This window comes from Curtobacterium sp. VKM Ac-2884 (genome assembly GCF_015350945.1).
Classification (GTDB): Bacteria; Actinomycetota; Actinomycetes; order Actinomycetales; family Microbacteriaceae; genus Curtobacterium.
This window is the reverse complement of record NZ_JADKSA010000002.1, coordinates 1-226,350: the sequence shown is the minus strand read 5'-3', so window position 1 is coordinate 226,350 and position 226,350 is coordinate 1. Positions and strand designations below refer to the sequence as shown.

Sequence of the window (226,350 nt, the reverse complement as noted above, 5' to 3'; positions counted from 1 at the left end):
CGAGCACGGCACCACGATCACCTTCTGGCCGAACGCCGAGATCTTCGAGACCGTCGTCTTCGACTACGAGACCCTGCGCACCCGGTTCCAGCAGATGGCCTTCCTCAACAAGGGCCTGCGGATCAACCTGCGCGACGAGCGCACCCCGGAAGAAGGGGAAGAGGCGCGGAACGACTCCTTCATGTACGAGCGTGGTCTCGCCGACTACGTCGAGTACATCAACGCGCAGAAGAAGGCGGACCTCGTCCACCCGGACGTCATCGGCTTCGAGTCCGAGGACACCGAGCGCAAGATCGCGCTCGAGGTCGCGATGCAGTGGAACACCTCGTACCAGGAGAGCGTCCACACCTTCGCGAACACGATCAACACGCACGAGGGCGGCACCCACGAAGAGGGCTTCCGCGCGGCCCTGACGTACCTGGTGAACAAGTACGCGCGCGAGACGAAGATCATCAAGGAGAAGGACGACAACCTGACGGGTGACGACATCCGTGAAGGGCTGACGGCCGTCATCTCCGTGAAGCTCGGCGAACCGCAGTTCGAGGGCCAGACGAAGACGAAGCTCGGCAACACCGAGGCGAAGGGCTTCGTGCAGCGTGTCGTCGGCGCCGAGCTCACGCACTGGTTCGAGAGCAACCCGACCCAGGCCCGTGACGTCGTCCGCAAGGCGATCCAGGCGTCGCAGGCACGGCTCGCGGCCCGCAAGGCCCGCGAGACCACGCGTCGCAAGGGGCTGCTCGAGTCGGGTGGCATGCCCGGCAAGCTGAAGGACTGCCAGTCGAAGGACCCGACCCTGTCGGAGATCTTCATGGTCGAGGGCGACTCCGCCGGCGGTTCCGCCGTGCAGGGCCGCAACCCGATGACCCAGGCGATCCTGCCCCTGCGCGGCAAGATCCTGAACGTCGAGAAGGCGCGGCTCGACCGCGCGCTCGCCAACCAGGAGATCCAGTCGATGATCACGGCGTTCGGCGCCGGCATCGGTGAGGACTTCGACCCGGACAAGGCCCGGTACCACAAGATCGTGCTGATGGCCGACGCCGACGTCGACGGCCAGCACATCACCACGCTGCTGCTGACCCTGCTGTTCCGCTACATGCGGCCGCTCATCGAGCGCGGCTACGTGTACCTCGCGCAGCCGCCGCTGTACCGCCTGAAGTGGTCGAACGCCGCACACGAGTACGTGTTCAGCGACCGGGAGCGCGACGCCCTGATGCAGTCGGGCATCGCCGCCGGCAAGCGGATCCCGAAGGACAACGGCATCCAGCGCTACAAGGGCCTCGGCGAGATGGACTACAAGGAGCTCTGGGACACCACGATGAACCCGGACACCCGCACGCTCCTGCAGGTCACGCTCGAGGACGCCGCCGCGGTGGACAGCACCTTCTCGACGCTGATGGGTGAAGACGTCGACGCACGTCGCCAGTTCATCCAGCAGAACGCCAAGGACGTCCGCTTCTTGGACATCTGAACAGTCTCGACCCTGGCCTGGAGGCGCGGTGCCAGCCGCGCGCTCTGGTCCGGACCACCTGTGGTCGCGTCCACCGCGACGAACGTCACCACGGCCTCCCGGCCGTCAGAAAGGTAACGCAAGCCAATGGCTGACGACAACGAGAACGCCCCCGACGAGCAGCCCGAGATCGTCCACGGCGACAGCGGGGACATCGTCGTCTCCGGTGACCGCATCTCGCAGGTCGACCTGCAGCTCGAGATGCAGCGTTCCTACCTCGACTATGCGATGTCGGTCATCGTCGGCCGTGCGCTGCCCGAGGTCCGCGACGGCCTGAAGCCGGTGCACCGCCGCGTGATCTACGCGATGTTCGACGGCGGCTACCGTCCGGACCGCGCGTTCTCGAAGTGCTCCCGCGTCGTCGGTGACGTCATGGGGCAGTTCCACCCGCACGGTGACTCGGCGATCTACGACGCGCTGGTCCGTCTGGTGCAGCCGTGGTCGCTGCGCTACCCGCTCGCACTCGGCCAGGGCAACTTCGGCTCGCCGGGCAACGACGGCGCAGCAGCCCCGCGGTACACCGAGACCAAGATGGCGCCGCTCGCCATGGAGATGGTCCGGGACATCGACGAGGACACCGTCGACTTCCAGGACAACTACGACGGTCGGACCCAGGAGCCGGCGATCCTGCCGGCACGGTTCCCGAACCTGCTCGTCAACGGCTCGGTCGGCATCGCGGTCGGCATGGCGACGAACATCCCGCCGCACAACCTGCGCGAGGTGGCCGAGGGCGCGAAGTGGGCGCTCGACAACCCCGAGGCGACGCGCGAAGAGCTCCTCGCCGCGCTCATGCAGCGCATCAAGGGGCCCGACTTCCCGACCGGTGCGCAGATCCTCGGCACCAAGGGCATCCAGGACGCCTACCTCACCGGTCGTGGTTCGATCACGATGCGCGCCGTCGTCAACGTCGAGGAGATCCAGGGTCGCACCTGCCTCGTCGTCACCGAGCTGCCGTACCAGGTCAACCCGGACAACCTCGCGATCAAGATCGCCGACCTGGTCAAGGACGGCAAGCTGGCCGGCGTCGCGGACATCCGCGACGAGACCTCTGGTCGCACCGGCCAGCGCCTCGTGATCGTGCTCAAGCGCGACGCCGTCGCCAAGGTCGTGCTGAACAACCTGTACAAGCACACGCAGCTGCAGGAGAACTTCGGCGCGAACATGCTCGCGATCGTCGACGGTGTGCCCCGCACCCTGCCGCTCGACGGGTTCATCTCGGCGTGGGTCGCGCACCAGGTCGACGTCATCGTCCGCCGCACCCAGTTCCGCCTGCGCGAGGCCGAGAAGCGCGCGCACATCCTGCGCGGCTACCTCGCAGCGCTCGACGCCCTCGACGAGGTCATCGCGCTCATCCGTCGTTCGCCCGACGTCGAAGAGGCCCGCTCCGGCCTGATGGACCTGCTGTCCGTCGACGAGATCCAGGCGCGCGCGATCCTCGAGCTCCAGCTCCGTCGACTGGCCGCGCTCGAGCGCCAGAAGATCCACGACGAGGCCGAAGAGCTCGAGCGCAAGATCGCCGACTTCCAGGACATCCTGGCGTCGGAGACCCGGCAGCGCACGATCATCCGCGACGAGCTCGAGGAGATCGTCGACCGCTTCGGCGACGACCGTCGCACCGAGATCATGCTCGGCTACGACGGCGACATGTCGATGGAAGACCTCATCCCCGAAGAGGAGATGGTCGTCACCATCACCCGCGGCGGGTACGTCAAGCGCACGCGCAGCGACCAGTACCGCTCGCAGCACCGTGGTGGCCGTGGTGTCCGTGGTGCCCAGCTCCGCGCGGACGACATCGTCGAACACTTCTTCGTCACGACGACGCACCACTGGCTGCTGTTCCTCACCGACCAGGGCCGGGTCTACCGCGCCAAGGCGTACGAGCTGCAGGAAGCCGGCCGCGACGCCAAGGGCCAGCACGTGGCGAACCTGCTCGCGATGCAGCCGGACGAGCAGATCCAGCAGGTGCTCGACATCCGTGACTACGAGGTCGCGCAGTACCTCGTCCTCGCGACCGAGCACGGGCTGGTGAAGAAGACCGCGCTCACCGAGTACGACACCAACCGCACCGGTGGCATCATCGCGATCAACCTGCGCGACGGCGACAAGCTCCGGCAGGCGCTGCTCGTCGACGAGCACGACGACCTGCTGCTCGTCTCCCGACAGGGCATGTCACTCCGGTTCACCGCGACGAACGACACCCTGCGGCCGATGGGTCGGTCGACCTCCGGTGTGAAGGGCATGTCCTTCCGCGACGGCGACTCGCTCCTGGCCGCGCGCGTGGTGGCGGACGACGGCTTCGTCTGGGTGATGACCGAGGGCGGGTACGCCAAGCGCACCGCCGTCGACCAGTACCGCATCCAGGGACGCGGTGGTCTCGGCATCAAGGTGGCGAAGTTGGCGACCGACCGAGGTGACCTTGTGGGTGCTCTCATCGTCGGTGAGGACGACGAAGTGCTCGTCGTGCTGCAATCGGGCAAGGTGGTAAGGTCTGCCGTGGCCGAGGTCCCTGCCAAGGGTCGCGACACCATGGGTGTCGTCTTCGCCAGGTTCGCGGCGAACGACAAGATCATCGCAGTGGCCCAGAACACCGAGCGGAACCTGGTCGACCAGGACGACGCCGAGATCGAGCCAGCGGGCCCGGTGGAGACGGTCAGCCCTTCCGAAGCGGCACCGGACTCCACTGATCCCATCGACACCGAGCCCGTCGCGGACGAGGCCGGAGAGGACCAGTCAAGCAATGAGTAGTGTCGCCGAGAAGCTCCAGAAGAAGGCGAAGCGACCCGTCGGCACCCGCCAAGTGCGGCTGCGGCTGGTCTACGTCGACTTCTGGTCGATGGTGAAGCTCAGCTTCCTCATCGCCCTGGCCGGCAGCATCGTGATCGTGGTCGCCACGGCGCTGGTGTGGGTCATCCTCAACCAGACGGGCGTGTTCACGCAGGTGGACGCCTTGTTGAAGGACGTCACCGGTCAGAACAGTTACTCGATCATGGACCAGTTCTCACTGGGTCAGGTGCTCGGGTTCTCCATCGTCGTGGGCATCCTCAACGTGGTCGTCGGCACCGTGCTCGGCGCCATCGTGAGCGTCCTCTACAACCTCAGTGTTCGCATCACCGGCGGCTTGCTCGTCGGCTTCACGAACAACTGACACACCCGGGCCGGGTGAGCCGATCGCTCGATTTCGTTCTGCGAGATCCGTGGGGTAGGCTTTCATCCGGTCTGAGGGGCTATAGCTCAGGCGGTTAGAGCGCTTCGCTGATAACGAAGAGGTCCAAGGTTCAAGTCCTTGTAGCCCCACCAGTTCTTCGGAACACACGACAATTCCATCCCGCCGCCGATCACCTCGGTGGCACCCGGGGCCTTAGCTCAGTTGGTAGAGCGCCTGCTTTGCAAGCAGGATGTCGGGAGTTCGATTCTCCCAGGCTCCACTCCACTCCGGGATGACCCTGCTGCGGTCGTTCCTCTCTCCGCCGGGTCGTTCCGCCGTGCTGGCCTCGTGCCTTCGGCACTGGCCGCTCCGCGATGGCCGCCTCGGCGAGACGTCGAGCGTTCGTCGTCGTCGTGCATGCTCGGGGTCGGGCGGGTGCCGGTGCGCCGAGGTCTCGCGCCGCCGAGGTTCCGAGATCTCGGCATCTCGGGCGCTCCAGGGGCCGTCCGCGGAACCTCGGCGGGTGGCGTGCGGCACGTCGTGGAACCTCGGCGTCGGCCGACGGGCGCGGCCGCGCAGTACCGGACACGGGAACACCGAGCCTCGTCGCAGCGCTGCACCCGGGAACGACGAAGGGCCCCGGCGGAGTGCCGGGGCCCTTCGTACGAACCGTGGAGGTCAGGCGGCAGGCTTCTCCGCCGTGTCAGCGTCGTCGGCAACCCACAGGTCGTCGTCGGCGCGGAGCGTCTGGTACGCGGCGTACGCAGCACCAGCAACGGCGACGACGCCGACGATGATGAGTGCGACACCACCGAAGCCGATGCCCTTCTTCTGCTGCGACGGCACGTACTTCGCAGCAGCCTTCTTGGCCTTCTTGCCCTTCTTCTGGGCGTTCTTCACGATCTTCTTGACCCGGGGGTCCTTCGCGAGGTCGGTGACGCTCAGCACGGAGCCGGCGGTCGACACCAGCCCGGGGATGACCTCGGACTGGAACTTGTGCGAAGCGCTGTGTGCTGCGGACGTCGCAGCGTGCACCCCCGTTGCGACCGCGGGACGGATCCCGTTGTCGATCGCGTTCTGCACACGGGGGGCGATGTCCTTGCGGGCTGCGTCGGCTGCGTTCGACCGGGCTTCCGCCAGGATCGCGTTCGCGTGCTCGAGGACCTTGCGCTGCTCTCCGAGGAGCGAGGCGGTCTGGCCCTTGAGCTTCTTGATCTGCTTCCGACGCTTGCGCGGGATCTCGATCGTCGTCATCTGGTACCTCCATCGGATCGGCGTGACACCCATCCTGCCACCAGAGTCCCTGACAGGTCACGGAGCCTCACCTGTGGGTACGGTCCGTACGCAGCCGCTACATGCGAGAATCGGAACATGTCTCTGCACACCGCTGTCGCAACGATCCACACCAACAAGGGCGACATCCGCGTCAACCTGTTCGGCAACCACGCACCGAAGACCGTCAAGAACTTCGTCGACCTCGCCACGGGCAAGCAGGAGTGGACCCACCCGGGTACGGGCAAGGTCTCCACCGACAAGCTCTACGACGGCGTCGTCTTCCACCGCATCATCAAGGACTTCATGATCCAGGGCGGTGACCCGCTCGGCCAGGGCATCGGTGGCCCGGGCTACCGCTTCGACGACGAGATCTCCCCCGAGCTCACGTTCCAGAACCCCTACATCTTCGCCATGGCCAACGCCGGCATCCAGGGTGGCCGTGGCACCAACGGGTCGCAGTTCTTCATCACCACGGTGGCGACGCCGTGGCTGCAGGGCAAGCACACCATCTTCGGTGAGGTCGCCGACGACGAGTCGCGTGCCGTGGTCGACGCCATCGAGGGTGTCCCCACCGACGGCCGTGACAAGCCCGTCGAGGACGTGGTCATCCAGAGCATCGACGTCGAAGGCGTCTGATCCTCACGTGACCGACCAGGCGTACAACCCGAACAACACCTGCTACCGGCATCCGGACCGGCAGAGCTTCGTCCTCTGCCAGCGCTGCGGGCGGACGATCTGCCCGGAGTGCCAGACGCCGGCGGCAGTCGGGGTGCACTGCCCGGAGTGCGTGCGTGAGCAGCGCGCACAGTTCGCAGCGAACCGTCGCGCGTCCGGAGCCCCCAGTGGGCTGACGGTCGCGCGACGGCGCTTCGCGATGCTCGACCAGAAGGCGACGGTCGTCATCGTGGCGATCACGGTCGCCATCTGGCTGCTGGACCAGGTCAGTGGGGGCTTCTTCACCAGCCTGCTCGCCTACAACTCGCTGCTGCTGCCCACGCAGCCGTGGCGGGTCGTGACCGTGCTCTTCGTCCACTCGGGCATCCTCCACATCCTGTTCAACATGTGGGCGCTGTGGATCTTCGGCCGGATGCTCGAGAACATGCTCGGTGCGTGGCGGTTCGTGGCGCTGTACTTCATCACCGGGATCTTCGGTTCGATGCTCGTCACGTTCCTCGCCCCCGGCACCTGGGTGGTCGGGGCGTCCGGCGCGATCTTCGGTCTCTTCGCGGCGTTCTTCGTCCTGCAGCGGAGCCTCGGTCAGAACGCCGTCCAGCTCCTGGTGATCATGGGCCTCAACCTGGTCGTCGGCTTCCTCCCGGGGACGAACATCTCGTGGCAGGCGCACGTCGGTGGGATCATCGGCGGTTTCCTTGTGGGCTTCGTGTTCGCCAAGACCCGGAACATCCGGCAGCGGCCGCTGCAGATCGGCCTGCTCGTCGCCTCCGCGGTGGTGGGCATCGTCCTCACGGCAGTCGGGTACGCCGTCACCATCGGCTGACCCGAGCCGGACACACGTCCACCGAACGCCCCGTCGCTTCCGCGGCGGGGCGTTCGTCGTTCCACCGTCACCTCGGGGCGCGAATCGGGCCCGACAAGTCCTCGTCCACAAGGCACCTGCGGAGTTATCCACAGGTGTGGAGAAACCGGTGAGTTACACGCGTGTGATTATCCCCATTGTGGACTCAGCTGTGGATAACTCCGGGGTCCGGGTGTGGATGACGATGTGGAGAGTGTGGAGAAGTGTGGAGAACCGCCGGGATCCTCGATGATCTGGGTACCAGCGGCCGAAAGCCCTGTGGAGAACGACAACGCCCGCCGCACCAACTGGTGCGACGGGCGTCAGAGTGTCTCGAGGCTGTGGATCAGCGCCAGCGGGTGGTCATGAGGAAGCCGATGAACATGATGCCGAAGCCGACGAGGATGTTCCACGAGCCGAGGCTCGGCACCGGCAGGGTCGCGTTCGAGATGTAGAAGACGATCACCCAGACGAGGCCGATGATCATGAAGCCGAACATGACCGGCTTGAACCACACCGGGTTCGGGGCGTCCCCCGCGGTGTCGACCGAGTCGGCTCGGGTCCTCCGGGCGGGCTTGGTGCGGTCCTTGTCACTGGCCATGGCCGGTATCCTACCGTGACCACGTGTGTGGATCGGCCCGCAGACCGCTGCACACATCCCCCACGAGTACGGTGAACCGCCATGACCAGGATCCTCGTCGTCGACAACTACGACAGCTTCGTCTACACGCTGAACGGGTACGTCCAGCAGCTCGGGGCCGAGACGGATGTGGTGCGCAACGACGCCTTCCCCGAGTCGGAGATCGCAGACCGCATCGCCGACTACGACGGTGTGCTGCTGTCACCCGGCCCGGGGACCCCGGCCGACGCCGGCGTCTCGATCCCCACGGTGCACGCGGCGATCGCGTCCGGCACGCCGCTGCTCGGGGTCTGCCTCGGCCACCAGGCCATCGCAGAAGCCCTCGGGGCCACGGTCACGCACGCCGACGAGCTCATGCACGGGAAGACCTCGCAGGTCGACCACGACGACAGCACGCTCTTCGCCGGAGTCCCGCACCCCTTCACGGCGACGCGGTACCACTCCCTCGCGATCGTCGACGGCACGGTCCCCGACGAACTGACCGTGACGGCCCGGACCGGCGGCGGCGTCATCATGGGCGTCCAGCACCGCGACCACCCGCTCTACGGCGTACAGTTCCACCCCGAGTCGGTCCTGACCGAGGGCGGCTACCGCATGGTCGGCAACTGGCTCGAGACCACCGGCCTGTCCGGTGCCGCCGAGCGCGCCGACGGGCTCGGCCCGCTCATCGCGACCCACCGCGCCTGACGCGCCAGGAGGGCGCGCTCGACGGCGTCGTGCGTCGACGCGCCTGGAGCAGTGGACGCGACGACCCGACGGGCGCACGGACGCGTGGCGGGGAGGCGCCGGGCCTCCTGGCCGTCAGCGTGCCGACGGGAGGCCCGTCACCGGTCCGTCACGCTGCGCGCGTACGCGTACGGTCGGGTCGACGGCCCCGATGGCGTCGTCCCTGATCGGTTGGTCAGCGTCCGTCGCCGTTGTCGCCGCCGTTGTCCCCGTTGTCGCCGTTGTCGCCCTTGTCGTTCCCGTCGTCGGACGGGGCCTTGGTCGGCTGGCTCGACGCGGCGCAGTAGGTCAGGGTGACCGCGCTTCCCTGGGCGACGTCGCCCTGGGGGGTGTCCTGCTGCGTGACGAGGCCACCCGTGCACGAGTACGACGGTGACGGTGTCACGGTCAGGCCGAGCTGCTCGAGCGACGCCTTGGCATCGGCGAACTGCTGGTTCGTGACGTTCGGCAGCTGCACCTTGCCGTTGGAGACCGTCAGGTTGATCACGATGCCCTTGGTGTGGAGCGAACCGGACTCGGGGTCGGAACTCATCACGGTGCCCTCTGGCAGGTCGGACGAGTAGTCGGAACTGATCGCGCCGACGCGGAAGCCGGCGTCTTCCAGCGTCTGCTGTGCAGCTGCCTGGGACTGCCCGTTCAACTCGGGGACCGGGAGCCGCTGGGGGCCGAGCGAGACGACCACGTCGACGTTGGACTTCCGCCCCACGTTGATCCCGGAGCCCGGGTCGGTGCGGATGACCATGCCCTTGTCGACGTCGTCGGAGTTCTCCTCGACCTTGACCGGTGTGAGGTCCTTCTTCTCGAGGGCGCTGACCGCGGCACTGTAGGTCGACCCGGTCACGTTCGGCACGCTCACGGACGACGAGACCGGCGGCTTTCCCGGCTGCAGGTTGGCGACGAAGAACACGACGCCGACGATGACCGCCACCGTCAGCAGGATGCCGACCCAGATCCACGCCACCGGTGGACGGTTCTGGGTGCGTTGCGGGCGGTGCTCGGCAGTGTCGTCGTCGAGCTCGCGGAAGGCCGCGGCCGGGTTCGAGGTGGTGCGCGGGTCGACCCCGAACAGCACCGTCGACGCGTCGTTCGCCGCGTTCTGCTGGATCTTCTTGGTGGACGCCGGAACCCGACCCGAAGCGGCCTGCTGCAGGTCCGAGCGGAACTCGGCGGCGTTCTGGAACCGGCGCGTGCGGTCCTTGACCAGGGCGTGCAGGGTCACGGCGTCGAGTGCCGGAGAGACCTCGGGCGTGATCGAGGACGGAGCGACGGGCTGTTCGCTGACGTGCTGGTAGGCCACTGCCACCGGGGTGTCGCCGAGGAAGGGCGCACGGCCGGTGAGGAGCTCGAACAGCACGACACCGGTGGAGTAGATGTCCGTGCGGGCGTCGACGGTCTCGCCGCGGGCCTGCTCCGGCGAGAAGTAGGACGCGGTGCCGAGGATCGACGTGGTCTGCGCGACAGTGGCCGAGGTGTCGGTGATGGCTCGGGCGATGCCGAAGTCCATGACCTTGACCTGGCCGTTGTGCGTGACCATGACGTTGGCGGGCTTGATGTCGCGGTGCACGACGCCGGCGCGGTGGGAGTACTCGAGCGCAGTCAGGATGCCCTCGGTGATGCGGACGGCCTCGGCCGGAGCGACGGCGCCCTCGGCGATGATGTCGGAGAGCGGACGGCCCTCGACGTACTCCATCACGATGAAGGGGACCTGCACCTCCGCGCCCGAGGTCTCGGTCACGGTCTCTTCACCGGCGTCGTACACCCGGACGACCGTCGGGTGGGCCATGCGTGCAGCTGCCTGGGCTTCCTGCCGGAACCGGGTGCGGAACGCCGGGTCGTTGGCCAGGCTCGGCTTCAGGAGCTTCACCGCGACCTTGCGACCGAGACGGGTGTCGTTGCCGAGGTGCACGGTTGCCATGCCGCCTCGGCCGATGACATCACCGATCTCGTAACGGTTGGCGAGGAGGGTGATCCCCGCGGTCACACCTTCTGGCACGTACTCCTCCGTCTGTCCGTCCGGGCTAGTGTACGGCAGCACCACCTGGTGAGACGCTGGCCGGCGAGGGGTCGACCGAACCGTTACCGAACGGTGTCGACAGTCCCCGTCCGGGGGTCGTTCAGTTGCCGTCCATCGGGGTCTCGGTGGGGTTGGTCCCGTCGGTGGGGTCCGTGGTGTCGCCCGGATCCGTCTCGTCCGCCGTCCAGGTCGCCGTCGCAGCGTCCGAGCCGGGCGACTTCGGCAGGGTGTTGCCGTTGGAGCCGCACGTGACCGAGTACACGAAGGTGACGGGGGTGTCCACGGCGTCTGCCTGGATGGTCACCGCCGTCGACGAGATCGTGCCCGAGGTCGCACCGGACGCGTCCTTGCCGTTCTTCGCGACCCAGGTGTACGTCGAGACCGTGTACCCGACGGGGCACTCGGACGCCTGCCAACTGAACAGGACCGAGCCGTCGGACGACACGGTGCCGGCCTTCGCTGCGGCGGGCTTCGCCACGGACGGCGGCGTCGTGTACTGCCGGATGGTCACCAGCGAGCCCTGCAGGACGCTGCCCGTCGGCGTGATCGACTGCACCGTGTTGGCCTGGTCGGCGTTCGGCGCGGCGTCGCCGTCCTCGACCGCCGTCTGGAAGCCGAGGCTCTGGAGCTGGGACTCGGCTTCGGCGGTGGACATGCCGACGTATTCGTCGTTGCTCAGCGTGACGCGGGTCTCGGTGGGCGAGGGCGTCGGAGTCGGGGTCGGCGTCTGCGAGGGGCGCGGGCTCTTCGAGACGGACCTGGACGGCGACGGACTCGGATCGGCGGAACCGTTCAGCGCGAACGCGCCGATGACGGCGGCGATCGCGAGCACCACGACGACACCCACGACCCACCAGATCCAGGCGCGCTTCTTCTTCGGCTCCTCGGCCTCGTCGTTCGACGGGGACACCGGTGCGCCGGGTCCGCCGGCGCCCGCGGCTGCCGCGCCCGACTGGGTGCCGAGCAGTGCCGTGGCGGCGTCGTTGCCCTGACCCTGCGGCGGGTTGAACGCGACGGTGCCACCCTGCGCGATGGCGGGGACGGCGACGGTGGCCGCTGCGACGTCACCACGACGGAGCGCCTGTGCGGCGCGCGCGAGGTTGGCGGCGGTGGCGGGACGATCGGCGGGCTTCTTCGCGATGCACGAGATCACGAGGGCAGCGACGGGCTCGGGGATGTCCCCGGGCAACGCCGGCGGCTGCTCGTTGATGTGCGCCATAGCGATCGCGACCTGCGACTCACCCGTGAAGGGACGACGACCCGCGAGGGCCTCGTACGCGACGATGCCGAGCGAGTAGATGTCGGTCGACGGCGACGCCGGGTGCCCGCTCGCCTGCTCGGGCGAGAGGTACTGCACGGTGCCCATGACCTGGCCGGTCGCGGTGAGCGGGACCTGGTCGGCGATGCGCGCGATGCCGAAGTCGGTGATCTTGACCCGGCCGTCCGGCGTGATGAGCAGGTTGCCGGGCTTGATGTCGCGGTGCACCAGACCGACCGCGTGTGCGGCCTGCAGGGCGTTCGCGGTCTGCGCGACGATGTCCAGGACCTTGTCGACGGGCAGCGTGTGCTCGCGCTCGATCATGGTCGACAGCGCTTCGCCGGGGACGAGCTCCATCACGAGGTAGGCGCTGCCGTCCTCTTCGCCGTAGTCGAAGACGTTGGCGATGCCCTCGTGGTTGACGAGCGCAGCGTGGCGGGCCTCGGCGCGGAAGCGCTCGAGGAACCCGGGGTCGCCGAGGTACTCGTCCTTGAGGATCTTGAGTGCGACGGTTCGGCCGATGACGAGGTCGGTGGCCTGCCACACCTCTCCCATGCCGCCGATGGCGACCCGGGACGAGAGCTGGTACCGCCCACCGAAGGTGAGTCCGCTGGTGGGTCTCATTTGTTCAGCACCGCCTCCATGACTTTCTTCGCGACCGGGGCCGCGACTGTGTTGCCGACTCCCGACTGACCGAGCCCGCCGCCGTCTCCGACGACGACCGCCACGGCGACCTCCGGGTCCTTCGCGGGCGCGAACCCGGTGAACCAGAGCGTGTAGGGATCGCCTGTTCCGCCCTCGGCCGTGCCCGTCTTCCCTGCGACGTCGACACCGTCGATCTTGGCATTCGTTCCGGTCCCGGCGTTCACGACGCTCTGCATGGCCTCGGTGAGGTCAGCGGACTCGGAGGACGACAGCGGATCACTGTACTGCCTCGGGGAGAAGGACTCGACCGTCTTCAGGTCGCTCGTGGTGATCGAGTCGACGAGCGAGGGCTGCATGACCTTGCCGCCGTTCGCGATGCCGGCCGACACCATGGCCATCTGCAGCGGGGACACCCGGACGCTCGCCTGGCCGAAGGCGCTGAGCATGAGCTGCGCGGTGGAGTCGACCTCGGGGTACTGGCTGGCGGTCGCGGACATCGGGACCTCGATGGCGTCACCGAAGCCGTACTTGTCGGCCATGCTCTTGATCGCGTCGTACCCGAGCTTCTGTCCGAGCTCGGCGAACGGGATGTTGCACGAGTACTGGATGGCCGTGCGGAGCTTGACCTTGTCGCCGCCGCCGCACGTGCCGCCCTCGGCGTTGTTGATGTACGAGCTCGTGCCGGGGAGCTGCAGGCGCGACGGGTTCGGGAACGTCGAGTCGAGGTTGTACTTGCCGCCCTCGAGCGCCGCTGATGCCACGACGAGCTTGAAGACGGATCCGGGCGTGTACAGGTCGCCGCCGATCGCGCGGTTCTGCAGGGGGGACGACGACGCGCCGAGCAGGGCGTCGTACTGCTCCTTGACCTTCGCGGTGTCGTGCGAGGTGAGGGTGTTCGGGTCGTAGCTCGGCTTCGAGACCATCGCGAGGATCTTGCCGGTCTTCGGCTGGATGGCGACGACGGCACCGCTGTTCGTGCCGAGGGCTTCGTACGCAGCCTGCTGCACGGCGGGGTCGATCGTCAGGTTGACGTTGTCGCCTTGGACGTCCTGACCGGTGAGGATCGAGTTGAGGTTCTGGAAGAACGAGGCGTCCGAGTTGCCGGACAGCACGGTGTTCTCCGCGCTCTCGATGCCGGTGTTGCCCTGGCCGATGGTGAAGTACCCGGTGACCGCCGAGTACAGCTCACCGTTCGTGTACTTGCGCTGGTACTCGTACTGGTCGTCCACGGGGGTCGACTCGGCGATCGGGCTGCCGCCGACGAGGATCGCACCGCGCTTGGTCGAGTAACTGTCCAAGATGGTGCGCGAGTTGCGGGAATCGGCGCGGAGGGAGTCCGCCGAGAAGAACTGGATGGACGTCGTCGACACGAAGAGTGCGACGAACATGAGCACGATGACGGTCGAGACACCGCGGAGCTGTCGGTTCATCGACGACGCTCCTTCCTGGTCGCGCGCGCGGACCGCCCGCTCGCGGCGGGGATCGCGCCCTGCTGGACGCGTTGTTCGGCTGGGATGGCATCGGTGAGTCGCAGCAGCATCGCGGCGATGATCCAGTTGGCGATGAGCGAGGAACCACCCGCGGCCATGAACGGTGTGGTCAGGCCGGTCACCGGGATCACGCGGGTGATGCCACCGACGACGACGAACACCTGCAGGGCGATCACGAAGCCGAAGCCGACGCCGAGCAGCTTGCCGAAGTCGTCCTGTGCCATGAAGCCGACACGGATGCCGCGCGAGGCCAGCACGATGAAGAGCGCCAGGATCGCGAAGACGCCGATCAGGCCGAGCTCTTCACCGAGCGAGGCGATGATGTAGTCCGCGTTGGCGACCGGTGTGATGTACGGGCGCCCCTGGCCGAGGCCGGTGCCGGTGATGCCGCCGTTCGCGAAGCCGAAGAGCCCCTGCACGAGCTGGTAGCTCGCCTGGGTGTCGCGGCTGAAGACCTCTTGGTTGAACGGGTCGAGCCACTGCTCGAACCGGCCGTGCACGTACTCGAGGGCGCTCTGCGCGACGAGGGCGCCGCCGACGAACAGTGCGAGGCCGATGACGACCCAGCTGATGCGCGCGGTCGCGACGTAGATCATCACGAGGAACAGGCCGAAGTACAGCAGCGCCGTGCCGAGGTCGCGCTGGAAGACGAGGACCGCCATCGCGGCGCCCCACATCACCAGGATCGGGCCGAGGTCACGGGCGCGCGGGAACGTCATGCCGAGGAACTTCTTGCCGACGATCGACAGCGAGTCGCGGGCGGTCACCAGGTAGCCGGCGAAGAACAGGGCCATGGTGATCTTCGCGAGCTCACCGGGCTGGAACGAGAACGGCCCGATCTTGATCCAGACGCGTGCGCCACCGATGTTCTGGCCGATGCCGGGCAGGATCGGCAGCAGCAGCAGCGCGATCGTCAGGAACATGAAGATGTAGCGGTACCGCTGCAGGAACCGGTGGTTCCGCACCAGCAGCAGCGTGATGATCGCCAGGACCATCGCGAGCATCGTCCAGACGATCTGCTTCACACCGATGGCGTCCCAGCCGGTCAGGCCGTTGTGGACGTCGATGCGGTAGATCTCCGCGATGCCGATGCCGTTCAGCACGAGTGCGATCGGCAGGACGAACGGGTCGGCGTTCTTCGCGACGACCCGCAGCACGACGTGCATCACGAGCCCGAGCCCGAGGATGCCCGCGCCGACCCACAGCACCGAGGTGTCGAACAGCCGCCCCTTGGTGCCGAGCTGCACGAGGACCATCGCGCCGGCGCAGATGCCGCAGGCGATGACGAGCAGCACGAGCTCGAGGTTCCGAGCACGTGCGGGTTCACGGAGCTTGATCGTGATCGCCTGCGTGAACGACTGGGCGGTGGCGTTGCTCATCGCGAGCCCCGGGTCGGGGTCGGCGTGGGCGTCGACGACCGGGTCGGCGACGGCGAGGGTGATGAGGTGGATCCGCCGTCACCGCCGGTACCGGCTTGGTCCTGCCCGGTCTCGGCGGCCTTGCGCAGTCGGTCGACGATGTCGCGCGCGTCACCGAGCGACTGCGCGTTGATCGTCGAGCGGACGTTCTCGCGGGTGTAGTCCGGCAGCATCGACACCGTGATGTCGGTGTCCTCGTAGACGTCCGACAGCGCCAGTGGTCCGATTGACTGCTGCACGCCCTTGTAGATGGCGACCGTGCCGCGGTCGGTGCCGACGTAGTAGTGGTCCTGGGTGATCCGCCAGCCGAGGAAGACGGCCCCCACCAGGGCGGCGACGGCCACCACGAGCGCGACCGTCCACGAGACCCGACGTCGGATGCGGCGTCGGCGGTCCTCGGCGATGAGTTCGGCGAAGAACTGGTCGGACTCGGGCTCGAAGTGCGAGTCTTCCGGAGCCGTGGTGACCTTGAGCGGGTGCAGCAGGATCGTGGGGAGGCGGATCGGCTTGCGACCGGTCGACGCCTCGAAGGTCAGGGGAGCGGCCGCGGACCCGACGGTGGTGGCCGCGTCGTCGTCGTCGTCGACCTCGTCCGCGGTGACGTCCATGACGACGACGGTGACGTTGTCGGGGGCGCCGTGGTCGAGGGTCTCCTTGACCAGGCGCTGCGTGACCTGGTTGGCGTCCATGTTCGACGCCAGCGCGTGCCGGATGCGCTCTTCGGCCAGGTACGACGACAGGCCGTCGGAGCACAGCAGCCAGCGGTCGCCCGGCTGGATGTCCATGATCGCGGTGTCGACCTCGGGTGCCGCATCGACGTCGCCGAGCACCCGCATGAGCACCGAGCGACGGGGGTGGACCGCGGCTTCTTCCGGGGTGATCCGGCCGCTGTCGACCAGGCGCTGCACGAAGGTGTGGTCCGACGTGATCTGCTGCAGTTCACCGTCGCGGTGGCGGTAGATGCGCGAGTCACCGATGTGCGCGATCGCGATCTGTTCGCCGACCCGGATCATCGCGGACACCGTGGTGCCCATGCCGGTCAGTTCCTGGTGCTCGAAGACCGTCTCGGTGATGAGCTGGTTCGCCGCGATCAGTGCCGACTGCAGCGCGAACTCGGCGTCGTGCGCGGAGGGGAACTCGCGGTCCACCTCCCTGATGCGCCGGATCGCGATCGCCGAGGCGACATCGCCGCCGGCGTGCCCACCCATGCCGTCCGCGACCGCGAACAGGTGCGCCCCGGCGTAGCCGGAGTCCTGGTTGTTCGCGCGGATGCGGCCCACGTGGGACACAGCGGCGCTCAACGTGCGAGCGGTCATGCCGGGTTACCGCCGCAGCTCGAACGTCGTCGTCCCGATCGTGATCGGCGTGCGCTCCGCGACGATCAGGGGAGCGCTCACCTTCTGACCGTTGACGAAGGTGCCGTTCGTGGACTCGAGGTCGGTGAGGAGCCAGCCGTCGGCGCGCAGGTCGAGCCGGGCGTGGTTGGTCGAGGTGTAGTCGTCGCGGATCACGACGTTGGACTCGCTGGAGCGACCGATCGTGATCGGTCCGCCGCCGAGCGGCATCTCCATGCCCTCACGCGCGCCCTCGGTGATCACGAGGCGGGTCGCGGCTGGCGATGCGGACTGCGTCGCCTGGGTCGGTTGCCCGATCAGGTCGGTGAACGCGCCACCCGAGGACGCTGCCGGCGCCGCCGCTGCGGGGATCGTCGGGGTCGTCGGTCCGGAGGGAGCCGACTTGGAATCCGTGGGGATCGTGCGCACGCGCTGGCCGAAGAGATCACTGCGCAGGGCGAAGACGATCACGAAGACGAACAGCCAGAGCACCGCGAGGAACGCGAAGCGCAGGACGAGCAGGGTCAGGCCTGTGGTCATCGAGCACCTCCGTCGTTCTCCGGGATCACCCGGAACACCATACGGGTACGACCGATCTCGATGGTGGAGTCCGGCTCCACGATCGCCTGTTGGAAGTGCTGTCCGTTCAGCTTCGAGCCGTTCGTCGAGCCCAGATCCGTGGCCTGGGCGTGCTTGCCGTCCCACAGGACCTCGACGTGCTTCCGGCTCGTCCCGGTGTCCGCGATGGTGATGTCGGCGTCGCTGCCACGGCCGATCACCGTGCGTCCGCGCTGCAGGCGGTGGCGCTGCGAGCCGATGTCGAGCACGGCGATCCAGGCGACGTCGCGCTGCACCGTGGTGGAGTCGATCTGCAGGATGCCCGTCGACAACGTGCCGTCCTGCTGCAGCCGGATGGTGACCGGTCCGGAGAACGAGTAGTTCTGCGCGACGGCGTGCTGGTGGGCCATCTGCGTGAGTTCGTCGATGAGCGGACGACCGACGTCGTTCATGCGCGTGAAGTCCGGCGGCGCGAGGCGCACGGTGAACTCGTTCGGCACCAGGATGCGCTCTCGCGACACCACGGCGGCCTTCGTGTCGAGCTCGCGGCGCAGGGCGCTGGAGATCTCGACCGGCTGCACACCGGAGCGGAAGGTCTTCGCGAACGCGCCGTTCACGGCGCGCTCCAGCCCTCGCTCGAAGTTGTCCAGCAGGCCCATGTGTCTCCAGAGTCGTCGGTCGTCAACCACTGCATGGTAGTGGTTGGCGCAGGGGGCAGTCTGTGCGTGGTAGTGTTTTGGGGCTGGCGCGAGTGGCGGAATTGGTAGACGCGCACGGTTCAGGTCCGTGTGCTGGAAACGGCGTGGGGGTTCAAGTCCCCCCTCGCGCACCAGGCGAAACAGCGAAAGGCCCCGGAGGAATCCGGGGCCTTTCGTGTTTCTTCCGGGGCGTCCCGGAGCGGCCATCGCCGGATGGCGGGTCAGGTCCGATCGGCGTCCGTCGCGTGGTCGGGATCCGGCCAGGAGGCGCGGCTCGACCCCGACACGCCGGGTCCGGAGAACCCGTGGTCGGTTCTTCCCGCATCGCTCCGGGTCCACCCGCGCCGCTAGCGTGACCAGGTGACCGATGATCGTGCAGCAGTCCCTCGTCCCGGTGTCGACGTCCCCGATGCCCGTGGGCGGACCGGACTCGACGCCGTCGGTCGTGACCTCGACCGCAACCCCGACGTCGTCGTGCGGGACGTCGAGGTCGTGTCGGACGGCTGGCACGTGCTCCGTCGCACCACGCTCGACGTCCGGCGCCGGGACGGCCGGTGGGACCGGCAGCAGCGCGAGACCTACGACCGGGGGAACGGCGCCACGGTGCTGCCGTACGACGCCGAGCGTGGCACCGTCCTGCTCACCCGGCAGTTCCGGTGGCCGGCCTACGTGAACGGGCACCCGGACGGGATGCTCATCGAGGCTGCGGCGGGGCTGCTCGACGAGGACGACCCCGAGACCGCCGTCCGCCGCGAGGCCGCCGAGGAGCTCGGGATCCGGCTGGGCGACCTGGTGCGCGTGGGCGACGTCTTCATGAGCCCCGGCTCGGTCACCGAGCGTGTCCACTTCTACGTCGGTGCCTACACGCCGGCGGACCGGGTCGAGGCGGGCGGCGGGGTCGAGGACGAGGGCGAGGACATCGAGGTGCTCGAGCTGGCACTCGACGAGGCGCTCGCGATGGTCGAGGACGGCCGGATCGCCGACGGCAAGACGATCATGCTGCTGCAGTGGGTGGCACTGCGGTCGGTGGCACTGCGGCGGGTGTCACCCCGACAGGGCTGAGCCGTCCAGGCCCACCGCTCGGGCGATCGTCGTGCGGACCAGGCCCTCGCGGGTCGGGCGGTCGAGGTAGTCGACCAGGGCGTACCCGTTGGTGGCGTCGACGAGCGCGAAGAGCAGGCGTCCCACACCGTCCGGGTCGTCGGTCCGCAGCACGCCCGTGCGCACTCCGTCGACGACGACCGTGGTCGCGAGGAGCTGCCAGTCGTCCATGACGTCCCGTGCAGCGGTCGCCAGTGCCGCGTTCGTGCGGCCGATGCTCCACGCGTCGGCCCACAGGGTGGCGACGTCGTCGCGCGCGGGATCGGCGATGCAGCCGAGCAGGGTGCGGAGGCCCGAGACGGGGTCGGGAGCAGCGGCGACGATCGCGCGGACCTCGGCGACCTCGGCTGCCGCGACGGTGCGGAACGTCTCGCCGACCAGGTCCTCCATGCTCGGGCGGTAGTGGGCGACGAGCGAGGGTGCGACCCCGATCACGGCGGCGACCCCGCGGAGCGTCACCGCCGCGAGGCCCTCGGCGCGCGCCAGGTCGACGGCAGCCGCAGCGATCTGGGATCCGCGTTCGGCCGGGCTCAGGCGCCGGCGGGCCGGTGTCGTCGGCATCGTCCCACCGTATCCGCGCGTCACGCGCCCTCGACGACGAAGGCCGCCCACAGGTCGGCACGGGTCGCGAAGACGGCGAGGTCGCGGTCGAGGAGCCGGCCGGCGTGCTCGACCCGGGAGCGTGCCGTGTGGCGGTGGATGCCGAGCACCTGGGCGGCGCGGTCGTACTCGCAGTTCTGCTCGAGCCAGGCACGGACGGTGCGGGTGAGCTCGGTGCCCGCCGACCGGTCGTGTTCGAGCAGGGGAGCGAGGAACGCGCGTGCGACGGCTCCGGCGTCGACGTCCACGTGGGCCAGGTGTGCGAGGACGCCTTCCCGGGCGAGGTCGCCGAACTCGGTGGTGCCCGGTCGTCCTTCGCGCCGACGGTCCAGGGCCTGCACGGCCTCGGTGCGAGCGCGTCCGAACGATCGGTAGGCGGCACCGTCCGACAGGCCGGCCCGCAGGTCGAAGCGCCCGACCAGTTCCTCGACGATCGCGGTGTCGTCGGCGCTCACGCACAGGAAGAGGGCGTCGTCGACGGCGAAGAAGAGCTGTCCGGGCCGGTCCTGCACCCACAGTTCGAGCAGGTCGACGACGGTGTCGAGGTCGTGGTCGTCGACGTCGAGGGCCGCGATCCGGACGGGTTCGGCGGGCAGGGGACCCCACACCTCGCGCGAGGTCGACTGGACCACCTCCGGATCGCCGACCGAGAGCATGGTGAGCAGGCCGGTGCGCAGGAGCCCGCGTGCCCGGGCCAGCTCACGGTTCTGCTGCAGCGCGAGTCCGGCGAGGGCGATGACGGACGTCACCACCTCGCGTCCGGCGCGGTCGAGTGCTCCTCCGTTGGCGATCGCGAGCACGCCGCTCAGGTGGCCACCGCTGCCGAGGGTCTGCAGCGTGAACCCGGTGTGGTGCTCGGTCGTCACCGGCAGGCTCGCCCGCTGTCCCGCACGCAACAGGCGCAGCGCCTCGGTCCGGAGCAGCTCGAGGTCCTGCGCGGGCACGCCGTCCGCCGGGTGCCCGCGGTCCAGGCGCCCCGACACGTCGAAGAGCCCGACCCAGCCGTCGAGCTGCCCGGAGAGCTCGGCGATCGTGGCCCCGAGCCCGTCCGGGCGCATCGCTGCGAGCGAGATCGCCCGCTGTGCGGCGAGGGCCCAGGCGTTCCGGGCGTTCGCGTCGCGGGCGACCGCTTCGGCGTTCGCCTGCGCGACCGCGATGAACGAGGTCTCGTAGGGCACCTCGAACAACGGGAGCCCGTGCTGCGAACAGGCGGCGACGAGGGCGTCCGGGGTGCCCGCGCGGACGACCTCGGTGCCGAACCCGAGTGCGACGACGCCCCGCTCGACGAGTCGGCGGACGTAGGGGCCGGCGACGTCCTCCGGGACCTCGGCCTCGGCGCCGAACTGGGTGCCCGTGGTCAGCAGTCCCTGCCCGTCGGCCAGGAACGGCGTCGGGTCCTCGAGGTCGGAGCTGTGCAGCCACGACAGCGGGGCGTCGAGGGCGCCCGTGTCCGCGTCGGTCAGCGGTCGGAGGCGGAGGTCGGCACGGTGCAACAGGGAACGCAGCGTCGCGGGCATGGGAGCACCCTATCCACCGGGGCGATCCGACCGGTGCTCGATGTACACGGTGGACAGCCACCGGGGTCGCCGCAGGCTCCTACCATCGCCGCATGTCCTCCACCGCAGCACCCTCGATCAGTGCGCCCACCGGCGGCCCCTCGCTGCCCCAGGAACGACGGCTCGTCACGGCCGTCCCCGGCCCCCGGTCACGCGAGCTCATGGCGCGGAAGGCCGGAGCCGTCGCTGCCGGGGTCGGGGTCGCCGTGCCGATCGCCGTCGTCGCGGCCGGTGGCGGGGTCGTCGTGGACGCGGACGACAACTCGTTCGTCGACATGGGGTCCGGGATCGCCGTGACCAGCGTCGGCAACGCGCACCCCGCCGTCGTCGCCGCGGTCACCGAGCAGGTCGCTGCCTTCACCCACACGTGCTTCACGATCGCCGCCTACGACGGGTACGTCGCGGTCGCCGAGGCACTCAACCGGCTGACCCCCGGTGACCACGAGAAGCGCACGGCGCTGTTCAACTCCGGCGCCGAGGCCGTCGAGAACGCCGTGAAGATCGCGCGCAAGCACACCGGTCGGCAGGCCGTCGTGGTGTTCGACCACGCGTACCACGGCCGCACGAACCTCACGATGGCGCTCACCGCGAAGAACCAGCCCTACAAGGACGGCTTCGGCCCGTTCGCGCCCGAGGTCTACCGGATGCCGATGTCCTACCCGTTCCACGACGGCCTCTCCGGGCCCGAGGCGGCGAAGCGCGCGATCAGCCAGATCGAGAAGCAGGTCGGCGCGGCGAACACCGCTGCGCTGCTCATCGAACCGATCCAGGGGGAGGGCGGCTTCGTCGTCCCCGCGCCCGGGTTCCTCGCCGCCCTGTCCGAGTGGACCACGGCGAACGGCGTCGTGCTCATCGCCGACGAGGTGCAGACCGGCTTCGCGCGCACCGGGTCGATGTTCGCGAGCGAGCACGAGGGGATCGTGCCGGACGTCGTCACGACCGCGAAGGGCATGGCCGGCGGTCTGCCCCTGTCCGCCGTGACCGGGCGCGCCGAGATCATGGACTCCGCGCACGTCGGCGGGCTCGGCGGCACCTACGGCGGCAACCCGATCGCCTGCGCCGCCGCCCTCGCCGCGATCGACGCGTTCGAGCACGACGGGCTGATCGACCGAGCCCGCGAGATCGGTGAGGTGCTGCTCGGACGACTCCGTGCCGCGCAGACGACCGACCCGCGGATCGGTGACGTCCGCGGACGCGGCGCGATGGTCGCGATGGAACTCGTGGACCCCGCGACCGGCGAACCGGACGCAGCACTGACCGGGAAGGTGGTGCGGTCGGCGTTCGAGCACGGCGTCATCGCGCTGACCGCCGGCACGTACGGCAACGTCGTCCGGTTCCTGCCCCCACTGTCGATCGACGACGCCCTGCTCAACGAGGGACTCGACGTCGTCCTGGAAGGACTCGCAACAGCATGACCACCGGCACCACCACCGCCCCTGCGGCCGACCGCACCGACGCCGAACGCGAGCTGCTCGCCCGCGTCCCCACGGGCCTCCTGGTCGACGGCACCTGGCAGTCGTCGGCCGACGGCCGGACCTTCGCCGTCGTCGACCCCGCCACCGGCGAGACGCTGCTCGACATCGCAGACGCAACCCCCGAAGACGGTGTCCGCGCCCTCGACGCCGCGGAAGCCGCCAAGACGGGCTGGGCGAGCACACCGCCGCGGCACCGCGCCGAGCTGCTCCGCCGCGCGTTCGACCTGCTGCAGGAACGACGCGAGGAGTTCGCGCTGCTCATGACGCTCGAGATGGGCAAGCCGCTCGCCGAGGCCCGCGGCGAGGTCGCGTACGGCGGGGAGTTCCTGCGCTGGTTCTCGGAGGAAGCGGTCCGGATCGGCGGCTCGTACGGCACCAACCCGGAGGGCACCGGCCGTGCCACCGTCTCCCACAAGCCCGTCGGCCCTGCGTTCCTCATCACACCGTGGAACTTCCCGCTGGCGATGGCGACCCGGAAGATCGCACCGGCGCTCGCCGCCGGGTGCACGGTCGTCGTGAAGCCGGCCGAACTGACGCCGCTCACGACCCTGCTGTTCGTCGACCTGCTGCGCGAGGTCGGTCTGCCCGCCGGGGTGGTCAACGTGGTCCCGACCACACGGGCCGCCGACGTCTCCGGGCCGGTGATCGCCGACCCCCGGCTCCGGAAGCTGTCCTTCACGGGCTCGACGCCGGTCGGACGCACGCTGCTCGCCCAGGCGGCGCAGAACGTGCTCCGCACCAGCATGGAGCTCGGCGGCAACGCCCCGTTCCTGGTGTTCGCCGACGCCGACCTCGACCTGGCCGTGGAGGGCGCGCTCGCCGCCAAGTTCCGGAACACCGGGCAGGCGTGCACCGCCGCGAACCGGTTCCTGGTGCACGAGGACGTCGTCGACGAGTTCACGCGCCGGGTCACCGCACGCGTCGAGGCCATGCGGGTCGGACGCGGCACGGAGGACGGCGTCGCCATCGGACCCCTCATCGACGACCGCGCCGTCGACAAGGCGCACCGCCTGGTCACCGATGCGCTCGACCGCGGCGCCACGCTCCGCACCGGCGGACACCCGGTCGACGGCCCCGGCACCTTCTACGCGCCCACGGTCCTGACCGACGTGCAGCCCGGCAGCGACCTGCTGCGCGACGAGATCTTCGGGCCGGTGCTGGCGATCCGGACCTTCCGGACCGAGGACGAGGCCGTGGCCGCCGCCAACGACACCGAGTACGGTCTGGTCGGCTACGCGTTCACCGAGGACCCCGCCCGCGGGCAGCGTCTGACGGAGCGGCTCGAGACCGGCATGCTCGGACTCAACACCGGGGTCGTCTCGAACGCGTCGGCCCCGTTCGGCGGGGTGAAGCAGTCCGGCCTCGGCCGCGAGGGCGGCGGCGAGGGCATCGCCGAGTACCTCGAGACCATGTACACGCTGACCCCGGACCCGTTCCGGAGCACCACCACCGAAGGAGCAGCACGATGATCGAGAGCGACGTCGTCGTCATCGGAGCCGGTGTCACCGGCCTGACCGCCGCGAACCGCCTGCGCGCCGCGGGACTGACCGTCACGGTTCTCGAGGCGCGCGACCGCGTGGGCGGCCGCACCTGGACGAACGACATCGACGGCGTCACGCTCGAGATCGGTGGCCAGTGGGTCTCGCCCGACCAGACCGCGCTGCTCGAGACCCTCGACGAACTCGGGCTCGACACGTACGACCGGTACCGCGAGGGCTCCAGCGTCTACGTCGACGCCGAGGGCACCCGCACCGAGTACACCGGCGACATCTTCCCGCTGCCCGAGGCGACGGCGAACGAGATCGAGCGACTCGTGACGCTCGTCGACGAGTACGTCGCAGCGGTCGACCCCGCGCGTCCGTGGGAGTCCCCGCACGCGGCGGCACTCGACGAGGTCTCCTTCCGCGCCTGGCTCCACACGCTGAGCGACGACCGCGTCGCCACCGACAACGTCGAACTGTTCATCGCGGGCGCCATGCTCACGAAGCCGGCACACGCGTTCTCGGCACTGCAGGCCCTGCTGATGGCCGCCTCTGCCGGGAGCTTCACGAACCTGGTCGACGCCGACTTCATCCTGGACAAGCGCGTCGTCGGCGGCATGCAGCAGGTGTCGGAACGACTCGCGGAGCGCCTCGGTGACGCCGTGCACCTGAACGCGCCGGTGCGCACCCTGCGCTGGACCGACGACGGGGTCGTCGCGTTCGCCGACGGCGGCCTCGAGGTCCACGCCCGGCAGGCGCTCGTCGCCGTGCCGCCGCCCCTGTACTCACGGATCTCGTACGAGCCGCCGCTGCCCCGTCGCCAGCACCAGCTGCACCAGCACCTGTCGATGGGCTTCGTCATCAAGGTGCACGCCGTCTACGACCGGCCGTTCTGGCGCGGCGCCGGGCTCTCGGGCACCGCGTTCAGCCCCTACGAGGTCGTGCACGAGGCGTACGACAACACCGAGCACGGCTCCGAGCAGGGCACGTTGGTCGGGTTCGTCTCCGACCAGCACGCCGACGACCTGTTCACGCTGTCGGCGGAGGAACGGAAGGCCCGGGTGCTCGGTTCGCTCGCCCACTACTACGGCGACGAGGCCCTGCGCCCGGTCGTCTACTACGAGAGCGACTGGGGCACCGAGGAGTGGACCCGCGGCGCCTACGCGGCGAGCTTCGACCTCGGCGGGCTCGTCCGCTACGGCGCCGACCAGCGTGCAGCCGTCGGTCCGATCCGGTTCGCGTCGAGCGACCTGGCCGGGCAGGGGTACCAGCACGTCGACGGTGCGGTGCGGATCGGGCGCGAGGTCGCCGACGAGATCCTGGCCGTCACCCCGGTCACCGTCGGCTCCGGCGCTGCCGCCTCGTCCGTCTGAACGGGTGCAGCGCCGACCGCGCGTAGCGTCCGGGCCATGAGCGACACGACGGCGAACGGATCCAGCGACCCCAGCGAGGCCGAAGCGCAGTACACCGAGGACCTGCCCGACGGGTCGCCCTCGGGCGACGCGACGAAGGACCCGGAGCAGGACAGCGACACGGACTCCGGCGGCGAGCCCGCCGACCCGCAGCAGTAGCGGCGACCGACGAGCGGACGGGAGGCACGGTGCCAGCTGGCACCGTGCCTCCCGTCCGTCGTGGAGCCGGGTCAAGAGCGTCCGTCAGCCGATGCGGATCAGCTTCTTGTTGACGAACTCGTCGGCCCCCAGGGGGCCGAGCTCGCGGCCGAAGCCGCTCGCCTTGACGCCGCCGAACGGCAGTTCGGGGCTGTCCGCGCCGACGATGTTGACGTAGACCATGCCGGCCTCGAGCCGGTCCGCGACGCGGAGCGCCTGGTCGGCGTCGGTCGTGAACAGGTACGAGCCGAGGCCGTACGGGGTGTCGTTGGCGAGTGCGACGGCGGCGTCCTCGTCGGCGACCCGGTACACGGCGGCGACGGGGCCGAAGAACTCCTCGCGGTACGCGTCGTTGTCCGGCGTGACGTCGGTCAGGATCGTCGGCACGAAGGCGTGGCCCCGGCGGTCGCCGCCCGTGACGACCGTCGCACCCTGCGCGACGGCGGACGCGAGCTGCTCCTGCAGCCGGTCCGCGGCGGTCGGGGACGACAGCGGCCCGAGCTCGGCGCCGGGCACGGACGGGTCGGTCGGCGAGACCGCCGACATGGCCGTCGTGAACTTCGCCAGGAAGTCGTCGTACAGGTCGTCCACCACCAGGAAGCGCTTCGGGGCGTTGCAGACCTGCCCGTTGCCCTCGAGGCGGGTGGTGACGGCCGACTCGACGACGGAGTCGAGGTCGTCGGTGGACAGCACGATGAAGGGGTCCGACCCACCGAGCTCGAGCACGACCTTCGTGAGGTTCCGGCCGGCGATCTCGGCAACGGCGGCACCGGCGCGGGCGGACCCGGTCAGCGAGACCCCCTGCACGCGTGGGTCGGCGATGACGTCGGCGGCCTGGTCGTTCGTCGCGAAGACGTTCGTGTACGCGCCCTCGGGGAACCCGGCGTCGTGGAAGATCCGCTCGATCGCCAGGGCCGACTCGGGGCACTGCGGGGCGTGCTTGAGCAGGACCGTGTTGCCGATGAGCAGGTTCGGACCGGCGAACCGGGCGATCTGGTAGGCGGGGAAGTTCCACGGCATGATGCCGAGCAGCACGCCGATCGATGACTTCCGGATGAAGGCGCTGCCCTCGGAGCCGTCGGCCAGGGTGATCGGCTGGTCGGCGAGGAACTCCTCGGCGTGGTCCGCGTAGTAGTCGTAGATGTCGGCGCAGAAGTCCACCTCACCCTCGGCCTGGTCGATCGGCTTCGCCATCTCGCGCACGATCGTGGCGGCGAGGTCGGCGTGACGCTCCCGGTACAGGTCCGCGACGCGGTGGAGCAGGGCCGCGCGGTCGGCGACGCTGCTGGTGCGCTCGCGGTGGGCGCGGTCCGCGACAGCGATCGCCGCCCGGAGCTCGTCGTCGGTGATGGTCGGGAACGTCTCGAGGGTCGTGCCCGTGGTGGGGTCGGTGACGGCGTACATGGCGTCCTCTCGTGGTGGGTCAGGCCTGGTCGGTCAGCTGCTTGTTCACGCCGGTGACCGGCTGGTTCTCGTCGAAGCTCTTCGGCAGCACCCGGAAGCCCTTCGTGATGACGAGCAGGTAGGCGAAGCCGATCGCGGCCCACACTCCTCCTGCGATCAGTGCGTCGGCGTGGAGCTGCGACCAGAGCACGCCCGTCAGGACCATCGCGAGGCCGGGCAGGACGATGTACTTCCACCGGTCACCCGCGGTGTGGCGGCGGCCCTGCCGGACGGCGAAGTGCACGATGACGCTCGCGTTGACGAAGGTGAAGGCGACGAGCGCGCCGAAGTTGATGTACGACGAGATGGTGTCGAGCGAGAAGCTCATCGCGAGCAGCGTGACCGCCCCGACGAAGACGACGTTGAACACCGGGGTGTGCGTGCGCGGGTTGACGTAGCCGAACACCCGCTTCGGCAGGACGTTGTTCCGACCCATCACCATGAGCATGCGGGCGACGCTCGCGTGCGAGGCGAGCCCCGACGCCAACGCGGCGACGAAGCCGGCCGACACCAGGACCGCCTGGAACACCGGGCCACCGACGAGCAGGCCGATCTGGGGGAGCGGGTCGTCGGTGAACTCGCCGAACGGGGTGTTCGTCGGGAACCGCAGCTGGGCGAAGTACGCGGACACCAGGAAGATCGCGCCGCCGAGCAGCACCGTCAACATGATCGCCTTCGGCATGATCCGGATCGACTTCGCCTCTTCCGTGTACATCGTCACGGCGTCGAAGCCGATGAACGAGAAGCAGACCACCGTCGCACCGGTGAGCAGGGCGGACATCGTCACACCGTCGTGCACGAACGGCTCGGTGCTCGCGATCGTGCCGGCGCCGGCACCGTGGACGAGTTCGATGACGGTGAAGACCACGAACGCGATCATCGCCAGGATCGCGCCGATGAGCAGCACCATGTTGAGGTTCGACGTGCCGCGCATCGACAGGCAGATCACCGTCGTCACGAACACCGTGTAGATGACGACCGTCACCCACGACGGCAGCGCCGGGAACACCTGCTCCAGGTAGAGCCGGATGATCAGGGCGTTCACCATGGGCAGCAACAGGTAGTCGAGCAGGGACGCCCAACCGACCATGAACCCGAGGTTCGGGTGCATCGACTCCCGCACGTACGTGTAGGCCGAGCCGGCCGCCGGGTAGACCCGGACCATCTTCCCGTAGCTGATCGCCGTCAGGGCCATGATGACCAGCGCGATCAGGTACGCGCTCGGCACGGCGCCGTCCGTCTGCCCGGAGACGATGCCGAAGGTGTCGAACACCACCGTCGGGGTCATGTAGCCGAGGCCCAGGCCGACGATCGCCCAGAGTCCGAGGCTCCGCTTCAGGGAACCGCCGCGCGCAGGCGTTGCCGGTGCTGTCGGTGCGGGGACCGCGGTCGGTGATGCCATGTGCGTTGACTTCCCTGCTGGGTCGGGGGTGGGCAGCGCCGGAGCTGGGCTGGGCAGCGTCGCCCGGACTGGTTCGGAGCAACATACCGATGTGCGAGTGCTCGGTGGACCGGCCGCGGTGTACAGACGTCGGGCAGTCGCTGTACACCGCGGCGATGGATCAGACCGCCGGCTGTTGCTGCGTGATGCAGTGCAGGCCGCCGCCGCGCGCGAAGACCGGACGAGCGTCGATCGAACGCACCTGACGACCCGGGTACACGTCGGCGAGGATGCCGCGGGCGCGGTCGTCGGCGACGGCGTCACCGAACGCGCAGGCGATCACGGCGCCGTTCAGCACAACGTGGTTGACGTAGTTCCAGTCGACCGGGCCGTCGTCGTCGGTCAGGGTCGACGGGGCCGGCAGTTCGACGATGGTCGCGTCCGTGGCCTGCTCGAGCGCCCGACGGATCTGCGGCATCACCAGGTGGTCCGGGTGGCCGGCGTCGGGCTGCGCGTGCAGCAGGACGGTGCGGGACGTCGTGGTGGCGCTGGTGTCACTGGTGGCGCTGGTGTCACTGGTGGCGCTGGTGTCACTGGTGTCACTCGACGCGCCCGCGAACGTCGCGACCATGTCGACGTGGCCCCGGGTCCCGAACCCGTCGTAGTCACGGGTCAGGCCGCGGGGCAGCCAGACCACGTCCGTCGCGCCGATCGTCCGGGCAAGCTCGAGTTCGACGCGCTCGCGGTCGGCGTACGGGTTCCGTCGCGGATCGAGCTGCACGGTCTCCGTCACCAGGACCGTGCCCGTGCCGTCGACGTGGATCGCGCCGCCCTCGTTCACGAGCAGCGACGGGATCCGCCGTGCACCGGCGGCGGCCGCGACCATGGCGGCGACCTCGGCGTCGCGGGTCCACGTCGACCAGGAGTTCGCGCCCCAGCCGTTGAAGACCCAGTCCACGGCGCCGAGGTCGCCAGTCACGTCGTCGACGACGAACGTCGGCCCGATGTCGCGCATCCAGAAGTCGTCCAGAGGCGCCTCGAGCACCTCGACCGCGGTCGACAGCAGGCGACGGGCGTCGGCTCGCGCGACGGGGTCAACGACGATCGTGACGGGCTGGTGCTCGCTGATCGTGTTGGCGGTGGTCGCCCACGTCCGTCGCCCCGCCTCGGCGCTCGCCGCGTCGTCACCGAGCGTCAGGCCGGGGCGCGGGAACGCCATCCAGGTGCGTTCCTGCGGAGCCGTCTCGGGAGGCATCACCCACGTCATGCGCGCACCTCCGGTCCGGCGTCGGTCGCCGCCACCCCGATGGCCGCGTCGATCGCGTCGCGTGCGCCGTACGCGTGGCGGTCCTCGTCGACCGGGGCGACGAGCCCCGCGTAGAGGTCCGGGCGACGGGTCACGTAGAAGGGGAACAGTCGGAGCCACTCCGTCCGGGCCTCGAGGTCGAGGTCCGCCACGAGCACCGCGTCGGCGTCACGCGGTGCCTCGGCGAGGACGCGGCCGAACGGGTCCGAGATGAACGACGACCCGTAGAACGTGATGTCGCCCTCGTCGCCCCAGCGGTTCGGGACGACCATGAACTGGCCGGCGGTGATGCCGTTCGCGACGATGACCTGCCGCCAGATCGGGGCGGTGTCGAAGTCCGGGAAGGTCGGTTCGGAGCCGATCGCCGTCGGGTAGACCAGGACCTCGGACCCGGCGAGGCCGTAGGACCGGGCCACCTCGGGGAACCACTCGTCCCAGCAGGTCGGTAACCCGAGGCGTGCGCCGAGTCCCGCCGGCTCGTACACCGGGAAGGCGTCGTCGTCCGTCCCTGCGCGGAAGTACGTGTCCTCGTGGTAGCCGGCGCTGATCGGGATGTGGGTCTTGCGGGTCCGGCCGACCAGGGTGCCGTCGGGGGCGACGAGGACGGCGGTGTTGTAGCCGCGGGGGTCGTCGGGCTGGTCGTCGTCGGCAGGTCGCTCGTACAGCGACGCGTGCACGAAGACCCCGTGCTCGATCGCCTGTGCGCGGGCGAAGGTGACCGTCGGGCCGTCCTCGAGTGACTCGGCGAGGTCCTTCGGGACACCACTGGCCGGGGTGTCGCCGGGGTAGCGGCGCAGGGTGAGCTCGGGCAGGAACACCGCCGCGGCGCCGTTGGCCGCGGCGGTGGCGATGCCGTCGGCGAGTTGTGCGCGGTGGGCAGCGGGGTCCGCGAGCCAACGCACCTGCACGAGGGCGACGCGGGTCGAGCGGCGGGGGGTGCCGGTGTCCTGGTGCAGTGGAGACGGGTGCAGGGGAGCGATGAGGACGTCCATCCCGCCATTGTTGATCGCATGGTCAATGAGTGCAAGGTCCGCTTTCACCAATCCCGCCGCGGGTCGTCCTTGATCAGCTGCCGGAGCGAGCTCCGTGCCGCTGCAAGCGCCGGGAAGCTGGGATCGAGTTTGGCGAGCAGCGAGAGCATGCCGTTGAAGCGATGTCCGACATCGACCCGGAGGAGGTTGTCGTGGTGCGCGACGCGGTTTCTCAGCCGACGCAGCATCTCGAGTTGGCTGCCGATTCGTTCCCGGCTGGCGTCGTCGGCGTCCGCCCCGGGGAAGGCTGCGCTGATCGCGGACCGCCAGAGTCGTTGCTGGCGTACTGGTGACTCCGATCGGGAGACCGGGCGGACCAGCTTGACCCACGATCCGAACATCAGTTGCGCCACGACGTCGTCGTGGCTGGGCGGCGTACCGCATCTCGGGTGGCTCGATGGTCGTTCCGCCATCTCCTGGGCGGCTCGGTTGCGAGCGTCCACGAGCTGCCGCCGGAGCAGCGAGTACAGAGGGTCGACAGTGACGCCGGCCGAGGACCACTCCGGAATGCCTCCACTCTTGACGCTCCAGGCGGACAGCTCGATGTCGATCGCGTTCCGCACAGCTATCTCGACGAAGGTGATCTGTCCGTGGAGTGCGCCGGCCAGGTGCGCGGCCCACAGGTACAGATCGACGGCACGGCACCGGTCACCGTCCGCGGCGTCGAGGTAGGTCGCGAGCCGCGCGGGGCTGACGAGACGTTCGAGGGTGTCCGGTTGACTGAGCTGCGCTGAGGTCATAGCGTTGTGTTCACGAGCGTCAGGCTTGGACTGACGTGCTTACCTCGAAAACCCCCCGCTCAGCGGGGGGTTTTCTGTTCGTCCGGTGGCGGACCCGGGGCTCGTCATCAGCATGCATCTCGCAACGCTAGGAGTCCGGCGGCGTTGTGGGAATCCACCTTGCGATGGCGATGATCGTTCACGAGTTGGGTGGGGTGATGAGCGAACCCATCGTCACGCCGCTCGGCTTCTCGCACGTGCGCCTCACGGTCACCGACATCCGCCGCAGCAAGGCCTTCTACGAGCAGCTGTTCGGCATGCCGCCCGGCAGCGACTTCAGCGACCAGATCGACGACCCGACGATCCACGACGACCCGTGGCGGACCTACGGCGGGTGCTCGTTCACCTTCGGCGGGCAGACGCTCGGCCTGCGACCGGTCGCCCCAGCCAAGGACCGGTTCGATCCCGACCGAGTCGGCCTCGACCACGTGTCGTTCCGCGTCGGGTCCGTCGACGACCTGCACGCCGCCGTCGAGCGACTGGACGCCGCCGGCATCGAACACGGCGACGTCACCGACCTGCCGCCGTTCGGCCTGGTGATCCTGTCCGTGCAGGACCCCGACGACGTCAACCTGGAGTTCGCGGCACCGCGGCCCTGAGCACGGTGCGCCGGTGTCCGCTTGCCGCGTCCGTCACCCGGACCTCCAGGTGGCACTGGGGCGCGGAGCGTTGCCTGATCGCGTCAGATCTCAGGAGGAGACAGCATGAGCAAGACCTGGTTCATCACCGGAGCGTCGAAGGGCTTCGGCCGCGAGTGGGCGGAAGCCGCGCTCGAACGTGGAGACTCCGTCGCCGGCACGGCCCGCAACACCGACGACGTGCAGGCACTCGTCGACCAGTACCCGGACACGTTCCTCGGACTGCAGCTCGACGTGACCGACCGTGCCGCGGACTTCGCGGCCGTGCAGCGTGCGGCGGAGCGCTTCGGCTCACTCGACGTCGTCGTGAACAACGCCGGCTACGGCCACTTCGGCATGGTCGAGGAACTCACCGAGGACGAGGTCCGCGCCCAGCTCGAGACGAACCTGTTCGGTGCGCTCTGGGTGACCCAGGCCGCGCTGCCGATCATGCGCGAGCAGGGCTCCGGGCACGTCATCCAGGTGTCGAGCATCGGCGGGATCAGCGCGTTCCCGACGGTCGGCGCCTACCACGCATCGAAGTGGGCGCTCGAGGGGCTGTCGCAGTCCCTGTCGCAGGAGGTCGCCGGCTTCGGCATCCACGTGACGCTCATCGAGCCGGGCGGCTTCTCGACCGACTGGTCCGGGCCGTCGTCGAAGAAGAGCGACCAGATCGCCGCGTACGCCGACGTCCGCGAAGCCGCGTCGAAGCGCCCGTCGGCCGCCGACCCCGGCAAGCCCGAGGCGACCCGCTCGGCGATCCTGAAGGTCGTCGACGCCGAGCAGCCGCCCCTGCGCGTCTTCTTCGGCAAGGCGCCGCTCGGCATCGCCGAGCAGGACTACGAGTCCCGCCTGGCGACCTGGCGCGAGTGGCAGCCGGTGTCGGAGGAGGCACACGGCTCTTGACGGCCCGGCGGTCAGCGCCGCGTGCTCGTCGCGCCGATCACGGACAGCAGCCGGAGCCGCTCCGCGCTCTCGCTGCCGGGCTCCGCGGTGTGGACCAGCAGCGTCTGGGAACTCTCGGGGTCGTTCAGCACCTGACACTGCAGCGTGAGCAGGCCGACCTCCGGGTGGCGGTACCGCTTCACGTCACGGGGTCGCACGCCGACCTCGTGACGTGCCCAGACGTCGCGGAACTCCGCACTCGTCCCGAGCAGGTGGTCGGCCAGGCGCGCTGCTCGGGAACCGGGGCCTCGGCGTGCGAGGACGCCCCGGAGCCCCGAGGCGTACATCCGGGACAGGAACGCGTGGTCCTCGACCGGGTGCACGTCGCGGGACCCGGGGTCGGCGAACCACCGGTAGCCGATGCTCCGGTCGTCGCCTCGGCGGCCGCGCGCGTCACCGGTCAGCTCGACGGCGAGCGGCGTCTGTTGCAGTGTCTCGCCCAGCTCGGTGACGATCTCGGCGGGGCTGTCGGCGAGCCGGTCGAAGATGCGCATCATCCCCGGGCTGACGTGGTCCCCTCCGGAGGCGGCCGCTGGTGGCTCGTGTCCGGCGAGGCGGAAGAGGTGGTCGCGCTCCGCGATCGTGAGCCGCAGTCCCTGCGCGATGGACGCGAGCATCTGGTCGGACGGCTGCGGGCCGCGCTCTCGCTCCAACCGCGCGTAGTAGTCGACGGACATGTTGCTCAGCAGGGCCGCTTCCTCGCGGCGCAGTCCGGTCGTGCGGCGCCGTTGCCCGCGCGCGAGGCCGACGTCCTCGGGCTGGAGTGCAGCGCGACGCCCGCGGAGGAAGTCCGCCAGGGATGCTCGGTCGATCACGGCCCCATCTTCTCCCGGACACGACGGCGTATCCACGGATCATCAGGCCGTGGTTGCGGAGGCGGAGGGCGGGGACGATCGTCGTGAGCGTCGTCCCCGGCGTCCACGACGAAAGAGGCGAACCATGGCACGGACCGAGCAGCTGCCCCTCCCGGACCTCACGGGTCGGAGGGTCCTGGTGACCGGCGCGAGCGACGGCATCGGGCTGGAGATCGCCGCCCGGTTCGCCGGAGCCGGAGCCGAGGTCGTCATGCCCGTGCGGAACCGCGGCAAGGGGGCGACGGCGGCGGCCCGGATCAGCGAGCGGCACCCGGCGGCGTCGGTCGTGCTCGAGGACCTCGACCTGTCCTCGCTCACCTCGATCGGGGCGCTCGGTGACCGGTTGCGGGCCGACGGAACGCCGATCGACGTGTTCGTGGGGAACGCCGGCGTGATGACCCCGCCGGAACGCGGGACCACGGAGGACGGCTTCGAGCTGCAGTTCGGCACGAACCACCTCGGCCACGTGGCGCTCGTCGGCGGAGTGCTGCCCCTGCTCCGAGCAGCGAGCGGCCGGGTCGTGATGCAGACGAGCGTGGCGGCGCGGCGTGCGTCGATCCGTTGGGACGACCTGCAGTCCGAGCGGGACTACGACGGCATGCGGGCGTACGCGCAGTCGAAGCTCGCGTGCGCCCTCTTCGCCCTCGAACTCGGTCGGAGGAGCCGCTCCAGAGGGTGGGGTGTCACGAGTGCGGTCAGTCACCCGGGCGTCGCCCCGACGAGCCTGCTCGCCGCCCGCCCGGAGATCGGCCGCGGCGGCGACACCCCGCAGGTCCGGGTGATCCGGTGGCTGTCGGCGCGCGGGCTCCTCGTGGGGACGCCGGCCACGGCAGCGGGGCCGGCGTTGCTCGCTGCGACGGCTCCGGACCTCGACGGCGGGTTCGCCGGGCCGACCGGCATCGGACAGCTCGGGGGCACGGCCGGACGTCGGGCACCGTGGGCTCCGATGCTCCGGACGGAGGACGCAGCACGGCTCTGGGACGCGTCCGAGGCGCTGGTCAGCTGATGATGTTGACCGCGCGCGAGATGACCAGGGCCAGCAGGATGAACCCGCCGAGTGCCTGGTAGGCCATGATCATCTTCGCGCGCACGGTCATCGGCATGGTGTCGGTCGGGCTGAACGCCACCATGTTCGTCATCGCGACGTAGAGGTAGTCGAGGTAGACCGGACGCCACGCGGCGGTCTTCGGGTCGGTCTCCTGGGGGAACTGGAAGTCGGCCTCGTCACTCGTCCACAGCTCGGGACGACGACGAGCCACCGGCCCGCCCCGGTCGAGCTCCCAGTACACGAGCCCGAACGCGATGATCGTGCTCACCCACACCTGCAGGGCGGTGAGCAGCACGGCACCGCCGTCCGCGTGGCCACCGAGGAGCAGCTCGATCGTCCGGACCACGGTCAGCTGGTTCGCGACGGTGAGCAGGATCGCCAACGAGAAGGACACCCACCGCGACCAGGTCGTCTCGCGGGTCAGCCGTCGCGGGTTGAAGACAACGAGCGGGATCAGCAGCAGGACGCCGAGCACCGGGACCACCCACGACGGGAAGAACAGCACCTCGCTCGGCAGGAACAGGCTGAGCCCGAGGTTCACCAGGACGGCGATCGCCACCGGCGCGCGGTGCTCGTGGCGGGGGCGGGTCCTGGTCGGGGTCACGGTGTGAGTGTCGCGCACCGGCTGCGCGCGGAGGTGACCCGCGGCGGCGCGTCGGTCCGTCGTGTCCACCGCTCGACGGACACCGGGTCGCCCCGGAGGTGCACGACGGCGCACCGAGCGGCGGACGACACCGGATCGCCACCGGTCGAGGCTGGAGCCATGACCGAACGCATCCACCGCCCCGTCCGTCTCGTGGCCGCCGCCGTGCTCGCCGGGGGCCTGGCCCTCACCGCGACCGGCTGCTCCTTCATCCAGCAGCAGACGGGCGACGCCTGGGCGGTCACGTACCAGGTGCAGGTCGACGGGCCGGCCGGGTCGGAACTGTCCGACGTCCGCGTCGAGGGTGCCGAGCAGCGCGGCGACGCCCCCGAGGTGCACCGGCTCGGCACGCAGGAGACGGGCACCCAGAAGACGGGCACGCAGGAGACGGGCACCTGGGAGCACGAGTCGATCGTCCTCGCCGAGCAACGTGCCTCGGTCCGGGCGACCCCGGCGCGGGGTGCGACGGCGACGTGCCGGATCCTGCTCGACGGCAAGCGCGAGATCGCCACGGAGACCGCGGCCGCGGGGCAACCCGTGACGTGCTCGGTCGACACCCCGGCGTTCGACTGAGCGGATCAGCCGCCGACGGGCGTCGCGAGCACGAGCGGGTCGACCTCGGAGCCGAGCAACCGCCCGGCCGCCCGCAGTCCGGACAGCAGCGCGCCGTGCACGGTCGCCGGGTCGTCGCCCCACGTGGCCTCGCCAGCGAGTTGCACCCGGCCGGACGGCGCTCCGAGCAGGTCGTGGTCGTCCGGTGACGCCCCGACGTGCAGGTACGAGTAGGAGCCGCGTGCGAACGGGTCGTCGGCCCACCGGGTGATCCGGAACGCCTCGGGTTCGGGGACCGACGGGCCGAACATCCGCCGCAGGCCGCCGATGCCCTCTTCCACGATCATGGCGTCCGGCAGGGTCTCGAGGCGCCGGGCCCCGGTCCCGCCGACCAGTGCGGCCAGTACCGGCGCTCCGGTCACACGGGACATGTCGTACCAGGAGTGCCAGTCGACGCCGGCCGACCCCTGCTGGCGGACCACCCACGAATCACCCCAGAACCGCTCCGGGAACCGCAGGAACACCTTGTCGTAGACCCCCATCCCGAGCCGGCCCATCGCACCGGTGACCGCCTCGGCGAGCGGTGGGTCGAACGTCACGTCGCCGGCCTGCAGCACCCCGAGCGGCACGGTCACGACGACGTCGTCCGCCGTGACCGACGAACCGTCGGCGAGTCCGACCACGACACCCGTCGCGGACTGCGTCACCGACCGCACGACCGCGGACAGCCGGACGTCGAGCCCCTCGGCCAGGGCGGCGGCGTACTGGGCGTAGCCGCGCGGGAACACCACCTCGTCGCCGGGGACGTGTTCCTCTTCGAGGCCGCGGGCGTCGAGGACCGTCACGGGTGCGCCGCAGAGGTCCTCGGAGCGGTGGGCCATGTACTCGCGGACCCGCGCGGCCCGGTCGCCCTGCCACTGCAGGGACCGCAGCACCGTGTCGACGGCGGCCGCGTACGTCGAGGGCGGTGGAGCGTGTGCGACGACGGTGTCCAGGGCGGCGTCGACGGTGTGCAGGTCCGCGACGAACGCCGACGCCTCCGCAGCGGACAGCGGTGCGCCGGAGGGGCCGTGCCACGCGATCGGCCGGCCGTCGAACTGGAAGCTCCCGACGGTGAACTCCACGGTCTCGATGCCGAAGCGGGGAGCCAGGGCCCAGAGCGGGTTGCCGTCGACACCGTGGATCCACGAGGCGCCGAGGTCCACGGGCACGCCGAGCGCGGTGTCGGTCCAGGTTCGGCCGCCGATCCGGTCGCGGGCCTCGAGCACGACGACCCGCTGGCCGTCGAGGGCGAGCGCCCGGGCAGCGGCGAGCCCGGCGACCCCGGCCCCCACCACGACGACGTCGGCATCGAGTGCAACCATCAGTGGCCTCCGGTCAACGGTGCCATCAGCCGCGCCGCCAGGCTCGGCCGCCCGGTCAGGGCTTCTTCGCGGTCGGCCAGGTCGGTCGCCACGAGCCCGGCGTTCGCCCCGAGGAACCGGAGTGGCTCGGGCTCCCAGTCGGGTGAGCGGTGGTTCACCCACGGCAGCGCGGTGAGCGGCGACGCGACCCCGCGCACGAGGTCGGCGAGCGTCCGCCCGGCCAGGTTCGTCGTGGAGAGTCCGTCACCGACGTAGCCGCCGGCGGTGCCGACGTGCCCGTCCCAGGTGACGGACGCGCACCAGTCGCGCGGCACGCCGAGCGGGCCGCCCCACGTGTGGGTGATCGGGGCGTCGGCGACGGCTGGGAACAACTCCACCAGGGACCGCCGCAGGTGCTCGAACACGCGCGGTACCCGGTCGTAGCCGGGGGTGATCGCGGACCCCCAGTGGTAGCGGGCTCCGCGTCCGCCGAACGCCAGTCGGTCGTCCGCCGTGCGCTGTCCGTACACGAGCAGGTGCCGGTAGTCGGAGAACGTCTGCCCGTGCTCCAGGCCGATGCGGTCCCACACCGCCGCGGGCAGCGGCGCTGTGGCGATCATGAGCGAGTAGAGCGGCAGGATCCGCCGTTTCGTCTGTTCGAGCTGTGCGCCGTACCCCTCGACCGCGATGACGACCGCGCCGGCCGTGACGGTCCCACGCGACGTGACCACACGCCCGTGGTCCCACGACGAGGCGGGCGTGTGCTCCGCGATCCGGACGCCCCGGGCCTCCAAGGCGGCCGCCAGGCCACGCACCAGTGCTGCGGGCTGCACCCGCGCACAGTCCGGGGTCCACGCGACCCCCGCCGATCCGGCGGCGTCGCCGGGCCGGGCCGGGCGCCACGACATGGCGTCGCCCCACTCGGCCGACGAGGCGACCTCGTCGTGCGCCGCGCGTTCCTGCACGGCGGACCGTGCGTAGAGGACGGTGCCGCCCTTCACGTAGTCGCAGTCGACCCCGGCTTCGGCCGCTGCGCGGCCGACCTCGTCGACGGTGTCGCGCATCGCTGCGCGCAGTGCGAGGGCGGCGTCGCGGCCGTGCTCGCGCGCGACGGACTCGGCGGATCGCGGGAACAGCGCCGAGCACCAGCCCCCGTTGCGACCGGAGGCGCCGAACCCGGCGATCTCGCGTTCCAGGACGACGATCTGGAGGCCCGGGTCGGCCTGGTGCAGGTACCAGGCGGTCCAGAGACCCGTCAGTCCACCGCCGACGATCGCGACGTCCGCGGTCGTGTCGCCGTCGAGCGGCGGCCGGGGCGCCAGGTCGTCGCGTCCGGTGGACGCGAGCTGGTCGAGCCAGAACGAGACGCCCCGGTAGCCGCTCACGATCAGATCTTCGACGAGGCCTCGGACAGGACGCTCCGCAGGATCGACGTGATCTCGCGGAACTCCGGCTGCCCGATGGTCAACGGCGGGGCGAGCTGCACGACCGGGTCGCCACGGTCGTCGGCCCGGCAGTACAGGCCGGCGTCGAACAGCGCCTTCGACAGGAACCCGCGCAGCAGCCGCTCGGACTCGTCGTCGTCGAAGGTCGTCTTGGTGGCCTTGTCCTTGACGAGCTCGATGCCGTAGAAGTAGCCGTCACCGCGGACGTCACCGACGATCGGCAGGTCCTTCAGGGTGTCGAGCTCGGCCTTGAACAGCGGGGCGTTCTGCCGCACGTTCGCGAGCAGGCCCTCTTCCTCGAAGATGTCGAGGTTCTCCATCGCGACGGCGGCCGACACCGGGTGCCCGCCGAACGTGTACCCGTGGTAGAAGGTCGTGTCGCCCTTGGAGAACGGCTCGAAGAGCTTGTCGCTGATGATGGTCGCGCCGATGGGGGAGTAGCCCGAGGTCATCGCCTTCGCGCACGTGATCATGTCCGGCACGAAGTCGTAGGTGTCGCAGGCGAACATGGTGCCGATCCGGCCGAAGGCGCAGATCACCTCGTCCGAGACGAGCAGGACGTCGTACTCGTCACAGATCTCGCGCACCCGCTGGAAGTACCCGGGCGGCGGGGTGAAGCAGCCGCCGGAGTTCTGCACCGGTTCGAGGAACACCGCCGCGACGGTGTCGGGGCCCTCGAACTCGATCATCTCGCGGATGCGCTCGGCCGCCCAGAAGCCGAACTGCTCCTCGGTGCCGCCCGGGAAGCCCATCTCCTCGGCGCGGTAGTAGTTCGTGTTCGGCACCCGGAAGCCACCGGGCGTCAGGGGCTCGAACATCTGCTTCATCGCCGGGATGCCGGTGATCGCCAGGGCACCCTGCGGGGTGCCGTGGTAGGCGACCGCGCGCGAGATGACCTTGTGCTTCATGGGCTTGCCCTGGAGCTTCCAGTAGTACTTCGCGAGCTTGAAGGCGGTCTCCACCGCTTCGCCGCCGCCCGTCGAGTAGAAGACCTTGTTGAGATCACCGGGGGCGTGCTCGGCCAGGCGGTCGGCGAGCTCGATGGCCGCCGGGTGCGCGTAGGACCAGATCGGGAAGAAGCTCAGCGTCTCCGCCTGCTTCGCGGCCATCTCGGCCAGGCGCTTCCGACCGTGGCCGGCGGCGACGACGAACAGGCCGGAGAGCCCGTCGATGTAGCCCTTGCCGTGGCTGTCGTAGACGTGGTGGCCCTCGCCGCGCACCATGATCGGCACGTCGGCACCGGCTTGGTTCGCACCGTGCCGGGCGAAGTGCATCCACAGGTGGTCCCGGGACTTCCGCTGCAGGTCGGCGTCGTCGACCGGGGCGAACGGGTCGTAGGAGTGGAGCCGCGTGGGCTGTCCGGTCGTCTGGTCTGAGATGGTCATCGCGTTCCCCAGTCGTAGAGCTGTTTGCGGAGTTGCAGGTAGACGAAGGTCTCGGTGCCGGCGACGCCCGGGATGGCCCGGATCGTGCCGTTGAGCAGTTCGATCAGGTCGTCGTCGTCCTCGCAGACGACCTCGACCATCAGGTCGAAGCTGCCGGCGGTCATGACGAGGTAGTCGACCGCCGGCAGCTGTTCGAGGGCATCGGCGACTGTTCGGGTGTCGCCGCTGACCCGGATGCCGATCATCGCCTGCCGGTGGAAGCCGAGCTGCATCGGGTCGGTGACCGCGACGATCTGCATGACGCCGGTCTCGGTGAGCTTCTGGACGCGCTGCCGGACCGCCGCCTCACTGAGACCGACGGCCTTGCCGATCTCGCCGTACGGACGGCGGCCGTCCGCTTGGAGTTGTTCGATGATCCGCTTCGAGGTGTCGTCGATCGGTCCCGGACGTCGTGGTGCTGCCGCCATGCCGGACAGCATGGCAGCGAGGCTCGGAGCGCGCAAGGGATTCCGTTGTGAACACCGTGTTTCGCGACGATTTCCGTTGTTACGGTTCTCCACAACCTCCGAATCCGTCTTCCGCGCCGCCGGAATCCGTGTCAGGATCACCGCCATGCTGGACACGACGGAAACGGTGACCACGACGCACGAGGTGCGCAACTTCGTCGGTGGGTCGTTCGTCGAGTCGGGCGCGGGCACCCGGTTCGACCTGGTCGACCCCACCACCGAGCAGGTCTACGGCACGTCCCCCGTGTCCACGGCTGCCGACGTCGACGCGGCCTTCACCAGCGCGAGCACCGCCTTCGCGACCTGGCGCCGCACGACCCCCGGCGAACGGCAGCTCGCGCTGTTCCGGATCGCGGACGCCATGGAGCAGCGGGCATCGGAGTTCGCCGACCTCGAGTCCCTCGACACCGGCAAGCCCCGGGCCACCCTGGTCGAGGACGAGATCCTGCTGTCCGTCGACCAGATCCGCTTCTTCGCCGGAGCCGCCCGCAACCTCGAGGGCCGCAGCGCCGGCGAGTACATGGCCGACCACACCTCGTTCGTCCGGCGCGAGCCCATGGGCGTCGTTGCCCAGGTCACCCCGTGGAACTACCCGCTCAACATGGCGGTGTGGAAGTTCGCCCCGGCGCTCGCCGCGGGGAACACCACCGTGCTCAAGCCGAGCGACACCACCCCGCTCTCCACCCTGCTGCTCGCCGAGGTCGCCGCCGAGTTCCTGCCGCCCGGCGTGCTCAACGTCGTCGTCGGCGACCGCACCACCGGCGCCGCGATGATCGACCACCCCACCCCGCAGCTCGTGTCCATCACCGGGTCGGTCCGCGCCGGCATGGAGGTCGCCCGCGCCGCCGCCGGCGACCTGAAGCGCACCCACCTCGAGCTCGGCGGCAAGGCCCCGGTGATCGTGTTCGACGACGCCGACATCCCGTCCGCCGTCGCCGGCATCGTCGCCGCGGGGTTCTTCAACGCCGGGCAGGACTGCACCGCCGCCACCCGGGTGCTCGTGCAGGACGGCGTCCACGACGAGTTCGTGGCGGCGCTCGCCGCCTCGGCACGTGCGACCGCGACCACCGGCGCCGACACGACCACCCCGTACTTCGGCCCGGTGAACAACGCGAACCAGCTCGCCCAGGTCCGGTCCTTCGTCGACACCCTGCCCGACCACGCCACGATCGAGCTCGGCGGCGGGCGGCAGGGCGACGTCGGCTACTTCCACCAGGCCACGATCGTGTCCGGCCTGCGCCAGACCGACCGCATCGTGCAGCAAGAGGTCTTCGGCCCCGTGCAGACCGTGCAGCGCTTCACGACCGAGGACGAAGCACTGCGCGCCGCGAACGACGTCGAGTACGGGCTCGCGAGCTCGGTGTGGACGACCGACCACTCACGGGCGATGCGCTTCGCCCGTGACCTGGACTTCGGGTGCGTGTGGATCAACACCCACATCCCGATCGTCGCCGAGATGCCGCACGGCGGCTTCAAGCACTCCGGCTACGGCAAGGACCTGTCCCAGTACGGGTTCGACGACTACACCCGCATCAAGCACGTCATGTCCTACATCGGCTGACCCCGATCCTTCCGAAGCAGCAGGAGGCACCATGGCAATGACCGGCACGTTCGCCGAATCCGGAGCCGATCTCCGGCTCGAGCAGATCACCAAGTCGTTCCCCGGGCACACCGCGGTCGACGCGCTGGACCTGACGGTGCCGGCCGGCTTGTTCTTCGCCCTGCTCGGCCCCTCCGGCTGCGGCAAGACCACGACATTGCGGCTCGTCGCCGGGCTCGAGGAGCCCACGAGCGGCACCATCACGATCGGCGGCGAGGACGTCACCGACACGAAGCCCTACCAGCGGCCCGTCAACACGGTGTTCCAGAACTACGCGCTGTTCCCGCACATGAGCGTGCTCGACAACGTCGCGTTCGGCCTGAAGCGGCGACGGATCCCGGACCCGATGACGAAGGCGCGCGAGGCCCTGCACCTGGTCGAGCTCGACGCCTCGGCCGACAAGCGCCCCGCCTCCCTGTCCGGCGGCATGCAGCAACGCGTCGCCCTGGCCCGCGCGATCGTCAACCGGCCGGCCCTGCTCCTGCTCGACGAGCCGCTCGGCGCGCTGGACCTGAAGCTCCGCCACCAGATGCAGCTCGAACTCAAGACGATCCAGGCCGAGGTCGGGCTCACCTTCCTGCACGTCACGCACGACCAGGAAGAAGCGATGACGATGGCCGACACGGTCGCCGTCATGAACGGCGGCCGGATCGAGCAGATGGGCAGCCCCCAGGACCTGTACGAACTGCCCCGGACCGCGTTCGTCGCGAACTTCCTCGGTCAGTCGAACCTGCTCGAGGGCGAGGTCCGCGGCACCGACGGCCCGCTGCTCGTGGTCGCGACCCTGGCGGGCACCATCGCCGTCCCGGCCGACCGCGCCGTCCGGACCTCGGGCAGCGTCGTCGTGGGCGTCCGTCCCGAGAAGCTCAAGATCCGCACCTCGGAACCCACCCCCGAAGCCGGCCGCAACATCCTCGGCCCCGGCCGCGTGGTCGACGTCTCGTTCTCCGGGGTCAGCACCCAGTACCTGGTGGACGTCCCCGGTGCCGGCCGCGTCTCGGTCTTCGCGCAGAACTCGAAGGGCGGACCGCGGATCGCCACCGGCACCGAGGTCTGGCTCACGTGGGGCGTCGACCACGGTTTCGGCCTGGAGGCGCACCCCGCGTCCGACCAGGCCGTCACCACCCACGCCGCCACGGGCCTCCAGTCCGCACCCGCCACGGCAGGATCGTTCGCGTGACCGGCGGGGGACCCGGCCCGGACCTGCTGCGCGGACTGACGTCCGCGCGCGTCAGCCGACGCGGCCTGCTCGCCGGCGGAGGAGCCGCCGCGCTCGCGGCGCTGCTCACGGGCTGCAGCATCAAGGGCTCAGCCGCCTCCGGCGCCGAGAACGCCGTCGACTGGACCGCGTTCTGGAAGGACGCGAAGGCGACCAAGACCCTGAACTTCGCGAACTGGCCGCTCTACATCGACTCCGACCACGGCAAGTCCGAGTCGCTCGCGCTGTTCCAGAAGGCCACCGGCATCAGCGTCGACTACCAGGCGGTGATCCAGGACAACGCGACGTTCTACGCGACCGTCTCGCCGATCCTGCGGGCGCAGGGTGCCACCGGCTACGACCTGGTCGTGATGACCAACGGGTTCGAACTGACGCAGATGATCAAGAACGGCTTCGTGTGCGAGCTCGACCACTCGCGGCTGCCGAACTTCGCGGCGAACGCGGGAGACTCGGTGAAGGACCCGACGTACGACCCCGGCAACAAGCACTCCGTCGTCTGGCAGACCGGGTTCACCGGGATCGCCTACAACCCGAAGTACATCGACCGCGAGATCACGTCGTTCCAGGACCTGCTCGACCCAGCGTTCGCGGGCCGCGTCGGGCTGATGAGCGACAACACCGAGCTCGGTTCCCTCGGACTGCTCGCGAACGGCATCGCCCCGGAGACGTCGACCCCGGCGGACTGGCGGAAAGCGCAGGCCTGGTTGCGAAAACTGCGCCCGAGCGTGACCGGCTTCTACGACCAGAGCTACATCAACAAGCTCGAGAACGGCGACACCTGGATCACCCAGGCCTGGTCCGGCGACGTGTTCCAGGCGCAGCAGTCCGGGTTCGAGGACCTGAAGTTCGTCACGCCGGAGGAGGGCCAGATGATGTGGCACGACAACCTCATGATCCCCCGGCAGGCGGCGAACCCGGTGGCCGCCCTCGAGTGGATGGACTTCTACTACACGCCGAAGATCGCGGGCATCGTCGAGGACTGGGTGAACTACGTCTGCCCGGTCCCCAGCGCCGAGGCCTACGTCCGTGACGAGCTCGACGACGCGACGGTGGCGGACAGCCCGCTGGTGTTCCCGGACTCCGACGTGCTCGACCGGTCGCACGAGTTCCGGGTGTTCGAGAACTACGACGAGTACTCGGAGTGGAACGGCATCTTCAACGCGGTGGTGCAGTCGTGACCGCCGTCGGGGTCGCCGGGCCCGGAGCCGCACCGACACCGGGCGCCGGTCCGGCACCGGTCCGTCGGGGGCGCCGTCGCAGCACGCCCTTCCTGCTCGCGTTGGTCGGGACCGCCTACCTCTGCGTGTTCTTCGTCATCCCGCTCGTTTCCGGGCTCATCGTCTCGCTCATGTCGGGCAACCCGGACGACGGGTACACCTTCACGTGGAACTGGGGGATCTACGGCTCCCTGTTCATCGACCCGCAGGTGCCCTACCTGACGTTCCTGCTCCGGTCCCTCTGGTACGGCGCCGCAGCAACGGTCGTGACCATCATCGTCGGGTACCCGGTGGCGTACTTCATCGCCTTCCGGGTGTCCCCGCGGTGGAAGAACCCGCTGCTCATGCTCGTGTTCGTGAGCTTCCTGGTGTCGTTCATCATCCGCACCGACATGTGGGCGTTCGTGCTCGCGTCGCAGGGTCCGGTCGTCACCTTCCTGCAAGCGATCGGCCTGGCCGGCAAGGACTTCCACATCCTCGGCACCGGCGGCGCGGTGATCTTCGGCGACGCCTACAACGACCTGGCGTTCATGGTGCTGCCGATCTACGCCGCGCTCGAACGCATCGACCCACGACTCGGCGAGGCCGCCAACGACCTGTACGCCGGCAAGTTCCGGGCCTTCTGGCACACGACGCTGCCGCTGTCCCGCTCGGGCATCTTCGCCGGCGTCCTGCTCGTGTTCATCGACAGCGTCGGCGACCCGGTGAACTCGGCGCTGCTCGGCGGCACGAACACCTACACGATCGGCCAGGCGATCCAGGACGCCTACTCCGGCAACCAGCAGTACAACGTCGCCGCGGCACTGTCGACCGTGCTCATGGTCGTGCTCGGCATCATCCTGTTCATCTACGCCCGCGTCTCCGGCACCGACGACCTCGAGGACCTCGTATGACCGCCGTCGCACCGTCTCGTCCGTCCACCGTGACCACCTCGTCGCCCGTCGTCCACCGCCACGGCGTGAACCGCCGCGGGCCGTGGCTCGCGATCGTCTACTGGGTCACCATCGCGATCACGCTCGTGCCGATCGTCTACATGATCGTGTACTCGTTCAACGACGCCCCGACGAACCGGCTGTCGTTCGCGTGGAACGGCTTCACGACGTACTGGTACGCGAACCTGGTCAACGTGTCCGGGCTCGGAGCCGCGTTCGTCACCTCGGTCGTCGTCGCGTTCCTGGCCGCGATCATCTCGGTCGCGATCGGGCTGCCGCTGGCCCTGGCGCTCGAGCGGTACCGGTTCCCCGGCCGCGGTGCCGTGAACGCCGTGGTGTTCGCGGACATCGCGGCGCCCTCGATCGTGGTCGGCTCGGCGTCGCTGTCGTTCTTCCTGTCGGTGGGGCTCGGCACCGGGTTCCTGACCGTGCTCATCACCCACGTGGCGTTCGACGTCGCGTACGTCGTGGTGGTGCTCCGCGCCCGGATCTCCGGCACGTCGCGCGTGCTCGAAGAGGCCGCGAGCGACCTCGGGGCGACGCCGTTCCAGGCCTTCCGGCTCGTGACCCTGCCGTTGCTCGCGCCGGGCATGCTCGCGGCCGGGCTGCTGGCGCTCGCGATGTCGATCGACGACTACGTCATCACCTCGTTCGTCGCCGGGCCCGCGGTCACGTTCCCCCTGTTCGTCTACGGTGCCGCGAAGGCCGGGATGCCACCGCAGGTGCTGTGCTTCGGGACGCTCGTGTTCGCGGTGGGGTTGCTCGTGGCGCTGCTGAACGGTGCGCTCAACCGGCGGCTGGCGCGGACGCGGGGGTAGGCGCCGGCACGCACGGTGCGGGTTGCGCGGGCTGGTGCGGGGTTGGCGCGGGACGCACGGTGCGCCTTGCGCGGGCTGGTGCGAGGTTGACCGCATGGTGCGTGCTTGTAGCGGCGCACGGTGCGTGGAACCTCGCACGGGGTGAAGAGGTGCGCACGGTGCGGACGGGAGGCGCGTGGCGGGCTGGCGCCGTGCCTCCCGTCCGCCTGTGCAGGGCGTCCACCGCACGGTGCGGGTTGCGCGGGCTGGTGCGAGGTTGGCCGCTTGGTGCGTGCTTGTAGCGGCGCACGGTGCGTGGAACCTCGCACGGGGTGAAGAGGTGCGCACGGTGCGCCACCTCGCACGGGATGACGGTCGTGGCGGTGGAGTTGCTCAGGCCGCCGTGTCGACGAGCTGCGGTCCCAGTGCCCGACGCTGCGCCTGCAGCACCGGTGCGACGGTCGCGAGCACCATGACGATGAGTCCGATCGCCACCACGAACGGCAGTGGGCGGAGCGGGTCCGTCCAACTGGTCAACGCTGCGGGGACGGTCGCGAACGCGAACGGGACGGCGATGATCGCGGCTGTCACGACGACGGCCACGGCCTCGAGGACTGCGGCGATCAAGGCCGTCCAGAAGGTGCCTCCCGCTGCGACGAGCAGGGCGACGTCGCGTCGGCGGCCCATGGTCGTCATCACGACGGTTGCGGCTCCCGTGAACAGGACGATCAGGACCGGAGTGCCGAAGATCGCGAGGCCGCCGAGGTAGTACGCCGGCGAGTCCCAGACGCCGGCGAGTCCGGTGAGCGCGGCGAGCATCATCGCGACGGACAGGAGCGCGATCGCCGAGTGGCTCCGGCTGACGTGGTGGACCAGTGATTCGCGGGCGAGGAACCACGTCACAGGTGACTGCGGGAGCACAGCGGTCCAAGCGGTCACGAGCGAACGGCACAACCACGGCCCGACGGCGACCACGAACCCCATGGCAGGCACCAGGAAGAGCATCGTGATGCCGGTCGAGCCGAGCAGGGTGATCGTGTACATCGCGACGGTGACGGCACCGAGCGCCCAAGCGGTGATCTTCCGGGCGAGTCCGGCGCCGGTCGGCTCGACCTCGGGCTCACGGACCGCGAACAGCGCCGGGGTGGCCGATGCGGCCCGTGCCGCCCCGATCGCACTGAGCAACACCACGACCTCGAAGGCCAGGAAGGCGACGAGTCCCTCGACGCCGCCGAGACGTGCGTCGAGGGCAGGTGAGCCGGTGGCACGGAGCGGAGCAGACAGGAAGGCCATCAGGGCGCCGAGGGTGAACGGCATCAACGCGAGTGCGGTGCCGAAGGCCACGAGGGAGATCGCGGCCATCTGTGCCAGCACCACCCGTCGGATCAGCCCCGGACCGAGACCGCCGAACTGCCAGAGCGCGTGGTTCCGACGCTGGATCCGGATCGAGAAGCTCACGAGCACGTTGAGCGCACCGACGACGACGATCACGTTCGTTCCGCCGAAGACGAGTGCGTGGTTCCGGAGACCGGCGGCGTCGACGGGGTCGGTGACTCCTGCGGCGGTCGAGACGTCCCCGGCGCAGACGAGCGCGACGACGGCGGCGAGGACCATGATGACGAACGTCGAGGTCCACAGCCGCCAGGCCCGGAGGACCTCGGCGAGGACGAGTCGCGCGATCACCGGGACACCGCCGCGAGGACGTCGGTCACCGACGGATCGATGAGCTCACGATGCAGCCGACCGTCGCGCAGGACGAGCACTCGGTCGCCGCGCGCCGCGGCTTCGAGGTCGTGGGTGACCATCACCACGGAGCGTTGCCCGACGGCCGCCGCTCGCAGGAGTTCGAGCACACGGGCACCGGACTCGGTGTCGAGGGCGCCGGTCGGTTCGTCGGCGAACACCACATCAGGTGCCGTGACGATGGTGCGGGCGATCGCGACGCGCTGTTGCTGTCCACCGGAGAGCTGTCCGGGACGGTGCCGGGCGACCGCCGTCAGTCCCACCGCGTCGAGGGCGTTCCGGACCGTGGCTCGGTCGACGGATCCGGTCGACAGCCGGAGGGGCAGCGCCACGTTCTCGAACGCCGTCAGCGCCGGGATGAGGTTGTACGACTGGAACACGAACCCGAGGTGCTCCCGGCGGAACGCTGCGAGGGCGTCACCGCCGAGGGTTGCGAGGTCGATGCCGTCGATGCGGACGGTGCCGGACGTCGGTGCGTCCAGACCGGACAGGCACTGCAACAGCGTCGACTTGCCCGAGCCGCTCGGCCCGACGATGGTGACGAGTTCGCCGCGGCCGATGGTCAGGCTGACGTCGTCGAGGACGGTCGTCGACTGGCGTCCGGCACCGGTGAAGCTCCGCGACAACGAGGTGGTCTCGACAAGAGAAGTCATCCATACAACATACTACATATGTTACGAGCATGCGTCGGGCGGTGTGCCGCGGCGCGCGCCACAGCCGCCGCGCGTAGGTTCCAGCCATGAGTGCAGAGCTGACGCTCGGCGCCGAGGAAGAGCTGCACCTCATCGACCTCGAGTCCGGCCGACTTTCCGCGAAGGCCCCGCGCCTTCTGCCCAAGCTGCCCGCCGACCGCTTCGGCGCGGAACTGCAGCGCACGACCATCGAGACGAACACCCCCGTGGTGCGCACCCTCGACGACCTGCGGCGGGTGATCGTCGACCTGCGCCGAGAGCTCAGCGCCGCGATCGCACCGGCCGGGGTGACCATCGCGTCGGTGGGCACCGCGCCGCGGTCCGAGTACGCCGACTTCGAACTGACCAGCGGCGGACGCTACGGCCGGATGCAGGAGCAGTACCGGATGCTCGTCGACGAGCAGCTCATCTGCGGCCTGCAGGTGCACGTCGGGGTGAGCGACCGCGACCTGGCGGTGCAGATCGCCCAGCGGGTCGCGCCGGTGCTGCCGGTGCTGCTGGCCCTCAGCGCGTCGAGTCCGTTCTGGAACGGGCAGGACACCGGCTACTCGTCGTTCCGCAGCATCATCTGGCAGCGGTGGCCGTCGGCCGGCAGCTTCGGACGGGTGTCGAACGCGGCCGAGTACGACAAGGTGCTCGACGACCTGATCGCCTCGGGGGTGATCGCCGACAAGAAGATGGCGTACTTCGACGTGCGGCCGTCCTCGCACGCTCCGACACTCGAACTCCGGGTCTGCGACGCCACCCCGATCGTCGACGACGCGGTGCTCATCGCCGGCCTGTTCCGGGCCGCGGTGCGGAAGGCCGAGATCGCCGTCGAGTCCGGCGCCGAGTGGCACCCCCGCAGCGAACCCCTGCACCGTGCAGCGATGTGGCAGGCGGCGCGCACGGGGCTGAGCGGCGAACTGCTCGGCCTCGGGCAGCACCCGGACCGCCTGCCCGCCGAGGTCGCCGTCCGGCAACTGGTGTCCCGCCTGCGTCCGGAACTCGAGGAGCTCGGCGACTGGGGCACCGTCACGGACCTGCTCGAGGACACCCTGGCCCGCGGCAACTCCACCGATCGACAGCGCACCGCGTACGCCGAGCGCGGGGAGCTCGACGACGTCGTCGCCCTGGTGGTCGAGGACACCGCCGGCACCCCGTCCGGCCGCGACGAGGACCCGGCGGTCGCGGTCCCCGGCTACCGCGTGCGCGCCGGTGACGAAGCGGTGGGACCCGGTTCTCGCCCCCGTCCGGCGTTCCGCGACCTGGCGACGTACTTCACCGCCTGGGACGCCGACACCACGAACGAGCACTGCGCCGCGCGCGACGCCTGGACCCGCGAGCACGAGGTCGGCTTCGTCGTGGACGGCGGCGTGCAGGCGTTCGGGTGCGACCTGGTGCCGCGGACGATCAGCGCGTACGAGTGGTCGCAGCTGGAGCGCGGCCTCGGGCAGCGCGCACGGGCGATCGAACTGTTCCTGCGCGACGTGTACGGCGAGCGGCGGATCGTGGCCGACGGGGTCATGGACGAGCACCAGTTCGTCGGGGCGAACGGCTGGGACCCCGACGCCTCGCGCCTGCCCGGTCACGCGGTGCGGGCACCCGTGCTCGGCTTCGACCTGGTGCGGAACGAGTTCGGCGGCTGGCGGGTGCTCGAGGACAACGTGCGCTCGCCCTCCGGGGTGGCGTACGGCATCGCCCTCCGCGAGCTCATGGACGCCGTCGTGCCCGACGCGCCCCGTCCGGCGCTGTTGCGCGACCCGCACGGCGTGACCGACCGCCTGCGCGAGACCCTGCGCACCAACGCGACCGCGGTGACCGGCAGCCCGGACCCGGTGCTCGCACTCGTCAGCGACGGCCCCGCCGCCGGCGCGTGGTTCGAGCACCGCAGGCTGGCCGACGGAGCGGGGCTGCGCCTCCTGGCCGGGTCCGACCTGGACGTCCGTGACGGACGCGTGGTCGACGCGACGACCGGCGACGTGCTCGACGGGCTGTACCTGCGGATCGACCGCGACGTGCGGGCCCTGACCGCGGACCACGCGCCGGAGCTGGGCGCCCGCGTCCTCGACGTCGCCGAGGCCGGACACGTCCACCTGTCGAACGCTCCGGGCAACGCCCTGGTCGACGACAAGGCGATGTACGTCAACGTGCCGGATCTGATCTGGTACTACCTGGACGAGAAGCCGCTGCTCGAGTCGGTGCCGACGTACCGCACGAGCATCGAGGGCGAACGTCTGTCGGTCCTCGACCGGGTCGGCGAACTCGTGACGAAGCCGGTCGACGGCGAAGGCGGACGCGGGGTCCTGATCGGGCCGAGCGCGAGCGCTCCCGAGGTCGCCGAGCGACGGCGTGAGATCGCCGCGGATCCTGCTGGTTGGGTCGGGCAGGAAGTCGTGCAGCTGTCGTCGCACCCGACCATCGGACCGGCGGGCCTCGACCCCCGGCACGTCGACCTGCGCGCGTTCGTCTACCTGACCGGGACCGGAGCGGACGACGCGCACCTCGCCGACGTCGCGCTGACCCGGGTCGCGCCCGAGGGCAGCATGGTCGTGAACTCGTCGCGCGGCGGCGGGGCCAAGGACACGTGGATCGTGGGATCCGCCGCGACGGCGGCGGCCGAGGGAGAGCGCTGATGTGTGGACTCGCGGGCGAGATCCGGTTCGACGGGATGGCACCGGACGTCGGAGCGGTGGCACGGATGACCGGGTGCATGGTGCACCGCGGCCCCGACGGTGACGGGCTGTGGGCACGGGGGCCGGTCGCGCTCGGGCACCGACGGCTGTCGATCGTCGACCTGTCCACCGCCGGTGCGCAGCCGATGGTGCTGCCCCGGGCCGGACTGACCATCGCCTACAACGGCATGGTCTACAACTACGAGCAGCTCCGCGACGAGCTGCGCGGCAAGGGGCACGAGTTCTTCTCGACGTCGGACACCGAGGTCATCGCCGTCGCCTACGCCGAGTGGGGCACGGCCTTCGTCGAGCACCTGATCGGCATGTTCGCCATCGCGATCTGGGAGCACGCCAGCGGTCGACTCGTGCTCGCGCGGGACCGGCTCGGCATCAAGCCGTTGTACGTCGCGGAGGTCCGCGGTGGGCTGCGGTTCGCGAGCTCCCTGCCCGCGATCCTGGCGGGGGACGGCGGAACGGGCAGCTCCGGCAGCGGCATCGACACGTCCATCGACCCCGTCGCCTTCGCCTCGTACATGAGCTTCCACTCGATCGTGCCGGCACCCCGCACGATCCTGTCCGGCGTCGGCAAGCTCCCGCCCGCCACGGTCCGGGTGATCGAGCGCGACGGCACATCCCGCGACACCGTCTACTGGGAGCCGCGGTTCGAACGCGATCCGGGCAAGGCCGACTGGACCGATCGCGACTGGGAGCAGGCGTTCATCGGGTCGCTCCGCACCGCGGTCGAGCGCCGCATGGTGGCCGACGTCCCCGTGGGCGTGCTGCTGTCCGGCGGCATCGACTCGTCCCTGGTCGTCGGACTGCTCGCCGAGGCCGGGCAGCAGGACCTCGCCACGTTCAGCATCGGCTTCGAGGCCGCGGGCGGTGAATCCGGCGACGAGTTCGAGTACTCGGACCAGGTCGCGAAGCACTTCGGCACCGACCACCACCGCATCCACATCCCCTCGACGCGCCTGCTCGACGGCATCGACGGTGCCGTCGCCGCCATGAGCGAGCCGATGGTCAGCCACGACTGCGTCGCGTTCTACCTGCTGTCGCAGGAGGTCTCGCAGCACGTCAAGGTCGTGCAGTCCGGCCAGGGTGCCGACGAGGTGCTCGCCGGCTACGACTGGTACCCGCCGCTCGCCGACGTCCCCCGCGACCAGGCGGCCGAGGCCTACCGCTCCGTGTTCATGGACCGCCGCTGGCCGGCGTTGCAGGGGCTGCTCGGGGAACGCTGGAGGAGCGACGACGACACCCCGTCGGCGTTCGTGGACGCCACGTTCGCGGTTCCGGGCGCGGAGACGAGCGTCGACGCTGCGCTCCGCAGCGACACGATGACGATGCTCGTCGACGACCCCGTGAAGCGGGTCGACAACATGACGATGGCGTGGGGCCTCGAGGCGCGCGTGCCGTTCCTGGACCACGAGTTCGTCGAGCTGGCCGGCGCGATCCCGCCCGCGCTCAAGCTGTCGGACGGCGGCAAGGGCGTCATGAAGCGAGCGTCGCGCGGCATCGTCCCCGACAGCGTCATCGACCGCAGCAAGGGGTCGTTCCCGGTACCCGCGATCCGGCAGCTCGAGGGCCCGTACCTGGAGCGGGTGCGCGCGGCACTGCACGCGCCGGAGGCGCGGGAACGCGGTCTGTTCGACCCGGGTACGGTCGAGCGGATGCTCCAGGACCCGAACAGCACGCGGACCGAGATCGGCGCGAACGCGCTCTGGCAGCTCGGCCTGATCGAGATGTGGCTGCAGCAGCAGGGGGTGCGGTGAACGTGGGTTCCCTCCGGACTGGAGGCGCGGCGAGCGTCGCGTCGTCGGCCGACGTCCGTCCCTCGGTCACGACCAGGGCTGCGGCCGACCTGGGTGAGCGGCTCGCCGCCGCCTGGGGGTCGTGGGGCCCCACCATGACCCGGAACGCCCGGCGCGTGGCGTTCGTGAGCGACCGGCACGGCACCCCCGAGGTGTTCGTGCAGGACGTCGTCGTCGACGGCGAACTGCCCGAACCGGTCCGGATCGCGCTGTCCGACGACCCCGTGATCCGGGTGTCGTGGTCGTCCGACGGGGAGTGGCTCGCCGTGGCGATCGCGACCGACGGCGGCGTGAAGCAGCAGGTCTGGGTGGTCAGGCCGGACGGCACCGACGCCGCGCAGATCGCCGGTTCGCGGTACCAGCACGCCGAACTCGGCCCGTGGAGCCGCAGCGGGCACCGGGTCGTCATCACGCTGCCCTCGACCGAAGCCGACCAGCCGGCCCGCTCGTACCTGGTCGACCCGGTGTCCGGCGACCGCGACGACCTGGCCGTCGGCGAACTCATCCACATCCTCGACCTGTCGGTGGAGGAACGGCTCGTCGTGCTCAGCGACGGGCAGCGTGGGCAGGAGTTCGTCGTCGTGGTCGACCGGCTGACCGACGAGAGCCACGCCCTGTTCGCCGACGACCCCGACGGGTCCGCTGACATCGCGTTCCTGCGGCCCTCGCCAGCGAGCGAGACCAGCCCGCTCGTCGCCTACGTCGCCACCGAGGCCGGACTGCCCCGCCGCGGACTCGTCGCGCAGCCGGTCGGACCACACGGCTGGCGTGGTACACCCCGGCGGATCATCGAACGAGACGACGCCGAACTCGAGTACCTCGACGCCGACGACGCCGGCCGCACGCTGCTGCTCGTCTGGAACGTCGACGGGCGCAGCGAACTCGACCTCATCAACACCCACGACGCCTCGCGCACCCCGGTGCCGGACCTGCCCGGGTACGTCGTCACCGACCCGGTGCTGAGCCGCGACGGCCGGAGCGTCCTGCTCGCCGTCGAGGGCCCCACGCGACCGCGGGAACTCTGGCGGCTCGACACGAACGCGCTCACCTGGAGCCGGGTCACCGACGTGCCCACGCTGCCGGACGTGCCGCTGGTCGAGCCGACGCTCGAGCGGTTCGCCGCCCGTGACGGACTGGAGCTGACCGGCTGGCTGTACCGGGCAGTGGAGCCGGCCGTGTCGGTGGCGGATGCCGATGACGGGACGCGGGACGTTCCTCCCGGCCCGCGCGCAGCGCTCGTCCACCTGCACGGCGGACCGGAGTCGCAGGAGCGACCCACGTTCTCGCCGCAGCACCAGGCGCTCGCCGCAGCGGGCGTGACCGTCCTCGCCCCGAACATCCGCGGATCGTCCGGGTACGGCCACGAGTTCGTGCACGCCGACGACCTGGCACTGCGGTGGAACGCGCTCGCCGACGTCGTGGACTGCGCACGGTTCCTGGTGTCGAACGGGTACGCCGACCGCTCCCGGGTGGCCGTCGAGGGCCGCTCCTACGGCGGGTACGCGACCCTCGCGTCGTTGGCGTTCACGCCCGACGTGTTCGCGGCAGGTGTCGCCGTGTGCGGGATGAGCGACTTCGCGACGTTCTACCGGGACACCGAACCGTGGATCGCCTCGGCTGCCGCGACGAAGTACGGACACCCCGTCGACGACGAAGCGCTGCTCGCGGCCCTGTCGCCGATGCGGGCGATCGACGACGTCACGGCGCCGTTGCTCGTCGTGCACGGCGAGCTCGACACGAACGTCCCCATCGGCGAGGCGCACCAGGTGGTCGCGGCGCTGCGGGAGCGGTCGCACGACGTCGACTACCTGGAGCTCGCAGGCGAGGGGCACGAGTACCGACGGGCGTCGTCGCGGGCGCTGCTGGTGCGGCGGATGGTGGAGTTCGTGGCGTCGCGCTTGGCGTGAGCGCTGGTCGCGGGTTGCGCGCCGGGGTTCTCGCTGGTGCGAGGTTCCACGCCTGGTGCGAGGTTGTTTCCTCGCACCAGGTGAACAACCTCGCACCGCGCCGTCACGGGGTGCAACGATGCGGTGGCGGCGCTCGCCGCGGGCGGAGAATGGTGGGATGACGACGACTGCGCCGACCTCGACCGCGCTGCCCCGACCGGGAGAGGTCCTCGTGGCCTCGGCAGCGGAGGTCGAGCAGGTCGTCCAACGCGCCACGAACAACTACGCCTCCGGGGTCGTCGCGGACACCGCCGGGTGGGCGGACGGCGACCGTCGGCGGATCGAGGACCTCGGGTTCCGTGGTGGTGATGCTCGCGGCGAAGCGCTCCGGACCCTCGACCTGACGATCGCCGACGACGGCACCCCGACGCGCATGCTCGACGCACCCGCGATGGCCGCGCTGAACAGCCACCACGCACGGTTCGCCGAGCGCCGAGGCGAGGTCGTGCGGTACCAGACCGACGTGTCGGTGTGGACGGGCGTCCCCGCGCAGCCCACGCCGCAGGACTGGGAGGACGTCCGGGCGCTGCTCGGATCGGGTGGGATGCTCGGCGTCGGTGCCGCTGCTGTCCTGCCGTCGGGGTGGGAGCTGGTGGAGGGCGCCGGCGGCGTGCAGCTCACCGGTGAGGCCATCGAGGGGGTCCCCGACGATGAGGCCGTCGTGCTGACGCCCGACGATGTGCCGGAGATGACCGCCCTGGTGGAGCGGACGAAGCCGGGGCCGTTCCTGCCGCGCACCATCGAGCTCGGCACGTACCTGGGCATCCGGCGCGACGGGCGACTCGTCGCGATGGCGGGGGAGCGGTTGCACCCGCCGGGGTGGACCGAGATCAGCGCCGTGTGCACCGATGCGGAGTACCGAGGCCAGGGGTTCGGGCGGCGGCTGGTGCTCGCCGTCGCGCACGGGATCCGGGAGCGGGGCGAGACCCCGCTCATGCACGCGGCTGCCGGGAACACCGGGGCGATCGGGCTGTACCAGCACCTCGGGTTCCGGTTGCGGGATCGCGGGGCGCCGCGGTTCGTGCGCGTTCCGTGAGCTGCGTTCGGGCCTGACCGTCAGAAGGCGGCGAGGGCACGCCGCAGCATGTCGTGGCCCTGGGCCTCGAAGCCCTCGTCGCCGACGGTGTAGGCCCAGGTCGCGGTGCCCACTGCTTCGCGGAGTTGCAGCCAGCGCCAGGCGTCCGGCTCGCGCGGATCGTCGCCGTAGCCGTCGAAGAACGCCGCTTCGAGGGTCGGATCGAGCTGCCAATGGAGCACCGCGAGGCGGGTGAGGTCGAACGATGCCGGGCGCCAGCCGAAGCGGCCGAAGTCGATGACGCGGAGCCTGCGGGCGCGGATGCGGCCGTTGTTGCCGTCGTTGTCGTTGTCGACGATCCAGTTGCGCGGGTGGAAGTCGCCGTGGGTCGGGGCCAGGGGTTCGTCCGGGTGGTCGGTGGGGAGCATCTCGAGCGCCGTGCGGGTCCGGGCGACGACGTCGGACGGGATCCGGTGCGGAGCATCGAGCGCGCGGAGGGCCTTCGCCTGCTCGTGCAGCAGGAACGTCGGGTCGTGCCGGGTGCCGTGGTCGTGCAGCCGCCGGAGGAGAGCGCCTGCTTGTCGGTGGACATCGGGGGCGTGCTCGTCCGCGGTGCCGAGCGCGAGGTGACCGGGGACACGTTCGAGGACCAGAACTCGGTGCTGTTCGTCCGCGGCGACCAGGGCGCCGGTGTCCCCGGCAGCGCGCAGGGCGTCGGTCACGGTCCGGTGTGCCTCGAGTTCCCGGGGGAAGTGGGTGTTGTCCTGGCCGGACGCCTTCACGGTGTAGCTGTCGTCGCCGTCGACGACGTGCAGGACCCTCGTGTCGAGCAGACCCCACGAGTCGTCCCCCACGAAGACCGCGTCGGGGAGCGTCCGGAGCACGAACGCGATCTGGTGGTCGTCGAGTCCGGTGTCGCCCCACTGCATGGCGGCACGCTACCCGGTCCGCTCTGCGCACCGCGGCCGTTCTGGGGGCTTGTCGACTCTTCCGCTCCCTCGGACACTGATGCAGCCGTCCGCCACCGGGGTGCGGGTGCGGCGTGATCAAGGAGGCGCTGTGCGCACGTCGTCGAAGGCCGCAGCCGCGTTCGCGCTCGGGCTCGCCCTGACGGCGGTCGTCGCCGCACCGGGAATCGCGGGAGCGCCAAGCTGCCGAGGGGACAGCATCTCGGTCCACGATCTCGCCTCTGGGTGCCGCGTCGACTCCGGTGTGGTCGCGCTCGAGGACGGCCGGACCTTCGCGGTACCCGCAGCCGGCTTCACGCTCACCGCTGCCCCGGTCGCCGAAGGGGACACCGACCCCGGTGACGTGGTGATCGCGAACCGAGGTGCCGCGGGCATCGCGGTGCAGGTCGACGAGGTGTGGGCCGGATCACCCACCGCCGTCCGGCAGGAACACGCAGCCCAGCAGCGCCGAACGCTCGGAGCGACGATCCGTGGCACCGTCTCGCACAGCGTCGCCACGACGTCCGCGAGCTGCGGGAGCAAGGCGTACGTGCTGACCGGCGCGCACTGGGAGTCCACGGTCCGGTGGCGGTACAACCCGACCGGGGCCAGAGTGTCGAACGTCGCAGCGATCCAGCGCGGTGCCGAGGCCTGGACCGGCACGATCACGGCGTGCGGTGAGACGGTCCAGTCGACGGCGGCGCAGGAGTACCTCGGCACCGCGACGCAGCAGGCTGCGGTCACCGCCGATGGTGGCTGCGGGACCTCGAACCGGACGAGCGTCGTCGGGTGGGGCAAGCTGCCGTCGAAGACCCTGGCGCTGACGTGCATCTGGTCCTTCACGGGCGGGGTCGCCTTCGAGACCGACCAGCGGTACTCGACGAGCCACCGCTGGGCATCGACCAGCACGTGCTCGGACAACCGGTTCGACCTGCGTGGCATCGCGACGCACGAGTGGGGGCACTCGTACGGGCTCGGGCACACGGCGCAGAAGTCGGCGCTCGTGATGAAGCCGTCGTCCACGGGGTGCGACACGGCGCAGCGGACGCTCGGGCTCGGCGATGCGCGGGGGATCGCCGCGCTGTACTGAGCGGACGCAACGGCGTCGGGATTCGTGGATTCTCTAGGATCGACCCATGTCGACGACCATGCCCGGCTTCGGGACCGAACGCATCGCGCAGCGCGGCCTGCGTGACCGCGTCTACGACCGGGTGCTCGAGGTCCTGATGGGCCACGACGTCGAACCCGGCATGCGGCTGTCGATCGACGGGCTCGCCCGAACCCTCGGCGTATCCCCGACGCCGGTGCGCGAAGCCCTCGTGCAGCTCGAACGCACCGGCCTCGTCACCCGAGAGGCGAACAAGGGCTACCGGGTCTCTCCACCCCTGGCCGGCGACCAACTCGAGGCACTGTTCGACGCCCGGCTCATCGTGGAGAGCGGCGCCGTCGAGCTCGCCGCCCGCGGGGACGTCGACGCCCTGCGGGAGCGGCTCGGCACGGCGCTCGACGAGCAGGCTGCGGTGGCCGACGAGGTCGCGGCGGTCGGTGCGGCTGAGGCGTCGGAGGAACTCATGGCCCGCTTCTTCCGCAGCGACTGGCAGTTCCACCAGCTGATCTTCGACGCGACGCGGAACCCGTTCCTCGAGGAGATGTCCGAGATCATCACGACGCGGGTGCACCGGATGCGGCAGATCGTCGAGGGTGGCGGGGACGACACCGACCGCGCCGTGCACGAGCACCGAGCGGTCGTCGATGCCCTCGCGGTCGGGCCGACCGAAGCAGTGGCGGCGATGCGGCACCACATCGACGCCGTCCGGCTCCGGTCGCGCGCGGACGCTTCGCACACGAGCTGATCCCACAGGGGTTGCGCTCTGTCGAGGTGCGAGTATCTTTCCTATAGGAAAGAGGTTCACCGCCGAACCCCGACATGCGAAGGAGCATTCCGTGAGCACACCGCAGGACTGGGTCGACCAGGATTGGGACCCCACCACCTGGACGTCGGACACCTGGCCGATCGCCGCCTGTCTGCACGGCTTCGCCCAGGTCACACGCGACGGCGCCGCGTTCCACGATGCCCCGGCCGAGGTCTGGGACGACGTGTTCGCCCAGATCGCAGCCGCCGGGTTCTCGCTCGCCGAACTCGCCGACAGCCACATTCGCCCCGCGGACCTCGAGCGCTCCCGTCGCGACGAGCTGTTCGCCGTCGCGAAGGCGCACGGCATCGGGATCCCGTCCGTGCACCTGCAGCGCAAGAGCGTCATCCAGCCCGGGCACGAGGAGGACAACCTCGCCTACGCCCACCGCACCATCGACGCGGCGGCCGAGTGGGGCATGCAGGTGTTCTCGACGGGGCTGCACCAGCCGTTCACCGAGGCCCAGAAACGCGCGCTGTGGTTCTGGACCGCGCAGGGCCCGAAGGACCCGGAGGACCCCGAGGTCTGGAACGCGGCGGTCAAGCGCCTGCGGGAGCTTGGTGAGCACGCTGCCTCTGTTGGACTGCCGATGGCGCTCGAACTGTACGAGGACACCTACCTCGGCACCGCCGACAGCGCCGTGCGCCTGGTCGAGGACATCGGGCTCGACAACGTCGGCCTGAACGCGGACGTCGCGAACCTCATCCGCCTGCACCGGCCGATCGAGGACTGGCGGGAGCTCTTCGCGAAGACCATGCCGCACACGAACTACCTGCACGTGAAGAACTACACGCGTGACGAGGCCGGCGACGGCAGCTGGGCGACGAGCGCGCCGAGCACCATGGAGACGGGCCTCATCAACTACCGCCAGGTCCTGCGCGACGCCGTCGCCGACGGGTTCCGCGGGATCGTCATGACCGAGCAGTACGGCGGGGACAGCCTCGGCGTCTGCGCCACGAACCAGCAGTACATCCGATCCGTCCTCGCGACGACGAAGCTCGACGCGACGGCGACCCCGACTGCAGCAACCAGCACCGAAGGAGCAACCCGATGAGCACCCTCGACATCGCCGTCGTCGGATCCGGCTACATGGGCGGCGGGATCGCCCAGGTCCTCGCCCTCGCCGGCCACACCGTCCGGATCGCCGACGTCTCGGCCGAGATCGCCGCGTCCAACCGCGCCCGGCTCATCGCAGAGACCGAGCAGTTCGTCGCGGACGGCCTGTTCCCCGCGGACGCCGTGGCACGCGTCGACGCCCACCTCACCGCCGCCGCCTCCATCGAGGAAGCGGTCGCGGAGGCCGACTTCATCGAGGAGGCCGTCCCCGAGAAGATCGAGATCAAGCACGCGACCCTCCGCCGCATCAGCGAAGCCGCCCGGCCCGACGCGATCATCGGCTCGAACACCTCGACGATCCTGATCGAGTCGCTGGCCGAGGCGGTCGTCGGCCCGGAGCGGTTCCTCGGCGTGCACTTCTCGAACCCGGCGCCGTTCATCCCCGGCGTCGAGCTCATCCCGCACCCGACGACGAACGAGCACGCGATCGCGGTCGGCGAGACCGTCGTCGCCGCGACCGGCAAGCAGTCCGCACGGGTGAAGGACTCGACCGGGTTCGTGCTGAACCGCCTGCAGTACGCGCTGTTCGAGGAAGCCACGAAGATCGCCGACGAGGGCATCGCCACCCCCGACGACATCGACACCATCGTGCGGACCACGTTCGGGTTCCGCCTGCCGTTCTTCGGCCCGTTCGCGATCGCCGACATGGCCGGCCTCGACGTCTACGCGTTCTGCTTCGAGTCGCTGCAGACCCGCTGGCCCGAACGCTTCGCCACCCCGCCGTCGCTGCAGCAGCACGTCGACGCGGGCGAGCTCGGCACGAAGTCCGGCGCCGGGTACCTCGAGGTGCCGGCAGACCGCACGCCGGAGCTCGTCGCCTACCGCAACAAGGCCTACGTCGCGATGCAGAAGCTGCTCGACGACCTCGGCCCGGCCCCGATCCACTGAGGGGGACGAGCATGAACACGAACACGAACACGCAGAACCAGGACCACACCGTCGTCCTCACCGGAGCGGCCTCGCCTCGGGGCATCGGCCGGGCGACCGCACACCACCTCGCCGCGGCGGGCTGGGACGTCGGGATCATCGACCTCGACCAGACCGCCAGCGAACAGGTCGCCACCGAGATCCGCGAGCAGCACGGAGTCCGTGCGGTCGGCGTCGGCGCGAACGTCGCCGACGAGACCGCGGTCCGGGCGGCGTTCGACACGATCGAGGCCGAACTCGACCCCGTCGTCGCCCTCGTCAACCTGGCCGGCGTCTCGTCCGCGCACGCCTACCTCGACCTGCCCGAGGGGGAGTGGCACCGCGTGCTGTCGATCAACCTCGACGGCGTGCACTTCGCCAGCCTGCGGGCAGCGGAGTCGATGGTGCAGCACGGCTACGGCCGCATCGTGAACCTCTCGTCGGTCTCCGCCCAGCGCGGTGGCGGCACCTTCAGCAAGACCCCGTACACGGTGGCGAAGGCCGGCGTGATCGGCCTGACCCGTGGCCTGGCCCGCGAGCTCGGCCCGCGCGGCGTCACCGTCAACGCGATCGCCCCCGGCCCGATCGACACCGACATCATGGGCGGCACCCTGACCGAGGAGCGCAAGACCGAGATGGCAGCGGACGGCGTGCTGCCGCGCATCGGCACACCGCGGGACATCGCCGCGGCCATCGCGTACCTGATCAGCGAGGACGCCGGGTTCGTCACCGGCCAGACGCTGAACGTCGACGGCGGCCTGTACATGCACTAGAGCCGACCGGCCACGGATCGCGCGCCGTCCGCGCGACGCGATCCGTGCCTCCCGTCCGACCGGCCGGCCGACCGTCGGACGCCCCGAAACCGCACCGTGCTCGCAAAGGAGCGAACCCGTGTCACTTCCCCCTGCCCCCGCGCTCGGGTCGACGAACGACCCCGGCCTCAAGTCCGCCATCGGCAAGGCGACGAAGCACCTCATGCCGATGCTCGTCATCCTGTACTTCGTCGCGTTCCTCGACCGCACCAACGTCGGGTTCGCCGAAGAGGCCCTGAGCGTCGACCGCGGCATCTCCGACGCGGCCTTCGCGCTCGGCGCCGGCATCTTCTTCATCGGCTACGCGATCTTCGAGATCCCGTCGAACCTGCTGCTCAAGCGCTTCGGTGCCCGGTTCTGGCTCGCCCGCATCGCGGTCACGTGGGGCATCGTCGCCGCGCTGTTCGCCTTCACGACGAACGACACGATGTTCATCGTCCTGCGCTTCATCCTCGGTGTGACCGAGGCGGGGCTGTTCCCGGGCGTGATCATGTACCTGTCGGAGTGGTTCCCGAACAAGGTGCGCGTGCGGATGTTCGCGATCTTCTACCTGGCGCAGCCGTTCTCGCAGATGATCGGCGCCCCGTTGTCCGGCGGACTGCTGAGCTTCGGCGACCAGGCGACCCCGTTCCACGGCTGGCAGGTCATGTTCTTCGGTGAGGGGATCCTCGCGGTGCTCGCCGGCATCGCGGCCCTGGTGTTCCTGACGAACAGTCCGCAGCAGGCGAAGTGGCTCGAGCCGGGCGAGAAGCAGTCGCTCACGGCGGCGATGGCGCGCGAGGACACCGCCCGCAGCGCGGACGGTCCGACCGGCATCTGGAAGGCCATGGCGAGCGGCCGGGTCTGGTACTTCACGATCATCTACTTCTGCCTGCAGGTCGCCGTGTACGGCACGACGTTCTACCTGCCGCAGCAGGTCTCCTCGCTGCTCGGGCAGGACGTCGGGTGGCAGGTCGGCCTGGTGACCGCGATCCCGTGGCTCGTCGGACTCGTCGCCTGCTACCTGGTCGGCTCGAAGGCGGACTCGGTCGGTCGCCGCCGTCGCTGGGGCACCATGTTCTACATCACGACCGGGCTGTCGATCCTCGGCTCGGCGTGGGCCGGTGCGAACGGGCAACCGATCCTGGGCATCGTCTTCATCACGCTGGCGGTCGCGAGCTTCCTGGCCGTCGGCCCGATCACGTGGGCGTACCCGACGGCGTTCCTCACCGGGGCAGCCGCCGCGGCGGGCATCGGCCTGATCAACTCGCTCGGCAACCTCGGCGGGTTCGTCGCCCCGATCATGCGCACGGCGATCAACGAGGTGGTGCCGACCGACAGCGGTGCGTTCGGGATCGTCTCGCTCGGGGTCCTGGCGTTCGTCGCGGCCGTGATGATCTTCTGCACGAAGTTCTTCCGGGGGTCGAAGGCGGATGATCTCCTCGACACCTCGCATGTCCGCACCACGACGTCGAAGGAGACGAACGCGTGACCAGACTGTTCAACGACCCGGCGGACTTCGCCGACGAGGCGACCGACGGCTTCGTCGCCGCGAACGGACGATGGGTGCGGAAGGTGCACGGCGGCGTCGCCCGCGCCACCACCAGCCCCGACGGCACGGTCGCCGTGGTGATCGGTGGCGGCTCCGGCCACTACCCGGCGTTCGGTGGCCTCGTCGGGCCGGGCCTGGCAGCCGGTGCCGCGATGGGCAACCTGTTCGCCAGTCCCAGCGCCCAGCAGGTGGCCGGGGTCGCACGGGCCGCCGAGCACGGCGGCGGCGTGCTGCTGAGCTACGGCAACTACGCCGGTGACGTCCTGAACTTCGACGCCGCGGCCCGCACGCTCGAGGCCGACGGCATCCCGGTCCGCACGGTCCGGGTCACCGACGACGTGGTGAGTGCGCCCGCGGACCGCTCGCAGGAACGGCGTGGCATCGCAGGCGACCTCTGTGTCTTCAAGGTCGCCGGTGCCGCCGCCGAGCAGGGCCGCAGCCTCGACGAGGTCACGGCCGTCGCCGAGCGCGCCAACGACCGCACGCGGTCGTTCGGCGTCGCGTTCTCCGGCTGCTCGCTGCCCGGCGCCGACGAACCCCTGTTCACGGTGCCCGAGGGGCGGATGGCCATCGGCATGGGCATCCACGGCGAACGGGGCATCGACGAGACGGACGTCCCCACCGCGGACGGCCTGGCGTCGCTGCTGGTGACCCGACTGCTCGACGAGCTGCCGGAGAGCGTGACACCCGACGGCGCGCGCGTCGTCCCGATCCTCAACGGGCTGGGCAGCGTCAAGTACGAGGAGCTCTTCGTCGTCTACCGCTCGGTGCAGCAGCGGCTGGCCGACGCAGGGGTCGTCATCGTCGAGCCTGAGGTCGGCGAACTCGTCACGAGCTTCGACATGGCCGGCGTCTCGCTCACCCTGTTCTGGCTCGACGCCGAACTCGAGGAACTCTGGGCAGCGCCCGCGGACACCCCCGCGTACCGCAAGGGCGGTGCCGTCCCGCAGGAGCGTGTCGATCCCTCCACCGTGGAGGCGGACGCCGAGGGCGTCGCCATCGGCGCGGCGAGCGACGACTCGCGCGCAGTCGGCGAGCAGGCCGCGGCCGGCTTCGCCGCCGTTCGCGCGCTCCTCGACGAGCACGCCGACGAGCTCGGACGCATCGACGCCGTCGCGGGTGACGGCGACCACGGCATCGGCATGCAGCGCGGCGCGCACGCCGCAGCGGCCGCAGCCAGCGACGCAGTAACCTCCGGCGCAGGTGTCGGTTCCGTCCTGCGGATCGCCGCAGACGCGTGGTCCGACAAGGCCGGCGGCACGTCCGGTGCGATCTGGGGAGCCGCCCTGGAGGCCCTGGGTCGCGTCCTCGGGGACGACGAGCGTCCGTCAGCCGCCACGGTCCAGAGCGCGGTGCACGCCGCCACCGAGGCCGTCCTCGCGTTCGGCGCGACCACCGGCGACAAGACCATGGTCGACGCGCTCGTGCCGTTCGACGAGGTGCTGCGCACCCGGGTCGACGCGGGAGCGTCGCTCGCGGACGCCTGGGCCGACGCCGTCAGCGCCGCCCGCGAGGCCGCCGACGCCACCGCGTCGCTCGTACCGAAGATGGGCCGCGCACGCACCCACGCCGAGCAGGCCGTCGGCACACCGGACCCCGGTGCGGTGTCCTTCGCGCTCATCGTGGAGACCCTCGCACCGTGATCACCATCGGGGTGTCGCTGAAGACGTACTTCTCGCACGCCCGGACCCTGGAGTGGGCCGCGGCCGTCGCGGAGATCGCCCGGCGGCACCCCGCGACCCGGTCGGGAGCGGCCTCGCTGTTCGTGGCGCCGACGTTCCCGGCGCTCGTGCCCGTGCGCGATGTGCTCTCCGGGTCGGGGGTGCTCCTCGCCGCGCAGGACCTGTCGTGGGCCGACGAAGGAGCGTTCACCGGCGAGGTCTCCGGCGCCGAACTGCGGGAGATCGGGGTCGACCTGGTCGAGATCGGGCACGCCGAACGACGCTCCCTGTTCCACGAGGACGACGCGACCGTCACCGCGAAGGTGCACGCGGCCTTCCGCAACCACCTGCGTCCGCTCCTCTGTGTCGGAGAGACGACCCGAGCCTCCCCGTCGGGTGCAGCGGAAGCGGTGGCGGAGGTGACCGCGCAGCTCGACCGTGGTGTCTCGACGGCCGTCGCGGACGGTCTGGCCGGGGCGATGACCGTCGCCTACGAGCCGGTGTGGGCGATCGGTGCGCCCGCGCCGGCGCCGGACGACCACATCGTGGCGGTGCTCGCGGGGATCGAGCAGCACCTCGCCACGCGACCCGAGCTGCGCGGGAGCACCGTGCTGTACGGGGGCAGCGCCGGTCCCGGGCTGCTCACCCGCGGGCAGGGGCGGATCGGCGGGCTGTTCCTCGGTCGGTTCGCGCACGACCCGGCTGCGGTCGAGGCGATCCTCGACGAGGTCGCAGCGGCCTAGGACCCGTCGCGGGTGCCCGCCAGTCCGTGGTCGTGCGCGTAGACCACGAGCTGCACGCGGTCCCGCAGCGAGAGCTTGCCGAGGATGCTCGAGATCTGGGTCTTCACGGTCGACTCGGTGACGTACTCCTTCGTCGCGATCTCGGCGTTCGAGAGCCCGCGGGACGCCCAGCCGAACACCACCCGCTCCCGCTCGGTCAGCGCCTGGAACTCGGACGGCTGCGGAGCCGGTGCCCTGGCGACGTCGGCCCCGAACAACTGCGCGAGGTCGTTCGGCGCGATGACGGAGCTGCCCTCGTGCACCGCCCGGACCGCGGCGAACAGGAACGTCGGAGTGGCGTCCTTGAGCAGGAAGCCGCTCGCGCCGAGCCGGATCGCGGTCGCGGCGGCGGGGTCGAGGCCGAACGTGGTGAGCACCACGACGCGGGGGAGCGGCCCCTCGACGGCGCCGGAGAACAGCTGACGAACGGTCTCGACGCCGTCCATGCCGGCCATGCGCATGTCGAGCAGCATCACGTCGGGTCGGAGCTCCCGGATGCGGTCGAGGGCCTCGGCACCGTCAGCGGCCTCGCCCACCACCTGCATGTCGTCCTGCGCGTCGAGCACCACGCGCAGACCGGCACGGAACAGCGCCTGGTCGTCGGTGAGCAGGATCCTGATCGGTTCGGTCATCGGACGGGTCCCCCTTGGACGTCGAACGGGATGCGGGCGCGTGCGGCGAACACGTCGTCCAGCGCGGCGGCGTCGAACGACCCGCCGAGTGCGGTGAGGCGGGTGTGCATGCCGTCGATGCCCCGGCCGGAGCCCCCGGTGGTGCCGTCGCCGACGACGTTCTCGACCTCGAGCACGACGTCGGCGCTCCGCCAGGTCTCACGGACCACGACGGGCAGCCCCGGGGCACCGTGCCGGAGCGCGTTGGTGAGCATCTCCTGCAGCACGCGCCGGGCTGCCGTGCCGGTGTCCGGGCGGAGCGGGACGGGGACACCGCGCACCGTGCGGTCGACGTCGACCCCGGCGTCGCGGATGCCCTGCACGATCTCCTCGAGCGAGCCGGGATCGGTCGTCGACCCCGACCCGTCGATGTGCCCGAGGACCTGGCGGACCTCGACCAGGGAGCTGCGGGCGGTGCTGGCGATGGTCGCACTGACCTCGCGGACACGGGCCTCGTCGGCCAGGAACGGCACGGAGTCCGCCTGCGCGATGATCACCGCGAGGGAGTGGCCGACGACGTCGTGGACGTCGCGGGCGATGTCGGCGCGGATGCGCTCCGACTCCGCGACGTCGATGGCGCGGGTGGCGGTCGCCTCGGCCTCGGTGGCCACCGCCTCGGCGCGCGATGCGGCCGCCTCGGCGTCGGCACGGCGGACGGACTCGCGGTCGCGCGACCGGAACGCACGGACGGCGACGCCGCCCGCCCACACCCCGAGGAGCGCGGCGACCGGTGCGGCCATCGCGAGGAACGCCTGGTCGCGGGGGCCGTTGAGCAGCACCAGGTACCGGAAGCCGGTGACGGCGAGGTAGAACGTCGCGCCGACGCCCGCGACGAGCGCGAGCACTCCGGAGAGGATGACCTCGGTCCGGGTCCCGACGACGGCCGCGGTGCCGATGACGACGAAGATGGCGAGGTCGACGAGCGACGGGCGCTCGCCGCCGCCGACCTGGATGATCCCGAGGACGACCACCATGAGCATCGCCGCCGACGGGGAGACCCGACGGAGCGCGATCGCGCCGGCGGCAGCGAGCACGGCGAAGAAGCTCGCGTGCTCGAGCTCGACCTCGAGCGGCAGCAGGAAGACCAACGCCGCCAGGACCGCCCACGCCACGTCGACGACGATCGAACGGGTGGCGAGCGGCCGGATGAACGTGCGCCGGTCCGTCACGGCTCGATCATCGCATGCCGCCCACGCCGGGCAGCGCGGACCGACGTCACGCGCCCGGGGTCATGGCGGCGAGGGCGATGACGGTCGTGGCGACGATCGCGGCGCAGAGCAGCAGCGTGGCGATCGTGTGTTTCGTCGAGGACTCCATGTCTCCAGACTCGCGGTCCGGAGTCGCCGGGGCATCGGGCGCAGGAGCGAAGCGCTTCGTCCCTGCGGGTGAAGCGAGGGGCGAGCACCCGGTACTCGGCGATCAGACCACGACGGAGCCCCGCTGGCGGTGCGCGATCGAGACGGACTCGCCGGACACCGCGTTCAGCGGCGACGACAGGAACGCGATGAGGTCGGCGATCTGCCGCGGGGTCGAGTCGCCGGGGCCTCCCGGCCGGACCTCGGCGGACGGGTTGTCCGTCACGGTCCCGGGGTTGACGACGTTCACCGTGACCCCGGTGCCCGCCACGTCGTCGGCCAGGTTCTTCGCGATGACGCTCACCGCCGTGTTCCGGAGCGACGCGGTGATGTTGCCGGAGAAGTAGGCGTTCTGCCCGCTCACCACGACCACCCGGCCGAACCCGGCCTCGCGCTGGGCGGGGAGCACGGCGTTCGCGACGCGGAGGAACCCGAGCGCCTTGCCGTCGATCGCGTCGAGGACCTGCTCGGGATCGGACTTCCGGGCCGGGTCGAGGGTGCTCGCGCTCGGGGCAGCGGTCACGACGAGCACGTCGATGCGCCCGTGCCGCTCGAGGACGGTGGCGATGCCGGCGTCCACCGACTCCTGCGAGGCGGTGTCGATCGACACGCCGCTGTCGGAGTCCTCGGCCGTGCGGGACGCGACGACGACGGTCGCCCCCTCGGCCCGGAGGCGGTCGGCGACGGCGGCACCGATGTACCCCTTGCCTCCGACGACGAGTGCGACACGGTTCTTGAGTTCGAGGTCCACGCGCCCACGCTATGCCGGGACCGCACCGCTGTCCGCGAGCCGGTCAGCCGAGCAGCGGCTCGAGCCGCGTCACCGCCCGGCGCAGGTGCACCAACGCGTCACCCGGCGACGACACCCGGGCGGCCGGCGCGGACAGGGTCAGCCCCGCCACGAGCTCTCCGCGCTCGCCGCGGACCGGGAGCGCCAGGCACCCGAACCCCGCCGTGAACGCGCCGACCTGGTGCACCGGTCCGAGGCCCCCTTCGGCGTGCAACCGACCCATCGCGCTCGACCCGGGGGCGGCCCGCAGTGCGGCTTCGTCGAGCAGCGGGAAGTCCGGGTCGACGTCGATGTCGCGCACACCGGCGGCGTCGTAGCGCGCCAGGTGCACGCCCGCCCGGACGGCGGAGCGGACGTCGGCGAGCACCGAGCGCACGGCCCGGGGCAGCGGTGCGAGTGCCGGAGCTGGCGACACCCCGGCCAGGTCGGCGACCTTGTGGCCGAGGGCGAAACCGCGCAGGTCCGGCAACCGGACGAGGTACTCGTCCTCGACGAGCAGGGTGATGAGCCGGTACGTGGTGGCCCGCGGCATCCCGAGGGCGTCCGAGATCTGCTGGGCGGTGACGCCCGGTCCCGCGTGCGCGGCGGCCTCCAGCACCGCGAGGGCGTTCTGGATCGCCTTCGGCTGCCGCGCGCGGAGTCCGGGTTCGCTCACCGCACCTCCGCCTGGTGGCCGGTTCCGGCGGACGGACGGGAGGCCCCCAGCAGGTCCGCCTCGACCGGCACGTCGTACACGGCGCGGCTCCGACCCCGCCGCCAGGGTCGCCGACGCGTGGCCACCAGGAACGCGACCACCACCGCGGCGACCGTCCCGACGGCGAGGGCGACGGCCGGCCAACGGGACGACGCGGCCTCGACCCCGAGGTAGGTGAGCAGGACGGCGGTGAGCAGGACCCCGGTCGTGACGGCGACCACCGCGACCCCCACCGTCAGCTCGCCGATGCGCCGCAGGAACACCGGGGCCGCGAAGCACGTCAGGGCGTACGCGGCGATGTACCCGAGGGCGGCGACGACGAGCTCGGCCTCCATCAGCGTCCACGTCGGGATCCCGCTCGCCAGGCCCAGGACCGGCAGCACCGTGAGCACGCCGCATGCGATCGCACCGGCCACGAACGGGGTCCGGAAGCGTGGCGACGCCCGGCCGAGCACCCGGGGCAGGACCCCCTCGCGGCCCATCGCGAACAGGACCCGCACGAGCGCAGTGGTCGAGGCGATCGCGCACGCCGCGAACGACGCCGCGATCCCGAGGTCCAGCGCCCACCCGATCCACTGCATGCCGAAGGCGTTCGCCAGCTCGTTCACGGGCGAGGCGCTCGCCGCCAGGTCGGCGCCCACGGCGGCGAACCCCATCTGCTGGGCCGCAGCGCTGACCACGTAGAGGACGCCGGCGACGAGGACGGTCCACGAGATCGCGCGGGGGATCGCCTGGAACGGGCGCCGGGCCTCCACACCGAGCACCGACGCGCTCTCGAACCCGACGAACGCGGTCACGGCGAGGGCGGTGCCGACCGCGAACGACGCCGGCTGCGTCGGCCCGAGGGCGACGGCGGAGGCGTCGGCCGGGTGCAGGCGCGCGACCAGCGCGACGATCAGGACCACGATGACCGCAACCGACAACGACTCGACGAGCAACGTCAGCCGGGTCGACAACCGGACCCCGAGCGCGATCACCGCGAAGACGGCCGCGCCCATCACCAGCACCACGACGATCGTGACCAGGGCGTCGTCGCCGGCGGCCGGCACGAAGCGGGACAGCAGGTAGTCGAGGTAGTAGCCGCTGCCGGTGAGCGAGAACATCGCGATGAAGCCGTACCCGAGCAGCAGGGCGGCGCCCGCGACGACCCCGGCGACCGGGCCGAGCCCGAGCGAGACGTAGGTGTAGAGCGACCCGGTGCCGGCGACGCGTCGGACGAACTGGTTCACCGTCCGCCCGACCAGGAACGACAGCGCCATCGCCGCCAGGAGCGACCACGTGGCACCCTGCCCCGCGACCGTCGCGACGAGGACCGGGATCGTGGTCGCGGCGGCGGACGGTGCCACGGCGGACACCGACTGCGCGAGGACGTCGACCGGGCCGATGCTCCTCCGCGACAACCCGTCGACGGGGGAGCGCGTGCCGACGCCGGGCACCCGGGGCGGGTCGGCGATGGCTCGGTCGAGCGCGGTCATGCGGCAACCGTAGGGCTGCGCCGTTGCGCCCGTGTCTCGGTGGTGTTTCGGCGGCGTCTCACGCAAATGAGACGCCTCCGACGAGCACGTCCCATTCGGCGGCGACAGGGCTTCACGCCGGTGGAACGGCACCGCAACGGCGGCACGGGACCGTGGTCACACCCAGCACCACCACCTGCGATCCCCACCCACCCCGTTCCACCCACCCGGAAGGCCACGATGTCCAGCATCACGAAGGACCCCGCGTCACTCGGAGCCGCGCCCGCGCCGCAGCGGACCATGCGCGGCTCGCTCGGCGTCACCGCGATCGTGTTCATGGTCGTCGCGGCCGCCGCCCCGCTCACCGTCGTCGGCGGAGCCGCCCCGCTCGGCATGCTGCTCGGCAACGGCGTCGGGTTCCCGTCGCTGTACGCCGCGTCGGCCGTCGTGCTGCTGCTGTTCTCGGTGGGCCTGGCGGCGATGACCCGGCACGTGCCGCGGCCCGGCGCGTTCTTCACGTTCGTCGGGCACGGGCTCGGTCGTCCGGCCGGCGCGGGAGCCGCCACGCTGGCGCTCCTGACCTACACGACCATCCAGGTCAGCGTGCACGGCTACATCGGGTACCTGCTCGGCGTCACCGTCACGGGTCTCGGCGGACCGGACATCCCCTGGTACGTCTGGTCCCTGGTCGTCGTGGCCCTGGTCGGGATGCTCGGCTACCGGCACATCGACCTGTCGAGCAAGGTGCTCGGTGTGATGCTCGTCGGCGAGGTCGGCATCGTGCTCGTCCTGGTCGCGGCGATCGTGTTCCGCGGCGGGGCCGACGGCCTGTCCCTCGCACCGTTCGAGCCGACGCAGATCATGTCCGGGTCGCCCGGCGTCGGGCTGATGTTCGCCATCGCCGCGTTCATCGGGTTCGAGGCCACCGCGATCTTCCGCGACGAGGCGAAGGACCCGGAGCGGACCATCCCCCGTGCGACCTACACGGCCGTGATCGGCATCGGTGTCTTCTACACACTCGCGTCGTGGGGGCTCGTGATGGCCTGGGGCCCCGACGGCATCCTCGCCGAGGTCGCGAAGGACCCCGGGTCACTCATCCTCACCACCGCCGCGCAGTACATCGGCAGCGCCGGGGAAGCCGTGCTCAACGTGCTGCTGCTGACGAGCATGTTCGCCTGCGTCCTGTCGTTCCACAACGTCATCACCCGGTACCAGCACTCGATGGCGAACGCGTCGCTGCTGCCCGGCCGGCTCGGCGACGTGCACCGGAAGCACGCGTCGCCGCACACCTCGAGCCTGGTGCAGACCGTCACCGCCGCCGTGCTGATGGTGCTGTTCGCGGTGCTCGGCCTCGACCCGGTGCTGCAGGTGTTCAGCTGGTTCGCCGGTGTCGCCACCCTGGGCGTCGCGATCCTGATGGCCGCGACGAGCCTGGCCGTCATCGTGTACTTCCGCCGCAACCCCGGGGACCGGCGGGTCTGGAACACCATCGTCGCGCCCGTCCTCGGGTTCCTCGGACTCGTCGCCGCCGCCGTCCTGATCTGGGTGAACTTCCCGACGCTCGTCGGCGACGTCGACGCCTCGGGCGCGAGCGTCTTCGGCGTCGTGAGCATCGTGCTCACCGGACTGGTCGTGATCGTCCCCGTCATCGGCGTGGTGCAGGCGGTGGTGCTGCGACGCCGCAGTCGGAGCCGCTACGAGCAGATGCTCGACCGGCTCGCCACCGAGAGCTGACCCGCCGGGCGCACCACGCGCCTCCCGGCCGAACCGACCTGACCCCACGCACGACGCAACGCGCAAGGAGCACCACGCACATGACGATCACCGACCCGACCACCGACACCCAGACCACCACGCACCCGCTCGGCAGCCTGACGCCCGACGAGTTCACCGCCGTGCGCGACCTCGTCACGGCGCAGCCGGACTGGACCGACACCACCCGCTTCGCCTACGTCGGCCTCGAGGAGCCGCACAAGCAGGAGGTCCTGGCGTGGCAGGCCGGCGACGGCCCCCTGCCGGACCGCACGGCACGCGTGATGCTGCTCGACATGGCGACCGGTCGCTCCACCGACCGCGTCGTGTCGATCACCACCGGCACGGTCCTGCGGACCGACGTGCTCGACGGGTCCCGCGGCCAACTGCCCGTCCTGATCGAGGAGTTCGACGCCGTCGGCGAGATCGCGAACGCGGACGAGCGCTGGGTCGCCGCCCTGGCGAAGCGCGGCCTGTCCGCCGACGAGGTCAAGTGCGTGCCGCTGTCCGCCGGGTACTACGACTACCCGGAGGAGGTCGGTCGGCGCATCCTGCGCGTGCTCGCCTTCAAGCAGGACCACCCGGCCGACCACGTGTGGGCGCACCCCGTCGACGGCCTGTCGGCGTACGTCGACGCGGCGAACCGGGCCGTCACGCGGATCGTGGACGTGGCGGACATGCCCGTTCCGACCACCTCGGGGAACTTCGACGACCCCGCGATGCAGGGCGAACCGCTCGACCTCAAGCCGATCGTCATCACCCAGCCCGAGGGGCCGTCGTTCCGCGTCGACGGCGAGTTCGTCGAGTGGGCGAACTGGCGGTTCCAGGTCGGCTTCGACGCCCGCGAGGGACTCGTGCTCCGCCAGCTCTCGTGGCAGGACGGCGAGCGGCTGCGCCCGATCGTGTACCGGGCGTCGATCGACGAGATGCTCGTGCCGTACGGCGACCCGTCTCCGGTGCGGTTCTGGCAGAACTACTTCGACACCGGCGAGTACCTGTTCGGTCGGTTCACGAACTCGCTCGAGCTCGGCTGCGACTGCGTCGGCGAGATCCAGTACTTCGACGCCGTGCTGGCCGACGAGCTCGGCAACCCGCAGACCATCCGCAACGGCATCTGCATGCACGAGGAGGACTTCGGCACGCTCTGGAAGCACGGCGACATCTACACCGGCTCGCAGGAGGTCCGTCGGTCCCGGCGCCTGGTGATCTCGTTCTTCACCACCGTCGGCAACTACGACTACGGCTTCTACTGGTACCTCTACCTGGACGGCACGATCGAGTGCGAGGCGAAGCTCACCGGCGTGCTCTTCACCAGCTCGTACCCGGGCCGTTCGGAGTCCGGCGATGACTACCCCTACGCCTCCGAGGTCGCCCCCGGCCTCGGTGCCCCGTACCACCAGCACCTGTTCTCGGCGCGGCTCGACATGATGGTCGACGGGCTGTCGAACGCCGTGGACGAGGTCGACGCCGTGCGGGTGCCGGTCGGGCCGGGCAACGAGCACGGCAACGCGTTCACGAAGTCGGTGACCCGGATCGCGTCGGAGTCGTCGTCCGGCCGTCTCGCCGACGCGTCCAAGGCACGCACGTGGTTCGTCTCGAACACCGAGGAGCGCAACCACCTCGACCGCCCCACCGGCTACGTGCTGTACCCGCAGGACGCCCCCGTGCTGCTCGCCGACGACTCGTCCTCGGTCGCCGCCCGTGCCGAGTTCGCCCGCAAGCACCTGTACGTCACGCAGTACGACCCGGCGGAGCGCTTCGCCGCCGGCGACTTCGTGCACCAGAACCCCGGCGGCGACGGGGTCGCCCGGTACGTCGAGGGGGACCGTCCGCTCGACGGCGAGGACATCGTGCTCTGGCACACCTTCGGCCCGACGCACTTCCCGCGGCCCGAAGACTGGCCCGTCATGCCCGTCGACTACGCCAAGTTCACGCTCAAGCCGTACGGGTTCTTCCCGCGGAACCCGGCGCTGAACGTGCCGGCGGCCATCGGGGCGTCCACCGGGTCGCACTGCTCGCACCACGTCTCCGGCGCCGTCGGGGCCGCACACGACGCAGCCGAGCACCAGCACGACCACGGGCACGGACACTGACGTGACCGACCTGCTCGGGCTCGCCGCGATCGTGCCGGCGTCCGCCGGGGCCTGCTGCACGGTCGGGGCGTGGCGCCCCGGCCGTGCGGTCGACGTGGTGGCGGCAGTGGTGATGGTGGCCGCGATGGTGGACGGGGCCTTCGGGCCCCGCGTGCTGCCCGGGGTGCTCTGGTTCGTGGTGCTCGCGCTGCTCGCCGTGGTGGTCGCGGCGGTGCACCGGGTGCAGAGCGCGTCCGGTGCGTCTGGTGCGTCCGGTGCGTCCGGTTCGGACGGGAGGCCCGGGTCCGCTCCGGCGGTCCGGGGCACCTCGGCGCACGGTCGGTTCGGGCGACTGCACGCGGCGCTCGGTCTGCTGGTGATGGGGGCGCTCGGGGTCGGCATGGCGCACGACCCCGGCATGACCGGCATGGCGAGTGTCGGCATGCACGGACACGGCGGTGCGGTCGCCGTCACGTGGCAGGTCGTCCTCGGTGGCCTGACCACCGGCTACCTGCTGCTCACCGCCCACATGGTGCGGGACGGCATCCGGCGTCGGACCCGCGCGCTCCCCGTCGTCGAGACGCTCGCCATGGGGATCGCGGTGACGGTGATGGCCGCGGCGATGATCTGAACCGGTTCGGCGCGCGAAACGTACAATTTGCGAATCGTTCGTTGCGGAAAACGTTCACGTCGTGAAAGAGTTCGAGCGTCCGCAGGGGACGAACGGCCGCAGAAGGGCAGGATCAGACATGCACAGCACGTACTCCGGGATGCCTCGGGCGGCACGGATCGGTGGCAGCCACACCCGCATCGGTCTGACCGACCCGGCCGTCATCGACGCCTACGTCGAGCGCCGCATCGAGGACCCGTCGCTCCTCGCCGGTCGCGCCGAGCCGGCGTACGCCGACTTCTTCACCGTCCCCGCCGCGTAGCAAGGAGCGCATGATCACATGCCGTTGACCGTCGTCCGTCGAGAGCACGTCCACCTCTACGCCCACGAGCCCCGATCCCAGGCTGCGAAGACCGCCGTCGATGCGCTGCTGCGCCTCCAGCACGCCGAGGAGCAGCAGATCGAGTCCGCACGCATCGAGAGCGGGCTGAGCAAGAACGAGTCGCTGGCGATCCGGTACATGCTCCAGGCCCACCGCGACGGCCGCACCATGGGCCCGAAGGACCTCGCCGTCATGCTCACCGTGTCGAACGCCTCGGTCACGAAGCTCGTGGACGCGCTCGTCGACAAGGAACTCCTCGTCCGCACCGCGCACCCCACCGACCGTCGCGCGCAGGTCCTCGAACCCACCGACCTGGCCGCCGAGAAGATCGATGCCTCGTACGCCCGCTTCCACGAGGCCGTGGTCGGCGTCCTCGACCACCTGTCCGACGCCGACAACGCCGTGCTCGCAGAGTCGCTGACCAGGATCGTCGACGCGCTCGCCGACGGTGAGCCGACGCCGGTCGACGAGTACACCGTCGACGACCAGGGCTGACGAGCCCGGGGCTGGCGCGACCGGCCCGACGCGACCGGCCCGACGCGACCGAGGCGGTCGACGCGAGCACCCGTCGACGGGAGGCGCGGTACCGGATCGCTGCGGGCCTCCAGACGGTGGCGGAAAAACCTTCCAGCGGTAAGTTGGGTGCATGACGCACCCCGCCGACGACGACGCGGCCCCGCCGCGACGCGGCGGGTACCGCAAGGGAGCCGAGCGCCGGACCCAGATCCTCGACGAGATGATCCGCATGGTCGCGGAACAGGGCGTCGACGCATCGTCGCTGCGGTCCGTGGCCGAGGCCCTCGGGATCACCCACGCGGCGCTCCGCCACTACTTCCCCAGCCGTGACGAACTGCTGCTCGCCGTCTACCGCGAGCACGAGGTGCGCGAGCAGGGGGCGCCCGACCGGTTGAAGTCGGCGATCGGGGACATGCGCGACAGTGCCTCGCGCAACCGTGCGGTGCCGGGCCTGGTGCAGCTCTACACGACGCTCGCGGCCGACGCCGTGCAGGAGGGCCACCCGGCGACCCGTGACTTCATGCGGGAGCGGTTCACGCGGCTCCGGGCCGACCTGGCCGCGTTGATCGCGGCGGACCAGGCAGCGGGGCGGATCCGCAGCGACCTCGACCCGGTCGACCTCGCGTCGCTGAGCATCGCGGCATCCGACGGGCTGCAGGTGCAGTGGTTGCTCGACCCCGAGGCCGTCGACGGCGAGAAGGTGCTGCGGTTGCTCGAGCAGATCGTGCCGGCGCCGCCGGAGTGAGCGTGGCGCGTGCGCGCGTGGTGCGTGCGCGGCGCGTGCGCTTCGTGAGCAGAAATGGTCGGGTCCCCGTTCGGGACCCGACCATTTCTGCTCACCAGGTGCGGCGCGGTGCGCGACGCACGACGTGACTACGCGTTCGCGGCCTCGGCGAGGACCGCGGCGGCGGGGTCGAAGTCCTCGGGGAGCGGCTGGATCGGGTCGATCGACGAGGTGATCTCGACGGACTGACCCGACTCGGCGGCGTCGCGGATGCCGAGCATGACGTCCAGCGCGTGCGACGCGACGGCACCGGAGGCGCGCTCCGGGCGGCCCTCGGCGATCGCGCGGGCCAGCTCGACGACACCCGTGCCACGGCCCCAGGTGGAGCCCTTGTGCTCGAGCGTGGTCGGCTCGTCCTTGCCGAGCGTCCACAGCGTGCTGTCGCCGTCGAAGACGTTCGGGTCCGGCAGCACGATGGTGCCCTCGGAGCCGTTGATCTCGACGAAGCCGTTGCGGGGCAGCGCGTGCTGGAACGACAGGGTCGTCTGGGCCGACTGGCCGCCCTCGAACGAGATGAGCGCTGCGTGGTGCGTGGGCACCTCGACGGCGAACTCGGTGCCGGCGCGGGGGCCGGAACCGATCACACGCGTCTCGCGGGACTTCGACGACACGGCCTGCACGCGCGAGGCGGCACCGAAGGCGTGCAGGAGCGTCGTGACGTAGTACGGGCCGATGTCGAACAGCGGACCGGCGCCCTGGGCGTACAGGAACTCGGGGTCCGGGTGCCACTGGTCCGGTCCGGGCACGTGGAACATCGTCGTCGCGGTGAGCGGCGTGCCGATGTCGCCGCGGGCGATGGCGCGGATGGCGGTCTGGATGCCGGCACCGAGGACGGTGTCGGGGGCGCAGGCGTAGCGGACACCGGCGGCCGCAGCGGCTGCCAGCAGCTCCTGCGCGTCCGAGGCGTTCGTCGCGACCGGCTTCTCGCTCCAGGTGTGCTTGCCGGCAGCGATGATCTGCTGGCCGACCTTGGCGTGCTCGGCGGGGATCGTGATGTTCACCACGATCTGGATGTCGTCGCGGGCGAGGAGCTCCTCGACCGTGCCGGACGCGGGCACGCCGTACTTCTCGGCCTGGGACGCGGCGCGCTCGAGGATGAGGTCGGCGACCATCAGGACCTCGACGTCGGCGAACTGGGTCAGGTTCGTCAGGTACTGGTCCGAGATGTTCCCCGCACCGATGATGCCGACTCCGATGCGGCTCACTTGTCGTTGTCCTTCAGCCATGCGAGGGACTCGGTGATGCCCTGGAAGACGTCGCCGGAGTAGGCGTCGAACTCGACGACGCGGATGGCCTGCGGCGCCGCGGCGAGGATGCCCGCCACGTTCACGTCGCCCTGGCCCGCGGGGGTCTGGTTCTCGAACGCACGCTGCAGCGCCTCGGGCACGACGAGCGCGCTCTCCGACGAGGGCAGTGCGGTGAGGATGTCACCGTCGACCTTGCCGTCCTTGACGTGGATGGCGACGACGCGGTCGCCGAGTGCCCGCAGGACGGCGGGGGCGTCGGCGCCGCCGACGGTGGCCCAGAAGGTGTCGAGCTCGAGCACCGTCTCCGGGCTGATCTGCTCGACGAAGTGGTCGTAGACCGTGCGACCGTCGACCTTGTTCGTGAACTCCCACTGGTGGTTGTGGTAGCCGAACTTCAGGCCGCGCGAGGCTGCCTCGGCGGTCAGGACGTTGACGCGCTCGGCGATCTTCGCGACGTCGTCGGCGGTCTGCCAGCGGTCGGTCGGGATGAACGGGTCGATGACCGTCTGGATGCCGAGGCGCTCGGCGGCGTCCCAGATCGGCGCGGTGTCCTCGGCGTCGATCACGGCGACGTGGCCGGACGGTGCCGTGAGGCCGGTCGCGGCGAAGGCACGCTCGAGGTCCGTGGCACGCTCGACGAACGCGTAGGGCTCGACGTTCTCGTACCCGATCTCGGCGACGCGGGCGATGGCCTTGTCGAGGTCTTCGGCGATGGCGTCTCGCAGCGAGTACAGCTGCACAGAAGTGGTGGGCATTGCAGAGGCTCCTTCGGTCCTGTCTGGGGGTCGCGACTCCCAGGTGTCGAAGCACCGGGTGTCGCAGTCCGTCGAGGAGCGATGCTCCACGGCGAGATCGATGACGACGCTACCCCAAAAACCACCCGGTGTGTAGTTTTTGCGTCCCCCGTGTCGCACGTCGGTCCATGAACGACACCTGTCGATGTATGCTCAGCCAGTCAAAACCGTGCACAGGACGGTTTTGGCCACCAGCATCGACTCAAGGAGGCGTCATGAGCACACCCGAACCCGGCAGCCCGGCACTGTTGCACCCCGAAGAGGGCATCACCCAGCCGATCAGCACCGTGAAGGTGGGCATCGGCTACCAGATCGCCCTGTTCCTCGGGCAGTTCGGCCTCTTCGTCGCACTCATGGCACCGGTCTACGTCAGCATGCAGCTCAAGGCGCAGGCCCTGGTCGGCGACGACGCGGCGAACGTCATCGGCTCGGTGCTGCCGATCGGCGCGTTCGGTGCGCTCATCATGAACCCCCTCGCCGGCGCGCTGTCCGACCGCACCCGCACCCGCTGGGGTCGTCGTCGGCCCTGGCTGCTGAGCGGTGTCGTCGTGTTCGCGATCGCCCTGGCCTGGATCGCCTACTCGCCCGACGTCCTGAACCTGACGCTGGCCTGGCTCCTCGCCCAGCTCGCCGCCAACGCGACGCTGGCCACCCTGCTCGCGAGCTTCGCCGACAACGTCCCCCAGCTGCAGCGCGGCCGCTCGTCGAGCATCATCGCCCTCGCGCAGAACATCGCCGTGCTCGCCGGCACCTACCTGTCGGTGTTCTTCGTCGCGAACCTGCCCGTGCTGTTCATCGCACCAGGCATCCTGGCGATCATCCTCGTCGCGGTGTACGCCGTGGTCGCCCGTGACGACCTGCCGACGTACAAGCTGAAGAAGTTCACGTTCCTGAACCTCATCGCCTCGTTCTGGACGAACCCGATCAAGAACCCGGACTTCGCGTTCGCCTGGTGGTCGCGCTTCCTGATCATCTTCGCCACCTTCATGTTCACGACCTACCGCCTGCTCTACATGGAGAAGCACCTCGGCATCGAGGACGCGAAGGAGGCCACCGCGGCCGTCGCCTTCGGTGTGCTGCTCTACACGATCGCGCTCCTGGTCAGCGCGGCGCTGTCCGGGTGGGCGTCCGACAAGATCGGCCGTCGCAAGGTCTTCGTCGGTGGCTCGACGGCGATGTTCGCGGTCGGCCTGGTCGTGCTCGCGCACGCCGACACCGTGAACGGCTTCTACGTTGCCGAGGTCATCATGGGCTTCGCGTACGGCATCTACTCAGCCATCGACACGGCGCTCGTCGTCGACGTGCTGCCGAACGCCGACCGCCCCGGCAAGGACCTCGGGGTCATCAACATCGCCAACGCGCTGCCGCAGTCGCTCGCTCCGGCCGTCGCACTGTTCTTCCTGAAGATCGGGTCGGGCGACGCCGCCGACAACTACACGCTCATGTGCTGGGCCGCCGGCGCGATCGCCATCGTCGGTGCCCTTGTGGTGATCCCCATCAAGCGGGTTCGATAGCCGGATGCACACCTCCGGGGTCGACGTCGACCGCAGCCAGCTCGCCGGGTGGCGGAACGCGATCATCGTCGCGTTCGCCATCGGTGGGATCAGCCTGGCCGGCTGGGGTCCACGGCTCCCGGAGCTCCGCGTCGAACTCGGTGTCGACATCGGCACCATCGGCCTCATGCTCGGCGGGGTCACCATCGGCTCGATCGGCGGGCTGCTCAGTGCCGCCCCGCTGCTCCGCCGCCTGGGCGGCCGACGTGCCCTGACGGCGGTCGCCGTTCTGGTCCCCGCCGCGCTGGCGCTCATCGGCGTCGCCGCTACGCTGCACTCCGTGCCGCTCGCGAGCGTCGGGTTCGTCGTCGCCGGTGCCGGGATCGGCGCGCTCGACGTCATGGCGAACGTCGAGGGCACGGCGATCGAGGCGCTCGCCGGTCGCACGCTGCTCCCGTTGATGCACGCCGCCTGGTCGGGAGGCGCGGCTCTCGGCGCCGGGATCGCCGCCCTCTGCGCGTGGCTGGGCATCACCCCCTCGGCCCAGTTGATCGGTGAGGCCGTCGTCATCCTGGTGGTCGGCGTGATCGCGATGCGTGCGATCCCGGACGGCACGCGCGCCGAGGAACACGACACGACGCTCACCCCGCGGCAGCGCCTGCGGCAGTGGGCGCGTGGCTGGGCGGACGTCCGCTTGCTGCTGATCGGCGTCGTGATGCTCGGCGTCGAACTCGGCGAGGGGTCGGCGAACAACTGGCTCGCCCTGGCGACCACCGACGGACACGGCCAGACAGCGACGGTTGGCGCACTCTTCTTCACCGTGTTCGCCGTCTCCGAGGCCGCGACGCGCGTCTTCGCCGGCCCCGTGGTCGACCGGCTCGGACGGGTCCGGACGGTCCGCTGGACGACCGCGCTCGGCATCCTCGGCGCCGTCCTGTTCATCGTCGGCACGACCTGGTGGCTCACGCTCATCGGCGTGGTCCTCTGGGCGGTCGGCGTCTCGATGGGGTTCCCGCTCGGCATGTCGGCAGCGGCGCAGAGCGGCCCGAACCCGGCTGCCCGGGTCAGCGTCGTCGCGTCGATCGGGTACTTCGCGAACTTCGCCGGCCCGCCCGTCATCGGCGCGATCGCCGAGCAGGTCGGCGCGCTCAGCGCACTCTGGTTGATCGCCGTGCTCTTCGTGGCCGCCTTCGCCGCATCCGGGTCGCTGCGTCCGGTCGCCGAGCCGACCCACGAGCGGGTCAGCGACCCTCGGTAGCGTGGAGCCCATGCTCGACGCGACGCCTGCCCCGTTCGACACCCCGGCCGGCCGGATCGTCGGGACGGTGGACGGCGGCGTCGTCCGCGTGCTCGGGATCCCCTACGCGCGGGCCGACCGGTTCGCGCCGCCGGAGCCGATGCCGCCCTTCGCGAGCGAACTGCACGCATCGACGCCGTCCCCCGTGGCGCCGCAGCCGCACGCGCAGTTCGTCGACCAGCTGCTCGGCGAGGTCGAGGACATCACCGTCGACGAGCACTGCCAGCGCCTGTCGATCACACTGCCCGCCGATGTGACGCCCGACGAGCGCCTGCCCGTGATGGTCTGGATCCACGGCGGCTCGTACGTCATCGGCGGCGGCGACCTGCCGATCTACGACGCGCGCGACCTCGTGACCGAGCAGCGCGTGATCGTGGTGTCGGTGACCTTCCGGCTCGGAGTCCTCGGGTTCCTGGGTGACGGGGCGTCGATCCCGGCGAACCTCGGACTGCTCGACCTGCTCGAGTCGCTCCGCTGGGTGCAGGCGAACATCGCCGCGTTCGGGGGCGACCCCGACCTCGTCACGGTGTTCGGGCAGTCGGCCGGCGGCGACGCAGCAGCCCACCTGATGATCAGCGACGGCGCGGCCGGGCTGTTCCGCCGGGCGATCATCCAGAGCGCACCGCTCGGGTTGTCCCGCGGTCGGTCCCGGATGAACCGCGCGATGATCCGGGCCGTCGGTGCCGTGCACGCCGACACCCCGCTCGACGACCTGCTCGAACGGCAGGCCCTCGGCACCCGGGCTGCTGCGCCGTACGGACTCGCGGGCGGGATGCCGTTCGGCACCCAGTACGGGTTCGCCCCGTTGCCCGCCGAACGCGACCTCGACGCTGCCTGGAGCCGAGTCGCTCCCGACGTCGACGTCCTGATCGGTTCCGCGACGGACGAGACCGGCATGTACGTGCCGTTGGTCCGCGGTCTGTCGCGGGTCGCTCGGTCACGGATCCTGCGCCCGGCGCTCCGCTGGTGGGTGGTCCGTCCGCTCTCCGACGTCATCTACGGCCGCGACGTCCGACGTTTCACCGCGCGGCACCGTCGAGCCGGCGGGCGGGCGACGTCCTACCGGCTCGTCCGTGGCGTGACCACCGCGCCGACCGGCGCCGTCCACATGAGCGACCTGCCGCTGTTGCTCGGCGGCCGCGAGGCCTGGGCCGGCACCCGCTTCGTCCCCGAGCGCGACTGGCCCGAGGTCGAGCGGCGCGGCCGGGCCTTCCGTGCGATCTGGGCCGAGTTCGCCCGGACCGGCGCCGTCACCGCCCCGGACGACGAGACGCTGACCTTCGACCGGTACTGACCGTCTTCGCGCCCCCTGAACTGGCGGTCGCGTGGTCGTCCCCGGGACCGGACAATCGTCTGCATGCCCACGCCCGACGCCGATCTCCGTGCACGCATCGTGTCCGGTGCGATCGAGGCGTACCGCGCGACGGACTTCCACCGGGTCGGACCGGACGAGGTCGCCGAGCACGCCGAGGTGCCGGTCGCCGAGGTCAGCCGAGCGTTCCCGATGTGGGAACTCCTCGTCGTCGCGGTCATCGACCGGTGGAACAACGGCAGCCGACTCGCGCTGTGGCCCGTCGCCGAACGAGACGGTGCCGTCGCGTACCTGCGCGCCCGACTCGAGGCCGGCATCACGGACCCGGCCCTCGTCCGGCTCCGGATCGCCGTGCTCAGCGCTGCGTCGAACCCCGGCCACCCCGCAGCCGGGTGGTTCCGCACCCAGTACACCCGGGCGTTCGAGGACCTCACCCTCGCCCTGGTCCGTGACGTCGTCGCTGCACGCGAGCCGCGGGGCGCCTCGCCCCGGCACGCTGCCGAGCAGCTCATGGCACTGTTCGAAGGGCTGCAGCTGCAGGCGATGGTCCGCGACGACGCCGAGCCGCTGAGCGGCTTCGACCGCGCCGTCGCCCGGATGCGGGTCGGCTGGGCAGCAGCGCGCGTCGACGCCTGAGGACTCCGGGCGGGAGCACGGACGGGAGGCACGGCGCGGCTTGCGTGCGTCGGCTCGCCCACCTGGCATGGTCGGCCCATGGAGTACACCGACTACGACACCCGGCTCGCCGCGTACGGCGTGATCACGGACGGTGACCGGGTGCTCCTGGCGAAGCTGCGCTTCCCCGAAGCCGGCACGTGGACGTTGCCGGGCGGTGGCGTCGAGTTCGACGAGACCGTCGAGCAGGCCGTCGTGCGCGAGGTCCGCGAGGAGACCGGGTACGAGTCCGAGGTCGGCGCCCTGCTCGGCGTCCGGCACCACGTCGTCCCCGCCGAGCGCCGGATCCACGCCAACGGTCGCCCGATGAAGGCCGTGCAGGTCGTGTTCCGCGCGACGGTCGTCGGCGGCACACTGCGCGACGAGATCGACGGGTCGACCGACGAGTCGCGCTGGCTGCCGATCGCCGAGCTCCCGCACCACCGGCACGGGCTGCTCGTACCCGTCGCACTGGCGTGGGCGGGCGCGCTCACCCGCTGACGCGACGCGCTACTCGGCGAGGACGCTCAGGACGTTGCCCGACGGGTCGGTGAACCAGGCGATGAGCGGCCCGCCCTTGCGGTTCACGCCCTTCTCGTCGGTCATCCCCTCGTACTGCAGGAACGTGACGCCCTTCGCGGTGAGCTCGTCCACCGCGGCGTCGACGTCCGGCACGGGGAAGTTCAGCACCGTGAAGGCCGCCGGTTCGTGCGCAGGGCCCTTCGGGTAGACGAGGACACCGTGGCCGTCGCCGAGCTGCAGGAAGAGCATGCCGTGGTCCTCGGTGACCTCGACCCCCAGGACGTCCTGGTAGAACGCCTTCGCCTCCGGGACGTCCCGTACCGAGAACCCGCTGAACGCCTTCGTCGCATCGACCATGCGGCCAGTGAACCACCCCGGTCCGGTGTCGGCGCGCTCTGCCAGGATGGGGCCGTGAGCCACCCGGACAGCAGCGTCGACGACGCCGTCGAGCGTGCGGTCGAGCTGGCCGCGGCGGGGCCCCGGGCAGTGCTCGGCATCGCGGGTGCCCCCGGTGCCGGCAAGTCGACCCTGGCCCGCCGCGTGGTCGCCGCCGTCGACGAGCGACTCGGGGCCGGCACCGCGGTGCAGGTGCCGATGGACGGCTTCCACCTGTCGAACGCGGCGCTCGACGCCCTCGGCCGGCACGACCGCAAGGGCGCCGTCGACACGTTCGACGCCGACGGCTACGTCGCCCTGGTCCGACGACTGGTCGCTGCCGACACCACCGTGTGGGCGCCGGACTTCGACCGCCGCATCGACGAGCCCGTCGCCGGCAGCATCGCCGTCCCGCCGACCGCTCGGCTCGTGGTCTCCGAGGGGAACTACCTGCTCGACGACGCCGAACCGTGGGCAGCGCTCGGCGGTCTGTTCACCGAGACCTGGTTCTGCGCCGTCGACGACGGGGTTCGGGTCGACCGCCTGGTCGGTCGGCACATGCGTCACGGACGCGACCACGACGCCGCGCGCGCGTGGGCGGTGGAGGTCGACGGTGTGAACGCGGCGAGGGTCGCGCCCACGGTGATCCGTGCCTCCAGGACGGTGCGGACGTGACCATCAGAACGACGCGACACCGATCGAAGGAGCGACCATGACCATCGCCATCACCGGAGCGACCGGCAACATCGGGGGCGCCGTCGCACGCGCGCTCGCCGCGGACGGCGTGCCGTTCCGGATGATCGTGCGCGACGCAGCGCGCGCCCCGGAGCTGCCCGGCGCCGAGGTCGCGGTCGCGACGTTCGCCGACGCCGACGCCAGCCGGGCGGCGCTCGAGGGGGTCGACGTGCTCCTGATGGTGTCGGCGGCCGAGGCCGAGGACCGGCTCGACCAGCACCGCACCTTCGTCGCAGCAGCTGCCGAAGCCGGCGTGCGGCACGTCGTCTACACGTCGTTCCTCGGCGCGGCCGAGGACGCGACCTTCACCCTCGGCCGCGACCACTGGGCGACCGAGCAGGCGATCCGCGCGACCGACACGGCGTACACGTTCCTGCGGGACAGCTTCTACCTGGACTTCGTCGAGGACCTGGTCGGTGAGGACGGCGTGATCCGCGGCCCGGCAGGCGACGGCGCCATGGCGGCGGTCGCCCGTGCGGACGTCGCCCGGGTCGCTACGGCCGTACTGCTGGACCCGGGTGCGCACGCGGACCGCACCTACGAGCTGACCGGGCCTGCGGCGATCACGCTCGCCGAAGCCGCGGCGGTGGTGTCCGAGGTCCGCGGCCGCACCGTCAGCTACCACCCGGAGACCCTTGACGAGGCGTACGCATCACGTGCGCGGTGGAACCCGGAGCCGTGGCAGGCCGATGCGTGGGTGAGCACCTACACGGCGATCGCCGAGGGAGCTCTCGCGCACGTGTCCGGCGACGTCGAGCGGATCACCGGCCGGGCGCCGATGTCCCTGCGCGAGGTGCTCGCCGCGCGCTGATGCGTGGCCGGCGTGGGGTCCACGCGGACCGACCGACGGGCCGGGCAGCCCGCAGTGCCACACGGTCCACGTGATCCCGTTCGCCTGACGCAGTCGCACTGGCAGGTGCGCGTGCCGCACGAACCCGGTGCGGTCGCGGCAGCCTCCGGCCAGAGCGGCGCGCAGGACCGGATCGGTGCGGGGCGCGTGGGCCTCGACGACGAGGACGCGCAGGCCGTCCGCGATCCTGCGGCGGATCTGCTGCGTCGTGAAGACCGGCACGCTGCCCGAGAAGCCGCCGTCCGTCAGCACCGGGAGCCCGGTCGCCGCGATCACGGGCGCGGAGATGCGCCACGTGTCGGTCAGGAACAGCGGTTCACCGTGCCGGTACCCCTCCACGCGTCGCGCGGCCGCGACGAGTCGGCGGAGTGCGCCCGGGTACGGCGTCGACCCGCCCCACGGGTCCGGGTGCGACACGTGGAAGACGTCCGGGCTGCCGGCTGGGATCGGCCAGCGCGCAGGCCACGGCCCGACGGAGGCGTCGACGCCGCTGCCGTCCCGGGTCGCGTCGAGCGCCTGCAGCGAGAAGGCCGCGGGGCCGGTGACGACCGCCACCGCTGTCGCGATCGCGATCGCCGTCCGGGAGGCCCGGTGTCGGCCCGGTCCGCGCGTCGCCTCCCAGCGGGGTCGCCACCAGACCGACACCACCGTCGCGACGACGGCGACCGTCGAGACCGTGATCGCGGGGCCGGCGAGCACGCGCGGCATCGTGGTGCCCCGCGCGAGGAACACCACCCACCCGAGCTGTGCCACGGCGAGGACGACCGGGAGTGCCCGGAGCCACGCAGACTGTGCCCGGACGAGGCCGACCGCTCCGCGCCACCCGAGTGCGGCGAGCAGGGCGAGCTGCACGCCGATCGCCGCGACGTAGGCGGTGTGCGGCACCGCGGCCACCGAGAGCACGGCCGCCGCGGTGCCGAGCCAGACGACCAGCACGACCAGGGTGGCGGATCCTGCGCTGGTGTCGAAGGCGTTCCCGAACGGGGTGCCGGCGATGGCGCGCGACACCTCCGTCGACGAGTGCTCGACGCTCCGGACTCGCCGTCGGACTCGCCGTCGGACGAGCACCACGGCAGCGATCACCACGCCGAACAGCGCCGCGGGCAGGAGCCAGGCCACCTGCGACGCCAGGTGCGGTCCGAGCAGTTTGTCGACCCCGGCCGCACCGCCGCGCCAGGTGTGCGGGCCGAGCGGGACGGCGGACGACCGGACGGACCCGGGGACCGCGCCGGGCAGGAACCGGTCGATGCCGTTGTACCCGAAGACCATCGCGAGCGGACTGTCGTCGGTGGAGCCGTCCGCCCACGGCCGTGATGCCGCCGGGGTGAGCGCGAGCGCCGTGACCCACGACAGGGACGCCCCGACCGCGACGATCCCGAACACCCCGGCGCGGACCACCCGCATGCCCAGGCGGAGCGGGCCGCCGTCCTGCCGCGCCGTGGCCAGCAGGGTGCCGAGCAGCAGCGCCGGCAGGAGGAACCAGGCCTGCGCCATCTTCGCCTGGAAGCCGACGCCGACGGCCAGGCCCGCGGCGACGAGTGGCCACCAGCGCCCGGTCAGTGCGGCGTGCTGCCAGCACAGCAGGGCCACGGCGAGTGCGGCGGTGACCATGCCGTCCTCCATCGGGTGCGCGAACACCGACACGAAGATCGGTGTCGAGGCAGCCGCTGCCGCCGCGACGAGTCCGGTGCCGACCCCGGCCCACCGGAGTCCGACGAGCGAGCAGGCCCACAGGGTGACGAGCCCCTCGACGACCTGGGGGAGCGCGAGGGCAGCGGTCGAGTGTCCGAACAGCCGGAGGCTCAGCGCCTGCGGCACGGCGAAGCCGCTGAGCTTGTCGAGCGTCACCGTCGCCGAGGGGTCGAAGGAACCGGACAGCAGCGCCGGCCACGACTCGGACATCGACCTCGCCGACGCCTCGTAGAAGCTGGCGTCGCCGCCCCGGCCCAGGTTCCAGCTGAGCAGCACGGTCATCCCGGCGGCGATGGCGAGCAGGGTGAGCAGCGCCGCGACGGGCTGGTCCCGCCACCGTGCCGGTCGTTCGGTGTCCACCCTCTGGACAGTGGCCGTCCGGCTTGACGGTGCGCCGGGACCCCGCCGCCGGAACGCCGCGAAGCCGGGTGCTGCGCTGTGACGACTCGCGGCCGTGGGCCTCGTGGCACAGCGGTTCCGGGGCCGAGTCGGAACGCCGTCTCAGGCCCGGTCGACGATTGCGCAGAAGACGACGGTTCGGACGAGCGGACCCGACGTCTCCTGCGCACTCGATGGACGCGCAGCGGGCCGCTCAGGACACGCGGCGCGCAGCGATCGTGCCGACGACCCCGAGCGTCAGCACCGACACGAGCACGACGAGCAGCGGTGCCGTCCAGTCCCCGGTCGCACCGTGCAGCGCCCCGGCGACGAGCGGTCCGGCCGAGCCGATCAGGTACCCGCCGCCCTGCACGAACGCGGACATCCGACGGGCATCGGCGTCGCTCGACACGATCCGCACGATCACGATGAAGATGACGGTGATGCCGCCGCCCTGGGCCGCGCCGCCGAGCACCGACCACAGCAACCAGAGCTGCGGGGCGAAGAGCAGCCCGAGGGGCATCGCCAGCCACAGGAACGCGACGAGCGCGATGATCGCCCGCGGCCGCCACTTCGCCGCGAGCAGCGGGACCCCGAGCGCACCGACCACGGCCAGGATCTGGAACACCGACGAGCTCGCCCCGGACGACGCCTTCGAGAACCCGATCTCGTCGTGCAGCAGGGTCGGGATCCAGGCGGTCAGGGCGTAGTACGAGAACGCCTGGCCGCCGAAGGCCAGCGTGAGCCCCCACGTGATGAGCCGTCGTGCGGGGCGGACCGGCTCGGCGGCGGTGGCAGCAGCGGCCGCCGCGGCTCGGTCGGCGCGGATCGTCCGGATCGCCCCGGTGTCGAGCACCTGGTCGATCGGCCCGGTGATCGGCAGGGGTTCGTCGTCGTCGGAGCGCACCGGGCGGCGCCACGCGGCCCGGGCACCCACTGCGTACGTCCAGGCGAACCCGGCGATGACCGCGAAGACCGCCCACACGGCGATCGCGAGGGGCCAACCCCACAGCGCCGCCAGGGGAGCGGTCGCGAGTGACGTGATCATCGACCCGACGTTGAGCGCCGACGTGTAGACGCCGGTGACCAGGCCGACGCGCTCCGGCGAGGTGTCCCGCCGGATGACGACGGGGATCACCACGTTGCCGATCGTGATGCCGATGCCGATCACCGCGGTGCCGATGAGCAGCGCGGCGGACGACGGCATGGATCGCACCACGGTGCCGGCGAGCACGATGACGAGCGACAGGGACACCGCACGCTCGGGATCGGCCTTCGCGATGACCCAGCTGGCGAACGGTGTCGCCAGGGCGAAGCAGAGCACGGGGATCGTCGTCAGCAGCCCGGCGATCGTGGACGTCAGGCCGAGGTCGAGCCGGACGTCGCCGATGACCGGGGCCGTCGCGACGATCGGCCCGCGGAAGTTCAGTGCGATGAGGACGATGGCGGCGGGCAGCACCCACGCGGCGGCGCGCAGCCCCTGCCGCGTCGCGCCGGTCCGGCCGCGACCGCTCGTCGCGTCGATCCCGTCCGTCGTGCCGGTCCCGTCCGTCACGGCAGCAGGATCGGGAGCAGGTCCAGCGGGGTGGCTGCCGTGGCGATGGTGCCCTCGGCCTCGGCGGGGGAGCCGTACCCCCACTCGGCGAAGACCACCGGCACACCGTGCACCGTGGCGCCCTCGACGTCGTGCACCCGATCGCCGATGAGCACCGGGCGGCTGATGTCGAACCCGCGGGCGTCGAGGCGGCGCAGCGCTTCCTCGACGACGTCGGCCTTGCTCGACCGGACCTCGTCGTCGCTGGCGCCCGTGATGATGTCGATGTCCCCGGTGAGCCCGTAGTGCTCGAGGATGTACGTCGCCGGCGTCTCGGGCTTGCTCGTCGCGGTCGAGATCGGCAGACCCGCGTCGTGCAGGGTGCGGAGCACGACGTCGATGCCGGGGAACATCGTCGAGTCGAGGGCCCCGTGCGAGAAGTAGTGCTCGCGGTACACGGCGAGGGTGTGCTCCGCCTGCGCCTCGTCCATGCCCATCGCGACCCGGAACGTGTCCATGATCGGCGGGCCGACGAACGACATCAGGGTGTCGTGGTCGGGCACCGGGACGCCCACGGTGCGGAAGGTGTGCGTCAGGCTCTCGAGGATGCCCGGCGCGGAGTCGCTGATGGTGCCGTCGAGGTCGAACAGGATGGCGGAGAACGGGCTGGTCATGTCCTGCCCACCCTACCGGCGGCGGTCGACGGGACCACCCTGGTGCGGCGCGCGACGAGGCGGACGTGCGCCGGGCCTCCCGGTCGGGCGGCGGCGGGCAACCGCAGCAACGCACCAACGCGCCGCGCCGCGACCGCGGTCAGAACAGGCGGGTGTGCCCGCCTTCGATGCCGCGCATCGCGTCGTAGTCGAGCACGAGGACGCGGATGCCGCGGTCCTCGGCGAGGGTGCGCGCCTGCGGTGCCACTGTCTGTGCCGCCAGCACGCCCTGCACCGGACGCAGGTGCGGATCGCGGTTCATGAGTTCGAGGTAGCGCGTGAGCTGCTCGACCGCGTCGATGTTGGCGTTGCGCTTCATCTCGACCGCGACGCTCGCCCCGGCGTCGTCGCGCGCCAGGATGTCGACGGGCCCGATGGCGGTCATGTACTCGCGGCGGACCAGCGTGTGGCCGTCGCCGAGCAGTTCGATCTGCTCCGCGAGGAGCTGCTGCAGGTGCGCCTCGACCCCGTCCTTCACCAGGCCCGGGTCGACGCCGAGGTCGTGGGTCTCGTCGGACACGACCTCGTACAGGGAGACGATGAGCTTGTCCTGCGTCTTCTTCTGCGTCACCGTCCACACCTGGGTGATGCCGGCGACCGACTGCTCCTCGTCGGGCTCGGTGATCTCGATCGAGCACGGCGGACTCATCCAGTTCAGCGGCTTGTAGCTGCCACCGTCGGAGTGCACGAGCAGCGAGCCGTCCGCCTTGAGCATGAGCAGACGGGTCGCGAGCGGCAGGTGGGCTGAGAGCCGTCCGGCGTAGTCGACGGAGCAGCGGGCGATGACGAGACGCACCCGGGAAGCCTAACGGGCGTCGCGTCCCGACCCGGACGGCGCGCTCGTCGCGTCGGCAGCGCTGGTGGCGCTCGTCGCGTTGTCGGCGTTGTCGGCGTTGTCGGCGTTGTCGGCCGGGAGGCGCGGGTCGCCCCCGCCGTGTCCGTCGCCGCCCCCGCGGGTCGGCCGGGCGGCGGCGCCGGTCTCACGGGCAGCACCCGACGCGAGTCCCGCCGCGATGATGAACACGAAGACGACCAGGAGCGCACCGAGCAGTCCGACGTGCTCGCCGAGGAACCCGATGAGCGGAGGACCGGCCAGGAACGCCACGTACCCGATGGTGGCGACGGCGCTGACCTTGGCGGCTGCTGTGCGGGGGTCGTCGGCGGCGGCCGACATGCCCATCGGGAAACCGAGGCTGGCACCGAGGCCCCAGAGCACGACGCCCACGATCGCGAGCGGCACGTTGTCGATGAAGATGAGCATGCCGAGGCCGACCACCGCGACGGCGGCGCTGATGCGCAGGATCGGGACGCGCCCGAACTTGTCGATGAGAGGGCTGCCGGCGACGCGGCCGACGGTCATCGCGGCGAGGAACACGGTGAGCACCCCGGCGCCGGCGGCGTTGTCGAGCCCGTGGCCGTCGATCATCGCGAGCGGCAGCCAGTCGTTCGCGGACCCCTCGGCCAGGGCCATGCCGAGCACGATCACGCCGATCAGGATCGTGGAGGGCTGCGCCCAGACCTGCATGCGGGTGAGCGGCGTCGCGACCGGACTGGTGTCGGTGGAGACCTGCTCGGCGAAGCGGTGCTCGTCCTGGAACTTCGTGACGGCGACGAGCATCACGGCGCTCGTGATGACGACCAGCACGATGAAGTGCACGGAGACCGGGATCTCGAGCCGCTCGGCCAGGGCGCCGAGCCCGGCGCCGGCCAGTGTGCCGAGGGAGAACGCTGCGTGGAACAGCGGCATGATCGTGCGCCCGCCGGCCTTCTCGGCTGCGGCGCCGGAGACGTTCATCGACACGTCGCACAGGCCGTTGCCGAACCCGAAGGCGATCAGGGCGATCCAGATGGCGGCGAAGCCCCACCCGAGCGTGACCGCGATGCCGGCGAAGACCATGCCGAGCGCCAGACAGGCGGCGGCGATCTGGATCCCACGACGTGCGCCGAGCTTGGCGACGATGTGGCCGGCGAAGGTCAGACCACCGATCGAACCGACGGCCATGCCCAGGACGAGCAGACCCATCTCGAACGTGCTCGCGCCCAATGAGTCGCGGACGCTCGGGATCCGGCCGAGCCACGTCGCGATGTCGAGCCCGGACAGGGTGAACACCACGAACACCGCGATGATCCAGGCCCTGGTGGTCGGAACGGTGCGGGTGGACGGCGTCGTCATGGTGGTCCCATCGTGCTTCGTTGCTGGTGGTCGCGGTGCGCGTTCTGTTCGGTGTCGGCCGCTATCGAATCGATTCGACCGCTCGTTCCCGCTACGCTAACCGGCGATGGACGAACCGGCAACAGCACTCGGCGCGTCGCCGTCCCGCAGCGGCGTCACCCGTCGGTCGCGCCCGACGCTGGCCGCGGTCGCCCGTGCCGCCGGGGTCGCGCCGTCGACGGCCTCGCTCGCGTTCAGCGGCAGCGGCCCGGTGTCCGAGGACGCCAAGGCCCGAGTCCTCGCCGCCGCCGCCGAGCTCGGCTACGGCGGCCCCGACCCTCGTGCGCGTTCGCTCCGCCGAGGTCGTTCCGGCGTCATCGGCGTCGTGATGGACGAGCGCCTGAGCGATGCGTTCCGCGATCCGGTGAACGTCCTGACGCTCGACGGCATCGCCGAGGTGGCCGGGGCTGCGGGGGCTTCGCTCTTGCTGGTCCGGAGTCCGCTCGATGACGAACAGGGCGCCGGCCCCCTCGTCGATGCCCCGATGGACGCCGTCGTGCTCGTCGGGTGCAACGTCCGGATCGACCCGGCCGTGGCGGTGCTGCGGCGTCGACAGATCCCCGTCGTCGCGATCGAGGCGGACGAGATCGAGGGCGCCGTCCCCGTCCAGCTCGACAACCGGGATGCCTCAGGCCGTGCTGCTGCATATCTGCAGGACCTCGGCCACACTGCGGTCACGGTGGTGACGCTGCCGCTCGATGCTGCTCGTCGGCGGGGGCCGGTCGACGACGACCGGTTCGCCTCGGGCATCGCGTTCACCACGCTCGAACGGCTGCGGGGCGTGCGCGAGGTGTACCCGTCGGCGGTCGCGATCGAGACTGCTGGCAGCTCGGTGGAAGAGGGGCGCCTGGCCGGCGTCGAACTCTTCGCCGCGGACGGACCCCGCCCCACCGCGGTGATCGCGCAGAGTGACCTGATCGCCGTGGGGGTGATCTCGGCCGCGCTCGACGCCGGGCTGCGGGTGCCCGAGGACGTCAGTGTCGTCGGGTTCGACGGCATCACGGTGGACGACAGCCTGCTCCACCGCACGCCGATCCGGCACCTGACGACGCTCGTGCAGCCGTTCGTGCAGAAGGGACAGGCCGCCGCCCGTGCCGCCCTGGCCATGCTCGAGGGGGCGGAGCCGCAGCCGGCGTCGTTCGTCTCGGAGTTGCGGGTGGGGGACACGACGGGGCCGCCGCCCACTTCGCGCTGACCCCACGCCGTCCGGCTTCCCCAGACCGAGAACCTGGCGCACAGTTGACCGGTTCCGCCTCGTCAGTGACGGCATCGATTGTCGAACAAGCTGCCTCGACAAGGGCGTGGTCCTCGTCTGTGAGGGCGGCGGCGGAGGGCGGAAGGACACCGAATATGCTCCGACACTACGGCGCGCAGAGCGTTGCGGAAGGGGATCGTTCACCGCACGGCCGGCGCGACCCACTGGGGTGTGGAACGGACCGGAGGAGCTTCGTCTCGACTCCGGTCCGCACAGGAGCTGGCTACGTCATCAGCAGGAACCACGGCATCGGGTACGCGACTGCGCACACTGGCCTGCAGACTCCGAGGTCGACATCACGGCCGACCCGTGCTGGACGCCGGACTAGATGTACTGAGTCATCACGTTAGTGACACTCGGGCTGCGGGCGTGAGCCCGTGGCTCGAGTGGATCCGGCCAGTGTTGTAGTGCTCGATCCAGGGTGCAAGTGCGTCGGCACGTGCGTTGTTGCTGGTGAAGGGCTGCCGATAGGCCCACTCGGTCGCGAGGGTCCGGTTGAAGCGCGCTCTTCGCATGAGTAACCTCCCGACCTGCTGGTGGTGCGGGAAGGCGGCGGACTCCCGCGAGCACAAGTTCAAAGCGAGCGAGCTTCGCGCCATTCACGGACCTGAGTGGCGCGGCGAATCAGCCGTCGTTCATGGGAGCTTCGGGGGCAACACCAAGAGGTGCGCGGGCCCAAGGCGGACGGACTCAAGTGGCCGCCTTCGATGTGTAAGGACTGCAACAATCGCCGCAGTCAGCCGTTCGACCGTGCCTACGATCAGTTTTTGCGCTTCCTAGAATTGAACGAGGCTGCCGTGCTGACGCGCGGCGAGTTGTCCTTCCGAGACGTCTTCGGCAAAGAGTGGCGTGCTGGCCGAAGGAACCTCATCAAGTACTGGGTGAAGCACGTTTGCTGTCGTGCGGTCGAAGTAGGCCTCTCGGTCCCGCCCGCCACTTGCGTCTATCTTGACTCGCAATCGTCATCTGGTGCGCCTCCCCACATCCGCATGAGGCTGATGATCAACGAAGCCGTGATCGACATGGCGGGAGCCGATTCGCTCCACATCGGGTCTTACTTCACCGACGCGTTGGGCTGGTCGGACCCACGTAGTGGGGAACTCGTTGGATTCGACGCGGCAGTCGGTTGGGGATGGCTCGCTCTGGCGTACGAGTTTCGTGTCCCCGATCCATCGGGTGCCACAACTTTTCCCCGGGCCAGGCTCCGTCTGGATCGATCCGGCGGCTGAAGCACTTTCGATACGGTCGTGACGCCTTCGCGCCGTCCGATGGGCGATCGGCTATCGGGGCGGTGGGGTCCCAGCGTCAGCGCTGGTGCCTTGTCTCACGCTTGGAGGCATGATGGGGCCATCGAGAGACGGCCAGGCACAGAACCGGCTCCTCTAGGTCAGTCGACGAGGAATTGGTGTGGACGGATCGTCGTGGTGAGTGTCGATCCACGAGGATGAGGCAATGTGGTTCGACATCGCAAAGCCGTCGGAGGAGCTCGTCGCGGCGGTGATCGGCGCGCTCGTGGGGATAGCCGGCACTCTTCTGGCGCAGTTCTTCGCAGGCATCGGAGCCCGTGTTGAGCGCAAGCGTCAGTTGCGCGCCCCCTGGGTTCGGGAGGTCTTGCTCGAACTTGAGAAGGAAGTGACTGGCTCGGCGAACGAACTTGGACAACCAGTGCTGGTGCCAGAACCTCCATTCGACCTCGAGATGTTCGACCGTCGGCCTACCCGGTTCATGCGCGCCTACTTCATTTTGAGGATGGAGACCTACCGATCCCGCAAGCGCTTCGCGGAGCAGCTACTTGACTCGGAAGGATCCGGTTCGAGACGAGCAGTCAGAGCCGAGATACGGGCACAGCGGTTCGGCCGTGCAATGGCAAACAACTACAGGTCTTGGGGTTTGTACTCCGTTCGCCGGTCGTTCCTATGGCGCTGGGCACACCCGACGATCCTTCCGAGTGACTTCAGTATCGAACGGTTTTACTGGCGCAGCGCCCGTGAAGTGCGTCGCTCCGAGCGTCGACAAGGCATCCCGAAGCGGCCCCGGTCCGGGGTCAGGTACCTCAGCCCCCGTTCATACGGTCAGGGACCGAAGCGATGGTGGCAAATTTGGCGCAACTGACTACGTAGCGGGCAGTCCCGCAACGCTCGCGGGTACGGATCGCTGAGCAGCGCCGCAGGCTGTTGCAGATGGACGCCTCTGCTGACCGGTCACTTACCGAGACGACACCAACTCGAGGACGACGCCCGAGAATGTGAGGGTTCACGATGACTTACGTGATTCTGGTCACGCCAGATGGCACTAATGCGGGAACAGAAGGAGCCGTGCTCAGCGGAGAGAAGACGCGGCTACTCGGTGAATCGCTGTGAGGTAAGGCATGTCCTTGAGCTGTGCTTCGTGCGAGAGCTGGTTGAAGGGGACCAACGCTTTGTGCTCAGGTTGTTCAGCCGTCATCCACGTGGACCAAGCGTCGTGCACGTTCTCGAGTGTGCAGCGGTGGCCCATGACCAGCACGAGTAAGGCGTAGAGACGATACAGCTCATCCTCCCGCGCCTCCGGCCGCAGATCGGGCGCCAGCTCCCCTCGGATCCGACCTGCCAACGAGTCCAAGTAGTTCATAGCCACACGGTAACGCCGACGAGCACCTCGAGGACGAGGAACGCGAGCGGGACCAACCGTTCGACAGTGCCGAGTTCCGCATAGCGGCCCTGCCACTTCGGAAGCGGGTCTCGTTTCAGCGACGACCACTCGTCGCTGAACGGTTGGACCGGCAGGTGGTCTCGCTCGATGCGGTTGATGACACTGAATTTTGCACGGTTCAGGTCGCGATACGACCGCAGCTGAAGCCACCAGGTGATGCTGGTGAGGGCTCCGATGGCAACGAGGAGTGTTGCTCGAAGAGGATCGAACTCATCCCTACCGAGGAGACTGAAGATGGCTGGGACGCCGAGGAGTGTGCTCTGCAAAGCGAGGTAGAACTGATTGGCTTGCCCGCGTCGCGCAGAGATGCGGTCGGCCATCTCCACTGTCAGCTTGTAGAGCTCAAGCACGTCCGTGGGGGCGGCGGCAGTCCGGCGCCGACTGGGCATCACGCGTTCTTGCCTTCACCCATCATCTGAATGATCGCGGCGCCTACGCCTGGCCACGTCCACGTGATGACACGGTTCCGAGAGAGACCGGTGGGCAGGGTGGACGTGGATGAGGCGTTGTCGACGTACACGCCAAACACGGGGACGTTAAGCGCCTTGGCCATCGAGATCTCCTTCGATACGCCGGAGGCGCTCCCCATGGATCGTCCAACAAGCACGATCAGCATGTTCGTTCGTGCAATCTTCTCCTTAATCCGCTGCTCCCAGACGGCTTGCGGGAGTGCGGTCTTACTCGACCAGTCCTCGACGGTGAACGGAGTCGGGGACTTCGAATCGGCCTGTCCGGCGAACAGGATCTTGGACTCCTGGTTGTGGTCGAAGTCGAAGCTGAGGAAAGCGCGGGGATTGGGCATCGTTGCTCCTTCGGGTAGTTCCCTCTTCTATAGCAGCGGGCACCGACATTGCCTCACGTTCTTCGCGCTGCCGACTCTCCGGCGCGCCCGCCTGGGTGCACCCGAGACGGACGTCAGGCTTCGCGTTCGAAGCGCGTCCGACTAGGGTCGTCCACCGCGACCTCCTCCCAGGTGGTCTGGTTCCCCTGCCGTCCCTCACCTCCTGACCAAGGAATTCTCGAGTAGCTGGTCCGCAATGATTCTCATTGAGGTGACGCTAAAGGTCACAGCGCACCGACGCTCCCCATGCGCGTCGCGTCAGCGCCGCCGCACCCCGAGCCCCACCACCGCAACCAGGTTCACCGCACTGCCCACCAAGAACCCCGTTGTCCCACCAGCGACTCCTGCGACCGGTCCGAGCACCGCCATGAGCCCAGCGCCGACGACGAACCCGGCGACCGAGGCGAGGGCGACCTGGCGCGAGCGCCCAGCGGCGAGCAGCAATGCCGCCGGCACGAGCCCGACGGTGAACACCCACACCGCGACCATCAGGTACCGCAGGTCGGCGACGGCGGCTGCACCCTCGGCGGGGTAGACGATCGGCAGGAACCACCCGGCGAGCAGCGCCACCAGCCCGAACACGACGGCGGACGCCGCAGCGAACCCGACGACGAGCACGAGCGCCCCACGCGAGCGCAACGACCCACCATCCGTCCGGTGCGCGAACGCCGGCACGAGCACCTGCCCCAACGCCTGCCCGAGCATCGACGCCGGCGTCGCCAGGGTGAACCCTGCGGCGTAGACCCCGGCGTCGTGCGCCGACGACGTCACCTGCGCCGAGATCATCGTCAACTGCAGCAACCCGTTCGACGTCACGACCGCCAGCACGTTCCACGCCGCGAACCCGAGCACCCCGGCAGCGGGTTCGCGCGAAACCGGTGCGAAGCCGTTGCCCCGCGGCCAGCAGGCGATCGCGAACACCGTGTACCCGATGGCCAGGGGCAGCAGCACGAACGGCTCGAGGCGGGCGACGCACGCCACCACGAGCAACCCGAGCGCCAGGACGCTCGTCACGGAGTCCCACAGCGCGACACGCGGCGCCCGGTCGTAGCCGAGCTGCGCTCCGCGGGCGTAGCAGTACAGGCCGTAGCCGACGACGACGCCGACGCCACCGAGCACCATCCCGGGGCCGTTGCCCCAGGCCAGCGCGACCGGCACGGTGACCGAGGCGAGCACCACGCTCGACACCAGCATCGAGACCCCGAGCAGCCGGTTCACCGCGGCGTCGGACCGCCGACCCCGCAGCGCGATCGCCAGGTACCGAGAGGCGGTGTTGCCCGCGGCGTTCGGCCAGAGCAGCGCGACGAACACCGACAGGGACAACAGGGCCGTGGTCTGCCCGAGGGTCTCGGTGCCGAAGACCCGCCCGACGACGACGGTGACGAGCAGCTTCGCGACGCCCTGCACCCCGATCCCGACCGTGGCGAGCACGGCCGACGACGCCACAGAAGACGACGGAGCCACAGGCGCAGAAGCCCCGCTGGAAGAACCAGACCCGCTCACCGCGCCAACGCCTGTTCCACCCATCCGCGCCGATGCGCGCGCAGCCCGAGCGTCACCGCCCGGACCCCGATGTACCCGAGGGCGAACGCCGCCCACAGCCCCGCGAGCGTCCAACCGGCCCACCACAGCAACGGCAGGTACACGACCAGGTTCACGCCGCCCGCGATCGCCAGGTACCGCGCATCCCCGGCCCCGATCAGCACCCCGTCGAGGACGAACACGTACCCGGCGACGGGCATCCCGACGGCGATGAGCACCAGCACGAGCGGCAGCGCGTCCTGCACAGCGGACGAGTCGGAGAACACCGGCCCGAGCACTCCGCTCACGGCCAGGGTCAGCGCCCCGAGCAGCGCCCCACCGATGATCCCGAGCAGTACGAGCCGCCGCGTCACCAGCCGGACACGCTCCGGGTCCCGCGCCCCGAGCCCGTGCCCGACGAGCGCCTGCCCGGCGATGGCCAGGGCGTCGAGCGCGAACGCCAGCGTCGAGAAGACGGTCAGCCCGACCTGCGTCGTCGCCAGCCCGGTGGTCCCCAGCCCGGCAGCGGCCCCGACGGTCGCGAGCATCGCGATCCGCAACGACGCGGTCCGCAGGAACAGCCAGGCCCCGGACCGCAGCGCCCGGACGACGCCCGAGGCACCGGGCCGCAGCGGCGCTCCCGACGATCGCGCGGCGCGCACCGCGATCCGGACGTAGACGATCGCCATCGCCCACTGCACGATGACGGTGCCGGCGGCGGACCCCTCGACGCCCCAGCCCGCGCCGTAGATCAGGACGGCGTTCAACAGCCCGTTCGCGACGAACCCGATGGTCGCGACGACGAGCGGGGTCTTCGTGTCCTGCAGCCCGCGCAGCAGCCCGGTCGAGGCGGTGACGACCAGGATCCCGGGCAGCCCGATGAGCGACACCGTCAGGTACGCGGTCGCCGCCGCCGAGACTTCGGGCGACGCACCGAACAGGTCGACGAGCGGCCCGGCGAGCGGCCACCCGACGAGCGCGAGCACCACTCCCAGCACGAGCGCGAGCCACATCCCGTCGATGCCCGCGTGGACGGCGCCGCGACGGTCGCCACCACCGAGCGCGCGGGCGACGGCCGGCGTCGTCGAGTACGCCAGGAACACCAGCAGGCCGGTCACCGTCGACAGCACGGCGCTCGCGAGTCCGACGGCCGCCAGCGGCGTCGCGCCGAGGTGCCCGACGAGCGCGGTGTCGGTCAGCAGGAACAGCGGCTCCACCACGAGCGCGCCGAGCGCGGGTACCGCCAGCCGGACGATGTCGCGGTCGACCGCACGCCGTTCGGCAGTGACTGCGGCTGTCATCGGTCGGTGCACCGGGCCATTCTGGCGGGGATGCGGCACGGGCGTCGTTCGCACACCCGGTGATGGTCGCCATCGTCGACTTGGCCGGTCCTGCTGGATGGCTCGGTGCACAGGCCCCTACGCTGCTCGGATGCGTTCTCTCGTCAAGCTCGATGACTGGTCTGCATCTGACGTCGACGCGGTCTTCGACCTGGCTGACGCATTCCGTGCGGGCCGGGGGCCCGTGACGGAGGGCGCGGCGGTCATGTTCTTCCCGCCGACGAGTCTGCGCACCAGGGCCACGTTCGAGCGGGGCGCTTCGCTCATGGGGCTCGAACCGATCGTGTTCCCGGACACGACACTCGACAAGCCGGAGGCACTGTCAGATGTCGCTCGCTACCTCGAGAACTGGGTCGACATCGTCGTGGTGCGCCACCACGACCTCGCCGTGGTCCACGCCTTGGCCGCGGCTCACGCGTTGCCGGTCGTGAACGCGATGACGGACGACAACCATCCGTGCGAGGTGCTGTCCGACCTTCACGCCTTGCGGCAGCGGGGCGACATCACCGTGATGCGCTTCCTCTTCGTGGGCGCGGACGGCAACATCGCCAGGGCGTGGCAGGAAGCTGCTCGCGTCTTGCAACTCGACCTCATCCAGTGCTGCCCGGCCGAACTCGCAACCCCGGGGGCTGCGTGGACCGACGACCTCGAGGCCGCTGTTCGGTCTGCGGACGTTGTCCTCACCGACGGTCCCGGTGCGCATGCTGACGCGCTCGAGCAGTATCGGATCACGGCGGCTCTCCTCGACCTCGCGCCGCCGGGAGTCCGCTTCAACCCGTGTCCGCCGTTCGTGCGCGGCCGTGAGGTCAGTGTCGACGCTGTAGAACACGCCGCATTCGTCGGACACGACTTCAAGGCCGGACTCCTCCCGGTACAGCAAGCCGTCATGGCGTTCTGCCTCGGCCTCGGCTGAGCAGGCGTCCTGATCACCGATCCGGCCCAGGTCGCGGCTCCTGCAGCTCACGGCCGAGGCTGCCGAGGCTGGCCGTGAGGACCTCTGTGAGGAGTCGGGCATGCGTGCCGTCCGGGTCGAGATCCGGATCGTAGACGGTGATCGATGCGCCGACGGCACGGGGAGCGAGCGCGCGGAGCAGCTCGATCAGCTCGTGTGGCGTGCAGCCGCCCGGATCGGGACTGTCGACGGCGGGCATCACCGCTGCGTCGAGCACGTCGACGTCGACCTGCAACCAGTAGCCCGCCGCACCCGCCGTCGTCCGCAGGGCCTTGACGACTGTGGCAGTGCCACGGGCGCGCCACTCCGAGGTCGGGACGACTGCGCCGAGCACCGAGCGGACCTCCGCGAGCTCGGCGTCGTCGTCGCGACAGCCGACGTGAGCAGTTCGTGCAGCATCGAAGTACGGGCCGGCACCGTCGATGTCGGACAGCGACGGCCAGTGGTGCCCGACGGCGGCGGCGAGGTCCTCCCCGGCCACGCTCGCGCACGCGTCGCTGTTGCCCGGGTTCCGGAAGTCGGTGTGGCCGTCGACGTGCACCAATCCGACGCCGTCCCGTCGTTTCATCGCGAGGCCGGCGCCGAGCAGCACGCTGCAGTCTCCGCCGACGACCAACGGTGCGGCTCCGGAGGCGAGCACCGTGTCGATGCGGTCGGCGAGCCGCCGCGCGTGGTCGATCACGGCTCGTTCGTTGCGAACGACACCGGGAGCACGGGTTGCGTCGTCATCGACGTAACGGCCGGGAAGGACCACGCCGGCATCAGCAGCTCCCTGCTCCGCGAACCGGCGGTGGAGGCCGGCTTCGCGGAGCGCCTCGGGTGCTTTCGCCGTGCCGGGCACCGCGCCTGGCTCTGGTGGCCGCAGGCCGAGATTCGTCGGGGCAGAGACGAGCGCGATCACCCGACTGAGTGTGTCAGACCGTGCCCGCCTCGCTGTCGGTCAGCTGAGGTGGTGTTCGTGGGCGTAGATCGCTGCGGCGATGCGGTTGCGGAGGCCGAGCTTGGTGAGGACTCCGGCGACGTGGGTCTTGACGGTGACTTCGCCGATGCCGAGCGCTGCGGCGATCTCGGCGTTCGACTGGCCCTTCGCGTCGACCGCCGCCGCGATCGGCCGAACGGCGTCCAGTGCGCCGTCCCGGGTCAGGTCGTTGCCGTCGCGGTGGCCGCTTGACCAGGCGACGCCGGCGCTCGTCGTCGCGATCGCACGCGCTCCAACCGAGAGGACGATGCGCGCGGACGCGACGTCCCACACGTTCGGCAGGACGACCGGTGCGCCGGGGACGTGCATCGCGGTGAAGGTGCGCGTGCGCTCGAGGTGCGTGCTCATCGTGCAATCTCAGCACACCGGCTCAGAACGGCCAGTCCGACGGGTGGGTCAGCGGCACTGCACGATCTGCACGTCGTCTTGGTGGGGGATCCGTCCGGGGCTGTCGGTCCGCAGCTCCACCCACGCGACTCCGTACCGGTCGAGCAGGTCGAGGTAGTCCGCGCTCATCGTGAGCAGCGCCGTGGCACTCGTTCGGAGCCAGGATCGCGCTCCCGGATTGTGTGTCTCGTCGTGGCCGCGCCGAGGCCGGCCCACGTCGTCGACGTGCGTCGTGACGGACGGGAGGCCCGTGGCGGCGCCGGCACGGGCCTCCCGTCCGGTGGTCCCACGTGCTCAGGCGACGGGTCTCGTCCAGCCGCCGTCCTGCGTCAGTCGGCGCGCGGCTCGGCGGGGACGCCGCCGGTGGCGGCGTGCGCTTCCTCTGAGGCAGCGGGCGTCGCGTCGTCGGTGCCGCGCGCCCGCCCGATCAGGTCCATCAGGTGGTACACGACGATCGCGGCGATGGTGCCGAGGATGATGCCGCCGAAGCTCGCCTGGCCGAACGCGAACGTGAAGTCCGCGATGCCGATGATGAGCGCGATGCCAGCGGTCAGCTGGTTCTTCGGCTTCGAGAAGTCGACCCGGTTCTCGACCCAGATCCGGATGCCGATGACACCGATCAGGCCGTACAGGGCGGTCGTCGCACCGCCGAGCACGCCGGCCGGGACCGAGGAGATGACCGCACCGATCTTCGGCGAGAGGCCGAGCAGGACGGCGGCGATCGCGGCGACCCAGTACGCGGCGGTGGAGAAGACGCGGGTGGCGGCCATGACGCCGATGTTCTCGCCGTAGGTGGTGGTGGCGGAGCCGCCGCCGGCACCGGCGAGCACGGTGGAGATGCCGTCGGCGAAGAGCGCCCGGCCGGTGAGGGGCGTGAGATCACGGCCGGTGAGCTGTCCGACACCCTTCACGTGGCCGACGTTCTCGGCGACGAGCGCCAGCACGACCGGCACGAACGCCAGGTAGATCGCGAGCTGCGACGGGTCGAACGCGGGAGCGGTGAACGTCGGCAGGCCGATCCACGGTGCCGCGTCGACCTTGGAGTAGTCGACCTGACCGCCGATCAGTGCTGCGACGTAGCCGATGAGGACGCCGATGACGATCGACAGGCGACCGATCAACCCCTTGAACAGGACGGTGACCAGGATGATCGCGGCGAGGGTGATGACCGCGACCACCGGGGCGGCCGTGAAGTTGTCCTTCGCCGCCGGAGCCAGGTTGAACCCGATCAGGGCGACGATCGCACCGGACACCACCGGGGGCATCAGGCGGTCGATCCAGCCGGCGCCGGCCAGGTGCACCACGAGCCCGACGATCGCCAGGAGGGCACCGACGACGATGATGCCCGACAGGGCGAGGGGGATGCCGCCGATCTTCGTCGCGGCGCCGATCGGCGCGATGAACGCGAACGACGACCCGAGGTAGCTCGGCAGCCGATTGCCGGTGATGAGCAGGAACAGGATCGTGCCGATGCCGCTGAACAGCAGGGTCGTCGACGGCGGGAAGCCCGTCAGCAGCGGCACCAGGAAGGTGGCGCCGAACATCGCGACGACGTGCTGCACGCCGAGACCGATCGTCCGGCCCCAGGTGAGTCGCTCGTCCGGTGCCACGATCGTCGTCGCGGAGACGGTCTTGCCGTCGCCGTGCAGCTTCCACGGAAGTCCCATGCGATGACCGTACCGGCAGCCGTACGCCCGTGACGCTCGTCGGTTCCCAGCTGTGGACAACTTGTATATGGTGTGTGACGTACCACAGGAGGAGCACCCATGCGTCGGCCCCACACCCTCGTCCGATCGAGCCGCATCGCGCTGGCGGTGCTCGCTGCCGCTGCGGCGGCCCTGTCGCCCGTCGCGGTCGCGTCCGCGGCGACGGCCGCGCCGGGCGCAGCCGCGTCGACGGCCGCGACGCCCGCCGCCGACTTCACCGCCGGGGTGCGGTCGATCAACCACGGGCTGGGGATCGTGACGGTCGCCGGCACCGGACCGGTCGGCGGGAGCATCGCGATCTCGGGCGACGGCGTCGAGTCCGTCTCGACGGAGGTCCGTCCGGGCGGCGCGTGGTCGGCGGAGGTCCGCGTCGGCCGGGGCGAACGGGTCGTCCGTGTCACGTCCCTGGTGACCGGCACGGTGATCGACCTGCCGGTCGAGCTGCGCACACTGACCCCTCCGGGGATGCTCGCAACCGTCGACGGCATCGCCCGCACCATCAGCATCGAGGGTGAGGGGTACCCGGGCGCCCACTTCGTCATCAAGGACAACGGCACGACCGCGGGCGAGGCCGACGTCGACGCCGAGGGCAGCTGGTCGTTCACCCTGCACGGCCTGTCGTTCGGGCAGCACCGCGTCGAAGCCTTCCAGTACTTCGACGGCACGCAGAACGGCGGGGTCGACGAGGACTACACGGTCTCCGGGGCCGCCGTCGTCACCACGGCCACGGCGTCACGGGAGACCGAGCGGGTGGCACTCGACGGCCGTGCCCCCGTCGGGACGACCCTGCGGTTCTCGGACCAGGACGGCCCTGTGGTCGGTGCTGACGGTCGACCCGTGACGGTCGCCACCGCAGCCGATTCGACCTGGCATGCCGAGGTGCCGTTCCCGGCTGCTGCTCGTTTCCACCGGGTCACCGTCACCACGTCCGAGGGCACCGAGGTGCTCGGCACGACCGAGGCACGCGTCACCGTGCCGATCGCCCTGACGGGCACCACCGAGGAACTCCCGGACGGCTCGGTGAAGCTCTCGGGCTCCGGCGAGATCGGCGGGGTCGTCTCGCTGGAGGACGACCACGGCAAGCCGCTGCGGAGTTCCGATGGCCGCCCCGTCGCCACGATGACCGGGCGCACCTGGGAGCTCGTCGTCCCGCGCTCGGTCCTGCCCGAGGACGCCGTGGTCGCACGGCAGCGTGTCGACGGCGTCGAGCAGGGATCCCTGCGACTGGTCCTGCCACGGATCCCGGCGCGCCCGGCGCCCACGCCCGGGCAGGGACCCGACGCCGGGGTGTCCACCGGGACCCACCCGGCCGCGCAGCACGCCGCCGCTGGTCGGATCACCGGCGGTACCGTGCAGCAGCTCGCGTACACGGGCAACGACCCGCGCACGCCGATCGGGATCGCCGCCGCGCTGCTGACCGCCGGTCTCGCCGGTCTCGGTGCATCGCGGGTCCTCCGTGGTCGCGCAGCCCACCGCGACTGACTCCGCTCGAACATGGCGTCGGTGGCTATCGTGGACGGCATGACCGACGTCGCACGTGCCTCCGGCATCCACACTGACGAACTCGACCCCGCGGTGCGCCCCCAGGACGACCTGTACCGCCACGTGAACGGCACCTGGATCGCTGAGACGCCGATCCCCGACGACAAGGCCCGCTACGGCTCGTTCACGGTGCTGGCGGAGGCCGCCGAACTCGCCGTCCGCGCGATCATCGAGCGCTCGCAGCAGGCCGCACCCGGCACCGAGGAGCGCAAGGTCGGTGACCTCTTCTCCTCCTTCACCGACGAAGCACGGCTCGAAGAGCTCGCCACCGCGCCGATCGAGCCGCTCCTCGCCGAGATCACGGCCATCGAGTCCGTGCCGGAGCTCATCGCCACCGTCGGACGCTTCGAGCGGCTGGGACTGCCGAGCTTCCTGCAGCTCTTCGTCGACAACGACCCGGGCGACCCCGAGTCCTACGTCGTGTTCCTCGAGCAGTCCGGTCTCGGCCTGCCCGACGAGTCCTACTACCGTGAAGAGCGCTTCGCCGACATCCGGACGAAGTACCGCGAGTTCGTTGCGGCGATGTTCCCGCTCGCCGGGTTCGAGGACGGCGGCGACCGCACCGAGCACGTCATCGCGCTCGAGACGGCCCTGGCGTCGAAGCACTGGGACAACGTCACCACCCGCGACAGCCAGAAGACCTACAACAAGCTGCCCTGGGCCGAGGTCGCGGCGCTCGCCGAGGGCATCGACCTGCAGACGTGGTGGCAGGCCATCGACGCACCGGCCGGCGCGTTCGAGACCGTCGTGGTCCGCGAGCCGTCGTTCATCACGGGCCTTGCCGAGCTCCTGCGCGACCAGCCGCTCGAGGTCTGGAAGGACTGGCTGCGCTGGCAGGTCATCCGTGGCTCGGCCGCGTACCTGACGAGCGCGTTCTCCGCCACGAACTTCTCGTTCTACGGCACCGCACTCACCGGGGCGCCGAAGCAGCGCGAGCGCTGGAAGCGCGGCGTCTCCTTGGTGGAGGGCGCGATGGGCGAGGCCGTTGGCCGGATCTACGTGCAGGAGCACTTCGACGAGACCTCGAAGGCCACGATGGACGACCTCGTCGCCAACCTGGTCGAGGCGTACCGGCAGAGCATCACGGCGCTCGACTGGATGACCGACGAGACCCGCGCGCGTGCCCTCGACAAGCTCGACAAGTTCACGCCGAAGATCGGGTACCCGGTCAAGTGGCGCGACTACTCGGCGCTGCCGGTCGTGCCCGACGACCTCGTCGCGAACGTCCGCGCCGTCGCGTCGTTCCAGGTCGACCGCGAGCTCGGCAAGATCGGCAAGCCGATCGACCGCGACGAGTGGTTCATGACCCCGCAGACGATCAACGCGTACTACAACCCCGGTTTCAACGAGATCGTGTTCCCCGCGGCGATCCTGCAGTTCCCGTTCTTCGACGCCGACCGCGACGCCGCCGCCAACTACGGTGCGATCGGTGCCGTCATCGGCCACGAGATCGGGCACGGCTTCGACGACCAGGGCTCGCAGTACGACGGCGACGGCAAGCTCGAGAACTGGTGGACCGAGGCCGACCGCACGGCGTTCGAGGAGCGCACGAAGGCCCTCATCGCCCAGTACGACGCGCTCGTCCCGACCGAGGTGCCGGACGGCCACGTCAACGGTGCCCTGACGATCGGCGAGAACATCGGCGACCTCGGTGGCCTGTCGATCGCGTGGAAGGCGTACCTGCTGTCGCTCGACGGCCAGGAGCCCCCGGTCGTCGACGGCCTGACCGGTGCCGAGCGGTTCTTCCTGAGCTGGGCGCAGGCGTGGCAGATGGCGATCCGTCCGGAGGAAGCCGCGCGCCTGCTGTCGATCGACCCGCACTCGCCGAACGAGTTCCGGTGCAACCAGGTCGTCCGCAACATCGACGGCTACTACGACACGTTCGGCGTGACCGAGAAGGACGCGATGTACCTCGACCCCGCCGAACGCGTCGCGATCTGGTGATGGTGGAGCCGGACGCGGCTCGGTCGTCACGCCGTCGGTGGCCGGAGGACCGCTCAGGTGGTGGCGGTCGAGCACGCGGTCGGCACAGCGGTCGACCCGACGACCGCTTCGGCGCCACGACCGAGGCCCTCGGCGCGCTCGCGCTCGACGGTGCCGGGGTGAGCGCCTCGGTGATCGACACCTCGACTGGCAAGGCCCTGCTGGCGATCGACGACACCGTCGTGCAGCCCGTCGCGAGCCTCGGGCGGGTCCTGCTGCTGATCGAGGTCGCGGCGCAGCTCGAGGACGGCCGCCTGCACGGCGACCGCCTCCAGCGCATGGCACGGGACACCGCGACCGGCGCTGGCCTGTGGCAGTTCCTGCAAGAACCGACGATGCAGGTGCCCGACCTGGCGACCCTGGTCGGTGCCACCGGTGACACCTGGGCGATGAACGCACTGCTGTCGACGGTCGGCATCGACGCCGTCCGCGAGCGTGCGGAGTCGCTCGGCATCGAGCGGACCGCCCTGATCGACCGGGTGCGCGACCGTCGTGGTCCGGACGATGCCCCGGATGCCTCGGTGGCCCCGACGGGTGAGCTCGCGTGGGTGATGCGCGGACTTGCGCTCGGTGAGGTCGTGGACGAAGCGGTGTCGAACCGGGTGCTCGGCTGGCTGTCGCTGGCGAGCGACCTGAACCTGGTGGCCGGCTCGTTCGGCCTCGACCCCCTGGCGCACCGTGCGCTCGACCACGGGTTGCAGGTCGTCGCGGTCACCGGATCGAGCACCGGCGTCCGCGCCGAGGCGGGGATCCTCCGCGGCCCGGGCTCGTCGGTCAGCTATGCCGTGACGGTGACGTTCGACGACGCCTCGTTGCAGCGGCGCCTCGCGGTCATCGAGGCGCTGCGGACCATGGGCACCGAACTACTCGAGGCAGTGCACGCCCCCGCCCACCGCTGATCCGGGCGGGCGCAGTCCCACGTCGGTGCGGTGTCGTTCCGCTCAGCGGAGCAGCACGAACGAGCGCAGCGGCTGCGGCTCGACGTCGTGCACCTCGATGAACCCGCGCGACTCGTAGAACGCCCGCTGGCCCGGTTCGGCGTCGGTCAGCAGGACGGTCTGCCGGATGCCCTCGTACCGACGGAGCACCGCATCGAGCAGCGCACCGCCGATGCCGAGCCGATGCGCTGACGGCACGACGAGCACGTCCTGCACGTACACGATGGTCACCCCGTCGGAGATCGTGCGGACGAGACCGAGCAGCCGACCGGCAGCGTCGCGGGCGGTCAGCACCGAGTGGGATCCGGCGATCGAAGCCGTCAGGGCCGCGGGATCATCGGTGTAGGCGGTCCACCCGACGGCGTCGTACAGCGCCACGAGTTCGGCCGTACCTGGTCGTTCGTCCCTGATCGTGCTGGCCACGGTGACCATCCTGCCCGCGCTCCGTGGAGGTTCAGACGAGGGCATGCGGGAGTGCCCCGACCTGACCGAGCAGACCCATCAGGTCCGGCTGCCCGACCTCGTCGACGATCAGGCCGTCGGCGAAGCGGTAGAAGTTGCTCGCGTGGACGGCCACCGGCAGCCCGGTGGGGGCGGTCCCGAGGAAGTCGCCGTCGTGCGTGCCCCGGAGCTCGAACCGCGCTGCGACGGCGTCGCCCTCGACGACGAGCCGCTCGATGCGCCACTGGACGTCCGAGAACGCGCTCCGCATGATCGCCAGGATCTGCAGGTACCCCTCGAGGCCACGAAACGGCTCCGGCGAGAACGGCGTGAGGAACTCCGCGTCGGGTGAGATCACCTGACGGCCGATCGACGCGTCGCCGGTGTTGATGAACTCGACGAATCGCTGCATGGCGGTGTGGGTGTCGGTGGTCATGGTGGTCCTGTCGACGGAGCGAGCGTGCGTGAGCCGACTACTTTACATAGCAAGCAACAAGCGTACGATCGCCGCATGAGCATGCAACCGACCTCCCGCAGCGAGACAGCCGGGAACGAGCGAGGATCTCGTGCCCGCGAGTACTTCACCGCCCTGGTACGGCACGAGACCGATCTGTGGAACACGGTGGAGCGGCGGATGCGCGGGGAGGGCGTGTTGAGCCTGGCCCGCTTGGAGGTCCTGCGCGTCGTCGACGCGGCGCCGACGGGAGCGCGTGTGCAGGACGTCGCGACCGGGGTCGGTACGTCGATCGCCGCCGCCAGTCGTCTCCTCGACCGGCTCGCCGCCGACGGTCTCGTCGAACGAGCGACGGATCCGGCTGACCGCCGCAGCGTGCGCAGCAGCCTCTCACTCCGGGGTCGGGACGCCGTCGCCGTGGCGCAGGAGCGATTCGAGGCGGCGCTGGACACCGTGCTCGCCGCTGCTGACATCGAAGCGATCGCCACCGCGACTGCCGCCCTCGGGCGGCTGCAGGCTGCGCTGGAGGGTGCGCGATGACGGCGACGATGCGCGCCGTGGTCATCGACGCGCCCGGTGGTCCCGAGGTCCTGCGACTGCGTGAGGTCCCGGTACCCATCCCCGCTCCGGGTCTGGTGCTGATCCGGGTGGAGGCCTTCGGCCTGAACCGATCCGAGCTGCACTTCCGCCGTGGCATGGGGCACTTCGGGAGTTTCCCGCGGGTGCCCGGGATCGAAGCGGTGGGGACCGTGGTGGCAGCACCCGGCGGCGAGTGCGCGGTCGGAGCGCAGGTCGCCGCCCTGATGGGAGGGATGGGCCGCGACCACGACGGCGGCTACGCCGAGTACACCCTCGTTCCGGCCAGCAGCGTCGTGCCGTTCACGAGCACCCTCGACTGGGCCACGATCGGTGCCGTCCCCGAGATGCTGCAGACCGCGCACGGCTCCCTCACGGTGGGTGTGGACGCGCAGCCGGGCGACACGCTCCTGGTCCGTGGCGGCACCTCGTCGGTCGGGCTCGCGTGCATCGTCCTGGCGAAGCAGCGGGGCATGACCGTCATCGCCACCAGTCGCAACCCGGACCGTACGGAGCGGCTGCACCGCGCAGGCGCCGACCACGTCGTGATCGACACCGGAAGCATCGCCGACGAGGTCCGCCGGATCGTACCGGCCGGTGTCGACGGTGCCGTGGAGCTCATCGGTACCGACACCCTGCCCGACACGTTGCGGGCCACCGCTGTCCACGGCACCGTGTCCTTCACCGGGATGCTCTCCGATGTCTGGACCATCCGCGACTTCTACCCGATGGACGTCATCCCCAACGGGGTCCGACTCACCGCGTACTCCGGTGCAGCCAGCGACCTGCCGGCACCGGTGTTGCAGGGCTTCCTGGACGCCGTGGCAGCAGGGAGCACAACGGTACCGATCGCGAAGGTCTACCCGCTCGAGGACATCATGCAGGCCCACCGCGACATGGAGGACGGGGCTCGCTCCGGGAAACTCGTGGTCACCACCCGCTGATCGTCCGCTACGACGTCGCCTGTCCCTCCGGCACGAGCGCCTGCACGGACAGCAGCGACGCATCGGCGGACGAGCACGCCTGGTAGTCGGCGTCCTTCACGAACAGCGACTGCTCGGATCCCGGCGGGTACACGCGGAAGCCGTCCGGGGTCTTCGGCGAGCAGTCGGCCTTCGAGTAGTTCCCGGCCTGGACGATCTTGAGCGGCGCTACGGCGGTCTGCCCGGCGGCCAGGGTCACGGTCGGGTGCGGTGAACTCTTCTCCTGCGTCGCCGCGGCACCGATCTGACTGCCGTTGCCACCGCCGACGAACGAGACGCCCGGCCATCCCTGCAGGGTGCAGGTCGCCGAGCCGGTGTTCTGCAGGGCGAGGTGCACGATGACGCTGCCGGCCGCACCGCCGCTGCCCGGCTCGATGCTGGCGGCGAGCGAGGACGCGGCACAGCGACTGCCAGCGGCCGACCCGGACCCCGACGACCCGGAACCCGTGCCGGCCGACGACGACGAGCCGGACGCCGACGAGCCGGACGACGGGGTCGCGGACGACGACGACGCCGACGAGGACGACGATGCGGACGGGGACGGCGCGGGTGCGGTCACCGTCTCGGTGGCGGAGGGTTCCCCGCCGGAGGCACAACCCGCCAACGCCCCGACTGCGACGAGCCCGGTGACGGCGAGCAGGAACTTCGATCGACTGCTGCGTTGCATGGTGCACAGGCAACCACCACCGGGAGACCGCGGTTCGGTCGGCATCCAGGGACCGCGAGCACACTCCGGAGCAAGGAACCCGAGCAGCGGAGGTCGGACATGACGGGCAAGCACGAACAGGCACGTGGCGACGAGGGCCGCGCGGACGGGGTCGAGACCCGCGCAGGCGCCTTCACGGACAGCGACATCCCCGGCGAGGAGCGCGTCACGACGACGGAGCCCGTCGGCGAGTTCGTCGCGAGCGACATCCCGGGCGAGGCCCGCCCGGAGTCGAGCGGACCCGACGGCGAGTACGTCGAGTCCGACATCCCCGGCGAGGCCGAACCGACGCAGGACGGCGAGACCGGCCACTACGTCGACAAGGACCAGGCCTGACGACTAGTCGATGCGCTCCGCCGCCACCAGGCGGCGGAGCGTCTCCACGCCCGCTGGCGGGCAGCGACCGGCGTCCGCCGAAGTGACCCACTCGACCTCGTCCACCTCGGCCGAGGCGACGGGCGTGGCGGAGTCCAACGGGCCTCCTGGTCGGACCAGGAACAGCGTCATCGCGACCATCGTGCCGGGCGCCTGCCCGTGAGCCGGCTCGAGGACGACACCGAACGGGTCGACGTCACCGGCGGTCACCCGCAGGCCGGTCTCCTCGTGTGCTTCGCGGATGGCGGCGTCGAGGTCGGTCTCGTGCGGCTCGGCCTTGCCGCCGGGCAGGTAGAGCACGTCGCGCGCTCGCGCGCGCACCATCAGGACGCGTCGGTCCCGCACCAGCAGGAGCGCGCTGACACGCAGGGTCGCGGGAGCGGACGGGAGGCTCAGCTCGCGTCCGCCTCGTCGGCGCGCTTCGAGACGGTCGGGTCCAGTGCGGTGCGGTCGGCGAGCGGGACGACGGGCGCCGGCAGCTCTGCCTCGGGCTCGGGTCGCACGCCGAACAGGGCGTCGATGGCCCCGACGAACTCCTCGCCACGGCCGGCGCGGCCGAGCTCGCGGGCGCGGACCGACGGGCGGTGCAGCAGGACGCCGACCAGGTGCCGGAGCGCCCGCTCGGTGTGCTCGGCGGACTCGCCGTCGGCGTCACCGCGGCGCTTGGCGCGGTCGATCTCGTCGTCGAGGATGTCGAACACGTGCTTGCGGAACGCGACGAGGGCCGGGGTGGTCGACTGCTCGAGCGCCTGCGCCCGGAAGCGGGACACGGCGTCGTCGACCATCGCGCGGGCCTCGGACTCGGCGTTCAGCTCGGAGATAGGTGCGTGCAGGCTGATGGTCTCGAGGTCGAGCAGCTCGACGCCGTCCACACCGGCAGCGGCCGGGTCGACGTTGCGGGGGAGTCCGAGGTCGATGACGATGCGGCGGCTGCCGTCGTCGAGGTCGGCCGGTGCGACGACCGGGAGCTCGCTCGACGTGCAGGTGATCACGACGTCGCTGGTGCCGATCGCGTGGCGCAGGTCGCGGGCGGCGACGAGGTCGTGCTTCGCGGCGAACCAGGCGGCACGGCCCGAGGGCGAGAACACCTGGATGTGCACGGCACCGCGGTCGCGCAGGGCCGCGATGGTGGTGGCCGCGTAGCTCCCGGTGCCGATCAGCAGCACGCGGGTGTGTGCCCAGTCGGTGACGCGCGACGACGCGAGCTGCAGGCCGAGGCGCACGAGCGAACGACCGGCGGCACCGATCCGGGTGCGGGTCTTGACGCCGCGCGAGGTGTGGGCGGCTTCCTGGAACAGCCGCTCGAGGTCCGAGGTCGTGGTGCCGTTGCTCCGGGCGTCCTCGAGCGAGCGGCGGACCTGCCCGGAGATCTCGGTCTCGCCGACGACGACGGACTCGAGCCCGCTCGACACGGCGAACAGGTGCTGCACGACGTCCTTGCCGCCGAGCACGTTGACCGAATCACGCAGTTCGGTGGCGTCCAGGTCGCTCGCAGCGGCCACGGCCTGCACGGTGGCGGCGACGGCGGAGTCGCGATCGTCGCCGGCGATGTCGAGGTAGGCCTCGAAACGGTTGCAGGTGGCGAGGACGACGGCGCCGTCCAGGACGTCGGAATCCGTCACGAGGTGGCCTGCTGCGGCCGGGGCAGCGATGCTCAGTCGCTCCAAGAGGTCGAAGCTGGCGTTGCGATGCGACGCCGTGAGACAGATGAGCACGTAGCCAATGGTAACGCGCTCGATGGGACAATCATCCGGTGACCGACGCGACGACCACATCCCTCCCCGACTCCCACCCCCTGGCATCAGGGCGGACGAGTGGGTCCCGCCTCGTCCGGGCCCTGCGGGGTGACCGTCCGGAGACACTGCCGGTGTGGTTCATGCGGCAGGCCGGTCGGTCGTTGCCCGAGTACCGCGAGCTCCGGGTGGGCACGGCCATGCTCGACGCGTGCCTCGACCCCGAGATGGCGTCGGAGATCACGCTGCAGCCCGTCCGCCGGCACGGGGTGGACGCCGGCATCTTCTTCAGCGACATCGTCGTGCCGATCAAGCTCGCGGGCGTGGACGTCGAGATCGTCCCCGGTCGGGGCCCCGTGCTCGGCTCACCGATTCGCACCGCGGCGGACGTCGACGCCCTCGAGCCGCTGGACCCGGCGGCCCTCGAGCCGATCCGGCAGGCGGTCGCCCGCACGGTCGAGCAGCTCGGCGACACCCCGCTGATCGGATTCGCAGGCGCACCCTTCACGCTCGCCGCGTACCTGGTCGAGGGCGGCCCGTCGAAGGACCACATCCGCGCACGCACCCTCATGCACGCGGAGCCGGAGACCTGGTCGCGGCTGCTGGCCTGGGCGGCCGGGGTGTCGGGGGCGTTCCTCCGGGCCCAGGTGCTCGCCGGGGCCTCGGCCGCACAGCTCTTCGACTCGTGGGTCGGATCCCTGTCGCGCGCCGACTACGTCCGGTACGTCGCACCGCACTCGGCGCAGGCGCTGTCCCACGTGGCCGACCTGGGCGTACCGCGCATCCACTTCGGCGTCGGCAGCGGCGAGGTCCTCGCCGACATGACCACGCTCGGCACAGACGCCATCGGCGTCGACGCGGTCGGGGTCGACTGGCGGCTCCCGCTCGACGAGGCCGTCCGCCGCGTCGGCACCGGCGTCAGCGTGCAGGGCAACATCGACCCGGCGATGCTCGCGGCCCCGTGGGAGGTCCTCGAAGCGCACGTGCGCGAGGTCGTCCGCCGCGGTGGCGCCGCCCGCGCCCACGTCGTGAACCTCGGCCACGGTGTGCCGCCCGAGACCGACCCGACGGTGCTGACGCGTGTCGTCGAACTCGTCCACTCGCTCGGTGACGGGTCTGCCGCGTGACCGACGTCGTCGTGGTCGGCGGCGGGATCGCCGGACTCGTCACCGCCCGTGACCTGGCCAAGGGCGGCGCGGACGTCGTGCTGGTCGAGTCGTCCGGCGTGCTGGGCGGCATGATCCGGCGGCACACGGTCGGCGGCCTCGACCTCGACATGGCGGCGGACTCGTTCGCCACCCGCACGGACGCCGTCGGCCGCCTGGCAATCGAACTCGGGCTCGGCAACAACGTCGTCGCCCCGGACCCGCGCGGCGCCTGGTTGATGACCCGTGACGGCCGGACGTCGCCGATCCCCGCGACCGGGCTCCTCGGCATCCCGAGCACCCCGATGGCCGCCGACGTGCTCGCCGTCGTCGGGCAGAAGGGCGGGCTCCGCGCACAGATGGACTCGCTGCTGCCCGGACCGGTCGGCGCCAAGGCGGAGTCCCTGGGCGAACTCGTCCGGCGGCGCATGGGGGAGCGGGTCCTCGACGACCTGGTCGTCCCGATCGCCGGCGGGGTGCACTCCACCCACCCGGACCAGCTCGACCCGGAGCGGGTGGCTCCCGGCCTCCGCGCGGCACTGCTCCGCGAGGGCTCGCTGGCCCGCGCGGTCCTGGCACTCCGGGCCCGTGCTGCCGCCGGTACCCCGGTGCAGGGGATCCGCGGCGGGATCGTCCGGCTCGTGGACGAACTCGTCGCCGACATGGAGACCTACCGCGTCGACGTCCGGTTGCACACCCGGGCGACCCGGATCGAGGCGCACGCGGTCGAGGTCGTCTCCGCCGACGGCACGGTCGAACGCCTGCCCGCGCAGCGCACCCTGTCGTCGGTGCCCGATCCCGAGCGCACCGCGGCACCGGACCGGACCGGGATCGAGCTCGTCACGCTCGTCGTCGACCAGCCCGAGCTCGACGCAGCCCCCCGCGGGACCGGGATGCTCGTGCACCCGGACGCGCAGGCCGTGTCGGCGAAGGCCCTGACGCACGCGACGGTGAAGTGGCCGTGGCTCGCCGAGGCGGCTGCCGGCCGCCACGTGCTGCGCCTGAGCTACGCGACGCCCGCCGACGCGACCAGTGCGCACGGCGCGAGCGGTCCCGACGACGCGGCCACGAGCCTCCCGGTCGACCCGGACGGACCCGTCGGCACCCGGGCGCTGCACGACGCGGCCACGCTGCTCGGCGTCCCCCTGACGGCGACGCACGTCGTGGGCGCTGCGCGCGTCCGCTGGCACGGTCCGGACCTGACCGCTGCCGGTCTCGGAGCGGGGGTCGTCGGCATCGGCGAGGTCGCGACCGGACGGGGCCTGGCCGGGATCATCGCAGCCGCCCGCACCGCCGCTGGACAGATCCTGGATTCCTGAGCGGACCCCAGACCGCCCGGGGGCTACTGTTGGTGAGACCGTCGGACGTATTCCGTTCGGCGCATGACCACCGCACACTGAACCAACGGAGGAATCGCACATGCGCGGAAAGCTCCTGTTCGTCGCCGGCGCCGCACTCGGGTACGTCCTGGGATCGCGAGCCGGACGGGCGCGGTACGAGCAGATCAAGACCGTCAGCGGCAAGGTCTGGAACAGCAACGGCGTCCAGAAGGGCGTGCACGTCGCTGAGGACTTCATCGCCGACAAGACCCCGGACGTCGCCGAGTTCATCGGTGAGACGACCAAGAAGGCCGTCCGCAAGGTCGGCCAGAAGAAGGACACCACCACCTCATGACCGACACCCGCGACCGCAAGTCGCGTTCGCTGTTCGGTCTGGTGGGCGACGTCCCGAAGCTCGTCAAGGGCCTGGTCAAGGGTGAGATCGACCTGCTCAAGGCCGAGATGCTCACGAAGGCCAAGATCTTCGGACTCGCCGCGGGGCTGCTGGTCGGTGCACTCGTCATCGTGCTCTACGCGATCGGCGTGCTCCTGACCGCCGCCGTGATGGGCCTGGCGACCGTGATGCCGGCCTGGCTCGCAGCGATCGTGATCGCCGTGGTGATGCTGATCGTCGCCGCCATCCTCGGGTGGATCGGCTGGAAGCGCCTGAAGAAGGGCCTGCCGATCACGCCGAAGCGCACGATCGACAGCGTCAAGAACGACATCAACGCGGTGAAGGGGATGGGCAAGAAGCCCACTCCGCCGAGCCAGTACGGCAGCCGCAAGCCGGACGTCGGCGGCCGGTTCTGAGCCCCGACAGCCGCACCACCGACGGAGGAACCGTGACCGATCCGCACGACGATCTCGCAGACCGCGTCGCCGCGACCCGCGCCCAGCTGTTCGACACCCTCGACGCGATCGAGGACAAGCTCAACGTGCCGAAGCAGATCGGCATCGCGGCGTCGAAGGTCAAGCGCGGCATCGACGAGAAGCCGGTCCCGTACCTGGCCGGCCTCGCAGCCGGAGTAGCGGTGGTCGGGGGTATCGTCGTGATGGTGCTCCGACGGCGGTAGACCGCCCGAGCGCGGTCCACCGGGTGCGGGGCGGCCACAACCCTGGCAACCGATAGGACAAAGGACCCATGAGTTCCGACGCGCCCGCTCCTGCAACCGCGCACACCTCTCCGCACGAGACCGACCCCGCGACGGGGATCGATCCCAACCTCATGACGGCGTACGCCCTCTGGGCCGTGTTCCGCAGGCCGCTCGGCCCGGTCCACCGCGTCGGTGACGACGCCGTGGCCGAGCTCGACGCCGTGATCGCGTCCGCCGCCGAGCGCGGGGTGACCGTCCGTGGCTTCTACGACGTCTCCGGCTTCCGTGCCGATGCCGACGTCATGATCTGGCTGCACGGCGACGACGCGCAGGTCATCCAGGCCGTGCTGCGCGAGATCCGCCGCACCGGGCTGTTCCAGGACACCGAGCCGGTGTGGCACGTGATGGCGATGCACCGCGAAGCCGAGTTCAACAAGCGGCACACCCCGGCGTTCCTGCGTGGCAAGGACCCCGAGGCGTGGATCACGGTGTACCCCTTCGTCCGCTCCTTCGAGTGGTACCTCCTGCCCGAGGACGAGCGCTCGAAGATGCTGCGCGACCACGGGATCGCCGGCGCCAAGTACCGCCGCGTCCTGACGAACACCATCGCCACCTTCGCCCTGAGCGACTACGAGTGGATCCTGCCGCTCGAGAGCCCCGAGCTCGTCGACCTCGTCGACCTCATGCGCGACCTCCGGGCCACCGAGGCCCGTCTGCACGTGCGCGAAGAGGTCCCCTTCTTCACGGGTCGTCGCGTGACGACCGCCGAACTCCCGGAGGTGCTGTCATGACCGACACCAGCCTGATCACGAACGGTCAGCCCGTCCTCGCCGCCACCCCCGCGGCCGCTTCCGGTCCGGAGCACGTCGAGGTCCCGACCGCGTACGACGCGATCCTGCTCGCCGGCTTCGGTGGCCCCGAGGGCCAGGACGACGTCATCCCCTTCCTCCGCAACGTCACCCGCGGCCGCGGCATCCCCGACGAGCGGCTCGAAGAGGTCGCGCACCACTACCGGCACTTCGGCGGTGTGAGCCCGATCAACGCCCAGAACCGCGCGTTGAAGGCGGCGCTCGAGGCCGAGCTGGCATCGCGCGGCATCGACATGCCGGTGCTCTGGGGCAACCGCAACTGGGAGCCCTACCTCGAGCAGGCCTTCACCGACGCCGCCGACAAGGGCTACAACAAGCTCATCGCGATCGCCACGAGCGCCTACTCGTCGTTCTCGAGCTGCCGCCAGTACCGCGAGGACTACGCGCGCGTGCTCGACGAGACCGGGCTGCTCGGCACTATCGAGATCGACAAGATCCGGCAGTTCTTCGACCACCCCGGCTTCGTCCGCCCGTTCGTCGACGGCGTCCGTGACGGCATGGCGAAGGCCATCGCCGAGAACGACGGGCTCGAGGTCGCGACCGAGCTGCACGTGCTGTTCTCGACCCACTCGATCCCGTCGACCGACGCTGCGAAGTCCGGCCCGGACTACCGCGGCTTCGACGAGCACGGCGCCTACGAGGCCCAGCACCTCGCCGTCGCGCAGGTCGTCCTCGACCAGGCGTGGGCGGAGCTGCTCGAGCAGCCGGAGCACGCACACCTGCAGGGCACGTCCAAGCCCGCCTGGAAGCTCGTGTACCAGTCGCGCTCCGGCCCCCCGACGCAGCCGTGGCTCGAGCCCGACATCAACGACTACATGGACGAGGAGCTCAAGGGCGGCTCGACCCGCGCCGTGCTCATCGTCCCGCTCGGCTTCGTGAGCGACCACATGGAGGTCATGTGGGACCTCGACGAGGAAGCCACCGAGACCGCGCAGGAGCTCGGTTTCTGGTCGGTCCGCACGCAGACCCCCGGTGTCGACCCGGCCTACGTCTCCGGACTCGTCGACCTGGTGCTCGAGCGCGTCAACGGGACCCCGACCAGCGAGCGTCCGCACCTGACCGACATCGGTCCCTGGTACGACGTCTGCCGCCCGGGCTGCTGCGAGAACGTCCGCGCCGGCTTCAAGCCCGCTGCCGCCGGCGTCGCCCCGTGACCGACGCTCCGACCCCGATCCGGCTGGGCACCCGCGCCAGCCGGCTCGCGGTCGCGCAGTCGCAGGACGTCGCCGACCGCCTGGCAGCGGCGGCCGGTCGTCCGGTCGAGCTCGTCACGGTCACGAGCGAGGGCGACACGAACCGCGCCTCGCTCGCGTCACTGGGGGGCACCGGTGTGTTCGCCAGCGCCCTGCGCGAAGCCCTGGTCGCCGGCGAGGTCGACGTCCTGGTGCACTCGCTCAAGGACCTGCCGACCGCGCCGTACCCGGGCCTGACGATCGCTGCCGTGCCGAAGCGTGCCGATGCCCGCGACGTCCTCGTGGCGCGGAACGGCGCGACCGTCGAGAGCCTGCCCGAGGGTGCGAAGGTCGGCACGGGCTCACCGCGTCGCGTCGCGCAGCTCAAGGCGAAGCGCCCCGACCTGGACGTCATCGACATCCGCGGCAACATCGACACCCGCCTGGGCCGGGTGGACGACGACCTCGACGCCGTCGTGCTCGCCGCCGCCGGGCTCACCCGCATCGACCGGCTCTCGGCCGCCACCGAACTGCTCGACCTCGGTTTCTGGCCGAGCGCTCCGGGGCAGGGCGCGCTGGCGATCGAGACCCGTGCCGGTGAAACCGACACGAACCTGCTCGCCGCGCTGCGCAAGATCGAGCACGCCCCGACCCGCCTGACGGTGTCGGCCGAGCGCGAGGTGCTGGCGAAGCTCGAGGCCGGCTGCTCCGCCCCGATCGGTGCGACCGCGGTCGTGGACGCCGAGCTCCTGCTCGTCTCCGCCACCGTCTACAGCCCCGACGGCGCCGAGTACCGCACGGCGTCGCACGCTGCCGTGCTCGAGGGATCCGCGCAGGACCGTCTCGCCGAAGCACTCGAGGTCGGTGGCCGCGTGGCCGCCGAGCTGCTCGAGAACGGTGCCGGCGACCTGGCGGACCTCGCCGACTCGGTGAAGTAGAGCCCGTCACGGACACGCCCGCTCCCGTCGTCGTCATCCCCCGGGGTGGCGCGTGGGGCGAGCGCGTCGCGACGGCGGCTCGGCAGCGTGGGCTCGACCCGCGGGTCGTCCCCCTCATCACGACCGAGCCGCCGCTCGACGGCGGCCCGCTCGACCGTGCCGTCGCCCGCTTGGCTGCCCACCCGGCCGCTCCCCACCCGGCCGCTCCCCACCCCGAGGTTCCGAGATCTCGGCATCCGGAGGCGGTCCACCGGGGCACTTCGGAACCTCGAGAGCTCGCGGACGGCGAGTCTTCGCACCTGGACGGCGGCCCGGTGCTCGTGAACGGCGACCGATCCCGCGGAGCCGGGTACGCGTGGGTGGTGGTGACCAGTGCGACGGCCGTGACGGTGCTCGCAGAACGTGTGGCGGGCCTCCCGTCCGGTGTGCGTGTGGCGGTGGTCGGTGAGCCGACCGCCCGTGCCGCGCGTGCTGCGGGCTGGGTCGTCGACCTCGTGCCGGAGCAGGCATCGGCCGCTGCCCTCGTCGACGCGCTGCCGGACACCGACGGCACCGTGCTCTTCCCGCGCTCCGAGATCGCCGCGCCGACCCTCGTCGACGGGCTGCGGGCCCGCGGCATCGACGTGGACGACGTGGTCGCGTACCGTACCGTGGGGACCGGCGACGAGCCGATCACCCTCGACGCGGCGCCCGACGCGGTGCTCGTGACGAGCGGCAGCGTCGCCCGCGAGATCGCCCGCCGGATGACCCCGCTCGACCCCCGCACCCTCGTGGCCTGCATCGGCCCCGGAACCGCCGCCGACGCGCGCGCGGCCGGACTGCCGGTCCACGTCGTCGGACCCACCCGGTCCGCAGAAGCCCTGCTCGACGCCGTCGTCGAGGCCCTGAACCCCACCGCCCCCGAACAGGAAGGCCACCCGTGACCGGCCGTTTCCCCCAGGTCCGCCCCCGTCGACTCCGCGCCACCCCCGCGATGCGACGGCTCGTCGCCGAGACCCGGCTGCACCCAGCCGAGCTCGTGCTGCCGATGTTCATCCGCGAGGGCGCCACCGACGCCGTCGACATCTCGAGCATGCCGGGCGTGCAGCAGCACTCGCTCGACTCGTTCCGTCGCGCACTCGTCAAGGCGGCCGGCCAGGGCATCGGCGGCGTGAACCTGTTCGGCGTGCCCACCACGAAGGACGCGACCGGATCCGGGGCGACCGACCCCGACGGGATCCTCAACGTGGCCATCCGCGTGGCGAAGGAAGAGGTCGGCGACGACCTGGTCGTGCAGTCCGACCTGTGCCTCGACGAGTTCACCGACCACGGTCACTGCGGAGTCCTGGCGGCGGACGGCTCGGTCGACAACGACGCGACCCTGCTGCGGTACCGCGACATGGCGGTCGCGCAGGCAGAAGCCGGCGCCGAACTGGTGTGCCTGAGCGGCATGATGGACGGCCAGATCGCCGCCGCGCGTGACGCGCTCGACGTCGCCGGCCACACCGGCACCGCGCTGCTGGCCTACGCGGCCAAGTACGCCTCCGCCTTCTACGGCCCCTTCCGCGAGGCCGTTTCGTCGTCGCTCGTCGGCGACCGGCGGACGTACCAGATCGACGCCGCCAACGGTCGACAGGGGCTGCGCGAGGTCGCGCTCGACGTCGACGAGGGTGCCGACGTCGTGATGGTGAAGCCCGCGATGAGCTACCTCGACGTGCTCGCCGAGACCGCTGCGACGTCGCCCGTGCCGGTCTGGGCCTACCAGATCTCCGGCGAGTACGCGATGATCACGGCAGCCGCGCAGAACGGGTGGATCGACCGCGACGCCGCCGCGATGGAGTCGCTCATCGGCATCAAGCGTGCCGGCGCCGACGCGATCCTGACCTACTTCGCCGTCGACATCGCACGGAAGCTCAACCAGGAGGCCGGTCTCCGCACCTCCGGCACCACCGCCGCAGTCGCCGGCATCGCCTCGACCGGGAAGGCCCCCGAATGACCACGAACGACCAGCTGTTCGGCCGCGCCAAGAACGCGATCCCCGGCGGCGTGAACTCGCCCGTCCGTGCCTACGGATCGGTGGGCGGCACCCCGCGCTTCCTGGTGTCGGCGAAGGGCGCGTACGTCACCGACGCCGAGGGACGCGAGTACGTCGACCTCGTGGCGTCGTGGGGTCCCGCGATCCTCGGACACGCGCACCCCGGCACCGTCGAGGCCGTGCAGCAGGCCGCCGCGCGCGGACTGTCCTTCGGTGCCTCGACCCCGGGCGAGACCGAGCTCGCCGAGCTCGTGAAGCAGCGGGTGTCGGTGGACGGTGACGGCCCCATCGAGAAGCTCCGCATGGTGTCGACGGGCACCGAGGCCACGATGACGGCGATCCGGTTGGCCCGCGGATACACCGGCCGCGACCTGCTCGTGAAGTTCGCCGGGCACTACCACGGGCACTCCGACTCCCTGCTCGCCGAGGCCGGATCGGGTGTCGCCACCCTGGCCCTGCCGGGCAGCGCGGGCATCACCGAGGAGACCGCGGCGCAGACCCTGGTGCTGCCGTACAACGACCTCGATGCCGTCCGCCGCGCGTTCGACGAGCACTCCGAGCGCATCGCCGGCGTCATCGTCGAGGCCGCCGCGGCGAACATGGGCGTGCTCGCTCCCGAGCGCGGGTTCAACCGTGCGCTCGCGCAGATCGTGCAGGCGCACGGGGCGCTGCTCATCGTCGACGAGGTCCTGACCGGGTTCCGCGTCGGGTCGGCCGGCTGGTGGGGCCTCGAGGCGTCGAAGGTCGTCCCCGACGGCGCCGGGTGGAAGCCCGACCTGATCACGTTCGGCAAGGTCATCGGTGGCGGCATGCCCCTCGCCGCGCTCGGCGGCCGACGCGAGGTCATGGACTTCCTCGCCCCGCTCGGCCCCGTGTACCAAGCGGGCACCCTGTCCGGCAACCCGCTCGCGGTCGCCGCCGGCATCGCCACGCTCCGGGCCGCGACGCCGTCGGTGTACGAGTCGCTGAACCGCACGGCCTCGGTCATCTCCGCGGCAACGTCGGACGCACTGTCGGCCGAGGGCGTCGCCCACACCGTGCAGCGCGCCGGCAACCTGTTCTCGTTCGCCTTCACGGACACCGCACCGCGGAACTACGACGACGTGCGGGCACAGGACGTCTTCCGGTACGCGCCGTTCTTCCACGCGATGCTCGACGCCGGGGTGACCCTGCCGCCGAGCGTGTTCGAGGCCTGGTTCGTCACGGCCGCCCACGACGAGCGAGCCGTCGGGCGGATCCTCGACGCGCTGCCCGCAGCAGCGAAGGCAGCGGCCGCCGCGACGGCGTAGGCAGTGGCAGCCGCGGCGGCGTCGGGGTCGGTGCTCCGTGCTGGAGCCTCGGCTGGTTGACTGGCCACATGCAACTCGCCGAGGCACTCATCGAGCGCGCCGACCTGCAGAAGCGCATCGAGCAACTGCGCGGCCGTATCGCCGCGAACGCCCGCTACCAAGAGGGCGAGGAGCCCGACGAGGACGCCCGCGAGCTCCTCGCCGAGGCCGAGCGGTCGATCGACGCGCTCGAGGTCTTGCTGGCCCGCATCAACGCGACGAACGCCAGCACCACCGTGGCGTCCGGGCAGACCGTCACCGCACTGCTCGCCCGACGCGATGCCCTGCGGCTGCGGCACGCGCTCGTCACCGGAGCGGCGGACGCCACGGCCGGCACGAACGGCGGCTACCGCCAGCTCCGCAGCGAACTCCGCACGTTCGCCGCGCTGCCGACCGCCGAACTCCGCTCGCGGGCCGACGCCCTGGCGAAGGAGATCCGCGAACTCGACGCCGTCGTCCAGCGCACCAACTGGGAGGTCACCCTGGTCGACTGAACAGCGGGCGGTGCGTCGGTAGACGGACCGGGGCGGGTACGGACCCGACGACCGGCGGGCAACCCGGTCCCTGTCGGCGCAGTGGGCAGCGCCATGGCGAGAGCCGTGCACATCGCAGCCCAGCACGTCGCACCAGGTACGGTGCACACCGCACCACGCACAACCGCGTACCGACCGGACCGACGAGGGCGGGACAGGGGACAGCACCGCCCCACCCTCGACGGGTCAGGAGCAGTCGGCCTTGGTGAAGGTCGTGTCGAGCGTCTTCGAGGTGCCGTCGAACGCGTAGGTGTACCGCATGTCGACGCCCTCGTCGAGCAGGTCCTTCGTGTCGCTGTTCGAGCAGAGCGTCGGGCCGACCGCATCGCGGACGGCGCTCTCGGTGATCGAGGCGGGGTCGACGCTGGACGACACCGTGTAGTCGTAGTGGATCGCGTTGCCCTCGGCCTCGACGCCCGTCCACGACGTCACCGAGTCGACCTGCTTCGGCAGGTCGCTCTGCTCGCGGATCTGCACGACGGCCTTCGAGACCTTCTCCTCCGTCGAGTCGCTGAACGCGGCGGTGAGCGCCTGGCGGACCAGGAACGCGACGACCACGGCGACGACGACGCCGAGCAGCGAGATCAGGACGCGCTTGCCACGGGACTGCTTGGGCGGCGGGGCGTACGGGGCCCCGGCGGGAGCGGGCTGCGCGTACGGCTGCTGGCCGGGCTGCTGCTGCGCCCAGGGCTGCTGGCCGGGCTGCTGCGGGCCGGCGTTCGGCTGCGGCTCGGACCCCGGGTAGGGCGGCGGTGTGGTCGTCATGGTGTTCCCCCTTGTTGCAGTGCGCGGCCTGACACCGTCGTCCGGCGTCGGGTCCCTCCCCGACACGGGCCGCAGACACCTGAGGGACCATTCAAGCACGGGCGGTACGGCCGCAACACGGCTGTCCGTCCCCTGCGCCGGCTCCGCGCCGTCTCAGGCGGAACGGCGTGCTGCCCAGCGCCCCTCGGAGCGCAGGATCGCGAGCGGGAAGTCGAACGCGTGCGACACCGCCGACGACGTGATGACCTCGTCCGCGGTGCCCTGTGCCACCACGGCACCGTCTCGGAGCAGCATCGCGTGCGAGGTCGACACCGGCAGGTCCTCGAGGTGGTGCGTGACCATGACGCTGCCGAGCTCGGGGTGTCGGTGCCGCAGGGCGTCGACCGTCTCGAGCAGGTGCTCGCGCGCGGCGACGTCGAGCCCGGTCGCCGGTTCGTCGAGCAGCAGCAACTGCGGCTCGGACATCAGCGCCCGTGCGATGAGGGTCCGTCCGCGTTCGCCCTGGGACAGCACGGGCCAGCGTGCGTCACGTCGTGCGGCGAGCCCGACGTCGGCGATGTGCTGCTCGGCCCGTGCGACCTGGTCGGCCGTGGGCTCCCACCGCATCATGAGGTCGGTGGTGCCGGTCAGACCGGTCAGCACCGTCTCGAGCACGGTGAGCGGGGAGAGCATCCGGTGCCGCGGGTCGACGTGGCCGATGTGCTCACGGAGTTCGCGGACGTCGACGCGACCCAGCCGTCGGCCGAGCACCTCGACCGTGCCGACCGTGGGATGGCCCGTCGCGCCGAGGACCGCGAGCAGCGTCGACTTGCCGGCGCCGTTCGGTCCGAGGAGCGCCCAGTGCTCGCCGCGGCGGACGGTCAGGTCGACGTCGTGCAGCAGGTCGCGGCCGGAGCGCGTCACACGGACGCCCTCGGCACGGAGCAGAACGCCTTCGGTGCGGAGCAGGACGCCGTCGGCGCGGAACTGGGCGCCCGCGGCGCGGAACTGGTCGGTGTCGGTCACGACTCCATCGTGGCCGACGTCAGCGCCGTTCGGTGCTGTCCGCCAGCGCGCCGCCCTCGGCGACGAACGCGCGGGCCTGCACGGTGTGCTCTTCGACGGTGCTGCTGAGCGAACGGATCACCGCGGCCGCCGCCTCGCCGTCGCGCTTCGAGATCGCCGCACGGAGCGGGTCGACGAAGTGCTTGACGTCCCAGAACATGCCGCTCTGGTGCGTCAGGGCGAGGAAGTTCGCACGGGGCAGCAACGAAGTCGACAGCTGCACCAACAGGTCGTTGTCGGCAGCCCCGATCAGCTGGGTGACGACCGCACCGATCTGGATCGAGACGTCGCCACCGCGTTCGTTCTCAGCTGCGGTGCGCAGCGCCTCGAGGGAGTCGACGAGCTGTGCCGCGCCGGCGTCGTCGAGCTTCGGGACGGCCCACCTGGCGGCGAGCTCGGTGACCCCGGCGAGCACCTGGACGGTGTCGTCGAACTGCTTGGCGGTGGGCGACGCGACCCGGGTGTACCGGTTCGCCTCCATCTCGACCAAGCCGTAGTCGACGAGCTTGGCGATCGCCTCACGGATGGGCGTGCGACTGACCCCGAGCCACTGGACCAACTCGTCGTCGTTGAGCCGTTCGCCGGCCTGCAGCGTGCCGTCCTGGATCGCGGCCAACATCTTCTCGAGGACCACGTCGCGGAGCAGCTTGCGCGGCGAGTTCTCGACGGTCGACTTGGGTACCGGCATGACGGACTCCTCGTGTCACGGACGTTTGGTATCCAAACCCTAACGTGTCAATATGCAATCGTTTGCGGAATAACAGCATCCCAGAACATCAGCCGCGCACGTCGACCACGGTGCGTCCGTGCACCCGACCGGCGACCACCTCGGCGCCGACCTCGATCGCCTGCTCGGGGGTCACGGTCCGGGTGACATCCGCCAGCAGCGCCGGGTCGAGGTCGGTCGCCAACCGCTCCCACGCCCGGTGCCGGAGCTCGGACGGGGCGTCCACCGAGTTGATGCCGAGCAGCGACACCGCACGCAGGATGAACGGCAGCACCGTCGTGGGCAGCGCGGAGTCCTGCGCGAGCCCGCACGCCGTGACGGCTCCGCCCCACCGGGTGCCGGCCAGCACGTTCGCCAGGGTGGCCCCGCCGACGCTGTCCACGGCGCCGGCCCACGCGGCACGCTGCATCGGCTTGCCGGGCTCGGACAGGGCACCCCGGTCCACGACCTCGGTCGCGCCGAGGCGCCGGAGCGAGGCCTCGTTGGTGCTCCGTCCGGTCGACGCGGTCACCTCGTACCCGCGCGCGGCGAGCAGGGCGATCGCCACCGTCCCCACCCCGCCGGACGCACCGGTCACGAGCACCGGCCCGGCACCGGGCTCGACGAACCGTTCGAGCGCGAGCACGCTGAGCATCGCCGTGAACCCCGCCGTGCCGATCGCCGCCGCGAACGAGTCCTCGATCGCCTCGGGCAGGACCACGAGGGAACCGGACGGCACCACGGCGTGCTGCGCCCAGCCCCCGTGCCGGGTCTCGCCGAGCCCGGCACCGTTCAGCACGATGCGGTCGCCGATCGACACGTCGTGCACCCCCGGTCCGAGCGCCGACACGGTGCCGACGACGTCGATGCCGGGCACGAGCGGGTTGACCCGCGCGACGCCGGGGTTCCGGGCGAGGGCGAGGCCGTCCTTGTAGTTGACGCTCGAGTACGTGACGTCGACGAGGGCTTCGCCCTCGGTCGGATCGGGCAGGTCGACGTCGGCGACGGTGGGCGGGGCTGAACTGGACACGACTACGGCGCGGGTCATGCGCCGGACGCTACCCCGGGCCTCCCGGCTGTGCCTGCCACGATGCCTGACCGAACCGGGCGTACCGGGTCGAAAGAAACGACCAGGTACGCCCGAAACGGCCAGGTACGCCCTCGGCCAGCGCCCCGGCCAGCGCCCCGGCCAGCGCCCCGACGAGCGCTCACCCGAACATGATGGCGGCTTCGTCGAACCGCGCCTGCGGCACGGTCTTCAGCTCGCCGAGTGCCTCGTCGAACGAGACGTGCACGATGTCGGTGCCCTTCAGGGCGACCATCCGGCCCCACCGTTCCTCGACCACCGAGTCGATGGCCGCCAGGCCGAGCCGCGTCGACAGCACCCGGTCGTACGCGGTCGGCGTGCCACCGCGCTGGATGTGTCCGAGGGTCGTGGCGCGCGTCTCGATGCCCGTCATCTCCTCGATGAGGGGCGCGAGCCGCTCGCCGATGCCACCGAGCCGCGGACGCCCGAAGGCGTCGAGCCCGCGCTCGGTGTGCGCGTTGTCCTCGTGGTCGGGGACGAAGCCCTCGGCCACCACGACGAGCGGTGCACGACCTCGGTCGTAGGCGGCACGCACCCACTTCGCGATCTGCTCCATGCTCGTCTTCTGCTCCGGGATCAGGATCGCGTGCGCACCAGCGGCCATGCCGGAGTGCAGGGCGATCCAGCCCACGTGCCGGCCCATGACCTCGGCGACCATGCAGCGGGAGTGCGACTCACCCGTGGTGCGGAGGCGGTCCATCGCCTCGGTCGCGATCGCGACGGCGGTGTCGAAACCGAACGTGTAGTCGGTGGCGCCCAGGTCGTTGTCGACCGTCTTCGGGACGCCGACGATCTTCAGCCCGGCGTCGGTCAGGCGCTTCGCCGCGGCGAGCGTGCCTTCGCCACCGATCGCGACGATGGCGTCGATGCCGTGGCGGTCCAGGGTCTTCGAGATGTTCTCGACGCCGCCGTTCGGGCCCTCGAAGGGGTTCGTGCGGCTGGTGCCGAGGATCGTGCCGCCCTGCTTGGCGATGCCCTGGATGTCCTTGCGGCCGAGCGGGACGATGTCGCCGTCGACGACGCCGCGCCAGCCGTCCCGGAACCCGACGAACTCGTGGCCGTGGATGGCGATGCCCTTGAGGACGATCGCGCGGATGACCGCGTTCAGACCGGGGCAGTCGCCTCCGGAGGTGAGGATGCCGATGCGCATGGGAACTCCGTCGTCGGGTGGTGCGGGTGGGGATCGTGGGGGACTGCGACCATCATGACTGACGGTGGTTGCGCATTACCATCCCGGTGTGACCCTGCTCGACTCCGCCTCGTCGTCCGGCGACGCGTCCGGCGATGCGTCCACCGGTGCGTCCGGCGACGCGTCTGGTGCTCCTGGTGCGTCCGTCGATGCGTCTCGCGTCGACACCGTGTACCGACCGGGAGGCCCGGTGAACGTCGCGTCGACCCTGCGGCCCCTGCAGCGCGGCTCCGGCGACCCCGCCTACAAGGTGGTCGGGTCGGTCGTGTGGCTCGCCCTGCGGACGCCCACCGGCCCCGCTGCCGTGGCGATCCGGCCGGCTGGCGACACCATCGCGGTCTCGGCCTGGGGTGACGGTGCTTCGTGGGCGGTCGAGCACGCTCCGGAGCTGCTCGGTCGCGGCGACGACTGGGACGGGTTCGACGTCTCCGGGCACGCGTTCCTCGCTGCCGCCCGACACCGGCAGCCCGGACTCCGGCTGCTCCGGACGAACACCGTCGTCGCGATGCTCGTGCCGGCGATCATGGAGCAGAAGGTGACCTCGCGCCAGGCATGGGGTGCGTGGCGGTACCTGCTCCGGCGGTACGGCACGCCCGCGCCGGGTCCCGCGCCGGACGGTCTCATCGTGCCGCCGACGGCCGACGAGTGGGCGCGGATCCCGAGCTGGGAGTGGCACAGGGCCGGCATCGCGCCCGGACGGTCGGCGACGGTGATGCGCGCGGTGCGTGTGGCTCCGGCGCTCGAACGGACGCTGACGCTCGGTCGCGGCGGTTCGGTCGTGTCGGCGCGGCTCCAGTCGATCCCCGGCATCGGGAAGTGGACGGCTGCCGAGACCGCGCAGCGCTCCCACGGCGACCCCGATTCGCCGAGCGTCGGGGACTTCCACGTCCCCGCGCTGGTCGGGTGGGCGCTGACCGGGGGGCCGGTCGACGACGACGGGATGCTCGAGCTGCTCGAGCCGTGGCGGGGGCACCGGGAGCGGGTCGTGCGGCTGATCGGCGGCTCGGGGTTCCGGAAGCCGTCGTTCGGGCCGCGGCTCACGATCCAGGACCACCGCGGGCACTGAGGGGTCGCGCCCGCGGCTCGCTTTCGTCCGCACCCTCTTCGCGACACGACACCAGGTGATCACGTGGTGTCATGTCGCAGAACCGGTGTCGCGCCGGGTCAGGGGTGGCGGACGCCCTCGCCGGCCAACACGGCGCGGTAGCCCTCGCGGAACGTCGGGTACTGCGGCGCCCAGCCGGTCGACCGGAGCAGCGCGTTCGACAAGCGCTTGTCACCACCGGACTGCCGGGCACCGCCGTCACCGGTGACGGGCTCGGGAACGCCGAGCTCGTCGGCCAGGAACCGGAGCACGTCATCGAGCCGGCTCGGTTCGTCGTCGGTGCCGAGGTACGTCGGCGCCGGGTCCTCCACGGTCGCCAGGTGCACGAGCGCCGCGGCGGCGTCGTCGCGGTGGATCCGGTTCGTGTGCGGCGAGGCACCCGGAGCCAACCGGGCCGAACCGGAGCGGACCTGGTCGATCAGGCGCTCGCGGCCCGGACCGTAGACACCGGACAGCCGCACGAGCACGGCGTCGGGAGCACGGACGCGCAGCAGCGCCTCGGCCTCGACCAGGACCTCGGCGGTCGGGGTCGCACCGTGCACCGGGGTGTCCTCGGTGACCTCGCTGCCGTCGTCGACGTCGTACACCGCGGTGGACGACACCACGAGCAGGCGTGGATCGGCGTCCGAGGCGTCGATGCCGTCGAGCACGTTCCGCAGGCCGTCGACGTAGGTGGCGCGGTACTCGTCGACGTCACGGCTGCCCGCGGCGAAGGCCACGACGACGACAGAGGTGTCGGCGGGGATCTCGGGGACCTCGTGCCGCAGGTCGGCGCTGCGGCCGGTGATCGGGGCCGGGACCAGTTCGGCGCGGCGTCGGAGGCCGATCACGTGGTGTCCCCGGCGCGCGAAGCGGAGACCGGCCTCGGTCCCGAGGTCGCCGCAGCCGGCGATCACGACGGTGTCGTTGTTGTGCACCCGTCGACCTTGGCACGGACACCTGGTGGACGCTCCCGCACCCGGCCTGCTGCCGCTCAGAGCACCTTCCGCAGCAGCACGGAGTCGCCGTGCTCCCGGTCGCGCTCACGCTGCCCGGTGTCGACGAAGCCCAGCTTGCCGAGCACCCGGAGCGACGCGGTGTTCCAGTCGCGGACCGTGGACGCCAGGTGGCGGTACCCGTGCTCCCGTGCCGCATCGATGACCGCGCCGGATGCTTCCGTGGCGTACCCGTGGTTCCACGACGCCTGCAGGAACTCGTACGCCAGCTCGGGTTCGTCGGGCGCACCGACGCCGTTCGCGACGAGGCCGCAGTAGCCGATGGCGGCACCGGTGTCCCGGCGCTCGACGACGAGCAGACCGGGCGCCGGCGTCTGGTCGTACCCGCGCGCCCACTCCTCGAGGTCGGACACGGTTGGGTGCCCGTCGGCCGAGAGTCGTCGATGAAGTGGCACGCGTGGATCCCGTTCGGCCCAGAGCCGACGGTGGAACGCGGCGTCGGTGCTCCGCCACGGCCGCAGGCGCAACCGTTCCGTCTCGAGTGCCGACATCTGATCGCCGCCGTCAGTCCGAGGTGCGAGCGGGTTCTTCGTCCTTCGCCTCGACGCCGTCGTGGCGCATCCGCACGACGCTGGCCAGGGTCGACAGCGCCATCGCGGCGATGATCACGATCAAGGAGACCCACGTGTTGATCTCCGGCGCCCACTCGATGTGCTCGCCACCGTTCAGGAACGGCAGTTCGTTGTCGTGCAGTGCGTGCAGGACGAGCTTCACACCGATGAACGCGAGGATCACCGCGATCCCGTACTTCAGGTAGACGAGCCGCTCGAGCAGTCCACCGAGCAGGAAGTACAGCTGCCGCAGACCCATCAGGGCGAAGACGTTCGCGGTGAACACGATGAACGGGCTCTCGGTGATGCCGAAGATCGCGGGGATCGAGTCCAGTGCGAACAGCAGGTCGGTGGTGCCGATGGCGATCAGCACGATGAGCAACGGGGTGAAGTGCCGCACGCCGTCGTGGGTGGTCCGGAACTTCATGCCGTCGAACGTGTCGGTGAGGCGCACCCGACGGCGGAGCAGCCGGACGATGAAGCTGTCCTTCTGGTCGTCGGCATCGTCCTCGCCGCGGAGCTGCTGGATCGCCGTCCAGATCAGCCAGGCGCCGAAGATGTAGAAGATCCACGAGAAGTTCTCGATGAGCTGGGCACCGACGAGGATGAAGATGCCGCGCAGCACGAGCGCGATGATGATGCCGAGCATCAGCACCTCTTGCTGGATCTTCTTCGGCACCGAGAACCGCGCCATGATGATGACGAAGACGAACAGGTTGTCGATGCTCAGGCTGTACTCGGTGAGCCAACCGGCCAGGAACTCGCCCGCCGAGTCGCCGCCCGCGAACACGAGCATCAGGACCGCGAAGACCAGCGCGAGCCCCACGTAGACGCCCACCCACGTCGCCGACTCGCGCAGCGTCGGCACGTGCGGCCGGCGCGCGACGATGAGCAGGTCGGCGAGCAGGATCGCGACGATCGCGATCAGCGAGCCGACTTCGAACACGACGGGGAGTTCGGGCATCTGGTGCGTTCCTTGCTGGTGGTGGGCGGGCCGTCGAGCACGGCCGGGCTCGGTTGCTGTCCCCTCTAGTGTCGGGGACGTTCGCGCGCCGAGCGACCGCGTCCCGCGTTCAGCGACCGGGGCCGTCGACCGGTGGGTCCGGTGGGAACGGCCGTCGTGCGACCCAGGTCTGTACTCCGACGAGCACACCGAGCATCCCGCCGAAGCACAGGAACACCCATCCGGCCGCCGGGTGGCCGCCGGCGATGAAGACCGAACCGATGACGAACCCCGTTGCGGCTCCGAGCCCGTGGAACACCAGCGAGACCACCGTCCAGCCTGGACTCGCGTTCATCGTCAGCTGTGCGTCCCGGACCCATCCGGCATCCCTGGTACGTCGGAGCACGACGACGATCGTGCCGATCGAGACGCCGACGGCCGCCAGCAGCATGACCAGTTCCACGTGCATCGACCTCCTTCGGCATCGTCGTCCCGTCGACGGTGAACGATCCAGACTGCCACCTCGTTGACCGGGTATGGGACTCCGCACACGCACCAAGGTCATCATCGGCATCTCCACCGGCGTCGTGGTCATCGCGGCCGCCGCCGTCATCGCCGGTCCGTCCATCTACGCGAACACCGTCAACGGACAGGCCGCCGCCGCACCCTCGCTGCAGGCGACGTCGTCCGCCAGCCTCGACGCGGCGGACGCCGACGGCACCTGGACCAGCACGAAGACCTCGTACGCCGGCTACCGGGTGCACGAGGTGCTGCAGGGGAATGATGTGAACGTGGTCGGACGCACGAAGGACGTCGAGGGCACCGCCGAGGTCGACGGCGGCTCCCTCGCGAAGGCGACGGTCACGGTCCAGGTCGCGAAGATCACCACCCCCGAGTCCGCACGCGACGCATACTTCCGGGACACCGCGCTGGAGACGGACGAGTTCCCGACGGCGACGTTCACGCTGACGAAGCCCGTCGACGTCTCGACGGCGCTCGACGGCAGCACGCAGGACGTCACCCTGACCGGCACGATGGACCTGCACGGCGTCACGAAGGCCGTCACCGCCGATGCGCAGGTGGCGGTCGGCACGGGTGGCACCGTCCAGGTCGCCGGCTCGGTGCCGATCACGTTCGCCGACTACGGCGTGCAGGCCCCCTCGCTCGGCTTCGTCACCGTGGACGGGAAGGGCTCCGTCGAGTTCTCCCTCGACCTGCAGAAGTGACCGTGTCGAGTCGTTCCGCCGACGAGCTGCTCGCGACGCTGTACCGCGAGCACGGTGACGCGCTCACCCGGTACGTCCGGCACCTGACGCGGGACGGCTCGGCGGTCGAGGACGTCGTGCAGGAGACCATGGTCCGCGCCTGGCAGCGCCCGGCGGTGCTGGAACGCGCGCCGGACAGCGCCCGCGCCTGGCTGTTCACGGTCGCGCGGAACCTGGTCGTCGACGACGCCCGGTCCGCCCGGAACCGCCGGGAGTTCGGCACCGAACACCCCGTGGACCGCGCCGAGTCGGACCGCACCGACGCCGTGCTCGACCGCATCGTCGTGGCCGACGCGCTCGCCTCGCTCTCCCCGGACCACCGCCGCGTGGTCGTGGACGCCTACTGGCTCGGCCACACGGTGCCGGAGATCGCACGACGACACGACATCCCCGAGGGCACCGCGAAGTCGCGGCTGCACTACGGGCTGCGAGCCCTGCGGCTCGCACTGCAGGAACGAGGAGTGACCCGATGAGCGACGACCGGTACGCAGAGTGGGACGCGGCGTACGTGCTCGGGTCCCTGAGCCCGGACGAACGGCTCGAGTACGAGCAGCACCTGGAGACCTGCGACCGTTGCACGGCCGCCGTCGCCGAGCTGGTCGGCCTGCCCGGTCTGCTCGCCAAGCTGCCGGCCGACCAGGCGATCGAGATCGCCGAACCGGACGGGAGGCCCGACACCGGTTCCGAGAGCACCCTCGCCTCCGTCGCGCACCGCGTTCGACACCGTCGCCGCCGTCGCCGGGTCTGGGTCGCCGCCACCGCGGGCCTCGCGGTGGTCGCTGCCGTCCTGGGCGGCCTCGCCGTCGGCACGGCGGGGGACCGTGGCTCGGTGCAGGCCGGACGTGACGTCTCGGCATCGGCGACCGCGGACCGCTACGACATGACCGGCGCCCAGGGACTCGACGTGGACCTGGCCGTCAGCGGTGAACAGTGGGGCACCCGCTTCGACTGGGGCTGCTCGTACGGCGGCAAGGAGTGGGCAGCGGACGGCTCGGTCATGTACGACCTCGTCGTGGTGCGGTCCGACGGCTCCGCGCAGATCGTCGGCTCGTGGACGGCCGCGGGCGAGGACGCGGAGGGACTGTCGGCGTCGACGGACATCCCGCGCGACGACATCGCGAGCGTGCAGGTGCGGCTCCGCGGCGAACAGGGAGCCCTCGCCGTCGTCGACCTCTAGCCGGCCGCCCGCCCCCGCGCCCCGCGCCCCGCCCGACCCCGCCCCCGTCCCGAAGCCTCTGCTCCCGAGGTTCCGAAATCTCGCCATCTGGGCGCAGCACAGCGTCGTTCGTGGAACCTCGGCGCTCCGCGGACGGCGAGTCGTGGAACCTCGGCGGACGTGCGGGGGCAGCTAGCCCGAGGCGGCCTCGTCCGACACGTCGGGGCCGATCGCGTCCTGGACGCGCGCGCTGACGGACCGGAGGGTGTCCGCGTCGGTCCCCACGGGCCTCCAGAACAGGTCTTCCAGCGCACCGGTGTGCGCGCGGATGCCGGCGAGCACCGCGCGGCGGCCATCGGGGGTCATCTCCACCCAGCTGCCGCGGCCATCGGTCGGGCAGTCGGCGCGTCCGACCAAGCCGCGGGAGACCATCCGTGTGACCTGGTGACTGACGCGCGACTTCTCCCAACCGATGCCGGCGGCGATGTCGCGGACGCGCAGCCGGTGGTCCGGCTCACGCTGCAGCCCGATCAGGATCTCGAACTCGGGGATGGAGATGCCGGCGCCCGCCTGGACGGCCTGGTCGAGGGCTCGGTCGAGGCGTCGCCAGACGTCGTGGTAGGCGTCCCACGTCGCCCAGTCGTGGCCATCGTTGCCCTGCGTCGACATGCCGACCAGCGTATCCACCGCGGGGGCCGACCGACCCCGCCGCCGCGTCTTTCATCCATCCGGATGACTCCTGGCCGACGTGCGGCGCGCTCCAAGGTGAGGTCGGAGGTGCGGCATACGATCGGAGCATGCCGAGCGCCCGCTTCCAGGACTGCACCGACGACGCCGTTGCGCTGGTCCGCAAGTGGCTGGCGGCGTCCGCCGGGGCGAAGCCGGACGCCGGTGCCGCCCGTCTCGCCGAGGCCCTGCGTGACGAACGTGGCCTCGACTTCACGCGCAGCTTCGTCGACAAGGTCATCCGCCCCGAAGACCCCAGGGTCGCCGCCCGCAACCTCGAGCAGGTCAGCCGCGACGTCCCGGACTTCCTCGCCTGGTACCTGCGCGGCGCGGTGACGCTCGGCGGCGGCTTCGCGACGATGGCGCCGTGGGCGGTCATCCCCACCGCACGGCGGATCCTGCGCCGGATGACCGGCCACCTGGTGATCGACGCGAGCACGGCGAAGCTCGGTCCGGCGCTCGCCAAGGTCGGTGGACCGGGCACCCGGCTCAACGTGAACCTGCTCGGCGAAGCCGTGCTCGGCAGCGCCGAGAGCGACCGCCGGCTCCAGGGGACGATGGACCTGCTCGCCCGCGACGACGTCGACTACGTGTCGATCAAGGTCAGCTCGGTCGTGCCGCAGATGTCGATGTGGGCGTTCGACCAGACGGTCGAGCGGGTCGTCGACCGGCTCGTGCCGTTGTACCGGCTGGCGGCGGCTCCGCTGGCCTCCGGCGGTCAGGCGAAGTTCATCAACCTGGACATGGAGGAGTACCGCGACCTCGACGTCACCCTCGCGGTGTTCCGGACCCTGCTCGACCGTGACGAGTTCGCGGGGCTGCAGGCCGGCATCGTACTGCAGGCCTACCTGCCCGACGCCGCCGGGGCGCTGGAGTCCCTGACGTCGTGGGCGCAGGAACGCCGGGCCCGGGGTGGCGCTCAGATCAAGGTGCGGCTCGTCAAGGGCGCGAACCTGGCGATGGAGCACGTCGACGCGATCGTGCACGACTGGCCGCTCGCCACCTGGGGCAGCAAACGCGAGACCGACTCCGCCTACCTGCGGATGCTCGACGCCGCGTTGACCCCGGAGCGCACCGACGCCGTGCGCATCGGCGTCGCCGGGCACAACCTGTTCGACCTGGCGACCGCGTGGGTGCTCGCCCAGCGCCGCGGAGTGACCGACGCGGTCGACGTCGAGATGCTGCTCGGCATGGCATCGACGCACGCCGACGCCGTCCGAGCCGACGTCGGACAGATCCTGCTCTACACACCCGTCGTGCAGCCGGACGAGTTCGACTCCGCGATCGCGTACCTCGCCCGCCGCCTGCAGGAGAGCTCGAGCCCCGAGAACTTCATCGCCGCGGCGTCCGACATCGACCGAGACGCCAGCGTGTTCGACCGCGAACACGGCCGGTACCTGGCGTCGGTCGCAGCCCTCGACGAGCCGGTGCACGCGACGCACCGCACCCAGGATCGCCACCGGGCACTCGGCGAACCGGTGCTGCGCGACGCGTTCCGGAACGCCCCGGACACCGACCCCGCCGTCCCGGCCAACCGTGCGTGGGCGCTCGACGTCCTGCGCCGAGTACCGCGCTCGCAGCTCGGCGCGCAGACGATCCGCGGGGCGAAGGTGGCCGACCGCTCCAAGCTCGAACGGATCATGGCCCGCACCGCTCAGGCGGGCGTCAACTGGGGGCGGCAGGACCCCTCCGACCGTGCTGAGCTCCTCGACCTGATCGGGCACGAGCTCGAGACCCGCCGCGCCGACCTGATCGAGGTGATGGCGGCGGAGACCGGGAAGACCTTCTCCGAGGCCGACACCGAGGTCACCGAAGCCGTCGACGCCGCCCACTACTACGCAGAGCGCGCCCGCCGTCTGGGCGACGTCGAGGGGGCCCGCTACGTCCCGCCGCGCCTGACGGTCGTCGTGCCGCCGTGGAACTTCCCCGTCGCGATCCCCGCCGGTGGGGTGCTTGCGGCGCTCGCCGCGGGCAGTGGTGTCGTGCTCAAGCCAGCACCCGAGGCGAAGCGCAGTGGTGCGCTGCTGGCCGACGTGCTCTGGGACGCCGGCGTGCCGCACTCACTGCTGCAGCTCGTCGACCTGGCCGAGGACGAACTCGGCCGTGACCTCGTCGGACACCCCGCAGTCGACCGCATCATCCTGACCGGTTCGGCCGACACCGCGCGATCGTTCCGGTGGTGGCGCGCCGGTCTGCCGCTCAGCGCCGAGACGAGCGGCAAGAACGCGATCGTCGTCACGCCGAGCGCCGACATCGACCTCGCGGTGCAGGACATCGTGCAGTCCGCCTTCGGCCACGCCGGCCAGAAGTGCTCGGCGGCGTCCCTGGTCGTCCTGGTCGGCACGGTCGGCGAGAGTGAACGCTTCCGTCGGCAGCTCGTCGACGCCACGCGCACGCTCCGGGTCGCGTGGCCCGACGACCCCACCGCCCAGGTCGGCCCGGTCATCGCCGAGCCCGAGGGCAAACTGCGGCAAGGGCTCACCGAGCTCGGCCCGGGGGAGTCCTGGCTCGTGCAGCCGACGGCCCTCGACGACTCCGGGCGGCTGTGGTCACCCGGCATCCGTGACGGCGTCCGCCCGGGCAGCGACTTCCACCAGACCGAGTACTTCGGCCCGGTGCTCGGCATCATGCGTGCCGAGACGCTCGAGCAGGCGATCGCGATCCAGAACGGCACCGACTACGGCCTGACAGCGGGGATCCACTCGCTCGACGCCGACGAGGTGGCGGACTGGCTGGCGAGTGTGCGCGCCGGCAACCTGTACGTGAACCGCGGCATCACCGGTGCGGTCGTCGGTCGGCAGCCGTTCGGCGGCTGGAAGCGGTCGTCGGTGGGCACCGGCACGAAGGCGGGCGGACCGATGTACGTCGCGACGCTCGGCCGGTGGGAGCCGGTCCCGCGCACGGTGCACAAGAGCATCCAGCTGCACGGTCTCCCGCCGCGCGTGACCTCGGTGATCGAGGCCGCACGCAGCGGCCTGTCGTTCGAGGAGTTCGACCAGGTGCGGGCCGGTGCGCTCAGCGACGTCCGTGCGCGCGAGGAGCTGTACGGCGGGTCGCACGACCTGTCGGGGCTCGTGGTGCAGCGGAACGTGCTGCGCCACCGACCGCAGTCCGTCATCGTGCGGCAGGCCGAGGACGCCTCGGCGGGTGACCTGGTCCGGGCGCTCGTCGCCGCCACGGCTGCCCGCGCCCACGTCCTGCTCAGCACCGCCCGCCCGTTGCCCGGTCCGCTCAGTCAGCTGCTGGCCTCGAGTCGGTCGCCGCTGGACGTCGTCGACCACCTCGTCGAGTCCGACCAGGACTTCCACGCCCGCGCGTCGTCCGGCGCCGTGTTCCAGGCGAACTGGACGAGCGATGAGGACGCCGAGCCCGCCGACGCCCTCGGGGACATGCTCGCGCAGGGACAGGACCGACCCGTGCACACGGCGTTCGGCGGCCCCGGGGCACGGATCCGGCTCATCGGTGGCGATGGCCTGGCGCTCGAGGAAGCCCTCGGGGCGAGCATCGACGTCGCGATCCACGACGCGCCGGTGGTCGAGGCCGGGTTGATCGAGATGCTCCCGTTCATCCGTGAACAGTCGGTCTCGATCACCGCTCACCGGTTCGGAGATGTCGACGCGGACTTCTCGGAGCTGCGCGTCTGACCGCCTGCCGCTTGGTGAGCAGAAATGGTCGGGTGCGCTGCGGCGGACCCGACCATTTCTGCTCACGAAGTGTGCGGCGTGGCGCCGGCTCGGGTCAGTCCTCGGTGTCGCCTGCTTCTTCGTCCTCGACGCCGGTCTCGTCCATCCGGTCACGCAGGTGGTCGGCCATCGCTCCGGCGCCCTCGCCGTGGTGGTCGTGGTCGACCTGTTCGATCAGGCCGTGCAGCTTCTCGTGGTTCGTGGCCTCGTTGGCGCCGTCCATGACGGGCTCGGTCTGCTCGTTGTCGCTCATGGCTCGGACGCTACGCCGGGGTTGCTGCGGACCGGTAGTGCAGCTCGACGGCACCGCCGGTGAACGGCGTCGTCCCGACCAGCTCGAACACCGGGGTCGGCGCCGCGACCGGCAGCAGCGGCGCACCGGCACCGAGCGCCACCGGCATCACGGTGACGCGGAGCTCGTCGAGCAGCCCGGCCTGCTGGTACTGCGCCGCGAGCAGTCCGCCGCCGACGACCCAGACGTCGCGCTCGCCGGCTGCCCGTTCGAGGTCGGCCTGGTGGTCCGCGACCTCGCCCGACACGAAGTGCACGTCGGCGCCGTCCGGCACCGGCAGGTCACGCGTGGTGAACACCCACGTCGCCAGGTCCGGGTACGCCCAGGTGTCGTCGTGCTCGAGCAGCCACTCGTACGTGGTCGAGCCCATGACGATCGCGCCGATGCCCGCGAAGAACCGGTCGTGGTGCTCCTGGAACGGCTCGAAGCCGAACTGCAGCAGCCAGTCGAGGTCGTCGTCCGGTGCAGCGACGAAGCCGTCCAGCGAGGACGCGACGGAGTAGGTGGTACCCATGCCCCGGACGCTACCGAGCACCCCCGACAGACGTCAGCGCCGTCAGCGCCGGCCGCCGTCAGCGCCGCCCGCCGTCAGCGCCGGCCGCCCCGACCGACGACGGCGACCTCGGCGACGGTGAGCGCCGTGGCGATCCACACCTGCTGCAGGGCGAACCCGCGGCGTCGTGGGTCGAGTGCGAGCGGCACCATCGTCACGCCGTGCACCGCGTCGACGGCGGCGCTGAGCGTGTGCGCGTTCCCGGAGCCCGTGCGTGCGACGAGGGCTGCCTGCACGAGCTGCCGGACGCCGAGCACACCGTGCAGCCCGGCCTGGTCGTGGCCACGAGCCGCTCGGCCGAGGTGCCACAGGCCGAGTCCGGCCCGACACAGCTCGACGACGGCTGCACCCCGCACCGACGATCCGCGGCGGTTCATCGTCGTCGTCCGGCCACGAGTGCGACGGCCCCGGCCGCGCCGAGTGCCGCTCCGATGATCCCGTTGCCGATCCGTCGGTGTTCCACCCACCAGGTCTGCGGCGACCAGGCGTGCGCGGACTCGTCGAACACACCGTGCGCGCCGTGGTCGCCCGGCACCGGCTCGTACAGGTTGTCCTGCAGCTCCTGCCCGTCCTTGTCCGGCGCCTGCTGCCCGGAGACGAGCGTCTTGGCGGCGTACCAGTCGGCGAAACGCCCGCTGATCCGGTTGCCGAGGATCGTGTAGACGGTCGACTCGCCGACCCAGGTGCGACGGCGCGGCCGTTCGGCCACGGCAGCGATCGCGCGGGCACCGACCTCGGGCTGGAAGATCGGGGCGACCGGCTGCGGGTGGTGCGGCAGCTTCGACTTCACCCAGCCGAACTGGATCGTGTTGAGGGCGGGCATGTCGACCCGCGACACCTTCACCTTGCTGCCCTGTTCGAGCAGCTCGGAGACGACGGACTCGGTGAACCCGACGATCGCGTGCTTCGCGCCGCAGTACGCGGCCTGCAGCGGGATGCCCCGGAACCCGAGTGCTGAGCCGACCTGGACGACGTGTCCCTGGCCGCGGGGCACCATCCGGGAGAGCGCTGCTCGGGTCCCGTTGACGAAGCCGAGGTAGGTCACGTTGAGCGCCCGCTCGAAGTCCTCGGGCGCGGTGTCCAGGAACTTGCCGAACACCCCGACCATCACGCCGTTCACCCACAGGTCGATCGGCCCGAGTTCCTGCTCGACGCGGTCGGCCGCGGCCTCGACGGCCTCGCGGTCGGACACGTCGGCGACCAGGGCCAGCCCGCGACGCCCCGCGGCCTCGACCTCCGCCACCGCGGCGTCGACGCCGTCCCGTCCACGGGCGAGGACGGCGACGTCCCACCCCCGCGCGGCGAGCTCCCGGACGGTCGCACGCCCCAGTCCTGCGGATCCACCGGTCACCACTGCCACTCGAGTCATGGCTCCCTTGTACCTGCGGCCGACCGCGCACCACTCAGCCGCTGTCCCCCGACGACCCGTGCCTCAGGGCGGTGGCCGAGGATGATGGTGGTGTGGACACGCGAGACGACCCCGTGGAACCCGAGCCGGAAGCGGAGCCGCAGCCGCGCTGGATCCGCCGGACGCCGATCGTCCCCGAGCAGTGGTGGGGTCCGCCGACGGCTCTGGCAGTCGGGGTGACGGCGATCGTGGCGATCGGCATCTGGCTGCAGCGTCCCGCCCTGCCCGTCGTGATCCCGGTCGGCGCCGTGGTGCTGGTCGGTGCGTTCGTGCTCGCGGTCGCCGGGCGGCGTGCGTACTGGTACCCGAGTCGGGCGGAGGCTTGGCGCTTGCATCGCACACGGGTCCTCGTGTGGGACGCGGTCGGCGTCGCGTTGTCGGTGTTCGCCTTCGCGGTGGGAGCACGGACGCTCCTGATCGGGTACCTGGTCGCCGCGACGGGCCTCTTCACGATGCGACGCGACGATCCGACGCGGTTCGAGCGGCGCGGTCGTGCGGTGGCGTCGGCGGCCGTCGCGGTGGTGGCGGCCGTGTTCGCGGTCGTGGCGTTGACGGTCCCGGTCGTCGACGAAGCGCACGCATCGCTGTGGATCGGGTGGAGCGTCCTGGTCATCCCGGTCGCCGTCGTCGTCGCGGTGCTGAACTGGCGAGCCGCGTCGAGGACGGCCGAGCCCGACCTCGACGGGGCGGAGGCCGTCGAGGGTCAGCGACCGGGACCGGAGCCGGGCACCGATCCGCTCACCGCCCCCGACCGAACCGCGTCGTGACCCCCGGTGAGTAGAGCACCGAGTCCGGCTCGAGCTCGGTCAACCCGAACGGCAGCCCGGCAGCCCCGATCAGGTCGTCCCGCAGCGACACCACCGAGGCACCGTGCAACGGCCACGCGTCGTGCTCGTTCGGCCAGAACCGGGTTCGCCCGGCCCGGTGCACGTGCATGCCCCACCGCGCGGTCAGGAACGTCTCGAGCGGCCCTGGCTCGTCCAGTACCTCGCCCACGCGGACGTCGAGCATCGACCGCAGGTGCGTCCCGTGCCGTCGCATCGCGTACCCGACGCGCCCGTCGCCGCTCCGCGACTCGGCGTCCGCCCACCAGTACGGCAGCCCGGTGGCCACGCGTGCGCCGAGGGTCGGCAGCAGCTTGCCGGCGTCGAGCGACAGGAACACGACACCGTGCTGGCCCTGCTCGTCGACCGTGTAGACGCGGACGTTCACCTCGACGAAGTCGCCGATCGAGCCGGTCCGGCCCAGCGCGCCGAGGGGCGGGAACCGCGTGTCCTCGAACCGGAACGCGATGAGGCCCACCCAGGTGGTCACCCCGTCGTCGGTCCCGTCGAGCGCCATCGTGTCGGGGCGCGTTCCGGCTGGCAGCAGCGGGGCCACCGCCGACACGTCGACGCGCCAGTGCACGAAGACGACGTCGAGCCAGTCCTGCGAGATCCAGGGACGGCCCGGCAGGCCGGGGGCGACGGCCTGGAGGCCCGGGGCACTCTGGGTGGGTCGGGTGTCGGTCACGATGTGGTCGCCTCCGGTTCGATGTGGCCCGCGACGGGCGCGTCGTCCCACCCCGGCTGCGGGGTGTCGCAGGTGCCGCGGAACACGTACTGCGATGGCCGCTTCCGCTCGCTCGACGTCCAGTCGATCGCGGGGCGGCGCCGTTCGGGCGGCAGGTACCCGATCCGGTAGACGGCCATGAGCTCGAGCGACTCGGGCACCCGGAGCAGCCCTTCGATCTCCGCCCAGGCGCCCGGCGTCTCCATCGGGAAGGACACGAACTGGATCCCCAGCCCGAGCTCGGTCGTCGCGAGCCAGATGTTCTCCATCGCCGCGCCCATGCTGAACACCGAGTAGAAGCCGGACAGCTCCTGCTGCCGGTACTCGTGGCGGTCGAGCATCACCCCGAGCAACAGCGGCGACCCGGCGACGAGCTTCCGGTTCTCCTCACCCAGGCTCTGCGGCACGCGGAGGGTGTTCATGAGCAGCTGCCCGCGCTTCGTGAACACCTGCTTCGTGAACGGCCGGAGCGGCCCGGGGAGCTTGTCGAACAGCATGCCGTCGCGCCGCTCGTCCATCTCGGCCTTCGAGAACCGGAAGTACGGCTTGTACCGCTCGAAGAACGTCCCCTCGGCCATGGTGCGGGTCATCGAGCTGCCGCTGATCGCGGCGACCCGGTCGATCGTGTCGCGCTCCTCGACCAGCACGAACCGCCACGGTTGGCTGTTCAGCTGGGACGGGGCCCGGCCGGCGAGCTCCATGAGCAGCCGTTGGTGCTCCTCGGACACCGGGTCGGGCAGGAACGCCCCGTTCGTGGTCCGGCGGCGTCGGATGGCCTCGAAGAGCTCCACTGCTTCCCCTCGTGTCTCGTCGTCACGGTCGACGCCGCACCAGCAGCGCCCCCAGGTAGGACGGCGCGGCGGCCACCGCGATCTTCCAGTGTGCTCCGGAGCGCGGGTTCGTGCGGGGCGCGAGCGCGAGCGGGACGACTGCGGGCAGCAGGAACAGCGCCGAACGGTCCCGGGTCCACAAGGGTGTCGTCGCGGCGGCCCCGGTGAGCGTCGCCGTCACGACGAACAGGCCGTGGTGCACGACGCGGAGCTTCTTCGTCCGGATCAACCGGACGGCGACGGCCGTGCCCCAGAGGCAGTTCGCGACGTAGGCGACGCTCGCAGCGGTGACCAGCTGCCGGGCCGGGCGCGATCCCGTGGGTGCCGAGCCGCGCCTCCAGACCGCCTTCCGTCCCATGCGTGGGACGTTACGCGGTGTCGCGACTGACCAGCTTGGAGAGCACGATCGCGGAGCGCGTGTGGTCCACCTGCGGGGCGAGGCGGACCTTGTCGAGCGCCTCCTCCAGCGCGGACAGGTCCTTCGAACGCATGTGCACGACGGCGTCGGCGCTCCCCGTGACCGTGCCGGCGTCGATGACCTCGGGCACGGTGTCGAGCAGCGCACGGAGCTCGTCGGGGGAGACCGTGCCGCGGCAGTACAGCTCGACCCAGGCCTCGGTGCCGCGGTCCTCGACGGCGGGGTCGACCTTGATCGTGAAGCCCTGGATGACGCCGTCGCCGACGAGCCGGTCGACACGGCGCTTGACGGCCGATGCCGAGAGTCCGACCACCGACCCGATGTCGCCGTAGCCGGCGCGGGCGTTGTCCCGGAGTTGATCCAGGATGCGGTGGTCGAGCGAATCCATTGCACCCATCGTACGCGGACTTCTTGCGAGGTCGGCGGGTCGGACGCACGAAACGTGCGTCACCCGAACGGGTGTCACGGCGCTTCGCTCCCGGTACTGCACTTGCCGGACGGTCTGTGTCAGGATCGACGTGGCGTCGACCTGGTCCGCTACGGCGAGTGAGCCTGCATCTCGCCGGAGCACCTCTCCTTCGTTCCGTTTCGGTTCCTGGCAGGCTCGGGCCCCGGTCCCTTCTCAGGAGGACTGATGTCGAACACCGCACCCTCGACCACCGATGCACCGGCCCGTACCGCCACCAAGCGGACGATCCTGATGTGCAAGCCGGACTTCTACACGGTGAGCTACCGGATCAACCCGTGGATGCACCCGGAGGAGCCGACCGACACGTCGAAGGCCGTCGCCCAGTGGCAGACGCTCGTCGACGTGTACGAGCAGCTCGGCTTCGACATCTCGTACATCGACCCCATCGACGGCCTGCCGGACATGGTCTACGCGGCCAACGGCGGGTTCGTGCTCGACGGCATCGCCTACGGCGCGAAGTTCCAGTACCCCGAGCGCCAGCCCGAGGGCCCGGCGTACATGGACTGGTTCCGTCAGGCTGGCCTGACCGTCGCCGAGCCGGAGCAGACCAACGAGGGCGAGGGTGACTTCCTGCTCATCGGCAACACGATCTTCGCCGGCACCGGCTTCCGGTCGGACAGCACCTCGCACGACGAGCTCGCGACGATCTACGGCCGTGAGGTCGTCACCCTGAAGCTCATCAACCCGAGCTTCTACCACCTCGACACCGCCATCGCCGTGCTCGACCCGGAGCCCGACGCTTCCGGCCGGTCGAACATCGCGTACCTCGAGAGCGCCTTCGACGAGCCGTCGCTGGCGATCCTGCGCGAGCGCTTCCCCGACGCGATCATCGCGACCGAGGAAGACGCCGCGATCCTCGGCCTGAACTCCTACTCCGACGGGTACAACGTCGTGATCGCCGCGCGTGCTGTTCGGTTCGCCGAGCAGCTCAGGGAGAAGGGGTACAACCCGATCGGCGTCGACCTGTCCGAGCTGCTGCTCGGCGGTGGCGGCGTGAAGTGCTGCACGCTCGACCTGCACCCGGTCGGCACCGGCACCTCGGTCGCGCGTTCGCTCGGGGTCAGCTGATGCCGGCGGCAGCGTCGCTCGGGGTCAACACCGCGGCGGCGCTCGCCGTCGAGGACCGCGCCCTCGCGCACAACTACAGCCCGCTGCCCGTCGTCATCGCGTCGGGTGCCGGAGCAACCGTCACCGATGTCGACGGCAAGCAGTACCTGGACGGCCTCGCCGCGTACTCCGCGGTGAACTTCGGCCACGGCAACCCGCGGCTGCTCGACGCCGCCCGGGCGCAGCTCGACCGGGTGACGCTCACGAGTCGTGCGTTCGTGAACGACCAGCTCGGGCCGTTCGCCACGGCACTGGCGGCGTTGACGGAGACCGAGATGGTCCTGCCGATGAACACCGGTGCCGAGGCCGTCGAGTCCGCGATCAAGGTGTCCCGCGCCTGGGGCTACCGCGTCAAGGGGGTCCCCGCGGACCGCGCGACGATCATCGTGGCATCCGGGAACTTCCACGGCCGCACCACCACGATCATCTCGTTCTCCGACGACCCCGACGCGCGCAACGACTTCGGGCCGTACACCCCGGGCTTCCGCACCGTGCCGTACGGCGACGCCGCCGCCCTGCGCGCGGCGATGGACGACACCGTCGTCGCCGTGCTGCTCGAACCCATCCAGGGCGAGGGCGGCGTGGTCATCCCGCCGCCGTCGTACCTCCCGGAAGTCCGGGAGGTCTGCGACGAGTTCGGTGCGCTGTTCATCGCCGACGAGATCCAGTCCGGACTCGGCCGCACGGGCCACACCCTCGCCGTGCAGCGCGTCGGGGTCCGTCCCGACCTCATCACGCTCGGCAAGGCACTCGGCGGCGGCATCGTGCCGGTGTCCGCGGTCGTCGGCTCGCGCGCAGTCCTCGGCGTGCTGCATCCCGGTGAGCACGGTTCGACCTTCGGTGGCAACCCGCTCGCTGCGGCCGTCGGCGCCGAGGTCGTGGCGATGCTCGGCGAGGGCACGTTCCAGCAGCGCGCCCTCGACGGCGAACCGTTGCTGCGCGGGCTGCTCGACGACCTGCTCGGCAAGGGGGTCGTGTCGCACCGCGTCGCCGGACTCTGGGCGGGGATCGACATCGACCCGGCGCTCGGCACCGGCAAGGAGATCTCGAAGGACCTGGCCGACCGCGGGCTGCTCGTGAAGGACACCCACGGTTCGACGATCCGCTTCGCTCCGCCGCTCGTCGTCACCGACGACGAACTGCGCTTCGCGATCGGGACGCTCGCGTCGGTCCTGGCCGCGCGCGCCTGAGCCGCGCGCGCTTCGTGAGCAGAAATGGTCGGGTCGCCACACGGCACCCGACCATTTCTGCTCACCAAGTGCGGCTCACACCGCCCAGCGCGCCGCCAGCTCGTCCATCAGACCGTCGAGGCGCTCGTCCATCATCTGCGCCTCGGGGTTGGCCTCGAACCACGCGATGACCTCGCGCACGCCCTGCCGGTACGGCGTCCGGGGTCTGTACCACGGCACGAGCGACCGGATCTTGCTGTTGTCGAACACCGAGCTGTTGGCCTTGTCGCCGAGGAGCGCCGCACCCCACTCGGCATCGGCGGCAGCGATGGCGTCCGCTGGCACGTGCACGATCTGCAGGTCCTCGACACCCGCCGCTGCCGCGATCTCGTGCGCGATGGCGTTCCACGTCGGCGCCTCGTCGCTCGTGATCGTGAAGGCCTCACCGATCGCCGACGCGTTGTCGAGCAGCCCGGTGAACCCGACCGCGAAGTCACGGCTGTGCGTCAAGGTCCACAACGACGTGCCGTCACCGGTGATGATGATCGGCTTTCCAGCACGCATCCGCGCGACCGCGGTCCAGCCGCCGGTGAGTGGCAGCTTCGTCTCGTCGTAGGTGTGCGACGGCCGCACGATCGTCACCGGGAAGTCCTGCTCCCGGTACGCCTCCATCAGCAGTTCCTCGCACGCGATCTTGTCGCGCGAGTACTGCCAGTAGGGGTTCTTCAGCGGCGTGGACTCCGTGATCGGCAGGTGCGTCGCCGGCGTCTGGTACGCCGAGGCCGAGCTGATGAAGACGTACTGCCGCGTCCGTCCGGCGAAGAAGTCGATGTCGGCCTGCACCTGGTCCGGCGTGAAGGCGATCCAGTTCACGACCACGTCGAAGTGGCGGTCGCCGAGTGCGTCCGCCAGGGCGCTGCGGTCCGACACGTCGGCCTGGAGGCGCGTCACACCCTCCGGGATCGGCCTGCCCCCGGTGGTCCCCCGGTTCAGGACCGTGACGTCGTGGCCCTGTTCGGTCGCCTCCCGCACACAGGAGGCGCTGATCACGCCGCTCCCGCCGATGAACAACACGCTCGCTCCGGTCATGGATGCTCCCTCGCTCTCCGCGGCGCAGCCCTGCACCGTCGTCCCATGTGATCCTGCACCGTCCCGGCCGACTACCGTCACGGTTCGGGTCGCACCGACGCGCCCCCACGACAGGAGTGACACGCACATGGAGTACCGCTACCTCGGCAACTCGGGCCTCAAGGTCTCCGAGATCACCTACGGCAACTGGCTCACCCACGCCTCCCAGGTCGAGAACGACGCGGCCATCGCCTGCGTCAAGGCCGCCCTCGAGGTGGGCATCTCGACGTTCGACACCGCCGACGTCTACGCCAACACCGGCGCGGAGACCGTCCTCGGCGAAGCCCTCAAGGGGGAGCGGCGCCAGTCGCTCGAGATCGCCACGAAGGTGTTCGGGCCGACCGGGCCGAAGGGGCACAACGACACCGGGCTGTCCCGCAAGCACATCCTCGAGTCGATCGACGGTTCGCTCGGCCGTCTGCAGACCGACTACGTCGACCTGTACCAGGCACACCGCTTCGACCACGAGACCCCGCTCGAGGAGACGATGCAGGCGTTCGCCGACATCGTGCGCCAGGGCAAGGTCCTGTACGTCGGCGTGAGCGAGTGGACCGCGGAGCAGCTCCGGGCCGGCGCCGCGCTGGCCAAGGACCTCGGGTTCCAACTCATCTCGAACCAGCCGCAGTACTCGGCGCTGTGGCGGGTCATCGAAGAAGAGGTGGTGCCGACCTCGAAGGAGCTCGGCATCTCGCAGATCGTCTGGTCCCCGATCGCCCAGGGTGTCCTGACCGGCAAGTACAAGCCGGGTCAGCCGCTGCCCGAGGGTTCACGCGCCACCGACGACAAGGGTGGCGCGGACATGATCAAGCGGTTCATGCGCGACGAGGTGCTGTCCTCGGTGCAGGAGCTCGAGCCGATCGCGAAGGAGCTCGACCTGTCGATGGCGCAGCTCGCCGTCGCCTGGGTGCTGCAGAACGAGAACGTCGCGAGCGCCATCATCGGAGCATCGCGTCCGGAGCAGGTGCACGACAATGCCGGCGCTGCCGGTGTCACGATCCCCGCGGAGCTGCTCAGCCGGATCGACGATGCCCTCGGTGCCGTGGTCGAGCGTGACCCGGCGAAGACGAACGACAGCAGCCCGAAGACCCGCGAGGCCTAGCGCCGACCCAGGCCAGACGGCTCAGACAACGGAAAAGGCCCCCTGCCGAAGCAGGGGGCCTTCACCGGTGGCTGGACACGGCATCGATCCGTGGACCTTTCGATTTTCAGTCGAACGCTCTACCAACTGAGCTATCCAGCCGTGGCGACCCTGACGGGACTTGAACCCGCGACCTCCGCCGTGACAGGGCGGCACGCTAACCAGCTGCGCTACAGGGCCATGTTGAATTGCTGTGGTGTTGCTCAGTACTACTTGCTCGCTCACTCGGAGAGTGACCCCAACGGGATTCGAACCCGTGCTGCCGCCGTGAAAGGGCGGTGTCCTAGGCCACTAAACGATAGGGCCGCAAGTGGTGCTTCGCGCTACCGATGGACAAGCATACGGATGCCCCCGGGGGTTCGCAAATCGGGCCGCGTTCCCGCGGAATCCCCGGCGTGTCGCGCCCACCCGGCACCGGGTGTCGAGGTTGCGGTGCGAGCATCGTCGTCGGCTCCACGCCCCTCGTCCGAGGGGCTGTGGGGCTGCGACACCTGTTGTTACTGTTGCGTCTGTTAACAGTGTTACGTGCGTGAGCCTTGCCGCGCTGTTACGAAATCGAGATACATGTCGACCTCACCTTCGCTCTCCCTCCGCAACCGCAGCCGCCTCGTCGCCGCCGCGGTCGCCGTCGCGCTCGCCGGCAGCACCCTCGCGGTCCTCGCCCCGGCCACGTCGGCCAGTGCCGCGAGCTACCCGAGCTGGTCCGAGGTGCAGAAGGCCAAGTCCTCGACGAGTGCCCAGCAGGCCAAGGTCACCGAGATCAAGTCGCTCATCTCGACCCTGAAGTCCGAGGCCGCTGCGAAGCAGAAGGCCGCACAGGCAGCCGGCGAGGCCTACCAAGCCGCACAGAACAAGTACGACGAGGCGACCCTCGAGCAGAAGACGCTCCAGTCCCAGGCGGACGACGCCGAGCAGACCGCCGCACAGTCCGAGGAGCAGGCCGGTCAGCTCGCCGCGCAGCTCGGTCGGGCCAGCGCCAACGACGTGACGACCGACATCCTCACGCACCCCTCGGACTCCGGTGACCTGCTCTACGAGCTCGGCGCCATGTCGAAGCTCAGCGAGCAGGCCGACGGCATCTACTCGCAGGCGTCGCAGGACCGGGGTACTGCGCAGGCCCAGGCCGACAAGGCGGACAAGGCCAAGGCGGCGTTGGGCGACCTCGCCGACGCAGCCCAGTCGAAGATGCAGCAGGCGCAGGGTGCTGCCGACGCGGCGCAGACCGCCGTCGACGCCCAGAACGACAACGAGTCGCGGCTCGAGGCCCAGCTGACCGCCCTCACCACCAAGCAGCGCGGTGTCGAGGCCGACTACCGCAAGGGCGTCGCCGCCGAGAAGGCCCGACAGGCGCGCATCGCCGCTGCTGCAGCCAAGGCAGCCGCGAAGGCCGCGGCGACGAGCCAGGGCGGCACCGGCGGTGGGACTGCCAACTCTGCCGGGTGGGTCCGTCCGGCCGGCGGCTTCCAGACCAGCGGCTACGGCATCCGCGTCGACCCGTACACGCACTCCACGGCACTGCACGCCGGGGTCGACCTCGCTCCCGCCTGCTACGCCCCGATCTACGCGGCCCACGACGGCACCGTGACCTTCGCGGGCAACGGCGGCGGCTACGGCAACGAGGTCATCCTGGACAACGGCGGCGGCATCTCGACGGCCTACGGACACATCGTCGACGGCGGGATCATGGTCGCGAACGGCCAGCACGTCTCCGCCGGGCAGCAGATCGCCAAGATCGGTTCGACCGGCTGGTCGACCGGGTGCCACCTCCACTTCGAGACCCGGGTCAACGGTGCTGCCGTCGACCCGGTCCCCTTCATGGCAGCGCGGGGGATCTCGGTATGAGCATCAGCGCAGCCGGGATGCGTTGACCCCGCCATGACCCTGTCCGCTCGCTCGTTCTCCTGCGGGATCGCCACCGTCGCCGTGCTCGGCATCGGACTGTCGGTCGTCGTCGCAGGACCCGCCCAGGCCGCGCCGTCAGCGCCGTCCTGGGACGACGTCAAGGCCGCGAAGTCGGATGCCGCCGACGCGCAGCAGACGGTGGACGAGCTGAGCGACCGGCTGACCTCGCTGCAGGCCGCCGCGGACCGCGCCGGCATCGTCGAGCAGCAGGCCGGGCAGGCGTACGCCCTCGCCGCCTCGCAGCAGCAGGAGGCGAAGGACACCCTCGCCGACCTGTCCGCGCAGTCGAAGCGGGCCAAGGGCAAGGCGGACGACTCCGCGGGCCAGGTGGCGGCGCTCGTCGTCGAGCTGTCCCGCACGGGCGGCGGCGACCTGTCGACGACGATGCTCACGGACGCCTCGGACTCCGGCGACCTGCTCTACCGCGTCGGCACGATGTCGCACCTGTCCGAGCGGTCGGCGACGATCCTGGCCCAGGCCCGCTCCGACCAGAAGACCGTGGACTCGCTCGCCGACCAGCAGGCCGTCGCCACGACGGCGCTGAGCAAGGCGACCGAGGCGACGAAGACCGCCTTCGCCACCGCCAACGACGTCTCGGCCGACGCCCAGGCCCGTGTGCAGAAGCAGCAGGACCAGCAGGGCGAGGTCCTCCGTCAGCTCGCGTACCTCAAGGGCACGAGCGTCGCGACGGAGAGCGCGTACTGGAGTGCGCAGCAGGCCAAGGCGGCCGAGACCGCCCTGGCGGCCCAGACGAGCAGCAACGGCACCAGCACGACCAGTGGCGACACCGGCACCGGTACGAGCAGCGGCAGCACCACGAACCCGAGCGCCGGCTCCGGCAGCGGATCGACCACCCCCTCGCGCCCGAGCACCCCGTCGAAGCCGAGCACGCCGGCGGCTCCCGCCCCGGCACCGGCACCAGCGCCCGCTCCCGCCAAGCCGAGTACGCCCACCCCGTCGAAGCCGAGCACCCCCGCCCCGGCGCCGAAGCCGACGGTCCCGAGCAGCCCGTCGAAGGCCGCTGGCGCCATCTCCTACGCCCGCACCCAACTCGGCAAGCCGTACCTCATCGGTGGCGCAGGCCCGAACAGCTGGGACTGCTCCGGCCTCGTCATGATGGCCTACAGCTCGCAGGGCATCGCGACCGGCGGCCACAACGTCGTCTGGCAGTACAACTACTTCGGCTCGATCGGCCGTCTCGTGCCGCTCTCGCAGCGCCAGCCCGGCGACATCCTCTTCTACTCGTCGAACGGAACCGCTTCCGGCGGTTACCACGACTCGATCTACACCGGCAACGGCATGATGGTCGAAGCAGCCCGACCAGGCGTCGGCGTGGTCGAGCGGGCGGTCTGGACGCCGAGCCAGCTCCTGCCCTACGTCGCCCGCCCGAGCGGTTCCCTGTAGCCCGCTCCCGGTGTGCCCGGTCCTTCCCAGAACGGCTGCGGTAGCAAGCGGGATCGGGCGTACCTGCCCGGATCAGAGCACCAGGTGCGCCCGTTCCCACCAGGTACGCCTGAACCCGCACGGCACAGCCCTACGAACGCAGAACGGCGCCCGCCCTCCGGATGGAGAGCGGGCGCCGTTCGGCGTCAGGAAGCGTCCGGAAGCATCCGGAAGCGTCAGTGACCAGCGGGCACGTACGCGGCCTGGCCGGCCTGCACGATCGCCTCGGCCTCGGCGGCGTCGCCCCAGCCCTCGGCCTTGACCCACTTGTTCGGCTCGAGGTCCTTGTAGCGCTCGAAGAAGTGCGCGATCTCGGCCTTCGTCTGCTCGTCGACGTCCGAGATGTCCTGGATGTGCGTCCAGCGCGGGTCCTTCGCGGGGACCACGAGGACCTTCTCGTCCTTGCCAGCCTCGTCGCTCATCTTGAAGACGCCGACCGGACGGACCTTGACGCCCACGCCGGGGAACGTCGGGAACTCGAGGAGCAGCAGCGCGTCCACGGGGTCGCCGTCGTCGGCCAGGGTCTTCTCGAAGAAGCCGTAGTCGGTCGGGTAGACGAACGACGTGAACAGCACGCGGTCGAGGTAGACACGACCGGTCTCGTGGTCCACCTCGTACTTGTTGCGGCTGCCCTTGGGGATCTCGACGACGACGTCGTACGCGGCCATGTCTGTACTCCTGGTGTGTCGGTGGGGCTGTCGGTGGTCCCGAGAGCGCGGCTAACGTTACCGGGTGAACTCTCCGCGTCCCCGGCTGGACCCTGCCGTCGCCGAGACCCGCCTGGCGGTCCGCGACCTGCTCGCCACCGCGATCGACGACGGCGTCGTCACCGCGGGTGACCTCGTGCTGGTCGCGCTGAGCGGCGGACCGGACTCGCTCGCGCTCGCCGCGGCCACCGCGTTCGAGGCGGGCAAGCAGGGACTCCGAGCCGGGGCAGTGGTCGTCGACCACGCGCTCCAGGCGGGCTCCGAGGCGGTCGCGAGCCGCGCCTCCCGGCAGGCATCCGAGCTGGGTCTCGACCCGGTCGAGGTCCGCAGGGTCGCGGTCGGCTCCGACGGTGGTCCGGAGGGCGCCGCCCGGGAGGCCCGCCACGCGTCGATCGCCGAGGTCGCCTCCGCCACCGGGTCACCTCTCGTGCTGTTGGGACACACCCTGGACGACCAGGCCGAGACGGTGCTGCTGGGCCTGCTGCGCGGCAGCGGGCCGGACAGCCTGTCGGGCATGCTGCCGCTCGCGCGGCGCGAGCAGGGGCCGGCCTACGGCCGCCCGCTGCTCGCCGTGCGTCGGCACGCGACGCGGCAGGCGTGCGCCGCCGCCGGGTTGGCGCCGTGGCGCGACCCGCAGAACGACGACCCCGCCTACGCCCGTGTCCGCGTGCGGAACACCCTCATGCCGGTGCTCGAGCGCGAACTCGGTGCCGGGGTGCCCGAGGCGCTGGCGCGGACGGCCGACCAGCTGCGCGAGGACTCGGCGGCACTCGACCACTTCGCCGAGGAACTGGCAGAGGACATCGCCGAGCACTCCGAGGCCGGCATCTCGCTGTCCGTCCGGGCGCTCGGGGCGAACCCGCCGGCGCTCCGGCAGCGACTCGTGCGCCTGGCGGTCGAGAGCGAGTTCGGGGTGACGCTGTCGCGCGTGCAGACGCTCGAGGTCTGCCGGCTCGTCACGGACTGGGGCGGACAGGGGCCGATCGACCTGCCGGGCGTCCGGGCGTCGCGATCCGGTGACCGCCTGTCGTTCAGTGCCGGTTAGGCTGGACCGGTGGAACTCTCCGACGTCCAGGCAGACCTGTCCGAAGTCCTCTTCACGCCCGAGCAGATCGACGACAAGCTCGCCGAACTCGCGGCGGTCGTCGACGCCGACTACGCGGGCCGCGACCCCCTGCTCGTCGGTGTCCTGAAGGGTGCCGTCATGGTGATGGCCGACTTCTCGCGGCACCTCAAGATGCAGGCGCGGATGGACTGGATGGCGGTGTCGTCGTACGGCTCCGGCACGAAGTCGTCCGGTGTGGTGCGGATCCTCAAGGACCTCGACACCGACCTGCACGGCCGCGACGTCCTCATCGTCGAGGACATCATCGACTCCGGTCTGACGCTGTCCTGGCTCAAGCAGAACCTGCAGTCCCGCGGTGCCGCGAGCGTCGAGATCGTCGCCCTGCTGCGCAAGCCCGAGGCCGCCAAGGTCGAGGTCGACGTCAAGTACGTGGGCTTCGACATCCCCGACGAGTTCGTGGTCGGCTACGGCCTCGACTACGACGAGCGCTACCGGAACCTGCGCGGTGTCGGTGTCCTGGCGCCGCACGTGTACTCGTAACCCGTCCAGGGGGTACTTGCCTCGGGTTGAGTTCGCCCGCAGAGGACACCCATTCTCGCCACAGAATCGCGGCCGTATGCTGACCTGCACGCAACTTCGGCAGAGAAAGGTGTCGGGCACTCGCGCCCGGATCACATGAACTTCAAGCGCATCTTCCGCGGCCCGTACCTCTACGTGCTGATCGCGCTGGCGGGCATCTTCATCGGCTGGAGCGTCATCAGCCAGGGCAGCACGACCGAGGTCAGCACCCAGAAGGGCCTCGAGCAGCTCGCCGACGGCAAGATCTCGTCCGTCATCGTCAACTCCACCGAGCAGCGGGTCGACATGATCACCCGCGACGGCGACAAGCAGGAGCAGTTCTACTACTCCACGCCCCGTGGCGAAGAGGTCATCCAGGCCGTCAACGACGCCAACCTGCCCAAGGGCTACGACGACCACGTGAACACGGGCAACTGGTTCCTGTCGCTCCTCGGCGTCCTACTCCCCTTCCTGATCATCGGTGCCCTGTTCTGGTTCCTGCTCTCGAGCGCCCAGGGCGGCGGCTCGAAGGTCATGCAGTTCGGCAAGTCGAAGGCCAAGATCAACAACAAGGAGAACCCGCAGGTGTCGTTCGCCGACGTCGCGGGCTCCGACGAGGCGATCGAGGAACTCCACGAGATCAAGGAGTTCCTGAAGGAGCCGGCGAAGTTCCAGGCCGTCGGCGCCAAGATCCCGAAGGGCGTGCTGTTGTACGGCCCTCCCGGAACCGGCAAGACCCTGCTCGCCCGCGCCGTCGCCGGCGAAGCGGGTGTGCCGTTCTACTCGATCTCCGGTTCGGACTTCGTCGAGATGTTCGTCGGTGTCGGTGCGAGCCGTGTCCGTGACCTCTTCGAGCAGGCCAAGGCGAACTCGCCGGCCATCGTCTTCATCGACGAGATCGACGCCGTCGGTCGTCACCGCGGTGCCGGCATCGGCGGCGGCAACGACGAGCGCGAGCAGACGCTCAACCAGCTGCTCGTCGAGATGGACGGCTTCGACGGCAAGACGAACGTCATCCTCATCGCCGCGACGAACCGTCCCGACGTGCTCGACCCCGCGCTCCTGCGTCCGGGCCGCTTCGACCGCCAGATCGGTGTCGACGCCCCGGGCATGGCCGGCCGCAAGCAGATCCTCGAGGTGCACGCGAAGGGCAAGCCGCTCGCCGCGAGCGTCGACCTCGAGTTGCTCGCCCGCAAGACGCCGGGCTTCACCGGCGCCGACCTGGCGAACGTCCTGAACGAGGCCGCGCTGCTCACCGCCCGGTCGAACGCGCAGCTCATCGACAACCGCGCGCTGGACGAGGCCGTCGACCGCGTCATGGCGGGCCCGCAGCGTCGGACCCGGATCATGTCCGACCAGGAACGCCTGATCACCGCGTACCACGAGGGCGGCCACGCCCTGGCGGCAGCGGCGATGCGGCACACCGACCCGGTCACGAAGATCACGATCCTGCCGCGCGGCCGTGCCCTCGGGTACACGATGGTGCTCCCGCTCGAGGACAAGTACTCGGTCACCCGCAACGAGCTGCTCGACCAGCTCACCTACGCCATGGGTGGACGCGTCGCCGAGGAGATCGTGTTCCACGATCCCACCACCGGTGCCTCGAACGACATCGAGAAGGCCACCGGCACCGCCCGCAAGATGGTCACCGAGTACGGCATGAGCCAGGCCGTCGGGTCCGTGAAGCTCGGTTCCGGGTCGAGCGAGCCGTTCGTCGGCCGCGACATGAGCGGTGGGACCGGGCGCGACTACTCGGAGAACATCGCCCAGACCGTCGACGCCGAGACCCGTGCGCTGCTCGAGGCCGCGCACAACGAGGCCTACCAGGTGCTCAACGACAACCGCGACATCCTCGACCGCCTGGCCGGTGAGCTCCTCGAGAAGGAGACGCTCGACGCCCCGGAGCTCGTGGAGATCTTCAAGGACGTCCGCAAGCTGCCGGAGCGCCCGCAGTGGCTCTCCAGCGACAAGCGTCCGGTGAGCAACCTGCCCGCGATCGACGTGCCCGGGCAGGCCGCCGCCACCGCAGCGGACCAGTCGGACAGCGAGTCGACCTCGAAGCCCCGTCGTCGCCCCTTCGGCAACCCGGGTATCGCCCCGGCGTAGGGGGCCGGCATGACCGACCTGCCGACGAGACGTGCTCGTCGGCTCGACACCCGCGACGGTCCGACACCGGACCGCACGCGGGTGTTGGGCATCCTCAACGTGACGCCGGACTCGTTCAGCGACGGCGGGCTGCACCAGGCCTACGACGCCGCCGTGCAGCACGCGCGTGACCTCGTCGCCGCGGGCGCCGACATCATCGACGTCGGTGGGGAGTCGACCCGGCCGGGCTCGGAACGCGTGCCGGTGCCCGTCGAGCAGGAGCGCGTCCTGCCGGTCGTCCGGCAGCTCGTCGCCGAGGGCATCCCGGTCAGCGTCGACACGATGAACGCCTCGACCGCCGAACGGGCCGTCGAACTCGGCGCCGCGATCGTCAACGACGTGTCCGGCGGCCTGGCCGACCCGGACATGGCCCGCGTGGTCGCGTCGACCGGGGCCGGGTTCGTGGTCATGCACTGGCGTGGCCACAGCGACCGGATGTACCGCGACGCCGAGTACGTGCACGCCGTCGACGAGGTCCGGCGCGAGGTCGAGATGCGGGTCGCCGAGCTCATCGTCCTCGGGGTGCGCCAGGAACAGGTCGTGATCGACCCGGGCCTCGGCTTCGCCAAGCAGGGCGTGCAGAACTGGGAGATCCTGGCCGGCTACGAACGGTTCGCCTCGATCGGCCTGCCGGTGCTCGTCGCCGCATCACGCAAGCGGTTCCTGGACGGAGTGGGCAGCCCCGAGGGTGCCCCGCCGAAGGACCGCGACCTCGCCACCGCCGCCATCAGCCTGCTCGCCGCCGAACGCGGCGCGTGGGGGGTGCGCGTGCACGACCCGGCACCGACCCGTGCCGTGCTCGACGTCTGGGACGCCTGGAGGGCAGCTCGCTCGTGAACGACACCATCCGCCTCGTCGGGGTCCGTGCCCGCGGCCACCACGGGGTCTTCGACCACGAACGTGCCGACGGTCAGGACTTCGTCGTCGACGTCGCCGTGGAGCTCGACGCCCGCGCGGCCTCGGGCAGCGACGACCTCGACGCCACCGTGCACTACGGCGTGCTCGCCGAGCAGGTCGTCGCCGAGATCGAACGCGACCCGGTGGACCTGATCGAGACCCTCGCCGAACGCATCGCGGCCGCGGTGCTCACCCACCGTGCGGCCCTGGCGACCGAGGTCACCGTGCACAAGCCGCAGGCACCCATCACCGTGCCGTTCACCGACGTCTCGATCACCATCCGCCGTGCCCGCGGGGCGACCGTGCCGGACGAGGAAGAAGAGTGAGCCGCGTCGTCGTCGCGCTCGGCGCCAACCTCGGCGACCGGGGGAGCACCCTCCGCGCCGCCGCCCGAGCGGTCGCCGCGCTGCCCGGGGTCCACCCGGTGGCGTCGAGCCACGAGGTCGAGTCGGTCGCCGTCACCCTGGACGGCCGCGACGACACCAAGCCGCGTTACCGCAACGCCGTCGTGGTCGTCGACACCGACCTCGAGCCGCAGGCGTTCCTCGACGCGCTGCACGGCATCGAGGACGAGCACGGCCGCACCCGCGACGTCCGCTGGGGCGACCGGACCCTCGACCTCGACGTCGTCGCCGTCGACGACCTGCGCATCGACACCGCCACGCTCACCGTCCCGCACCCCCGTGCCGCCGAGCGCGCGTTCGTGCTCGCACCGTGGCTCGACGCCGACCCCGCGGCCGTCCTGCCCGGCGCCGGACCGGTGGCCGACCTGCTCGCCGCCGTGGGGGACGACACCGAGCGCGTCGACGAGCCGCGCTTGTTCGCGGACGTGCCCCGCGCCTCCCGGGCCACCACCGAAGGGAACGTGACCCAGCCGTGAAGCCGACCCGTCCCTCCACCCTGCTCAGCATCGCCGTCGTGACCGCGGTGGCGGGCTTCGCGTTCGACGCGGTGCTCGCGTCGCGACAGTCGCCGACGCTGCTGCTCGCCGTGCCGCTCGGCATCACGCTCGCGTTCATCGGCGTCGCCGTCGTGCTCATGGCGCGACCCGTCCGCCGGCACGCCCGCGATGGCGCGGGCCGGCAGCGCCCGGTCGACCCGCTCTACGCCACGCGCGTGGTGGTGCTGGCGAAGGCCTCGAGCATCTGCGGCGTCCTGTTCGGCGGCTTCGCGATCGGGCTGGTCGTGTACCTCCTGACCCGCTCGGTGACGCCTTCGCTAGGCTCGACCCTGCCGAACGTGGTCGCCGTCGGGGGCGGGATCGTGCTGACGGTCTGCGCACTCGTGGCAGAGCGCATGTGCATCGCTCCTCCGGGTGACGACGACGAGCCGGGCGACCCCCGGAACGGCACGACGGCGAACTGACCCGAGCACACCCACTGGAGGCCCGCGATGGCGCGTGAACGACTCGACGAGCCGGGCCTCGGCCTGACCGGCATCGACTGGACCAGGGTGTCCGCGAAGCTCGTGTGGACCGAACTCATCACGACCCTGGTGATCGGCCTCGTGGTGACCGCCGGCCTGGTCCTCATCGGGATCGTCAACGACGGCTTCGGCTCGGGCGCCGGCACCGTCTGGCTGCTCATCGGCATCGTGGTGCTCGTCATCACGCTCGTCACCGCGGCGCTGACGCCCCGCCGGGTCCGTGCGATCGGCTACGCCCTGCGCGACGACGACCTGGTGGTCCGCCGCGGCCTGATGTGGCAGCGCTTCACGGCGGTGCCGTACGGGCGCATGCAGCTCGTCGACGTGGCGCGCGGTCCGCTCGACCGGGCGCTCGGCATGAGCGAGCTGAAGTTCGTGACCGCCGCGGCCGCCACGAACGTCCGCATCCCCGGCATCCCCGCGACCGACGCCGACGAACTGCGCGACCGGCTCGTCGAGCTCGCCGAGTCCCGCCGCGCCGGGCTGTAGGGGGTCGCGGTGACCTTCCGACCCGGCCCGCCGCCGCCCGCCCCGCCCACGCGCGGGAACGCCGCTGCCGCAGCGCCCCTGACCGACGGCGAGTGGCACCGCCTGCACCCGCTGACCCCGCTGCTCAAGGGCGGGATCTTCCTGATCGTCATCCTCGGCTACGTGCTGAACAGCCTGCGCGACCAGCTCGTCGAGTTCTTCATCCCCGGCGGCGAGCAGCAGGACGGCGACCCCGTCCGCTACGTCTACGAGCACGGCGTCGTCGGCTGGGTGCTGCTCGGCGTCGCGGTGTTCCTGCTCGTGCTGATCGGGCTCTTCTACCTGTCCTGGCGCATGCACGAGTTCCGGGTCACCGGCGAGATCGTCGAGGTCCGCTCGGGCGTGCTGTTCCGGAACCACCGCAAGGCCCGGCTCGACCGGATCCAGGGCATCAACATCTCGCGTCCGCTCATCCCGCGGGTGTTCGGCACGGCGAAGCTCGAGATCGCCCAGGCCGGCAACGACGCCAACGTGCAGCTCGCGTACCTCGGGGTGAAGGCCGCCGACGACCTGCGGCTGCGCATCCTCGTGCTCGCCTCGGGTGCGAAGGACGACGACCGTGGCAGTGGTCCGGCGCGCGCGTCGAACGGTGTGTTGCAGGACCGCGTCGACGAGATGTTCTCGCCCGAGCTCGACCCCGCCGCGGTGCAGGCCACCCGGATCGTCAAGGTGAAGCCCGGCCGGCTGATCGCGTCGATGCTGCTCTCCGGCACCACCGTCTTCATCCTGCTGGCCGTGGCGGCGATGATCGTCAGTGTCGCGCTCACCGGCGAGTACGGGATCCTGTTCGGCCTGTTCCCCGCCGTGATCGGTGCGGGCAGCTACTACGTCCGCAAGTTCTCGCGGTCGCTGCAGTACACGATCGCCGAGACCCGTGACGGCATCCGGATCGGGTTCGGGCTCGTGTCGACCTCGAACGAGACGCTGCCCCCGGGCCGCATCCACGCCGTCAGTGTCGCGCAGCCGCTGCTCTGGCGACCGTTCGGCTGGTGGGACGTCCGGATCAACCGTGCGACGAACGCCGGCAACGGGGCATCGAGCAACCAGCAGGCCTCCGCCATCGTGCTGCCCGTCGGCACCGCGGCCGACGTCCGCGAGGTCCTCGACATCATCCTGCCCGGCCTGGTCGGCACTGCCGTCGCGGGCCCCGAGGCCTCGCAGGAGGCCCTGCGGGAAGGCTCCGCCGAGGCCGTCAGCGTCGTCGACGACAGCCTCACCACGAGCGGCGACGAGGGCGGCTTCGTGCACTCCCCGCGCCGCGGTGCGTGGCTCCGGCCGTTCGCGTTCCGGCGCAACGGGTACCGGTTCGTGCAGGGCGCGGTGCTGCTCCGGCTCGGCGCCGTCTGGCGGTCGCTCGTCATCGTGCCGTTGCCCCGGGTGCAGAGCGTGAAGGTCGAGCAGGGTCCGCTCGAGCGTGCCCTGCGGCTCGCCGCCGTCCACGTGCACACCGTCGCCGGGCCGGTCTCGGCCCGCGTCGGTGCGCTCGACGCACGGGACGCGCAGCGGCTGTGGTCCGAGACGACCCAGCGCGCCGTCGAGGCCGCTGCGGTCGACACGTCCCACCGGTGGCGCGAACGGGAGGCCCGTCCCGCGTCCGCCAGGCACGCTGCGGACGTGCCGTGGCCCGGGACCGGAGCCCCTGCCGGACCCGACGCCGACCACCGGCCCGGCACCGTGCCTCCCGGCCCGGGGTGGAGCGACGTCCCGCCCACCGGGGCCGTCCGATGAGGGCCGGGCGCCTCGGCGTCGGCGTCGTCGGTGCCGGACGGGTCGGACCCGTGCTCGGCGCCGCACTCGCGAACGCGGAGCACGCGGTCGTCGGGGTGACCGCCGTGTCCGCCGAGAGCCGTGACCGTGCCGAGGCGATGCTGCCCGGCGCTCCCGTGCTCGCGACGCCGGACCTGGTCGAGCGGAGCGAACTCGTGCTGCTCGCCGTGCCGGACGACCAGCTGGCTTCGCTCGTGCAGGGCCTGGCGGACGCCGGCATCTGGCAGCCCGGACAGCTCGTCGTGCACACCAGCCCGGACCACGGCGTCGGCATCCTCGCCCCTGCGATGGCGGCCGGCGCGATCCCGCTCGCCATCCACCCCGCGATGGCGTTCACCGGCACCAGCGTCGACCTGTCGCGGCTCCGTGACGCCTACTGCGCGGTCACCGCTCCCTCACCCGTGCTGCCCATCGCGCAGGCCCTGGTGGTCGAGATGGGCGCCGAGCCGTTCGTCATCGCCGAGGGGGACCGGCCCGCCTACGCCGACGCCGTCCGCGCCGCCGTGAGCTTCTCGACCGCGATCGTGGACCAGTCGGCGGGCACGCTCTCCGGCATCGGTGTGGACCACCCCGGCCGGGTGCTCGGTGCGCTCGTCCGCTCCGCCGTCGACAACGCACTGACGGCCGCCGACGGGCAGTCCACGCTGTAGCGCGGGTGGCCGCCGGTTCGGGGGCGGACGCGCGGCGCGGGTAGCATTTCCCCCGACCCCCACGACCATCGGAGCCGCACCCGCATGACCGACGAGACCGCCACCACCGACACCGCGATCGCCGACGCCGCCGCACTGGCCGAGCAGGAGACCAGCGAGCAGCGACAGGTCCGGCTCGACAAGCGCGCGAAGCTGCTCGAGTCCGGCATCGAGGCGTACCCCGCCGAGCTCCCGATCACGACGACGATCCCGGCGGTCCGCGACCAGTACGCGCACCTCGAGACCGGCGAGGAGACGCAGGACGTCGTCGGTGTCGCCGGCCGCATCGTGTTCTCGCGCAACACCGGCAAGCTCTGCTTCGCGTCCTTGCAATCCGGCGACGGGTCCCGCATCCAGGCGATGGTGTCCCTCGCCGAGGTCGGAGACGAGTCCCTCGCGCGCTGGAAGGAGTTCGTCGACCTCGGCGACCACGTGTTCGTGCACGGCCGTGTGATCTCCTCGCGCCGCGGTGAGCTGTCGATCATGGTCGACGAGTGGGCGATCGCGGCGAAGGCGATCCTGCCGCTGCCGAACCTGCACAACGAACTGAACGAGGAGACGCGGGTCCGCCAGCGTTACCTCGACCTCATCGTCCGCGACGAAGCACGCGCCACCGTCCGCGCGCGTGCCGCCGTGATGTCCTCGCTCCGCCAGACCTTCACCGAGCACGAGTACCTCGAGGTCGAGACGCCGATGCTGCAGACCCAGCACGGTGGCGCCTCGGCTCGTCCGTTCGTGACCCACTCGAACGCCTTCGACACCGAGCTCTTCCTGCGCATCGCGCCCGAGCTCTTCCTGAAGCGCGCCGTCGTCGGCGGCATCGACCGGGTGTTCGAGATCAACCGGAACTTCCGCAACGAGGGTGCCGACTCGTCGCACTCGCCCGAGTTCGCGATGGTCGAGGCGTACCAGGCGTACGGCAACTACGAGCAGATGGCCGACCTGACGCAGGAGCTCGTGCAGCGCGCTGCGCGGGCCGTGACCGGCGGCTCGCTCGAGGTCACCCTGCCCGACGGCAGCACGTACGACCTCGGCGGCGAGTGGCCGCGCATCGACATGTACGGCTCGCTGTCCGAGGCTGCCGGTCGCGACATCACCCCGGAGACCCCGCTGTCCGAGCTGCAGGAGCTCGCCGCTGCCGAGGGCGTCGAGGTCGCGCACGCCACGCACGGCAAGTACGTCGAAGAACTCTGGGAGCACTTCGTCATCGACTCGCTCGACCGCCCGACGTTCGTGATGAACTTCCCGGTCGACACCTCGCCGCTCACCCGCGAGCACCGCACCCGTCCGGGCATCGTCGAGAAGTGGGACCTGTACGTCCGCGGCTTCGAGCTCGCGACGGCGTACTCCGAGCTCGTCGACCCGGTCGTGCAGCGGGAGCGCTTCGTCGAGCAGGCGAAGCTCGCAGCCGGCGGCGACCCCGAGGCGATGCGCGTCGACGAGGAGTTCCTGCGAGCCCTCGAGCACGCGATGCCCCCGTCGGGTGGCATGGGCATGGGCGTCGACCGCCTGCTCATGGCGATCACCGGCCTCGGCATCCGCGAGACGATCCTGTTCCCTCTGGTCAAGTAAGTCCCGGCTCCCCGGGGTACGATGCTCCGGTGCCGCATGGAGTCGTGACCGGGATCATCTTCGCCCTGACGCCGACCATCGTCGTCGGCCTCATCTTCTGGTTCGTGATGCGCGCCATCATGCGGGCCGACCGCACCGAGCGTGCCGCGTACGCCAAGGTCGAGGCCGAGGAGCGTGCCCGGTTCGAGCGGGAGCACGGCGTCCCCGCGCCGGCGCCGGCCTCGGCCGAGTAGCGCCGCCCGACCCACGTACCGTCCGAAGGCCGTCGTCCGCACCGCGGACGGCGGCCTTCATCGTTCGCGCCCCCTCGACGGCTGTGCCCGCTCGACGGCTGTGCGCCCTCGACCCGTCACGCCCCGTTCACCTCGCCGTCGCGCGCCGGGGTGAGCATCGTCCGCATGGCAACCACACATCCCTTCACGGGCCGCAGCCTCGTCGGTGACATCGAGAGCGAGTACGACGAGTTCGATCGAGACGCCGACCTCGAGGCGTCCAAGCGCCGGGACGGGTGGCTCGAACCCTCCTGGTGACCCCCCCCACCCACTCGGTTTTCGGGGTACGACCGCCGGATCGCATCGATCCGGCCGGACGTACCCCTTTTGCATGTCCGGAAGGCGCGGCGCCACGGGGTACAGGTTCGGAAACGCGTGAGAAACACTCCTGCAACGCCGGAAACATCACGTCACACCCTTGATCCGCGGCAGTTCGGGGGACCACACTGGCAGCATCGCTGTACCCCACGGGGGACGGTTTCGATGACGAAGCACGGAGAAGCCTGAGAATCATTCCGATCGGTTTGTGGGGTACACCTCCGGACCGCTTTACTCATCAACACCCCCAGCAACACCCCCAGCACCACCGCACGAAGCCATCACCGCCGAACGCAGGGAGCAACACCATGACGATCGCACCGGCTGCACCGAGCACCACCCGCCGCGCCACCACGAAGAAGGCAGCGGCATCGAAGACCCAGACCGCCGAGTCCACGACGACCTCCCTCGACACCGAGGTCGAGGCCGACGAGCAGCTCGCCGGCGTCCGCGGTGCCTCCGTCGACCAGGTCGGCGACTACCTGCGCCACATCGGTCGCCTCTCGCTCCTCACCGCCGAGGAAGAAGCGCAGATCGCCCGTCGCATCGAGGTCGGCCTGTTCGCGGAAGAGAAGCTCGCGACCGAGAAGGGCCTCGCGAAGACCCTGCAGCGTGAACTCCGCTGGCTCGTCCGCGACGGTGAGCGCGCCAAGGAGCGCATGATCACCTCGAACCTCCGCCTGGTCGTCAGCATCGCGAAGCGCTACTCGCAGCGTGGTCTGCCGTTCATGGACGTCATCCAGGAGGGCAACCTCGGCCTGGTCCGTGCGGTCGAGAAGTTCGACTTCACGCAGGGCTACAAGTTCTCGACCTACGCCACCTGGTGGATCCGCCAGGCGATCTCGCGTGGTCTCGCCGACAAGGCCCGCACGATCCGCATCCCGGTCCACACCGTCGAGCTGATCAACAAGATCTCCCGCACCGAGCGCGACCTGACCGTCGACCTCGGCCGCGCGCCGATGCCCGACGAGGTCGCCGCCGAGCTGAGCATGACGGTGGAAGAGCTCGTCGACCTCAAGGGTCGCTCGCACGAGCCGGTCTCGATCCACACCGTGGTCGGCGACTCGGACGACAGCGAGCTCGGTGACTTCATCGAGGACGAGGACGCTGCGTCCCCGAACGAGCTCACCGAGACCACGCTCCTGCACCGCGACATCCGTTCGATCGTCGCCGAGCTGCCGAGCGAGGAAGCCAACGTGATCCGCATGCGCTACGGCCTCGACGACGACAAGCCGATGACGCTCGACGAGATCTCGAAGATCGTGCACACGACCCGCCAGGCCGTCAGCCGGGTGGAGTCGCGCGCCAAGCTGCGTCTGTTCGCCAAGGCGGTCTCGCAGGACATGCAGCTGTACCTGACCGACTGAGGTCAGCAGGCTTCGGCCGGCGCTCGCGTCGGCAGGGGAACCCGGGTCGGTCTGTGGGAAGACGATCCGGTGGGGTGATGGGAAGGCCCGCTCGAGCACTGCTCGAGCGGGCCATTCACGTTCGTGGGCGCCGGACGCCGGCCCGGACCGCTACTGGTCGAGTTCGCGCCCGAGCTTCTGCCGCAGGTCGCTCGGGATCAGCTCGATGAGCTGGTCGGGCCGGACCGGCAGGTCGAGCAGGCTCAGCTTCACCCGACCGGTGCGTCCGTGCCGCTCGGCGTCGAGTCGGACGACGCTGCCGGCGTCCTTGCGGAGTCGGACGTCGATCTGCGCACCGGTGGCGACCTCGCCGACGACGAGCCCGTCGACCTCGAGTGCGGCGCTCCTGGTGCCCTCGGCGATGTCGAACCGGTAGCGCTCGCGCGCGGCGAGCACCACGGCGCGGTCGATGCCCGCCATCGGGGCGACCGGGGTGACGACGGACCCGGAGAGTGCGGGGGAGAGCACCGGGCCACCCGCGGCGTAGTTGTACGCGGTGGAGCCGGCCGGGGTCGCGGCGACGATGGCGTCGGCGCGGTAGTAGCCGTAGCCGAGCCCGCCGACACTGAGGTCCGCCGACACCTGACCGGAACCGGGGCGCCGCACGATCGTCAGGTCGTTGAACGCCAGGTAGTCCGTGCGTGCGCCGCTCCAGGACAGCCGGGCCTCGAGCGCGTGGTGCGGCTCGAGCTGGTACTCGCCGGCCGACAGTCGGTCGAGCGCTGCCTCGAGCTCGGGCGGTTCGATCTCCACGAGGAACCCGACGTTGCCGTAGTTCACGCCGAGCACGGGGACCGGGCGCTTCGCCACGAGTCGCATGGCGCCGAGCATGGTGCCGTCGCCGCCGAGGGCCACGACGAGGTCGACGCGTGCGGTGAAGTCGTCGTCCTCCACCGCGGTGATGCCCCCGCCGATCCGCTGCGCGTCGGCTCGGCGGGCGACGAGTTCGCCCCGGCCGGACGCGTTCCATCGCTGCAGGGTCGTGACGGACTCCTGCACGTTCTTGGTCGGGTGGACGACGAGGCCGACAACGGGCTGATCCATGACCGGATGCTACCGAGCCGCGCTGAACCGAGGGGTGTTCAATTGCCATTGCATGCGATATTCTGAATACATGCAGATCGCTCAGCTGTCCGTCGCCCTCCCCACCGTCCGGCAGGGTCGCGAGATCGTGCTGCTCGCCGACCTCGAGTCCCACGAGACGGGCTTCGGCTTCGTCGACGCGGAGCACCTCCTGCTCGCCGCCGTCACCCTCTGCAGCGGGATGCCCCGGTTCCGCCCGATCTTCGACGCGCACGGCGTGACCCCCGAGGCCGTCCGCTCCGAGATCAGCGTCTTCGTCGGTGCGCGGGCCGCGTGCCCGGACGAGCACGACCGGGTCGCCTGCACCCCGGCGGCCGCCAGGGTCCTCGCACGAGCAGCCGTCCTCGCCGGTCCGGCCGAGCGCGTCCGCCCGGTGCACGTCGTGCTGGCCGTCCTCGACGGCGTCGACGACCCCTTCATGGGCTCGGCGCACGACGTCCTCGACGCCCTGGGCGTCGAGCCGCGCCGCTTCCGGCGCGCCCTGCGCCGGGCAGCGCGGCGCGCCTGAGACGCGACCGGGGAAGGAGACGGGCGTGGTCCGCTCAGCGTGACGCGCCAGCGGCACGCGGGCCGCGCCGACCGAGCCTGCGAGGGAGGGTGGCGGACGCCGCCACGGGCCTCCCGTCGTCTGTTCCGTTCGCTCACTGCGCACATCGCGCAGTGAGGTCACGCCCACGGCGAACAGGGGCAGCCCGCACGGGGAGCGCTGGTTACTCTCGGAGTACGTGACCGGACTCAGACGAGACCGGACCAGCTGTCGGCTCCGTCAGAAAGGGCCAAGGGAGAGCACATGTTCGAGAGATTCACCGACCGAGCCCGTCGTGTTGTCGTCCTCGCTCAAGAAGAAGCGAAGATGCTCAACCACAACTACATCGGCACCGAGCACATCCTCCTCGGCCTGATCCACGAGGGCGAGGGCGTTGCTGCCAAGGCGCTGGAGTCGCTCGGCATCTCGCTCGACGCCGTCCGCGAGCAGGTCCAGGACATCATCGGCCAGGGTCAGCAGCAGCCGACCGGGCACATCCCGTTCACGCCGCGTGCCAAGAAGGTGCTCGAGCTGTCCCTGCGCGAGGCGCTGCAGCTCGGCCACAACTACATCGGGACCGAGCACATCCTGCTCGGCCTGATCCGCGAGGGCGAGGGTGTCGCAGCCCAGGTGCTCGTGAAGCTCGGCGCCGACCTCAACCGGGTCCGCCAGCAGGTCATCCAGCTCCTGTCCGGCTACCAGGGCAAGGAAGCGGTCGCCGTCGGCGGCGAGCAGCAGCAGAACGCGCAGCAGGGTTCGCAGGTCCTCGACCAGTTCGGTCGGAACCTCACCCAGGCCGCGCGCGACGGCAAGCTCGACCCCGTCATCGGGCGCGAGAAGGAGATGGAGCGGGTCATGCAGATCCTCTCCCGCCGCTCCAAGAACAACCCCGTCCTGATCGGTGAGCCCGGCGTCGGCAAGACCGCCGTCGTCGAGGGCCTCGCCCAGGCGATCGTCAAGGGCGACGTGCCCGAGACGCTGAAGGACAAGCAGCTCTACTCGCTCGACCTCGGCTCGCTCATCGCCGGGTCCCGCTACCGCGGTGACTTCGAGGAGCGCCTGAAGAAGGTCACGAAGGAGATCCGCACCCGCGGCGACATCATCGTCTTCATCGACGAGATCCACACGCTCGTCGGTGCCGGTGCTGCCGAAGGTGCGATCGACGCCGCGTCGATCCTCAAGCCCCTCCTCGCCCGCGGTGAGCTCCAGACCATCGGTGCCACCACGCTCGACGAGTACCGCAAGCACTTCGAGAAGGACGCAGCACTCGAGCGTCGCTTCCAGTCGGTACAGGTCAACGAGCCGTCGCTGCCGCACACGATCAACATCCTCAAGGGCCTGCGCGACAAGTACGAGGCGTTCCACAAGGTGTCCATCACCGACGGTGCGATCGTCTCGGCCGCCAACCTGGCGGACCGCTACGTGCAGGACCGCTTCCTGCCCGACAAGGCCATCGACCTGATCGACGAGGCCGGCGCACGCCTGCGCCTCTCGATCCTGTCGGCGCCCCCGGAGCTCCGCGAGTTCGACGAGAAGATCTCGACGGTCCGCGGGTCGAAGGAAGCCGCCATCGAGGAGCAGGACTTCGAGAAGGCAGCCAGCCTGCGCGACGAGGAGAAGAAGCTCCTGGGTGAGCGTCTCCGCCTCGAGAAGCAGTGGCGTGCCGGTGACGTCGCCGCGTCCGGCACCGTCGACGAGGGCATCATCGCCGAGGTCCTGGCGCAGGCCACGGGCATCCCGGTGTTCAAGCTCACCGAAGAGGAGACCTCGCGTCTCGTCTTCATGGAGAAGGCACTGCACCAGCGGGTCATCGGTCAGGAAGAGGCGATCTCGGCCCTGTCCAAGACCATCCGCCGGACCCGTGCCGGTCTGAAGGACCCGAACCGCCCCTCGGGCTCGTTCATCTTCGCCGGGCCCACGGGCGTCGGCAAGACCGAGCTCGCCAAGGCGCTCGCCGAGTTCCTGTTCGACGACGAGGGCGCACTGATCTCCCTCGACATGTCGGAGTTCGGTGAGAAGCACACCGTCTCGCGTCTGTTCGGTGCCCCTCCCGGGTTCGTCGGCTTCGAGGAGGGCGGCCAGCTCACCGAGAAGGTGCGCCGCAAGCCGTTCTCCGTGGTCCTGTTCGACGAGATCGAGAAGGCCCACCCGGACATCTTCAACTCGCTGCTGCAGGTGCTCGAGGAAGGCCGTCTCACCGACGGTCAGGGCCGCGTGGTCGACTTCAAGAACACCGTCATCATCATGACCACGAACCTCGGTTCGCAGGGCATCGCCGGTGGCCCGGTGGGCTTCCAGGTCGAGGGTGACTCGGCCGTCGGCTACGACCGCATGCGCGGCAAGGTCAACGAGGAGCTCAAGAAGCACTTCAAGCCGGAGTTCCTGAACCGCGTCGACGACACGATCGTGTTCCCGCAGCTGTCGCAGCCCGAGCTGCTGCAGATCGTGGACCTGTTCGTGAAGCGCCTGGCCGACCGTCTGCTCGACCGCGACATGACGGTGGAGCTCACCCTCCCCGCCAAGGAGCAGCTCATCAAGGTCGGGTTCGACCCGTCCCTCGGTGCACGCCCGCTGCGTCGCGCGATGCAGCACGAGGTCGAGGACCAGCTGTCCGAGCACATCCTGCAGGGTGAGCTCACCGCCGGTGACCACGTGAAGGTCGACTTCGTCGACGGTGCGTTCCACTTCGAGACCGGGCGTCAGCCGGGCCGCGAAGAGGTCCTCGCCGGCGCAGCCGCGGTCGAGACCGCGACCGACGCGCCCCAGGGCGAGATCGAGTCCTAGGACCCGACACCAGACAGACGGGAGGCCCGGGGCCAGCTGGCACCGGGCCTCCCGGCTGTCCGCGTGCGGACGGGTCAGGCCGTGATCACGCCTGCACGTCGCCGCGCCAGCCCGTGTCGGTCGGAGCCGACTCGACGCGCTCCTTGTAGTTCTGCAGGTCCTTCTTGATGGCGTGGCCACCGACGCCGACCGCTGCACCGAGCTTCTCGAGGAAGCCGGAGGGCTCCCAGTCGATCTGCGCGGTCACACGCGTCTCGTTGTCGGACAGCTTGTGGAAGGTGACGACGCCGGCGTGGTCGGTCTCGCCGTCCTTGACGGCCCAGGCGACCCGCTCGTCGGGGTGCTGCTCGGTGATGACGGCGCGGAACTCGCGCTCCTGGCCGGCGACCTTCACGGTCCAGTCGGTGGTCTTGTCGTCGACCTGGACGATCTTCTCGACCTCGTCGAGGAAGTGCGGGAACTCCTCGAAGCGGGTCCACTGACCGTACGCTGCGGAGACGGGGACGTTGACGTCGACGGTTTCGATGATCTGAGGCATGGAGTGGACGGTAGGCGGCCACGCCTGGGCGCAGCACAGCGGGGTGTCCCCCGGAGCGGTCGGGTGCCGCTCGTCCGCGCCCGGCTATGGTTGTCGGGATGACAGAGCACGGGAAGCACGCGTTCCACGAACGTGACGAGCACGGGATCCTGGTGCGTCCGGCACTCGCCTCGGACGTCCCGCACATCCAGCGGCTCATCGCCCCCTACGTCGACCGGCGCATCCTGCTCGGCAAGGAGAACGTCGCGCTGTACGGCTCGATCCAGCAGTTCCGGATCGCCGAGGGTCCCGACGGCATCCCGATCGGCTGCGGTGCCCTCGCCGTCTTCTGGGACGACATCGCCGAGGTGCGCACGCTCGCCCTCGACGCCGACTGGATCCACAAGCGCGTCGGACACCGGATGCTCGAGGCGCTCGAACACGACGGCCGCGAACTCGGCGTCGCGCGGATCTTCTGCCTGACGTTCGAGGTCGACTTCTTCGCGAAGCACGGCTACCTGGAGATCGGCGAGCAGGTCGTCGAACCGGCGGTCTACGCCGAGCTGGTGCGGTCGTCGGACGAAGGGGTCGCGGAGTTCCTCGACCTCGCCCGGGTCAAGCCGAACACCCTCGGCAACACCCGCATGCTGAAGATCCTCTGACGCTTTCGCGCGGCACCCGGCGGGGGTCCCGCACCGGGCATCCGCGGTTGTCTACCCTGTGCGCATGTCGTCGTTGCGTCACCCCGTCGGGCCCGAGAAGCCGGTCGTGTACTGGCGCCGTCGTGCAGCCGTGCTCGGCGCACTCGTGATCATCGTCGTGGTGATCGTGCTCATCGTCGTCGGACGGGGGAGCGCGTCGACCCCGACGGCAGCGCCCACGTCCTCGCCGTCCGCTTCGGCTTCCGCTTCGGCCGGTGGTGCGTCGTCCGCTGCCCCGTCCCGTTCGGCGTCGGCATCTGCGTCGGCCTCTGGGTCCGGCGCTGCCGACGGATCGACGTGCAGCAAGGACCAGGTCGTCCTGACGCCCGTGCTCGACAAGGACGCGTACGGCCCCACCGAGGACCCGAAGATCGCCATGTCGATCAAGAACACCGGCACGAACTCGTGCCACCTCGACCTCGGGTCAGCGCAGCAGGTGCTGACGATCAGCTCGGGCGAGGAGCAGTACTGGTCGTCGAAGGACTGCCAGACCGGCGGCACGAACCAGGACGTCACGATCAAGTCCGGGCAGACCCTGACCACGCCCGCGATCGCCTGGGACCGCACCCGGTCGTCCACCACGACGTGCGATGCGTCCCGCCCGGCGGTCTCCGCCGACGGGGCGAGCTACCACCTGCAGGTCGAAGTGGGGAACCTCGAGTCGAAGGCCTCGGCGCAGTTCATCCTGCAGTAGCCCGGGCGTCGCGTGGGCTGGTAGCCTCGATCCAAGTGGATTGGGAATGCCCGATCGGCGTCGAACCCCCGGAACCCCCGGGGGTTCTCGCTTTCACGGGTACACCTTCAGGCCCCAGCCCTTCACCGAACCAGACGGCGACTTCGGCATGCGCTCGAGGATCCGGTCCCACGCGCGGTTGGGCTGCTCGGGCTTGAGGAGATGTGTGCCGATCGGACGAGCGACGAGATCGGCGATCTGGAGCCCGGCACTGTTCGTCTGCTTGCTCGCGATCTTGAAACGGAAGGTCTCGGCCATCCCACGCATCTTCGTGGTGCTCATGATTCGGTCGAACTCGGCCTCCAGCTCCCGGTCCTCGGAGCGGCCCCGGCTCTCGAAGACCACGAACGTCTCGCACCGGGACGCTCCTCGATCCTGGAGCTGCAAGAAGACCCGTTCGAGCCCGAACTCGAGCGCGACGTGGTACGGACTCGTGTCCTCCCCGACCCGGCGGACGAACTCGTGCTTCCGGATGGCGGATGCAACCACCCCGAAGCGCTCATCGAACACGGCGTCGACTCTTGCCATGAAATCGCTGCGGACGGAGGCGTTCAGGAGGATGTCGAACGGCGGAGCTGACTGACGCATCTCCCGCTCGTGAAGGACGACCATGTCGTGGTTGAAGAAGTCGAACTTGAGGCGTTGGACGAGCGGAACGATCCGGTCGACGTAGACGTCGACGGGGAAGATGCAGAACGCGAGTACGAACATCGGGTAGTCCGGATTGATGCGCGTGAGACTGTGATCTCCGCTTTCGTCGACGTAGACGATGTATCCACTGCGCACCGGTCCAACATATCAGTGGACAGCAAACGGCCCCGCCGTCCAGAGGACGACGGGGCCGTTCGAAGCTGATGTGATCAGCCGAGGACGGTGATGTTCTCCGCCTGCGGGCCCTTGCGGCCCTCGGTGATGTCGAACTCCACCTTCTGGTTCTCCTCCAGCGACTTGTAGCCGTTGCCGGCGATCGCGGAGAAGTGCGCGAAGACGTCAGCGCTTCCGTCGTCCGGGGCGATGAAGCCGAAGCCCTTTTCGTTGTTGAACCACTTGACGGTACCGGTAGATGCCATGATGGCGTTTCCTTAGCTTTCTTGCGTTCCGCCATGGTGCGATCGCACCTGCGGAGCCCCGACGTACGTCGACGGGGGTGATGCGCCACGCGGGCAGGTGCCGGCGGGACGGGTTCGGGGTCAGGCCTGATGGCCAGTGACCCTGGTAGTCCGAGTTGAGGGGCAAACCACCTCGCTCGAACGTTGAGCGCCGCCGAAGCGGTTCCATCAGGCTAGCGTGCTCTGGGCCGACTGGCTACCCGTGCGTCACTGAACGACGAAAATCTGGTGGAATTGCTCAGATGGCAGACAAGGAACAGCGCTTCCGGAGCGAACAACTCGAGGAAGCCCTCGCGAAGCAGGACGTCGCTGCGGTGGCGTTCGCGCTGCGCAACGACATCGTGATCGTCCCCCGGCTCGTGACCGGCAAGAAGGACATGCAGGTGCGGGTCTTCGGGCGCGAAGGCTCTGAACAGCGCATCCTGCTGCTGTTCTCGTCGGCGGACGCCTACACGGCGATGGTGCCGGACGAGAAGATCCGGCAGGTCATGGTCTACGACGGACCGCGGCTCGAGGAGTTCCTCGCCGCCCACCTCGACATGCTCGAGGGCGTGTTCTTCGACATCGCCGGGCCGAACACCATGCAGGCGACCCCGGGGGACCTGCTGGCCGCATTACGCGCTTAGGCGATCAGAACGCGCGGTCGAGCTCGCGCTCGCGAGCCGACTGCGTCATCGAGAACGCCACACGCAGTGCTTCGCGCAGGTGCCCGGAGTCGGCGCCGAGGACGGTCGTGAAGCCGAGTCGGCTCGCCTCGTTCACGCGCTGCTTCGTGCCCGTGGCCGGACGGATCTCGCCGGCGAGGCTGATCTCACCGACGGCCGCGAGCGTGTGCGGGTACGGGCGGTCACGTGCCGCACTCGCCAGGGCCAGAGCGATCGCCAGGTCGGCGCCGGGTTCGGTGAGCTTCATGCCGCCCACCGTCGAGACGTAGACGTCGGCATCGGAGAGCTTGAGGCCGGCTCGGCGTTCGAGCACCGCGAGCAGCATCGCCACGCGTGAGGCATCGACGCCGTTCACGACCCGACGGGGCTGCGGCGCGGAGCTCGGGACGATGAGCGCCTGGACCTCCACCGGGAGTGCCCGGCGCCCCTCGAGCGCCACGGTCACGCACGTGCCGGACACCGGGGTCGCGTTCTTGGACATGAAGAGGCCGCTGGGGTCGGGGACCTCGTGGATGCCGTCGCCGCCCATGTCGAAGCACCCGACCTCGTCCGTGGGGCCGAAGCGGTTCTTCAGCGCCCGGACGAAGCGGAGCGCGGTCTGCCGGTCGCCCTCGAAGTGGCAGACGACGTCGACCAGGTGCTCGAGCAGGCGTGGCCCGGCGATCGTGCCGTCCTTCGTGACGTGGCCGACGATCAGGACGGGGAGGGCGCGGTCCTTCGCGATGCGGATCAGGGTCGAGGCGACCTCGCGCACCTGGGACGTCCCACCCGCGATGCCGTCGATCGAGCTGGACGAGATGGTCTGGACGGAGTCGGCGATGAGCAGGTCTGGCTTGACCTGGTCGATCTGGCCGATGATGACGCCGAGGTCGACCTCGCTCGCCAGGTAGAGGTCGTCGTGCATCGCCCCGGTGCGCTCGGCGCGGAGCCGGACCTGGTCGACGGACTCTTCCGCGCTGACGTAGAGGACGCGTTTGCCGGACGCCGCGGCGCGCGAAGCGACTTCGAGCAACAGTGTCGACTTGCCGACGCCGGGTTCGCCGGACAGCAGGACCGCAGCGCCGGGGACGACCCCGCCGCCGAGCACGCGGTCGAACTCACCGATGCCGGTCTGCCAGCGCTGCACCGTCGTGCCGCGGGCTTCGGTGATGGGCCGCGCCGCTCGGGCACCGGTGACGGCCACAGCTGCGGTGCCACGAGTACTCGCCGAGACCGCCGAGGAGTCCTCGACCGTGCCCCAGGTCTGGCACTCGCCGCACCGGCCGACCCACTTGACACTGGTCCAGCCGCACTCGGTGCATCGGTAGAGGGACTGCGGGCGCGCCATGTCGTCGAGGCTAGGCCGTGCCGCCGACATCGCCGGAGCGGTGCACCGGCTCGTCGGGCAGGGCGATCGACCCCGTCATCCGGTTCCGCAACCGCTCGACGGGACTCGGCCGGTTGGCGTGGTCGAGTGCCTCGGCGCCGTCGGTGTCCTGCTCGGCACGAGCGTTCGCGACCGCCCCGGCCTCACGCCCGAGGTTCTCCGCCTCACGCGCGGAGAGGTAGTGCCGGATCGCCGCGACCGTGTCCACCCGGGCGTCGACCGCCGGCTCGAACGCGCTCGCCCAGACCTCGTACCCCCGGTCGTTCGGGTGGAACAGGTCGCCGTAGCTGTTGAAGAACGTGCGGCGGATCCCGACCCGCTTCGTGATCGTGTGCAGCGGCGCCACGGTCAGCCCGAACTCGGCGGCGACCCGGTGCACGATCTCGTTCGCCACCGCCACCTTGCGCTCACGGTCCGGCACGAACATGCACGGCAGCTCGGCCACCACGGCGTGCGACGGCACAGCGCCGTAGATCGCCCGGATGTTCCGCTCGAACTTGTCCGGGTCGAAGTCCGCGATGTCGTTCGCCCCGATCGACACCGTGCAGATGTCGGGTGTGTACTGCCGGAGCTTCGGCAACTGGTCGCGCTTGGCACCCCAGGTCGTCGAGCCCGAGACGCTCAGGTTCACGACCCGCACCGACTCGTGGGAACGGTGCCGGATCCGGCGCGCCAACAGACCCACGTACCCGCGCGACGGCACCGTTGCACCGACGCCCTGGGCCGCCGAGTCGCCGATCGCCACGTACAGGAGCTGCCCCTCGTGCTGCTGTCGCTCGTGCCACCAGTCGGCGTGGATCGGCAGCATGTCGACCACCCGTTGCGCGGCCGCCCGCTGGCCCTTGACGCCGGCCCGGGCCCCGACGGCGGCTGCCCCGAGGACACCGGCCCCACCGAGGGCGGACGTCAGGAGTGCGATGAGCGTGCGGGTCTTCATGTCGTGGACGGTACGCCCGCAGGCCGAGTCGACGACGTGGGCGCCCTGTGGGTGTGGGAAGAGCCGTGCAGGTGACCGCCTGTGGAGGGCGAGCCGACGTCGGGTGGCGTGACGGGCCTCCCGGATCGTGTAAACTCTTTCCCGGTACCGTGTCCGAGCGGCCGAAGGATCATGTCTCGAAAACATGTGTGGGGGCAACTCCACCGTGGGTTCAAATCCCACCGGTACCGCCATAGAAAACCCCCGTTCAAACGGGGGTTTTCTTGTTTCGAGGAGCGTCCCTGGTGCATCTCTGGTGCACTCTCCTGAGCGCACGACTCCGCGTCGTGCCTGCCTCCTCCTTGGCAGCGGGGTGAGCCAGAGTGCGTCCGACCCGGTGTCCTAGGCGCACTCGCCTGCTCGTCGAGTGTGCGCAGCGAAGCGCAAACCTTCACGTCAGTCCCCACTAACGGGCCTCGCAACTGCGTTGCGCCGCTGAAGGTCTAGATCAGCGCACAGATGTGTGGCAGAGGAAGTGCACGGCGTCGCGTTGCACGACCCGGCTGGTCGGCACTGTCAGTAGCAGACCATCGAGGGCTTCGAGGGAGTCCGGTAAGCGGGGCAACCAGCCGTCACCGATCCACGCGTCGTGCGGGCTGGTCTTGATCTCACGGTGAGAGCGGCCGTTGTAGCTGCCGATGAACACTCGGACGGCTTGGTCGAGTTCCGGTAGCCGCAGAGTCGGGACCGACTCGGCGCCGGCGGCGAGATGTCCGGGCAGGGTGGCGAGCAGTTCCGTGTTGATGGTGCCGAAGAACCGTTCGACTTTCCCGCGGCCCTGCGGGCGGCCGACTGTGGAGTGGATGATCCGCACGTGCAGGTCACGGGTGGCGTGCTCGAGGTGGTGACTGATGAAGTCGCTGCCGTGGTCGACGTGCAGCACGTCGGGGACACCGCACATCGCCCATGCCGGATCGGGTTTGAGCCAGATCGCTTGCCGGAGCGCGAGCGCGGTGTTCATTGCCGATGGTGCGCCGGAGAAGACCATGTACCCGCAGATGGCGCGGGAGTAGTCGTCGAGGATGACGGTTAGCCATGGACGGTCGGGCTTGCCGTCGGCGCCGCCGATGATGATGTCGAGCATGGTGTGGTCTGCCTGCCACACCTGGTTCGGACGTGTTGCCCGGCGTCGGAGCACCAGCTCGTGCTTGTCCCGATACGACGTCGGGCCGTCGATTGCAAGCGTGACCATGGCGGGATCGAGCCCCCCGACGATTCGCCGCACTGTCGAGTACGAAGGCGCGGGCACACCGTGGCCGATCGCCCGCTCGGTCACTAGCCGGTGCAACGTCGCGATCGAGGGTCGCGACCTCGACAGCGCCAACCCCTCGACGAGTCGGATCGGCTCCGGGGACGTACGCCGTTGGCCGATATCGGACCGGTAAGAGACATCGAGGCCGGCAGCGCCGGCCTTCCGATACCGAGCAAGCCAGCTGGCGAGCGTTCGCGCCGGCACTCCGCTCTCACGGGCCACGGCCGCGAGCGGAATCTGGTCCTCGACATGCAGTCGGAGGATCCGCCACCGCGCTTCCGCGTCCATGCTGCGCTCTCTACATCGGTGACGTCGCTCCCGCGGCGTCGCCTTGCAGGTGTCGGTAGATAGTGGGGCGGGAGACACCGAACGTGTCAGCGATCTCCTGGACTGTGTGCCCGCCGGCGTTGTACATCGCTCGGGCTTGCCGAATCTTGACCGCAGTCATCTTGAACTTCGGGCCGCCCGAGCGTCCTCGGGCGCGGGCGGCAGCGAGACCGTCGTGGGTGCGTTCGAAGATGAGGTCGTGCTCGAACTCCGCGATCGCGGCGAGCATGTGGAAAAATAGCCTCCCACCCGGTGTGGTGGTGTCGATGCCCTGCGACAGTGCGCGGAGCCCGACGCCGCGGTCGTGGAACTCGTCGGCGATCTGCTTCAAGTTCTTCACCGAACGGCCCAGCCGGTCGAGCATGGTCACCACGAGCGTGTCCCCACGGCGGAGATAGTCCAGCGCCTCGGTCAGCGCCAGCCTCGTCGCGAGCGTCCCGGAAGCGTGGTCAACGAACACCTTCTCGCAGCCGGCCGCGTCGAGGACATCGGTTTGACCCTCCGCGTGCTGCTCGCGCGTCGAGACTCGCGCGTATCCGACCGATGCCATGAGCGACCTGTAACGCGAACGCCGGGTTCGGTACATAGATTACGGACACGGGTCACGAGACAGCGGCGCGCCGATCCCGCGCCGTGGCTAGCGTGCGTCTCGTGAACGATCTATCACGAGACAGCGCCCGCACACGTTTTGGCGGCCGTCGTTGCAGACTGCCATGCTCTCCTAATGCAGAATTCTGGCGGACACATTTGGGGAGTAGCGACGAAGCTGTTCGGGTCAACGAAGCGTCGTGTGGGTGCTGCGGCTGTCGCGTGTGCAATCGCAGCCGGCGCCCTAGCGGGCGGTACCCCGGCGATGGCCGCCGACACCACCACCGGTATGCAGGGTGACGAGATGCAGACGCGCGCCGCCTGGGGTTACTACCACAAGGTCATCAGCAAGTCGTCGACCGGGAGCTACGTCGGGACAGAGAAACTTGCTTCGTGTGGGTCCCGGACAGTCGCTATGGATTGCTCACTGACCAAGGGGAAAGCTGCAACCCGTTCGATCGGCCTCGACCTCGGTGCGACTCGTGCGTGGGCCGCGGGACAGCTGAAGATCAGCGCATCCGCCACCCAGAGCGTATCGGTCACCTGCCGCAAGCAGAAGGTGGCGAAGGGTAAGCAGCTCGTGGCGTATCCGGTGGGCGTGCGGTACAAGTACAAGATCGAGAAGCACATAACCGGCGGCGGCAAGGAGTACGTCACCGACACCTCTGGCTGGCTCTACGCTTTCAACCCGGGTAGCGCTCGCGTGTCCTGCGACATCCGTAACCTCTAGGAAAGAGAGACCCTCGTGCGACTGCCAGCCGTTGTGTTCGCCGCTGCCCTAATGGTGACGATCAGCGGGTGCGCCACACAGCCAGACGTTGCACCAAGCACCTTCATCGGCAAGACCGTCGCCAAGCTTGACAAGTCGGTTCCCTCGGGAACGTCCTTCGCCTGGTACGACCTCAGCGAACAGACGCTTCACCAGCCGGGAACCCTCATCAGCGGAGCAGACCCGGATGACGAGGGTGTGATCGTCGCCGTGTGTGCCAACGCCAAGACCATCGGTTCGAGTTCGAGAATCTCTGCCGGCGCCATCCCGGCGTCGAACTATGACGGCGCAATCAGACGCAACGCCGAGGCGGGGAAGTTTCGGGAGCTACTCCCCGAATGTCAACCTCAGTAGGCCCCACCATCGCAGCCCTCGATCCGGACGGATCGAGGGCTGCGGCCGTTCCGAGTCCCTCGCCGGCCAGCAGGGTCCTCTAACGTGACCAGAATCGTGCAACGCAATGTGACCAGTCACAATCAAGGCGATCCGCCCGATCTTCCGCAGGTCCCCTCGCGCTGGTGAGCACGTGGGACGGCAAGTGGAGCCGCGGTGCGAAGGCGTGCTGTGTGCGGCCAGTGCCCAACCCGCGTGGTGAAGAGCAGAAGTCAGCCCGCGGCAACCGTTTGGCTGCAAAATATGCCATGATTAGATCATGGATACTAAGCATCTGAAGTACGAACAGCACCTGCGACGCGCTATCGAGGTAGCAAGGAGTGCTCGCGCTCACGGCAATCACCCATTTGGTGCCGTGCTCGTCGCACCCGACGGCTCAGTCGCCCTCGAGGCGGAAAACTCCGTCACGACGGAGAGCGATGCCACAAACCACGCGGAAACGAACTTGGTCAGCAAGGCGTCGCGCACAATTCCTCGCGATCAGCTTGAAGAATATACACTCGTCACGTCGTGCGAGCCATGCGCCATGTGCTCTGGTGCCATCTACTGGTCCGGCATCGGTACGGTCGTCTACGGGCTTTCTGAGACAGGCCTTCGCGAGCTGACCGGCGATCACCCGGACAACCCCACCCTCAAGCATCCCTGCAGGCTTGTCTTCGCCGATGGCGGCCGTAACATCACTGTGTCCGGTCCCCACTTGGAAAGCGAGGCGGCCGCCCCGCATCAAGGATTCTGGCGCGATTAACCTGTCGTGGACAGAGTGCAGGTAGCCTCGTCCGCGAGCTGCCCCCGACCAGTTCAAGACTCCACGCTCACGCGCCATTATTTGAGCGTACATTTAGACGACGTTGGACATCTCTGTCCGTGTCTACTCGAAAGAGGCTCAAGGTGACTGACCAGGCTATCCCCAGGGAGCTCGTAAACTTCCGTGCGGTAACGGGCGTCACCGCAGATGGACAACGATTGCGGCCGGGCAGCCTCTACCGATCGGCGGGGCTCGACCAGATTGGTGCTCCTGGACGCTTGCACCTGCACGACCTTGGCGTATACACCGTCCTCGATCTCCGTACCGCGGAGGAAATGTCCCTGCGGGCAAATGATCTGGCCGGTCTTGGAATCGCCGAGGTGCGAGTCCCCCTGGTAGTAGACCTCGACGGCAATGCCACGAAAGCAGTACGCGAAAGCACTGATCCGCTTCTCACGCTTGAGTGGTTTTATGAAGACATCGTCGAAAACGCCGCTGACGGGCTGCGGGAAGTGTTCGACACCCTCACCCGTGTTGAAAGTCCCGTCGTGCTTGTCTGTACCGCAGGCAAGGATCGCACCGGGGTCGTCGTAGCGCTCCTTCAGCTCGCTCTCGGTATCCAGCTCAACGACGTGATCGCAGGATATGCAGAGAGCGAAGCGCAGCTCAACTCGGACTGGATTGCGACAGTCGTCGAACGATTCGAATCACTGGGCATGACCATCCCCCCGGAAGCGACCGGAATTTTTACAATGTCGCCGCCATCAGTGATGCTACGACTGGTCGAAACCATCACAGATCGCTATGGCAGCATGGCGCAGTACTTTGAACACATCGGAATCAGCCACCGCGTCCAGACGATTCTGCGCGGCGAGTTCCTCGAAGACCATGAAGCGAGCTAGAGCATGCAGCTGACATAGAGTCGCGTTCGATGTTCAGCGAGCGGCAGTCAGGCTCGACCGTACCCACGCGTTGCGCCGTACCCAAGCGTTACGTCGGTCCCCGCTGGGTGCCATGCGGCGGCGGCGGTGGCAGCAGCACTCTGGCGCTGACGTGTGAAACTTTCTGCGCTGACCGGTGAGCAATTTGGTATATTGGGCGCATGCCTGTGCCGAAGCCCAAACCTGATAGTCCTTCCCGAAAGCTGCTTCGAGATGTCGTCTACGAGCGCATCCGTGCGGAGATCCTCAGCGGCCAGCTCGAAGCCGGGGAGCGGCTGAGTGACGAGGCGCTCATTGAGTGGCTCGACGTGTCACGCACTCCCATCCGCGAGGCCCTGAGTCGCCTCACTGCCGATGGACTTGTCGAGATGCGACCCAATCGATTCACGCAGATCCCGTTCCGGTCGCCCGAGGCGTATGCACGCGCGGCGGAGTACATGCACATGATTCGGCGCTTCGTCCTTGAACACCTCGATCGCGTCCCGGCTGACGAGCTCCTCCAAGGCCGGCTGGCGATGGAGTCGCTCCTGCCCCGGTTGCGCGAGCACGACCGAACGGCCCAGGTCGAGTTCAACGAGCGGTATGGAGTCCTCGCGGCCCTGGTGCAAAATCCGCTCATCGCGGAGGCGGAGCAACGCGTGCGCGGTCAGGCCCAGTTCCACCTCCAGCATGACGATTCTGAGATCAACTGGGGCAACATCCTTGCCCACGCTGAAGCCTTAGCTGGTGCGGATAGGACGTCGCCAAGAAACGATTAACTCTCAGCGGGGCCGAACTGGGCGATGAGTGAACGGGACCATTCATGTAGCGCTGCGATCGCAGCAGTCCGGTCATCAGTGGCGCACGCCGACCGGAAGGCGATGAAGGGGTCCCAGTCGTCCCGGCCGGGTCGAGAGTGGGGAAGGGTTTCTCCGCTCTCGACCACGGTTAGGTACAGCTGCAGCTCCGCGACGTAATCAGCTGCCACATTCGCAGCTGCGCGATTGGGTGCTTCCCGGATCAGGCACGCGACTCCTGACAGGTACGTGTCGATGTCGTCGTCACCGTCGAAGGCCTCTGCGAGCTCAGCGAGAGAGACCGCTGAGTCGTTCACCATAAGCTCAGCGAGTTGCCCCACAACCGCAAGACGCTGCTGCATATCATTTTCCGGCCGTTCAGCAACCGTTGTTCGCGAGTTGCGCTCGACGACCACATGCCGCATCCACGAAAGCCTCATCACGGCTTCCCGTACGGGGGTCCGCGACACCTCCAACTCGTCGGCGATGGTGTCGACGAAAATGCGTTGTCCTGGCGCCATCTGCCCCTGCAGGATCCGACTCAAGAGGACGTCGTACGCCTGATCGGAGAGTAAGCGGCGATCCATCAAGGACTGTGCGTTCTGCGTCAAGTTGGTCTCCATCTCTAGCTGGTAAAACCTCGACTCGGGTGCCTATTCTGGCAGATATTGAGTGTCAGGTGTTTGAATGTAGTATTTACTGGTAGCTCACGGTTTCGTCGTGTCCTCGACCAAGGCCTTTGTGTTGGGTTGGACGACATCTCTTGCCCGTGTCTCGGGTGGCCGCGGGGGCTTGCGGATGATTGGGTCAGCGCACGACGCCACTGCTCGGCGCGGGCTCACCTAGATGGAGCCGCTCGGCCGGCTTGCCGACTCAAGGGGCGGCTCTACCGGATCCACGTGCAGCCGCCGCGTCCCCTGGTACCGGTAGTTGTATGAATAGGCGTCCGAGCGGCTGACTCTCACCATCGTCATGATTGATCCGAGCGCCTTCGTCCCGGCGTCGCGGAGAGCAGCTGACGCGCCCTCAAGCTGCTTCCGAGTGGTCCGCCTCATTGCGGCCACTACAATTGCGCCGCTGCTGATCCCGGCAAGAATCGCCGCGTCGGTGACAGGCAGTAGCGGCGGTGCATCGATGATCACAACGTCGACGAGGGATTCAAGTTCCCGGAGTACCGCCTCCATGGCGGCGGATCCAAGAAGCTCTGTGGGGTTCGGCGGAACCTGACCTGAGGGCACGACCTGAAGTCCGCCTTTGCCCCACGGCTGCAGTGCGTCCTCAAGTTCCATCCGCCCGATGAGGACATCGGTGAGCCCCGCGGCGGCCTCAAGGCCCATGATTTCAGCAATGCGGGGCCGGCGGAGATCGCAGTCGACCAACGCGATCTTCATGCCGCTCTCCGCGAGCGCGATCGCCATGTTCGCGGCCGTCGTGCTCTTGCCCTCGCTGGGCACAGACGATGTCACCACGAAGCTGCGGCGGCTCCCACCCACGTCGAGAAATTGAAGGTTCGTCCGCAGCCGACGGAAGGCTTCCGCTCGAGGGCTCATTGAGTCGTGCAGTACGACCAACGGCTGGTCCCGGACCGACTTATCGAAGGCGATTTCCCCGATCGCAGGGGCCCCGATGACAGATTCGACGGCAGCGCGGCTGTCCAGGCGCGTGTCCAGCGCAGCTCGTAGCACTGCGATCCCCAGGCCAAGAGCAAGCCCGAGCGCCAACCCGCCGGCGAGATTGACGGCCATTCGAGGTGAGGTCGGATGCGTGGGCGCGATGGCAGGCTGGATGGTTTCGATGCGGAACGGGCTGACGCCGTCAGCGGTTGGCTGTTCCAGCTCTGTGGTGATGACCTTTGAAAGGCTCGACCCGACGCTGTTTGCGATCCGTGCCGCCTGATCAGGGTCAGGATCGACGACCGAGATCGTCACAATCACGCTGTCAATCGGCGTCTGCGCGCTGACGCGCCGCGCGAGCTCGATGGCTGACTCGTGAAGTCCAAGTTGCTGAATGACTGGCTCCAGCACTCGAGCACTCTTAGCGACATTCGCGAACGATTGAACCTTCTGCTCGGCGGCAGTGCCACCTTGCGCGAGCTCGGATGAGTTAGTGGCACCGGTGACAGACACGTACACCTGTGTGCTCGCCTGGTACTCCGGCACTGCCGCGTAGGCGAGCGCCGCGCCCGCGCCTGCGCCCAGCAGGGCGCCGACCATCATTGCAATCCACCCACGGCGCAGGAGGTGCGCGATCCGTTCGATGTCCATCGTGTCCAATCAACTGAAGAACCTAAAGTATGTCAGATATGTTGTCTATACGCCAGTAGGTTTCATGGTCAGCCGGTGGTACAAGTCGATGTGCTGATCGACCATGCGGTCGACGGAGAGATGGGCACGCACCGTTGCTGCGTTCTGGGCCCAGAGCTGCTCGGCGCTGTGGTAGTTCCTGGTGCGCTCGAGTGCCAGGTTGAAGAAGCGTTCGGTGTCACTGATGTCCGGGCGCTCCCATCCGATCGGGACCTGGTCCGAAGAACCGCTCACGTTGAACAGCAGCACGGGGAGGCCAGTAACGGCAGCCTCGCTGGTCACCGTTGAGAGCGCTTCGCGGTATGAGGGCAGGACGAGGAAGTGGGACTTCGCCATTTCGTGACCGATCTGGTCACGGGTCCGTGTGCCGAGGTACTCCACCAGATCGGTCAGCCCGAGCCGCGCTGCCTCGGCCATGAGCTCTGGGCGGAGCGTCTCGCGATGCGAGATGATCCGGAGGCGAACGGGCTGGCCTGCACGCAGGAGGCGATGCATGAGCTCGAGCGCGAGATGCAGCCGCTTGAATTCGACTAACTGTCCGACGTACAGCAGCTCGAGTGGCTCGTCGCCTACTGGGCGGGAGCGTCGGGCGACGTCAAAACGCTCGACGGCGAGCCCAGACGGGATGATGTCGATCTTGCCGGCGGGGACACGTCCGCCGAGTCTTTGGCGCTCATCATCCGAGAAGACGACGACGCTGTCCGCGCGGCGTTCAATAAGGTTTCGGACGACTCGGAACTTCCACGGTTTCCACCCGCTGGTGTGATGCGTGAAGACGATCTTCGTCCGTCCCGACGGGCCGCGGTTGGGAAGGAGCGCTCGGACGCAAGCGTTTGTGAGGTGATTGAGGTGCACGACGTCGTATCGGCTCCAATCGCCGCGAAAGTACGGAGCGGCGGTGGTTACGTCGACGCCAGCCGCGGCCAACCCATCAGCCAGGAGACTGTCCGGAGTTTCGGCCATGTGCGTGGCGCGGTACTCGTCGCTTTGGCTGAAGATTCCGGAAAGCATGAGGAGTTTCATCGGGAGCCTTTCGAATCTGACCAATGGCGGCCAGGACCAGGGGGGGGAGTGCGAAGTTGAGGATGTTCTGTTCGATGACGCTGGTTCCGGTAACTCCGGCTTGCGCAATCCAGATTGTGAGGATCGTCGCACCGTAGAGCCCGAGCGGAGTGCGAAGATTTCGGCGAAGACCATCGGCCACAGCAAACGTGACGCTTGTCAGTATCGCGATAATCACCACGCCGACGATGCCGAACGAGAGCCAGCCCTCAAACCAAGTCGGGAGCAGCTGATCTTTGCCCACATAGCTGTGATAGGCAATATTATTGTATATGGCCATGCCGGATTGAGTCCTTGACACATCCGGCGCGCCCGGGAGGGGAGAGAGCAATGACAGCGCGAAGCTCCGTATGCCAAACGGCGACGCTTGCTCGACGGTTGGCATGATTGCACTCAATTGCAGGGGGGAGCCTGCATAGCTGAGGACTGACCGCAGAACTGACGGAACGTCCATTGGTGCGGAGTCGAGCCCGGATCGACCGACCCACAGCGATGAGCGCAACGATCCGACGACGACGAAGAACGAACCGAGGAGCGCAATCCCGCCAAGGGAGGCGGAAAGTCGGATGGTTCGTGTAGAGCGTTCGAAGAACACGAGTACGAGCGCAATTGCTGCGTAGGCCACGGTCCCGCGATTTAGTCCGTATGACGCGAGGGCAAAGATGGCGGATATGAGCAGTACGGGCACGATCGGCCAGATACGCCGCTTCTCCTGGTGCCGCTTCCAGATCACCATGACCAGGCCGACAACGAGTAGCGGGCGCAGGTACAACGAAGCGAGGAGGAGTCCAGAAGCGGCAATGACATCGTTTGATTGGAGTGCATCGACGTCGCCGGCCAGAAACCCGCTGATGGCAGAACCCGACGGGAATCGAAGGGTGAGCCCAATGAGACCGAGGAGGATTAGAGCCGATGCGGGTATTCCGCCCGGGGTGAGTTTGTCGCATGTCGCCGGCAAAACTGCCGCGCGGCTTTTTCGGCGGCTCTGTTCGACCATAGCCAGGGTGACCCGAACGACCACGACGACGACGAAGAACAGATTGCCGAGGAACAAAACGGAACGTGCGTCTGCCCATGTCCCCAGACGATAGTAGAAGCCGGATTCAGCTGGTCCGACGTACATCAAGATGACCGGCGCGACACATCCACGAAGCGTCTCCCACATGATGAACAGCATGAGCGCGTCGACGCGAAGGCCGGTTCGCAATGTCAACAACGTTACTGTCGACAGTAGGATAAGCGCACTCTGAAAAAGTGTCGGCAGCGTAAGAATTGCCCGGTCGCCTCCGACCACCGCCGGAGCGAATGCCGCGAGGATCATCCCGGCCACGGACGTCGCTGCCACGATCACGATGAGCGTCCGACGGCTCGCGTCGATTGGGTCCGCTCGGTCGTTGCCCCCGGTAGATCTGCTCATCGCGGCATGCCGGTGCAGGCGAAGTTGACGGGTCGTCTTCGCCCACCGATGAGCCGCACGGTGACCCCGGCGGCGTTTCCAAACGCGAACACGAGGACCATGCCGATCAGCCCCCCTCCGGTGCCCCACACGATGCCGACGCCCGCGGCCGTGACAATGAGCGACACAACATCTGCCACGACCCAGGTACGCCAGCGGCGCCGTGCGACGCAGATGTAGCCGATACCAATGAGGAGAGCTCGGAGAACCGTCGCGGCAAGCATCGTTACGGTGACGGGAAGGAGCCCGGGGTACGCATGAATGAGGTTCGGGAACCCGAGGACCAGAACAGTGAATGCCAGAGCTGCCGCGACGACAGACACTCCGGCGAGCATGATCAGGAATCCCTTGGAACTCCACCGGCGATCAGCTGGGGCGTCTTCGCGAAGCTGGCCGATGACCGTCTTGCCGAAGTACACCGGCGCCAGGGTGATGACCGAAGCGAACCGGTTCGCGAGACCGTAGACCCCGAGCGCCCCTGGCCCGCCAACGAGCTGAATTCCGAAGAGCAGTATCCACGCGCCGGCTTGACCTGTGATGTTGGCGATGATGCCCGCCACCATGCCTTCGCGCGGGGGAGCGACACTGATGTCAACGGGTGGTCCCCACCGTCCTGCCGCGACGGCGGCGGCCGCTATGACCGCTAGGAGGGCGAGATCGGCGAGGATCAAGCCGAAACCCCCTCCGATGGGTCCGAACAGCACTACCCCGGAGAAGGCTGCAGCCGCTCCGACGAGTGCGCGGGTGGCATCGATGACGGACGCGCCGAAATACCGGCCACTGCCAGCGACTACCGCGACGACGGCATCGCCGACCGGCAGCGCACCGCTACCGAGCCCGAGGGCCGCGAGGCCTACGAGCTCCGTCGCAGTTGGCCACACCCCCGTCACGAGTACAACTCCGGCAGGAACGATCACACTGGCGCAGATGGCGCCGATTGTGAGTACCCGAAGCCGTCCACGCAGCATCACGGGGACCATGACCAGCACAGGAATGTCTTGCGCGCCGGGAACCCGCGAGGTCGCGGCGTTGACCGTCACAGCGCTTGTGGATCCGAGGATGCTTGCGGTCCCGACCACGAGCGATTGCAGCACGACGAAGTGGCCGTACTGCGCCGGCGTCACAAAGGTCGCCAACAGCGTGAGCATGAGGAACTGTCCGCCACGACCGCCGATGCTCGGGGCCGTCACCGCGAGCAGATGCACTGTGCGCGCCGCGGTGGCACGGGTGCGGGCAAGGGTGGTTGACATCGAGAGAGCTTCCGGGTCGAGGGCGAGCAGACCAGTAGAGTAGGCATAAACCTGGCTGATATGCAATACTCATAATCGTTGACGCATGTGTGTAACCATGTCAACGTTAGGAGTCGTTGTGTTCGCCATCCAGCTTGAAGCCCCCGCCACTGCTTGTTCGTGTGGCGCTGCGAGGCCGATCGATCCCGCGGAGCTTCTGGGGCCGCGCGATGTCGGGCCCGAGTTCGAGGTCCTGGGCGCGAAGGCGCTTCGTGGGCGCCGTGTCCTGGTTACGGGCGCTGGCGGGTCGATCGGTAGTGAACTGTGCCGGCAGATCATGCGGTTCGAGCCCGCGGAACTGATCGCTGTGGATCGAGATGAAACCGCCCTGCAGCAGGCGCAGCTCGCGATCTCCGGGCACGGCCTGCTCGACACGCGCGAGGTCGTCCTCGCCGACATCCGCGACGCTGACGCAATCGTCGAGATCTTCCTCGAGCGGCGCCCCGACGTCGTCTTCCACGCGGGCGCGCTGAAGCATCTCCCGATGCTTGAGCAGTACCCCCGTGAAGCGTGGAAGACCAACGTTCTCGGGACGCTCAACGTGCTTCGGGCATCCCAGCTCGTCGACGTCGACACGTTTGTGAACATCTCGACCGACAAGGCCGCGAATCCGACCAGCGTCTTGGGCCACTCGAAACGACTCGCTGAACGCCTCACAGCGTGGTTCGGCGCAACCACGGGCAAGGGCTACGTGTCGGTGCGCTTTGGCAACGTGCTGGGAAGTCGGGGCTCGATGCTCCCGCTCTTCGCGAGCCTGCTCGAGCAAGGCAAGCCCCTCACGGTCACCCACCCGGACGCAACTCGCTACTTCATGTCGATCGCAGAGGCGTGCCAGCTGGTGATTCAGGCAGGCGCCTTCGGCCGTGCCGGCGAGGTGCTCATCCTTGACATGGGAGAGCCGGTTCGAATCCTTGACGTGGCGCGGCAGATGATCGAGCGCTCCGGACGCGATGTCGAAATTGTCTTCACCGGGCTCCGCGCCGGGGAGAAGCTTCACGAAGAGCTGATCGGAACTGGCGAGCGTGCGCACCGACCAGTACACCCGCGGGTGTCTCACGCAATTGTGCCTCCACTGGACCCCACCACAGCAGACCGTGAGTGGCGATACGACGCGGCTGCGACGGCTACCGCGTCCGCACAGGCCGAGCACTATCCAGTGGCATCGTGACCCCGACGGTCTCGGTCGTCATCCCCACCGTCTGGCTCAACGAACATTTCCAGCAGGCTCTCGAATCGATCCTCACGCAGACACTGCGTGACATCGAGATCGTCGTCGTACTCGATGGCATCGCTGACATCGACCACGTCATCCCCGATGACAGTCGCATCACCGTCGTTCAACACGCTGTCCGCCGTGGGACGCCAGCAGCACTTAACTCCGGAGTCGCTGCTGCCCAAGCGCCCTTCATTGCGCGGCTCGATGCTGACGATGTGGCGTCCCCTGAACGGCTTGAGCGCCAAGTTGCTGAGTTTCGAAGCCGGCCCGATCTTGTCTTGCTCGGCTCCTACGCCGCAGTCATCGATTCGTCTGGGACCCCCACCGGGCTTGTTGAGGTGCCGACCGCCGCGATCCCCGCCGCGCTCCTACGGCGCAACGCGTTCGTGCACTCCAGCGTGATGATCCGGCGCGGCGCGCTGGAACTCGTGGGCGGCTACGACGAGCGGTGCAACCGGATGCAGGACTACGACCTCTGGTTGAGAATCGCCCGCGTTGGTCAGATCGCGAACATACCCGACGTGCTGGTCGCGTACCGCGTTCACGACGGAATGCACAGCAGGGTAACGAGTCCGATCGGCCCAGCAGCACGGTGTGTCTTGGCGTCACGAAGTCGGCTCGCTCGCTCCCTCGGCCGCTCCGCAGCGAGCCAGCACGCCGAGAACATGCTGTGGACGGTGGCACAGCTGCTTCGACATGCCCGTCTCCGGAGGCCGCGGTACCTCACCGCCCGATAAGCCACTCCAACCCTGAACAGAAGGGCACCAGACTTCATGCTGCTTCGTCGCCCTCGCCGCGGCACGCTCATTGTCACGACTTCGGACATCAGCCTCGACATCCTCATGAACGGTGCCCTGCAGGATCTGGCCACGGTTCCGGAACTGGCACCCGTCACGATCGCATCCGCCGACACAGGACGTCTCGAACGCGTCGCAAGGCGCGAAGGTGTTCACGCGCATGCTCTGCCGGTCGTTCGCGACCCATCCATACTGCGAGATCTTCACGCGCTCGTCGCCACGTTCAGGCTGCTGATCCGCGTTCGACCATCCCTCGTGATCTACGGCACCCCGAAGGCCGCGCTGCTCACCGCACTCGCGGCAACGCTCACGATGACACCCGGACGCGTGCAGATCTTGCACGGCCTTCGCCTGGAAACCACCCAAGGGCTTGCCCGACGAACCCTGGTACTGCTCGAACGGCTGGTGGCACGCATCTCCACGGTGACCGTCGCCGTCAGCCCAAGCCTTCGCGCTCGATCGAGCGAGCTCGGGATCCCCGTCAGCCGGATGCGCGTGCTTGGCCCCGGCGCGTTTGTTGGCGTCGATCAACGTCGTCGTGCGCGCCTCGGAGCGGACGAGATTGTCCGTGCGCGGCGTCGTATCGAGCTCGACGTAGACCAGTCGGCTCCCTTAATCGGATTTGTGGGCCGCCTCAACGCCGACAAGGGGATCGTCGAACTCGTCGACGCCGTCGCCCGGCTGCGGCACTGCGGAGCCAACACGGAGCTTGTCCTCGTGGGCCCAGATGAAGGCCTTGGTGCGCTCCCCGAACGCACACAAGCACTCCTCGCCATGCGCTGGGTCCACCGCACCGGCGCCGTCCCCGACCCGGCTGAGTACATCGCAGCAATCGATGTACTTTGCCTGCCCTCCCACCGAGAAGGGCTCGGCACCGTGCTGCTCGAAGCGATGGCCACCGGCATCCCCGTCGTCGCTACTCGCGCAACGGGGATTGTCGATGTCGTAACTCACGAGCGCACCGGACTTCTCGTCGAAATCGGCGACGTCGCAGGGCTGGCATCCCAGCTCGAACGAGCCCTCACAGACGAACCGCTGCGCTCCGCGCTCACTACTGAGGCGTCCGCAATGATCTCTCGCGCCTTCACGCAGGACGCGGTGCGCCGTCGCTATCGCCACTTCTATGTCGCACTCCACCGTGCCGTTCGAACACGCATCGCCCGGCCGTAGGCCAAGTACGTCACGGGGACTCACGCGCATCAGGGCTGTCCATCGCCGTACGGATGTTATAGGGTAGAGGTAAATATATTCTGTACTGACGTGTTTAGCGTCCTGTTGATTGGAGTCCGGTGAACCGGGTCCACCTCTCCGCCCCAGACATCTCCATCGCCGACCGATCGGCTGTTGCGCGGGCGATGGCCTCGGCTTGGGTTGCTCCAGTGGGCCCTGAACTGAACGCGTTCGAGTCAGAGATGGCCTCGCGCGTTGGAGTCCGCCATGCAGTCGCGGTCGCATCAGGTACCGCAGCCTTGCACCTTGGCCTCATCGCGGCAGGCGTCCGCTCTGGAACCGTCGTCGTGACATCGACCTTCACGTTCGCCGCAACGGCGAATGCGATCACCTACACCGGTGCTCGCCCTGTTTTCGTCGATGTTGATCCGCATACCGGCAACATTGACCCGATGCTGCTCGACCGCGCGTTGTCCGAGCTCCGCGCGGACGGTGTCGTCGTCGCCGCGGTGATGCCGGTCGACATTTACGGCAAGAGCGTTGACTACGCTGCGGTTCTTGCGGTGGCCGACCGATATGGTGTTCCGGTAGTGGCCGATAGCGCGGAGGCAGCAGGCGCCTCGTACCGGGGACGCGCCGTCGGATCATTCGGCTTCGCCGCCGCGTTCTCGTTCAACGGCAACAAGATCATGACCACATCGGGCGGTGGCATGGTGCTCACCGACGACGCGGCAGCCGCGTCCAAGATCCGCCAGCTCGCAACGCAAGCCCGACTCCCTGTGCCGCACTACGAGCATGCCGAGATTGGGTACAACTACCGCCTCAGTAACGTGCTCGCCGCGCTCGGCCGGAGCCAGCTTGCCCGACTCGACAGCATGATCGCCCGTCGCCGAAGAACCCGTGACCGCTACCGCGAACTCATCAGCTTGTTCCCCGGCGTCGAGATTCTTGGCGGCGCCGACGACCTCGAGGACAACTGCTGGCTCACCTCTATCGTGGTGGATCCGCGTTCCGACCACAACGTGCGGCACATCCTTGCCGACCTCAACGCTGACGGCATCGAAGCGCGGCTGCTCTGGAACCCGATGCACCGGCAGCCGGTCTTCGCCGATGACCGCGCCTTCGTCTCGGGCGTCGCGGACACCCTCTTTGCCTGCGGACTCTCGCTCCCGAGCGGCTCCGGTATGACCTCCGACCAGCTCAATCATGTCTGCGCTTCACTCAGCACCTCTCTTAGGAGGCACCGTGACGACGCCTAATCCCGGACCTCGCGCGAAACGGGCCGTCGATGTCGTCGCTGCCAGCATCGCTCTCGTGATGTTCGCGCCCCTCATTGCAGCGATCGCGCTCGCTGTCTTAGTCGCGCTCGGCCGGCCCGTGCTCTTCCGCCAGGAGCGCGCGGGACTTGGCGGACGCACCTTCAGCATCCTGAAGTTCCGAACGATGCTCGATCCTGCACTCGAGAAGGGGTTGGTGACGGACGAGCAGCGGCTCACCCGCTTCGGCAAATTCCTTCGATCGACAAGCCTCGATGAACTCCCGGGGCTCGTGAACGTGCTCCGAGGCGAGATGAGCATCGTCGGCCCGCGGCCGCTCCCCATTGCGTATCTCCAGCACTACTCACCAACAGAGGCTCGCCGGCATGCGGTCCGGCCTGGCATCACCGGCCTTGCCCAAGTGCGCGGCCGGAACCTCGCGTCATGGGACGACCGACTGCGCTGGGACGTTGAGTACGTCGATACGGTCGGTTTTCACACTGACCTGCATGTGGTCGCTCGCACCGTTGCGGTCGTCATTCGTCGAAGTGGCATCTCTGCAGTCGGTCAGGCAACATGCGAGTCCCTCATCATGCATCGAACCGCCGCCGCGCAGTCACGCCTGGTGCACCATGCCGGCGACCCACTGACAAACGCCAACACGTGATTCACCGTTCACCCCTCACATCGAAGGACCAGCACCGCTCGGTCGAGCACGTTGTTGTTGTTGGTGCAGGCGGGTTCGGACGGGAGACCCTCGACGTGCTCGATGCGGATCCGTCCGCGCCGACTGTGCTCGGTGTTGTCGACGACGCCCCTCGCGCGATCGACCTCGACCGACTCGCGGCACGCCGAGTGCGCTACCTCGGTACGCTTCGAGAGTGGTCAGCAACGGCACCACCGGAGGTGCAATACGTGCTGGCAGTCGGTGCCCCTGATGTCCGCCAACGCCTCGTGGCCTCAGCACCCCTTGCCGGCCGTCAGGCCGCGACCGCCGTTCATCCCTCCGCGACTATCGGGTCTCAGGTCAAACTCGCAGCTGGCGTTGTCATCTGCGCTGGAGTGCATATTTCGACCAATGTGCAACTCGGCGCACACACCCATGTCGGTGCTGGTGCGATCCTCGGACACGACACGGTGACCGCACCGTCTGTCTCGATCAACCCCGCAGCGGTCGTATCAGGATCGGTGTCGATCGAGACGGGCGTGCTGGTCGGCGCGGGAGCGACAATCCTGCAGGGCATCATCCTCCGCTCGAACTCCACCGTTGGAGCAGCGGCATGCGTCACACGCGATGTCGACCCAGGCGCCGTCGTCAAGGGCGTGCCCGCGCGCTGAGCTGAAGCAGCACGAGACGACGGCCAAACCCGGAGACTCCACCGACGGCGTTCTCGACGGTGGCACGCAGCATCCGTCCCTGCCCCGAAGCCAGCGACCATGAGAGCGGCCTGGATCGTGCGCTATCACCTGGGATACCCGTCGTGCTACCCCGGACTGACGCCAGGAAGGCGCGCGAAACAGTGCACGATGGAGCAACCCCGAACCCGTCGGACGCGGTCTGCTCGAGTGAAGCGCTGGCTACCTCGAGCTCGCCGTCACCCAGGTTTCGACGTCGTCGCTTCGCAAAGCGCTGCTGAGCTCCTGCACGTCAAGATTATTCAGGGCCACATAGGACTGGCCGTCAGCGGACACTCCGCCTCCCGCTGTGGGGATGGTGAACGTGGTGAGGTCACTCGCTCGCACATGCCGCAGGCTCCACCCCAGGCTGACGATTGCGCGGAAGGTCAGCTCACGATCCACAGAGAGGTACGCACTTGTCGCGCTCACAAAGTCCTGGACGCGGCGTGGGTTGGTGATCGTGCCCCGAGATAGAGCCCCTTCGACCAGACCACGCATGAACGCCTGCTGATTCCGCACCCGCGTGTGATCTGCGTCGGCGAAGGGGGACCGTGCGCGCACAAAAGCAAGCGCCGCTTCGCCCTGCAGACGGTTGGGCCCCGCGGAGAAGTGCTGGCCCTGCGCTGTGAACGCCTTCGGTGACTGCACGGTGACACCGCCAAGAGCGTCCGTCATGCCCTTGAAGCCAGCGAAATCGATCTCGGCGACGTGATCGATGCGAACGTCCAGTAGTTGCTCCACGGTCTGCACTGTGAGTGAGACCCCGCCCCAGCTGTACGCTGCGTTGATCTTTGCCTCACCATGGCCAGGGATCTCGACCCACGAGTCCCGCATGATCGACATGAGGTACACGGTCTTCCGATCCGCTGGAAGGTGGGCGAGCATCAACGTGTCCGACCGGCCTCCGGGCGTGTTATCTGCGGGATCGGCTGAGCCCGAGCGGCTATCCGAACCGATCAGGAGAATGTTCTGAGCGTCCTCGGTTGCCGCTGGACGCTTGCCGTCCGGAAACGCGTCGACGATTGTGTCACTCTGCGTCTCAAAAGACCTTGCGATCCCTCCGACGAAGCTGCTTGCGACCATCGCGAGCACCACCGCGACAGCAACCAGCGTCCCGCCCATGGCGATGATTGCGACCAGGACAGGACGGCGCCGCCGTGTCGCTCGATGACCGGCCATGACGGCTCCTCTGCGTGGAAGGGGGACTGGGCGGCGGCCGGGGGAGCCGCCGCCCAGTGGTGGTGGTGGTGTTACTTGGCCGGGGTCAGCGAGATGCTGCCGGGGACCGTTTCGGTTGCGTCGTTGAGGGTGCTGGTGACGGTGAAGGTGTACGGGCCGTTGCCCAGGAACTTCTTCACGCTCCAGGTACCGTCTCGGGTCACGGTGGTGGTGACTGCGCTGCCCGATGCCGGGGCGACGGTGATGGTCGCGCCAACCTTGCCGGTGCCGGTGAAGGCGACCTGCGTGTTCGCGGTGAAGGTGTCACCATCGGCAGGAGCAGTCACTGCGAGGGGCTGATCCTTACCCTCAGCGGCCATTCGTCCGCATCTGGAGAGAGATTCCGTCGAATGGGCTCCGGCGCGCAACTGGGCGTGAATCGCAGATCGCAGATATCACGTGGGTGCCCGCTACTTCTTGATGACCTTTGGCTGGATACTGTTACCAGATGACCGCTCGTTGAAAGTAGGCTCAGCGCCCTGGTACTTGACGGTGTTGTTCTTGCCGAGTGTGGTCACTTCGGTAGCTGAGGCAACGACGATGGTATTGCCGGAGCCTTCGACAACGAGGTGCTTGGTATTCCCTGCCTTGACCGTGTTGTTCGAGCCCATGACGTCGATCAAGTCGCAATCGTCGATCGTCATTGTCTGCTTTGACCCGGTTGGGGTTGCCTGTCCGTCGACACATTTGCCAGTCTCATTCGCGACACCGCCAACCGACGAGGAGGGAGAGGGGCTTGCTGCCTTCGCGCGGGACGAGTTCTTCGCACCGCTCGGGGACTGGGTGTCCGTAGGCGTGGTGCCGCTACAAGCCGTGAGGGCCACTGCGATCAGGGTGGCTCCCGCAAGGGCCATGGGGAGGGTGTGGGTGCGCATGCGGCTGTGCTTCCTACTCGGATGTGACGTGCGTGGAAGGGGGACTGGGCGGCGGCCGGGGGAGCCGCCGCCCAGTGGTGGTGGTGGTGGTGTTACTTGGCCGGGGTCAGCGAGATGCTGCCGGGGACCGTTTCGGTTGCGTCGTTGAGGGTGCTGGTGACGGTGAAGGTGTACGGGCCGTTGCCCAGGAACTTCTTCACGCTCCAGGTACCGTCTCGGGTCACGGTGGTGGTGACTGCGCTGCCCGATGCCGGGGCGACGGTGATGGTCGCGCCAACCTTGCCGGTGCCGGTGAAGGCGACCTGCGTGTTCGCGGTGAAGGTGTCACCATCGGCAGGAGCAGTCACCGCGAGGGGCTGATCCTTACCCTCAGCGGGGCTGTCATCCTTCGCGGGCTGGTTGATACGGAAGTCGCGTTCCGCTCCGGACTCGACGCCGTCCTTGGTCTGGATGATGTCGAACGCGTAGGGGCCGTCGCCGATGTATCGGTTGATGCTCCAGGTGCCGTCCGTGTTGACAATGCCGCTCACCTCGGCCAGGCCGGCGGGACTGATGGCCTTCAGGGTCACCGTCTCGCCGTGGCGGCCGGTGCCGGTGAAGGTCTGGACCTTCGAGCGGATGTCATCACCTGCGGTGGGGGAGATGACAGCGAAGGGCTTGTCGATACCGATGACGGGGTTGATCTCCAGCCCGCGGAGTTCGCCGGTGACACGTCCTTCCTGCGTGATGTCGATCACGTAGGGGCCGTTGCCGATCCACTTGTTCACTGACCAGGTGCCATCGTTCTTCACGACGGTGGTGATGTCCGCGGAGGTGAAGTTCGTGGTGTGGATCCGCACTGTGGTTCCCGCAGCGCCGGTACCGGTGAACGCGACAGCCTTGCTCGCCGCGGACGATCCCGTGGCGGGGCTGGTGACGGTGAAGGGCTGATCAATCGGCGCAGCCGACTTCGGGGTCAGAGCGATCCCGTTGACCTGGCTCGTCTGGCCTGCCGCGACCTGCTTGACGTCGAAGGTGTAGGGGCCGTTGCCGAGGAATCGGTTGATACTCCAGTTGCCGTCATCATCCACAGTGGTGGACACGGCAGCGGCACCGTTAGTCGGAGTGAGCGTCACGATACCGCCAGGGGTGCCCTTGCCGGTGAACAGCACCGAGGTGTTCGGTGCGAATTGCGAGCCCGTCTCCGGGGCCGTGACCGTGATGGGCTGGTACTGCACCGTCGAGATCAGGGTGACGTTGGAGGTGGTGGTGTTGGCTCCCTTTGAGCTCTGCGTGACGCTGTAGACAGCGTCGGCCGCGGGGATGTTCGCCGCCGCGAAGCTCCAGGTTCCCGACTTGGAGACCGTGCCGGAGGCAACGATGTCCTGGCTGCCCTGCTTGCGCAGGTCAACGGTCGAACCGGGCTCGCCCGTTCCACGGAACACCAGCGGCCCACCGCCGTGCTCGACGTTGTTCTCCGGCGAGGTGATCTTCACGGCGTTGCCGTAGTCCGCGGTCACCGTGACGGTACCGGCAGCGGTCTCACCGTGGAGGACCTGCTTGATGGTGTATGTCTGCTTCCCGCCGGCGTTCGGCGCGGCGATACCAGCCGAGAACTTCCCCGTCGCAGCATCCGCTGAAACGGTCTTGACCAGCTTGCCGGCAGCGTTGTAGATCTCCACCTTCGCGCCAGCATGCGCCGAACCCGAGATCGTCAGGTCCTTCGCGATGTCGGTCGGGAACGCGGCCTCAGCCTTGATACCAGTGGCCGTCAACAGCAGGGTGACGTTGGAGGTGGTGGTGTTGGCGCCCTTTGAGCTCTGCGTGACGCTGTAGACAGCGTCGGCCGCCGGGATGTTCGCGACCGTAACACTCCAGGTTCCGGAGTTGGAGACCGTGCCGGAGGCAACGATGTTCTGGCTGCCCTGCTTGCGCAGGTCAACGGTCGAACCGGGCTCGCCCGTTCCACGGAACACCAGCTGCCCACCGCCGTGCTCGACGTTGTCTTCCGGCGAGGTGATCTTCACAGCGTTGCCGTAGTCCGCGGTCACCGTCAAAGTCTTTGCTGCGGTTTCGCCTTGGAGGACCTGCTTGATGGTGTATGTCTGCTTCCCGCCGGCGTTCGGCGCGGCGATACCAGCCGAGAACTTCCCCGTCGCAGCATCCGCTGAAACGGTCTTGACCAGCTTGCCGGCAGCGTTGTAGATCTCCACCTTCGCGCCAGCATGCGCCGAACCCGAGATCGTCAGGTCCTTCGCGATGTCGGTCGGGAACATGGCTTCAGCCTTGATCTCGGTCGGATCGAAACTGACCGTTGAGTCCGCCTTCGCGGTGCGGATGCCGTCGGATTCAATCTGCTCGATCGAGATCACGTTCGTGCCGAGCTTGAGACCCATGATTTTTGCAGACCAGGTTCCGTCACCGGCAACCTGGACCGTGTTGCCGCCGTTGAGCGTGATCGATGCTTTAGGCACGCCCCGGCCCTTGAACGTCGCCGATCGACTCGCAAGATCATCGTCGTGGGAATCCAGCGCGAAAAGATTCGTCGAGCTGTCTGCCACTACTTGCATCCAACCTGCCTTCAAGAGAAGCAGCTCGGCGCGCGAGTCGAAGCCATTGATGCCGACGCCATAACCCTTATTCACGCCGGGTCCTGCGTACAGGAGCCGGCCTTCCGAGGTCGTGTCCCACTGCTGGTCTTCGCCGCCCGAGCAGTCAGTCGCAGTGATCCAGGTGTTTGCCGAATCGTCCGTGCCTGTCAGGCAGAGATCACCCTGGCGCACCTGACCGGGGTGCCCCGGCTGCGGGACCTGGGTGACTATACCGGTCTTGCCCTTCGCGGTCGTGGCTGTGGCGCCTGCAACAAATTCTTGCAGGTTGTGATTCAGCGGGTCAGCCTTCCAAGCAAGGATCCCCTGGGGCGCATTGAGGGTGACCGTTACCGAGATACTTGCCGTGAGATCCTTGCCGGTGTGATGCTCCAGGGCGACCTTGTTGATGCCCGGCTTCAGGTTAGAAACCTTCGCCGCCCAAGTGCCGTCCGCGGCGACTTGCACCTGGGAGCCGTCTCCGACGCTCACCCACGAGCCCGGCATGCCACCGCCGGAGATCGTTGCACTCCGCGAGGCCAAGTCTTTGTCGGTAGTCGACACGTGGAAGTAGCCAAACGACCCCTGAGGGCGTACGCGCATGCCTTCGCCAGCAACCAAGTACATCTTGGCGGTTGCGGCTCCGGCGATACCGATCCCATAATTATAGGTCGCGCCTTTTACCGTGTAGTAAAGCGTACCGTTTTGAGAAATACGCCAAACCTGGTTTGCATCATCCGAGCACTTGGTCGCGACGAGAAACACCCTTGCAGCATCTGCGCCAGTGAGGCAAAGATCGCCCTGCCGAATTTGACCCAAATGCCCCGGCTGGGGAACCTGAGTGAGGGTACCCGCCTCGGCGCCGCTGGTTTCCACCTCGGTATTTTCCTTAAACGCTTGCATAACGTGCCCCGAGGGTCCCCCTTTCCAGGAGACAAATGCCTGCGGCCCAGTGCTGGCGGCGTGAGCGGCCGCGGGGCCGATCGCCACTCCGGCCAGAACTGTCGCGACAGCAACTGCTCCGGCACTGGCTTGAGCGAGCGCTCTTTTCTTCTTCATCAATGAGATCCAATCGCTTCGACGACGCCAGCCGCCTCGGGATGAGGCGGAGGCCGGTGCGTCGGCAACTTACGGATACACACTACCACTCGGTATTTTAGATCAGCAAATCCCGAGTAGTCATGGACTAAATCTCACGTTGGACATGTCACATATGACAAAATTCGTTGGCGGCCGTGGCTGTTGGTCGCCGAGGCAACGGCGAGTCGGGCAAAGCTTTCGAGCTCGAGTAAGCATGCATCTCGCTTCCTACCCGGCAGTGGGGGGGCGAAGGTGCTGAGCGGCGCCCTGGGATGCGCCGCTGCCTCGAGCACCTGCCTGCGGACGACGTGCCGTTGGTCTAATCGACGGGCCGGCTGGTCCGGTCAATGGCCGACTTTGAGAGCATGGTGACCGAACTCCAAGAGCGGGAGACTCGGCCGGGAGGGGTATCCCGTGTGCTGCCGAGCTCGCGTTCAGCAACGAAACCCACGCCTAGGGGTGGCAATCCTCGGCCGGTTGACCGTCGTCCCCGACGAGCTCGTGGGAGGGTGTCACCGCCAGCAGGAGTGCTGGCGCTCTGAGGCCCCCGGTCCGAGAGTGAGAAACTGAAACCTGCTCTGCACGTGCAGAGTGGTCCCTATGGGGAACACTGGGTGTTCCCACGATCAAAAGGACTTCTTTATGCCAGTACCCAACTCTGGTGCCCCAGCGAGCCGCTTGCTGATTCGCGACGAGGTCCAGGACAAAATCCGCAACGCAATCTTGGAGGGTACGCTAGTACCAGGTGAACGCCTCCACGACGAGGATCTGATCGGTTGGCTCGGGGTATCTCGCACGCCAATCCGGGAGGCTATCTCCGCCCTGGCCAACGAAGGCCTTATCGAGATGGCTCCAAATCGGTACACGCGGGTCGCGCAGCCCAATCCTGCGGAGGTGCTAGACGCCTACCGCACCTTGGGGATCATACTGGGAGGGGCTGTCCGCCTTGCAATACCGAATCTGACCGAAGCGCAGCGCAAATCTGCAATTGCCCGTCTAGATGAGTCCCTCCGAACCTTGCCTATTCAAGGAACTCCGAGCATCGTCCCGACTATTCATATCGCCTACCACGCGTGGCTCGACCGATGCTCGAATCGGCAGCTCGTTACAGTGGGCAGGCAAGTTATGGACGGACTCGCATATAAACTCCGTGTCGAGACGATCGGTGACCTTATTCCCGCAAAGCTCCTCATTGAACATCTCACTGATTTCCGGGCGGCAATCATCGCAAGCGACGCCGTCGCCGCCAAACTTGCCATTGAGGCGGCGCATATGCTTCCCCGCCATTAGCGGATCACTTGCTGCTCTGTTGTGCAATGACGTGACCGGCTGGCATTTCAAACGCTAGTCCGGGTGAGGGCGCGCTGCTTCAGCCAGGAAGGTGCGCACGATCACTTCAGCAGAACTTTTCCCTTCGGGAGACGGGAGACGGGAGACGGGAGACAGGAGACGGGGTGCGGTCGCGTCCTGCGAGTGAGCTTCGAACCCGGTGGATGGCTGCGGCTGCCGCCGGCGTGCGGTCTCGTCGGCTAGCAAGGCGCCAACCCGCCTGTGTGATGTCCTCCGCGATTGACTGATGTCCGGGATACGGTTTTGACATGCCTGTTCCCCAGTCTTCGACCATCCAAGGTCCCCGCCGCCTTCTCCGTGACGTCGTCTACGAGCAGATGCTCAAGGCGATCGAGAATGGCACGCTCGAGGCAGGGGAGCGCCTGAACGATGATGAGCTCACGAGCTGGCTTGGTGTCTCGCGCACTCCGGTACGGGAAGCGATCGCCCGGCTCCAGTCCGAAGGCCTCGTGGAGATGGCCGCAAACCGATACACCCGAGTCGCCAGCCTCTCCGGCCCGGAGCACGACCAGGCAGCCATGCTCCTGGCAGCGCTCCACAAGTGGGCTATCGACCACGCCGGCAAAGCGACCGCTGACGCACGGAGAGCCGGGTCTGCTGCCGCGAGCACGCTAACTACGGGCATCGACGCGCATGACGTCGACGCGTACCGAGGACTGCAGGACGCTGTCGCGGCGCTCATCGCCGGGTTCAACAACCCGCTTTACACGGCAACCGAGGCCGCAGTGCGTGGCCGGGTGAAGTTCCACGCCCCAGCTGCTTACGCGAGTATCGACTGGAATGCAGCAGGTGCAACGGCCGGAGCCCTCGCGAAGATCTAGCCGCTCTAGCCCAAATCGACCAAGGGGCACCGCGGCGGCTCGCCTCGTCCGACCTCTTCTAGGCGCTGACTGAGCAGCTTCTCGCGAGCAGGGCTGCACGCGCGCGTCTCCCATGAGATCGGTGCCTCGCGCTGGCCTGGCCGACGCTACCGGGTTCACGCTGCGCTGAAGTTTCCCGTGCGATGCGCGCGGCACGTTGCCGATGAACTCGATCCGGGCTGGCGGCGAAGTAAGGCACCGGAGGGGCACGCATGGAGCTCCCACCCTCCAAAATGACATAAGAGCGCCGTATCGGCGCGAACCAGAACAGTCGGCCGCGCCGAGGTGCGTCCGACTGTTCTGCCGAGGGAGCGGCGTCAGTGCGCCGCGTTGTGAGCGTCGCGGACGATGTGGCTGATGCGGCCGCGGCTGGAGACCTTGCAGGAGGTGCGGGCAGTCCTTCGCGTACGTGGGTGAGCGCCTCATGCCGGCGAGACTCGTTTGAGGTCGACGCATCACTGTGAGGTGGGGTCAAATGGTGGCGCCCCTGGGCGCGCGAGCCTGTTGCTGCATCGGTCTTCGCGAACGTCAGGGCGACCGACGGTGGCCAGCGCCGCTGCGCGATCGCGAACTCGAGGCTGAGGCCACCTGTTGGCGCTGCGTCAGGCCGGGGCTTGAAGCCTGGGGCCATTTGGTGGCGCTGGGTCAGGCCGGGGCTTGAAGCCTGGGGGCATTTGGTGGCGCTGGGTCAGGCCGGGGGCTCGAACCCCGTAGCCACCGGATGGCAGTCATGTTCCCCGGTGGAACACGTCGTGCTCCACCATTATCGAGACGCCGTCCTGCGCAGAACCCTACGGATACGCCTCGACGTATGCCCGCGGTCCAGCAAGGACCGACGCACGTAGCTTGCAGCGTTCCTGTGTAGGGACGCAGGCCACACAATCCCCGACTCCGATGCGGCCGACGTAAGTGCACCCGTCAGAGTTACGCCGAATGCTCAGTGGAGTCGACAGTCACAGGAGATAGCTCTCGAGGATGTCCACGAGGGGCTGCGCGTCCTGCCCGGCTGCGAGCCACTCGATCGGCGCGACCGGGCGACCGTTGACGCGAGTGCTGCTGTGCGGAGTTGTCATGAACCCCAGGATGCTTGCCGGATTGAGCCCCTCGGGGAATGCCTCCACGAGTCTCGATAGCTGTGGGAGCACCGGATGGCCGGGGGCATTGCTGAACTGCCAGGTCGGATAGTGAAGTTCGGCGTTAGCGACGAACGCGAACAGGTCGCCAACGCCGAGCATCCATCGCAGCTTTGCCCGGCCGATCCCAAGTCGCGCGGCCACTGCAGGCTCGATCAGCGATTCGTCGAGAGCACGCTGCCAGTTCTGCCGAATGTGCTCGTGGAGCTCACCGCGTGCAACGCGCGCCTTCGCCGCTGCGAGCGTCGATGCCGTAAATATGCCCGACTCGATTAGGGCTGCATCGCTGAGTGCCGCTTGGTCGAGCAGCAGATCGGGGACCGCGGGTCGCGGCGTCCCGAAGTCTCGTCCTCTCGCGTGCACCCCCGCCACGCCGACGAAGGGATCCCCGGCTCGCGTGAGTCGAGGCGCGGTCGAGATGTCCATCGCTGCCCTTGCAGCAACGTCGTCGGGCAGGACCTCGCCGGTCAGTCGAGCGAGGGCTACTCTCGCCCGTGCTCTGGCAATATCGAGCCGCGTCGTCATCGAAGACGTCCATGGATCTTGCGGCGCTGAGGTGCCGCTGCCCGATCATCCTCCCGAGCGGGCCGGGCTGCACAGGGTCGACTGGCATCGGCGTCCGCTCTGTGTGCGCGCGCCTTCGGCGCGCTATGCATATCGAGCTCGGTTGAGCACCGTCGGTACGCCGTCCTCATCTAGATCGAGAGCGAGAAGCACGTCTTCAATCACTCGCGCTTGCGAGACCTTGAGTGTCGTCGCCGTTGAGACCAAGATCTCCTTGGCCGCCGGCGCCACGCTGCCGTAGACCGTTGGATTGCCCTTTGCGGCACCCCGGGGCCTTCGTCGTACTGCACCGAACGCAGGAGAAGCCGGGCTCGCGCTCGGGGTTGTCGGCGGTGGATTTGGAACCATCGTTGTCCTCCGGTCCGCTCCTATAGAGCGTTCGGTTGTGTCGTGGCGTCGGCCCGAGCTAGGTGCTTGTCGCGGTGGGCGGCCGGTGAGGCTAACGACCCTACGAGTTCCGCGAGGTTCCCACAGCGCACGGGCAAAGCCGCGGATGCAATCTGCTCGTTTATGAGAAAAAGATGCTCGCTGGGAAATTTCCGGTAGCGCGATCCGCCGCGGAACCGGTCGGTCGTGCGCCGAAAAGTTGCGTTAAGTGCCATTACCGTCGGTGTGAGTCGCACCCCTTGAAGTGACCTGATGCTGCGTCTGTCTGCGGATGTCGATGACGTCGATCGCTCCGGCGGTGGTCGGTCGAGTGCCCGCGGCTCCTAGGCTCGACGCATGGGGATGAACAGGGATCAACGACTGGCCGCGATCATCGGAGGGCTCACGGCGGTGCTCGTCGGTGGCGGGCTGGCCGTCGCAGTGGCTCTCGGCCTGATCGGCTCGTAGCCTGAGCAGCGAGCACGAGGAGGGGTGATGGCGCAGACGGCAGGACCGCCGGCGGCAGCGGGCGGGCATCCGCAGCTCGGCTCGACGCACAAGAACGGCGATCGCCGCTTCGGTGTTGCCGGGCTCCTGTCGCGCGTCTACGCCGGCCGAGGGACGCCGATGCTGTCGAGCCTGTACCACTCGACGGTCACCGAGCACATCGGATCCGTCCGCGTCGGCGACGAGCTCCACGTCGAGTGGCGAAGCACCCACTGGTGGGCGACGTCGGACGAAGGCACCGTCGGCCGGCTCTCCTGGTCGAAGGGGCTTCGCGGACAGACGGCCTACGTCCCGGACGGGCCCAGCCCCTACGACTTCGACGACGGGACGCTGTACGTGCAGCACGTCACAGTGAACGCCGCCGGCGAGGTCGTCGACTGCGGCGGGTACGTCGTGCCCGACGACTACGAGCCGTCGGACTGGCCGATGACGCCGATGCCGGACCCGGCGGAGCGCGAACTGACCATCACGATCGGCTTCCCGGCGCCCGTGACTCAGCCCGTGCCAGCGGCGAGGGAGACACCGGCACCCCAGGCAAGTACCGAGACCACTACGCGCCTCGGCTGGCTTCGGCGGCTGCTCGGGCGTGACTGAGAGAGAGCAACCGATGACGACGTACAGACCGCGAGAGCTGGCAGCCGAGCTCGGCTACACGAACGAGTCTCGTCCGGGGCGGGTCGTGCGCGAGTACCTGCGGGAGCGCTACCCGGAGCACACCGGGCTCTGGGAGCTCGACGAAGCGCAGGCCGACGACGTGCGCGCGAACGTTCAGCGGTCGTCGTGACGAGCGTCAGGCTCCGCGGAGCCTGGTGATGCGCTCCCGGATGCGAGTGTCCAGATCCCCGAACTCGTCGAGCACGTCCATCGCCGCGTACGCGCGGCCGCGGACTCGCTCGGTGACGGCTTCGACGACGCTGGCCTCCTCGAGGGCCTGCACGCCGCGGTAGACGCTTCGCTCCGGGATGTCCCTGAGCGCTTCGACGAGCTGCTCGATGGTGAACACCGGCAGCGACAGCAGGACCGGCAGGATCTGGTCAGCGGCGCTGCCAGCGCGCGGGGACGCCCGCTCGCGCCAGGCATCCTCGTACTGCGCGAAGGCGCGTGCCGTGCCGCGGGCCTCTCGGGCCGCCGTTTCGACGCAGAGCGCCAGGTCAGTGACGATCGGCTCCAGGTCACCGGTGCGGTATGCGCCGAGGAGCGAGAAGTAGTGCGTCGTGTCCGCGGCAAGGGCGCTGGCGACCGGCAGCACCGTGTGTGGCGTGACGCCCCGGCGGCGCAGGATCGCGCCGATGAGTGCGCGGCCGATGCGGCCGTTGCCGTCGGTGAACGGGTGGATGCTCTCAAACTGGGCGTGCGCGATCGCGGCCTGGGTGACCGGCTCGACGTTGTCGCGGTTGGTGAATGCGAGCAGGTCGTCCAGAAGCGCCGGGACTTCCTCCGGCGGAGGCGGGACGTAGAGCGCGCCGCGGGGCGAGTGCTGGGAACCGCCGATCCAGTTCTGCACGTCGCGGATGCGGCCGGCGTAGGGGCGCTCGGCGACGTCCGGGTCGTCTTGCATGAGCGCCTGGTGTGCGGCGAGGATCTCGTCGAGCGTGATCGTCGTGCCGGAGGCGTCGATGAGCTTCGTGATCGCAGCGCCTGCGGCCACCATCGACATGGCGGAGGCGTTCTCCTTCAACCCGCCGATGGCGCGCGCGAACGCGACTGGCGATGCGTCGAGGTGCTCGATGCGGCTGGAGGCCACCGACTCCATGCGGATGAGGAAGCCGGCGAGGGGGCTGAGCACGCCGTCGTCCACGCGCTCGAGGTCGGCGGCCTCGTAGCGTGCCCGGGCGAGGTCGCGCTCGGCGATGACGGGCACGTCGAGATCAGCGATGCGGGGTGGGATGGACACGGTCACCTCGGTGAGCATGCGGTCCTCGCGTGTGCCGCGGCGGCTCGTGCTCGTCCACGGGACGACGCGCGTCGTGTGTGCTGGCAAGTTCGTCATCGCGCACCCTTCCCGTCAATAGCTATGTCGATGATGTCACGTATTCGGAAAATTTGGCAATTGTGGCGAGGTTGTCGCCATGGGGGCGCGGCTCGCGGTGCGTCGAATCAGGCGGGCGGGAAGTGCGCTGCGATCGTCGCCGCGACCGCGGTAACGTCGACCTGACCGTCGAGCGAGGCAAGCTGCTTCGCGAGCTTCTTCGGCCAGCAGACCTCGATGCCGCGGGTGGTGAACGAGCCGCCGAAGAGCGGCCAGTCCGCGTCGACGAAGCAGAGCGCGCCGTGCACGCTGACCGGGCCGACGACTTCGTGCACGAGCGCGGCCTGGCGGAGGACGCTGTCGACGAGCTTCGTGCGGTCCCCGCCGACGATGAGCTTCTCGGTGCGCGGCCGGAACAGCCCGCCCTCGACCTGCAGCCGGGGCCGCTTGCCGCGGTATCGCTTCGCGTCGATGACCCAGACGCCGGCGCGGGTGATCACGATGTGGTCGATGTTCGCTCGCGTCCTGGGGATGCGGCGGTCGTGCAGCACGACGATGTCCTCGGAGGCGATCGCGTCAAGCGCCCGGCCGACGACAGCCTCGCCGGCTGCCCCGGACTTCCATGCGACGGTGCTCTGCCGCTCACTCGAGAGCGCGACGGCGATCGTGCCGATGCGGCCCTCACCCCACGTCTCGCGGATCTTCGCCTCGTCGCGCGCCCGTCGGCGGTCGTATTCGCGATGAGCGGATGCGCCGGCGCCGGTGGTGTCGTTCGTCCCCATGGCATCCATCCAGTCAGATCGGGCACCCGGGTGCGAGCCCCAGTGCAAGGCGCGAGAGCCTGCTGCGCGCGAGAAGCAGTCCGGCCGTCCGTCGCCTACCGCACGACGTCGTGCCCGTCGTCGTGCTCGAGCGCCTCCAGGCGGGAATCGCGTCGTCTGCGAAGAGCGTTCCGGCGGCGACCTGACGAGCGAGCGAGCGAGTCTCCGGGTCCGTGACCTCGTGACCGGCGGCGCCGAGCATTCCGTCTGCGAGTGTCGTCCGGTGTTCGACCCGTGCCTCGGAAACTGGCTTCAGGCTCGGAGGTCCCATCGCCGTTGCCGGCCAGGTGACGGCCCGGAAGTGGGTGACGTGGCGCATCACGGCGCCGTTTCGTGTCTACCGACGACGCCCAGCGTCCTGGAGTGGCTTCACGGCCGTCGGGGGCGCATGACGGTGGTGCTCCTCGCGCTCAAGGTGTACTTGTTCTGTTTCTTCGCTCGGTTTGCCGCCGATGTACCTCCGATTGCCAGAATCGGAGGTACATCGGCTCGGAGGAAAACCGCAGCTCAGGGGCTGTTTCCGGGCTCACGCGCTGAAGGGTGTACCGGCGATCGACCGCTCGGTTTTCCATCGGAGGTACAGGGATGGCGGGGCCACTTCCCTTCTTTCTCACGGAAGTAGGAGAGAGGAAAGCACCGATGTACCTCCTGTACCTAGTTCCGCAGGGAAACTCCACACACGCGCGCATGCGCGCACGCATGCATAAGAGTTCAGCCAGATCGGCGGTACAAGCGGAACGTTTCGCTGTTTCTGCTGATGAGCATGCGTTTTCTACCGGGATGAGCGCGGTACGCGAAGTGGTACGCGCGTTCGGCCATTGAAGGTGAATTGGCCCGCTGACCTGGGCTTAACGTCCGCACGGTCCCGGAACGGCTGTAGCGCTTTCGCCGCAGAATCCGCGGTACGTCCGCCCTCGGCGCGCAAATGCCTTACGTCGAGACGAGTGGAAGGCCGACCTGCTCCGATACTTGGGCTGTCGTCGGCTCCTCAACCCCTCCCTGCTGCATGCAGCACTGAGGTCGGCGGACGATCACCGCTCCCTCGAAAGTCTTGGCTCGACGGTCCAAGACTGGTCCCTCTACGGGCGCGCACCGCCCAATACGTGGTCCGGAGTGCAACGCGAGGGATCGGTCCGCACGTGCCGACCGTTGCGTGCCCTTGCGGTGCCCGCGGGGTGCCCTCTTTCCGGTCCAACATCAACCCTTCGCGAGCGAGGCACTCGCCATGACCCGCTTGGCTTGCTTGAAACCTCTCGCGGTCCGCTGGTCGGTCACAGACTTACGTCATTTCGGGCGGGAAGCGGTCGGTTGTGACCGGTCCGCGACCTGTTTGTAACGGGCCTCGGCGGCGGGATCGTGCACGAGCGGCCGTCGAAAGAGCTCGGGCGAGCGGCGATCGAGCCTCGCACCAGCCTGAACTTCGATGGAGCTCGTGCGGGGTCCGGTGGTGTCACGGACGCTCCACAGTCGTGCCCGACGGGGCAAAGGAAGAGCTTCGAATCACCGCTCCGCGGTGCGCGAGATCCCGGTGGCCGCTCGTTCCTCACGACCCCCGATGCGCCTTCGGCTTCGCCAACCAGAGAGGTCTCCGCGATGCTCCGACCTGCGCTGCCGTGGGCCAAAGGCAGCCGCGTCCCCGCGTCTGCGTCAGGGTTGAAACGGGTCTGGTTCCGCAGGCTCCACCACCCCCGACGTCACTGCGCTCCATGTCTGGTACCCCGGCGTCAAGCCGCCCAAAACCGGGGTACCAGCCAAACCCTGACTTCCCAGGGGGAAAGGATGCTCCTGGTACCAGCCCGCCCGTTGGGCCCTTCGGGTTCCGCTCTGGTACCAGATGGTCTGGGACCATCCTTTTCCCCTGATCACAACAGCAGTTGTGACCTCGATCCGTCGCTGAAGCTCCGGATCCTCGGGTCAGAAGAAAAGGGCATAAGGGGGACTGACGCCGACCGGCGTTTCCTTCCTCGCTGCGCTCGTCAGAAACTGGTTCGTCGGTCGGCGTGGCCGACAGTCCTTCGGGACCCCCTGACCCTCTCGCTGCGCTCGGTCTCCGGGTGCCCCTCACCCTTCGTCGCTGGCGCCCCTCACCCTTCGTCGCTGGCGCTCCTCAGGGCCCTTACTGCGTCGCTACGCTCCTTGCCCTCCAGCGCCCCTGTGGGGGCGCTCTCGGGTGCCTCGCGCCGATGCCGCGTCTCCGCTTCGCTCCGTCTCGGACATCGGCTGTGAGCCGCCCTTCCAGGTCGGCAGCCACGACGCGGCGGTGCCGCGAGAGGGGCCTGCGAGCAAGCGCCCCCAGTGCAGCGGACCACGGCAGGAACCTGCGAAATCATTTTGCAAATGATCGTGCTCGAAGCTTCCGTGATGACTCAGTGCGGAGGGGCGCTGCTCACGCGGGAAGTCCGGATGCAGGTCCCATCGGGCCGGAAGCTGTCGAAGAGGGTGCCGCTTGGCTGGGTTTGTCCGAGGCGGTCGCATCGGGTATAATAAGCGCAAGTCTGAATGAGGTAAAAGGACCAGAGCCGCCGAAGGTTCGACGAGTGGGTACGCCAAGCAACCGTTAACAGGTTCGGCTATCAAGGCCTCCTCGAAAGCGTCGACTTTCGAGGAATACCTATGTCTCAGTCCACTCTCGCCCCGATCGCGAAGCCCAGCGACCTGCTTACCCCGGACGCCCTCGCCGCTCGGCTCCACGTGACGACACGCAACTTGCGGCAATGGCGCATCACAGGAGCAGGCCCACGGTTCGTTCGCGTCGGGCGATTTCCGCTCTACCGGCAGGAAGCCGTCGAGGCGTGGCTTCTCGAGCAGGAGTACACCAGCACCGCCAACGAACTGCGCTGAGCCATGGGTTCAGTCAAGTCCTATGAGACAAAGACTCGCGGCAAGCTCTACGAGGTCTGGTACACGAAGCCTGACGGGACGCGTGGTCACGACCGCGGCTTCCGCAGGAAGACCGAGGCCCTGAACTATCTCAACACTGTCGAGGTGTCGAAGTTGCGGGGCTCCTACGTCGATCCGACCGATGCGCGAGTCTCGATTGGCGAGCTCGGGCGAGCGTGGCTTGAGATGCACCGATTCAAGCTCACGCAGAGCAGCTTCCACTCCGTTGAGAGCTGCTGGCGCGTGCACGTCGAACCGAAGTGGGGTAACTACGCCGTCGGGCGGGTCACCAAGCGGGATGTTCAGGCTTGGTTGAACGAGCTCGGTAAGTCTCTCTCCCACACGTCCGTGGCCAGAGCGCGCGACCTCCTCGCTGGCATTTTCGATGAGGCGGTCGAAGAGAACAGGGTGGTGAAGAATCCTGCGCGAGGACTCGCCGTGAAGAAGAAGTCGATCCCTGACGAGGTGTTTTTAACGCATCGGCAGGCCGAGGCGCTCGCCACACAGGCGAGGTACGGCGATCTCGTTCGGCTTCTCGCCTACACCGGCCTGCGGTGGGGTGAGGCGACGGCCGTGCGGGTTCGGAACGTTGACCTTGACCGGCGGCGCCTCAACATCCGCGAGGGAGTGACAGAGGTGAACGGGCAGCACATCCTGGGCAGCGTGAAGTCGCATGAGCGACGCTCCGTCGCGTACCCCGACTTCCTTGACTCAGCTGTTGCCGCCGCCTGTCGCAACAAGCACCCCGACGATCGCCTCTGGTCGTCACCGGCTGGGGGTTTCCTCCGACCCGGGCACTCCCGGCAGGGGTGGTTCGCGCAAGCGGTACGCAGGACCATGGCGGCCGACGTAGGCTTCCGTCGGATCACGCCGCACGACCTCCGGCATACCGCGGCGTCCCTCGCGATCAGCGCCGGGGCCAACGTCAAGGTGATCCAGCGAATGCTGGGCCACAAGTCCGCCAAGGTGACGCTCGACACCTACGCAGCGTTGTTTCCGGACGACCTCGATAACGTCACGTCCGCGCTGAGCCGGCAACGAGCGGAGCAGCTATAACGATGGGGGCTGCCAGCGGCCAGCGGCTGTGACCACGGCCACTGGCCGCTGCCGCCTTCGTCTCGAGAGTTGGGTGGCCGCGCGGCCGCGTCTCGTATCGTCGACCCTGCCGGAATGAATATTGGACCAGCCATCTGAGAAGCTCGAAGCGACGGAGGCACGCGGATGGCGGCTCCACGCGTCCTGTTTCACTGAGGGATCGTCGTTCAGCGGACGCCTTCCCATGTGGCTCCGCGATCGGCTCGGCCTCTCGTCGAAGCGCTCGATAGCCGTTCCGCCTCACGGCCAGAATTTCGCCGACCTGTGCAACGGTCATGTCTTGCTGCTCGTGAAGTCGGCGCGCGGTCCGAATATTGCGCGGTTAGATCGTCTCGAGAACCGCAGCCCAGCTTTCCAGATGCAGATACAAACCCTCTGCTCGCTTCACAACCGCGCGCGGCAACGCGAGGCCGGGCAACGCGGTAGAAAACGCCCGAAAGTCTTCGCGCAGCCGCGCGCAGACGTCGAGAGTCGGCAGGTGTGCCCAGGTGTCAATCTCGTCCGCCCGCACACGCACCGAGTGACGCATGAGCTGGTGGTAGTCAAGGGAGGTTGGTGATCTCCCTTCGCACTCGGGGCAGAAGCATTCGACGAGCTCTGGAGCCTGCTCCCAGATGGCCCCGGCGATGTCAACGCCGATATATCGATGAAGCCGAGGCACGTAGAATCTGGCCGGCGGGGCGCCCGAGCTCGGCAGTTCGACATGGTCTCGGTGCTCCCCGTATCCGACGCCATGGGACGAGCCCTCGAGACCGAACCGGTGGAGGAGCACGGAGAAGAACCCGCCGTACAGGGCAAAGATTCTCTGCCCTCGTTCCGTCGCGCTCCTAAGGGCCTTGCCGTACTCGACCAGTTCCCTCCGGCCGGCGGTCGTGACGTCAAATTCATCGAGACGCGATACCCATCCGGCAAGGTCCTTCTCGGGCAACTTCTGAAGCAGCGCGTCCCAGACGGCCGCTGACTCTCCCGCGACGACCCGGCGGAGGCGGACGGCGCTCGACGATTGCGCGACAAGGTCAACGCTCGCCTGCCAGATTCGCTCGCTCACGGCGCCCCAGGGGTCGGTGAGGCTACTGACCATGAGGTACGGAGGCATGACCCATTCCGGTGCCTGCGCGTCCTCGATCTTGATGTCGTCGTCCGGGAGGCGTTTAGCGTACTTGTCGAAGACTTTGGCACCAACGTTCTCAAAGTCCACGTTGAACGAAAGCCAGCCCTCCGCGACGCGGGCCACGAGAGCGTCGTCGAAGTTCGCCGGGGACAGGCCGCCGGTCACTCCGTCCTTGATGTAGCCGTCGAGTCCGAGGATCTGTGCGAGCTGGAGGTGCGATTTCTTCCACGGGAGACTGCCGTTTTGGAACAAAGGGAAACGGGAGTCGATAGCGTACGGCTCGCTAGAACGGGCTGACAGCGTGAGCACGAATCCCTTCGTGCCATCGGCCTGGAAAGCGGCGATCGTGCCCGGAACGAGCAGGCCGTCGAAGATGCCGGTAAGGCTGCGCGCGGCCTCCTGATCTGTCGATCCGTAGCTCAAGAAGTGCTGGAATTCAGACATACCGGCGCACCTGCTCCCGGATCTTTCCGGTGACGCGCCGCCGAGAAACCCGGTCGGAAGCCTTCGACCCCGGTTGGCAGACGATGACGAACGACGAACCGCTCTTGACAAGCACCCCCACGCCGCAACGCGACGCCTCCTCGACATTCTTTGGACGGGGCATCGCGTCCACAACGATCCAGGACCGATCGTAAAGCCGCGAGTTATAGAACGCTTGCTCGAGCGCTCGGCCGAAGCTGCCGAGCTTTAGCTCGAACGCGGATAAGGTCCCGGAACGAGTCAGTGTCGAGACATCGATACGGCGCCCGTTGACCGCAAGTTCCTCCACGACCACGGTGTCGTCACGAATCCAGCGGCGGGCAGCGAGCCAGTCGAGGAGCGGGACGAGAAGCGACCGCTCGCCGGATGAAGTCGGAGTCTCAAGCGGTGAGATGTAGATCGTCACGGCGCACCTCCCGCGTTGGACGCTTCAACCGCGCGCTGGATAGCACTCTCGAGCCACGCGAATAGGAAGATCCCTACGAGGCTCGCGCCAAATGCGACGACGGCCATACCTGCCGCGATTCCCCAGAGCGGCTTGATATCGAACGCAAGGAAGTACAGTGCTGTTGCGGCGCCAACCAGGGTGGCGACGGCGAAAGCGCCGTTTCGGATCCACGAGCACACCGCCAGCATGCGCCGGAACCGAGCCTGAATCCCGCTTCGCATGCGCAGGGTCGCCACGCCCTTCTTTGCGGCCTGGCCGAGTTCGGCTGGGTCCTGGAACGCGGTCGCCGGATCAAACGGCCCGCTGGTCGGATACAGGCGGTCGATGTCGTCCCGAAGCTTCTCGAATGCTTCGCGAGCGCGCTCCTCCAAGGCAACGAAAGCCATGTCCACACGGGCTCTCAATCGCTGGTCGGTGCTGCTGCGCAGGCTAATCGAAGCCCAGACGGCGGCCACGCTGACAAAGAAGACCCCTCCTCCGAGACCGAATCCCCACTCAGGGCTTGGGCTCGTCCCCCCGAAAATGTCCATCACGAATGGTGCCCCAGGATGTCATCGCGGATAAGCGAGTTCGTCGTGAACTCGTCGTAGCGCTGATAAACATAACGGACGAGCTGACGAAGCGGTAGCGGAGCGAAGCGCGCCTTGAACGATGTCAGTTCCTTCAGGGCCTCCGGCTTCATTTCCTCGTCCAGAGCGGCGAAGTACCGCCATCCTCGGTCGGTCAGCTCGAAATCGCGCGTCGTGTACGAGTAGCCGTTGTCCGACTTGTCAGTGATGGCCTCTCGTTCCTCCCACGTGTCCATGTCGTCTGGAGCGAACCTCGCCGAATCGGTGATGATGCCGGCTGCGGCCAACGTGTCCACTGCGTCATAGACCTTCCTCGAGAACGGGCCGAAGTTGTATGCAACGAACTCGGCGTCCTCCGAGAGCCACTGGTCGCTGTGCGTCTCGCGCTCGAGGAGGAAGATGAGCTTCTCAAGCCTGGTGACGCCCTCGATCCGAGCGCGACCGCCCTGGTCGACGCCGGCGCCGAGCAGGAGAACGATCGCGTCATCGATCTCAATGGGGTTGGCCATGGCAGAGACTCCGAATTCGGCGAGGATGGCAGTCATCGTAGCCGGTGCCGCCCTCGGGACTGACGAGGAACAGCGTGTCGCTCGCAGCCGTCGCCGCATACGGCATCACCGGGAGCCTCGCCCACCCGACGTGCTTCAAGTGCCGGGTCGACGTCATCTTCGGACGGACGGACGGACGGACGGCCGGCGGGCGGGCATGCGAGCGCAACTTAGGTAAGAGGCATGTCGAAAGGGCCCGCGATCGTTGTCCAGAATCTGGCCCCATGCGTGCGGGCCAGATCGCTTGGGTCCAGCTTCCGCCGGCTGTCACAGATCACCCGGCCCCACGCAGTCTTGGTGACCGGGCGCCATCCGGACTCTCGTTGGATCCGCAGTGTTGACTGCGGCGCATCGAGGCGTGATCGACGCTGCGCCGTCCTCGGAGGTTGGCGTAGAGCGGCAAAGGCCGTGGTGCAGTTTGGTGCACCGCCACCTGGCTGAGGACGGCTTCGCGCGGCCCGAACTGTCGGCAACACCCCCCACGATCACGGCGATCGGACACCCCACCGTGCCCGTGCGAATGTACGGCGATGGGTTCAAATCCCACCGGTACCGCCACTTCTCAGAAAACCCCCGTTCACACGGGGGTTTTCTGCATTTCCGGAGCATGTTGCGAAGCATGCTCGACGCCGATCGAGATGAATGACGCAAGCGTCCGACCGGGCCGCGACCGTATCGTGAGCCTGCTTCGACCTTCCGTGGACGGAAGGCAGCGGCCAGTCCGCGAACCAGGTGGAGCAACGACTCACGGAGGTGCAAGATGGCGTTCGTCACCACGAGCGACGGTGTGGAGATCTACTACAAGGACTGGGGGCCCCAGGACGCCCAGCCGATCGTGTTCCACCACGGATGGCCGCTGTCCGCGGACGACTGGGACGCGCAGATGTTGTTCTTCCTGGCCAACGGCTACCGGGTGATCGCGCACGACCGGCGCGGCCACGGACGGTCGTCGCAGGTCGGGACGGGCCACGACATGGACCACTACGCCAGCGACACGGACGCGCTGGTGCAGCACCTCGACCTGCAGAACGCGATCCACATCGGGCACTCGACCGGTGGCGGCCAGGTCGCCCGGTACGTCGCCCAGTACGGAGAGCCGCAGGGTCGGGTCGCGAAGGCGGTCCTGGTGTCCTCCGTTCCCCCGATCATGCTGCAGAGTGACGCCAACCCGGAGGGCACGCCGATCGCGGTGCTGGACGGTTTCCGGAGTGCGCTCGCCGCCAACCGAGCCGAGTTCTACCAGGCGGTCGCCGAGGGGCCCTTCTACGGTTTCAACCGGGCCGGCGCCGAGGTGTCCGCCCCGGTCATCGCGAACTGGTGGCGTCAGGGGATGACGGGCAGCGCACAGGCGCACTACGAGGGGATCAAGGCCTTCTCGGAGACCGACCAGATCGAGGACCTCAAGGCCATCTCGGTCCCGGTGCTCGTCACGCAGGGCGACGACGACCAGGTGTTGCCGTACAAGGCCGCCTCGATCAAGCAGGCCGAGCTCCTGCAGAACGCCACCCTCAAGATCTACGAGGGGTACCCGCACGGGATGCTGACGATCCACGCGGACGTCATCAACCCCGACATCCTCGCCTTCCTCAAGCAGTAGGCGTTCGCGGAACCGAGGGGGGCGTGCTCCGTGGTGGGGCGCGCCCCTCGTGCCGAGGAGTGACATGCAGACCGAGTTGCTGGAACAGGCCGACCGCGTGCTCGCCGCGCTCTCGCCAGGGCGCCGCGAGGCGGTGCGCGAGATCGTCGTCGACGCCGTGCACCGTGGCGCGCTGACGCCGACGGGGCGAGCGTTCATCGCGCGCGTGTCCGGTTCGTCGTTCTTGGCGGACGTGCTGAGCGACGCGCTCACCGAGCATCGACGAGCGCTGGAGCAGCGACGAGCACTGGAGCAGGATCGCGTCGAATGACGCTAGGGGTGGTCGACGACTCCTGGTCCGATGGTGTCGACGCTCATCCGAGAGCGAAGGAGCAGACGATGACCGAACACCCCACTCCGCCGCACCACGAGACCCCCGCCGTCGGCAACCCCGACCTCCCCCAAGAAGGGCTCGTGAACATCGCGGACGACACTGCTGCGAACACGATGACGGGCCCGCAGAACCCGGCACTCGCGGCGCAGTTCCCGAGCCAGCTGAACGCGCCGGCGACCGACATCAGCACCCAGGCCTTCTTCTGGTCGTCGTTCAACATCTCGCCCCGGCGGGTCCAGCGCGGTGGATGGGCTCGTGAGCTGACCCAGTCGGACTTCGCGATCTCCCACGAGATCGCGGGCGTGAACATGTACCTCGAGCCCGGCGGCATCCGGGAGCTGCACTGGCACCAGACGGCGGAGTGGGCCCTGATGACCCGCGGGGGCTGTCGCGTCACGACCCTGAGTCGCGAGGGACTGCCGAGCGTCGAGGACGTCTTCGAGGGCGACCTCTGGTTCTTCCCCGCGGGACTCCCGCACTCCCTGCAGGGCCTCGATCCGGACGGCGCCGAGTTCGTCCTGGCCTTCGACAGCGGCGAGCAGTCCGAGAGCAACACGCTCCTGCTGACCGACTGGTTCGCGCACACCCCACCGGACGTGCTGGCGAAGAACTTCGGCGTCGCGCAGGAGGCGTTCACGGACGTGCCGCTCCACGACCTCTGGATCTTCCCCGGCGAGGTGCCGGGCGAACTCGAGCGGGACCAGCTGGCGGCCGGCGTCGAGTGGGGCGGGACCGAGCCGGTGATCTTCCGGATGGGCAAGACCGCCCCGCGGTTCGAGAACAGCGGCGGGAGCATCCGGATCGCGGACAGCACGAACTTCCCGGGTGCGAAGACCGTCGCCGCCGTGCTGACGGTCGTGGAGCCCGGTTCGATGCGGGAGCTGCACTGGCACCCGAACGCCGACGAATGGCAGTACTACCTGAAGGGCCAGGGCCGCATGACGGTCTTCAACACGGGTCCGCACGCCAACACCATGGACTTCAGGGCCGGCGACGTCGGCGTCGTGAAGCGCAACCTCGGACACTACGTCGAGAACACCGGGGACGAGCCGCTCGTCTACGTGGAGACGTTCCGCAGCGACCACTACGAGGAGGTCTCGCTGGCGAACTGGCTCGCGCACCTGCCGCCGTCGCTGGTGTCGCAGCACCTGAACATCCCCGAGGAGGTGCTCGCCACGTTCCCGCGCGGGTCGCAGGGGATCGTGCCGCTGCGGTAGTCCGGCTCAGCGCCGCTTGCGGAGCGCGTTCGTCGCCCAGAGCGCGACGGCGATCAGCACGGGCTGGAACAGGAGCCGGACGAACCGCTTGGTGTCCGTGTCCAGGCCGAAGCCGTCACGGTGGTGCATCCACTGCGCGATGTTGCCGGGGAAGATCGCGGTGAAGAACACCGCGGCGACCCACCCGACGGTGGCCTGCCGGCGGACCAGCAGCACGAGGGCGGCGCCGAGGGAGATCTCGGCGATGCCCGAGGCCAGGACCGTGACGTCCGGGTCCAGGGGGACGAACTCCGGCACCTGTGCCCGGAACTCCTGACGTGCGACCGTGAGGTGGCTGATGCCGGCCCAGGTCATGGCGACACCCAGCAGGATGCGGACGACGGTCCGGGGCTTCGTCGAGCGGGGAGTGCGGGGGCGGGAGGTCATCGGGCGGGGGCCTTTCGAGGGGTGCCGGACACGGGTGCCCGGTTGTGCGCAAGTGAATTGCGCACAACCTAACACGGCATCGCCCGCGCACGAGGACGCTCCTCCGGCAGCGCGGCCCAGACATCGGCCCACACGAGCTCGAAGTCGACGGGCGCGAGTCGGTGCGCCCGCACCGCCCGCTCCAGGATCGAGAGCGCGTCGAGCGAGCCGGCGAGGAGCCGCTCGTCGCCGTACACCTCCGGCCGACCGTTGCCCAGGAACGTGGTCACGGTGATCGAGCGCACCCGTGGCCGCAGTCGTCTGGTGGCCCGCGCGAGCACCGCGAACCCCGCGGCGTACAGCGCGAGTCCGACGGGCATGCCCGCCGCCGGTACCGAGACGGCGACGACCACGACCACGAGCGCGGTGAACGCCCCGACGGCGGGCCAGACGTGCCACGCCCGGAGCAGCACGCGTTCACTCCTGCTGGTACCGGGCGGGAACACGACGAGCGTCCGCGAGGCCCACAGCGTGCGCCCCACCGGCCGGATCGTGTACCGGCCCCACAGGTGCGGCCCGTCGATCAGGCGGTCGCGGGCGGACGTCGCCGTGGTCACCGTTCCACCGGCAGGAGCTCGGCGCGGACGGGGACGACGTCCCGGTGTCGGACGGTTGTCAGGCAGGGAAAGCAGACGAGGTCGCCATCGCGGACGTCGGCCGGCAGCGGAGCCGGGAGGCGGTGGAACGGGCCGTCGGCCTGACCGTCACATCGGGACACGACGTACATCGTGGCGAGGGGAGCGGTGCTCCGGCGTCCGATCAGACGCACCTGGTCGAGCACGGCGCAGGTCGGCAGGACCGCGTCCAGTTCCAGGAGCACCACCCCGGTGCGCGGCCGTCGGACACGGGTGACCGACGCGACCGCGACGCTCACGTCACGAGGGGTCCAGCCGCGGGGGCGGTAGCGCGGCGGCGACTGCTCCGTGGTGTGGACGCTCGGGGTGCCGGTCAGGTCGGCGAGCCGGACCATCGAGATCGCGGCGACCACCAGGTCGTCGGTGGTCGCCACGGTGTGGGCCGGCCACAGGACCGGGTCCATGGGATCCGGCAGGGACGCGCGGAGCGTCGGCATGATCGCTGTCAGTGTCACACCGGACACGTTCCCGCGCGGACGGGCAAGGGGGAAGGCGCCCTGACGGAACCCCTACGCCCGAGTGCTGACTCCTGACGGTCCGCTCACTCGATGTCGACGTCCCGCTTGCCGCGCCGCACGATGAGCGGGTCCGGCTTGCCGATCACGTCGACCGCCTTGTCCGGGTAGTCGAACTGCGTCAGGAAGTACCGCATCGCGTTGAGTCGGGCGCGCTTCTTGTCGTTCGACCGCACGATGGTCCACGGCGCGTACCGCTTGTCGGTGCGCGTGAACATCGCCATCTTCGCCTCGGTGTAGTCCTCCCAGCGGTCGAGGGACAGCAGGTCGATGTCGGACAGCTTCCACCGGCGCACGGGGTCGAGCTGCCGCATCGCGAACCGGGTGCGCTGCTCGCGGCGGGTGACCGAGAACCAGAACTTCGTCAGGTGGATGCCGGAGTCGACGAGCATCCGCTCGAACTGCGGCACCTGGGTCATGAACGACTCGTACTCGGCGTCGTCGCAGAACCCCATGACCCGCTCGACGCCGGCGCGGTTGTACCAGGAGCGGTCGAACAGGACCATCTCGCCGGCCGACGGCAGGTGCTGCACGTAGCGCTGGAAGTACCACTCGCCGCGTTCCCGTTCGCTCGGCTTGCTGAGCGCCACCACGCGCGAGGTGCGGGGGTTGAGGTGCTCCGTGAACCGCTTGATGGTGCCGCCCTTGCCCGCGGCGTCGCGGCCCTCGAACAGCACGACGACCTTCTGCCCGGTGTCCTCGAGCCAGTACTGGCACTTCAGGAGCTCGATCTGCAGCTGGTACTTCGCGTACTCGTACTCCTCGCGCGGCAGCCGCTCGTCGTACGGGTAGTCGTCGCGCCACGTCAGGACGGGGTTGCCGTGCGGGTCGATGAGGTCCGGGTCAGCAGTGTGCCCGTCGGCGACGCTGTAGCCCTCGGTCCGGAGCTGCTCGATGTACTCCCGGAGTGGTTGCGAGTACGGCGCTGTGTCCACGGTGTCTCCTCTGCCCGCCGATCGGTCGGCTGGTCCCATCCTGTCCTGTGTGACCCGACAACTGCCCAACCGGACGTGTCCCTCAGGTGACCAAGCGGCTGCGTGATCCGAAGCGGTAGCGTTCTCGATGGCCTGTCCCCGACCCCGGATCGAGCAACGATGCCTGACGTCCACCTGCCTGCCGCCGACCGCTACGAGCAGCTCCCGTACCAGCGCGTGGGGAGGAGCGGCCTCATGCTGCCGCGCATCTCCCTCGGCCTGTGGAACAACTTCGGCGCCGACCGCGCACTCGCCACGCAGCGCGACATCGTGCTGCACGCCTTCGACCGCGGGATCACCCACTTCGACCTGGCGAACAACTACGGTCCGCCTGCCGGGTCGGCCGAGGAGCAGTTCGGCCGCATCCTCGAGTCGGACCTGCGTCCGTACCGTGACGAGATCGTGGTGTCGACGAAGGCCGGCTACGACATGTGGCCGGGCCCGTACGGCGACCGGGGCTCGCGCAAGTACATGCTCGCGTCGCTCGACCAGTCGCTCGGGCGCCTCGGGCTGGACTACGTCGACGTCTTCTACTCGCACCGTCCCGACCCCGAGACCCCGATCGAGGAGACGGTCAGCGCGCTCGTGACCGCGGTCCGTTCGGGCAAGGCGCTCTACGCGGGCATCTCGAACTACGACCCGGCGCAGACCGCCGCGGCGGCCGAGGCGCTCGCCGCCGAGAACATGCACCTGCTCATCCACCAGCCGCGCTACAACATGTTCGACCGGGTCCCCGAGGACGGGCTCTTCGACGAGCTCACGCGTCTCGGCACCGGTGCGATCGTGTTCTCGCCGTTGGCCGGTGGGCTGTTGACGGACCGCTACCTGGACGGTTCGGTGCCGGTCGGGTCGCGTGCGGCCGAGGGCCGCTGGTTCGGTGCGGACCGCATAGACGACGAGTACCTGACCACGGCGCGCGCACTCAACGACATCGCGGCTGCCCGCGGGCAGACGCTCGCGCAGCTCGCGATCACGTGGGTGCTCCGGCAGCCCGCCGTCACGTCGGCGCTGGTCGGGGCGTCGAGCGTCCGTCAGCTGGACGGCACGCTCGACTCGCTCGCGGGCGCCCCGCTCACCGACGAGGAGCTCGCGGCCATCGACGCCCTGGTGCCGCGTCGCTGAGCCGGGCAGGATGAGCGACATGACCGACGACAGCGACATGATCCACCCCCGGGTCGCGCCCAGCGGCGACGGGTGCGTCGAGTGCGACGCCACCGGGTCCTGGTGGGTGCACCTGCGCCGGTGTGCCGCGTGCGGCCACGTCGGGTGCTGCGACGACTCGCTGAACACCCACGCCACCCGGCACTGGGAGGCGACCGGGCACGCGGTCATCCAGAGCTACGAGCCGGGCGAGACGTGGGCGTACGACTACCGCGACCAGTCCACGTTCGAGGGCGTGGAGCTCGCGGCGCCGACGAGCCACCCCGTCGACCAGTCCGTCCCCGGGCCGGCGGACCGCCTGCCGGCGGACTGGTTGGAACTGCTCGGCGGGTCGCGCTAGGGCCGTCGACGCGAAGGGAGACAGACGGGAGGCACGGTGCCAGCCGGCACCGCGCCTCCCGTTCGTCAGTGGGTCGCCCCTAGACCGCCGCGGTCGCCTCGTCGCGGTGCGGGAGCTTCCACCCCGGGCGCACGAAGTGGCACGTGTACCCGGCCGGGTACTTCTCGAGGTAGTCCTGGTGCTCCTCTTCGGCCTGCCAGAAGTCGCCTGCGGGCTCGACCTCGGTGACGACCTTGCCGGGCCAGATGCCGGAGGCGTCCACGTCGGCGATGGTGTCACGCGCGACCTGTTCCTGCTCCGGCGAGGTGAAGAAGATCGCCGAACGGTAGGCGCGTCCGACGTCGTTGCCCTGGCGGTCCTTCGTCGACGGGTCGTGGATCTGGAAGAAGAACTCGAGCAGGTCGCGGTACGAGATCACCGACGGGTCGAAGACGATCTCGACCGCCTCGGCGTGGTCACCGTGGTTGCGGTACGTCGCGTTCGGGGTGTCGCCACCCGAGTAGCCGACGCGGGTGCTGATGATGCCGGGTCGGCGGCGGAGGAGCTGCTGCGCTCCCCAGAAGCAGCCGCCGGCGAGGATGGCGGTTTCGGTGGTGGTCATGGTGGCCTCCTGAGGTCGTCGTGCCGCTGGCTGCGGCACCGTGTGGTGCAACCGGCAACGGCGGCTGTCTGTTCCCGTCGCCGGGCCGGCACACCTCGACAGTACGAGGACGTGCTCTGCGTCCCCTCTGCGGCACGGTCGGGCTCACATGAAGCGGTCATCCGTGCCCGACGATGGACTGTGCCACCCACGACGTTCGTAGCCGCTGGGTCTCGCGCTCTGTTGCCTTGTGTTCCTCGAGGTGTTCGCGGCGATCGGCTCGCTGCCGGGGATGCTCGTCGCGCAGGTGCAGTACACGCCGTGTGCTCCGACGAGACGATGCGGTGTGCGTCATCATCGCGAACACGACCTGGGTCATCGGGGCATCTGGTGTCCCCACGGTGCGGCGACGGGTGCTCATGCCGGCGATCGCCCCCAGCTTCAGTACGCGTAGGTGCCCTGCACGGAGTACACCCGAAGCTGGGTCATCGTTGCGACACCTTGGGTGATCGTCGGCATCGCGATCGCGCCGGTCCAGGTGTCCGACGGGCCGCCGCTGCTGACCGCGCCACCGACACGGAGCCCCCCGGTGCTCGCCTGCTCGTCCGCGCCTAGGGCGTGGTAGGCGACGCCTTCGCCGGCAGCGTCGTGGTTGACCACGATCCGGATCTGCTGGTTGTCGGCGTCCCAGACGCCGGTGACGAACGTCCACTGGTCCGTCAGCCCCCGAGTTCGCGCCGGTGACACACACGTGCCGCTCGTCAGGTCGGGCTGCGACTTCACGCAGAAGCGGTAGTCGTCTCCCGCCCACTGCAGGTAGAAGACCGATCCGGTCGGTCCGTCCATCGACACGGCCGTTCCGTACCGACCCTCCTGAGCCGCCGACGGTTTCATCCAGGCAGACACCGTGTAGCTCTTCGTCGTGTCGATCGGCGCTGAGGCGGTGCGGTTGAAGCCGGAGAGGGCAGCCCAGTAGCCGAGGCTCCACTTCTTCGTCTTGCCCTCACACGCGGTGTCGCGCGACAGGAAGTAGTCCTCACCGGACAGGCACTGGAAGACCTCGGCTGACCCGTCCCACTTGGTCGGGACGTCCGCTGCCGTCTTCCAGGCGTACCCGAGCGCCTTGGGCTTCCCGTCCGCGCCGACCTGCATGGTGAAACCAGATGGGCACGCGCCGGTGACCGTGGCCGTGTAGATGCCACTCGTGCAGGTCTTGACCTGGATCATGTTCGACGGGACGTCGGCCGACGGCCCGTAGACCTGCAGTCCGCCGAGCCCCATCTCGTAGGTCTTGCCGGTCGCAGACGTCGAGTGCGCACCCCCACCCTTGTAGCGGTTGACGCGAACCACGTCGTCCTGCTCGATGGAGGGGGCCCCCAACGGGATCGCCCCCACGTCGAGTGGCGTCGTGCTCGTGGTGGGGTCGAGCGTCAGCGCTTGCGCGGCACGTGCACCGGCACCGGAGTACGAGCTGTCGTCGCCGATCACGGTCGGCGAGGCGACGGTTCCGCGACCCGACACTGATTCGCCCTGCTGGCCCGACCAGGCGTGTCCTGCGTTCGAGGGACCGGTACCGACACGGGGATCGTCATCTGCGGCCACGCTGGTGCCGGGGACCACCAGGCCGTCTCTGCCGCTCCCGGCGTACGCGGTCGAGACGTTGGCGGCCTTGTCGATGCTCTTCACCCACAGTCGACTCGTGCTGTCGGACGGTGTGAAGCTGACCTTCGCCGTACCGCTGGCATCTGCGCAGACGTAGACGACGATTCCGTCACGGAGGTCGCACGAGTGGTACCCGGTCGCGGTGGACACCGCTTCCGAAACCGGCTGGACCGGCTGGAGGCTGCCGCCGTCGGAGAGCCAGTACTGGAACCCGCGGATGTCCTTGTCCTTGGTGCTGGCGGTCACCGTGGCGGTCACCTTCGTGCCCACCCGGTACGAGGCGGGCAGCCCGGAAACGGTCGGAGGGTTCGGCACGGTGCTGTCGGAGGAGAAGTAGCACCAGCCCGTCCAGCCGCCCCAGTCGGTACCGTCGTTGCTCTTCGCACGGAACATGTAGTGGCCGTCAGCGAGGGCGCCCTTCGGGATCTGAACGCTCTGGGGCCCTGCGCTCGTCAGGTCGACGCCGTCCGACCAGGCGATCGTGTCCGGGTCGTCGGAGCGCATGACGTGGAAGGTCGTGCGCACGAGTCCACCATCGGGATCACTCGCCTTGACCTGCAACGTGATGGGCTGCGCTGCGTTGTTGACGAACGCGCTGTTGGCGTCACTCGTGCCACAGGCGCGTGTCGGACTCGTGATCGTGATGCCGCTCGGCGTGTTCGGCTTCGTGTTGTACTCGATGGTGAGTGTGGCGTTGTAGGCGAAGTGTTTGCGGCTGAGGCTGCCTTCGGTGGGGGAGCGGAGGCCGATCTGGAGGGTGTTGCCGGCGGTGGCGGCGGCGCCGCGGGTGACGTCCCAGCCGACGGCTTTGCCGGGCATGGCGCAGCCGGCGACGCTGGGGATCTCGGCGTCGGAGATGTGGTCGCGCCATTGGCCTTGGTTGGCTTGGTCGTCGTT

The 226,350-nt window shown here is 69.5% G+C and carries 217 protein-coding genes, 7 tRNA genes and 3 pseudogenes (1 of these 227 only partly in view); 122 read left to right on the top strand and 105 right to left on the bottom strand.

The window, feature by feature from the left end; translation table 11 throughout:
- The 5 genes from gyrB to ITJ60_RS05425 all read left to right on the top strand — a co-directional run.
- On the top strand, positions 1-1,468 hold the 3' portion of the coding sequence (gene gyrB, locus ITJ60_RS05445; RefSeq protein ID WP_123292937.1) for a DNA topoisomerase (ATP-hydrolyzing) subunit B. Its footprint begins 536 nt before the window's first position; 1,468 of the gene's 2,004 nt are visible here — the last part of the coding sequence; the start codon falls outside the window, past its left edge; the stop codon is at positions 1,466-1,468.
- 126 nt (positions 1,469-1,594) lie between these two features.
- Positions 1,595-4,252: a DNA gyrase subunit A gene (gene gyrA, locus ITJ60_RS05440; RefSeq protein ID WP_216834274.1), complete on the top strand. Its 2,658-nt coding sequence runs from the start codon at positions 1,595-1,597 to the stop codon at positions 4,250-4,252.
- The gene (locus ITJ60_RS05435) at positions 4,245-4,652 is read left to right on the top strand and encodes a DUF3566 domain-containing protein (RefSeq protein WP_027466922.1); all 408 of its coding nucleotides are present in this window, start codon (positions 4,245-4,247) and stop codon (positions 4,650-4,652) included. Before gyrA ends, ITJ60_RS05435 begins: the two co-directional genes overlap by 8 nt.
- Before the next feature lie 75 nt (positions 4,653-4,727).
- Positions 4,728-4,804: transfer RNA gene (locus ITJ60_RS05430), tRNA-Ile, on the top strand.
- A 55-nt stretch (positions 4,805-4,859) separates the two neighbouring features.
- Positions 4,860-4,932 (top strand) — tRNA-Ala (locus ITJ60_RS05425).
- Between the two features lie 398 nt (positions 4,933-5,330).
- On the opposite strand, the gene ITJ60_RS05420 is transcribed toward ITJ60_RS05425, so the two are convergent.
- Positions 5,331-5,906 (bottom strand): hypothetical protein, encoded by a 576-nt coding sequence (locus tag ITJ60_RS05420; protein WP_123339322.1) that lies wholly within the window; start codon positions 5,904-5,906, stop codon positions 5,331-5,333.
- Between the two features lie 117 nt (positions 5,907-6,023).
- Between ITJ60_RS05420 and ITJ60_RS05415 the strand changes: the two genes are divergently transcribed.
- Positions 6,024-6,563: a peptidylprolyl isomerase gene (locus ITJ60_RS05415; protein ID WP_111083688.1), complete on the top strand. Its 540-nt coding sequence runs from the start codon at positions 6,024-6,026 to the stop codon at positions 6,561-6,563.
- A gap of 7 nt (positions 6,564-6,570) precedes the next feature.
- Complete coding sequence (locus tag ITJ60_RS05410) at positions 6,571-7,425, top strand: rhomboid family intramembrane serine protease (protein ID WP_194647231.1); 855 nt, start codon at positions 6,571-6,573, stop codon at positions 7,423-7,425.
- 364 nt (positions 7,426-7,789) lie between these two features.
- Here ITJ60_RS05410 and ITJ60_RS05405 read toward each other — a convergent pair whose 3' ends face one another.
- Positions 7,790-8,044, bottom strand: coding sequence for a cell division protein CrgA (locus tag ITJ60_RS05405; RefSeq protein WP_111083690.1), 255 nt, complete (start codon positions 8,042-8,044; stop codon positions 7,790-7,792).
- An 81-nt stretch (positions 8,045-8,125) separates the two neighbouring features.
- On the opposite strand from ITJ60_RS05405, the gene ITJ60_RS05400 reads away from it, so the two are divergent.
- Complete coding sequence (locus ITJ60_RS05400) at positions 8,126-8,770, top strand: anthranilate synthase component II (RefSeq protein ID WP_159572920.1); 645 nt, start codon at positions 8,126-8,128, stop codon at positions 8,768-8,770.
- A 214-nt stretch (positions 8,771-8,984) separates the two neighbouring features.
- On the opposite strand, the gene pknB is transcribed toward ITJ60_RS05400, so the two are convergent.
- From pknB to ITJ60_RS05365, 7 genes are all read right to left on the bottom strand, one after another.
- Positions 8,985-10,790 carry a Stk1 family PASTA domain-containing Ser/Thr kinase gene (gene pknB / locus ITJ60_RS05395; RefSeq protein ID WP_194647598.1) on the bottom strand — a complete coding sequence of 602 codons (1,806 nt, stop codon included), beginning with the start codon at positions 10,788-10,790 and terminating at the stop codon, positions 8,985-8,987.
- 133 nt (positions 10,791-10,923) lie between these two features.
- A complete protein-coding gene (locus ITJ60_RS05390) occupies positions 10,924-12,705 on the bottom strand; it encodes a serine/threonine-protein kinase (RefSeq protein WP_159572922.1) in 1,782 nt (593 codons plus the stop codon).
- Positions 12,702-14,156 (bottom strand): peptidoglycan D,D-transpeptidase FtsI family protein, encoded by a 1,455-nt coding sequence (locus tag ITJ60_RS05385; protein ID WP_159572924.1) that lies wholly within the window; start codon positions 14,154-14,156, stop codon positions 12,702-12,704. The genes ITJ60_RS05390 and ITJ60_RS05385 overlap by 4 nt, the downstream gene beginning before the upstream one ends.
- A complete protein-coding gene (locus ITJ60_RS05380; protein WP_194647230.1) occupies positions 14,153-15,595 on the bottom strand; it encodes an FtsW/RodA/SpoVE family cell cycle protein in 1,443 nt (480 codons plus the stop codon). The genes ITJ60_RS05385 and ITJ60_RS05380 overlap by 4 nt, the downstream gene beginning before the upstream one ends.
- Positions 15,592-16,950, bottom strand: a complete 1,359-nt coding sequence (locus ITJ60_RS05375) for a Stp1/IreP family PP2C-type Ser/Thr phosphatase (protein WP_159572928.1) — start codon at positions 16,948-16,950, stop codon at positions 15,592-15,594. The genes ITJ60_RS05380 and ITJ60_RS05375 overlap by 4 nt, the downstream gene beginning before the upstream one ends.
- Positions 16,951-16,956: 6 nt before the next feature.
- Positions 16,957-17,508 (bottom strand): FHA domain-containing protein, encoded by a 552-nt coding sequence (locus tag ITJ60_RS05370; protein ID WP_194647229.1) that lies wholly within the window; start codon positions 17,506-17,508, stop codon positions 16,957-16,959.
- Positions 17,505-18,185, bottom strand: coding sequence for an FhaA domain-containing protein (locus ITJ60_RS05365; RefSeq protein WP_123292929.1), 681 nt, complete (start codon positions 18,183-18,185; stop codon positions 17,505-17,507). Before ITJ60_RS05365 ends, ITJ60_RS05370 begins: the two co-directional genes overlap by 4 nt.
- A gap of 86 nt (positions 18,186-18,271) precedes the next feature.
- Between ITJ60_RS05365 and ITJ60_RS05360 the strand changes: the two genes are divergently transcribed.
- Positions 18,272-18,358: transfer RNA gene (locus tag ITJ60_RS05360), tRNA-Leu, on the top strand.
- Between the two features lie 226 nt (positions 18,359-18,584).
- A complete protein-coding gene (locus tag ITJ60_RS05355) occupies positions 18,585-19,286 on the top strand; it encodes an NUDIX domain-containing protein (protein WP_194647228.1) in 702 nt (233 codons plus the stop codon).
- Here ITJ60_RS05355 and ITJ60_RS05350 read toward each other — a convergent pair.
- On the bottom strand, positions 19,269-19,886 hold the full coding sequence (locus ITJ60_RS05350; protein WP_194647227.1) for a TetR family transcriptional regulator: 618 nt from the start codon (positions 19,884-19,886) through the stop codon (positions 19,269-19,271). The genes ITJ60_RS05355 and ITJ60_RS05350 overlap by 18 nt on opposite strands.
- Before the next feature lie 20 nt (positions 19,887-19,906).
- Complete coding sequence (locus tag ITJ60_RS05345) at positions 19,907-21,442, bottom strand: PucR family transcriptional regulator (protein ID WP_194647226.1); 1,536 nt, start codon at positions 21,440-21,442, stop codon at positions 19,907-19,909.
- A gap of 92 nt (positions 21,443-21,534) precedes the next feature.
- Here ITJ60_RS05345 and gabT point away from each other — a divergent pair, with 92 nt between their 5' ends.
- From gabT to ITJ60_RS05325, 4 genes are read left to right on the top strand one after another with little or no spacing between them, the layout of a single operon-like run.
- Complete coding sequence (gabT, locus tag ITJ60_RS05340; RefSeq protein ID WP_194647225.1) at positions 21,535-22,896, top strand: 4-aminobutyrate--2-oxoglutarate transaminase; 1,362 nt, start codon at positions 21,535-21,537, stop codon at positions 22,894-22,896.
- Entirely contained in the window at positions 22,893-24,425 is a 1,533-nt protein-coding gene (locus tag ITJ60_RS05335; RefSeq protein WP_194647224.1) for an NAD-dependent succinate-semialdehyde dehydrogenase, read from the top strand. Before gabT ends, ITJ60_RS05335 begins: the two co-directional genes overlap by 4 nt.
- The gene (locus ITJ60_RS05330; RefSeq protein ID WP_194647223.1) at positions 24,422-25,810 is read left to right on the top strand and encodes a flavin monoamine oxidase family protein; all 1,389 of its coding nucleotides are present in this window, start codon (positions 24,422-24,424) and stop codon (positions 25,808-25,810) included. Before ITJ60_RS05335 ends, ITJ60_RS05330 begins: the two co-directional genes overlap by 4 nt.
- 36 nt (positions 25,811-25,846) lie before the next feature.
- Complete coding sequence (locus tag ITJ60_RS05325) at positions 25,847-26,008, top strand: hypothetical protein (protein ID WP_194647222.1); 162 nt, start codon at positions 25,847-25,849, stop codon at positions 26,006-26,008.
- Positions 26,009-26,092: 84 nt separating this feature from the next.
- On the opposite strand, the gene ITJ60_RS05320 is transcribed toward ITJ60_RS05325, so the two are convergent.
- From ITJ60_RS05320 to ITJ60_RS05300, 5 genes are all read right to left on the bottom strand, one after another.
- A complete protein-coding gene (locus ITJ60_RS05320; protein ID WP_194647221.1) occupies positions 26,093-27,451 on the bottom strand; it encodes an NAD-dependent succinate-semialdehyde dehydrogenase in 1,359 nt (452 codons plus the stop codon).
- A gap of 19 nt (positions 27,452-27,470) precedes the next feature.
- Positions 27,471-28,892, bottom strand: coding sequence for an APC family permease (locus tag ITJ60_RS05315; protein ID WP_194647220.1), 1,422 nt, complete (start codon positions 28,890-28,892; stop codon positions 27,471-27,473).
- Positions 28,893-29,052: 160 nt separating this feature from the next.
- Positions 29,053-30,138 carry an agmatine deiminase family protein gene (locus ITJ60_RS05310; protein ID WP_194647219.1) on the bottom strand — a complete coding sequence of 362 codons (1,086 nt, stop codon included), beginning with the start codon at positions 30,136-30,138 and terminating at the stop codon, positions 29,053-29,055.
- The gene (locus tag ITJ60_RS05305) at positions 30,135-31,169 is read right to left on the bottom strand and encodes a nitrilase-related carbon-nitrogen hydrolase (RefSeq protein ID WP_194647218.1); all 1,035 of its coding nucleotides are present in this window, start codon (positions 31,167-31,169) and stop codon (positions 30,135-30,137) included. The genes ITJ60_RS05310 and ITJ60_RS05305 overlap by 4 nt, the downstream gene beginning before the upstream one ends.
- Positions 31,170-31,213: 44 nt before the next feature.
- Entirely contained in the window at positions 31,214-31,948 is a 735-nt protein-coding gene (locus tag ITJ60_RS05300; protein ID WP_194647217.1) for an Abi family protein, read from the bottom strand.
- A 197-nt stretch (positions 31,949-32,145) separates the two neighbouring features.
- Between ITJ60_RS05300 and ITJ60_RS05295 the strand changes: the two genes are divergently transcribed.
- Together ITJ60_RS05295 and ITJ60_RS05290 are read left to right on the top strand one after the other, a co-directional pair.
- Positions 32,146-32,586 (top strand): VOC family protein, encoded by a 441-nt coding sequence (locus tag ITJ60_RS05295; protein WP_194647216.1) that lies wholly within the window; start codon positions 32,146-32,148, stop codon positions 32,584-32,586.
- Positions 32,587-32,691: 105 nt separating this feature from the next.
- A complete protein-coding gene (locus tag ITJ60_RS05290; protein ID WP_194647215.1) occupies positions 32,692-33,510 on the top strand; it encodes an SDR family oxidoreductase in 819 nt (272 codons plus the stop codon).
- A gap of 11 nt (positions 33,511-33,521) precedes the next feature.
- Here ITJ60_RS05290 and ITJ60_RS05285 read toward each other — a convergent pair whose 3' ends face one another.
- The gene (locus ITJ60_RS05285; RefSeq protein ID WP_194647214.1) at positions 33,522-34,364 is read right to left on the bottom strand and encodes a helix-turn-helix transcriptional regulator; all 843 of its coding nucleotides are present in this window, start codon (positions 34,362-34,364) and stop codon (positions 33,522-33,524) included.
- Positions 34,365-34,488: 124 nt separating this feature from the next.
- Here ITJ60_RS05285 and ITJ60_RS05280 point away from each other — a divergent pair, with 124 nt between their 5' ends.
- Positions 34,489-35,409 (top strand): SDR family oxidoreductase, encoded by a 921-nt coding sequence (locus ITJ60_RS05280; RefSeq protein WP_194647213.1) that lies wholly within the window; start codon positions 34,489-34,491, stop codon positions 35,407-35,409.
- Here the strand turns inward: ITJ60_RS05280 and ITJ60_RS05275 are convergent.
- On the bottom strand, positions 35,402-36,055 hold the full coding sequence (locus tag ITJ60_RS05275) for a hypothetical protein (protein ID WP_323749109.1): 654 nt from the start codon (positions 36,053-36,055) through the stop codon (positions 35,402-35,404). The two genes, ITJ60_RS05280 and ITJ60_RS05275, sit on opposite strands and share 8 nt — an antisense overlap.
- Before the next feature lie 159 nt (positions 36,056-36,214).
- Here ITJ60_RS05275 and ITJ60_RS05270 point away from each other — a divergent pair, with 159 nt between their 5' ends.
- Positions 36,215-36,667 (top strand): hypothetical protein, encoded by a 453-nt coding sequence (locus tag ITJ60_RS05270; protein ID WP_194647212.1) that lies wholly within the window; start codon positions 36,215-36,217, stop codon positions 36,665-36,667.
- A 5-nt stretch (positions 36,668-36,672) separates the two neighbouring features.
- Here the strand turns inward: ITJ60_RS05270 and ITJ60_RS05265 are convergent, their stop codons facing one another.
- Genes ITJ60_RS05265 through ITJ60_RS05250 form a run of 4 tightly spaced genes read right to left on the bottom strand, consistent with a single transcriptional unit; the run spans position 36,673 to position 41,298 of the window.
- Positions 36,673-38,010 (bottom strand): flavin monoamine oxidase family protein, encoded by a 1,338-nt coding sequence (locus tag ITJ60_RS05265; RefSeq protein WP_194647211.1) that lies wholly within the window; start codon positions 38,008-38,010, stop codon positions 36,673-36,675.
- Complete coding sequence (locus tag ITJ60_RS05260) at positions 38,010-39,374, bottom strand: NAD(P)/FAD-dependent oxidoreductase (RefSeq protein ID WP_194647210.1); 1,365 nt, start codon at positions 39,372-39,374, stop codon at positions 38,010-38,012. Before ITJ60_RS05260 ends, ITJ60_RS05265 begins: the two co-directional genes overlap by 1 nt.
- A 2-nt stretch (positions 39,375-39,376) precedes the next feature.
- Positions 39,377-40,819 carry an aspartate aminotransferase family protein gene (locus ITJ60_RS05255; protein WP_123292906.1) on the bottom strand — a complete coding sequence of 481 codons (1,443 nt, stop codon included), beginning with the start codon at positions 40,817-40,819 and terminating at the stop codon, positions 39,377-39,379.
- Positions 40,816-41,298, bottom strand: coding sequence for an Lrp/AsnC family transcriptional regulator (locus tag ITJ60_RS05250; protein WP_035809531.1), 483 nt, complete (start codon positions 41,296-41,298; stop codon positions 40,816-40,818). The genes ITJ60_RS05255 and ITJ60_RS05250 overlap by 4 nt, the downstream gene beginning before the upstream one ends.
- A gap of 133 nt (positions 41,299-41,431) precedes the next feature.
- Here ITJ60_RS05250 and ITJ60_RS05245 point away from each other — a divergent pair, with 133 nt between their 5' ends.
- From ITJ60_RS05245 to ITJ60_RS05225, 5 genes are read left to right on the top strand one after another with little or no spacing between them, the layout of a single operon-like run.
- Positions 41,432-42,886 (top strand): aminobutyraldehyde dehydrogenase, encoded by a 1,455-nt coding sequence (locus ITJ60_RS05245; protein ID WP_194647209.1) that lies wholly within the window; start codon positions 41,432-41,434, stop codon positions 42,884-42,886.
- Between the two features lie 31 nt (positions 42,887-42,917).
- Positions 42,918-44,105: an ABC transporter ATP-binding protein gene (locus tag ITJ60_RS05240; RefSeq protein WP_194647208.1), complete on the top strand. Its 1,188-nt coding sequence runs from the start codon at positions 42,918-42,920 to the stop codon at positions 44,103-44,105.
- Positions 44,102-45,322 carry an ABC transporter substrate-binding protein gene (locus ITJ60_RS05235; protein ID WP_214546059.1) on the top strand — a complete coding sequence of 407 codons (1,221 nt, stop codon included), beginning with the start codon at positions 44,102-44,104 and terminating at the stop codon, positions 45,320-45,322. The genes ITJ60_RS05240 and ITJ60_RS05235 overlap by 4 nt, the downstream gene beginning before the upstream one ends.
- Positions 45,319-46,254 (top strand): ABC transporter permease, encoded by a 936-nt coding sequence (locus ITJ60_RS05230; protein WP_123339295.1) that lies wholly within the window; start codon positions 45,319-45,321, stop codon positions 46,252-46,254. Before ITJ60_RS05235 ends, ITJ60_RS05230 begins: the two co-directional genes overlap by 4 nt.
- Positions 46,251-47,111, top strand: coding sequence for an ABC transporter permease (locus tag ITJ60_RS05225; protein ID WP_123671284.1), 861 nt, complete (start codon positions 46,251-46,253; stop codon positions 47,109-47,111). The genes ITJ60_RS05230 and ITJ60_RS05225 overlap by 4 nt, the downstream gene beginning before the upstream one ends.
- A gap of 372 nt (positions 47,112-47,483) precedes the next feature.
- On the opposite strand, the gene ITJ60_RS05220 is transcribed toward ITJ60_RS05225, so the two are convergent.
- Both ITJ60_RS05220 and ITJ60_RS05215 read right to left on the bottom strand, forming a co-directional pair.
- Positions 47,484-48,773 carry a hypothetical protein gene (locus tag ITJ60_RS05220; RefSeq protein WP_194647207.1) on the bottom strand — a complete coding sequence of 430 codons (1,290 nt, stop codon included), beginning with the start codon at positions 48,771-48,773 and terminating at the stop codon, positions 47,484-47,486.
- On the bottom strand, positions 48,770-49,486 hold the full coding sequence (locus ITJ60_RS05215) for an ABC transporter ATP-binding protein (protein ID WP_194647206.1): 717 nt from the start codon (positions 49,484-49,486) through the stop codon (positions 48,770-48,772). Before ITJ60_RS05215 ends, ITJ60_RS05220 begins: the two co-directional genes overlap by 4 nt.
- 86 nt (positions 49,487-49,572) lie before the next feature.
- On the opposite strand from ITJ60_RS05215, the gene ITJ60_RS05210 reads away from it, so the two are divergent.
- The 4 genes from ITJ60_RS05210 to ITJ60_RS05195 all read left to right on the top strand — a co-directional run bounded on the left by ITJ60_RS05210 (position 49,573) and on the right by ITJ60_RS05195 (position 56,969).
- Positions 49,573-52,140: a glutamate--cysteine ligase gene (locus ITJ60_RS05210; protein ID WP_194647205.1), complete on the top strand. Its 2,568-nt coding sequence runs from the start codon at positions 49,573-49,575 to the stop codon at positions 52,138-52,140.
- Positions 52,140-53,948 carry an N-acetylglutaminylglutamine amidotransferase gene (locus ITJ60_RS05205; protein ID WP_194647204.1) on the top strand — a complete coding sequence of 603 codons (1,809 nt, stop codon included), beginning with the start codon at positions 52,140-52,142 and terminating at the stop codon, positions 53,946-53,948. Before ITJ60_RS05210 ends, ITJ60_RS05205 begins: the two co-directional genes overlap by 1 nt.
- Positions 53,945-55,894 carry a S9 family peptidase gene (locus ITJ60_RS05200; RefSeq protein WP_194647203.1) on the top strand — a complete coding sequence of 650 codons (1,950 nt, stop codon included), beginning with the start codon at positions 53,945-53,947 and terminating at the stop codon, positions 55,892-55,894. Before ITJ60_RS05205 ends, ITJ60_RS05200 begins: the two co-directional genes overlap by 4 nt.
- Positions 55,895-56,051: 157 nt before the next feature.
- On the top strand, positions 56,052-56,969 hold the full coding sequence (locus ITJ60_RS05195; protein WP_228509870.1) for a GNAT family N-acetyltransferase: 918 nt from the start codon (positions 56,052-56,054) through the stop codon (positions 56,967-56,969).
- Between the two features lie 20 nt (positions 56,970-56,989).
- Here the strand turns inward: ITJ60_RS05195 and ITJ60_RS05190 are convergent, their stop codons facing one another.
- Positions 56,990-57,877 (bottom strand): phosphotransferase, encoded by an 888-nt coding sequence (locus tag ITJ60_RS05190; RefSeq protein WP_194647202.1) that lies wholly within the window; start codon positions 57,875-57,877, stop codon positions 56,990-56,992.
- Between the two features lie 130 nt (positions 57,878-58,007).
- Between ITJ60_RS05190 and ITJ60_RS05185 the strand changes: the two genes are divergently transcribed.
- From ITJ60_RS05185 to ITJ60_RS05150, 8 genes are all read left to right on the top strand, one after another.
- Positions 58,008-58,985 (top strand): matrixin family metalloprotease, encoded by a 978-nt coding sequence (locus ITJ60_RS05185; protein WP_194647201.1) that lies wholly within the window; start codon positions 58,008-58,010, stop codon positions 58,983-58,985.
- Positions 58,986-59,031: 46 nt separating this feature from the next.
- Positions 59,032-59,748 (top strand): GntR family transcriptional regulator, encoded by a 717-nt coding sequence (locus ITJ60_RS05180; RefSeq protein ID WP_194647200.1) that lies wholly within the window; start codon positions 59,032-59,034, stop codon positions 59,746-59,748.
- A 91-nt stretch (positions 59,749-59,839) separates the two neighbouring features.
- Positions 59,840-60,862, top strand: coding sequence for a sugar phosphate isomerase/epimerase family protein (locus ITJ60_RS05175; RefSeq protein WP_194647199.1), 1,023 nt, complete (start codon positions 59,840-59,842; stop codon positions 60,860-60,862).
- Entirely contained in the window at positions 60,859-61,812 is a 954-nt protein-coding gene (locus ITJ60_RS05170; protein ID WP_194647198.1) for a 3-hydroxyacyl-CoA dehydrogenase family protein, read from the top strand. Before ITJ60_RS05175 ends, ITJ60_RS05170 begins: the two co-directional genes overlap by 4 nt.
- An 11-nt stretch (positions 61,813-61,823) precedes the next feature.
- Positions 61,824-62,603, top strand: a complete 780-nt coding sequence (locus ITJ60_RS05165) for an SDR family NAD(P)-dependent oxidoreductase (RefSeq protein WP_194647197.1) — start codon at positions 61,824-61,826, stop codon at positions 62,601-62,603.
- A 118-nt stretch (positions 62,604-62,721) separates the two neighbouring features.
- Positions 62,722-64,113: an MFS transporter gene (locus tag ITJ60_RS05160; RefSeq protein ID WP_123339283.1), complete on the top strand. Its 1,392-nt coding sequence runs from the start codon at positions 62,722-62,724 to the stop codon at positions 64,111-64,113.
- Positions 64,110-65,816: a dihydroxyacetone kinase family protein gene (locus ITJ60_RS05155; protein ID WP_194647196.1), complete on the top strand. Its 1,707-nt coding sequence runs from the start codon at positions 64,110-64,112 to the stop codon at positions 65,814-65,816. The genes ITJ60_RS05160 and ITJ60_RS05155 overlap by 4 nt, the downstream gene beginning before the upstream one ends.
- Positions 65,813-66,577 (top strand): triose-phosphate isomerase family protein, encoded by a 765-nt coding sequence (locus tag ITJ60_RS05150; protein WP_194647195.1) that lies wholly within the window; start codon positions 65,813-65,815, stop codon positions 66,575-66,577. The genes ITJ60_RS05155 and ITJ60_RS05150 overlap by 4 nt, the downstream gene beginning before the upstream one ends.
- Here the strand turns inward: ITJ60_RS05150 and ITJ60_RS05145 are convergent.
- From ITJ60_RS05145 to ITJ60_RS05125, 5 genes are all read right to left on the bottom strand, one after another.
- Positions 66,574-67,248, bottom strand: coding sequence for a response regulator (locus ITJ60_RS05145; RefSeq protein WP_194647194.1), 675 nt, complete (start codon positions 67,246-67,248; stop codon positions 66,574-66,576). The two genes, ITJ60_RS05150 and ITJ60_RS05145, sit on opposite strands and share 4 nt — an antisense overlap.
- Positions 67,245-68,456, bottom strand: a complete 1,212-nt coding sequence (locus ITJ60_RS19250) for a sensor histidine kinase (protein WP_194647193.1) — start codon at positions 68,454-68,456, stop codon at positions 67,245-67,247. Before ITJ60_RS19250 ends, ITJ60_RS05145 begins: the two co-directional genes overlap by 4 nt.
- A gap of 250 nt (positions 68,457-68,706) precedes the next feature.
- Positions 68,707-69,393 carry an SDR family NAD(P)-dependent oxidoreductase gene (locus ITJ60_RS05135; protein ID WP_194647192.1) on the bottom strand — a complete coding sequence of 229 codons (687 nt, stop codon included), beginning with the start codon at positions 69,391-69,393 and terminating at the stop codon, positions 68,707-68,709.
- Between the two features lie 43 nt (positions 69,394-69,436).
- Positions 69,437-70,087, bottom strand: a complete 651-nt coding sequence (locus ITJ60_RS05130) for a helix-turn-helix domain-containing protein (RefSeq protein ID WP_323749108.1) — start codon at positions 70,085-70,087, stop codon at positions 69,437-69,439.
- Positions 70,084-71,601 (bottom strand): APC family permease, encoded by a 1,518-nt coding sequence (locus ITJ60_RS05125; RefSeq protein WP_194647191.1) that lies wholly within the window; start codon positions 71,599-71,601, stop codon positions 70,084-70,086. Before ITJ60_RS05125 ends, ITJ60_RS05130 begins: the two co-directional genes overlap by 4 nt.
- Before the next feature lie 219 nt (positions 71,602-71,820).
- Between ITJ60_RS05125 and ITJ60_RS05120 the strand changes: the two genes are divergently transcribed.
- The 6 genes from ITJ60_RS05120 to ITJ60_RS05095 all read left to right on the top strand — a co-directional run bounded on the left by ITJ60_RS05120 (position 71,821) and on the right by ITJ60_RS05095 (position 77,657).
- The gene (locus ITJ60_RS05120) at positions 71,821-73,314 is read left to right on the top strand and encodes an APC family permease (RefSeq protein ID WP_194647190.1); all 1,494 of its coding nucleotides are present in this window, start codon (positions 71,821-71,823) and stop codon (positions 73,312-73,314) included.
- Positions 73,315-73,394: 80 nt separating this feature from the next.
- Positions 73,395-75,425 (top strand): primary-amine oxidase, encoded by a 2,031-nt coding sequence (locus tag ITJ60_RS05115; RefSeq protein ID WP_194647189.1) that lies wholly within the window; start codon positions 73,395-73,397, stop codon positions 75,423-75,425.
- Position 75,426: 1 nt separating this feature from the next.
- Complete coding sequence (locus ITJ60_RS05110) at positions 75,427-76,035, top strand: hypothetical protein (RefSeq protein WP_194647188.1); 609 nt, start codon at positions 75,427-75,429, stop codon at positions 76,033-76,035.
- 118 nt (positions 76,036-76,153) lie between these two features.
- The gene (locus tag ITJ60_RS05105) at positions 76,154-76,336 is read left to right on the top strand and encodes a hypothetical protein (RefSeq protein WP_123292879.1); all 183 of its coding nucleotides are present in this window, start codon (positions 76,154-76,156) and stop codon (positions 76,334-76,336) included.
- Between the two features lie 18 nt (positions 76,337-76,354).
- Positions 76,355-76,891 (top strand): MarR family winged helix-turn-helix transcriptional regulator, encoded by a 537-nt coding sequence (locus tag ITJ60_RS05100; protein ID WP_194647187.1) that lies wholly within the window; start codon positions 76,355-76,357, stop codon positions 76,889-76,891.
- Between the two features lie 151 nt (positions 76,892-77,042).
- Positions 77,043-77,657, top strand: a complete 615-nt coding sequence (locus tag ITJ60_RS05095) for a TetR/AcrR family transcriptional regulator (protein WP_111083743.1) — start codon at positions 77,043-77,045, stop codon at positions 77,655-77,657.
- Positions 77,658-77,785: 128 nt separating this feature from the next.
- Here ITJ60_RS05095 and ITJ60_RS05090 read toward each other — a convergent pair whose 3' ends face one another.
- Positions 77,786-78,922, bottom strand: a complete 1,137-nt coding sequence (locus ITJ60_RS05090; RefSeq protein ID WP_194647186.1) for a Gfo/Idh/MocA family protein — start codon at positions 78,920-78,922, stop codon at positions 77,786-77,788.
- On the bottom strand, positions 78,898-79,698 hold the full coding sequence (locus ITJ60_RS05085) for a sugar phosphate isomerase/epimerase family protein (protein WP_194647185.1): 801 nt from the start codon (positions 79,696-79,698) through the stop codon (positions 78,898-78,900). The genes ITJ60_RS05090 and ITJ60_RS05085 overlap by 25 nt, the downstream gene beginning before the upstream one ends.
- A gap of 254 nt (positions 79,699-79,952) precedes the next feature.
- Between ITJ60_RS05085 and ITJ60_RS05080 the strand changes: the two genes are divergently transcribed.
- The 5 genes from ITJ60_RS05080 (at position 79,953) to ITJ60_RS05060 (ending at position 84,994) form a co-directional block, all read left to right on the top strand.
- A complete protein-coding gene (locus tag ITJ60_RS05080) occupies positions 79,953-81,251 on the top strand; it encodes an MFS transporter (RefSeq protein WP_159573575.1) in 1,299 nt (432 codons plus the stop codon).
- Between the two features lie 4 nt (positions 81,252-81,255).
- Positions 81,256-82,488 (top strand): MFS transporter, encoded by a 1,233-nt coding sequence (locus tag ITJ60_RS05075; protein WP_194647184.1) that lies wholly within the window; start codon positions 81,256-81,258, stop codon positions 82,486-82,488.
- A 10-nt stretch (positions 82,489-82,498) separates the two neighbouring features.
- Positions 82,499-83,821, top strand: a complete 1,323-nt coding sequence (locus tag ITJ60_RS05070; RefSeq protein WP_194647183.1) for a carboxylesterase family protein — start codon at positions 82,499-82,501, stop codon at positions 83,819-83,821.
- A gap of 63 nt (positions 83,822-83,884) precedes the next feature.
- Complete coding sequence (locus tag ITJ60_RS05065; RefSeq protein WP_123294467.1) at positions 83,885-84,475, top strand: TetR/AcrR family transcriptional regulator; 591 nt, start codon at positions 83,885-83,887, stop codon at positions 84,473-84,475.
- Between the two features lie 78 nt (positions 84,476-84,553).
- Positions 84,554-84,994, top strand: a complete 441-nt coding sequence (locus ITJ60_RS05060) for an NUDIX hydrolase (protein WP_123294468.1) — start codon at positions 84,554-84,556, stop codon at positions 84,992-84,994.
- Positions 84,995-85,003: 9 nt separating this feature from the next.
- Here the strand turns inward: ITJ60_RS05060 and ITJ60_RS05055 are convergent, their stop codons facing one another.
- Positions 85,004-85,372: a VOC family protein gene (locus tag ITJ60_RS05055; protein WP_194647182.1), complete on the bottom strand. Its 369-nt coding sequence runs from the start codon at positions 85,370-85,372 to the stop codon at positions 85,004-85,006.
- A gap of 54 nt (positions 85,373-85,426) precedes the next feature.
- Here ITJ60_RS05055 and ITJ60_RS05050 point away from each other — a divergent pair, with 54 nt between their 5' ends.
- Together ITJ60_RS05050 and ITJ60_RS05045 are read left to right on the top strand one after the other, a co-directional pair.
- Positions 85,427-86,065 carry a nucleoside/nucleotide kinase family protein gene (locus ITJ60_RS05050; protein WP_194647181.1) on the top strand — a complete coding sequence of 213 codons (639 nt, stop codon included), beginning with the start codon at positions 85,427-85,429 and terminating at the stop codon, positions 86,063-86,065.
- 37 nt (positions 86,066-86,102) lie between these two features.
- Positions 86,103-86,936 (top strand): SDR family oxidoreductase, encoded by an 834-nt coding sequence (locus ITJ60_RS05045; protein ID WP_194647180.1) that lies wholly within the window; start codon positions 86,103-86,105, stop codon positions 86,934-86,936.
- Positions 86,937-88,331: 1,395 nt separating this feature from the next.
- Here ITJ60_RS05045 and ITJ60_RS18770 read toward each other — a convergent pair.
- From ITJ60_RS18770 to ITJ60_RS05025, 5 genes and pseudogenes are all read right to left on the bottom strand, one after another.
- Positions 88,332-88,877: pseudogene (locus ITJ60_RS18770) on the bottom strand (ArnT family glycosyltransferase); the annotation flags it as partial.
- Between the two features lie 382 nt (positions 88,878-89,259).
- On the bottom strand, positions 89,260-90,600 hold the full coding sequence (locus ITJ60_RS05040; RefSeq protein WP_416371904.1) for a CynX/NimT family MFS transporter: 1,341 nt from the start codon (positions 90,598-90,600) through the stop codon (positions 89,260-89,262).
- A complete protein-coding gene (locus ITJ60_RS05035; RefSeq protein WP_123294473.1) occupies positions 90,597-91,253 on the bottom strand; it encodes an HAD hydrolase-like protein in 657 nt (218 codons plus the stop codon). Before ITJ60_RS05035 ends, ITJ60_RS05040 begins: the two co-directional genes overlap by 4 nt.
- A 139-nt stretch (positions 91,254-91,392) precedes the next feature.
- A complete protein-coding gene (gene nucS / locus ITJ60_RS05030) occupies positions 91,393-92,088 on the bottom strand; it encodes an endonuclease NucS (RefSeq protein WP_017887754.1) in 696 nt (231 codons plus the stop codon).
- Positions 92,089-92,097: 9 nt separating this feature from the next.
- A complete protein-coding gene (locus ITJ60_RS05025) occupies positions 92,098-93,465 on the bottom strand; it encodes an MFS transporter (RefSeq protein WP_228509868.1) in 1,368 nt (455 codons plus the stop codon).
- Positions 93,466-93,571: 106 nt separating this feature from the next.
- Between ITJ60_RS05025 and ITJ60_RS05020 the strand changes: the two genes are divergently transcribed.
- Entirely contained in the window at positions 93,572-94,699 is a 1,128-nt protein-coding gene (locus ITJ60_RS05020) for a LacI family DNA-binding transcriptional regulator (RefSeq protein ID WP_194647179.1), read from the top strand.
- A 401-nt stretch (positions 94,700-95,100) separates the two neighbouring features.
- Here the strand turns inward: ITJ60_RS05020 and ITJ60_RS05015 are convergent.
- Positions 95,101-95,262 (bottom strand): annotated as a pseudogene (locus tag ITJ60_RS05015) (integrase core domain-containing protein); the annotation flags it as partial.
- Positions 95,263-96,211: 949 nt separating this feature from the next.
- Between ITJ60_RS05015 and ITJ60_RS05010 the strand changes: the two are divergent.
- Positions 96,212-96,871, top strand: a complete 660-nt coding sequence (locus ITJ60_RS05010; RefSeq protein WP_194647178.1) for a hypothetical protein — start codon at positions 96,212-96,214, stop codon at positions 96,869-96,871.
- Between the two features lie 207 nt (positions 96,872-97,078).
- On the opposite strand, the gene ITJ60_RS05005 is transcribed toward ITJ60_RS05010, so the two are convergent.
- The 5 genes from ITJ60_RS05005 to ITJ60_RS04985 form a co-directional block, all read right to left on the bottom strand.
- Positions 97,079-97,369: a hypothetical protein gene (locus ITJ60_RS05005; protein WP_194647177.1), complete on the bottom strand. Its 291-nt coding sequence runs from the start codon at positions 97,367-97,369 to the stop codon at positions 97,079-97,081.
- Complete coding sequence (locus ITJ60_RS05000; RefSeq protein ID WP_194647176.1) at positions 97,366-97,839, bottom strand: hypothetical protein; 474 nt, start codon at positions 97,837-97,839, stop codon at positions 97,366-97,368. The genes ITJ60_RS05005 and ITJ60_RS05000 overlap by 4 nt, the downstream gene beginning before the upstream one ends.
- Complete coding sequence (locus ITJ60_RS04995; protein ID WP_194647175.1) at positions 97,839-98,252, bottom strand: TIR domain-containing protein; 414 nt, start codon at positions 98,250-98,252, stop codon at positions 97,839-97,841. Before ITJ60_RS04995 ends, ITJ60_RS05000 begins: the two co-directional genes overlap by 1 nt.
- Before the next feature lie 297 nt (positions 98,253-98,549).
- On the bottom strand, positions 98,550-99,722 hold the full coding sequence (locus ITJ60_RS04990) for a lipopolysaccharide biosynthesis protein (protein WP_194647174.1): 1,173 nt from the start codon (positions 99,720-99,722) through the stop codon (positions 98,550-98,552).
- Positions 99,723-99,790: 68 nt separating this feature from the next.
- Positions 99,791-101,113, bottom strand: coding sequence for an MATE family efflux transporter (locus ITJ60_RS04985; protein WP_194647173.1), 1,323 nt, complete (start codon positions 101,111-101,113; stop codon positions 99,791-99,793).
- Here ITJ60_RS04985 and ITJ60_RS04980 point away from each other — a divergent pair.
- Positions 101,067-102,065 (top strand): ornithine carbamoyltransferase, encoded by a 999-nt coding sequence (locus ITJ60_RS04980; RefSeq protein WP_323749107.1) that lies wholly within the window; start codon positions 101,067-101,069, stop codon positions 102,063-102,065. The two genes, ITJ60_RS04985 and ITJ60_RS04980, sit on opposite strands and share 47 nt — an antisense overlap.
- 13 nt (positions 102,066-102,078) lie before the next feature.
- On the opposite strand, the gene ITJ60_RS04975 is transcribed toward ITJ60_RS04980, so the two are convergent.
- The 3 genes from ITJ60_RS04975 to ITJ60_RS04965 all read right to left on the bottom strand — a co-directional run bounded on the left by ITJ60_RS04975 (position 102,079) and on the right by ITJ60_RS04965 (position 105,137).
- Positions 102,079-102,945 (bottom strand): arginase family protein, encoded by an 867-nt coding sequence (locus tag ITJ60_RS04975; protein ID WP_323749127.1) that lies wholly within the window; start codon positions 102,943-102,945, stop codon positions 102,079-102,081.
- A 99-nt stretch (positions 102,946-103,044) separates the two neighbouring features.
- Positions 103,045-103,431, bottom strand: a complete 387-nt coding sequence (locus ITJ60_RS04970; protein ID WP_194647171.1) for an isocitrate lyase/phosphoenolpyruvate mutase family protein — start codon at positions 103,429-103,431, stop codon at positions 103,045-103,047.
- Between the two features lie 368 nt (positions 103,432-103,799).
- On the bottom strand, positions 103,800-105,137 hold the full coding sequence (locus ITJ60_RS04965; protein WP_194647170.1) for a uracil-xanthine permease family protein: 1,338 nt from the start codon (positions 105,135-105,137) through the stop codon (positions 103,800-103,802).
- Between the two features lie 99 nt (positions 105,138-105,236).
- Between ITJ60_RS04965 and ITJ60_RS04960 the strand changes: the two genes are divergently transcribed.
- Genes ITJ60_RS04960 through ITJ60_RS04950 form a run of 3 tightly spaced genes read left to right on the top strand, consistent with a single transcriptional unit; the run spans position 105,237 to position 109,600 of the window.
- Positions 105,237-106,658 (top strand): hypothetical protein, encoded by a 1,422-nt coding sequence (locus ITJ60_RS04960; protein ID WP_194647169.1) that lies wholly within the window; start codon positions 105,237-105,239, stop codon positions 106,656-106,658.
- A gap of 39 nt (positions 106,659-106,697) precedes the next feature.
- Positions 106,698-108,662 (top strand): M13 family metallopeptidase, encoded by a 1,965-nt coding sequence (locus tag ITJ60_RS04955; protein ID WP_131880858.1) that lies wholly within the window; start codon positions 106,698-106,700, stop codon positions 108,660-108,662.
- A complete protein-coding gene (locus ITJ60_RS04950) occupies positions 108,662-109,600 on the top strand; it encodes a serine hydrolase (protein WP_194647168.1) in 939 nt (312 codons plus the stop codon). The genes ITJ60_RS04955 and ITJ60_RS04950 overlap by 1 nt, the downstream gene beginning before the upstream one ends.
- Positions 109,601-109,642: 42 nt before the next feature.
- Here ITJ60_RS04950 and ITJ60_RS04945 read toward each other — a convergent pair whose 3' ends face one another.
- Positions 109,643-110,062, bottom strand: a complete 420-nt coding sequence (locus tag ITJ60_RS04945) for a GNAT family N-acetyltransferase (protein WP_416371903.1) — start codon at positions 110,060-110,062, stop codon at positions 109,643-109,645.
- A gap of 31 nt (positions 110,063-110,093) precedes the next feature.
- Positions 110,094-110,516 (bottom strand): ester cyclase, encoded by a 423-nt coding sequence (locus ITJ60_RS04940; RefSeq protein WP_194647166.1) that lies wholly within the window; start codon positions 110,514-110,516, stop codon positions 110,094-110,096.
- A gap of 75 nt (positions 110,517-110,591) precedes the next feature.
- On the opposite strand from ITJ60_RS04940, the gene ITJ60_RS04935 reads away from it, so the two are divergent.
- On the top strand, positions 110,592-111,074 hold the full coding sequence (locus ITJ60_RS04935) for a MarR family winged helix-turn-helix transcriptional regulator (protein ID WP_228509867.1): 483 nt from the start codon (positions 110,592-110,594) through the stop codon (positions 111,072-111,074).
- Complete coding sequence (locus ITJ60_RS04930) at positions 111,071-112,054, top strand: zinc-binding alcohol dehydrogenase family protein (protein ID WP_194647165.1); 984 nt, start codon at positions 111,071-111,073, stop codon at positions 112,052-112,054. Before ITJ60_RS04935 ends, ITJ60_RS04930 begins: the two co-directional genes overlap by 4 nt.
- Before the next feature lie 7 nt (positions 112,055-112,061).
- Here the strand turns inward: ITJ60_RS04930 and ITJ60_RS04925 are convergent, their stop codons facing one another.
- Positions 112,062-112,760 carry a DUF4232 domain-containing protein gene (locus tag ITJ60_RS04925; RefSeq protein WP_194647164.1) on the bottom strand — a complete coding sequence of 233 codons (699 nt, stop codon included), beginning with the start codon at positions 112,758-112,760 and terminating at the stop codon, positions 112,062-112,064.
- 99 nt (positions 112,761-112,859) lie between these two features.
- On the opposite strand from ITJ60_RS04925, the gene ITJ60_RS04920 reads away from it, so the two are divergent.
- A complete protein-coding gene (locus ITJ60_RS04920; protein ID WP_123294504.1) occupies positions 112,860-113,135 on the top strand; it encodes a hypothetical protein in 276 nt (91 codons plus the stop codon).
- Positions 113,136-113,138: 3 nt separating this feature from the next.
- On the opposite strand, the gene ITJ60_RS04915 is transcribed toward ITJ60_RS04920, so the two are convergent.
- Entirely contained in the window at positions 113,139-113,543 is a 405-nt protein-coding gene (locus tag ITJ60_RS04915) for an NUDIX hydrolase (RefSeq protein ID WP_267238194.1), read from the bottom strand.
- Positions 113,544-113,566: 23 nt separating this feature from the next.
- Entirely contained in the window at positions 113,567-114,889 is a 1,323-nt protein-coding gene (locus tag ITJ60_RS04910; protein WP_194647162.1) for a glutamyl-tRNA reductase, read from the bottom strand.
- Positions 114,890-114,927: 38 nt separating this feature from the next.
- Between ITJ60_RS04910 and hemE the strand changes: the two genes are divergently transcribed.
- The 12 genes from hemE (at position 114,928) to ITJ60_RS04850 (ending at position 125,280) form a co-directional block, all read left to right on the top strand.
- On the top strand, positions 114,928-116,034 hold the full coding sequence (hemE, locus tag ITJ60_RS04905; protein WP_194647161.1) for a uroporphyrinogen decarboxylase: 1,107 nt from the start codon (positions 114,928-114,930) through the stop codon (positions 116,032-116,034).
- A complete protein-coding gene (locus ITJ60_RS04900) occupies positions 116,031-117,371 on the top strand; it encodes a protoporphyrinogen/coproporphyrinogen oxidase (protein WP_323749106.1) in 1,341 nt (446 codons plus the stop codon). The genes hemE and ITJ60_RS04900 overlap by 4 nt, the downstream gene beginning before the upstream one ends.
- A 100-nt stretch (positions 117,372-117,471) precedes the next feature.
- Positions 117,472-117,726: a hypothetical protein gene (locus ITJ60_RS04895; protein WP_017887727.1), complete on the top strand. Its 255-nt coding sequence runs from the start codon at positions 117,472-117,474 to the stop codon at positions 117,724-117,726.
- Complete coding sequence (locus ITJ60_RS04890; protein ID WP_111083766.1) at positions 117,723-118,181, top strand: phage holin family protein; 459 nt, start codon at positions 117,723-117,725, stop codon at positions 118,179-118,181. The genes ITJ60_RS04895 and ITJ60_RS04890 overlap by 4 nt, the downstream gene beginning before the upstream one ends.
- Before the next feature lie 32 nt (positions 118,182-118,213).
- Entirely contained in the window at positions 118,214-118,444 is a 231-nt protein-coding gene (locus ITJ60_RS04885; protein ID WP_111083767.1) for a DUF3618 domain-containing protein, read from the top strand.
- Positions 118,445-118,512: 68 nt separating this feature from the next.
- Positions 118,513-119,256, top strand: a complete 744-nt coding sequence (gene hemQ, locus ITJ60_RS04880; RefSeq protein ID WP_228509865.1) for a hydrogen peroxide-dependent heme synthase — start codon at positions 118,513-118,515, stop codon at positions 119,254-119,256.
- Positions 119,253-120,488 carry a ferrochelatase gene (locus ITJ60_RS04875; protein ID WP_194647160.1) on the top strand — a complete coding sequence of 412 codons (1,236 nt, stop codon included), beginning with the start codon at positions 119,253-119,255 and terminating at the stop codon, positions 120,486-120,488. Before hemQ ends, ITJ60_RS04875 begins: the two co-directional genes overlap by 4 nt.
- On the top strand, positions 120,485-121,444 hold the full coding sequence (gene hemC / locus ITJ60_RS04870) for a hydroxymethylbilane synthase (RefSeq protein ID WP_194647159.1): 960 nt from the start codon (positions 120,485-120,487) through the stop codon (positions 121,442-121,444). Before ITJ60_RS04875 ends, hemC begins: the two co-directional genes overlap by 4 nt.
- Positions 121,445-121,758: 314 nt before the next feature.
- Positions 121,759-122,367 carry a uroporphyrinogen-III synthase gene (locus tag ITJ60_RS04865; RefSeq protein ID WP_323749105.1) on the top strand — a complete coding sequence of 203 codons (609 nt, stop codon included), beginning with the start codon at positions 121,759-121,761 and terminating at the stop codon, positions 122,365-122,367.
- Positions 122,364-123,419 carry a porphobilinogen synthase gene (gene hemB / locus ITJ60_RS04860; RefSeq protein WP_323749104.1) on the top strand — a complete coding sequence of 352 codons (1,056 nt, stop codon included), beginning with the start codon at positions 122,364-122,366 and terminating at the stop codon, positions 123,417-123,419. The genes ITJ60_RS04865 and hemB overlap by 4 nt, the downstream gene beginning before the upstream one ends.
- Positions 123,416-124,747 carry a glutamate-1-semialdehyde 2,1-aminomutase gene (gene hemL / locus ITJ60_RS04855; protein ID WP_123294513.1) on the top strand — a complete coding sequence of 444 codons (1,332 nt, stop codon included), beginning with the start codon at positions 123,416-123,418 and terminating at the stop codon, positions 124,745-124,747. Before hemB ends, hemL begins: the two co-directional genes overlap by 4 nt.
- A 68-nt stretch (positions 124,748-124,815) precedes the next feature.
- Positions 124,816-125,280 (top strand): DIP1984 family protein, encoded by a 465-nt coding sequence (locus ITJ60_RS04850; RefSeq protein ID WP_123339224.1) that lies wholly within the window; start codon positions 124,816-124,818, stop codon positions 125,278-125,280.
- A gap of 225 nt (positions 125,281-125,505) precedes the next feature.
- On the opposite strand, the gene ITJ60_RS04845 is transcribed toward ITJ60_RS04850, so the two are convergent.
- The 5 genes from ITJ60_RS04845 to ITJ60_RS04825 all read right to left on the bottom strand — a co-directional run bounded on the left by ITJ60_RS04845 (position 125,506) and on the right by ITJ60_RS04825 (position 130,071).
- Positions 125,506-126,084: a hypothetical protein gene (locus ITJ60_RS04845; RefSeq protein WP_194647157.1), complete on the bottom strand. Its 579-nt coding sequence runs from the start codon at positions 126,082-126,084 to the stop codon at positions 125,506-125,508.
- 153 nt (positions 126,085-126,237) lie between these two features.
- Positions 126,238-127,089 carry an ABC transporter ATP-binding protein gene (locus tag ITJ60_RS04840; RefSeq protein WP_416371902.1) on the bottom strand — a complete coding sequence of 284 codons (852 nt, stop codon included), beginning with the start codon at positions 127,087-127,089 and terminating at the stop codon, positions 126,238-126,240.
- A 19-nt stretch (positions 127,090-127,108) separates the two neighbouring features.
- Positions 127,109-127,816, bottom strand: coding sequence for a GntR family transcriptional regulator (locus tag ITJ60_RS04835; protein WP_194647156.1), 708 nt, complete (start codon positions 127,814-127,816; stop codon positions 127,109-127,111).
- Between the two features lie 88 nt (positions 127,817-127,904).
- Positions 127,905-128,882 carry an MDR family oxidoreductase gene (locus ITJ60_RS04830; protein ID WP_194647155.1) on the bottom strand — a complete coding sequence of 326 codons (978 nt, stop codon included), beginning with the start codon at positions 128,880-128,882 and terminating at the stop codon, positions 127,905-127,907.
- A gap of 160 nt (positions 128,883-129,042) precedes the next feature.
- Entirely contained in the window at positions 129,043-130,071 is a 1,029-nt protein-coding gene (locus ITJ60_RS04825; RefSeq protein WP_111083779.1) for a 6-phosphofructokinase, read from the bottom strand.
- Between the two features lie 208 nt (positions 130,072-130,279).
- Here ITJ60_RS04825 and ITJ60_RS04820 point away from each other — a divergent pair, with 208 nt between their 5' ends.
- A complete protein-coding gene (locus ITJ60_RS04820) occupies positions 130,280-131,176 on the top strand; it encodes a DNA-3-methyladenine glycosylase 2 family protein (protein ID WP_194647586.1) in 897 nt (298 codons plus the stop codon).
- Between the two features lie 98 nt (positions 131,177-131,274).
- Here ITJ60_RS04820 and ITJ60_RS04815 read toward each other — a convergent pair whose 3' ends face one another.
- The 4 genes from ITJ60_RS04815 to ITJ60_RS04800 all read right to left on the bottom strand — a co-directional run bounded on the left by ITJ60_RS04815 (position 131,275) and on the right by ITJ60_RS04800 (position 134,173).
- Positions 131,275-132,132 carry an NAD-dependent epimerase/dehydratase family protein gene (locus tag ITJ60_RS04815; protein ID WP_194647154.1) on the bottom strand — a complete coding sequence of 286 codons (858 nt, stop codon included), beginning with the start codon at positions 132,130-132,132 and terminating at the stop codon, positions 131,275-131,277.
- A 56-nt stretch (positions 132,133-132,188) separates the two neighbouring features.
- Positions 132,189-132,701: a GNAT family N-acetyltransferase gene (locus ITJ60_RS04810; RefSeq protein WP_194647153.1), complete on the bottom strand. Its 513-nt coding sequence runs from the start codon at positions 132,699-132,701 to the stop codon at positions 132,189-132,191.
- 13 nt (positions 132,702-132,714) lie between these two features.
- Positions 132,715-133,725, bottom strand: coding sequence for a TerC family protein (locus tag ITJ60_RS04805; protein WP_123294520.1), 1,011 nt, complete (start codon positions 133,723-133,725; stop codon positions 132,715-132,717).
- A gap of 109 nt (positions 133,726-133,834) precedes the next feature.
- Complete coding sequence (locus tag ITJ60_RS04800) at positions 133,835-134,173, bottom strand: hypothetical protein (RefSeq protein WP_194647152.1); 339 nt, start codon at positions 134,171-134,173, stop codon at positions 133,835-133,837.
- Between the two features lie 67 nt (positions 134,174-134,240).
- Between ITJ60_RS04800 and ITJ60_RS04795 the strand changes: the two genes are divergently transcribed.
- From ITJ60_RS04795 to ITJ60_RS04785, 3 genes are read left to right on the top strand one after another with little or no spacing between them, the layout of a single operon-like run.
- Complete coding sequence (locus ITJ60_RS04795; RefSeq protein WP_194647151.1) at positions 134,241-134,930, top strand: YceI family protein; 690 nt, start codon at positions 134,241-134,243, stop codon at positions 134,928-134,930.
- Positions 134,927-135,442, top strand: coding sequence for a sigma-70 family RNA polymerase sigma factor (locus ITJ60_RS04790; protein ID WP_123294523.1), 516 nt, complete (start codon positions 134,927-134,929; stop codon positions 135,440-135,442). The genes ITJ60_RS04795 and ITJ60_RS04790 overlap by 4 nt, the downstream gene beginning before the upstream one ends.
- Entirely contained in the window at positions 135,439-136,146 is a 708-nt protein-coding gene (locus ITJ60_RS04785; RefSeq protein ID WP_194647150.1) for a zf-HC2 domain-containing protein, read from the top strand. The genes ITJ60_RS04790 and ITJ60_RS04785 overlap by 4 nt, the downstream gene beginning before the upstream one ends.
- 171 nt (positions 136,147-136,317) lie before the next feature.
- Here the strand turns inward: ITJ60_RS04785 and ITJ60_RS04780 are convergent, their stop codons facing one another.
- Entirely contained in the window at positions 136,318-136,794 is a 477-nt protein-coding gene (locus ITJ60_RS04780) for a MarR family winged helix-turn-helix transcriptional regulator (protein ID WP_123339216.1), read from the bottom strand.
- Positions 136,795-136,922: 128 nt separating this feature from the next.
- On the opposite strand from ITJ60_RS04780, the gene ITJ60_RS04775 reads away from it, so the two are divergent.
- Positions 136,923-140,495 carry a proline dehydrogenase family protein gene (locus ITJ60_RS04775; protein ID WP_194647149.1) on the top strand — a complete coding sequence of 1,191 codons (3,573 nt, stop codon included), beginning with the start codon at positions 136,923-136,925 and terminating at the stop codon, positions 140,493-140,495.
- Positions 140,496-140,589: 94 nt separating this feature from the next.
- Here ITJ60_RS04775 and ITJ60_RS04770 read toward each other — a convergent pair whose 3' ends face one another.
- The 4 genes from ITJ60_RS04770 to ITJ60_RS04755 all read right to left on the bottom strand — a co-directional run bounded on the left by ITJ60_RS04770 (position 140,590) and on the right by ITJ60_RS04755 (position 142,748).
- Positions 140,590-140,787 (bottom strand): hypothetical protein, encoded by a 198-nt coding sequence (locus ITJ60_RS04770; RefSeq protein WP_123339214.1) that lies wholly within the window; start codon positions 140,785-140,787, stop codon positions 140,590-140,592.
- A gap of 10 nt (positions 140,788-140,797) precedes the next feature.
- Positions 140,798-141,340, bottom strand: coding sequence for a dihydrofolate reductase family protein (locus ITJ60_RS04765; RefSeq protein ID WP_123294528.1), 543 nt, complete (start codon positions 141,338-141,340; stop codon positions 140,798-140,800).
- A gap of 74 nt (positions 141,341-141,414) precedes the next feature.
- Positions 141,415-141,756: a hypothetical protein gene (locus ITJ60_RS04760; protein WP_194647148.1), complete on the bottom strand. Its 342-nt coding sequence runs from the start codon at positions 141,754-141,756 to the stop codon at positions 141,415-141,417.
- Complete coding sequence (locus tag ITJ60_RS04755) at positions 141,753-142,748, bottom strand: SDR family oxidoreductase (RefSeq protein ID WP_194647147.1); 996 nt, start codon at positions 142,746-142,748, stop codon at positions 141,753-141,755. Before ITJ60_RS04755 ends, ITJ60_RS04760 begins: the two co-directional genes overlap by 4 nt.
- A gap of 92 nt (positions 142,749-142,840) precedes the next feature.
- On the opposite strand from ITJ60_RS04755, the gene ITJ60_RS04750 reads away from it, so the two are divergent.
- A complete protein-coding gene (locus tag ITJ60_RS04750) occupies positions 142,841-143,554 on the top strand; it encodes a hypothetical protein (protein ID WP_194647146.1) in 714 nt (237 codons plus the stop codon).
- Here ITJ60_RS04750 and ITJ60_RS04745 read toward each other — a convergent pair.
- Genes ITJ60_RS04745 through ITJ60_RS04730 form a run of 4 tightly spaced genes read right to left on the bottom strand, consistent with a single transcriptional unit; the run spans position 143,526 to position 145,974 of the window.
- On the bottom strand, positions 143,526-144,299 hold the full coding sequence (locus ITJ60_RS04745) for a DUF2071 domain-containing protein (RefSeq protein ID WP_323749102.1): 774 nt from the start codon (positions 144,297-144,299) through the stop codon (positions 143,526-143,528). The two genes, ITJ60_RS04750 and ITJ60_RS04745, sit on opposite strands and share 29 nt — an antisense overlap.
- Positions 144,296-145,129: a nitroreductase family protein gene (locus ITJ60_RS04740; RefSeq protein WP_194647145.1), complete on the bottom strand. Its 834-nt coding sequence runs from the start codon at positions 145,127-145,129 to the stop codon at positions 144,296-144,298. The genes ITJ60_RS04745 and ITJ60_RS04740 overlap by 4 nt, the downstream gene beginning before the upstream one ends.
- Before the next feature lie 22 nt (positions 145,130-145,151).
- Positions 145,152-145,526: a hypothetical protein gene (locus ITJ60_RS04735; protein ID WP_194647144.1), complete on the bottom strand. Its 375-nt coding sequence runs from the start codon at positions 145,524-145,526 to the stop codon at positions 145,152-145,154.
- Between the two features lie 10 nt (positions 145,527-145,536).
- Complete coding sequence (locus ITJ60_RS04730; RefSeq protein WP_111083794.1) at positions 145,537-145,974, bottom strand: Lrp/AsnC family transcriptional regulator; 438 nt, start codon at positions 145,972-145,974, stop codon at positions 145,537-145,539.
- A gap of 246 nt (positions 145,975-146,220) precedes the next feature.
- Here ITJ60_RS04730 and ddaH point away from each other — a divergent pair, with 246 nt between their 5' ends.
- A complete protein-coding gene (gene ddaH, locus ITJ60_RS04725) occupies positions 146,221-147,123 on the top strand; it encodes a dimethylargininase (protein ID WP_123339207.1) in 903 nt (300 codons plus the stop codon).
- Complete coding sequence (gene rocD / locus ITJ60_RS04720; RefSeq protein WP_194647143.1) at positions 147,123-148,352, top strand: ornithine--oxo-acid transaminase; 1,230 nt, start codon at positions 147,123-147,125, stop codon at positions 148,350-148,352. The genes ddaH and rocD overlap by 1 nt, the downstream gene beginning before the upstream one ends.
- A gap of 75 nt (positions 148,353-148,427) precedes the next feature.
- Here rocD and ITJ60_RS04715 read toward each other — a convergent pair whose 3' ends face one another.
- Positions 148,428-149,420 (bottom strand): SDR family oxidoreductase, encoded by a 993-nt coding sequence (locus ITJ60_RS04715; RefSeq protein WP_194647142.1) that lies wholly within the window; start codon positions 149,418-149,420, stop codon positions 148,428-148,430.
- 127 nt (positions 149,421-149,547) lie between these two features.
- Between ITJ60_RS04715 and ITJ60_RS04710 the strand changes: the two genes are divergently transcribed.
- On the top strand, positions 149,548-150,558 hold the full coding sequence (locus ITJ60_RS04710; protein WP_123339205.1) for an aldo/keto reductase family protein: 1,011 nt from the start codon (positions 149,548-149,550) through the stop codon (positions 150,556-150,558).
- Positions 150,559-150,626: 68 nt separating this feature from the next.
- Here ITJ60_RS04710 and ITJ60_RS04705 read toward each other — a convergent pair.
- The 3 genes from ITJ60_RS04705 to ITJ60_RS04695 form a co-directional block, all read right to left on the bottom strand.
- Positions 150,627-150,699 (bottom strand) — tRNA-Phe (locus tag ITJ60_RS04705).
- A 1-nt stretch (position 150,700) separates the two neighbouring features.
- A tRNA-Asp gene (locus ITJ60_RS04700) sits at positions 150,701-150,777 on the bottom strand.
- Between the two features lie 53 nt (positions 150,778-150,830).
- Positions 150,831-150,903, bottom strand: a tRNA-Glu gene (locus tag ITJ60_RS04695).
- 258 nt (positions 150,904-151,161) lie between these two features.
- Here ITJ60_RS04695 and ITJ60_RS04690 point away from each other — a divergent pair.
- Positions 151,162-152,439, top strand: coding sequence for a M23 family metallopeptidase (locus tag ITJ60_RS04690; protein ID WP_194647141.1), 1,278 nt, complete (start codon positions 151,162-151,164; stop codon positions 152,437-152,439).
- 33 nt (positions 152,440-152,472) lie between these two features.
- Positions 152,473-153,903, top strand: a complete 1,431-nt coding sequence (locus ITJ60_RS04685; protein WP_194647140.1) for an NlpC/P60 family protein — start codon at positions 152,473-152,475, stop codon at positions 153,901-153,903.
- A 215-nt stretch (positions 153,904-154,118) separates the two neighbouring features.
- On the opposite strand, the gene ITJ60_RS04680 is transcribed toward ITJ60_RS04685, so the two are convergent.
- Positions 154,119-154,610: an inorganic diphosphatase gene (locus tag ITJ60_RS04680; RefSeq protein ID WP_111086931.1), complete on the bottom strand. Its 492-nt coding sequence runs from the start codon at positions 154,608-154,610 to the stop codon at positions 154,119-154,121.
- Between the two features lie 64 nt (positions 154,611-154,674).
- Here ITJ60_RS04680 and tilS point away from each other — a divergent pair, with 64 nt between their 5' ends.
- The 14 genes from tilS to ITJ60_RS04615 all read left to right on the top strand — a co-directional run bounded on the left by tilS (position 154,675) and on the right by ITJ60_RS04615 (position 167,253).
- A complete protein-coding gene (tilS, locus tag ITJ60_RS04675) occupies positions 154,675-155,694 on the top strand; it encodes a tRNA lysidine(34) synthetase TilS (protein ID WP_194647139.1) in 1,020 nt (339 codons plus the stop codon).
- 9 nt (positions 155,695-155,703) lie between these two features.
- Entirely contained in the window at positions 155,704-156,255 is a 552-nt protein-coding gene (gene hpt / locus ITJ60_RS04670; protein WP_111086933.1) for a hypoxanthine phosphoribosyltransferase, read from the top strand.
- A gap of 135 nt (positions 156,256-156,390) precedes the next feature.
- Positions 156,391-158,379, top strand: a complete 1,989-nt coding sequence (ftsH, locus tag ITJ60_RS04665; protein ID WP_123294542.1) for an ATP-dependent zinc metalloprotease FtsH — start codon at positions 156,391-156,393, stop codon at positions 158,377-158,379.
- Positions 158,380-158,388: 9 nt separating this feature from the next.
- On the top strand, positions 158,389-159,255 hold the full coding sequence (gene folP, locus ITJ60_RS04660) for a dihydropteroate synthase (protein WP_194647138.1): 867 nt from the start codon (positions 158,389-158,391) through the stop codon (positions 159,253-159,255).
- Positions 159,252-159,641, top strand: coding sequence for a dihydroneopterin aldolase (gene folB / locus ITJ60_RS04655; protein ID WP_123294543.1), 390 nt, complete (start codon positions 159,252-159,254; stop codon positions 159,639-159,641). The genes folP and folB overlap by 4 nt, the downstream gene beginning before the upstream one ends.
- A complete protein-coding gene (folK, locus tag ITJ60_RS04650; RefSeq protein ID WP_123339201.1) occupies positions 159,638-160,195 on the top strand; it encodes a 2-amino-4-hydroxy-6-hydroxymethyldihydropteridine diphosphokinase in 558 nt (185 codons plus the stop codon). Before folB ends, folK begins: the two co-directional genes overlap by 4 nt.
- Positions 160,192-160,680 carry a DUF3180 domain-containing protein gene (locus ITJ60_RS04645; protein ID WP_194647137.1) on the top strand — a complete coding sequence of 163 codons (489 nt, stop codon included), beginning with the start codon at positions 160,192-160,194 and terminating at the stop codon, positions 160,678-160,680. Before folK ends, ITJ60_RS04645 begins: the two co-directional genes overlap by 4 nt.
- A gap of 27 nt (positions 160,681-160,707) precedes the next feature.
- Positions 160,708-161,229 (top strand): PH domain-containing protein, encoded by a 522-nt coding sequence (locus ITJ60_RS04640; protein WP_111086938.1) that lies wholly within the window; start codon positions 160,708-160,710, stop codon positions 161,227-161,229.
- A gap of 9 nt (positions 161,230-161,238) precedes the next feature.
- Positions 161,239-162,996: a PH domain-containing protein gene (locus tag ITJ60_RS04635; protein WP_131844944.1), complete on the top strand. Its 1,758-nt coding sequence runs from the start codon at positions 161,239-161,241 to the stop codon at positions 162,994-162,996.
- On the top strand, positions 162,993-163,685 hold the full coding sequence (locus ITJ60_RS04630) for a Rossmann-like and DUF2520 domain-containing protein (protein WP_165901135.1): 693 nt from the start codon (positions 162,993-162,995) through the stop codon (positions 163,683-163,685). The genes ITJ60_RS04635 and ITJ60_RS04630 overlap by 4 nt, the downstream gene beginning before the upstream one ends.
- 84 nt (positions 163,686-163,769) lie before the next feature.
- A complete protein-coding gene (gene lysS / locus ITJ60_RS04625) occupies positions 163,770-165,296 on the top strand; it encodes a lysine--tRNA ligase (RefSeq protein WP_194647136.1) in 1,527 nt (508 codons plus the stop codon).
- Positions 165,297-165,325: 29 nt separating this feature from the next.
- Positions 165,326-165,529: a hypothetical protein gene (locus ITJ60_RS04620; protein ID WP_111086942.1), complete on the top strand. Its 204-nt coding sequence runs from the start codon at positions 165,326-165,328 to the stop codon at positions 165,527-165,529.
- A gap of 165 nt (positions 165,530-165,694) precedes the next feature.
- On the top strand, positions 165,695-165,826 hold the full coding sequence (locus ITJ60_RS19105; protein ID WP_258373406.1) for a hypothetical protein: 132 nt from the start codon (positions 165,695-165,697) through the stop codon (positions 165,824-165,826).
- Between the two features lie 368 nt (positions 165,827-166,194).
- Entirely contained in the window at positions 166,195-167,253 is a 1,059-nt protein-coding gene (locus tag ITJ60_RS04615; RefSeq protein WP_194647135.1) for a sigma-70 family RNA polymerase sigma factor, read from the top strand.
- 150 nt (positions 167,254-167,403) lie between these two features.
- Here the strand turns inward: ITJ60_RS04615 and ITJ60_RS04610 are convergent, their stop codons facing one another.
- The gene (locus ITJ60_RS04610) at positions 167,404-168,336 is read right to left on the bottom strand and encodes an NAD(+)/NADH kinase (RefSeq protein ID WP_111086944.1); all 933 of its coding nucleotides are present in this window, start codon (positions 168,334-168,336) and stop codon (positions 167,404-167,406) included.
- Between the two features lie 70 nt (positions 168,337-168,406).
- On the opposite strand from ITJ60_RS04610, the gene ITJ60_RS04605 reads away from it, so the two are divergent.
- Together ITJ60_RS04605 and ITJ60_RS04600 are read left to right on the top strand one after the other, a co-directional pair.
- The gene (locus tag ITJ60_RS04605; protein ID WP_185002921.1) at positions 168,407-168,883 is read left to right on the top strand and encodes a Clp protease N-terminal domain-containing protein; all 477 of its coding nucleotides are present in this window, start codon (positions 168,407-168,409) and stop codon (positions 168,881-168,883) included.
- 282 nt (positions 168,884-169,165) lie between these two features.
- Positions 169,166-171,685, top strand: a complete 2,520-nt coding sequence (locus ITJ60_RS04600; RefSeq protein ID WP_123294552.1) for an ATP-dependent Clp protease ATP-binding subunit — start codon at positions 169,166-169,168, stop codon at positions 171,683-171,685.
- 85 nt (positions 171,686-171,770) lie between these two features.
- Here the strand turns inward: ITJ60_RS04600 and ITJ60_RS04595 are convergent, their stop codons facing one another.
- Positions 171,771-172,223, bottom strand: a complete 453-nt coding sequence (locus ITJ60_RS04595; RefSeq protein WP_123339192.1) for an SRPBCC family protein — start codon at positions 172,221-172,223, stop codon at positions 171,771-171,773.
- Between the two features lie 98 nt (positions 172,224-172,321).
- On the opposite strand from ITJ60_RS04595, the gene ITJ60_RS04590 reads away from it, so the two are divergent.
- A complete protein-coding gene (locus tag ITJ60_RS04590; protein ID WP_194647134.1) occupies positions 172,322-172,864 on the top strand; it encodes an amino-acid N-acetyltransferase in 543 nt (180 codons plus the stop codon).
- Positions 172,865-172,928: 64 nt separating this feature from the next.
- Positions 172,929-173,597, top strand: coding sequence for a hypothetical protein (locus ITJ60_RS04585; protein WP_194647133.1), 669 nt, complete (start codon positions 172,929-172,931; stop codon positions 173,595-173,597).
- 93 nt (positions 173,598-173,690) lie between these two features.
- Here the strand turns inward: ITJ60_RS04585 and ITJ60_RS04580 are convergent, their stop codons facing one another.
- Both ITJ60_RS04580 and ITJ60_RS04575 read right to left on the bottom strand, forming a co-directional pair.
- On the bottom strand, positions 173,691-174,422 hold the full coding sequence (locus tag ITJ60_RS04580) for a DUF3800 domain-containing protein (protein WP_123339190.1): 732 nt from the start codon (positions 174,420-174,422) through the stop codon (positions 173,691-173,693).
- A gap of 74 nt (positions 174,423-174,496) precedes the next feature.
- Entirely contained in the window at positions 174,497-174,706 is a 210-nt protein-coding gene (locus ITJ60_RS04575; RefSeq protein ID WP_017887662.1) for a cold-shock protein, read from the bottom strand.
- A 281-nt stretch (positions 174,707-174,987) separates the two neighbouring features.
- Here ITJ60_RS04575 and ITJ60_RS04570 point away from each other — a divergent pair, with 281 nt between their 5' ends.
- Positions 174,988-175,371 carry an SseB family protein gene (locus tag ITJ60_RS04570; protein WP_131922013.1) on the top strand — a complete coding sequence of 128 codons (384 nt, stop codon included), beginning with the start codon at positions 174,988-174,990 and terminating at the stop codon, positions 175,369-175,371.
- A gap of 4 nt (positions 175,372-175,375) precedes the next feature.
- Here ITJ60_RS04570 and radA read toward each other — a convergent pair whose 3' ends face one another.
- Positions 175,376-176,737 (bottom strand): DNA repair protein RadA, encoded by a 1,362-nt coding sequence (radA, locus tag ITJ60_RS04565; protein ID WP_185021261.1) that lies wholly within the window; start codon positions 176,735-176,737, stop codon positions 175,376-175,378.
- A gap of 10 nt (positions 176,738-176,747) precedes the next feature.
- Positions 176,748-177,713, bottom strand: a complete 966-nt coding sequence (locus ITJ60_RS04560; RefSeq protein WP_194647132.1) for an SGNH/GDSL hydrolase family protein — start codon at positions 177,711-177,713, stop codon at positions 176,748-176,750.
- Positions 177,714-177,856: 143 nt separating this feature from the next.
- Here ITJ60_RS04560 and ITJ60_RS04555 point away from each other — a divergent pair.
- Positions 177,857-177,946 (top strand) — tRNA-Ser (locus tag ITJ60_RS04555).
- Positions 177,947-178,200: 254 nt separating this feature from the next.
- On the opposite strand, the gene ITJ60_RS04550 is transcribed toward ITJ60_RS04555, so the two are convergent.
- Both ITJ60_RS04550 and ITJ60_RS04545 read right to left on the bottom strand, forming a co-directional pair.
- Positions 178,201-179,292, bottom strand: a complete 1,092-nt coding sequence (locus ITJ60_RS04550) for a DDE-type integrase/transposase/recombinase (RefSeq protein WP_194647131.1) — start codon at positions 179,290-179,292, stop codon at positions 178,201-178,203.
- A gap of 10 nt (positions 179,293-179,302) precedes the next feature.
- Positions 179,303-179,881, bottom strand: coding sequence for a recombinase family protein (locus tag ITJ60_RS04545; protein ID WP_194647584.1), 579 nt, complete (start codon positions 179,879-179,881; stop codon positions 179,303-179,305).
- A 303-nt stretch (positions 179,882-180,184) separates the two neighbouring features.
- On the opposite strand from ITJ60_RS04545, the gene ITJ60_RS04540 reads away from it, so the two are divergent.
- The 5 genes from ITJ60_RS04540 (at position 180,185) to ITJ60_RS04520 (ending at position 183,525) form a co-directional block, all read left to right on the top strand.
- Positions 180,185-180,649, top strand: a complete 465-nt coding sequence (locus ITJ60_RS04540; protein WP_194647130.1) for a hypothetical protein — start codon at positions 180,185-180,187, stop codon at positions 180,647-180,649.
- Positions 180,650-180,664: 15 nt separating this feature from the next.
- Positions 180,665-181,042, top strand: a complete 378-nt coding sequence (locus ITJ60_RS04535; RefSeq protein ID WP_194647129.1) for a hypothetical protein — start codon at positions 180,665-180,667, stop codon at positions 181,040-181,042.
- A gap of 298 nt (positions 181,043-181,340) precedes the next feature.
- Complete coding sequence (locus ITJ60_RS04530) at positions 181,341-181,826, top strand: nucleoside deaminase (protein WP_194647128.1); 486 nt, start codon at positions 181,341-181,343, stop codon at positions 181,824-181,826.
- Between the two features lie 143 nt (positions 181,827-181,969).
- Entirely contained in the window at positions 181,970-182,728 is a 759-nt protein-coding gene (locus ITJ60_RS04525) for a tyrosine-protein phosphatase (RefSeq protein WP_194647127.1), read from the top strand.
- A 200-nt stretch (positions 182,729-182,928) separates the two neighbouring features.
- Entirely contained in the window at positions 182,929-183,525 is a 597-nt protein-coding gene (locus ITJ60_RS04520; RefSeq protein ID WP_194647126.1) for a GntR family transcriptional regulator, read from the top strand.
- Here ITJ60_RS04520 and ITJ60_RS04515 read toward each other — a convergent pair.
- From ITJ60_RS04515 to ITJ60_RS04495, 5 genes are all read right to left on the bottom strand, one after another.
- Complete coding sequence (locus ITJ60_RS04515; protein WP_123310987.1) at positions 183,522-184,166, bottom strand: GntR family transcriptional regulator; 645 nt, start codon at positions 184,164-184,166, stop codon at positions 183,522-183,524. The two genes, ITJ60_RS04520 and ITJ60_RS04515, sit on opposite strands and share 4 nt — an antisense overlap.
- A 219-nt stretch (positions 184,167-184,385) precedes the next feature.
- Entirely contained in the window at positions 184,386-185,807 is a 1,422-nt protein-coding gene (locus ITJ60_RS04510) for a polysaccharide biosynthesis tyrosine autokinase (protein WP_194647125.1), read from the bottom strand.
- Between the two features lie 45 nt (positions 185,808-185,852).
- Positions 185,853-186,869 (bottom strand): glycosyltransferase family 4 protein, encoded by a 1,017-nt coding sequence (locus ITJ60_RS04505; RefSeq protein ID WP_194647124.1) that lies wholly within the window; start codon positions 186,867-186,869, stop codon positions 185,853-185,855.
- Positions 186,778-188,259 (bottom strand): O-antigen polymerase, encoded by a 1,482-nt coding sequence (locus ITJ60_RS04500; protein WP_194647123.1) that lies wholly within the window; start codon positions 188,257-188,259, stop codon positions 186,778-186,780. The genes ITJ60_RS04505 and ITJ60_RS04500 overlap by 92 nt, the downstream gene beginning before the upstream one ends.
- 62 nt (positions 188,260-188,321) lie before the next feature.
- Positions 188,322-189,680 carry a hypothetical protein gene (locus ITJ60_RS04495; RefSeq protein ID WP_194647122.1) on the bottom strand — a complete coding sequence of 453 codons (1,359 nt, stop codon included), beginning with the start codon at positions 189,678-189,680 and terminating at the stop codon, positions 188,322-188,324.
- 106 nt (positions 189,681-189,786) lie between these two features.
- On the opposite strand from ITJ60_RS04495, the pseudogene ITJ60_RS04490 reads away from it, so the two are divergent.
- The 6 genes and pseudogenes from ITJ60_RS04490 to ITJ60_RS04465 all read left to right on the top strand — a co-directional run.
- Positions 189,787-190,821 (top strand): annotated as a pseudogene (locus ITJ60_RS04490) (UDP-N-acetylglucosamine 4,6-dehydratase family protein); the annotation flags it as partial.
- On the top strand, positions 190,818-191,606 hold the full coding sequence (locus ITJ60_RS04485; protein ID WP_194647120.1) for a glycosyltransferase: 789 nt from the start codon (positions 190,818-190,820) through the stop codon (positions 191,604-191,606). The pseudogene ITJ60_RS04490 and the gene ITJ60_RS04485, both read left to right, overlap by 4 nt.
- A gap of 36 nt (positions 191,607-191,642) precedes the next feature.
- A complete protein-coding gene (locus ITJ60_RS04480; RefSeq protein ID WP_194647119.1) occupies positions 191,643-192,836 on the top strand; it encodes a glycosyltransferase in 1,194 nt (397 codons plus the stop codon).
- 119 nt (positions 192,837-192,955) lie between these two features.
- A complete protein-coding gene (locus tag ITJ60_RS04475) occupies positions 192,956-194,095 on the top strand; it encodes a DegT/DnrJ/EryC1/StrS family aminotransferase (protein WP_323749101.1) in 1,140 nt (379 codons plus the stop codon).
- The gene (locus ITJ60_RS04470; RefSeq protein WP_323749100.1) at positions 194,082-194,759 is read left to right on the top strand and encodes a sugar transferase; all 678 of its coding nucleotides are present in this window, start codon (positions 194,082-194,084) and stop codon (positions 194,757-194,759) included. The genes ITJ60_RS04475 and ITJ60_RS04470 overlap by 14 nt, the downstream gene beginning before the upstream one ends.
- Positions 194,756-195,430, top strand: a complete 675-nt coding sequence (locus ITJ60_RS04465) for a NeuD/PglB/VioB family sugar acetyltransferase (RefSeq protein WP_323749099.1) — start codon at positions 194,756-194,758, stop codon at positions 195,428-195,430. The genes ITJ60_RS04470 and ITJ60_RS04465 overlap by 4 nt, the downstream gene beginning before the upstream one ends.
- A 240-nt stretch (positions 195,431-195,670) precedes the next feature.
- Here ITJ60_RS04465 and ITJ60_RS04460 read toward each other — a convergent pair whose 3' ends face one another.
- From ITJ60_RS04460 to ITJ60_RS04445, 4 genes are all read right to left on the bottom strand, one after another.
- A complete protein-coding gene (locus ITJ60_RS04460; RefSeq protein ID WP_194647116.1) occupies positions 195,671-196,669 on the bottom strand; it encodes an LCP family protein in 999 nt (332 codons plus the stop codon).
- A gap of 71 nt (positions 196,670-196,740) precedes the next feature.
- The gene (locus tag ITJ60_RS04455; protein ID WP_194647115.1) at positions 196,741-196,995 is read right to left on the bottom strand and encodes an Ig-like domain-containing protein; all 255 of its coding nucleotides are present in this window, start codon (positions 196,993-196,995) and stop codon (positions 196,741-196,743) included.
- Positions 196,996-197,118: 123 nt separating this feature from the next.
- Complete coding sequence (locus ITJ60_RS04450) at positions 197,119-197,583, bottom strand: DUF3060 domain-containing protein (RefSeq protein ID WP_123310965.1); 465 nt, start codon at positions 197,581-197,583, stop codon at positions 197,119-197,121.
- A gap of 92 nt (positions 197,584-197,675) precedes the next feature.
- Positions 197,676-201,209, bottom strand: coding sequence for an Ig-like domain-containing protein (locus ITJ60_RS04445; protein WP_194647114.1), 3,534 nt, complete (start codon positions 201,207-201,209; stop codon positions 197,676-197,678).
- Positions 201,210-201,872: 663 nt separating this feature from the next.
- Between ITJ60_RS04445 and ITJ60_RS04440 the strand changes: the two genes are divergently transcribed.
- Both ITJ60_RS04440 and ITJ60_RS04435 read left to right on the top strand, forming a co-directional pair.
- Positions 201,873-202,520, top strand: a complete 648-nt coding sequence (locus ITJ60_RS04440; RefSeq protein ID WP_194647113.1) for a GntR family transcriptional regulator — start codon at positions 201,873-201,875, stop codon at positions 202,518-202,520.
- A 308-nt stretch (positions 202,521-202,828) separates the two neighbouring features.
- A complete protein-coding gene (locus ITJ60_RS04435; protein WP_194647112.1) occupies positions 202,829-203,401 on the top strand; it encodes a GntR family transcriptional regulator in 573 nt (190 codons plus the stop codon).
- Between the two features lie 992 nt (positions 203,402-204,393).
- On the opposite strand, the gene ITJ60_RS04430 is transcribed toward ITJ60_RS04435, so the two are convergent.
- A complete protein-coding gene (locus tag ITJ60_RS04430) occupies positions 204,394-205,098 on the bottom strand; it encodes a hypothetical protein (RefSeq protein ID WP_194647111.1) in 705 nt (234 codons plus the stop codon).
- Positions 205,099-205,998: 900 nt separating this feature from the next.
- On the opposite strand from ITJ60_RS04430, the gene ITJ60_RS04425 reads away from it, so the two are divergent.
- The gene (locus ITJ60_RS04425) at positions 205,999-206,604 is read left to right on the top strand and encodes a hypothetical protein (protein WP_194647110.1); all 606 of its coding nucleotides are present in this window, start codon (positions 205,999-206,001) and stop codon (positions 206,602-206,604) included.
- Positions 206,605-206,617: 13 nt separating this feature from the next.
- Positions 206,618-206,794, top strand: a complete 177-nt coding sequence (locus ITJ60_RS04420; RefSeq protein ID WP_194647109.1) for a hypothetical protein — start codon at positions 206,618-206,620, stop codon at positions 206,792-206,794.
- Between the two features lie 6 nt (positions 206,795-206,800).
- Here ITJ60_RS04420 and ITJ60_RS04415 read toward each other — a convergent pair whose 3' ends face one another.
- Both ITJ60_RS04415 and ITJ60_RS04410 read right to left on the bottom strand, forming a co-directional pair.
- A complete protein-coding gene (locus ITJ60_RS04415; protein ID WP_194647108.1) occupies positions 206,801-208,000 on the bottom strand; it encodes a Fic family protein in 1,200 nt (399 codons plus the stop codon).
- A 107-nt stretch (positions 208,001-208,107) separates the two neighbouring features.
- The gene (locus ITJ60_RS04410) at positions 208,108-208,761 is read right to left on the bottom strand and encodes a nuclease-related domain-containing protein (RefSeq protein ID WP_228509862.1); all 654 of its coding nucleotides are present in this window, start codon (positions 208,759-208,761) and stop codon (positions 208,108-208,110) included.
- Positions 208,762-211,413: 2,652 nt separating this feature from the next.
- Here ITJ60_RS04410 and ITJ60_RS04405 point away from each other — a divergent pair.
- Both ITJ60_RS04405 and ITJ60_RS04400 read left to right on the top strand, forming a co-directional pair.
- Positions 211,414-211,641: a helix-turn-helix transcriptional regulator gene (locus ITJ60_RS04405; protein ID WP_194647106.1), complete on the top strand. Its 228-nt coding sequence runs from the start codon at positions 211,414-211,416 to the stop codon at positions 211,639-211,641.
- Between the two features lie 3 nt (positions 211,642-211,644).
- Entirely contained in the window at positions 211,645-212,736 is a 1,092-nt protein-coding gene (locus ITJ60_RS04400) for a tyrosine-type recombinase/integrase (RefSeq protein ID WP_194647105.1), read from the top strand.
- Between the two features lie 361 nt (positions 212,737-213,097).
- Here ITJ60_RS04400 and ITJ60_RS04395 read toward each other — a convergent pair whose 3' ends face one another.
- From ITJ60_RS04395 to ITJ60_RS04380, 4 genes are all read right to left on the bottom strand, one after another.
- The gene (locus ITJ60_RS04395; protein WP_194647104.1) at positions 213,098-214,330 is read right to left on the bottom strand and encodes a hypothetical protein; all 1,233 of its coding nucleotides are present in this window, start codon (positions 214,328-214,330) and stop codon (positions 213,098-213,100) included.
- Complete coding sequence (locus tag ITJ60_RS04390; protein ID WP_194647103.1) at positions 214,323-214,775, bottom strand: hypothetical protein; 453 nt, start codon at positions 214,773-214,775, stop codon at positions 214,323-214,325. The genes ITJ60_RS04395 and ITJ60_RS04390 overlap by 8 nt, the downstream gene beginning before the upstream one ends.
- Positions 214,772-215,272 carry a hypothetical protein gene (locus ITJ60_RS04385; RefSeq protein WP_194647102.1) on the bottom strand — a complete coding sequence of 167 codons (501 nt, stop codon included), beginning with the start codon at positions 215,270-215,272 and terminating at the stop codon, positions 214,772-214,774. The genes ITJ60_RS04390 and ITJ60_RS04385 overlap by 4 nt, the downstream gene beginning before the upstream one ends.
- Before the next feature lie 74 nt (positions 215,273-215,346).
- Positions 215,347-215,931: a hypothetical protein gene (locus ITJ60_RS04380; RefSeq protein WP_194647101.1), complete on the bottom strand. Its 585-nt coding sequence runs from the start codon at positions 215,929-215,931 to the stop codon at positions 215,347-215,349.
- 763 nt (positions 215,932-216,694) lie between these two features.
- Between ITJ60_RS04380 and ITJ60_RS04375 the strand changes: the two genes are divergently transcribed.
- The 3 genes from ITJ60_RS04375 (at position 216,695) to ITJ60_RS04365 (ending at position 219,121) form a co-directional block, all read left to right on the top strand.
- On the top strand, positions 216,695-217,531 hold the full coding sequence (locus ITJ60_RS04375; RefSeq protein ID WP_194647100.1) for an alpha/beta fold hydrolase: 837 nt from the start codon (positions 216,695-216,697) through the stop codon (positions 217,529-217,531).
- A 64-nt stretch (positions 217,532-217,595) separates the two neighbouring features.
- Positions 217,596-217,841, top strand: coding sequence for a hypothetical protein (locus ITJ60_RS04370; RefSeq protein ID WP_194647099.1), 246 nt, complete (start codon positions 217,596-217,598; stop codon positions 217,839-217,841).
- Positions 217,842-217,909: 68 nt separating this feature from the next.
- Positions 217,910-219,121, top strand: a complete 1,212-nt coding sequence (locus ITJ60_RS04365; protein WP_228509861.1) for a cupin domain-containing protein — start codon at positions 217,910-217,912, stop codon at positions 219,119-219,121.
- Between the two features lie 6 nt (positions 219,122-219,127).
- On the opposite strand, the gene ITJ60_RS04360 is transcribed toward ITJ60_RS04365, so the two are convergent.
- The 4 genes from ITJ60_RS04360 to ppk2 form a co-directional block, all read right to left on the bottom strand.
- A complete protein-coding gene (locus tag ITJ60_RS04360) occupies positions 219,128-219,547 on the bottom strand; it encodes a hypothetical protein (RefSeq protein ID WP_194647098.1) in 420 nt (139 codons plus the stop codon).
- Positions 219,548-219,615: 68 nt separating this feature from the next.
- Positions 219,616-220,143: a DUF6611 family protein gene (locus ITJ60_RS04355; RefSeq protein WP_194647097.1), complete on the bottom strand. Its 528-nt coding sequence runs from the start codon at positions 220,141-220,143 to the stop codon at positions 219,616-219,618.
- Complete coding sequence (locus ITJ60_RS04350; protein ID WP_194647096.1) at positions 220,140-220,676, bottom strand: hypothetical protein; 537 nt, start codon at positions 220,674-220,676, stop codon at positions 220,140-220,142. Before ITJ60_RS04350 ends, ITJ60_RS04355 begins: the two co-directional genes overlap by 4 nt.
- An 86-nt stretch (positions 220,677-220,762) precedes the next feature.
- Entirely contained in the window at positions 220,763-221,710 is a 948-nt protein-coding gene (gene ppk2 / locus ITJ60_RS04345; protein WP_131880988.1) for a polyphosphate kinase 2, read from the bottom strand.
- 120 nt (positions 221,711-221,830) lie between these two features.
- Between ppk2 and ITJ60_RS04340 the strand changes: the two genes are divergently transcribed.
- Complete coding sequence (locus ITJ60_RS04340; protein WP_123339178.1) at positions 221,831-222,832, top strand: aldo/keto reductase; 1,002 nt, start codon at positions 221,831-221,833, stop codon at positions 222,830-222,832.
- 19 nt (positions 222,833-222,851) lie between these two features.
- The gene (locus ITJ60_RS04335) at positions 222,852-223,211 is read left to right on the top strand and encodes a UBP-type zinc finger domain-containing protein (protein ID WP_194647095.1); all 360 of its coding nucleotides are present in this window, start codon (positions 222,852-222,854) and stop codon (positions 223,209-223,211) included.
- 79 nt (positions 223,212-223,290) lie between these two features.
- On the opposite strand, the gene msrA is transcribed toward ITJ60_RS04335, so the two are convergent.
- Together msrA and ITJ60_RS04325 are read right to left on the bottom strand one after the other, a co-directional pair.
- On the bottom strand, positions 223,291-223,812 hold the full coding sequence (gene msrA, locus ITJ60_RS04330) for a peptide-methionine (S)-S-oxide reductase MsrA (protein ID WP_111086459.1): 522 nt from the start codon (positions 223,810-223,812) through the stop codon (positions 223,291-223,293).
- A gap of 420 nt (positions 223,813-224,232) precedes the next feature.
- A partial coding sequence (locus tag ITJ60_RS04325) for a LamG domain-containing protein (protein WP_228509860.1) occupies positions 224,233-226,350 on the bottom strand: 2,118 nt, incomplete at its 5' end.

Bases quoted from the DNA above. Each gene is read 5' to 3' on its own strand.
- gyrA (WP_216834274.1), top strand. From the start codon at position 1,595: ATGGCTGACGACAACGAGAACGCCCCCGACGAGCAGCCCGAGATCGTC.
- ITJ60_RS05435 (WP_027466922.1), top strand. From the start codon at position 4,245: ATGAGTAGTGTCGCCGAGAAGCTCCAGAAGAAGGCGAAGCGACCCGTC.
- ITJ60_RS05420 (WP_123339322.1), bottom strand. From the start codon at position 5,906: ATGACGACGATCGAGATCCCGCGCAAGCGTCGGAAGCAGATCAAGAAG.
- ITJ60_RS05415 (WP_111083688.1), top strand. From the start codon at position 6,024: ATGTCTCTGCACACCGCTGTCGCAACGATCCACACCAACAAGGGCGAC.
- ITJ60_RS05405 (WP_111083690.1), bottom strand. From the start codon at position 8,044: ATGGCCAGTGACAAGGACCGCACCAAGCCCGCCCGGAGGACCCGAGCC.
- ITJ60_RS05400 (WP_159572920.1), top strand. From the start codon at position 8,126: ATGACCAGGATCCTCGTCGTCGACAACTACGACAGCTTCGTCTACACG.
- ITJ60_RS05390 (WP_159572922.1), bottom strand. From the start codon at position 12,705: ATGAGACCCACCAGCGGACTCACCTTCGGTGGGCGGTACCAGCTCTCG.
- ITJ60_RS05385 (WP_159572924.1), bottom strand. From the start codon at position 14,156: ATGAACCGACAGCTCCGCGGTGTCTCGACCGTCATCGTGCTCATGTTC.
- ITJ60_RS05380 (WP_194647230.1), bottom strand. From the start codon at position 15,595: ATGAGCAACGCCACCGCCCAGTCGTTCACGCAGGCGATCACGATCAAG.
- ITJ60_RS05375 (WP_159572928.1), bottom strand. From the start codon at position 16,950: ATGACCGCTCGCACGTTGAGCGCCGCTGTGTCCCACGTGGGCCGCATC.
- ITJ60_RS05370 (WP_194647229.1), bottom strand. From the start codon at position 17,508: ATGACCACAGGCCTGACCCTGCTCGTCCTGCGCTTCGCGTTCCTCGCG.
- ITJ60_RS05365 (WP_123292929.1), bottom strand. From the start codon at position 18,185: ATGGGCCTGCTGGACAACTTCGAGCGAGGGCTGGAGCGCGCCGTGAAC.
- ITJ60_RS05350 (WP_194647227.1), bottom strand. From the start codon at position 19,886: ATGCCGACGACACCGGCCCGCCGGCGCCTGAGCCCGGCCGAACGCGGA.
- ITJ60_RS05345 (WP_194647226.1), bottom strand. From the start codon at position 21,442: ATGCCCGCGACGCTGCGTTCCCTGTTGCACCGTGCCGACCTCCGCCTC.
- gabT (WP_194647225.1), top strand. From the start codon at position 21,535: ATGTCCTCCACCGCAGCACCCTCGATCAGTGCGCCCACCGGCGGCCCC.
- ITJ60_RS05335 (WP_194647224.1), top strand. From the start codon at position 22,893: ATGACCACCGGCACCACCACCGCCCCTGCGGCCGACCGCACCGACGCC.
- ITJ60_RS05330 (WP_194647223.1), top strand. From the start codon at position 24,422: ATGATCGAGAGCGACGTCGTCGTCATCGGAGCCGGTGTCACCGGCCTG.
- ITJ60_RS05325 (WP_194647222.1), top strand. From the start codon at position 25,847: ATGAGCGACACGACGGCGAACGGATCCAGCGACCCCAGCGAGGCCGAA.
- ITJ60_RS05320 (WP_194647221.1), bottom strand. From the start codon at position 27,451: ATGTACGCCGTCACCGACCCCACCACGGGCACGACCCTCGAGACGTTC.
- ITJ60_RS05315 (WP_194647220.1), bottom strand. From the start codon at position 28,892: ATGGCATCACCGACCGCGGTCCCCGCACCGACAGCACCGGCAACGCCT.
- ITJ60_RS05310 (WP_194647219.1), bottom strand. From the start codon at position 30,138: ATGACGTGGGTGATGCCTCCCGAGACGGCTCCGCAGGAACGCACCTGG.
- ITJ60_RS05305 (WP_194647218.1), bottom strand. From the start codon at position 31,169: ATGGACGTCCTCATCGCTCCCCTGCACCCGTCTCCACTGCACCAGGAC.
- ITJ60_RS05300 (WP_194647217.1), bottom strand. From the start codon at position 31,948: ATGACCTCAGCGCAGCTCAGTCAACCGGACACCCTCGAACGTCTCGTC.
- ITJ60_RS05295 (WP_194647216.1), top strand. From the start codon at position 32,146: ATGAGCGAACCCATCGTCACGCCGCTCGGCTTCTCGCACGTGCGCCTC.
- ITJ60_RS05290 (WP_194647215.1), top strand. From the start codon at position 32,692: ATGAGCAAGACCTGGTTCATCACCGGAGCGTCGAAGGGCTTCGGCCGC.
- ITJ60_RS05280 (WP_194647213.1), top strand. From the start codon at position 34,489: ATGGCACGGACCGAGCAGCTGCCCCTCCCGGACCTCACGGGTCGGAGG.
- ITJ60_RS05270 (WP_194647212.1), top strand. From the start codon at position 36,215: ATGACCGAACGCATCCACCGCCCCGTCCGTCTCGTGGCCGCCGCCGTG.
- ITJ60_RS05265 (WP_194647211.1), bottom strand. From the start codon at position 38,010: ATGGTTGCACTCGATGCCGACGTCGTCGTGGTGGGGGCCGGGGTCGCC.
- ITJ60_RS05255 (WP_123292906.1), bottom strand. From the start codon at position 40,819: ATGACCATCTCAGACCAGACGACCGGACAGCCCACGCGGCTCCACTCC.
- ITJ60_RS05250 (WP_035809531.1), bottom strand. From the start codon at position 41,298: ATGCTGTCCGGCATGGCGGCAGCACCACGACGTCCGGGACCGATCGAC.
- ITJ60_RS05245 (WP_194647209.1), top strand. From the start codon at position 41,432: ATGCTGGACACGACGGAAACGGTGACCACGACGCACGAGGTGCGCAAC.
- ITJ60_RS05240 (WP_194647208.1), top strand. From the start codon at position 42,918: ATGGCAATGACCGGCACGTTCGCCGAATCCGGAGCCGATCTCCGGCTC.
- ITJ60_RS05225 (WP_123671284.1), top strand. From the start codon at position 46,251: ATGACCGCCGTCGCACCGTCTCGTCCGTCCACCGTGACCACCTCGTCG.
- ITJ60_RS05215 (WP_194647206.1), bottom strand. From the start codon at position 49,486: ATGACTTCTCTTGTCGAGACCACCTCGTTGTCGCGGAGCTTCACCGGT.
- ITJ60_RS05210 (WP_194647205.1), top strand. From the start codon at position 49,573: ATGAGTGCAGAGCTGACGCTCGGCGCCGAGGAAGAGCTGCACCTCATC.
- ITJ60_RS05205 (WP_194647204.1), top strand. From the start codon at position 52,140: ATGTGTGGACTCGCGGGCGAGATCCGGTTCGACGGGATGGCACCGGAC.
- ITJ60_RS05195 (WP_228509870.1), top strand. From the start codon at position 56,052: ATGACGACGACTGCGCCGACCTCGACCGCGCTGCCCCGACCGGGAGAG.
- ITJ60_RS05190 (WP_194647202.1), bottom strand. From the start codon at position 57,877: ATGCAGTGGGGCGACACCGGACTCGACGACCACCAGATCGCGTTCGTG.
- ITJ60_RS05180 (WP_194647200.1), top strand. From the start codon at position 59,032: ATGTCGACGACCATGCCCGGCTTCGGGACCGAACGCATCGCGCAGCGC.
- ITJ60_RS05170 (WP_194647198.1), top strand. From the start codon at position 60,859: ATGAGCACCCTCGACATCGCCGTCGTCGGATCCGGCTACATGGGCGGC.
- ITJ60_RS05165 (WP_194647197.1), top strand. From the start codon at position 61,824: ATGAACACGAACACGAACACGCAGAACCAGGACCACACCGTCGTCCTC.
- ITJ60_RS05145 (WP_194647194.1), bottom strand. From the start codon at position 67,248: ATGACCGAACCGATCAGGATCCTGCTCACCGACGACCAGGCGCTGTTC.
- ITJ60_RS05125 (WP_194647191.1), bottom strand. From the start codon at position 71,601: ATGACCGCGCTCGACCGAGCCATCGCCGACCCGCCCCGGGTGCCCGGC.
- ITJ60_RS05120 (WP_194647190.1), top strand. From the start codon at position 71,821: ATGTCCAGCATCACGAAGGACCCCGCGTCACTCGGAGCCGCGCCCGCG.
- ITJ60_RS05115 (WP_194647189.1), top strand. From the start codon at position 73,395: ATGACGATCACCGACCCGACCACCGACACCCAGACCACCACGCACCCG.
- ITJ60_RS05105 (WP_123292879.1), top strand. From the start codon at position 76,154: ATGCACAGCACGTACTCCGGGATGCCTCGGGCGGCACGGATCGGTGGC.
- ITJ60_RS05100 (WP_194647187.1), top strand. From the start codon at position 76,355: ATGCCGTTGACCGTCGTCCGTCGAGAGCACGTCCACCTCTACGCCCAC.
- ITJ60_RS05095 (WP_111083743.1), top strand. From the start codon at position 77,043: ATGACGCACCCCGCCGACGACGACGCGGCCCCGCCGCGACGCGGCGGG.
- ITJ60_RS05090 (WP_194647186.1), bottom strand. From the start codon at position 78,922: ATGGCTGAAGGACAACGACAAGTGAGCCGCATCGGAGTCGGCATCATC.
- ITJ60_RS05085 (WP_194647185.1), bottom strand. From the start codon at position 79,698: ATGCCCACCACTTCTGTGCAGCTGTACTCGCTGCGAGACGCCATCGCC.
- ITJ60_RS05080 (WP_159573575.1), top strand. From the start codon at position 79,953: ATGAGCACACCCGAACCCGGCAGCCCGGCACTGTTGCACCCCGAAGAG.
- ITJ60_RS05075 (WP_194647184.1), top strand. From the start codon at position 81,256: ATGCACACCTCCGGGGTCGACGTCGACCGCAGCCAGCTCGCCGGGTGG.
- ITJ60_RS05070 (WP_194647183.1), top strand. From the start codon at position 82,499: ATGCTCGACGCGACGCCTGCCCCGTTCGACACCCCGGCCGGCCGGATC.
- ITJ60_RS05065 (WP_123294467.1), top strand. From the start codon at position 83,885: ATGCCCACGCCCGACGCCGATCTCCGTGCACGCATCGTGTCCGGTGCG.
- ITJ60_RS05060 (WP_123294468.1), top strand. From the start codon at position 84,554: ATGGAGTACACCGACTACGACACCCGGCTCGCCGCGTACGGCGTGATC.
- ITJ60_RS05055 (WP_194647182.1), bottom strand. From the start codon at position 85,372: ATGGTCGATGCGACGAAGGCGTTCAGCGGGTTCTCGGTACGGGACGTC.
- ITJ60_RS05045 (WP_194647180.1), top strand. From the start codon at position 86,103: ATGACCATCGCCATCACCGGAGCGACCGGCAACATCGGGGGCGCCGTC.
- ITJ60_RS05035 (WP_123294473.1), bottom strand. From the start codon at position 91,253: ATGACCAGCCCGTTCTCCGCCATCCTGTTCGACCTCGACGGCACCATC.
- ITJ60_RS05025 (WP_228509868.1), bottom strand. From the start codon at position 93,465: ATGACGACGCCGTCCACCCGCACCGTTCCGACCACCAGGGCCTGGATC.
- ITJ60_RS05020 (WP_194647179.1), top strand. From the start codon at position 93,572: ATGGACGAACCGGCAACAGCACTCGGCGCGTCGCCGTCCCGCAGCGGC.
- ITJ60_RS05010 (WP_194647178.1), top strand. From the start codon at position 96,212: ATGTGGTTCGACATCGCAAAGCCGTCGGAGGAGCTCGTCGCGGCGGTG.
- ITJ60_RS05005 (WP_194647177.1), bottom strand. From the start codon at position 97,369: ATGAACTACTTGGACTCGTTGGCAGGTCGGATCCGAGGGGAGCTGGCG.
- ITJ60_RS05000 (WP_194647176.1), bottom strand. From the start codon at position 97,839: ATGCCCAGTCGGCGCCGGACTGCCGCCGCCCCCACGGACGTGCTTGAG.
- ITJ60_RS04995 (WP_194647175.1), bottom strand. From the start codon at position 98,252: ATGCCCAATCCCCGCGCTTTCCTCAGCTTCGACTTCGACCACAACCAG.
- ITJ60_RS04980 (WP_323749107.1), top strand. From the start codon at position 101,067: ATGTCGCGGTCGACCGCACGCCGTTCGGCAGTGACTGCGGCTGTCATC.
- ITJ60_RS04985 (WP_194647173.1), bottom strand. From the start codon at position 101,113: ATGACAGCCGCAGTCACTGCCGAACGGCGTGCGGTCGACCGCGACATC.
- ITJ60_RS04970 (WP_194647171.1), bottom strand. From the start codon at position 103,431: ATGAGCACGCACCTCGAGCGCACGCGCACCTTCACCGCGATGCACGTC.
- ITJ60_RS04965 (WP_194647170.1), bottom strand. From the start codon at position 105,137: ATGGGACTTCCGTGGAAGCTGCACGGCGACGGCAAGACCGTCTCCGCG.
- ITJ60_RS04960 (WP_194647169.1), top strand. From the start codon at position 105,237: ATGCGTCGGCCCCACACCCTCGTCCGATCGAGCCGCATCGCGCTGGCG.
- ITJ60_RS04955 (WP_131880858.1), top strand. From the start codon at position 106,698: ATGACCGACGTCGCACGTGCCTCCGGCATCCACACTGACGAACTCGAC.
- ITJ60_RS04950 (WP_194647168.1), top strand. From the start codon at position 108,662: ATGGTGGAGCCGGACGCGGCTCGGTCGTCACGCCGTCGGTGGCCGGAG.
- ITJ60_RS04940 (WP_194647166.1), bottom strand. From the start codon at position 110,516: ATGACCACCGACACCCACACCGCCATGCAGCGATTCGTCGAGTTCATC.
- ITJ60_RS04935 (WP_228509867.1), top strand. From the start codon at position 110,592: ATGAGCATGCAACCGACCTCCCGCAGCGAGACAGCCGGGAACGAGCGA.
- ITJ60_RS04930 (WP_194647165.1), top strand. From the start codon at position 111,071: ATGACGGCGACGATGCGCGCCGTGGTCATCGACGCGCCCGGTGGTCCC.
- ITJ60_RS04925 (WP_194647164.1), bottom strand. From the start codon at position 112,760: ATGCAACGCAGCAGTCGATCGAAGTTCCTGCTCGCCGTCACCGGGCTC.
- ITJ60_RS04920 (WP_123294504.1), top strand. From the start codon at position 112,860: ATGACGGGCAAGCACGAACAGGCACGTGGCGACGAGGGCCGCGCGGAC.
- ITJ60_RS04895 (WP_017887727.1), top strand. From the start codon at position 117,472: ATGCGCGGAAAGCTCCTGTTCGTCGCCGGCGCCGCACTCGGGTACGTC.
- ITJ60_RS04890 (WP_111083766.1), top strand. From the start codon at position 117,723: ATGACCGACACCCGCGACCGCAAGTCGCGTTCGCTGTTCGGTCTGGTG.
- hemQ (WP_228509865.1), top strand. From the start codon at position 118,513: ATGAGTTCCGACGCGCCCGCTCCTGCAACCGCGCACACCTCTCCGCAC.
- ITJ60_RS04875 (WP_194647160.1), top strand. From the start codon at position 119,253: ATGACCGACACCAGCCTGATCACGAACGGTCAGCCCGTCCTCGCCGCC.
- hemL (WP_123294513.1), top strand. From the start codon at position 123,416: ATGACCACGAACGACCAGCTGTTCGGCCGCGCCAAGAACGCGATCCCC.
- ITJ60_RS04850 (WP_123339224.1), top strand. From the start codon at position 124,816: ATGCAACTCGCCGAGGCACTCATCGAGCGCGCCGACCTGCAGAAGCGC.
- ITJ60_RS04845 (WP_194647157.1), bottom strand. From the start codon at position 126,084: ATGACGACCACACCGCCGCCCTACCCGGGGTCCGAGCCGCAGCCGAAC.
- ITJ60_RS04835 (WP_194647156.1), bottom strand. From the start codon at position 127,816: ATGCCGGTACCCAAGTCGACCGTCGAGAACTCGCCGCGCAAGCTGCTC.
- ITJ60_RS04830 (WP_194647155.1), bottom strand. From the start codon at position 128,882: ATGACCCGCGCCGTAGTCGTGTCCAGTTCAGCCCCGCCCACCGTCGCC.
- ITJ60_RS04825 (WP_111083779.1), bottom strand. From the start codon at position 130,071: ATGCGCATCGGCATCCTCACCTCCGGAGGCGACTGCCCCGGTCTGAAC.
- ITJ60_RS04810 (WP_194647153.1), bottom strand. From the start codon at position 132,701: ATGTCGGCACTCGAGACGGAACGGTTGCGCCTGCGGCCGTGGCGGAGC.
- ITJ60_RS04805 (WP_123294520.1), bottom strand. From the start codon at position 133,725: ATGCCCGAACTCCCCGTCGTGTTCGAAGTCGGCTCGCTGATCGCGATC.
- ITJ60_RS04800 (WP_194647152.1), bottom strand. From the start codon at position 134,173: ATGCACGTGGAACTGGTCATGCTGCTGGCGGCCGTCGGCGTCTCGATC.
- ITJ60_RS04795 (WP_194647151.1), top strand. From the start codon at position 134,241: ATGGGACTCCGCACACGCACCAAGGTCATCATCGGCATCTCCACCGGC.
- ITJ60_RS04785 (WP_194647150.1), top strand. From the start codon at position 135,439: ATGAGCGACGACCGGTACGCAGAGTGGGACGCGGCGTACGTGCTCGGG.
- ITJ60_RS04780 (WP_123339216.1), bottom strand. From the start codon at position 136,794: ATGTCGACGCAGGGCAACGATGGCCACGACTGGGCGACGTGGGACGCC.
- ITJ60_RS04775 (WP_194647149.1), top strand. From the start codon at position 136,923: ATGCCGAGCGCCCGCTTCCAGGACTGCACCGACGACGCCGTTGCGCTG.
- ITJ60_RS04770 (WP_123339214.1), bottom strand. From the start codon at position 140,787: ATGAGCGACAACGAGCAGACCGAGCCCGTCATGGACGGCGCCAACGAG.
- ITJ60_RS04765 (WP_123294528.1), bottom strand. From the start codon at position 141,340: ATGGGTACCACCTACTCCGTCGCGTCCTCGCTGGACGGCTTCGTCGCT.
- ITJ60_RS04760 (WP_194647148.1), bottom strand. From the start codon at position 141,756: ATGAACCGCCGCGGATCGTCGGTGCGGGGTGCAGCCGTCGTCGAGCTG.
- ITJ60_RS04755 (WP_194647147.1), bottom strand. From the start codon at position 142,748: ATGACTCGAGTGGCAGTGGTGACCGGTGGATCCGCAGGACTGGGGCGT.
- ITJ60_RS04735 (WP_194647144.1), bottom strand. From the start codon at position 145,526: ATGGGACGGAAGGCGGTCTGGAGGCGCGGCTCGGCACCCACGGGATCG.
- ITJ60_RS04730 (WP_111083794.1), bottom strand. From the start codon at position 145,974: ATGGATTCGCTCGACCACCGCATCCTGGATCAACTCCGGGACAACGCC.
- ddaH (WP_123339207.1), top strand. From the start codon at position 146,221: ATGTCGAACACCGCACCCTCGACCACCGATGCACCGGCCCGTACCGCC.
- rocD (WP_194647143.1), top strand. From the start codon at position 147,123: ATGCCGGCGGCAGCGTCGCTCGGGGTCAACACCGCGGCGGCGCTCGCC.
- ITJ60_RS04715 (WP_194647142.1), bottom strand. From the start codon at position 149,420: ATGACCGGAGCGAGCGTGTTGTTCATCGGCGGGAGCGGCGTGATCAGC.
- ITJ60_RS04710 (WP_123339205.1), top strand. From the start codon at position 149,548: ATGGAGTACCGCTACCTCGGCAACTCGGGCCTCAAGGTCTCCGAGATC.
- ITJ60_RS04690 (WP_194647141.1), top strand. From the start codon at position 151,162: ATGTCGACCTCACCTTCGCTCTCCCTCCGCAACCGCAGCCGCCTCGTC.
- ITJ60_RS04685 (WP_194647140.1), top strand. From the start codon at position 152,473: ATGACCCTGTCCGCTCGCTCGTTCTCCTGCGGGATCGCCACCGTCGCC.
- ITJ60_RS04680 (WP_111086931.1), bottom strand. From the start codon at position 154,610: ATGGCCGCGTACGACGTCGTCGTCGAGATCCCCAAGGGCAGCCGCAAC.
- ftsH (WP_123294542.1), top strand. From the start codon at position 156,391: ATGAACTTCAAGCGCATCTTCCGCGGCCCGTACCTCTACGTGCTGATC.
- folP (WP_194647138.1), top strand. From the start codon at position 158,389: ATGACCGACCTGCCGACGAGACGTGCTCGTCGGCTCGACACCCGCGAC.
- ITJ60_RS04640 (WP_111086938.1), top strand. From the start codon at position 160,708: ATGGCGCGTGAACGACTCGACGAGCCGGGCCTCGGCCTGACCGGCATC.
- ITJ60_RS04630 (WP_165901135.1), top strand. From the start codon at position 162,993: ATGAGGGCCGGGCGCCTCGGCGTCGGCGTCGTCGGTGCCGGACGGGTC.
- lysS (WP_194647136.1), top strand. From the start codon at position 163,770: ATGACCGACGAGACCGCCACCACCGACACCGCGATCGCCGACGCCGCC.
- ITJ60_RS19105 (WP_258373406.1), top strand. From the start codon at position 165,695: ATGGCAACCACACATCCCTTCACGGGCCGCAGCCTCGTCGGTGACATC.
- ITJ60_RS04615 (WP_194647135.1), top strand. From the start codon at position 166,195: ATGACGATCGCACCGGCTGCACCGAGCACCACCCGCCGCGCCACCACG.
- ITJ60_RS04610 (WP_111086944.1), bottom strand. From the start codon at position 168,336: ATGGATCAGCCCGTTGTCGGCCTCGTCGTCCACCCGACCAAGAACGTG.
- ITJ60_RS04605 (WP_185002921.1), top strand. From the start codon at position 168,407: ATGCAGATCGCTCAGCTGTCCGTCGCCCTCCCCACCGTCCGGCAGGGT.
- ITJ60_RS04600 (WP_123294552.1), top strand. From the start codon at position 169,166: ATGTTCGAGAGATTCACCGACCGAGCCCGTCGTGTTGTCGTCCTCGCT.
- ITJ60_RS04595 (WP_123339192.1), bottom strand. From the start codon at position 172,223: ATGCCTCAGATCATCGAAACCGTCGACGTCAACGTCCCCGTCTCCGCA.
- ITJ60_RS04590 (WP_194647134.1), top strand. From the start codon at position 172,322: ATGACAGAGCACGGGAAGCACGCGTTCCACGAACGTGACGAGCACGGG.
- ITJ60_RS04585 (WP_194647133.1), top strand. From the start codon at position 172,929: ATGTCGTCGTTGCGTCACCCCGTCGGGCCCGAGAAGCCGGTCGTGTAC.
- ITJ60_RS04575 (WP_017887662.1), bottom strand. From the start codon at position 174,706: ATGGCATCTACCGGTACCGTCAAGTGGTTCAACAACGAAAAGGGCTTC.
- ITJ60_RS04570 (WP_131922013.1), top strand. From the start codon at position 174,988: ATGGCAGACAAGGAACAGCGCTTCCGGAGCGAACAACTCGAGGAAGCC.
- radA (WP_185021261.1), bottom strand. From the start codon at position 176,737: ATGGCGCGCCCGCAGTCCCTCTACCGATGCACCGAGTGCGGCTGGACC.
- ITJ60_RS04560 (WP_194647132.1), bottom strand. From the start codon at position 177,713: ATGAAGACCCGCACGCTCATCGCACTCCTGACGTCCGCCCTCGGTGGG.
- ITJ60_RS04550 (WP_194647131.1), bottom strand. From the start codon at position 179,292: ATGGACGCGGAAGCGCGGTGGCGGATCCTCCGACTGCATGTCGAGGAC.
- ITJ60_RS04545 (WP_194647584.1), bottom strand. From the start codon at position 179,881: ATGGCATCGGTCGGATACGCGCGAGTCTCGACGCGCGAGCAGCACGCG.
- ITJ60_RS04540 (WP_194647130.1), top strand. From the start codon at position 180,185: ATGGCCGCCGACACCACCACCGGTATGCAGGGTGACGAGATGCAGACG.
- ITJ60_RS04530 (WP_194647128.1), top strand. From the start codon at position 181,341: ATGGATACTAAGCATCTGAAGTACGAACAGCACCTGCGACGCGCTATC.
- ITJ60_RS04520 (WP_194647126.1), top strand. From the start codon at position 182,929: ATGCCTGTGCCGAAGCCCAAACCTGATAGTCCTTCCCGAAAGCTGCTT.
- ITJ60_RS04515 (WP_123310987.1), bottom strand. From the start codon at position 184,166: ATGGAGACCAACTTGACGCAGAACGCACAGTCCTTGATGGATCGCCGC.
- ITJ60_RS04510 (WP_194647125.1), bottom strand. From the start codon at position 185,807: ATGGACATCGAACGGATCGCGCACCTCCTGCGCCGTGGGTGGATTGCA.
- ITJ60_RS04505 (WP_194647124.1), bottom strand. From the start codon at position 186,869: ATGAAACTCCTCATGCTTTCCGGAATCTTCAGCCAAAGCGACGAGTAC.
- ITJ60_RS04480 (WP_194647119.1), top strand. From the start codon at position 191,643: ATGCTGCTTCGTCGCCCTCGCCGCGGCACGCTCATTGTCACGACTTCG.
- ITJ60_RS04460 (WP_194647116.1), bottom strand. From the start codon at position 196,669: ATGGCCGGTCATCGAGCGACACGGCGGCGCCGTCCTGTCCTGGTCGCA.
- ITJ60_RS04450 (WP_123310965.1), bottom strand. From the start codon at position 197,583: ATGCGCACCCACACCCTCCCCATGGCCCTTGCGGGAGCCACCCTGATC.
- ITJ60_RS04445 (WP_194647114.1), bottom strand. From the start codon at position 201,209: ATGAAGAAGAAAAGAGCGCTCGCTCAAGCCAGTGCCGGAGCAGTTGCT.
- ITJ60_RS04440 (WP_194647113.1), top strand. From the start codon at position 201,873: ATGCCAGTACCCAACTCTGGTGCCCCAGCGAGCCGCTTGCTGATTCGC.
- ITJ60_RS04435 (WP_194647112.1), top strand. From the start codon at position 202,829: ATGCCTGTTCCCCAGTCTTCGACCATCCAAGGTCCCCGCCGCCTTCTC.
- ITJ60_RS04430 (WP_194647111.1), bottom strand. From the start codon at position 205,098: ATGACGACGCGGCTCGATATTGCCAGAGCACGGGCGAGAGTAGCCCTC.
- ITJ60_RS04425 (WP_194647110.1), top strand. From the start codon at position 205,999: ATGGCGCAGACGGCAGGACCGCCGGCGGCAGCGGGCGGGCATCCGCAG.
- ITJ60_RS04420 (WP_194647109.1), top strand. From the start codon at position 206,618: ATGACGACGTACAGACCGCGAGAGCTGGCAGCCGAGCTCGGCTACACG.
- ITJ60_RS04415 (WP_194647108.1), bottom strand. From the start codon at position 208,000: ATGACGAACTTGCCAGCACACACGACGCGCGTCGTCCCGTGGACGAGC.
- ITJ60_RS04410 (WP_228509862.1), bottom strand. From the start codon at position 208,761: ATGGGGACGAACGACACCACCGGCGCCGGCGCATCCGCTCATCGCGAA.
- ITJ60_RS04405 (WP_194647106.1), top strand. From the start codon at position 211,414: ATGTCTCAGTCCACTCTCGCCCCGATCGCGAAGCCCAGCGACCTGCTT.
- ITJ60_RS04400 (WP_194647105.1), top strand. From the start codon at position 211,645: ATGGGTTCAGTCAAGTCCTATGAGACAAAGACTCGCGGCAAGCTCTAC.
- ITJ60_RS04395 (WP_194647104.1), bottom strand. From the start codon at position 214,330: ATGTCTGAATTCCAGCACTTCTTGAGCTACGGATCGACAGATCAGGAG.
- ITJ60_RS04380 (WP_194647101.1), bottom strand. From the start codon at position 215,931: ATGACTGCCATCCTCGCCGAATTCGGAGTCTCTGCCATGGCCAACCCC.
- ITJ60_RS04375 (WP_194647100.1), top strand. From the start codon at position 216,695: ATGGCGTTCGTCACCACGAGCGACGGTGTGGAGATCTACTACAAGGAC.
- ITJ60_RS04370 (WP_194647099.1), top strand. From the start codon at position 217,596: ATGCAGACCGAGTTGCTGGAACAGGCCGACCGCGTGCTCGCCGCGCTC.
- ITJ60_RS04365 (WP_228509861.1), top strand. From the start codon at position 217,910: ATGACCGAACACCCCACTCCGCCGCACCACGAGACCCCCGCCGTCGGC.
- ITJ60_RS04360 (WP_194647098.1), bottom strand. From the start codon at position 219,547: ATGACCTCCCGCCCCCGCACTCCCCGCTCGACGAAGCCCCGGACCGTC.
- ppk2 (WP_131880988.1), bottom strand. From the start codon at position 221,710: ATGGGACCAGCCGACCGATCGGCGGGCAGAGGAGACACCGTGGACACA.
- ITJ60_RS04340 (WP_123339178.1), top strand. From the start codon at position 221,831: ATGCCTGACGTCCACCTGCCTGCCGCCGACCGCTACGAGCAGCTCCCG.
- ITJ60_RS04335 (WP_194647095.1), top strand. From the start codon at position 222,852: ATGACCGACGACAGCGACATGATCCACCCCCGGGTCGCGCCCAGCGGC.
- msrA (WP_111086459.1), bottom strand. From the start codon at position 223,812: ATGACCACCACCGAAACCGCCATCCTCGCCGGCGGCTGCTTCTGGGGA.